The following is a 224495-nucleotide window of genomic DNA, read 5'->3' on the forward strand; positions in this document are numbered from 1 at the left end:
CACGGCGATTCCAGCCGGATGTATCCGGTGGGAACGATCAAGCGCGCCGCCGAGCGACTGCTCGAGGTCACCTATGAATCGCTGATGCGCGGCATTTCCGCCGTCAGGCCCGGCGCCCGCACCGGCGCAATCGGCGAGGCTATCCAGACCTATGCCGAGGCCGAGCGTTGTTCGGTTGTGCGCGATTTCTGCGGCCACGGCGTCGGCCGGCTGTTCCACGATTCGCCGAATATCCTGCATTACGGCCGCGCCAATGAGGGGCCGGAGCTACGTGAAGGCATGATCTTTACCATCGAGCCGATGATCAATCTCGGCCGGCCGCATGTGAAGGTGCTGGCCGACGGCTGGACGGCGGTCACCCGCGACCGGTCGCTTTCGGCGCAGTACGAACACACCGTCGGCGTCACCTCCGACGGCTGCGAGATCTTCACCCTGTCGCCCGGCGGGCTCGACCGCCCCGGCCTGCCATCGTTTGCCGGGTGACGATCCGATGGCGAAGGGGCCGGTTGCGACATCTTCCGACGACGAGCTGCCTTTCGAGATCGAAGAGCCTGTTGCCGCCGACGAACGGTCGTTCTTCGGCGGGCAGCCGCAAAAACCGGCCGCGGCGAATGCCAAGGCCGCCCTGCCCGCCTCGCTCGCCGGGCCGGAGCATTATCACGGCCATCGCGAGCGGCTGCGTGATCGCTTCCGCGAACAGGGCGACATCGCCCTTGCCGACTATGAAATCCTCGAACTCCTGCTTTTTCGCCTGATCCCGCGGCGCGACACCAAGCCGATCGCCAAGGCGCTGATCGAACGCTTCGGCTCGCTCTCCGGTGTCTTCGGCGCACCGGCGGCCCTCCTGACGGAGGTCAAAGGTGTCGGCGAGGCCGTGGCGCTCGACCTGAAGCTGATCTCGACCATCGCCCACCGGACCCTGAAGAGCGAACTCAGGAGCAAACAGGTGCTCTCCTCGTGGTCCTCGGTCATCCAGTACTGCCATGCCGCCATGGCGCATGAGACGCGCGAACAATTCCGCATCCTCTTCCTCGACAAACGCAACGTGCTGATCGCCGACGAGGTGCAGGGCCGCGGCACCGTCGACCATACGCCGGTCTATCCGCGCGAGGTGGTCAAACGCGCGCTCGAGCTTTCGGCAACGGCGATGATCCTCGTCCACAACCACCCCTCCGGCGACCCGACGCCGTCGCGCGCCGACATCGACATGACCAAAGTGATCATCGAGGCGGCCAAGGCGCTCGATATCACTGTCCACGACCATGTCATTATCGGCAAGGACGGGCATGTCAGCCTGAAGGGGCTGAAGCTGATCTGAAAAGCACAGGCAGGCTTGAATAGGTGGTCGTAAAACAATCTGTAACATTGACCGGCTACCGATAGACAGGCGACATCTTTGCGTCGCAAATGATTCCATTTCCAATCCGGGGCCAGGTGATGCTTCAGTACGATCTTGTTGTGGTGGGCAGCGGTCCCGCGGGGCGCCGCGGCGCGATCCAGGCTGCGAAACTCGGCAAGAAAGTGCTTGTCATCGAGCAGGGCAAACGCGTCGGCGGCGTCTCCGTGCATACCGGCACCATCCCTTCCAAAACGCTGCGCGAGACCGCGCTCAATCTTTCCGGCTGGCGCGAACGCGGCTTCTACGGCCGGTCTTACCGCGTCAAGGAAGAGATCAGTGCGGATGATCTGCGCCGCCGTCTACTGATCACGCTCAACCACGAGGTCGAGGTGCTGGAACACCAGTTCGCCCGCAACCGTGTGCAGCATATTCGCGGCAAGGCGAGCTTCATCAATCCGTCGACGCTTCAGGTGATCAAGGATGACGGCGAAATCACCCAGGTCACCGGCGCTAGCGTGCTGCTTGCCGTCGGCACGAAGCCGTTCCGCCCCGATTACATACCCTTCGACGGCAAGACGGTTCTCGACAGCGACGAACTGCTCGACATCCAGGAGCTACCGCGTTCCATGGTGGTCATCGGCGCCGGCGTCATCGGCATCGAATATGCGACGATCTTCAGCGCGCTCGACACGGCCGTCACCGTTATCGACCCGAAGGCGACGATGCTCGACTTCATCGACAAGGAGATCGTCGAGGATTTCACCTACCAGCTGCGCGACCGCAACATGAAGCTGCTGCTCGGCCAGAAGGCCGACAAGGTGGAGGCGCTTGAGGGCGGCAAGGTCGAGCTGACGCTCGATAGCGGCCGTCGCCTGACGACGGATATGGTGCTGTTTGCCGCCGGCCGCATGGGCGCGACCGACGCGCTGAACCTTCCGGCCATCGGCCTCGAAGCCGACAGCCGCGGGCGTCTTAATGTCAATCCGGAAACATTCCAGACATCGGTTGCCAACGTCTATGCCGCCGGCGACGTCGTCGGATTTCCGAGCCTTGCCTCGACCTCGATGGAACAGGGTCGCATCGCCGCCCGCGTCGCGATCGGCGCGGTTGCCAAGGAGCCGCCGAAATATTTCCCCTACGGCATCTATGCCGTGCCGGAGATTTCCACCTGCGGCCTCACTGAAGAAGAGATGAAGGAGCGCGGCATTCCCTATGAATGCGGCATCGCCCGTTTCCGCGAAACCTCGCGCGGTCATATCATGGGCCTCGACACCGGGCTTTTGAAGTTGATCTTCTCGCTGAAGACACGCCGCCTGCTTGGCGTGCATATCGTCGGCGAAGGCGCCACCGAGCTGGTGCATATCGGCCAGGCGGTGCTCAATCTCAAAGGCACGGTCGAATATTTCGTCGAAAACACCTTCAACTATCCGACGCTCGCCGAAGCCTACAAGATCGCCGGCCTCGATGCCTGGAACCGGATGGGCGACATCAAGTCGGAACTTTAATACGCATCCTGGACGGCAGAGCTGTCGTCTCAATCCGGCCGTCCAAAAACGGAGCCGAACGACATTGCGCATCATTTCGCTGAACGCCTGGGGCGGCAGGCTGCATGAGGCCCTGATCGATTATATCAGGCAGGCCGATGCGGATGTGCTGTGCCTGCAGGAAGTGCTGCGGGCGCCGGGGGCTGATTGGGGATGGTCGATCTATCGGGATGCGGGACTGGAGCTGCCGCAGCGCGCCAATTTGTTCGAAGAGATCAGCGCCGCCCTGCCCGGCCACGACGGCTTCTTCTGCCCGACATCGAGAGGCGAGCTGTTTAACGGCGATAGCACGATTGCCGCCGAGTTCGGGCTGGCGACCTTCGTGCGCAAATCGCATTCGGTCATCGCCCAGGGGCTGGACTTCGTGCATGGCAGTTTTTCCGCCAATGGCTGGGGTGAACATCCGCGGCCGCGGAACGCCCATTGCATCCGCGTCCTCAGCCATGAGCACGCTTCCAGCCTGACCGTCGCCCACATGCATGGCTTGCGTGATCCGGCTGGCAAGAACGACACGGCGGCGCGTGAGAAGCAGGCCGCCGCACTGGTTGCGCTTATCGAGCGCTTCTGGCCCGGCGGTGAAGGGCTCGTCGTCTGCGGCGATTTCAACGTATTGCCCGACAGCGAGACTTTCACGATTCTCGCCAGACTCGGGCTTTCCGAACTCGTCACCGGAAACGGCCTTGTAGACACGCGAACCTCCCACTATCTGAAGCAGGGTCGCTTTGCCGATTACATGCTGGTGACACCGGAGGTGAAGATTGCCAGGTTCGAGGTGGTCGAGGCGCCCGAGGTCTCCGACCACCGCGCATTGCTGCTCGACATCGGGTAGTATATTGAGGAATGTGCTGCGAGAAGCGTTTTGCGTGCAGCGCCGTTTTTTTACGCCTTAGTTTGACCGCCTGAATCGTATTGATACGCTATGCCTGATAGATGCATTCAACGCCATTTTGCCTCCGGCAAAAGCTTCTGAAGAAAGATAGATAATCTTGTCCCATGTCTTGGAAGCTGCGCGCCGACGTTTTCAGCTGATCCTGATCAAGCCGTCGCATTATGACGACGACGGTTATGTCATCCGCTGGTGGCGGGCGATGATCCCTTCCAATTCGCTCGCGGCTCTCTATGGCATCGCTGCCGAATGCGCGGAACGCAAGGTGCTCGGGCCCGATACGGCAATCGACATCACCGTGATCGACGAGACCAATACGCGCATCGACTTCGCCGGGCTGCTTGCACAGTTCAAGCGCCACGACAATTTCGGCATGATCGCGCTGGTCGGCGTCCAGACCAACCAGTATCCACGTGCGCTCGATATCGCCCGGCCCTTCCGCGATGCCGGCCTGCCGGTTTCGATCGGCGGCTTCCATGTTTCCGGCTGCCTGTCGATGCTGGACGGCAAAGCGGTCGGGCTCGAAGCCTGCCGCGACATGGGCATCTCGATGTTTGCCGGTGAGGCCGAGGGCCGGCTGGAGATGGTGCTGCGCGATGCCGCGAGCGGGGAACTGAAGCCGCTCTACAATTTCATGAACGACCTTCCCGGCATCGGCGGCACGCCGGTTCCCTTCCTGCCGAAGGACAATATCCAGCGCACGCTCGGGCTCAGCACCAGCTTCGATGCCGGACGCGGCTGTCCCTATCAGTGCTCGTTCTGCACCATCATCAATGTGCAGGGACGCAAGTCGCGCTTCCGCTCGGCCGATGACGTCGAAAAGCTTGTGCGAATGAACTGGGCGCAGGGCATCCATAAATTCTTCATCACCGACGACAATTTCGCCCGCAACAAGGATTGGGAAGCGATCTTCGACCGGCTGATCGAACTCAAGGAGCGGGACGGCATTCCGCTCGGCCTGATGATCCAGGTCGACACGCTCTGCCACAAGATCCCGAATTTCATCGAGAAATCCCGGCGCGCCGGCGTCACCCGTGTCTTCATCGGCCTCGAAAACGTCAATCCTGACAATCTGACGGCCGCCAAGAAGAACCAGAACAAGATCACTGAATATCGCAAGATGCTGCTCGCCTGGAAGGCGCAGGGCATCATGACGCTCGCCGGCTATATCCTGGGCTTCCCCGCCGACACGCCGGAATCGATCCGCCGCGACATCGCGATCATCCAGGAAGAGCTGCCGCTCGACGTCATCGAATTCTTCATCCTGACGCCGTTGCCCGGCTCCGAGGATCATCAGGTCCTATGGAAGAAGAATGTCGAGATGGACGCCGATCTCAACATCTACGATGTCGAACACGTCTGCACCGCGCATCCGAAGATGAGCAAGCAGGAGTGGGAAGACATCTACCACGAGGCCTGGGCGCTCTATTATTCACCAAAGCACATGAAGACGCTACTGCGCCGGGCCGTGGCGACCGGGGTACCGCTCGCAAGACTCGTCAAGGTTCTCGTCTCCTTCGCGACCACCGTGCCGCTGGAAAACGTGCATCCGCTGCAGAGTGGCCTCCTGCGCCTGAAGACGCCTTCGGAGCGGCGCCCCGACCTGCCGCGCGAAAATCCGCTGGTCTTCTGGCCGCGCTTTGCCTGGGAAACATTCAGAAAACACGCTTCGCTCGCCGGCACGATCATCGGCCTGACCATTTCGGCATTCCTGATTTCAAGGGAAGCGAAGTCGAAGACCTATATGGATCAGGCCCTGACGCCGGTCGCCGACGATGAGGAAGAAACACTCAGCCTCTTCACCAAAACAGCAGGCGGCACTGCTGCCGTCAGCCATGTGAGGAAAGTGGCGGAGCTGACGCGGACCGCGCATTGAATAGCAATTCCGCTAAAGCGCATCGCACGGATCACGTTCGATGCGATACGCTTTAGCGGCTTGAGGTTTGAGCGACCGGGTTTATCTGGGCTATCTCAGCCACTTGCAGCGTGTCGACGAATTCGACGATCTTGACTGGTTTCCCATCCCTGAAATGGATTTTGTCGACGAATTCCGTATGGAAGCTTACGCCCGATGGGATGTGCCGGACCTCACCTTCACGATGGGCGAAGACCATATGCTCGTCCTCGTCGACATAAATGCCGGTTGTCTTGATCTTGGATAGATCCCAAACAGTGATGAGCTGCTCTATCACCTGGCGAAAGGCAGGCCCGCCGGATTCAGTCGAAAGAGGCGCCATCCGTGCATTGCCGGCCATCCGGAAGGTGCAATCCTCCCCGAACAGTGCCAGCGTGCCCTCGATATCGCCGCGGTCACGCACAGCGTAGATTTCTTCCACGCGTTTCTTCATGTCATTTTTTGCAGTCATTTTCAGGTCCCTCCACCCACCAGCAAAATCTGCATCGAATTACGCGTCAATGCAACTGTTTGTTGCTGCAGTTGACGCAACTCAACAATAGAGAAGGCGCGCGCGAATGAACCGCCCTGGATGATAGCAAAAGGCCCCGCACGATGGCGGGGCCTTCAAACATTAGAACCGGGAGGCGATTATTCGGCGCTTTCGTCCGCTGCCTTCTTCTTCGGAGCGGCCTTCTTTTTCGGGGCGGCTTCTTCGCCTTCGCTGGCGTCGGCAGCTTCGGCCTTGGCGGCAGCCTTCTTCTTCGGGGCGGCCTTCTTGGTTTCAGCCTTCGCCTCGCCTTCTTCCTCGGCGAGCAGTTCTTCCTTGGTCACCTTCTTGTCGGTGACGTCGATTTCGGTCAGCAGATGATCGATGACCTTCTCTTCGAAGATCGGCGCGCGGATCGAAGCTGCGGCGCCCGGCTGGCTGCGGAAGAATTCGAGGATCTGCTTTTCCTGGCCGGGATACTGGCGCAGCTGATCGTAGATGGCGCGCTGCATCTCGTCTTCGGTGACTTCGACGCCAGCCTTTTCGCCGATTTCGGAGAGAACGAGGCCGAGGCGGACGCGACGCTCTGCAAGCGTCTTGTATTCCTCACGTGCCTTCTCTTCGGTCGTCTCTTCGTCCTCGAAGGTCTTGCCGGATTGAGCGAGGTCGTTGTTCACCTGGCTCCAGATGCCGTTATATTCGGCGTCGACGAGCGAGGCCGGGGTCTCGAACTTGTACATCTCATCGAGCTGGTCGAGGATCTGACGCTTCAGCTTCTGGCGGGTCAGCGAGCCGTACTGCGATTCGATCTGGCCACGGACGATTTCCTTCAGGCGATCGGCGGATTCGATGCCGAGCTTGGAGGCGAGTTCGTCGTTGATCTCGACGGCGCCGGGGGCTGCAACATCCTTGACCGATACGTCGAAGGTCGCTTCCTTGCCGGCAAGGTTCTTGGCGGGATAATCGGCCGGGAAGGTCACGGTGATGGTCTTCTCGTCGCCGGCCTTGACGCCGACGAGCTGGTCTTCGAAGCCCGGAATGAAGCGGCCGGAGCCGAGCACCAGTTCGGCGCCCTGGTCGGTGCCGCCTTCAAAGGCTTCGCCGTCGACCTTGCCGACGTAATCCATGGTGATGCGGTCGCCGTTGGCGGCCTTGCCGGTCTTGGTCTCGTAAGCGCGGGCGCTTTCGGCAACCTTTAGGACCTGCTCGGTAACTTCGTCGTCCGAGATGTCGATGACTTCGCGCGTGACCTTGATGCCCGTGACCGACTTCAGTTCGATCGGCGGCAGCACTTCATAGGAGAGCGTGAACTCGAAATCCTGCTCGGCGGCGAGGATCTTGTCGGCTTCGTCCTTGTCCTCGGTCATGGCGATTTCCGGCTGCGTGGCCGATTTCTCGCCGCGGCTGGAGAGGATGGCGGACGGCTGCTCGCGGACGATCTCGTTGACGAGTTCGGCCATGATCGACTTGCCGTAGACCTTCTTCAGGTGAGCTGCGGGTACCTTGCCCGGACGGAAGCCGTTGATGCGGACCTTGTCCTTCACATCGGCAAGACGCTCATTCATCTTGTCTTGCATGTCCTTGGCCGGGATAACGACCTTGATTTCGCGCTTCAGACCTTCAGCGAGCGTTTCGATAACCTGCATGTCTTCCTACCTTCATGTCCTGGCGGCCGTGCCCAGACGCCGTTCGTTTCAATGAGCACGACGCCGGCGAGCGTGCCGCGCGTGGCTTTTCCCAATTCCTGTATCATTCCACCCAAAGGGGAACGGCACTCGCCGGGTATTCGGGACGACTATCTCCCGCCTGCAAACAGCTTGGTGCGGGTAGAGAGACTTGAACTCCCACGCCTTGCGGCACCAGAACCTAAATCTGGCGTGTCTACCAATTTCACCATACCCGCGTTCACAAAACCGCATGCCTATGCCTGCGCATGAGGCCTTCCGGAGCGCGGCGTCTCTATATCACCCGATTTGGTCGAGGCAAAGGAAAAATGAACGGCAAATGACAGGGATTTGCGGCCCGCAAATCGCGCGCTTCCGAAGTGCCGCCGGATCAGTAGAGCGGCTCGTCGTAAACCGGCTTGCCGTCAACGAGAAGACCGCGGATCTGCGCGCTTCCCGCCGGCGAGACGCGCACGGCGATTGCGACGTTGCCGCCGTTGCGGGCATCCTCGATCGGCTTGCCCTGACCTTCGGGAACGTAATAGCGCTCGATGCCGTATTCGACGCGAATGCTGTCGCCGGCGGCAAGTCCGCCACTGTAGAATGGCCGGCTGCGAAGGATCACGGTCTCCGGCAGCGGCGGCAGTTCGTGAAAGGACGATTCGATCACCGTCCAGAAACCGTCTTCCTGCTTCTTCAACCGAACCCATAGCGTGCGCTCGCCGGGCTCTGCCGGAATGCCGCCCGAGACCGTCTGCACCGGCACCGAAGAAATGTCATAGTTCAAGACGACATAATCGCCGCGCAGGAAATCGCGCGGATCGACGGGTGCCGTCTTCAGCAGCACTTCGGCGCCGTTGTTGAGGATCGAGGCGCGGCTTTGGATGATCGTGCCGAGGATCACGGTCTGCAGACCGGCGACGATGATTGCCGAAAGCAGATAGCCCCTGCCGGAGTGCAGCCTTGCCATCAACGGGTTCATGCGCGCTCTCCCTGTGCATTCGCCGAAAAGCGCCGTTCGAGACGGATGACGATCCAGGCAACCAGCGCGACGACGAGACCGGAGAACAGGAAGAGGCTCGACGTGCCGAGGATCGAGCCGACCGTGACGGAAGCGAGATAAAGCATCTCGGCGGCAAAGGTCGTATAAGCGAGATAACGCACCGCGCCGTTGTCCCTGCCATGCAGAGCGATCGCCAGCACCGAGGCGGCAAGCGTCGCCACGCCGAGCACAACCAATCGCCAGCCGTCCGCGATTTCGATGTGCAGCAGCAGGAGGCCGATCGCGGCGACGAGGAAGCTGTAGAAGGCCGGGGCCGCACCGGCGCTCCGGACCAGGGAGGCAACAGAGCGGGTTGGCAAGGCCGTCAGGACGAAGGCCACCATGCCGCCGATCGCGAAGGCGAGCGCCACGGCGATCTCCTCGTAAAGCGTATAGAGCCAGGCAAGCCAGCCGATCAGCAGCAGATAGGCGAGATGGCGGGCCCGCTCGGCGCCGGTATACCGCACCAGCCCGATAACGATCGCCGCCATGACGGGCGCCATCCAGGGATCGAACTCTATCCAATGCGTGTCGTAATTCTCGAGATAAACGGCAAAGGATGCCCAGGACAGGAATCCGGCGACGACGGCCACCGCACCTGAGCGGAACAGGATCGCCGAGATCGTCGCGATGGCGAACCAGAGATACATCACCGACTGCTCATCTCCGGAGAGATGATACATCTGCCCGACCAGCGAAATGGCACCGCCGAAACTCATCGCGCCGATAATCAGCAAGCCGCTTGCCGCCGCTGACGCGCCGCGGGCGAGCATCCGGGCGGCGGCGAGGTGCACCGCCCAGATCAGGGCAAGGATCACGCCGACGCGGATAAGCCGCGGATGGCCTCCCAGTTGGAGGCGACGACCAGCAGGATGGCGGCTGCCAGCAGCACCGCCGCCAGCGCCATCAGCACCCGCCCGAGGCTGAAGCTTGCCGGGCGGCTGTCATATTCGGCAAGAAGCGCGCCTGCGGTTTCCTGCCCCAGCAGGCCCTTGCCTACCCAGAGCGAGAGATCCCGCTCCAATCTGCCGCGATACATGCTCCCACCCCTTGACTTCCGCGACGCTCGTTCCGGCGCTGCGGCTTCCGTCGTTATAGACGCAGCATCGAGGTTCGCAAACGTCCTCGCGACAAATATACAAATTCCTCATTGGTCTAAATTGGGGCGAGTATTAACCGGCCGCTAACGTCATCAGCGCTACTATAAGCGCATGTCCGGAGAGGTATGCACATTGCGCATATCAACCGTGAATTTATTGCACTGCAAAAATTCAATTAGTCATACTATTTTGAGACTCATCGAAGCATGGGGATGGCGCCCCGGCCCGGTTATGCCGGATGCCCGCGGAATGATTGTCCGTGACGAGGTTCGCAGCCGCGCACTCCTCCTCGCAAGCGCGCTGCGATAAGACTGGCAACACTCCTCCTCCCAGTTGCCAGTCAACATAATGCGCCCGCCGGATCCTCCCCCGGCGGGCGTTTTATTGCGAAAAATGCAATTAAAGCATTGGCGTCCCGGATTTCGGCCGGGTCGCGCCGTCGTGCCGCACTGCCGCCACACCGCCCTGACGAGGCTGCTGATATATGGGCGGCTTGGGATCCGAAGCGACATGCCTCATTATGGTGGACGGACAGGCGGAACCGCCGAAGGGGACAGCGTTTTGACGCAAGAACGCCGGTTCGGTGCGCCAAATCAGATTGCTTTCCTCAAAATCACTTTGCCTATTCGTTGACCAAAATGCGGTAAGTCTTGGTCAAACAGCGCTTGAGCATTGCATAGTTCGCATAGGTGATCTGAAAACTTGGCTGTTTTCCTCTTTCGCGCCGCAACATATATTCTGGTCATCAAATAGAGGTCAGCGCCGATCAGTGGCTGCTGGCAGATCAAACCCTCGGAAAGGGGCTTAACATGAACTTCTCTCGCTCTTTCAATAACTGGCGCAAGTACCGTCAGACCGTCACCGAACTCGGCCGCATGAGCAACCGCGAATTGCACGACCTCGGCATCGACCGTTCGGACATCCATCGCGTTGCCCGTGAGGCTTCCGCCCGCTAATTCAAGGCAATCGCTGTCTCCTCCCAAGCAGCTTGTCCTCCATCGAAACGCCCGCTGTATCCACAGCGGGCGTTTTCTTTTTCCCTACGCACTGCCGCGCCGGTTGCACGCCTTTGCGCGCTTCCTTAGCCCGCTCAAAAAATATCCACCGCTTAATTGGCAAGCATCACATTGCACAATTGCATAGCAGACGCCTTTTATTTGCACTGCACAAAAGCGCGGTTCTCGCCTATATAAACATCAACCGCAGAGAGATAGGCGATCCCGCCATCCAGCGGACATTTGTTTGAGGAAAAAGACAATGAACCCGATCCGCATTGCAAGAAGCTGGCTCAGCTACCGCCGTACGCTCAACGAACTCGGCGGCCTTTCGAACCAGACCCTGTCTGATATCGGCGTCAGCCGTTACGACATCCGCAATATCGCATCCCGCTCGTTCCGTTAATAGCCAGTCGCTAACAACGGGCTTGATGTTTTCAAGACGGCGCCCCGAGGCGCCGTTTTTGATTCCGGGGTGTTGGATCGCATCTGCCAACATGATATCAGCCCGGAATGAACACGATCTCTTCCTATTCCCCCATCCACGTTGTCGGCGGCGGACTTGCCGGTTCGGAAGCCGCCTGGCAAATCGCCAGTTCCGGCGTTCCCGTCATCCTGCATGAAATGCGCGGGGTGCGCGGCACGGATGCGCACAAGACCGACGGACTTGCCGAGCTGGTCTGCTCCAACTCCTTCCGCTCCGACGATGCGACCAGCAATGCCGTCGGCGTCATCCATGCCGAGATGCGCATGGCGGGCTCGCTGATCATGGCTACTGCCGATCGCCACCAGGTGCCGGCCGGCGGCGCGCTTGCCGTCGATCGCGACGGCTTTTCCGAAGCCGTGACCCGGGCGATCCACGACCACCCGCTGATCACGGTCGTACGTGAAGAGGTCACGGGCCTGCCGCCTGGTGACTGGGATCTTGCCATCGTTGCCACCGGGCCGCTGACCACGCCGTCACTCGCAAGCGCGATCCAGGCTCAGACGGGCGAGGATTCGCTCGCCTTCTTCGATGCCATCGCGCCGATCGTCTACCGCGAGAGCATCGACATGGATATCTGCTGGTATCAGTCGCGCTACGACAAGGTCGGTCCCGGCGGCACTGGCAAGGATTACATCAATTGCCCGATGGACGAGGCGCAGTACAATGCCTTCGTCGACGCACTGATATCGGGCGACACGGTCGGTTTCAAGGAATGGGAAGGTACGCCCTATTTCGACGGCTGCCTGCCGATCGAGGTGATGGCCGAACGCGGCCGCGAGACGCTGCGCCACGGGCCGATGAAGCCGATGGGGCTGACCAACGCGCATAACCCGACGGTCAAGGCTTATGCCGTCGTGCAGCTGCGGCAGGACAATGCGCTCGGCACGCTCTACAATATGGTTGGCTTCCAGACGAAGCTGAAATATGGCGCGCAGGCGGAAATCTTCCGGATGATCCCCGGCCTGGAAAATGCGGAATTCGCCCGCCTCGGCGGCCTGCACCGCAACACCTATATCAATTCCCCCACTCTGCTCGACCCTTCGCTGACCTTGAAATCGCGGCCCGGCCTACGTTTCGCCGGCCAGATCACCGGCTGCGAGGGGTATGTGGAAAGCGCCAGCGTCGGGCTGATGGCCGGCCGTTTCGCTGCTGCCGAACGCAAGGGCGAGGCGATCTCGCTGCCGCCGGCAACAACGGCGCTCGGCTCGCTGCTCGGTCATATCACTGGCGGCCATATCGTCACCGAAGAAGAGCCTGGCAAACGCTCGTTCCAGCCGATGAACATCAATTTCGGGCTGTTTCCGGAACTTCAGCCCGGATCGATCGTCAAGCCCGAGGGCGTCAAGCGCTTCCGTGGCAAGGACAAGACGATCATGAAGCGGCAGTTGATCGCCCGGCGCGCGCTTGCAGACTGCGCCGCTTGGCTGGGCCAGAACTCGCCGCTCGCTGAAAGCGCCTAACTCGCTATCTAGTGCTTGTTCGCCGCCGAAATATGGTCGGACGGCAGATCTTTATCCGGCTCGGCGATATAGTTGCCGAGCAGCCAAAGCGCCACTTCCGCGGACTCCTTGGCGGAAGCGAATTCGAAATCGCCGTTGTGATGAGGCGCATCGAGAAAATCGATCACCAAGCCCTTGCCCGTTTGCGAGCTGACGACGCGCACGCGGCCCGGCTCGATCAGATGACAGGCGAAGTGGCGCGACATGTTGCGCATGAAGCCGGCCTTGTTGTCATGCAGGCGCACGAAAATGGCCTGGCCGTTCTCCGTCGCCTGCAACTGGCGGATCGCCTCGTTCGGAAAGGCGCGGCCGAACTCGATAATGGCGAGGCCCGTGTCATGCAGGCCGTCTTCCTTGTTCTGCGCAGCCATGCGCGTTACCACGAAGGCAAAGAAGATGACGATGGCGAATAGAACGCACCAGACGATAATGCCCACGCCGAGTCTCCGTTCAAAAGGTAGCGGTTCAAGCCTTGTAACGCGCGAGACTTGCGCGAGTTTGACCGGTGTCAGATTTTTCTGCGGACGGCCGAGAGGGCCATTCTGAGCTGGCGGCGCCATTGCGGCGGCTGCAGCGGCCGGTCGAACAGGACGGCGCCGAGCTTCTGCGCCCTGAAAAGCACCGGTTCGGCAAGCGTCGCCGGCAGGAAGGCCGGAAAGACCGGGGGCGCGATCGGCCCTGCCGCCCTCGCCTTTGCCAGATGTTCGCGACCGAGGCCGGCAAAGGCTTCGATGGCGGCGGAAATGCGCGGCCGGTCTTCGCCGGCAAGGAAGGTATCGCGGTTGAGACCGGTGGCGGAAAGGATCTGCAGCGGAATATAGACCTGGCCGCGGCGGCGATGGAGCGGCATCAGCAGCAACTGGCCGGCGACCGCCTGGGCTACACCGGCATGACCGGCGGCGTCGGCCGATCGTGCGGCTTCCTCGGGCGAAAGCACCAGGCTTGCAAGCTGAATGAGGGCCGATGCCGTCTCGCCGGCATACCCTTCGAGCGACAAACGCGTTTCCATCGGATCGTCATAGAGATCGAAGGTGCGGGCCTCGATCATGTCGATCAGCGTCTTGCGCGGCAGGCTGTGCGCTTCGATCGCCGTCAGTAGTGCTGAAGCGACGGGATTGGCCGCCGTCGAACCGTGGGCGCTGCCTTCCAGCAGGTCGCGCCAGTATTGCAGCCGCACCTCGCCGGGCAACGGTTCGTGTACGAGATCACGGATGCGGGCAAGCTCGGCATTGAAGGCGTAGAGGGCTGCAAGCGCCCCGCGCTTGTCCTCCGGCGACAGCAGGCAGGCAAGGTAGCGGTCGCGATCGCTGTCGCGCAGCATCGCCAGGCAGATCTCCTGGTTCGTCGCAGGCTTCGCTTCAACCATCGTCAGACCGCAATCAGTGCCGCGGCGACGGCGCGCTGCTCGGCAAGCATGATATTGAAGGTGCGCACCGCTGCACCGGTGCTCATCGGATCGGAGGCGATGCCACGCGCCTTCAGCGCCTGCTTCAATGCCTCCGGCAGACGGCGAAGCTCGGTTCCGGTCCCGACGAGCAGAACCTCGATATCATCGGCCTCATCCAGCACACGGCGGAAATTTTCCGGCGACAGCGGTTTCGACATGTCCATATCCCAGCCGTGAATGCCGGAGGGCAGGCAAAGAATCGAGCCGCGATGCGACATGTCGGCAAAACGGAAACCACCATTGCCGTAAGTATCGATCGGCGCGCGCCCGGGAAAATGCGCGGCGCGAATTTCTATGCCTTTTGCCATGTTTTCAAACCACCGTGCCGGATTTTACACCAGCATCCGTCTTGTTGCTCTCTTCCCCGTCGGGGCTTTCCGGCCGCAGCCGGAAGACGATCAGCACAGGAGCGGCGATATAGATCGAAGAGAAGGTGCCGAGAGCGACGCCGAAGAGCATCGTAAAGGTGAAGGAGCGGATGACCTCTCCTCCGAAAAGATAGAGCGCGAGCAAGGCGAGCAGCGTCGTCGCCGCAGTCAGTATGGTGCGCGACAGCGTCTGGTTGATCGACGCATCGATCAGGATCGGCAGCGGCATCTTCTTGTATCGCTTCAGATTCTCGCGCATTCGGTCATAGACCACGACCGTGTCGTTCAGGGAATAACCGACAACGGTCAGCACGGCGGCGACGCTCGTCAGGTTGAATTCCATGCCGGTGAGGACGAAGAGACCGAGCAAGATGATGACGTCGTGCAGCGTCGCGACGATGGCGCCGACCGCGAACTGCCATTCGAAACGGATCCAGATGTAGATCAGGATCGCCGCCAGCGCTGCCAGCACGCCGAGCGTCGCCATCATCGTCAATTCGCCGGAGATGGCGGGGCCGACGACCTCGACGCGGCGGAAGTCATAATCCTCCTGGAGCTCGCCGCGCACCAGCGTCGCCGCAGACTGCTCGGCATTCTCGCCGCCGCCCTGGGAGGCGATGCGGGTCCGTGCATTCGACGGCCCGTCGGCGCGCTCGACGCTGACCTCACCGAGATTGAGATCGTTGAGGCGCGATTGAAGATCGGCGAGGTCGGCATTGCCTTGCTTCGCCGTCACCTCAATGAGCGAGCCGCCGGTGAAATCGATGCCGAGACGCAGGCCGGCGGTGGCAAAGGCGGCCATGGCGATCAGCGAAATGATCGCCGACGCCGTAAAGACGTAACGGCGGATCCCCATGAACCGGATATTGGCGTGTTCGAAAAGATGGGTCAGAACGCTTTTCGGCAGATGCCCGGGGTGGCGCCGCAGCAGCCAGACGGCGACGATCGAGCGCGTCAGCGTGAAGGCCGTGAAGACGGTCGTGAGGATGCCGACCGCCAGCGTCACCGCGAAACCGCGGATGGATTCGCTGCCGAGGAAAAACAGGATGATGGCGGCGATGAAGATCGTCACATTCGCATCGACGATCGTTGCGAAGGCGCGCGAGAAACCGCGGCCGGCGGCCTCGGCAAAGGAATGGGCAGTTTTTTCCTCTTCACGGATGCGCTCGTAGATCAGAACGTTCGAGTCGACCGCCATGCCGACAATGAGCACGATGCCGGCAATGCCGGGCAAGGTGAGCGTCGCGCCGGCAAGGCTGAGCACCGCGACGATGAGGATCAAGTTGAAAACGAGCGAGACGACGGCAATGACGCCGAGGATGCGGTAGAGCGCGATCATCAATGCTGCGACCAGCACGACGGCGACGAGGCCGGCAATGAGGCCGGAGAAGATGGAGTCGGCGCCGAATCGCGGGCTGACGCTGCGCTCCTCGACGCTCGTCAGCGTCGCCGGCAGGGCGCCGGCGCGCAGCATGATCGCCAGGTCGCGGACACCATCCTCGGAGAAGTTCGCCGAAATCGCCCCCTCCCCGCCGGTGATCGCCGCATCGATGGCCGGTGACGACATCACCTGATCGTCGAAGACGATGGCAACGTGCTTGCCGATATTTTGCCCCGTCACCTCTGCCAGCCGCCGCGTTCCTTCCGCGTCGAGGCGGTAGGCAATCGAGCTATCCTGGGTCTGCGGATCGACGACCGGCTCGATACCGACCATGTCGCTGCCCGTGAGGAAAGCCGTGCGATCGACGAGATAAGGAACCGGCGGATCGTCCAGCGAATAGAGCACCTGCGATGTCGCCGGCCAGCGGCCGTTCAGCGCCTCCTGCCCCGACATGCTTGCATCGATCAGATGAAAAGAAAGCTTGGCCGGCTGGTTGAGGAGGTTCTTCAGCCGTTCCGCATCGACCGATCCCAGCACCTGCACGACGATCCGGTCGGCGCCATCGGGGCGAACGAGAAAATTCGCATGGCCGAATCCAGCGATACGGCGGGCAACAATATCGAGCGACCGAGTCCGGGCTAAAGCGACGTCGGCGGTGATGCCGGCATCGGAAATCTGCAGCGAGAGCTGCCCCTCCTCGCCCTGCTGCAGCGCGACCTCAGGTCCGGAACGTCCGCCGGCGGCCGTCAAAGGCTTCAGGAGATCGACCGCCTTTTGCGTCTCAGCCGGATCGGTGATCCGGACGGTGACGGTCTGGTCGTTGCCAGTCAGCCCGGTATAGCGGATACCGGCGCCGCGCAGCGCGTTTCGGACATTGGCGACCGCCTCTTCCAGGCGGTCCTTGACGATATCGGAACGCTCGACCTTCAGAACGATATGCGAGCCGCCCTGCAGATCGAGACCGAGCGTTACGCGGTCCTGCCGCAGCCAGCCCGGCAGAGAAGAGCGCTGCGCCTCGCTCAGCAGATTGGGCGCAGCGATGACGATGGCCGCAAACGCGGCCAACCAGATCAGAAGTGTTTTCCAGCGGGAAAAATGCAACATTCTCTCGACGATCTTCCGATCCGGCAGTGCTGCCGTTATCGCTTGTTACGCTGCGTCGGCCTTGACGGGTTCACCCTTGACGCGCACATCCGAAATACCGCTGCGGACGATGCGCACGCGAACACCATCGGCAATCTCGACTTCGACTTCCTTGTCGTCAATAACCTTGGTGACTTTACCGACGAGACCGCCACCGGTGACGACCTGATCGCCGCGACGGATCGCCTTCAGGGTTTCCTCACGCTTCTTGGCCTGTGCGCGCTGCGGACGGATCAGCAGGAAGTACCAGACGACCATCAGCGGCACGAACAGGATGATCATTTCGAAACCGGAGCCGCCGAAACCGGTTGCGGTATCGGTGGCACTCTGGGCGAATGCCGGGGTGATGAACATGCTAAACTCCTCAGGCTTGGCGGCGGAACTCCGCCTCATTTTTCAGGTTGCCGGACTATAATTGCCGCTTCGATGAATGCAACAGAAACAGCCCGAAACAGTACCGATTCCGCTGCCTCATAACCTTTCCGCCGGCAAAACGCCATGCTACCCCGCATCGAAAGATAAAGCGGATTGCCGCAGCAAGAAATCAGGAGCTTGCGATGAGCGAGGAAATCAACACCGCGCTGCTTGCCGAGCTGAAGCGGCTTGCAGATGCCGTCGAGCGCCTTGCCGGACCAGCGCCTGCCGTCAACGATTGGGATGCGGCGGACTGTTTCGTCTGGGCGCCATCGCGCCTGCATCTACAGCCGGTGAACAAGCCGAACCGAGTGGCGCTGAAGCTGATCCGCGGCGTCGATCATGTGCGCGACATCCTGCATGAGAATACGGTGCGGTTCGCCGAAGGTTATGCGGCCAACAATGTGCTGCTCTGGGGTGCGCGCGGCATGGGAAAATCCTCGCTGGTCAAGGCCGTGCACGAGGATGTCAGGCGCGAAAGCGGCTCTGCGCTTAAGCTGGTCGAGGTCCATCGCGAGGATATAGCGAGCCTGCCCAACCTGCTCGATCTCCTGAAGGACACGCCGTACCGCGTCATCGTCTTTTGCGACGATCTTTCCTTCGACCACGACGATACCGCCTACAAGTCGCTGAAGGCGGCACTCGACGGCGGTGTCGAAGGGCGACCGGACAATGTGCTCTTCTACGCCACCTCGAACCGGCGCCATCTGCTGCCGCGCCACATGATGGAAAACGAGCAGTCGACGGCGATCAATCCGTCTGAGGCCGTCGAGGAGAAGGTTTCGCTATCCGACCGCTTCGGCCTCTGGCTCGGCTTCCATAAATGCAGCCAGGAAGATTATCTCGGCATGATCGACGGCTATGCCGAGCATTTCAAGCTCGGGCTCGAACGCGACAAGATGCATGCCGAGGCGCTGGAATGGGCAACGACGCGCGGCGCCCGCTCCGGCCGCGTCGCCTGGCAGTATATCCAGGATCTGGCCGGACGCATGCGCGTCCATATCGACCGGGCCTAAAGCGCGTTGCGCTCTTCCAGAGCCGTCGTTGCCGCAAAACCGCGGCATACCTTTGCGCGACATGCTTTAGTTTTTGCGCATGTCGTTGCCCAAAACCGCGGCACACTTTTGCGCGACATGCTTTAAATAACAAAAGCCCGGCGGGTGGCCGGGCTTTTGCGCTTCCTGGGACGCTGTACCTATTCCAGGAAAGTCATCGGGTTGACCGGGGATGCGTCCTTGCGCACCTCGAAATGGACCTGCGGCTGCTTGACATCGCCGCTCATGCCGGAGACGGCGACGGTCTGGCCACGCTGGATCTTCTGGCCTCGGGCAACGCTCAGCGTATCGGCATTGCCGTAGACGGTGACAGTGCCATCGTCGTGACGGACGAGAACCGTGTTGCCGAGTTCCTTCAGGCCGTTGCCGGCATAGATGACGACGCCGTTTTCGGCGGCCTTGATCGGCGTTCCCTGCGGCACAGAGATGTCGATGCCGTCATTGCGGTTGCCGTTGACGTTGGCGCCGTATGAAGCAATCACCTGGCCTCGGACCGGCCAGCGGTACTTGCCGATGCCGGTCGATTCCGGTGCGGCGGAGCTGACGTCAGACTTCTTCTCGACATCGTCGACCGTCTGAGTGGCGACCGGCGCCTTGTAGGGTGCGGGCTCAACGGAGGCCGTCTGCTGGGCGGGCGCCGCCTGAGCCGCCTTCGGATCGACCTTCTGGGGCTGGATCGATGCTGTCTTGATATTGTCGGCGGTGCCGTTCGGGATCTTCAGCGACTGACCGATCCTGACTGAGCTGGCCGACAGATTGTTGGCAGCCTTGAGATCGTCGATCTTGGTGCCGGTCGCCTTGGCGATCTTTGCCAGCGAATCTCCTTGCTTGACGACATAGGTGCCGGCAGGCGCGCTCGGATCCTTGCCGGCGCCGGCCGGAAGCTTGCCGGTGGCATCGGCGCTCGCCATGGTCTTGTCGCGGGCGGAATTGGCGCCGGGAACGACAGCGACGTTCTGCTCAGGCGCCTTCACCGGTTCCGGCATCTTACCGGGTTTGGAGAGGTCAGCTGCCTGCGACGCCGCCTTGGCTGCATTGCCGCCATTGAAGGTCGGGATCAGGATCGCCTGGCCGGGCATGGCGGCGGAAGCCGTCTTCAGGTTGTTGACCCGCAGGATTTCCTTTTCAGGAACACCGAAGCGCCGGGACAGGGTGGCAACGCTTTCACCCGGACGCAGCGTCACGGAAGGGGCATTGGTCCCGGACCAGCCGGAAACCTTCGGCGTCGCGCCCGTCGTCAGGGTATCGGGCGCCAGCTTCGGCGCGGTCCGGCCCACCAATCGGTTTTTTTCGACCTGGGGCGCCGAAGGGAAAGGTTGGGCGAGCGCGACTTCCTTTTCCCGCTGGCGCGCCGGCGCAACGGCGCTCGGAGCGGCAAGCTCGGAACGCTGCACCGCAACTGGCGCAGAAGCCATACGGGCGCTCGACGTGCGGACGGGATCATAACTCGGGCTCGACGGATAAGGCTGGTTCAGCGCGCCATTGCCGCCACCATAACCCGACTGACTTGCAACGGCGGAGTCGCCGAGATCGGCGCGCGGCACCGGATCAGCCTGAGCGCCACCCCTGCGCGGAATGGAACTTGTGGTGATCTGATCCTGCCCTGAGGAGGAAAACAAGCCGCCAAACCGTGTCACATCGGAACTGCAGCCTGTTGCGGCACTCGCCAGCAGACCCACAACCAGAAGATTACCGGCCGACTTCCCGAACTTCGGCGAAAGACTGAAACGCATTGACTCGACCCACTGAGAACGCAACCATTTGTGGGTCCATTAAAACGCGTTAGTATTACCACGCAGTTAAGATGCTGGAATCAGTGCCATATTTTTGAGAAGTTGATAACCATAGCTTACGGGTGAAAAATCGTTGGGCTTACAGCAGCGAAGCAAGGCGCGGAACGATCGGCAGATAAGGGGCTTCGAACAGTTCCTCGCGCTCGAAACGGCTGCCGGTTTTTGTCAGCCGCACCATGCGGCATTCGTTCTCGGAGATCATCAGCGGCGCGATCATCGAACCGCCGGAAACAAGCTGATCGGTATAAAAGCGCGGCATCGCATTGAAGGCCGCCGTCACCAGGATGCGATCGAAGGTGCCCTCGCCCTGCATGCCGGCACTGCCGTCGGCGTGGCGGATGATGACGTTGCGCAGACCAAGCGATTCCATGCGCCGCTGCGCAGCCGATGTCAGCGTCTTGTAGCGGTCTATGGACAGAACACGCTCGACCATGCGACCCATGACGGCGGCGGTAAAGCCGCTGCCGGTGCCGATTTCCAGGACGCGTTGTCCTGGCTTCAGCTTCAGGTGATGCAGGATGCGGACGACAAAATCGATGCCTTCAAGGAAGGAGCCGCATTCGATCGGGATCGTCCGGCTCGAATAGGCGTTATCGGAAAATTGCGGCGGCACGAAGAGCGAGCGCTGCGTCTGCTCGACTGCGGTCAGCAGATCGAGATCGGAGATGCCTTCTGCACGCAATCTGAGGACGAGCGCCGCAAAGCCCTCTTTCTCGGCCAGTCTTGCCGTCAAACCTGTGCTCCGTATCCCAGGGCCCGCGCCACGCGGTCCGTCACGGAATAATCGGTCAGATCCAGTTTCAAAGGCGTTACCGAAATCTTGTTATGCTTCAGCGCGTGAATATCGGTGCCTTCGATGAAGGCGCCGGCGCGTTCGCCGAACTTCAGCCAGTAATAGGGAAAGCCCCGGCCATCGGAGCGGGCATCGACCTGCAGGTTGAAGGCGAGCTTGCCCTGCATGGTCACCTCGGCGCCGTCGACCTCGCCCGGACGGCAATTCGGGAAGTTGAGATTGAGGAACGTGCCCTCCGGCAGATCCAGAACCATCAGCTTTTCCAGAAGAGCCGGCGCATGCGTCTCGCAGACCTCCCATGGCACGATGCGCGCACCGTCTTCATAGAGATAGGCCTGGCTCAGCGCGAAGGAGCGAACGCCCTGCATCGTGCCTTCGATGGCGCCGGCGATCGTCCCGGAATAGGTTACGTCGTCTGCGACGTTCGAGCCCGAATTGACGCCGGAGAGCACCAGATCGGGCTTGATGTCCATCACCTGCCGGATACCCATGATGACGCAATCGGTCGGCGTGCCGCGCAAGGCGAAATGCTTGTCGGAAATCTTGCGCAGCCGCAAAGGCTCGGACAGGCTTAGCGAATGGGCAAGGCCGCTCTGATCGGTCTCGGGCGCCACGATCCAGACGTCGTCGGACAGCGTGCGGGCGATCCGCTCCAGCGCGGCCAAGCCTTCGGCGTGAATGCCGTCGTCATTCGTAAGCAGGATGCGCATCGCCTCAGGCCGCCCGTTCGATCTTGGTCAATCCGCCCATATAAGGCAGCAAAACGTCCGGAACCGTGACCGAGCCGTCCTCGTTCAGATAATTTTCAAGCACGGCGATCAGGCAGCGGCCGACAGCGGTGCCGGAGCCGTTCAGCGTGTGGGCGAACCTGTTGCTCTTGTCGTCCTTGCCACGGTAGCGCGCATTCATCCGGCGGGCCTGAAAATCGCCGCAGACCGAGCAGGAGGAGATTTCGCGGAAGGCATTCTGTCCCGGCAGCCAGACTTCGAGATCATAGGTCTTGCGCGAGCCGAAGCCCATGTCGCCGGTGCAAAGCGTCATCGTGCGGAAATGCAGGCCGAGGCGCTTCAACACCTCCTCCGCGCAGGCAGTCATCCGTTCATGCTCGGCGATGGCGCTCTCGGCATCGGTGATCGAGACGAGCTCACACTTCCAGAACTGGTGCTGGCGCAGCATGCCGCGGGTGTCGCGGCCGGCCGAGCCCGCTTCCGAGCGGAAGGACGGCGTCAAGGCGGTGAAGCGGAGCGGCAGCTTTTCCTGGTCGAGGATCTCCTCGCGCACCAGATTGGTCAGCGTCACCTCGGCTGTCGGAATGAGGTAGCGACCGTCGGTCGTCTTGAAGAGATCCTCTTCGAACTTCGGCAGGTTGCCGGTGCCGAACAGCGCTTCAGCCCGAACCATCAGCGGCGAGCTGACTTCGGTATAGCCGTGCTCGCGGGTGTGGAGATCGATCATGAACTGGCCAAGCGCCCGCTCGAGCCTGGCGAGCGGCCCGGTCAGCACCGTGAAGCGCGAGCCGGAGAGCTTGGCGGCGCGCTCGAAATCCATATAGCCGAGCGCCTCGCCGATTTCGAAGTGCTCCTTCGGCGTGTGGTTCCATCGCGGCTTTTCGCCGACGGTACGGGTGACGACATTGTCATGCTCATCCTTGCCGACCGGAACATCGTCGAAAGGAATGTTCGGGATGCGCGACAGCGCGTCGTTGAGTTCGGCCGTCAGCTGGCGGTCCTCTTCCTCGACCGCCGGCAGCATAGCCTTCAATTCGGCGACCTCGGCCTTCAGCTTCTCGGCGAGCTCACCGTTCTTCTGCGACAGCGCCGCGCCGATCTCCTTGGAAGCGAGGTTGCGGCGGGACAGCAAGTCCTGCGCCTTCTGCACGGCGGAGCGGCGCTTTTCATCGAGGGCAACGAGATTTTGCGCCAGAGGCTCCGCACCGCGCTTGGCGAGGGCGGCATCGAGCGCTTCGGGATTCTCACGGATCCATTTGATATCGAGCATCGTCGTTCCAGGTCGTTGCAACAGAAGTGACCCGGCCAAAGCCTGACCAGGCTTCGACCGGATGAGACGGCGTTCAAGAAAGGATTTCCGGATTGCCGCTCAGACGCTGTCCGTCTTGGCAACGTCCGCGGATTCGGTGTCCTTTTCGACCGCCTGCCGGGCACGCTGGCGCTCTACGAGTCGCGCCGCATGGATGGAAATCTCGTAGAGAAGGATCGTCGGTATCGCAAGGCCGATCTGGGACATCGGATCCGGCGGCGTCAGTACGGCGGCGACGATGAAGGCAAGTACGATCGCAAATTTGCGCTTTTCGGCCAGCCATTGCGACGTCAGCAGTCCGACCCGGGCAAGCAGCGTGGTGATGACCGGCAGCTGGAAGACGAGGCCGAAGGAGAAGACCAGCGTCATGATCAGGCTCAGATATTCCGAGACCTTGGGCATAAGCGAGATTGCCACCTCGTCTTGACCCGGCGCCTGCTGCATCGACAGGAAGAACCACATGACCATTGGCGTGAAGAAGAAATAGACTAGTGCCGCGCCCATCAGGAACAGCACCGGCGAAGCGATCAGGAACGGCAGGAAGGCCTGGCGCTCATTCTTGTAGAGGCCCGGCGCGACGAACTTGTAGACCTGGGCTGCAATGATCGGAAACGCAACCACGAGGCCGCCAAACATCGCCACCTTCACCTGCGTGAAGAAGAATTCCTGCGGCGCGGTGTAGATCAGCTGTGCCTTCTCAACGTCGAGATGCGCCCATATTACGGCCGTCTTGTAGGGAATGACCAGGTAGTTGAAGAGATGCTTGGCAAAAAAGAAGCATGCGATGAAGGCGACGAAAAACGCGCCGATCGACCAGATCAGCCGCGTGCGCAGCTCCATCAGGTGCTCGATCAACGGCTGCGGCTTGTCTTCGATATCACCGCTCATACTTCGTCCTTCTTCGTCTGCACCAGCGTCTTCGGCGCGGCTGGCTTTCTAGCTGCGGTGGTGCGCTTGGGCTTTTCGACTGGCACGGCCACCGCAGCGTCGACCGCGCCGGCAGCCTTGCCGCGCGGCTTGCGTACTGCCTTCGGCTTGGCGGCCAGCGTCTCGGCCGGGACGACGGCTGCTGCTGCGACGGGTTCAGGCTGTGCAGGCGCAGGCACCAACGGCGGCGTTTCCGGCAGGCTCATCGAAGGCGTCGGCGCGGAAACGGCAGCCGGCGGCACCTCAATCTTGTTTTCCGGGACTACGGTCGCCTTCTGCAGGTCGGCCTTGATCTCGTTGCCCATCTGGCGAAGCGGGTTCATCGCCTCGCGCAGGCTGTTGACCGGGTTGAGCTTCTGGGCGTCGCTGAGCGTCTGGCGGACATCGTCAAGGTCGGCCTCGCGCAACGCTTCGTCGAACTGCGCACGGAATTCACCCGCCACCTTGCGGGCGCGTTGCGTCATCTTGCCGAAAGCGCGGAGCATCGGCGGCAAATCCTTGGGACCGACGACCACGATCAGAACGACCGCGATGACCAAAAGCTCGGTCCAGCCAATATCGAACATGCAAGGCTCCTGAACGGGAAGCGCGGGGGCTGCGCTTTTTCCCGCACTTGGTTACTTCGTTTCGTCGGCCTTGTGATCGACGGTCTTGGCCGTGTCCGGCGCATCTTCGTCCGTCATGCCCTTCTTGAAGCTCTTAATGCCCTTGGCGACATCGCCCATCAGTTCCGGGATCTTGCCGCGGCCGAACAACAACAGCACGATGACCAGAACGATCAACCAGTGCCACATGCTAAAAGAACCCATTACCCTAACTCCCTGTTTCGATGTTCTCTCGATGTAAGGATTTCCGACACCGTTTCCAACATCAAGCCCTTTGAACTGCGCTTAATGTCACGGTATCGCCCTTTGTGACAAGCCATTGACCGGTCGAAAAGTGACGGCCGCCATTGTTTTCGCCATGCATGGCAAAAGCAAGACGCAAGTCCTTCAATCTTCGGAGGTGCCGCGCGGTGCCAGCAACCCCAATTCCTCGAGATCCATCTGGGTGATAGGATCCTCGTCCTCGGTCAGTTCATCGTTCATCAACGGCGAGGGAATATTGAAATTCGCCGGAATGCGGCCCGACAGCAAGCCCGCGCCCTTCAATTCTTCGAGACCGGGCAGATCACGCAGCTCTTCGAGACCGAAATGGTCGAGGAAATCGCGTGTCGTGCCCAATGTCACCGGCCGGCCCGGCGTGCGCCGGCGGCCGCGGAACCGCACCCAACCGGCTTCCATCAGCACGTCGAGCGTTCCGCGCGAGGTCTGGACGCCGCGGATATCCTCGATCTCGGCGCGCGTCACCGGCTGGTGATAGGCAATGATCGCCAGCACTTCCAATGCGGCGCGCGAGAGTTTCTTCACTTCGTTTTCATCGCGGCGGATGACGAAGGAGAGATCGGCGGCGGTGCGGAAAGCCCAGGCGCCCTCGATCTGCAGGAGGTTGACGCCGCGCGGCGCATAGTGCGCCTTCAAACGCAGCATGATGGCGCGCACATCAGCTTTCTCGGGCAAGCGCTCGGCGAGGAAGCCTTCGGAGACCGGTTGCGAGGAGGCAAAGACCAGCGCCTCGGCGATGCGCTCCGCCTCGATCTCGTCCTGCAGGTCGCGGCTCCTGCCTTCGAAATCGTCCTCGAAATCCTCGTCGCTCTTCGGATCGATCAAGCCGGCTGCTCCTGCTCCACCACCTGCAGCGTGGCGTGTTTTGGTCCGCGGCGCATGTATATCGGCTGAAAGGCGCCGTCCTGGCGGATTTCCAGCTTGCCCTCGCGCACCAACTCCAGCGAGGCGGCAAAAGCGCTGGCGATCGCCGTGACGCGTTCCTCGGGCGCAGCGAGATAACGTAGCAGATAATGCTCCATCGCCGTCCAGTCGCCGATCTCGCCGATCATCTGGGTCAGCAATTCACGCGCATCGGTCAACGACCAGACGTTGCGCCTCTCGATCGTCACCTGGGTAACGGCATTGCGCTGGCGGAGCGCCGCATAGGCGGTCAAAAGATCGTAGAGGCTTGCCGCATAGGCGGATTGCTGACGGTCGGGAATATGCTCGGGGGCGCCGCGCACGAAGATGTCGCGGCCGAGGCGGTTGCGGTTGACGAGGCCTTCGGCGGCCCGGCGCATGGCTTCGAGGCGTTTCAGCCGGAAGGCGAGCGTTGCCGCCATCTCCTCGCCCGAAGGACCGTCATCCTTGATCTGCTGGGGTATCAGCAGCCGCGACTTGAGATAGGCAAGCCAGGCCGCCATGACCAGATAATCGGCGGCAAGCTCGATGCGGATACGCCGGGCACTTTCGACGAACTGCAGATATTGCTCGGCAAGCGCCAGCACCGAAATGCGCGACAGATCGACCTTCTGGTTGCGGGCGAGATAGAGCAACAGGTCGAGCGGGCCTTCGAAGCCGGCGACATCGATCACCAGCGCCGGCTCGTGGCTCGCGCGCTCGGCACCGTTCTCCTGCCACAACTTGTCCATCGGCGTTGCCGCCTGCGGACGCTCCGTGCCCTTGACCGTGCTCACCACCCTGCTCCTCTGCGATTACACGATCGCAAACATCGCCTCGAATTCCGCCCTCAATTCCGCCTCATCGGCGGCATCCGGCGCGGCAAAACCTGCTTCCACCGCTTTTGCGCGGGCAAGCGATTGACCGGCGAGCGGCGGAACATTTGCCACGACATCCAGCATCTCGTCCATATGGCCATTGCAATGCAGCACGATATCGCATCCGCCTGCAATAATATTCGCTGCACGTTCGCCGATCGTGCCGGAAAGAGCATTCATCGAGCTGTCGTCGGAAAGCAGCAGACCGGTAAAGCCGATCTGCTCGCGGATGACGCCGTCGATCACCTTGCGTGAGGTCGTCGCCGGATTGTCGGGGTCGATGGCGGTGAAGACGACGTGGCAGGTCATCGCCATGAGTTCGTCCTTCATGGCGATAAAGGGCGGGAAATCATGGGCCTCAAGCTCATCGCGGGAGACGGTGACGACAGGCAGTTCCAAATGTGAATCCGCAAAGCCGCGGCCGTGGCCGGGCATATGCTTCATCACCGGCAACAGGCCGCCGGCCTTCAACCCTTCGGCAGCCGCCCGGCCCATGGCGATAACAGTTTGGGGGTCGTCGCCATAGGCGCGGTCGCCGATGACGCTGCTGCTGCCCTCGACTGGCACGTCGAGCACCGGCAGGCAATCGACATCGATGCCGACGCTCGAAAGGTCGAAAGCGTGCAGCCGCGACATCGCCCAGGCAGCGCGCAGCCCAAGCGCCGGATCGCGGCGATAGAGATCGCCGAGCGCCTGGCCGGAGGGATAACGGGCGAAAACCGGCGGACGAATGCGCTGAACGCGGCCACCCTCCTGGTCGATCAGCACCGGCGCATGCCAGCCAACGCTGTCGCGCAGTTCGGCGACAAGATCGGCAATCTGCCCTGCTTCGGAGATGTTGCGCCTGAAGAGGATGAAGCCCCAGGGCCGTTCACCCCGGTAGAAGGCTTTCTCTTCGGACGTGAGGGCAAGGCCGCTGCAGCCAAGGATCATCGCTTTTGATTCGTTCATATCAGAATCATAGACGGCGCCCGGCCAAATGCGAGCAAGCTCGGGCGCGATGCACAAAAAAGAGCGGCGGACCGATCCGGCCCGCCGCTCCTGTTATTTCATTGAAAACCCGATGCTACTTGGAGATCAGGCAGCTTCCGCCCGCCGCGCGATACTGTTCGCAGAGCGCTGCGGCCTCGTCCTTGGAACCGGCCGGAATACGGACACGGTAGAAAGTGCCCTTGCCGGCGATATCGGCCCTGCGGATTTCATGAGCACGGCCACCCAGAACACCGGCGAATTTCTTCGACAGGTTGGCATAGGATTTGTTCGCCTCGTCTTCCGATGGCAGCGAGGCGATCTGCATACCGTAGCCGCCGACGGAGGCCACCTGCTGCTGCTTGGCGGCGGTCGGCGTTGCAGCCGCAACCTCCGTCGTCGTCGGCTGCTGTGCGGCGGGGCGAACGTTGCCCTTTTCGGTCACCGTGCCGACAACGTTTACAGGCTGGTCGGCCGGGCGCGCGATCGGAACCGGAGCGGTATCGGTGATCGCCGTGGTCTTGACCGGGCGCGCCGGCGCATCGACCGGGGCGGGATTTGCGGCCTGCGCATCGGCGTCGGCTGCAAGCGGCGGCTTTGCCGGCGCGGTTACGGCAGGCGTTGCGGAGCGGGCATCGGCTGAAGCAACCTCGGCGCTCGCCGGGAAGCTTGCGGCCGTTCCGGCGACCGGCGGCACTGGTGAAGCCGATTGCGCCGACGGGGCCGTCAAGGCCGGCATCGGCTGAGCGGCTTGTGCAGACGGTGCCGCCTGGGCAGTCGGCTGGTCGACGGGCGCTGGTTCCTCGCGGGCGACCAGCGTGCCGTCAGGCTTCACGATCATCGTGCGGACCTTGCGCGGTGAAACCGATGGCGTCTTGTCGGCATCACCGGCGGCAGCGTTGTCGGCGCTGTCCTGGTTCGGCAGCAGACGTGGATCTTCCGTCTCACCGACTGCGGTCGGCGAGACCTGATCACTGGCGTTGGCGTTCTCGTCGTCCTCAGGCAGCGATTCCGGCGTCAGCGTGCGCTGGACGACATCGACCGGCGCCTCATCGGAAGAAACCAGCGCCTTCTGCTTCGGCTCCTCGGCAGAACCGGCAACACGATCGTAGACGGCTTTATCCTGGTTCGGCACGGTCTTGCCGCCGGGATTTTCCGGAACGACCTTGACCGGCTCCTTGTCGGCCGCGATCACGCGCGGCTCGCCGGACGCGACGATGCCGAGTCCCTCGCCGTTCCAGACGGAGGAATAGACACCATAAGCGACACCGGCGAAGACCACGAGCACGACGGCTCCGGCCAGCAGCCGGCGCATCGACCGGGCACGGCTGAAATCGGCCGCCTGGCTTGCCGATTCGATGCGGACCTCAGAGGTCTCGCGGCGCTCGACCGGCTCGCGCACGCTGCGGCGGAAATCTTCCTCCAGCGCCCGTTCGAAATCATCGAGGCCGTCGGCGATGGTCGGCTTGACCGGCTTTGCCGCAGCGGCGGCAGTATCGCGAACCGGGGTCGGCGTTTCCCGCGGCTTGGCTGGTTCAAAGAAGCTGGCGATCTCCGCGTCGAGATCGAAATCGAAATCCTGCGTTTTCGCGACCGGCGCGGGCTGCTCGACCGGCGGCAGCGCCGGCACGTGCATGTCCTCGACCGTCTCGGGACGATCCTCCGGATCGGAGATCATCGCCGGATCAAACGGCAGGTCTTCGGTCGAGTCGGCGACAGAAGACCAGTTGATGGCCGGAGCCGGCGTTGGAGCCTGAGGCTCAACGAAGGCCGGAGCAGGCCGTGCAGCGGCGGATGCCGCCTGCTGGAAAGCGGGATTTTGCGGCTCAGGCGCAAAACCGGTGGCCGATCGGGGCGAGACCACAGCAGTCGGCTGGGCGGCACGGACCGGCGGCTCCGGCGGCTCGGGCTCTGCCGGCGTCACCTCGGACTCGGAGAAATCGAGATCGGCGAGTTCAAGCTCGATGCCGGCAAGATCCAGCTCGAAATCATGGCCGGCGAAGGGGTCGTCGGCTTCCGGTACAGGCTGCGGCGCCCGCGAATACGCCATCGCGGCGGGCTGGGGTGCAATAACCTCGGCAGGCTGCGGTGCGACCGGCCTTGCGGCTTCGGCAGCATAGACCGGCGCCGGCTCGACCGGAGCGGGCTGAACGGGGGCTGCGGCAAGCGGCGCTGTCGCGATCACCTGCGGCTGGGCAAATGCGGCGGCCATAGGGGCGACAGCGAGGGGGGCGGCAGCAACGGGCGCAGCCTCGATCGATGCGGCCTGCGGCGAAACGGGCGCCGTATTGGGGCGTTGCGGCACCGGATAACGCGAGACGTCGGCGAGCAGATCGTCCAGATCGAAAGTGCCGGCAGTATGCGGAACTTCAGGCACGACCTCGGTCAGCGCCGCATCGGCCTGGATCTCGCCTTCGACGGCAGCGGCGACGAGATCGAACCCGGCGTCGGACCCGAAATCGTCGAGTTCGTCTTCGATTTCGACGAAGTCGTCGGCCTCGGCAATCTCTTCCGACGCGCTCACCTCGTCATGGCGATCGAGCTCGGCGGGAAAGCCAAGCGACGGAGACGCGGACTCGAATTCCTCAGACGGATCGACAGTGACGACCAGAGCCGATTGCTCGACGACCTGGGCGGACGGCTCGATCGCCGGCTGCGGCTCTGCCACGGCAAGATCGGCAGACGGCGCTCCAGCCACAGGCGCCGCGACCGCTTCGGCCACAGGCGCTTCTGCCACCGGCGCTGGCGCAACACCCGTTTCCTCGCGTTTGGCGGCGTGGAAATTGGCTAGCGGCAGCCTGATGCTGGCAGCCGACCATTGCGGCGCCTTGGCGGGCTGCGGCAGCGACGAGACCGGAGCAGAGCCGATCGACAGCTCAAGCTCCTCGATCAGGTCGCGTGCGCCGCCGAAGGCCGATTGCACCGACGCCTCGGAAGCGGGTTCGATGGAAAGCTGCTGCGGCCAGGCCGCCTCGTCGGCGGGCGCATCCCAGTTGCTTGCAGCCGGCGCAGCTTCTTCCTCAACCTCAACTGAGGCAACGGAAACCGGCTCGGCCACCTCAACCGTCTCGGCGGCGGGAGACACATCGAGAACGGGCTCGATGTAATCTTCTGGCGTGTCGTCATCGGAGATCGGCTCGGCCGGCCGGTCGAGCTCTGCGAGCGGACGTGGCGAATCGTAACGGTCGAACTCGCGCCCCAGTTCGTCCTCGAGATCGAGGGCCGGCTCGTGCCGCGCAGTCTCGCTTATCGTGTTTGCTGCAACACGCGGTTCGAAGCCGACGATACGGGCAAGTTCGGCCAACGGATCATCGTCGGCAAACAGGTCATCTTTTCCGCGCGTATCATACGCAAGTTGTTTATCAGCCATGCCTATCCCACTCGCAAACGCCAACTCTGAAATGCCAGCGCATTGTGGGGAAATGGTGACGTTATCGCATTTCGTCCGGTGCGGCAGTGCCTGTAATGGCAAGTCCCGACTTCAAAACCGACGCGACGGCGTACACCAGCCCAAGTCTGGCAATAGTTGATTCTCGGTTTTTATCATTAACAAATCGTAATTCCGGCTGATCTTTACCTTTGTTCCAGTGGGCGTGGAAAGAACTAGCGAGGTCGTAGAGGTAAAAAGCGACCCGATGCGGCTCCTGCGACTGGGCCGCCGCCTCGACGATCCGCGGGAATTCGGCGAGCTTGGCGACGAGCTGCAATTCGGCCGGATCGCCAATGCCTGCAACGGTTTGCGCAAGTTCTTCGGTGGAAAGATCGAGGTCGCCGAAAGCCTCCCTCGCCTGCCGGAAGACCGACATGCAGCGGGCATGCGCATACTGCACGTAAAAGACCGGATTATCTTTCGACTGTTCCGTCACTTTGGCGAAATCGAAGTCGAGCGGCTCGGAATTCTTGCGGTAAAGCATCATGAACCGGACCGAATCACTGCCGACTTCCTCGACGACGTCCCGAAGCGTGACGAAATCGCCCGAGCGTTTCGACATCTTCACCGGCTCGCCGTTGCGATAGAGCTTGACGAGCTGGCAGAGCAGCACCGTCAGCTTCGCCTTACCATCCGAAACACCGCGTGCAACCGCTTCCAGGCGCTTGACGTAGCCGCCATGGTCGGCGCCGAGCACATAGATCATCTCGTCGAAACCGCGATCGAACTTGTTCTTGAAATAGGCAACGTCGGCGGCGAAATAGGTGTAGGAGCCGTCCGACTTGATCAGCGGCCTGTCCATATCGTCGCCCACTTCGGTCGAGCGGAACAGCGTCTGTTCGCGGTCTTCCCAATCCTCAGGCAGCTGGCCCTTCGGCGGCGGCAAGGTGCCCTTGTAGACATAACCCTTGAAGGTCAGGTCGTTGATCGCCGTGCGGATCGCGGCCGCGCCATTGGCATGCAGGGTGCGCTCGGAGAAGAAGATATCGTGATGAACGTTCAGGGCCGCCAGGTCTTCGCGGATCATCACCATCATCGCATCGATGGTGCGGTCCTTGACGATGGGCATCCACTGGTCTTCCGGCATGTTGTGCAGCCGCACGCCATAATCTGCGGCAAGCGACTGTCCCACAGGCACGAGATAGTCGCCCGGATAGAGACCCGAGGGGATTTCGCCGATCTTCTCGCCGAGCGCTTCGCGATAACGCAGGAAGACGGAACGGGCGAGCACGTCGATCTGCGAGCCGGCATCGTTGATGTAATATTCCTTCTCGACGCCGTAGCCGGCAAAGGCGAGCAGATTGGCGAGCGCGTCGCCGACGACGGCGCCGCGGCAATGGCCGACATGCATCGGCCCGGTCGGATTGGCCGAGACATATTCGACGTTGACCTTCCGGCCCTCGCCGAGCGTCGAGCGGCCGTAGTCGGTGCCGGCGCCGATCATCGCGGCGAGCAGCCGCTGCCAGTAGCCAACAGAGAGACGAATATTGATGAAACCAGGGCCGGCGACCGAAACATCGGCAACGTCGGCATCCTCCCTGAGCTTGGCGATGATGATGTCGGCCAGCGCGCGGGGATTGGTTCCGAGCGGTTTTGCCAGCACCATCGCGGCATTGGTCGCGACGTCGCCGTGGCTCGCGTCACGCGGCGGCTCGACGGCAATGCGGCCGAAATCGAGCTCAGATCGCTTTTCCCTGACCAGATCGATCTGTTCAAGGGCGGTTTTGATCCTGGCTTCGAAGTCGGTAAAAAGGTTCATCGCACTCTTCCATGCATAGGCTGTGCCAAAGGCCCAAATCGGCCCTTGGCGGGGCGACCGCTGCCTATCGCAAATCCGGAGTGTGGTCAAACAATCGCCTGTGGGCGCTGATCGCATAGGTGTCGGTCATGCCGGCCAGATAATCGCCGACATGGCGGGCCTTAGGCGCATCGGCGAGGCCGGCGATATGATCGACCCAGTAATGGCTCTGCATCTCCTTGGGATTGGCCATGTAGGCGGCAAAGAGGTCGGTGACGATCTGGGCAGCGCCGGCGCGGATGCGCATGATATCGGGGTTGCGGTAGATGCGTTTGAAGAGCATCGCCTTGATCTGGCTATCGGTTTCGGCCATTTGACCCGAGAACGTGGCGATGACCCGGTCGGCAGCGCGGATGTCGGCGGCGCTCTCGGGGCGCAGCAGCGAAAGGCGCTCCTGCGCGACGGCGATCACGTCTTCGACCATGCGGGTGATCTGCCGCCGCATGATCTCATGGGTGAAGCGGCTCGGCTCCAGATGCGGGTATCGCGCCCTCACCTCGGCCATCAGCCCGGCAAGGAACGGGATTTCCTCCAGCATGTCGAAAGTCAGGTAGCCGGAGCGCAGGCCGTCGTCGATATCGTGGGTGTTGTAGGCAATGTCGTCGGCAATCGCCGCGACCTGGGCCTCGAGGCTGGCATAGGTAGCAAGCTCGAGATCGTGGAGTTCGCAATAATCGAGGATCGGCTGTGGAACCGGGCCGCGCGTGCCGACACCATCCGGCGTCAGCAACGGACCATTGTGCTTGACCAGACCTTCGAGGCTTTCCCACGTCAGGTTGATGCCGTCGAATTCGGCATAACGCCGCTCCAGCTTGGTCACGATGCGCAGCGATTGGGCATTGTGGTCGAAGCCGCCATAGGGCAGCAGCACCTCGTGCAGCGCGTCCTCGCCGGTGTGACCGAACGGGGTATGGCCGAAATCGTGCACCAGCGCCACGCCCTCGGCCAGATCTTCGTCGAGCTTCAGGGCGCGGGCAAGCGCGCGGGCAATCTGCGCCACCTCGATCGTATGCGTCAGCCGGGTGCGGTAATGATCTCCGTCCTGAGCGATGAAAACCTGGGTCTTGTGCTTCAGCCGGCGGAAGGCGGTGGTGTGGACGATGCGGTCGCGGTCGCGCTGGAAATCGGAGCGCGTCGGGCTGCCGTCCTCCGGATAAAGCCGCCCGCGGCTCGTCCAGGGGTCTGCCGCATAGACCGCCCTGTCACTGCTGCCGAAACCTAAAGCACGCGTATCGATCGTCATTCTTCACCGTCATCCTGCATGTTGCCGCATCTGCCCATTGACGCCGCTTTGCGCTCTTCATACCTATAGCCCGAAGAAACGGCAAAGAGGCGCTTTCTCAACCACCTCGGCCCATCATGGCCTTTTTAGGAGGATCATGATAAGTTTGTTTGATATCAGGCATTTGAACATTCAAGTGCCAAAACCCATTCTCTCCGGATCTTGACCCCGGCAGGAGGAAATATGACGGATACGAGTGTAACCCTTTCAGATGCCGCCGCAAAGCGTATCGCTGCGATCGTCGGCGCCGAGGCCGGCAAGAGCGCGCTGCGCGTTTCTGTGGAAGGCGGAGGCTGTTCGGGCTTTTCTTACAAGTTCGATCTTGCCGACAGCGCCAGCGATGACGACGTCGTCGTCGAGAAAAACGACGCCAAGGTGCTGATCGACAGCCTTTCGCTCGTTTATATGGCGGGTTCGGAGATCGACTTCGTCGACAATCTGCTTGGTCAATCCTTTCAGATCAAGAACCCGAACGCAGTGGCAAGCTGCGGCTGCGGCACCAGCTTCTCGATCTGAACATCTGAACGTAGAGCGCGTCCCCATCAAACCGGCCGAAGTTTTGCTTCCGGCCGGTTTGTCGTCTTGTCCTGTTATGAAAGACCACGATAAAAGAAGCGCACGAAGCGAAACAGGACAGAGCCATGAAGATCGCGACCTGGAACATCAACGGCGTCAAGGCGCGCATCGACAATCTCACGCAATGGCTCAAGGATTCCGATCCGGATATCGTCTGCCTGCAGGAGATCAAGACGGTCGACGAAGGTTTTCCCAGGCTGGAGATCGAGGCGCTCGGCTATCACGTCGAAACACACGGCCAGAAGGGCTTCAATGGTGTGGCGATCCTCTCCAAGACTTCGCCTTCCGAAGTGAACCGCGGCCTGCCCGGCGATCCGCTGGACGAACAGTCGCGTTTCCTCGAAGCCGTGTTCACGCTGCCCGACACGCGCATCCTGCGCGTCTGCTGCATCTACCTGCCGAACGGCAATCCGGTCGACACGGAGAAATACCCCTATAAGCTCGCCTGGATGGAGCGCCTGCGGAACTTTGCTGCCGAGCGGCTGGCCTATGAAGAGATGCTGGTGCTTGCCGGCGATTACAATGTCATCCCGGAACCGCACGACTGCTTCGATCCCAAGGTCTGGGAAAGTGATGCGTTGTTTCTGCCGCAGACGCGCGAGGCGTTCCGCCGGCTCGAAAATCTCGGGCTGACGGATGCTGTGCGCGCGACGACGGATGCGACGCAGTTCTATTCCTTCTGGGACTATCAGGCCGGCGCCTGGCCGAAGAACAACGGCATCCGCATCGATCATCTGCTGCTATCGCCTGAGGCCGCCGACCGGATGACGTCGGCTGCGATCGAAAAACATGTGCGGGCCTGGGAAAAGCCGTCCGACCACGTGCCTGTGATCGCCTATTTCGATTTCGCAGCCTGAGGTTTCCCTGCCTTAAAGCGCGTCGCGATCCTTCAGATTCGCTCCTCGCGCTCTAACTCCTTGTTTTGCGCATGTCGTTGTCCCGGCATCGCTGCACACTTTTGCGCGACATGCTTTTAGTCGTCGGAGCCGCTGGCGATGCTGTGCGAGAGGGATACCGCCGTACGGCGGTCGGCCTCGTTGGCAACAGAGAAGGCCTGCTCCTGCAACGCTTCCATCCAGCCGCAATCCTTGGGCTTGCAGCGGTCGAGTGCGGCCGTCATCATCGCCAGGCCGCGGGCCGACTGGCCTTCGTCGAAAAGAATATTGCCGAATACCGCCATGGCGCCGGGATGACCGCTCTTGCGGGCCTGGTTCAACCATTTCTTCGCCTGCTGCGGGCTGGCATTGCCGCCCTCGCCGGCCAGCATCATCTGCGCCAGCTGGAACTGCGCCTCGGGGACGCCAAAGGTGGAGGCGACCTGAAAATAAAGCTGGCGCGCCTGGGTAAGGTCGATCCGGACCGGACTGCCTGATATGCCGTGTTTGTAATAATTGGCGAGCGAAAGCAGCGCGTTGACGAAGAAGCCGGTATCTTCCGAGCCGGGCTCGACGCCCTGCTGGGCGATTTCGCTGTAAATCTTGAAGGCCTCGAAATCATCCTGCGTCACGCCGTCGCCATCGGCATACATGTTGGCAAGCGCCCAGCGCGAGCCGGTGTGGCCCTTTTCGGCAGCATATTTATAGGCTTCGACCGCCTCTTCCTTCTGTCCGTTCTTATAGGCCTTGAAGCCGAACTTGAAGAGATCGAAGGGGCCGGATTCCTTGCTGACGCCCGCCTTGATGTCGAATGCGCGGACCGGGCCGGACAGCGCCAACGCTACGGCCATCGACATGCCCATCAGCATGAATTTGAACAGTTTGAACTCGGACGTCACCATTTCAACCGATTTCTTTCGCTCATCGCAGGCAGGAAGCAGCAGCGCTCGCGCCGTGCATTCCGCGGATGTATTTCGTCGAGGCGAGCGATCCCGCGGCGAGCTCCATGGCTCCTTTGCCCGCGTCGCATCCAGCCCAGTGGCCTTCTCTCGAAGGCCGAATTCTCAGCGCATCATTCAGAACCACCCGGCTCCCGGCATGGCCCGACTGCAATCTCCGTGGCACTCTTTCGGCAGGCGCGGCATCCGCCTTCCCGCTTTCACCATATTCGTAAACAGCAAATGTGACGAAAGCGGTATCGACATCTACGGCAAAGCCGGGCTGCGCATCCGAGCGGGCCGAAAACGACAACAATGAACGGCTCGACGGCGCCGCCGCGAAGCCGGATTGGCGGCCGGAACAGCCTTGTGCGGAAAGCGAAACGACCACATTCAAACGATTGCCGCCAATCGTTTCGCGCGATCTGGTGTTACCGGAAAAAAATCGACCCATGCTACTATTTACACGCACCGTATGCCTGCCCATCTCCTCGCCTGCCAATAGCGCTGCGCTCTCTTTGTGGCGGGAAATGGACAATTTCACCCCACCACCACCTTACGCAAATCGTCGTAAAAAAGTGTTGCGGAATCGTCACAAAGCGGGATCAGAAAACGGCATGATTAACAGGCGCGGATAAAGAAGAGCCCGGCAGTGCCGGGGTCCTCAATTCTTCACGTCGGGGATTTAGAACTTGATCTTTAGGCTCGTCGACAGTGCTGCGACCAGATCGTTGCCAAAGGAATAGGAGACATCATCTCCAAACGTGACGCCGTTCTGGGTCACAACGCCGGACGAACCGCTTGTCAATACGCCCACGGCACCGGCGACGCGCCATTCGATATGTTCAGTCGGCGTGTAGGCTGCACCGAGACCCACAGTCCAACTGTCGGTCTGGGCGCCATAGCCCTGGCTGGTGCCGCGGTCCCATGTCAGGCTGACTGCGCCGGACCATTGCTCGTTGAACTTGTGGCCGACACCGCCGGTAATCGTCCAGCCGTCACGATAAAGAAGGTCGAGCGAGGTCAGTTCCGTCGCGCCGCCGGAACGGCAAGCGGCCACGCCCTTCGTCGACGTCGGGCAGAAAGGCACGGACTGCAGAACACTCCAGTTCGTCCACTTGACCGATCCAAAGGCGAGCCAATCCGGAGCGATACCGCTTTGCAGCTTCAACTCCAGCGAATCCGGCGCCTCGGCAGATCCGAAGACGTTCGTGACCCTTCCGTAAGGAGCGCCGTTGAGCGGTGCAAATGGCGCAGTCACCTGCGTCAGATCCACCGTACCGGTCAGATTGTCGTATTTTACGCGGCTGTTATAGACGAGGCTGGCTCGCATCGCATATTCCGGAATCTCGTAGGCGAGACCGGCGCGCCAGCCCCAGCCGCTATCTTCCAGGTCGAGACGGCCGACGCCGGTGCCAGTGCCAACGAGAAGCGGAACCGTTGAAACCAGTCGCTCTTTGAAACCTTCAACTTCCTGATAGAAGGCGCCGCCAATGAAGCGAAGCTGTCCAGGGCCTATATCAAAACGATAGGAGCAAGTGCCGCCATAGTTGCGGGTTTTGATTTCCGTCTCGATGTTGTTGTTGGCGCCAGCCCAGTTCGAACCCGGATCGGTATGCCCGCCGAAGGGTTCGGAATAGTCGACAAGGCAGTCGATTGCATCGCCGAAACCGGCCTTAAAGCCGATGTAAGGGATGGTGTAATTCGAGGTGTCGTCGGCACTGTTAGGACGGGTGTTGAGATTGCCACCCCCAGGAGATGTCGACGTATCCGTATCGCGGGCGTCCTTCAGCTTGCGCTGAGGCGTGACGTAGGTAACGCCCGACTGAAACGAGAAAGGCGACGTATCGAACAGCTGATCGATATTGTAGCCGCCGCGCTCCAGGCCGCCAGCGAAGGCTGGCGATGCAAGCGACGAAAGAAGAACGAGCGACGTTACGCCCTTGGAAAACCTACGCGATGCCATTGTGTCTCCCCCACTCCAGCAATTGATGTGATGCCACTCTAGTAAGTGTTCGCTCGACATGGCAACGCGCCCCACGGCGGCATTCCCAGGCATTACATTCGCCAATTTACGTAAAGAAATTGACGGACACGTCAAAAAATCTAGTTAATAAAATTTTATTCCAGAGCTACCGGTTTTCAGGTGAGGTTTTGGGTTTTCATTCCACACATTGTGGAAGCTGTATCAATCCGACCACAGTGACAGTTTTCGCCCGCCCGAGGCCGGTGAAGCCACAATCCACAGGCTTAGCACCTGAAATCAGCCGCTTTCAGGACCGAATCACGCGCCCCAAAACGACGAAAAGACGCGCCCCTCGGGGGGCGCGTCTTTGAAATAACTTACCAAAACGGGCGATGAAACTTATCCGGCTTCGCTCACCCTGGAGAGGGCGGTCTTCAAGCTGGCGATCTGCCCCTTCAGCTCTTCGAGGCGCTCGCGCTCGGCCTCGACCACTTCGGGATTGGCATTGGCGACGAACTTCTCGTTGGAGAGCTTGCCGTCGATGCGCGAGATCTCCCCTTCCATTTTGCCGATCGCCTTTTCGAGCCGAGCCTTTTCCGCGGAAAGGTCGATCAGATTGCCGAGCGGCAGGCAGATGGTGGCCTCGTCTACGACGATCTGAGCGGCCCCCTTCGGCGCATCGTCGGCCAGCGATATCGCCTCGACACGCGCGAGCCGCTTGATGGCGGCATCGTGGCGGAACAGCCTTTCGCGCGTCAGGTTGTTGGCCTTGACGACGACGAGCGGAGCCGTCGCCGACGGCGGCACGTTCATTTCGGCGCGCACCGAGCGGATGCCGGAGACGAGGTCAATCAGCCAGTTGATTTCGTCGGCGGCCCCGTTATCGGCATAGGAGGGCGAAGGCCATTCGGCGTGGCAGACCAGCGTATCGCGCTCTTTGCCTTCGCCGGCCGTATGCGCCCAGAGCTCTTCGGTCATGAAGGGCATGAAGGGATGCAGCAGCTTGTAGATCTCTTCGAGGATATAGGCGCTGCAGGCTTGAGCCTCGGCCTTGGCGCCCTCGTCCTCGCCGTTGAAGACCGGCTTCAAAAGCTCGAGATACCAGTCGCAGACCTCGTTCCAGACGAAGCGATAGAGCGCGCCGGCGGCATCGTTGAAGCGGAAGGCTTCGAGTGCTTCCGTAACGTCGCGTTCCGTACGGGCAAGTTCCGTCAGGATCCAGCGGTTGATGGTGAGTTCGGCCGCCTCCGGCACGAAATGCGGGTCGCTCGTTGCCCCGTTCATCTCGGCGAAACGCGTGGCGTTCCAGAGCTTGGTGCCGAAATTGCGGTAGCCGGCGATGCGGGCCGGATCGAGCTTCACGTCACGGCCCTGCGCCGCCATGATCGCCAGGGTGAAGCGCAGCGCATCGGCGCCGTACTCGTCGATCAGTTCCAGAGGATCGATGACGTTGCCCTTCGACTTCGACATCTTCTGCCCATTCTTGTCGCGCACCAGCGCGTGGACGTAGACGGTGTTGAAGGGCTCGACGGGGTTGCCGTCATCGTCCTTCATGAAGTGCAGGCCCATCATCATCATGCGGGCGACCCAGAAGAAGATGATGTCGAAGCCGGTGACGAGAACGTTGGTCGGATAATAGCGCGCAAGCTCCGGCGTTTCGTCCGGCCAGCCGAGCGTCGAGAAGGGCCAGAGCGCGGAGGAGAACCACGTGTCAAGCACGTCCTCGTCCCGCGTCAGGATCTCGCCCGGCTTGAAGTTTTCAAGCAGGTCCTCGACATAGGCCTTCATCGGCCCCTCGTGCGAGAGGTAATGCTGGATCGCCGCCTGCAGCGCCTCTTCTTCGGTCTTTTCGACGAAGACCTGGCCGTCCGGGCCGTACCAGGCGGGAATCTGGTGACCCCACCAGAGCTGGCGGGAGACGCACCAGGGCTGGATGTTTTCCATCCATTCGTAATAGGTCTTGTCCCAGCTCTTCGGCACCATCTTGGTCCGGCCTTCGCGGACCGAGGCGATCGCCGGCTCGGCGAGCGTCTTGGCATCGACATACCATTGTTCGGTCAGCCGCGGCTCGATCGGCACGCCACCGCGATCGCCGTGCGGAACCATATGCTTGTGGGGCTCGATCTTGTCGACGAGGCCAGCCTCTTCGAAAATCTCGACGATGACCTTGCGCGCAAAGAAACGGTCCTGTCCTTCCAGACGGTCCCAGGCGCCATGCAGCGCCGCCGGATTGTCGAGACCTTCGAGGAAATCCTCGTTGTCCTTTATGGTGATCGTACCGTCGTCATTCATGACGTTAATGATGCGAAGACCCGCGCGCTTACCGACATCGAAGTCGTTGAAGTCATGCGCCGGCGTGATCTTGACCGCACCGGTGCCGGCCGTCGGGTCGGCATAATCGTCGGCAACGATCGGAATCCTGCGGCCGACGATCGGCAGAATGACATGCTTGCCGATGATGCTCTTGTAGCGCTCGTCCTTCGGATTGACGGCAACGCCGGTATCACCCAGCATGGTTTCCGGCCGCGTGGTGGCGACGACGAGATAATCGCGCGTCTCGAACTCGGTCGGCTTGCCTTCATCGTCGAAGGCGACCGGATACTGATATGTGACGCCCCTTTCCAGCGGATAACGCAGGTGCCACAGACTGCTCTTGACCTCGACCGGTTCGACTTCGATATCGGAAATCGCCGTCAGCAGTTTCGGGTCCCAATTGACCAGACGCTTGTCGCGATAAATCAGGCCCTGCTTGTAGAGCGTGACGAAAACTTCGAGAACCGCCTTCGACAGGCCTTCGTCCATGGTAAAGCGTTCACGCGACCAGTCGCAAGAGGCGCCCAGGCGCTTCAACTGGTTGAAGATCAGCCCGCCCGATTCAGCCTTCCATTCCCAGACCTTGTCGATGAAGGCGTCGCGGCCCATGTCGCGGCGGCCGGGCAGTTGCTGTTCCATCAGCTTGCGCTCGACGACCATCTGCGTGGCGATGCCGGCATGGTCCATGCCCGGCTGCCAGAGCACATCCTTGCCGCGCATGCGCTCGAAGCGCACCATGATGTCCTGCAGCGTGTTATTGAGCGCATGGCCCATGTGCAGCGAACCGGTGACATTCGGCGGCGGGATCACGATGGTGAAGGTCTCAGCCCCGGGCTTGGCGTTCGAGCCGGCGCGGAAAGCATCCTCCTCATCCCATTTCGCGGCGATTTTGGGTTCGACGGCAGCAGAATCATAGGTCTTGTCGAGCATTTTCTGACCAATTTCGAGGTTCGAGGGTGGCGTTTGTAAATAGGATGGGCACGGGCAAGTCAATTAAAAAGCCGCCCCGGAGACCGGAGCGGCTTTTCAGGAAAAAGCAATCCGATCAGCGGCGCGGGCCGCGCGCCACGCGCTCGATTTCCTCACGCACCAGCCGCTCGACCAGCGTCGGCAGATTATCGTCCAGCCACTCGCGCAGCATCGGGCGCAGCATACCCTCGGCGATCTCGTCCAGCGAGCGGCGCTCCGCACCGTCGATGGCGGCGGCGAGCTCCTCGAACGAGCGGCTGATCTGCAGGCCGGCATTCTCCGAAAGCAGGGTCGGCTGAACTTCGTCCACAAGGCTAGGCAGGAAGGCTTCGGTCGAGGACTGAGCGGGTTCCAAAGGCGGCAACGCCGTTTCGGCGGCGGCGGGCTCGGCGACTGAAGGCGCCGATTCGGCGACTGGGACCCGCGGCGCTTCCGCAAATGCCGGCTCGGCCGGCTGCTCGATCGCAGCCTGCGGAACCGGCGCTACGGTCGCCGGGGGGAAAACAGGCTGTGTGGCGGCTGCGGTGCAGCCGCGCGCGGCGGCTCCGGCATGACGGCCGGCTGCGGTTCGGGCTGGCGGAAGCCGCTCGGAATTTCACGCAAGGCCTGACCGGCCTGCACGGCGCTGCGCTCGGAAGCGGCGCGCACACGGGCGGCGACATCGGCAAGCGACAGGGCGCGGGCCGGCACTTCAGCCTCGGGGGCGGTTCCGGCCGAATTGGCGGCGACGAAACGCGGATCGGAGGAGCGCATGGCCGGTTCGGGGAACTCCACGCCGGCATAGGTGTCATCCACCGTCAGATGGATTTCGGAACCGTTCTCATCCTCATCGGCGCCGTAGACCGGCGGTAGGGATGCGGAAATCGCCTTGCCGGCGCCCGGCTCATTGCTTTCGATGATCTGGCGGATGGAGGCCAGAATTTCTTCCATGGACGGTTCACGCGCTACACTTGGCTGAGCCATTTCTATCCCCGTTATCCAAAAACAACGACCGGACGATGTGGAGCGGTCATCCGAATCACCACGACCTTAGAATACCTCAGACGTGAAAAAAATCATCGCGAATCAAATGAATGCGGCCATGCACAGTTTTGTTACCCGATGTTTGCGACCTCGCGGCATCAGGATAAATCATGTTTGTGAAGGCTTTCCGGCGATGCTTGGATTCAAACTGTTACAGCGTCTTTTGGGCGTCGGAGAAGACACGGCTGCGCTGTCTTAAAAACGGGCGCCAGTGGCGCCCGTTGCTGGTTCATCGACAAATAGCGTCAGAAAACGAATTCGCGCGCCTTGGCGAAACCCGGCAGCGGCTTGACGGAGGCATTGAAGAAGACGTTTTCCGAAACGGCGCCGCGCTCGGCGACGAACACCTTGGCGCGGGCGGCGTTGCCGTAACCTTCGACCGTTATCAGACGGCCGCCATCGCGCAATTGATCGAGAAGGGCTGCGGGCACCTCTTCGACAGCGCCGTTGACGAAAATCAGATCATAGGGAGCGCCGGCAGCATAGCCCTTTTCGAGCGGTCCGATGACCACCTCGACCTTGGCGTAGCCGGCGAGCTGCGTCTTCGCCTCGGCGGCCAGCGCCTCGTCGCATTCAAGCGCGATGACCGAGCCGGCAATGATCGACAGTAGCGCCGATGTGTAACCGGTGCCGCAACCGACTTCGAGGACAAAATCATCCTTGGTGATCGCGGCCAGCTGCAGCAGCTTGGCGAGCGGCGATGCCTCCATCAGGAAGCGCGCCGGCTTTCCGGGTTCGGCGGCCGATATCTCGACATCGTTGTCGATGTAAGCCAGAAGCTTCGCCTTCTCCGGCACGAATGCCTCACGCGGGACCGTGAGAAACGCCGTCAGCACGGAATGCGAGGTAACGTCCGTCGTGCGAACCTGGGTGTCGACCATCTTTACGCGCGCTGCTTCGAAATCCATCATGTCCTCTCGCTCTTGAAAGCGGTTCCTGTCTCTCGTCTCTTAATCCCCGCCACCGATGCTTTCAAGGCTTGGCAGCCGCCGGCGGAAAGAATCCGGCAGGCGCTTCTTCCGCGCAACAGAGGCAATGAGGCTTTGCACGCAAACGTGGAATTCCCCGCCCCTTCATGTTATGATTTTCAGCGGAGGAAATAGGAGGAGCAGGCCATGTCTGCGATTTTCGAGTATCTGACGCTGTTCGATTTTTTCATCGTCGCAGCGCTCATCGGCATCTTCTGCTGCGGGCTGCTGGACGGCGAAACGACTCTGAAGTGATAAGGGCGCCGAAGTGTGCACGCTCATTCCCCGCTGGCGTCTGCGACAATCTTATGCCGACGGACGGCAGGGCATGCGATGGTGGGAGATGTTGGAGGCCTCGCCCGGAATTGAACCGGGGTACAAGGATTTGCAGTCCTCTGCGTCACCACTCCGCCACGAGGCCTCACCTGTGACCGACACGTCTAAATATCGTGTGGTGGCGCGGATTTAGAATGATCCTAACGGAAGCGCAAGAGGCTTCATTCTGAATTCCGTCCTTTTTTCATTCTGAATAGCCGTTTGCTAAACGTTCCGGAAACGCCCTACTCTGCATCATTGCCGGAGGTCTCGCGCAGCCCTATTTTTCAGCGCGGTTAAGAAGGATTCGCATTTCCTCGAAGCGGCGCTTGCGGTCACCGTCATCGTTTGGTGAATAGCACGTGCTCGACACGCAGAAGCGGGCCAGGTTGTGCGGCTTGTCCGCCTTGTCGAATTCGCATTCGAATATGTCGGTCATTTCCGCCGGCGCCGTTCCCTGCCGCGTCGAATACGACAAGCGGACACCTGGCGGCTTCAACTCGGGAAAGGATTGCACGGTGCCGATAGCGAGCTGGTCGGCCAGGAAGAAGCTCTTTGCCACGGATTTGCAGGTCTCCTCGAGCTCAGGCGACTGCGCCTTCGCATTTGCGGGAAAGGCGAACGCGGCAAAAGCAAATAGTATGATCGGCTTGCGCAATGCTACTTCCTCCACTGTCTCTGTCGATTGAGGTAGAGCAGGCAGACCAAAAGCAAATGCCTCACGCATCTTCGGGTGACGGCGGCCTAATCGAGGACGCCGCCAACGGGATAGAGGAAAAGCTCTGCCCTGCTGCTCTGACCCGCAATCGTCCGGGAGTGGATGCAGAAGAACGAGTATCTGCCGGTGCATATGATCGATGAAGATGGAGATGTCGACGGGAATGCCTGAGAGGCGCTATGCTGACGAGCCAGCCCAAATCATTAAATGGAGCATCGCCATGCCAAGCCTCGCACAGATGACTGGTTCACTGCATATCCACAATTTCTATATCGGGAAGTTGAGAGCTAAGCAGGAGCAACTTTTCGACAGCGACCCTGAGTTGGCGCAGCTTCTCGACAACGTGACTGCGGTATTGTCCGAGCACGCCGTAGAGTTGGCTGAAGACATCGCCGACAGGGAAGACGACGACTGATCTGCGCCGCCGTGAGAGATCGCGCTAGATGACCTTGACTCATCCTCCGTGGCTGCCAAAATATTAGGTGATCGCCATCCTGCGGAGTCATCGAACATGACGAACTACGTTGAAACCCAGCGTTTTCACTGTTCCAACGCTGAAGGCCGAAATTATACTGTTATTGAGCAGATGCGGACGCCTCGCTTCTCGAAGGACCCGCGACCAGATTACGTCACCGAAGACGGCGATATAGCTGAGCGTCTCGATGACGGCAGTTTCCTGCTGCTCGTGTCCAACGAGGTAATTCGGGTTTCCTGAGCGGCGCGACAGAAAAAAGGGGCGTGCCATAGGCCGCAATTTGTTACGGCCGTCCACGAAACGTGTCCGCCCTAGGATCGACGCACCCACTTTGCGCCGCTAGAACGCGCGAAGAGGTGATGCGATGAACGATTCTAAAGACAAAAGCCAGGACGACGAACTGCAGAAGCGGCCGCCGCCTCCCAAAGAAATCAAGTTTTTCGATCCCTGGGAAGAAGAGTTCCGAAGGGCCTACCGCGACGATAAAACCTTCGAATTCTGAAGAAAGCTACGCTAGAAATAGGAGCGGCCGCCCCTCCCGACTAGATCTTGGGCAGCAAGCCGTAATTCTGGCCGTAATGGATGGCCACGATGAGTACTCCCACCAGAAGTATGGCTAATAGAACCGCTCTAAGACTGCTTCGCTCGCCCATTTGAGTATCCTGCCTGTACCATCATACAGGATGTGGTACGGCCATCCATACACGACGCGCTGAGCGTCCCAGGGTATCGATCGGAATGACGCACCTGCGGGGTTCTGTTAAATAGGTGAAACTCATTCGAATTCATAAACCGACGCGCCATCGGCTGTGTCTCGCAGCCCCTTATATGACGCATGCCGCAGCTTTCCGTCATGCGTCCATGCCCGATATTCGATCTCGGCAACAAGCTTCGGCTCGATAAAGACCGCGTTGCGCTTCCGCCCGATGTCGACGGGCGGCTTGGCTATGATCAGCCTTTCCATCTGCTCTCGGAGCGCGCTCGCGGAGCGCTCGTTGAAGCCGGTCCCCACTCCCCCGACATAAACGAGCTCGCCTCCTTTTCGCGCAGCGAGCAGCAACCGACCGATGCCGCCGAACGATGCTGTCGACTTCTCATAGCCGACGATCGCGAAGCCATTGCTCTGGATGCATTTGATCTTGAGCCAATCGCCGAGGCGGCCACTGCGATACGGGCTATTGCGGTCTTTCGCGATGATTCCTTCGAGCCCATGCTCGCAAGCGACGCGCAGCAGCTGCTCGCCGTCGGCATCGATCTCCTCCGAAAGCCGGATTGCATCTTCGCTGCCGGCCGGTATCAGCCCCTCGAGGAGATGGCGCCGGGAGGCCAGTTCGTTTCCGGTAAGGTCATGGCCGTCGAAATACAGAAGATCAAACGCCATGAAGATTGCGTCCCTGGAAGTCCTCTTGCCGCCCCGCCCGCCGAGCGACTGCTGAAGCATGCCAAAATCAGATCGGCCCTGTACGTCGAGCACAACGGCCTCGCCATCCAGGATCGCGGTTGAGACAGGAAGTCGCCTCGCCTCCGCCAGGATCGCCGGAAAACGCTCGGTCCAGTCATGGCCGCCGCGCGTCAAGATACGAACGCCGGACGGCTCGATGTGGACGGCCAGCCGATAGCCATCCCATTTCACCTCGTATGTCCATTGCGGACCTTTCGGTGGCCGCGGCTTCAGCAACGCCAAGCATGGCTCGATGCGTGCCGGCATGGGGTCAAGGAGGAGTTGGGACTGGGCGGGATCGCGACGGCGGCGCGGCCGGCTCCGGATCGGCGCTTCGGCGTCACCGAGCAGCGGCTGTGAAGGTTTCCGAGGCGGCTTTGTCATGCCGGCAGTTCATCAGCAATGCCTTAAAAAGCAATTGACCAAGATTGATTATTGACTCCCGACATGACGCGAACATAATAAGAACATCGGCGAGGCGGCCGCCAATCTGAAAACAGTAAAATGGAGCACGGATATGCGCGAGCAGCCGATCGGCGAAGCCGTGGAAAATGACGAGTGGGGTCCAGGCGCGATGAACCGGCGCGAGATTGAATCCGTCCTCGCCTATCACCAGCAGGACGCCCAGGCAGCGATAGGCACACTGCTCGGGGATATAAAGCACCTTCGGCGCCAGCTGGCCCTCGCCGAAGGCGTGATGAGCAAAGGCATGGTTCGCGGATGGCTGCCGGATTATGAGCGTCGATGATTGGAAGCCATCCGACGCCGGCACAGGCCTGAAATCATATGCCGGCAAGCGGATTGGAGTGATTTGCGAGGAGTGCGAGATCCTGAAGTTCTTCGAAGGTGACGCCCTGATTGCCAAGCACGGCAACGTCCCAATGCCGACGCTCCTCGAGACACTCGCAAAGGAGGACCTGGGCTGCCAGCGCACCGAAAACAAATATTACGAGCGCTGCAAACTCACCTATCACCACAGCCCGGAAGAATGGGCGCGGCGGCACGGGTATGTGAAGCCGGAGGACGCACGCAAAGACGATAGAGCCATTGGAGACCTGGCCGAGTGGGAGGGTATGGTGGCGTTTTGCGGGGACCCGAAATGCAAGCGGAAGCAGCCGCTCGATCGGTGGGCATTGCAGAAGCGGCTCGGCAAACATACGAAGATTTCGACAATCGGCCCGCGACTTAAATGCAAGTGCGGTCACCGCGGCGCCAGGATCGTCATCGGCTATGTCTCGCGATAAGGCAGGATACCTGAAGGGGAACATTGAATGATTGCTGGACTGATCATCTGCGCATCGCTGACGGCGGTCGACGGTGACACCGTCAAATGCGACGGGCAGAACATGCGGCTGCTTGGGGAGGGTATTCCGTTCGTCTCGGGCATCGACACGCCGGAGATCGGATCGCACGCGAAGTGTATCAAGGAACGGAAGCTGGCGCTGATCGCCAAGGGAAGACTGAAGGAGCTTTTGGCTGAAAAGGGATTGCGGATCGTGTCGAGCGGAGCGGTCGACCGGACGCCTTCGCACCGGCCGCTCGTTAACATCTATCGAACAAATGGGGAAGAGATCGGCATGAAGCTGCTCAAGGAGGGTTTTGCGCGGACCTGGAGCCCGAAGCAGCGAAACGACTGGTGCGATTGATGTCGGCCGCCCAGCGTACAGGAGACACATTGCTTGGGGGCAAGCAAATAATCGCCGAGCGGCCAGATGAAACAATAGGACATATTCCTTTCAGATCTAGTTGTCTTTTTCTTAAGTCGGAAACCGTACAATCACTTTTGTTTGACTCTAAACTTTTAAAACCAGAGTTTGCAAAAGTATTATTTATTGCAAAAATGGAAATGTAGTGCATAATTTTTGTGCAGCGCCTAGATGCGCATGCCTACGATAAACCCCACCATGCTCATCCTCGCCGTCGCGAGGATTTTTTCCCAAAAGCAACGAACGACATAAGAAACATGGTTTAGCTATTCTTTAGCCACTGCCGAAGTGGCGATACGATTGGTGCGGAACTGGACGGGAACCGCATCCTCGGCTGGTGGTTAACTGTTTGGATCGTTGGATAGCATCTGCCCGTCTGTTCGCGATCTGCCCCTTCAAAGGGGTTCGGGCCGCGCGGAGGGCAATGGTCCACTCCTTCTCCAGCCCTTCTGCGTGGCCCGTGTGGAGTAATGAACAAGGCATCTCCACTTCATCTCGAGTTTCCCCAACTGCCCTGCTTCGGCGGGGCTTTTTTTATTGTCAGCAAGCTTATGAAGGTTTTCGCCACTGGACGGGATAACAGTTGAATGAGGGAGGAGTGATGAGCTGGCGATTTCCGGCATTTAACGACATGACACCGCAGATCGAACGATGCAGCCGCGGCCACCGGCCGCAGGCCTTGTACGGCGCCATCTCGATCATATCCTGCCCGACTTGCGGAGAGAAAATCACTGTCGAGACGTCCCCCCGTTTTTCAGCAACAGCGCCAGGCAGCGCGAGCATGAGACATGGCGGGCGGTATTGGCTTGGAATGGGAGGCGGTGAAAACGGTCAGGTCAGGAAGGTCGTGATGCTGATTCCGGAAATCAGGCCGGCGACAAACAGCGCAATGCCGAAACGCACCAAGCTGGCGTTCGCTACCTTGCCGTTATCGACGTCAGGTGCCATCGACACCAGTGCAGAGGCGATCGTAAGCATCCACGAGATGAACGGGGAGACCGGCGAGTAGACCAGGCTGTCGGGCTGGCCATACATGTCGAGGACGATCGTCCATACCCTTTGCCAAAATAGAATGAAGAAGGTCAGGTAGAGGCCAATGACCAGGAAATGATATCCCTGCCTGCCCTCACGCAGCGAAAAGAAGGCGTCTTTCGTGTACCGGGCGAGGACCGCAAGGATCGCGCCGAGGGCAAGGCTATAGGAAACTTTCGTCAACTGGTCCTGCGGCAGGATCCAGTAAAACACCCAAAAGGACATCATGGCTGCAAGAACGCCCCACGCCGCCAGGCTCTTCTTGAACCGCTTCATCTACCCTGCCCTTGTCTCATGCTTTTTATGGCCTGCTCTGCGATCTCTTGCACGCGATGACGCCGGCGCTCGAATGTGACGGTGGCTTGGGCGAGTTCCGCCCTAAGCTCGCGATGCTCTTGCTCGATCTGCTTGATTTGGTGATCAACCTTCGGCTTCCTGCTTAGCCATGAGGACAAGCTCATCCCTGCCTCCTGTCGAGGTTCCGCATCAGCAGAGGAAGAACAGTGTCCATGGTGGTCGTCAGCTTTTGCACCAGAGGAAGAATGATCTTCAGGGATTCGATATTGGCCAACTGAGCTTCCTTCAGCTCATTATCGAAATCTTCCCTGTCCTTGGTCCGACCCTTCCGCTCGTAGACGTAGAGGCCGGTCATGATCAGGGCCAGGACGCCGATCGGGCCTTGGGAGACGAGATAGGTGCCGATTTCCCCGCTGATGTGTTCCATATCGTATATCGCCCGATGCTGTTTCAGCGCTTTCCATGGGCGCTGCATTCCGATGCAGTCCACACGCCAGCGGCACAAATGCCGGCTGCTGTGTCGTCGATGGCGTCCTGGTCCTTGGGCGTGGCACCCTTGGCCCCTATCAGCGAGATGCCAACGATGGCCCTAGCGGTCTGCTTCAGGCTTTGGCTCGACGCACTCACCCGTTGCGAACTGGTACATGCCGCCACGCTCAGCGCACAGGCGACGACGAACGCGAGCTTGATCTGCTGCATTGCTCAATTCTCCGATTGCTTTGTTGGTGGCGGCCGTCAGATCGGCAGCCTCGAGTTCGCGGCCATGTTTCTCGGCGGCTGGCAGCCACACCAGCGTGTTCAGCGTGCCGTAGATGGCGAAGGTCAGCAGAGCGCCGACAATCGCTCCCAGGCCTATTTTGATGGCGTCTCCGATACTCATCGGCGGCTCCCGTCTTGATAGGCCTCAACGCCCGTCTTCTCACCATGGCGGGCGACGAGGTAGACGCCACCGGCAACTGCGACCACGGCGCCCATCCAGACGTAACCGGGAATGTCGGCCGCATAGTCCTTGACGTTGTCGACATAGCCGCGGGCGATCCCGAGGTTCGCGACAATGCCGTCGAAGAATGCGCCCGCGCTCGAGATGCCAGCCGTAATGAGCGCGCCGATCTTCATCATCCAGTTGGAGCGGACTTCGGGGACTGCCTGGCGGACAAGCTGGGCGGGCGCATCGTTTCGGGCCAGCTTCCGCGCGGGCGCTGTGTCGAGCGCGTCGAGCAGTTGCTGATCGATGAAGTCGCCAGCCGGCAGATCGTTCTCCTGCCGGAATACGGTAATGGCGCCGCGGGTCATCTTGCCCATCTCGCCATCGAAGGAGCCATCGGCGCGGCGGCTGCCGACCTCGGTATAACCCTTCTCGAAGAGCTTGCGCTGGACGATCTCCACTGTGGTCGTGTCTGTCTTGGCCGACGGAATGGCCATGGCGGCTACCGGCGTGATCCGAGCTGGCTTCGTCGCGGTCGCGGCATATCCGGCATCAAGCAGCGCCGCCTCGAATGAGCGAGCATATTCGGCGATCTGCGCTGCCTTGTCGGTGCCATTGATGATCCGGCGCGCGCCGATGTAGTCCTTCTTCGACCCAGACAGGTATTGGGAAAGCTTCTTGCCGGTAAACCAGCCTTCCGCCATCCCTGCGAACATGATCGCGACCGCGACCTTCATCGTCAGGGCCAGATCGAAATTCTTCAGCAGCGTGCCATTGAGGCCCAGCTCATTGTCGGCGCGCTCGTAATTGCGGTCCCATGTGAGTTGCACGAGCCCCCGACCATATTGCGCCTGCCCATACTTCCCCTTCTTGCCGTAGGGTTTGCCCTTGCCTTTGCCGTACTCGGCGATCGGCTGCATGGTGCGCGCCGTCTCGTGATAGTCGGTGGCGAGCATGTATGCGAGGTGGGCGATCGGCGTGCTTCGTTTCTCCGCCTCATTGAGCACAGCCTCAATGCCTGATTTCTGAGACGGCTTCAGCGACGTGCCGAATACGCCACTCCCACGGCGCCGCAGCGCCGCGTAGAATGCTTCGCGGTTCATGGATATCTCCAGATTTTATTTGAATGGCAAGGGAAACGCGCTAAGGGTCTCGTATGGGGTACATACGATTTCTATTGGCGCTGTCGGTGGTGGCTGGCATTTCTGTTAGTTAGATCACTTACCGAACAAGATGGCACGAACAACCGGGATCCGAGACAGCGTCTCGTAGCAAATCAAGCTCAGGAAAAGTGGAGCGATCATCGGTGGCCAAAACCAGGAAGTTAGGAAATAAAAATGGATGGCATAAATCGCCAGAGATCTGATGCCAAGGTATCTTATCGCTGCGCTGATAGCTTTCCCGCCCACTGAGTTAATCAGTCTTGCAAGATCCGCCGCAGCCAATAGTCCCGAGAAGGCAACGATCATTGTGTAGTTTTCAGCGATAACCCTGAGATGCAGGATACCGGGAGAATCCGGAAGAAGGTTCCCAGGTGCCGTGCGATGCCAGAAAGGGATAAGCGCAGCGAAAAGCAGGTACGGGGCAAATCTAACCCATACATTTCGAACTGAGATAAACGGTCGATAGAGCGTAGCCCCAGCCACAAAAAACAGAAACAATCCGTTGAAAAACAAATTGGCAAATGCCAAGCCCAAGAGTCTGGGGGAATGATCTTTTGTCAACGTCCATAGAGCCAGCAAAGCTACCATTTGGATTGGAAAGGGCTTGAATGGGGCCAGGTAGCGCTCGGCTGGAGTGTCCTGCGCAATTGACCGCACGACGCAACGGAGCAGTAGGTAGAACGCCATATAGGTCGTGCACCAGAATATGCAGGGCAAAAACCACAATGCAAAGTCCGGATGCTGGGCGACCATCCATAGGTATGGGCCGATTGGTGTGGGAGGCCGCTCGTAGAGATACGAGACGATCGTCCACGCGAAGAATGGAACCATCAACTGGAGGAACGCTCGACGTATCCTCGACGCGAATTTGGGAGCAACCTCCCGCAATCCTTCATCATTGCTAATCTTACCAATCCAATGGGTTGCCGCCGCGCCCGCCAAGAAAGCGAAAAACGGCATATGGAATGAGTAGATTGCGGTGAACCCGATGAAGTCGTCGAAGTTAGGGACGCGATTTTGAAACGTATGCCCGAGGACGACAAGTAGGATTCCAAGCCCTTTGGCGCAGTCCAGCACATCATCTCTGGCCGCCGATGGTCGACCGGAGAGATCTGACAATGCCTTATTGCTTGCTAAGGTATCCATTGCGCCCCATGATCTACACGAAGCGCTCATTCAGCTCCGCTTGCTCCGTTTTCCCTAGCCGAAATAACGTCGCGAAGCTGTGGCCGGTTGGGCGCATCCAGAACTTTTTTAGCGAACCTAAGGGCTAGCCAGACGCTTAACATGCTGAGCCGATCCTTTGTATCCTTGCTTGCGGGCATCGAGTTTATGGATATCTCCATGTTGTGGATGGGCGGCCGCTTCCGCAGAGGCAACGGATGATGTAGGTTGCCGGAATGCTAGAGTTTCTGAACTGGTCCGTTTACCTGATCGACTCCGCGCCGAGACGGCTGTTCCGCGCCTTCTTCCCAGAGAAGACGAGGCCGGAGGACTATTTTTGGTCTGAGATCACATGGCCGTGGCAGCCGCACGTCCGCCTAATCGACGGGACGTGGTCATCTCCACACGGAACGATGTGGCGCAGACGCCGGCAGGATGGGGCCTGGGAATACCAGCAAGACCCGGAAACGGATGAAGAATGGGACAGCAGTCAGTGGTAATTACTGCACCGTGAATTTTTCCTCGTTCTAGTAGGCGAGCCTCTGGCCACGCTCCATCCTCGCGCACACTTGTACCCCGGCACCTCAGTTCGATTTTCCATCTTCGGAAAATGCCAATTGAGCTGGACAAGCTTCACAAACTTCGGTTCATGACCTTATGGGTCAAGAACAGCAAAGACTTCTTTATCTCGATGGATTGCGAGGGATCGCTGCGGCAACGGTGCTCGTTTGTCATGCAGTCGTTTCGTTTGATTTTGCCATGATAACAGGCAATCCCAAGATCTCGCATTTTGCCTTCGACGGCTGGTTGCACAAGCTTCCCTTTATGATCCACATCTATGCCGGCCTTCCGGTATGCATATTTTTCGTACTGAGCGGCCTTGTATTGTCAAGGTCAGCCGAGATGGGGAGCAGCACAGTCCCTGCCCTGATCTTGAAGCGCTATCTTCGGTTGATGCCTGTTATAGTGGCGACAAGTCTCATCGTGTGGTTTCTCTATAGAATCTTCGGCGAGATCCAAAGAGAGGCGCTTCCCGTCACCAAGTCGGTCGCGTCGGTCATCACTTTCGCGAACGGCATCCCTTCGTTCACGACCGCAATGCATGAGGCAATTTATCAGGCGCTTCTCGGCACTTTCTCGTATGACACGACGTTGAACGTTGCTCTCTGGACCATGAGGCAAGAGTTCCAAGGCTCCGTCCTGATTTATTTAGTTGCATGGATGGGGTCAATTTGGGGTCTCAAGTCTCCCGCGAGCCGGATCACCATGTGCATCCTGCATCTGTTAGTGCTGGTCCTTTGGTCCCGCACTTATATTTCGCTCTTCTCGGCCGGCGCACTGTTGGGCATGATGAGAAACCAAGAACTCTCCGGCAGGCTGGCAAGCGTACTGATATTTTCAGGGCTTTTAATCGGCACTCTGCCGAACGGTCTGATTGCCGATTGGCCCATTCCACCCATGCCCGCTATCCCTTTCACCACACTGCCACACGGTTCATCCTCATTTTACCGTGGCATCGGGGCCGTCATTCTGATCGCCGGACTCATGCACCAGAGACGAGTGCAGGGCCTCCTGTCAGATAGATTCCCCCAGTTTCTCGGCCGCATATCGTTTGCGTTATATTTGATCCACTTCCCGATCCTGCTCACCGTGGGGAGTTGGATCGTTTTATCAATGACTGGCCTTGGCATTCCCTACGGGGTGACGGCGCTCGTGGCGTTCTTCGCCACCACATGCATTACAACGTTGATCGCGATTGTTATCTCAAAGACCGTCGACCATTGGTCGATTGCGCTATCCGGATCGGTAGCCAAAAAGCTAGACCTTGCGATAAGGAAACTTCTGGGTAGCTCGTTTCCCCCTCAGCAGAAATTGATTCAACCCGGGCAAGCTTTGAGGAGCCGATGATCCAGAAGACCTTCTTTCATCACTGAGAAGCGCGCCACACCCGGACCCAGAGGCGACACTCTGGCACAAGTGCAACCCGATCCTTCCCCACGCAGGACCCGGAACAGACAACGAGTGGGACAGCAGTCAGGGGTAATTACTGTAGGGTCAGTTTGATGACTTCGCCTGACCAGATTTCAAACGAAACTGTTCCGCCACGGGATTTGTCCTGGTGGAGATCGGATATATCTTCGCGATCATGGCGCCCTTCACCGTGACATGACCAGGCGGATCATAGTGCTCCCTCGATCGAGATTGATTAGAATTTCCCGTTTTGCTAATGGATACAACCCATGGGGTATATACGTTTTCTTTTGGCGCTGTCGGTCGTCCTGTCGCATGCCGGAGGGCTGCAAATCATAGGTCGGATGGCTGGCGGCGAAGCTTCCGTTCAGTGCTTCTTTATGCTCTCGGGGTTCTACATGGCTCTTGTCTTGGCGGGGAACGATGACAAGGCGACATTCTATCGGAACCGATTTTCCAGGATATTTTCCGGGTTCTGGGTCGCTTCTGCCTTTGCCCTAGTGATGTCTGCCTTGGCGCACGATAACATCCTCATCAGGATATACAGAGCCGACCTTCCCCTGTCGGCAAAGGCTCTGTCGCTATTCTCCAACGCATTTCTGTTCGGAAGCGACATTGCTCTTTTTGTCGACGCGCCCCTTGGGGGCCTTCAATTTTCGCCGTCCCTCTCATCGATGACCCATCCGGTTTTCTGGTATTCACTGATCCCACCGGCATGGTCTCTTCCGGTCGAGCTCTGTTTTTACCTGTTGGCACCGTACGCGCTTAGATCAATGCCGCGAATGTTGGCTTTGCTGTGCGCGTCGATCGCCATCCGCCTGTGGACGTACTCCGCCTTTGGCACCGTCGAGCCATGGGGCTACCGTTTTATGCCAAGCGAATTGGCCTTCTTTCTAATCGGGGCGATTAGCTTTCGCCTTGTTCCGTCCGCAACCGCCCTCCCGAAGTTGGTGGGAAAGCTTGCAATGTTCACAGCGATAGGCCTTGTGGTGGCTTTCGAGGCGTTGCCCAGTCCGTGGATGCTATACGTTGGCGTTCTCGTCGCAACGCCCCTGATCTTCGCCCACGTATCTCTCGATGGGTCAAGAGCCGACAGAATCCTCGGTGACGTCTCCTATATGATTTACCTCTGCCACATGGCGGTGATCGCTTATCTCCCTGCCATCGTAGGACGCCCGCCTATTTCGCTCGCAGTGATCATTGCAATTGGTATTGCTTTCGCGCTTCACAGGGTTGCCCATCCGCTGGACAAATGGATGAGGACTGTTAGCTGCACAGCCATTGAAGATCCTCGTTCTCGTAGGCTATCGAAACGTCACCTTTTGAGCGATCCCGGCCAAGATCTCTAGTTCCACAATGCCGCCGCGATATGGATAAGAAACGATAGAGGTGGGCGATATCTTCGCCATGATGGCATCCTTTACCGCGATATGACCGGTCGGGTTATAGTGGATGCCATCGGCCTGCAGATGGATGGCAGGATCAAACACAGAGTTGATATCGATCTTTGAGACTGCAAGACCATCGGCAATGAGATCATCAATCATGGCAAAAGCTGCCGCCCCATAAGCGGAGACGTTCGCATCATTGTTCGTGCTCGTTCCGTAGCCAGTTGCCGAGCGCTCTGCGATATTCGCTACGAACACCCTCGGCTTGGATGGCTGATCAGACCCAGCTACCCATTCGAGGAAAAAGGTCTTGGCACTGATGCTCTTGATCTCGACGATATGAGCCCCGGCGGACAGACCACCTATGCGAATGGCAGCAGGAGCGTAAGATCTACCGATCTGCGTGTTGCCAACGACCGTCCCGTTCGTGGTGATCGTCTCATAGAGAACGCCGTCGATGCGGACTTCGAACACCCCTTCGCTCGGGGCGTGGTTTTGCAAGATGTAGCTAATATAGACTGCTGTCCCGCTGACCGTCACAGTGGCTGTCGCTCCGCTGGCCACCGTGTTTTTGCCGATGGTGTTGACGGACGTGTCGGTCCAAGAGCCGGAATACGCAACACCCCCGCCTCTAGCAATCACCTTGGAAGGAGCAGCGCACCACAACACGATATCGCGCAGGAAATTAACATACGCCGCCATCTTGACAGCATCGGCACCATAGATTTGTGCGTCGTTCGTTCCGATCGACACCAGGTAGTCTTTTGACGCCGCCGGCGTGACCCCATAAGTGAGCCATGATTGATCCGCAGCCATGTGGCCGCTTGAGGCAATGATGCTCTTCGTTGTGCCAAATGCCGCGGCGACCAGAGAGGGCCAGTCTTGGCCCGCCGAGACACCGAAACCAACGCCGTTGCTATCCCCGAATACAACAATAGGATTTGCCATCTGTTTTCCTTTAGATCCGCGGGATCTGATAGTCTCGCCAGCCGAGTGTTTTGATCGTGGATGGGGACAGCGTCGATGAGCTCAAAGAAAGGGCCGCATAAATCTGCGCCGACGTGTTTGTATACTGATCAAACGACTGACCTGCTCTTTTGGTGCCGGTCGAGACATATATGCGCACCGACTTTTCAATGTTGGTGTTAGCACCATCCGCGACGGTAAGGATTGTTTCTGTGTCGCCAGCCGCTGCTTCAATCAAAGACTGAAAATACCCGAGGACCCGAATTCCAGTTGGGAGATTGCAGGTAAGCAGAGCCTTTGCCCGTGCCGCTGTAGTGGAGAGATCGCTGGGGAGTGACCCAGCCACTGTATTCCAATAGAAATCGTTCCTGTCTTGGATGAATGGTCGAATATTCCCGCTGCCATCAGTGATTATGCTTCCGAGGCGCTGCACTCGTGTCCACCCACTGGAAACCGTCGGAGCGCTTACCGAGGTAGAAAACAGCGCGTCAAAGGCCCCCGTCGTGTTATTGACGATGGCGTGGCCATGGTACGTTGTGCTGTTGGCCTTGGCGCCGGTATCGAGGCCACCATTGCCGGTGCCGGCAGCCCAAGCCGCATCCAGGCGCTTCGTCATCGTTGCCGAGTTTACGACGCTCTTGCTGTTGCCCTTCGCCTGTCCTGTCGTGATGTCGATGCGGTTGTTTGCATCCGACGCGTTGTTCGACATGATCAAATCGCGAACATGGTCGGGGATCGCGTTAATCGCGCCGATATTTGCCATGGCTTGGTTTTGCTCAGACAGGGTCAGCGTCTGTGCCGCATCGAAGCGAAGTCTCTTGGCCAGCGCGGTCAGTACGGTCTGGGCGAACGTTGGATCAGCATTCAACAGGTTTGCGGTAACGAGATCGAGTATCTGCTGAAGCTTCAGCTTGACGGTCAGGTCGTCTTTTTCCGCCGGAAACTCGTGGAGTAGATTCGGAAGATTAGTCGACGGCAGATCCTTGATGCGAATGTCAGCCATATGAATTACCTCAGTTCGCCAGGAATAGCGCGTTGATATTGTAGACGGTCGAGTAATCCATCAGAAATTGAGAGGTTGCCAACTCATACCGGTTCACAGTCAACGTCTCTGGGGCCTGGTCGCGGATCCCGGCAATCGAATTGGGGTCTGACACGCGTGAGATGCTATGAAGGAATTTCGGTGTTCTGGCCCAATTCAGCGTCGACTGGAACGTGTAACGTGTTCCATCAATACTGGGGGAGTTGATCCGCGTTCCAGTCAGCACTCTGATGTCCTGAAGCTGAACCTTATTGACTAGGTCGGTGATAGCCGGGATATTGCTGGAGTTGGTGATCACCCTGGCAACCAGCATGTCGTCGTACTTGCTATCGAATGTCGCATCGGTCTCCGCAAGCGCAGAAGGATTGTATACTCCAGACAGGAGATCCTTAAGCTCGAAGCCACCGGTAGAACTCCACCGCAGATGATAGGTCTTGCTCGCGTCGGTTGGAAGGTCGGCGAGAACCGTCGTTACCGGATAGATGCCGCGATGCTGGAACACCACGCCCGCCGGAATCCGCACAAGACCTGTGCCGGGTGAGAGAATACCGATCTTCCCGCTGGCCGTCTGAACGTCAGGGTAAATCGGAAGGCGCAAGCGGGCTTGGCTCATGAGCAGATAGTCAGAAGTTGCCCCGCCACCAGTGGCGGCATCGATGAGGGCTTTGATCGCCTTCCAAAGCTGCGTCATGTCGCCATTCGAAGGCGTGATGCCACTCTCGATGATCACCTTGTTGATTTCGGACTGAAGCGCCCAGAACTGCCAATTGAAAAGCGCGAGATCGGCCGGGCCACATCCGAACCCTAGATCCTGCTCGTCGTTCGTCGGCTCCCGGCGCTCGCCGTTGACGGACCAAGGAGGGTTAAAGTCAGCCATGTTGAATTGCTCCTAGCAGGAATAGGGTTTGAGGTCGATTTCACACATCCAGTCGGCGCCTCTTGTGAGAGGCCCGGTGATGATGTGATCTCCGGTGTCGGTAGTGAGTTCATCGCCATCGCTGGTCGCGATCCGGGCGCCTTCTGGGAGCCATTCCTCACAGAAGCCGCCCCAGCCAGCTCCGAAGCCGAACACCTCAAACGTGCCGAAGTGCCATCGCGTGGAAATCCCCGGTGCAACTGGCAGAACTCTCGGGATGATTTGGAGGATCGCTGTTTCCAACTCGGTCAGAGCTCGGAAAGGAGCGATAACGACGCGGCTATGACCGGCATCAAGGATTTTGGCCTGTGATCCAAAGATCACCTGTATTGACGTTGTCAGGTCGGCCCAGCTGTAGCGGGACTGCATCTGGTAGGATCGCGAAATGAGAAGGCTGCGATAAAGATCGTCATCATCGATGCAAATGTCCGAGATGCCATTATCACCGCAACCATCCCACGTTCCGCTGTTGCAAAAGCCAACGATCGGCTGTGACCCAGCACTGCTTGTCGTGCATTGGAACCCAAAGACTGGCTGCACATCGCAAACACAATGGCAACGAGGAAACCCCATCCACTTCCCAAGGATCGTAAGCTGATCGCCAACTGCAGTATCCAGGTCAAAATATGAAGGCAGGTCGCAGATAGACTCCTGCGCCTCCCAAATTTTACGCAAGAAGGTGCGGATCACATGCAAGAGCTTCGGGCTCTCACGGTAGCGGGTGAGTACTCGGTCGATACCGCCCTCGATGAAGGTGCTTTCGTCGAAGCAGGTCATACGAGCGATACCGTCACGTTTTCAGTCGCCAGGGACGCGCGCTCGATAAACCCGATGACGACATCATCATTGTCAGACTGGGCGATGCCATCACGGCTTCCGTTGATCGAGATCACTTCAACGTTCGAAAATGCGCTCTCAATAATGGAACGGACGCGGTAAAAAGTGACGTCGTCACCGTTGAGTAGGTACAGGCCAGTCAGCAGTGTGGACTTGATCGCTGTCATAGACGGTGGCGGGCAACCAAAGCTGTCCTTGAACGTTCGCACCTTGATGTCGAGATGGACAGGGACATCGATAGGGCGGAGGATGTGGAACGAGCGGCAATATCCATCGAGCAGGCTCTCGATCTTCGACGTTCCAAAAATCGTGACACCCGGAACGATGTACTGCCGCATTGCGGCGGCTATCTCATCATCATCGCCACCGCTTACGGCAACGCAAATCGACCCAGCCGGCATCATGTTCTCGTCGAGCGCACCGGTGTCATTGACCCACACGTGAGAATAAGTGACGCCATCCAATGCAGTGATGGCGCGGCTGATGTCCTGCAAGTCAACTCTGGCTTGCCCTGCATTTGTGATCGCCTGTCGAAAGCTTGCATCTGTTTCGTCTGCTGCTCTCGCGATACGACGGATGCGCCCAAGGATATCCAGACGGACACCTTCGGCCTGATCAGGGTCGAGAGACTGATAGATATCCTCCTCAAGCTCCCAGACCTGGGACACGCCATCGGCGAAGATGCCATTGATCTGACCCATAGGGCTTTGAGAGGTCTGGACGAGGCCCGGGCCGAACTCGGTGATGAGCGCCGCCTCGATCTCTGCCAGAATGATCGTCAGAGGCTTGCGGGTAAAGCCTGTCGAGACGACGCCGTAATCGGTCATGCCTGCACCTCAGTATCGAAAATTGTTCCGACCTCGACGGACTTAATGATCAGTCCCCGGGTGGCTTTGTCGAAGGAGACCGAGAAAGACGTGATCTCGGTTACGCCATCGGTGTTCAGGATCTCGGCCTTCACGACGGATTCTGCGAGCGCCGGGTCGTAGGCCTTGCCGAGGATGTCATCGAGCCAAGGAACGCCGGCCGTCTTGTCGAGAAACCACTCTCCGGAGAATGTCGTGAGGCGCTGGCGAACGTGCTGCCCGACGGCCTCAGCATCGCTCACAGTGGCGAGATTGCCATCCGAGCGAAGGAAGAGATCATCAGTCACAGGATCGATCGCCAGGCCGAAGCGAACCGAAGTCATATCTGCATGTCCCTCAGTTTGCCGGCGATGACCGCCAGCTCGTCGCCTATCTCTGCGTATCGGGGCGAATGATCGAGACCTTCGGTGCCGAGCAGAGTGAACCCCTCGGACGTCAGCTCGACGTGCTGGATGAGCAGGTCGAAGATGCTACCTTCCGAGCCAACCAGATCGAACTTGCCGTCTGGCGAGCCTTTCATCCCATACTGGCCGCCCGCATCGAACCGGACATGTGTGTTATCCGGGTCAACGTTGGCCAATGGTGTCGAGACGCTGTCGCCGCCAACGATCGTCGCCCGCATGTCAGCCAGGTGAAAAGAGCGGCCATCGAACGGAGCTCCATCGCCATCGGTGTCGTAATTGTCCATGGACCGCATCATCGGCGCCAGCATAACCCTCGTCCCGCTCGGGATGGGGAACGTGATGCCGGCAGAGCCCGTACGCGGCAGATCGACGGGAACCTCGAAGAGCTGCGGCATTGCGACAGGCTGCCCGTTGTGGATAGGCTTGTAGAGCGGCTGCACGGTGGCCGTCTGTGTCGCTGGATCGAACGAGACGATTTCGCCTGGAAGCGGGCCCCACATCGCCTCGCGTTCGCTCTGCGCCTGCTGGCCGGTGATGTCGCGCTGCTGATTGGTGCGCTTGCCGAGGTATCCGACCACTATCGCTTGATCCCCTCGTCTACCTTGCCGCCCTTGAGCGCTTCGCCGGTGATGTCGACTTTGAACTCGCCGTCGTAGTTGTTGCCCGAATAGGAGACGCTGGTGACGCGATACATGCCGTCGTCGCCGTTCATCTCCAAAGTCTCGCTTTTCAACTGCACCCGGCGATTCGGCCGGATCTCGGGATTGAGAAGAGCCGACACCCGAACGCCGTTATCGGTAATGGCCGGCGTGCCGATCATGCCCGTCTCAGGAGTGATCAGCGCCACGCCGCCAATGAAACCGTCGCCCGGGACGATCTCCATCGTCTCGTTCTGGATGTTCCAATAAAAGCCGTTCCCGCGACCGATCGTGTCGAGTTCGCGAGAGCACGATCCGCAGACCGCGTAAGGCCGCTTGAAGGTCTTGCCCTCCACGTCATCGGGGAACTTCCACTCGCCGCGGCTAACGCCTTCCTTTTCAAGCTGCTTATAGAGGTCGTCGACGACGTCCTTGACCGGCGTTCCCTTGGGAAAAGACTTCGATATCGTTGCCCTCCGAAGAGCTTTCGAGCCGTCCCCGCAGGAGATGATGGTCAGGATGTTCGGACCTTCGCGGCGGTGCTCGACGTCACGGACGGCGCCCTTGAAGATTACGCCGACATTGCCGCTGCCCTCCGGCGGGATATACCCGGCCTCGAGCGTGATCGCATCGAACTCCTTGCCGACGCTGTTTCTATGGCTTTCCGACAGGTTGAAGATCGTGATTTCCGCCGAATTGGCAGAAGACGATGTGTCCTTGTCGATGCTGAATTCGATGCGGATGTCGTGCGGGTTGATGCCGCCAGGGTTGATCACCAGGCCACCGTTGAATGTCGCCCTCACCTTTCTCAGATACTGGCGCATCAGGCAGCCGCAGCCTCGACTTCAGCGTCAGACGCTTGGATCAGCAGCACGGTGCCAGCTGGCAGAGCCGCGCGATCGAGGGACGGCGCCAGGCGTGACGGCGACCGCAAATATGGCGCCGAGGCCAAGATTGAACGGCTTCAGCAGATCCACACCCGTGACGATGCGCCTGCCGGTCAACACCGGAAGGTTGTCGATCGATAGGTCGAAGCTCCACCGGTCACTGGTCGGATTGTAGCGCAGCCGGATCGTCACACGCTGCTGGTTGATGATGGTGCCGAACTGCTGATCGGCATAGTCGACGATGTTGAAAACGTTCATTGCGAGCCGATCCCGGTAATTCCACTCAATATCGACTTGTCGGCCGGCGCGGAGGTGATCGCGGCATCTCCCCTCTGCTGGGTGGCCGTGGCCCTGTCGCCCGTGACGGTATCGCCAGCGCGCTCGGTCGAAGGCGCGGCCGCCCGCGTGCTCTCCTTCCCGCCCGGCTTGCCACGCTCGCCTGTGGTGTCACCATCAGGATCGGCAGCATAGGAGGTAGCAACGATGATCACTTCTTGCAGATCGCAGCGGCATCGAAGGATGCGCGACGTTCCGGCATCCCTGTCTGCATCAATCCGCTTGATCAGCATGCTGTTGTAGATCGTCAGGCCGGTGACCAGCGTGAACGGAACACGGCTCTCCTGGAACGCGACCAGAGCGGCGTAGGTTGCCGCCGCCCCGCCAGCAGCAGCATCGAGCGTGATCCGCTTCGGAACGATGATGGCATGATCGGTGATCTTCGCGCCGGTCTCGATCGGGATCTCGGTGATATCGAGTTCCGAACTATGGCGCTCTGAAATCACGCAATCCATCGGGACTGGCCCGATCGAGGTCGAAAAGGCTATGACCGACATTAGAACGCATCATCCTTTTCGAAACGGGAAGCGCGCGCACCACCGGCGGCGGCTTGCCCGACGGCATTCCCGACAGCGGCACCGACGGCCGGCGAGGCATTCTGCACGCCCTGAACTATGACGCCGCCAACCTGGACGGTGACGGACTGGTCGCGGTTGTCCTGCTTGTTGTCGTTGACGACGGCATTGGCCGGCGCGCCGCCGCCCATCTTGGCAGCATTGCCCTCGGCATTCTGCATCATCAGCTTCCAGTCCAAGGCATCCTTTGTCATGGAGTCTTCGAGGTTCGGCGGGCGCGGCTGGTCGACGACGGCTGCACCTTTCATGTAGATGCCGCCCATGCCCTCAACATAGCCTGGATTCGCACGAGGATTGCCGGCAGCGGTGATACCCTCGACTTTCTTGTCCAGGTCGGCCTTGGCAACACCGAAGTAATCGAGAGCGACTTTGGCACCAGCGAACGCCGTGCCTAAGGCGATCAATGCAGCGGTGAGAGGGTTCAGGGCAGCGGTCAGTAGCCCGACCGAGCTTGCGGCTGCCGCGAGCGCCGTTGCGCCGGCCAATGTGGCGATGATGGTCGACAGCTTGTCAGCGTCGATGCCCGTCAGCTCAGACAGAGCCTTGGCGAAATTTCCGATGACGCTTTCGCTGCCTTCCATCCATGACAGGATGTCCTCAAGCACCAGCAAGCCGGTGATGAACGGGAATTTGACCGCAGCAATAAGTCCGAGGCCGATTGCTATGGCTTTAAAGAGATCCGGGTTGACCGAAAACCAGTCGGATAGAAACTGAAAGTGCCGACGCAACCGGTCGACGAGGAACACGGCAGCGTTGACGCCCGCCTCCATGGCCGAGCTCAGCGCCTTGGCGAAGCGGTCAAGACTGCCATTCGCGCTCAGCTCGGCGAAGAAGTCCAGAAGTCGGCCGAGTTGGCGCTTGACGGCATCGAAAACCCCGGCATCGCCGATCTTGCGCAGGAACCCGGTCCATGCGTCTCCAAGGTTGGAAACCATGCCGTTCCAGGTCTTGGATTGCCTCAACATCGCGCCGTTGAAGCGCTCCGAGAAGTTCTCCTTCAGGAACTTGATGATCTCAGCGCTGTTCTTCTTGACGGTTTTCGACAGCGTTTTGCTGTTTTTCGTCCAGTTGAACGTCACCTTGTCGCCGGCAACGCTCGATGTGATGCCGAACTCCTTGAGGCGCTCGAATTCACCGGTCGCGGCATCCGCGATGGCTTCGACGCCCTGCATCAGGGTCTTGCCCATGGCGCTCGACGCATCACCGACGGACTCCAATGCTCCCGTCGTCGGATCGATGCCATAGGATTTCAGGCGGACGAAGGCTTCTGTGACCTCGCCTACCTCGTAAGGCGTCTTGGCGCCGAAGGTGGACACCCAATCGAGCGCCTTCTTTGCCTTCTCCGCGCTGCCTTCGATCGTCTCAAGGGTCGCGGCATAGCTCTCGAACTGCGCCGATGTCGTGATGACCGATTTCCCGAGAGCTGCCAGGGCGCCGGCCGCAGCAGCCGCAGCGGCAGCCGCAAAGACCGAGATCCGCTTCGCCGTCTGATCGATCGACTGCTGAAATTTCTTCAGCTCGGCCTCACCCTTGGTCTCATAACCGAGGATGGCGATAAGCTCGTCAACGATCATAGATTGAAATCCGGTTGAAACGGGGCCACATTCGATGCCTCAACGGAGGATTTCGGAATGCGACTGTTGTTTGGTGCGTTGTTGGCGATTGCTGCCGGCGGGGTATCGTTCGCTGAGGATTTCAGTGCGAAGGACTTCATGATCGCGAACGAGGCCGGGCAGATCATCGGAAGCGCGGACCTGTGCGGGTACAAGCTCGACGATGCCAAGGTTTCGGCCTTCATGCAGGACAAGATCGCCAACCTTGATGCAACGGCGAGAATGCATTTCACCAACGCCCGCGGCGCCCAGGTGCAACTGGCGAAAATGATGAGCGACACCGAGCGAAAGGCTCAGTGCGCCCTTCAGGCAAAGCTCGCCCAGAAGTATGGGCTCACTCCCTAGCCGAAGCTTCCGCCAGCGCAGCCTTCAGGTCGAGCGCCTCATGCGCGTCCATCACGTCGACCAGCGTCACCCACGTTTGCAGATCACGCATGGTGTAGATTGGCGGCTCCGCGAGTATCGGCCGCCAAAGCCACATGTTGAGGTTGGGTGCGACCCTGTCGATTTCCCGCTCGCTCAGGCCTTTGCCGTCAGAGCGCGACGTCCATTCGCCAGGGCGCCGGAGAAAAAATCACCGAACTGCTCCGACAGAACGAACACCGCCACGGGGATGATGTCGCCGAGGCGTCCGACAAAATCGCCGTCGAGGTCGACCGGGTCGTATTGGCCGGATGGCCGCTTGATGCGAGCGATCTCGACGATGTCCTTGACCAGCGAAGCGAACTCCTCCGGCGAGATCGCTTCGAAGATGCCGGTGATTGCCACCAGCGCCTCGCTGTCGGCAGCCGCCCGCTCTTCCACCGACGAACCTTCCCGGCGCGAGGCGAGGATGGCAGGCAGCTTCGACGCAAGCGGTCCTGCGGCTCGCATCAGGCGGGCCTGGAGGATCAGCGCTTTCGTGGCAATGAGCGGATCGACCTTGTACTCGACGCCGTTGATCTTGCGCTCAGCCATTCGGGATCTCCGCGTTCCAATCGCCCGTCCAGAGCACCCACTCGCGAACGACGGCGTTCTTTCCTTTCGAATCCGCCGGCGGCGTCATGATGAAGACGCGATCCGAAGATCCGCCTTCATTTGTGCCATTGTCGATGAGCGAGAACGGGAAGGCAGCGGCGGTCGAGCCGAGCGCCCTCTGCCGCTTGAGCTTCTGATGAAGCAGGCGGTGCGTCGGGCTGGTGTGCTGCAGCTTGACGCTGATCTGGGCCGAGTTATCGGCCGAGATCGAGAAGATGCTCGATCCGTCGGCGCCGACAATGCCAGATCCGGCTTCTGAACCCAGGGTGACCACGATCGCGTCGTCACCATCCCAGAGGCCCTGCACCTTCTGTCCGTCGAGTGTGGCCGCCACGTTGACCATGGAGTAGGCAGTAGAGGTTCCCATGTGTCAGCTCCTTAGAACGTCATGGTGTAGTTGATCGTGGTGTAGTGCACCGCCCCGGCGTACCGGAACCGGACCGAAATCGCCGGGGCGATACGGGCCTTGCGCTGGCTCTCCGGCACGTCGAAGACCGAAGGAACGGTGATTTCCACCGCCGGGGCATAGTCGCCGGTCTCTGGATCGAGATCTTTGGCGATCAGGCCCGCGCGGATGGCCTGCTGCATGACCGTGCGGGCGGCAGAGGCGATGGTTTGCATGCCGCTGTCATCGAAGGGCACGCGCGCGTTGTTGAGGAGGATGCCGAGGCTTTCCTCTTCCGTTCGGGCGATGATCCAATCGGTGGTGTGGATCTCGTCGAGGAAGATGTTTGCCGTCAGCGTCGAGCCTTCAACGACGAAGTTCCGGCTGCCGATGTCGATATAGGTGTTGGCCATGTGGCCGACCGTTCCCGACTGGCCGACACCCGGGGTAAAGCCGGTGATTGCCGCAATGGAAGCAGAGCCGAGGTTGATCGCGCTGATGCCCTTCAGGTTCTTGAACTTCGCGGTGTAAGCGCTGTTGGCATCATCGAAATTCCGCGTCGACATCCAGCCAGCCAGAGCGGCTGCCGGGAATAGGGTTGCGTCGGTATGGTAGAAGACGCCACTTCGCTCGAAATCGTCCTTGTTGCGGGCCGCGATCGACGTCGTGTCGCTCGGAGACTCGGTCGCTGCGTCGTTGCTGTCGATGATTGACAGCTTGTTCTTCGCCTCGGTCCATGTGATCAGACCGTCGGTTATCGCCTGGTCGCGCAGCGTCGTGTCGACGGTGATGAAGTACCAGTCCTGGTCAGCGTCATAGAGCGTATCCAGCTCTGTCTGAAGCTCTGCGGAGGTCGGCGTGCCGTCGATGGCCACGAAACCAACCTTGACCTGTGTCGGTCTCGGGTTCTGCGAGAATGCAGAAAGCGCGGCCTTGTAGGCGTCGGATGAGGTTGCGAAGTCGGCCGCCACCTCTTCGATCGAGGCGTAAAGCTTCGTCCGATGTGTCGCATCCACCTTGTCGGTCACAGCAACCGTGGTGAGAATTAGCTGCGTTCCGAAACCACGACGGCTCGGAAAGGCATCTTTACGCGACAGCGTCACGTTGACGACGCGGTTGAAGGGTAGGATTGCCATCCTGCCGTCCTTTCTTGGTTGAAGTTATTCAGCCCGAGCGATGTCGAAGCTGGTCTCGTCGACGGTGTCGAAAATGAAGCCGTCGCGCGTCAGGCCGCGGACGATGAAATCAAGCTGAGCGCGAGGCTCCCACCTGTTGTTGATCCAATCCGGCACGTTCCTGACCTGAGAGACGTCATGGATCACCAAATCCGGCATCATGGGTTCCATGATCTGCGGAAGCTTTGAGGCCGATGTCACCGGCCTGAGGATATCGGTCGGCGTCGGGCCGTAGGCGTGGATCGAAAACCGCCATTCCACTTCAATCACTGGCGCCGCGCTGATCTCATTCTCGCCCTCGGCGTTCGGGATGCCGGTATCCGTGTATTCGACCGTCTGCTCGTGCTGGCGCACCTCAGCGGACCCCGTGAAATTGATCATGACGTATGGCAAGGCCGGCTCTTTCCCGCCTTCATGTGACTTGATCGTCACGACTGAGGTCGCCGACTTCACCCAGCGGACAACCGCGCTCCACACCTCTTCATTGGTCATTTCGTTAGCCTGCCCAATGCTGCGCGGTAGAAGCCGCCTTCCAAGCGCGGCCAAGCGAAGAGGATGCGATAGACAATGCCGCCGCTGATGATCTGATCATCGACGGCAACGGCCGAACGGCTCCAGAGCATCCAGCCGGCCTCGGTGCGAATGCCTTCCGGCATGTCCATCAGCTGGTTGCCCTTCACGGGCTGGATGGCGGCGCGGATGGTCGCGCTCGTCGGCGCGCCCTGGATGAAGTCGCCGTCGTCATTGTAGGAGCCGGCGGCGGTCGTCGTCAGGGTGACGTTCACCGCCTCCCCGTCGATCGCAATTGCGACGTCGATCATTCGTTGACCTTCCAGGTGACAGCGCCGCGCATCTCGCCGCTATCGATGAGCGGCTTGCTCGAACCCTTCAGTGCAATAGTTGCGTCTGCGTTGATGGGCGTCGTCAGCGAGGTCATCTCCGTTTGGATATCGCCTTGGGCGGTGATGCCCAGCTTCGAGAGCACGGTGCGCAGCCCGGTCTTGCCGACGAGGATCTTGGCGGCCGATGACCGCATCGCCTCCCGGTATTTGCCGCGGTTCTCGCGAATGGCATTGCGAAGGAACGGACGTTCCGGGATAGGACCGCCCCAGCCACCGCCGGATGCCCCGCCCTTCGTCCCGAACTCGTTCCAGATCGCCTTATTGATGTTGTCCTGGTCGGCCTCGCCTGCCGGGAACCCGACCTTGACCGTTTTTGGCCCGGACAGAGCCGCGCCGATGTGGCGGAGAACCGAATTATTCTTCTTCCGCTTCACCTGGACGGTGAACATCAGGCCTTCTTGGCCTTGGGCTGTGGCTTTTGCTCGTCGACGACCTCGATCGTCTTGCTGGTCAGCCAGGCCTTGATGGTATCGTTGTGCTTCACGATGTCCCAACACTCGATGTTCAGTTCCGCGCCGGGGTTAATCGTCACGCCAAGAACCGGGACATGCAGCGGAGCGTTGTGGTTCGATTTGACCTTTGCCATTGGCTTATTCCTCTTCAGACAGCGGCCACAGCCGGGAAATTCTTGCGCAGCAGGGCCAGGAACTCCTGCCCGTAAATCGTTGCCCCGTACCCGGACGCTGCGCCCGATCCAGAGGAGCCGCCAGGAGTGGCGAATTCGGTTTCGACGTCGCCAACCTTGCGGCGCTTGACGAACCCCGTCCCTGCGCTGCTCTGGCCTGTCGCGGTGCGCCCCGGCTCGCCTTCCATGGTGAGCTTATGGGCAGCCAGCAACATCTGAGCCCGCGCGCGGTCCTTCTCCTCCCACGTGTCGCCGACATCCGATATCGCCTCGTCGAGAACAAGCTGAATCAGGGTGTCCGAGACGGTGGTAAATTCGGGATAGCGGGCCTTGAACGTGGTGGGCGTTGGGGTCTGATACGCCATCTGTCTGGCCCTTCTTTTTCCGGAGGGAAAGCCCCGGCCGTCGCCAGCCGGGGATGGTTGTCACTGAGCGAGGAGCTGCTCTTGCTCTGCCGGGGTCATTGCCTTGAAGGCTTCGGCATCATCGGCGCGCATGTTCTTGCCGATCTGCTTGCCGTCGGCGCCGAAGACGCCATGCCAGCCGGGAGAGGTTTCCTTGACCTCAAACGGACCTTTCGGACCATCTGCCGCAGGCGACCTGCCGTCGAGCTGCTTGCGGAGGTCGGCGTTCTCCGCGCGCAGCTGTTCGAAAGCCGACCGCATCGCGTTGAACTCTGCCGAGGGGACGTACACACCTTCCTTGTCGTCTGCTTCGGTGAAGGCGAAGGAAGGCGCACGGTCTTCCACCGGATCTCCTTCCAGATCGATGAAGCCGAGACGGCTGATGCGCTTGGCCTGACCTTCCGTCAGATCAAGCTCTTTCGTTTCTCCGGGCCGGACGAACCGGACACCGATGACGGTATGCAGGCCCTGCGGGGCCTTGCTGTTGTTGGTGACCTTCATGATTGGCCCTCCGGTTACGGTGCGGTGATCTCGTCGCCGTATGCCATGGCGCCGGGAAGACGAACTTCCGTGCCACCGGTACGGGCGATGATACCGGTTTCGAAGCCCATGATGGACTTCTGGCGCGGCTGGAGCACCCGGCGCGGCATCGGCAGGTGGAAGCGGAGAACTTCCGTATCCTTCCGATAGACGACCATGCGGCCGCCGCCGTCCTGCGAAGCCGTAGCCAGCTCGCGAAGCGGCTGGATGTCGAGCGGCTGGCCGGTTTCGGCGGTGTAGATGTTATTCCGGCGCAGGTATTCCAGGGCAGTGATAAAGCCATCGCCGGCGCCGAGACGGCGCGTGGCGATGTCCCGGAAGGCTTCCGGCGGCAACCGCAGGGTATCGGCCCATTCCACTTCCGAGGTGTTCTCGCGAACGTTGGTGAGCAGGCTGTTGACATCCCCGATCATCTGATCGACCGTTTTGGCAGACCAGAAAGTCGAGGACCCGGTACCGTCGGCCGCTACGTCGACACGGGAGACGTTCGGATCGTTGACGAAGCCGGTCCAGTTCTTCTCGGAGGAGCCGACCATGGCAACCGAGTTGAGCAGGCGCTCGACTTTATCCGAGGCCGACAGCGCTTTCGTGCCGTTCAGGTCGATGTTGTAGAGCGCCGCCTGGTTGACCTCTTCCAGGTTCCACTCCCAGCCGGAGCCGATCATCGCGAAGTCATGGCTCGCCATGTCCTTCGTCGCCTGGTTGAACGGCATATCGGTACCGGCGCCGGAGAGGAACTTCGCCTCGCCCGCAGTATCGACGGTGAAGAACGTCGTACCGATCGCCCATTCGTTGCCTTCCGTCACAACAGGCACGTGCATGCCGTAATTGAAGGTCGGATAGCGGCGCTGGTAGATCCGCGTCTCGATGTTGCGTCCCTGCGCGATGACGAAGGGATACGCGGCCTGCGCGTCTGCGAAGGCCTGTCGTAGTATGGTGTTCATTCCTTTGGTCCTTTCGTTGACGCGTTAGGCCTGATGGCGCAGGCCAAGGCTTATTTGGACGATGGCGCCGTCAGTGCCCGCTTCCTCGAAGAAGGCATCCGGAATAGCCGGGTTGGCGCCAGCGTTGGCGACGTTCGTGTACCGGCCGTTGGCGGTCAGATAGTAGACCGGATCACCGGCCGCGACCGTCGCACCCGCGGTGACGTACATCGGGCCCATGGTCATGAAGGCGCCGGTGAAATACTGCGGATACGCATCCGGGTTGTCGGCGTCAGCCGGGACAGCCGGGTTGAGCACTGCGAGACCGAGGAAGTCGCCAGTGGACAGGATTGCTACCCCGTGATCGCCGGCGCCACGCTGCGCCGGTGCTCCGAACTTGATGCCGGCCGCCGTTTCAACGGTGCGGCTGACCTTGTTGCACTTTTCCTCGGAAGCAATCTGGCCCGGAAGTCCCTTTGCAGGAGCCGCGCCATAAGTGGTCTGATAAGTCGCCATTGAAGCGTCTCCCTTAGTTGACCGTTGCGGAAGTCTTGCCGGCCTTCATGTCGGCGACCATCAGCGCGTAGGCATCGGTCACGACCTTGTCGGCGTCGTTTGTTGGAGTGATGCCATCGGCGACCACGCGGGCGAATGGATCGGCGCTGCCCGCCTTCTTCGCGTCTTCGACCAGGATGTCGAACCGAGCGTCGATGTAGGCGTCCGCCTTATCGGCAACGGCCGCGTCACCGAGCTTGGCGGCCACGACCGCCTTGCGGATTGCAGCATCGGCCAGGCCCTCGGTCTTGAGGTCCTTCGCGATGGACTTGGCGACAGAGAGGAGATCGGCGCGAGCCTGCACACGCTTGTCGATGTCGGCGTCGGAAACGACTTTCCCTTTCAGGGCGTCGATTTCGGCATCCTTGGCTGCCAGTTCTTTTGCATGGGAAGCGTCCTTCGCTGCGACCGTAACCTGATGTGCCTTCTCAGCGTCGGTGAGCTTGGTGTTGGCGTCAGCCAGCCGCGTCTGCAGCGTGCCGATCACCACGGCGCCCTGGTCGGTTACTTCAACCGGGATGCCATCGACGGTAACCGTCTTCAGGGTCATGATCTTTTCCTCTGTGGGTTTGTGATCAGGGGTGAAAGGGCTGATGCCCCAATTCGCACCGTCACCGATGCGAGCTTTTGAACCAGCGCGGGCTCGATCGACGACGGCCAGGTGGTTGATCTTGATGTCGCGCTGAACCGCGTCGAACGCCTGACCGTCCTCGGTCGTGCCGGCGGTCCAGTCGAGTAAGCACTCATAGCCAGCGGAGAGTTCGCGCTTGCCTCCCTCGACGTCCTTGATGGCAGCGGCGTCCTTGAGGATCAGCGGCAACCAGACCCATTCGCCGTCCTTCTTTGCGAGAGTACTCACTTCGCCGACGGCGAGGTCTTTCCAGTTGGTGGCGCTGACAGCTTCCTTCGGGTGATTCACAGTCACCGGCGCGTGGGTGAACGACTGAAGGCTGGCATCGGCGAAGACTTCCTCAGCAGGCCGATAGACACGAACGACCTTCATTTCCGGCTTGCCGACCTCGTCCCCGAGGTACAGCTGAATGCCGGCGCGAACCGCCCTCGCCTCGGCGATAAGATAGCCGTCTGCCGTCCGTCGCGTTCCCGCGACGACCGCTGCATCAATGAATTGCATGGATTTCTCTCCCGCCCATCCGGGCCGGGGCGCGACGCGCCTATGGATAAAATTCGCCTTTTCGACCTGCGGGAGACCGTCCGCAGGATCCCGTCATGGCATCGGTGAACTTCATTGTGGGTATCGCCGTATTAACCTCTTGCATACGCAGTAAAGCTGTTGTCCGATCCGGATCTCTTGCGTCGCTAAAACGCGAACCGAATGGATGGAGGTTTCTATGAAGGGCTGGAACAAAACTAGAGTTCAATTGCTGGAGGACATTGAGGTCCAAGGGCGCGTCATCGAACAAGGAAATTATCAAGGCCTGTCATACAACCGTATCGGCACAAATACGGATGCTGCGGGCGCCACTTCTTATTTCGTGACTTTGGGTGATGATCTCAAAGACCTCCCTATAGAAACTCTCCAGATGCAGTCGTGGCAGATCGATCGTTTTGTTGAAGACGGCACAGCGAAGGTGCGTCAGTGGTGACGACCGAAGCTGGACATCTTTCCGTTGCTGCGGTTAGATCAGCGCCATGACTGATGAGCACTTTCGAGCCCTGCGCACACTGATCCTTGACCAGAACGTCAAGATCGAAGTGCTGTCGGCCGAAGTGCGTAGATTGCGTCAGGCAGTCGAAAACCTCGAACCGATCGAGATCAAGGACACCCGCGTTAAATCGTCCGAGCTCGAAGCCCTTCTCAGAACTCGACAATCCCCCGAGGGACGCAGCGGCAGCGAATAGGCTGGCCCGGGTGCTGCCCGCCGGTCGATGAAGGGCCTTCCTTCCACGTGAACTCTTTGCCATCCAGCGCATAGTGCGATGGCCTGGCATTCGGGTACCGGCCGCCCGGCGTCCCCCTAACCCGCTCATCGTGAGACGTCATCCACCAGTATTTCAGAATTCCGGCCTGCTCTTGCCGGATCATGTTCAGATCGGCGTTGAACGTGCCAGTCTGGTCCTGGGCGATTAACTGGGCCCGCTTGTCAGCGACGCCGAATTGATCCTTCAGTGCCTTGCGCAGCGTCGTGACTGAGTTCCCGGCGATGCTGTTCGCATAGACCGTCTGTTCGACGCCCTTCACCACGTCATCTCCCAGGCCTTTGATCAGCGATGCATTGCGCGCGACGGCGGCCTGCAGATAATCGGCAAGGTCCTCCTGCATGACCACCGCCGTGAGATCGATGCCCAGCGCCCGCTTTGCCGCCGCCATAAAGGCTTCGGAATGGCGTTTCGCCTCAAGATCCAAGATCGAGTTGACGGTGCCCGAAGCCAGCCGCACCAACTGAGCGACAAGCGCATCAAGGCCCGAAAACCACGTCCGATCAGCATCGGCCGTCATGGCTCTCACAGCCAGCCTCTGCGATCGCTCCCGCTCATAAAGCGGGATGATGGTCTGCCGCGTCTGCGCGACGATCTGTGTCAGCATGGCCCGCAGCGCCGTCAGATACTGCTTTTCAGCAGAGAGGCGGACATTGACCGGGGGAAGGACTGCCTTCGACCCTTTCGGCCGGTCCACGAGCTTGGCGAGCGAGTAGCTGCGGATCATGCTTCGGTGATCCCGGCCTTCCAGTCGTTTTTCACTTCCTCGAAGACCTCAGGACCGAGGATGATTTCGCCGCGGTACGGCGTTACCTTGTCGAGCTCTATGCCGTCCGGCATCTGCCACGTGATGGTGATGTGCGGCTGATAATCCGGATAGTCCGTCTCGGCGCCCATCCGCTTGATGTCTTCATGCCGCCAGGTGAGGCGCGATGATGCGAACTGCAGCACCACGGCATCGCCGAAGCGCTCCATCAGCCGCGGCCCGCCTTCGGGGATCTTCACCCTCGGCTCGCCCTGCCAGTAGTCATCGCCGACCTTGATCCAGTCCATCGGAGTGCGGGTGTGGATGATGGTGACATGCAGATCGTCTTGAACCGTCGTGAAGCCCTGAGACTTCGCCCAGCGCTTGATATCAGCTGAATTGACGACGTCGCGGTGGATGTAGAGCGTGCGCGGCGCGGCATCGGCCGCCTGCTGGCGCTGCATCTCCTGCTGGTTCGGATCAACCGTCTTGCCATCGTCCCCGCCGAGGTCGGCTTCCCAATCCTGGCCGGTCTCTTCCATCGCCTGGTCAAGCCCCGGATATAAGCCATCCTCGACGAGCTGGTTCGATACGACAGTGCGCAACTCCTCGCTGGTGAAGAGCCCGGTCGTCACAAGCACATTGGCAGTGTCGGCGTGCAGTTTGCCGATCTCCGCCAGTTCCTTCTCGGTCATCTGCTTCAGCGGAGACCACGAATAGAAGATCTCCGCCGGCCGGCTGCCGAGCGAAGAGCGGATAAGGCATTCATCCAACCGGTAGAGCGACGGCGCCATCTCCAGTGCCTGGATGGACGAAACCCGGTCGTAATAGTTGTTCATGTCGGATTCGCCGGTGGCGGACATGCCAGCCGGAGATTGACCGAGGAGGCGCGTCACCGGGATGTCGGCGGCGCCGGCGGCCATCTGCAGAAACGACTGCATTACTTCCGGCAGTGTGGCGAACGTCACCTGCTTGCGCTCGTATTCCTCTTCCTTATCGAGGAGAAGAGCACGATTGATGCCCTTGGCCGTCGCCGCCAGCATGAACCGATCGATCAGCCTTTGGGAGTAAGCAGGATCAGACAGGCTCGCCATGAAATCCGGGATGCGGAAGACATCGACGTTGGCTTCGAACACCAGGCTGGCGATGTTTGCCGCTGTCGCATCGGCATTCTTCATCGCCGAATAGACGGATTCGATGATGCTGTCGCCCCAGCCCTGGTTGACGCCAAAATTCAGAAGGTTGTCTCCATGGTTAGCGCCGATAAAGACGGCCATTCGTGACGGATGGATGCGCACCATCGATGTGTTGCCGGTCACCTCATAATAGGCCGGCTTGCCATAGAACTCGGAAAGCACATTCTGCTCGATGGGACCGGCGGTAACGTCGCGGCGACCAAGAACGGTGAGGTATTTGATCCCGCTCTTCTTCATGCCCTCGACGTTGAGTGGCTGCATGAGATCCTGCTCGCCGGTGCCGATGAACAAAGCAGCGCCGCCCCAGAGGCGGGCCTTGGTCTTCACCTCGAGCAGCTTCTGCCAATAGCCGAGCCGCTTCTCTTCAGCCTCGATCAGCTCAATCTGATCCTGCTCTGCCTGCCAGTCCCGACCCTTGCGGACCGCATCCATGGCGGGGATGTCGACGATCTTCCGGCCCAGCCAGTTGCTCTTGTAGATCGCGGCGAGCTGGTAGTCGTCGATATACTCGATGCCATAGGCAGCCGTCGCCATCTTGTCCCGGGTAGGATCGCCGAGGCCAGCGACGACCGACCGCAGGCTGTCATTGGCCTGTAGCTGGATCACATTACCCATTGCGGCTCTTCCTGATGTTCGGCGGGTTCTTCACGACGTCCCTGGCGACCCTTGGCAGCACTTTCAGCACGCCCTTGGCACCTGCCTGCTTTCTCGCCTCGGCGAGCATCTGGCGGCGCTTTTCACAAGGTCCACAAGCCATGTCCGTCCTCAGATGTTCGAAAGCGTGTAGGTGGACGCGCTCAGAAGCGCGTTGAAGGCGCGGCTCGTGCTGTCGGCGTCGTCGTCATGCTTCGCTTCAGGGAAGCTTTCCAGCGAGTTGAACCACTCGTTATTCCAAGACCCCCGAAGGACCAGGACGTTGCCCGCTTCCGCCTGAGCAGAAAACGGACTGAAGCGCGTGATCTTGTCGCCGGATTCAGGCGTTGCACGCACATTGAAGCCCGACAGCATCTTGGTCAGGTTGGTGACCTGAGATTTGCCCGCCTGCCCCGGATCCTGAGGCAAGGATATCTGCGTCTCGCGTCCGTCTGCTTCCGCCGTGTTCTTGATCAGGCGCTCGACGCCAGCTGGCGACTGGAACACTGAAACGTGATGCCCAACGATATACCGACCGTCTGGCAGCTTACCGATCTTCGTTCCCGCTGTGGCGTCCGGATCGCTTCCTTCAGTCTTCGGTGTCGATGCCAAGTCCCAGCCGCGCATCCAGCGGACACCAGCAGGGACAGCGTCGACGACCTCGCACCAGCCACGCTGAAAGAGCAAGCCGGCAGCTGGCCGGATCTTCCAGTTGCCGCCGAGGAGGCGCTCGCGCTCGACCGTCGGCTGCGCCATCAGGTTGGCGAGGTAGCCAGGATCGGCCGCCATCAGCATCGCGTTGTCGCTGAGCTTGGCCGGAATGAACGTGACCGACTTTGGCGGGATAGGCTCGCCTGTCAGTGGATTGACGTGGTGCGCAAGCTCCTGAGGGCTGTCGCCCCATATGATCGTGTCGCCGATGCGGATGAACCAGCGAAGAACGCCGGCGCGCTCCTGAATGGCAAACCCGGTCTCCGGATCAATCCACCAGGATATGAATTCGGCAACCCAGCTATCGGCGTCCGGATTGCACGTTGCCCTCACATAAGGCCGAACCCCACACATGGAGCGGTTTCGGCTGAGCATGTACCAGAACTGCTTCGCGCTGAAATGCGTCAGCTCGTCGAAGCAGATGAGCGGGATCTGTGACCCCTGCCAGTTATAGATCGTCTTCTCGTGCTCAAGGTGAGCGAACGAGACGCCTGCCCCCGACGGGAAGGTCCAGCTCAAGTCCGGCGCCGATCGCGGTGACGCGCTCAGGTGCGGGTAGAGCTTCTCACTTTCGTCCCAGAGCCCGCCCTCGTTTCTGACCTGTGTCAGGTTGCGGCGGAAGAACACCGCGCCGAAGGCTGGGTTGCTCACATGGCGCAGCGGCTCCATGAGCAAAGCCCAGGTCTTCCCACCGCCCGCCGCGCCGCCGTAGATCGCGATATCTGCCGGGGACGAGAGGAATGTGGTCTGCGGTCCCGCTTGCGGCCGGATGATTGTCTGGGCTGCCGCGCCCGTCTCAACTCCTGCCATTGTCGGGCAACTGGAAGATCGTCACCGGCGAGACTGGCACCGGGAGGTCTTTCCCATCCTTCCCAGTCAGCTCGCGCCGGTTGGTATAGCTGCCGCCGACTTCTTCCGCCGCCTGCTTGAGCAGCGATGATGCCAGCACCATGTTGCCCTGGTTCTCTGCCTTGTCGGCCATGCGCTGTAGAGCGCGGAGACGGACGGCGCGGTGGCTGATGGCGATCGTGGCCGTGTCTTCGAGGAACGTCTTGCGGGTTTCCTCGAAGAGCACTCTCCATTTGGGAGCCAGGCCAGAAGCTGCCTTCTTGTTTGGATCGTGGCTCTCCACCAATTGGCGGCTTACCTCGACGGCGAACTCCTTCTTGACTGCGGAGGCGACTATCGACGGGCTGTCAAAACACGCCAGCGCCTGCACGATGTAGGTTTTCACCTCATCCGTTAGCTTTGCTTTAGCCATTAGTGCGTCAAATTCCGGTCAAACGTTAGGAGGTGCCTTTTGTCTGCAATATTCGTGCAAGCCGTGGCTGATTTCGGCGTCTTCTCTGGCACCCGAGAAAACCGGCACTTGTCGCAACGCGAAAAGCTGGAAGAGGCTATTCTCAACATGGCTACAGCTCTTGGCGAAAGCCAAGTCGAAAGGGCCTCATCCCAATCAGGGATGATCTATCGCGTTCGACCTGATAGTTTTCAGAGCGCATCGAACACTATCGTCTCGCTTTCAAGGCGACTGATGCAAAAGAGTTAAGCGACACGCAACAGGCATGTCCCACATACGTGGCCGATACGGGCCGGGGATACTTCTGGCGGACGGTTGGCCGCATCGACGAGCGCGCGGACATTTGCAGCGTCTGCCCCATAGCGACGGACAACACCGACGAACTCTTCCACGTCGTGCCCCCTCATCCCGAAGGCAGGAGAACCATCGCGCCGGAACTTGGGAGCCCCGAAGGGATCACGCTCTTGTCCGGCATGATAGAGCTCATGCTCGACGAGGGCACAGAATTCTGCATCTGAGCATACCGCGGCATAATGGGCATCGAAGGTCAGCAGGAAGTGAGGGGCATCGCCGAACCACTGGTGAAGCTGAAGTTCGACCCGCGAGCGCGACCACTTATTGGCTGGCGGCAAACCCATCTCGCATTGACCGATGATGCGGCGGCCGGCTCTGCCGTTGGGGACATTGGTCCACAAGGCGCCGATCGAGGCGAAGCGGAGATGAGCGTGATCCTCGTTTACGAGATCGGCGTTCTCATCGATGAAGGATGACCGAGCCCATTCGACCAGGTCGTGGGCAGGCTCGAACCGGATGCCGGTGTCTTCGAGCATGTCTTCAGGAGGAGTTGGGCGCATCAGAGCGTTCTTGCCTTTCGCAAACTCATGCGCGAACTTCTCACGGCGAGCGGAGGGTCATGCGTTGGCCGTAACGATGCAATTGAAGGAACATGTGCCGTGAAAAAATATGACGAAGATGAGCTCGAGGTACACATAGACCCGCGGGGCCACAATAAGTGGAAATGGATGGTCTGCGAGAAAAACTCGAAACCGATCAAATCCGGCGAGGTGGTCGGTGCCCGAGCCAAGGCGGTCAAGGAGGCCCACGATTTCATGCATAGCCTCATCCGATAGTCTGGAGCTCCCTCGCACCTCGATTGCCGGAAACGGTATGAAGGTAAGCCGGATGGGCGCCGGCGCTGGTGAACTGGTTGCGGAGGGAGGATTCGAACCTCCGGCCTCCAGCTTATGAGGCTGGCGAGCTACCGGGCTGCTCTACTCCGACAGACGGAAATTGGAACATTCCTCGGGCATTTGCAGTTCGGATGACCACAAACAGGGAGGAATCTATGGCAGACGACAAGAAGAACGCGCTGGCCGGGAAATTGAAGACTTGAGCGGAAAATTCCAGGCAGCGTTCTTTTTGAGCGATTGGCGGTGATGACCAATCCGGGGCCCGGCGAGTATTCCCTCTCAGAGAGGTCCGCGATCAGAACAGCCCAAATCACCTTGGGCCCACTATTACGCAACACGGTCTATGGTTTCAAGGCCCTCGTATGCGTCCAGCTGCTCCAATTGATGTAGCATCTCCATAACTGTGCTCTGCATCTCGGGCTTCATGCCCTTAATCGCGATGAGGGCCTGGTCCTTGAGGTTGATGCGGTTGCCCCTGCCCTTCGGGAGTATCTTCCTGAGGTTTCCGCGCAGCTGCATCGCCTGGCTGGCGGTCTCCTTCTGGATTCGGGTGATGCGTTCGCGGCGGAACTCTTGCCGGCGGCTGAGTTCTTCGGCTGCGATCACGGAAAGGTCGTCACCGCTGAACCGGATCGGGCCGAACTCTGATCGGAGGAAGCAGACCACGCCGTCGACGTCGCGAACCTGCTCGAAATTCATGTTTTCGAGATTGACGAAGGCATAGCCGACCAGCAGCGGCAGGCGGCGCTGGATGACCTTTCGGGTCCGATGGTGAATGCTCTCGTACCAAAAGGCCGGCATGTAGACGCTGATGCCCTCATTGCGGAGATTGCGTTCGATGATGCTTTCTCCCACGCGATGGATCGGCGCGCCCTCGACATGGCGGGCCATCCGCTGGGTGCCGGGCGCGGCGCGGATCGCATACCAGTCGTTGCCGACCAGCCGCCGGCGCCGGCGAGTGATCATTTCCCGAAACTCAGCGTCCTTGTCTCGAATCTGCTCTTCCGCCATCGTCATTCCCTCTCGTGAGCCGCCGCTCGGCTATCGAATGCAGCTCTGGATCGCCTGCGCTGCAGCCGCTGCCTTTTTCGGATTGTGGTATCCGCACTGGAGCCGCCGCGTGTATGCGCATGCGTCGCACATCGGCTCGCTGCTTCCCGGATTATTGCCGGAGACACAGGCCTTTATGTACCTGGCCTTGCGGGTTTCGTATGAACCACAGACACAGCGAACGACCCACTTCTGGCCATTGCCGGTGATCTCAGCTGCGACACCCATCACCATCAGCCGGCCGAGCCTCGCGGCCGTAAGATCGACATAGTCGGGCCTCGACAGCTCGTTGTCGGTCGGGCGCCGGACGGCGAGCGGGTCGGCGGAGTGGATCTTGGTGGCATGGCTCGACGACCATTCGAAATGCTCTCCTTTGCCCGCCACCCGGCCGGCCACCTTGTCGCCAGGGTAAAGCGGTGAAACGGCATACATGTCGACGCGAGCTAAACGGGTCATCAGATCGCCGCTCCATCGATGAAGGCAACGCGGGGAAGCGTGACCTCGGCGCCGGAGAACGTGACGCGGATCACCCGATCGGCGTGCTGGATCCGCTGCTCCGGCGTTGCGTGTTCCGGAAGCGATACCCTCGCCGCCTGGCGAGCGGGGAACCTGTCACGATGCTTGCCGGCCATGGTGATCACGTTGTTCTTCCTCGCGCCAAACCGTTCCCCGATTTCGCGCGCCGATATACCGTCGGCCCAAAGCTGTGCCGCTTTGGAGATGTTGTCCTCTGTCCAGATAAAACTCGTCATCGGAAACTCCTTTCGGATCGTTTTTTTCTGCTGCGAGGTAGTCCTCGCGGGATTGGAAATTCTGCAGGTGAGAAAGGCTGCCGGTCCGCGGCGGCTTATCGGGCGGCTTCGCGGGCTGGTCTTTCCACCGATCGTCAGAGAGCCACTTCACCGGCGAGCACCACTGGCGATCGTCGGCCTTGGCCGCATAGGTTCGAACCCCGGCCAGGATCTCATCGACGCTGGTGCGCTTGACTGCTTGGGAGAAAGCTTTCTCCGCCGACGGCCTGCCGGTCTTGTTCGGGTAGGCATCCCAAAATCTTTCGAAATCAGGATCGATCGCCGGCGCGCGCGCGTCTTCCGAACGAAGTGAGGAATCTAGATCTGTTTCTGTATCTGTCTCTTGGGCCGTCACAGCACCGTCACGTGACGTCACTCCACCGTCACGTGACGTTTTGAGACGTTCACGGTAACGCTTTTGCCGGTCTTTTGATTGATCACTTTCAAATTGGCGGTCGCTCCATCGCATCACAGCGCTGTCAGAAATGCGACCCAAAGCACCGAGGGCAGTGAGAATATCGCCAATGTCGCCTTCATCAACTCGAAGAAAGTAAGCTGCCTCGCCGGCATCGAAATCAAACCGTCCACCATCATTGACCTCACTGGCACTTTCGAGAAGTGCACCCCACACCCAAACAACGCGCTCCACTGGCTGCTTTGAACGGATCGCCGCGCTGACGAGCTTCTCGTCGCGCATCATGCCGGCGTAGTGTCGGAACCAGCGGCTCATGCGCATACCTCCACGTCAACGACGACGGCATTGCCTTGCAGATCATCAACCCACCGAGCGGTGACACACTGCGCTAGGCTGTCGTCAGCGACGACGCCGGCCTTCACCAATGCGTCCGAGATCGGTTTGATGATGTTGTCAATGTCGCGGGCTCGCTTGAGCGCCAATGGCGCTGCGCGACGATCGATAGGAGGTACGGGCCTTCGATCTTACCGACAGCTTGGGATGCGATTTCGGCGACCGCAGCCTTCCGCCAGTCCGAATAACCGTCGCTCTTGACGCTGATGACCTTGCCTTCCTTGATGAAGCTCTTGCGGAGCCCGTTCGCAGATGGCGGCATATTGGTAATCAGGATGCGGGCTGATGAGACGACCTTCGGCTCGACGAACCCCTCTCGGTACTGCTTGGCTGACATTCGCTCGATCATGCTCGCCTCCGGCCACGCTGGACGCGCTGCTGATGCCGCCGCTCCATCGCATCGTTGATGAGGCGATCAGCTTCCGGCGGCGTGATGCCGAGTTCTTCGGCAATGCGCTCGACGTCAGGACCGTGGACGGCGTAGGCTTCCAGGAAGGTCATGCTTGGGCCTCCCGAGAAAATTTCGCTCGGTTGGTATTGAAACGGAAAAATTGAGAAAATACATTCTCCGCCGGCGCTGTGCTGCGGCGCCATCCTTGTTGATCACCAACGTTTTCAGTGAGGTAGCAATGAACGCGAACTTCAAACGCCCCGTCTATTTGAAGGAACGGGAAGGCCTGATTTGTGAGATATTCTCTCTGGCGGATGCCATCGATTTTCTCGAAAATTGGCCGGAAAAAGACCGGGACCTCATCCATGAGGCAACCCTCAAGACCTGCTACTTGGCCCATGATGGACACAAGCCGCTGGAAGTAGCTCGCGACGCCATTCGCGCATTCGGGAATAAGAAGGGTATCTTGATGAAGCAGCCCGCGATTCAGCCCTGGATGATCAAGACGCCAAGCGGCGGTGGCAGCGTGTCGCCGTAAGACAGCCGGGAGCGATGGGAGGCCGTTTATGCGGCCTCTCTGATCATAGCCATTGAGGAATGAAAGACGATGGTTTTGGTTGAATTGGCTGATGCCTGTCATGCAGCCACCTCGCTATAAGCTGCATAGTCGCCAGGCCGCTCAAGCCTCTTGCGGCACGGCGGTATCCAAACCAGCTTCGACGTGGTCACGCCCGTGAGCCAGACAAGCCAGCAATAAGATGTCGCCGTTGATCCGGTCGCCGTAAGTCGGCCTTTGACCATCGGCACGCGCTCGGAAAATTGGGCGACGATCGACGGCGGGTTCTTGCTGAAAAGGTTCTCGTAACGGCCGACGCCCTCAAGAAAGGAGGTGCGGACGATCATGGCAACGCCTTCGGTCGCGATCTCACGCGCCCTGGCGATGAACTGCTCAGCCAGACGAAACGGAGGGTTTGAGATGATCCAGTCCGGGGTCTCCGACAGCGGCATCACCGGGAACAGAAAGTCATGCTGGAACGAACCAGGCGTTCCATAGTCGTGGATATCGGAGGCCCACACGGCGCCGAAAAATTCCAGCAACGGCTCCGACATATGGCCCCGGTTGCACGTCGGCTCCCATGCCGTCTTGTTCCTGAGATAGCACCCCGCGAGCACATGCTCGCATAGCGCCCGTGTTGCCCACGGCTGCGTCGGGAAATCGTCGAGGCTGTCGTGCGGCTCGCTGCGCTGCTGCATCACGGCCGAGGAAGTGTTCTGGCTCATGCCGCCTGCCCTCTCCGCTCGAGCGCCTTCACATACGCTGCCTTGATCTCCTCAAAGCGGGCGATATCGTATTCTTTGTTCTCGATCTCGTGGTCAGGACGGGGCTTCTTCGAGCCCTTGCCGTGATCATCTAGCCAGGTCATGGCGGAGGCGATGCGGCGATCGAGCCATGCGATCATTTCTGATGGTTCGGTCATGCGGCCTCCAACTGAAACTGCTCGAAGGCATAGCCACCCCACTGATCGGCCATCGCCGACGCCATGCCGGGAAAGAAGCGGCTGCGCTCTTTGCCGCGATCGGCACTGGGCGACATGCGCCAGACCCGGTTCCAAGTCTTCCAGTCGTCGCTATCCTTCACCGGTTCGCGAAGGCGATCGGTTTCCTGGAGAGATGGAAGATTTTTGAGGTACCAGCCTGTCCCCTTGTATTCCGGATGTCCGAACCAGAAAGGCTGGACGATCTGCGGGCGAGGAAGATCCTTAGGCATCCTGGCTTTGGCGAGATCGTGCATTTCCGGATTTTCGATGGCCACACGGTCGATCGGCGCCCGCCAACACGAGATGAAGAGGTCAACTCCGTCTTCGAACTCTGCCTTCATGCTTTCCCAAGTCCGACCATTCGGAAGTTTCTTCGGTGGCGTCATGTTCCCGGGACCAGACAGCCATCGGCGACCGGAACGGCAAAGCCGCGTGCATGGAGGGTGGGCTACGATGAGAAGATCCCATCCGTCAGCTAGGAAGTCGCGGACGTCACCGCGGATATGCCGGTTGCTTCCATTTTCTGCAGGCAGCAAGTCGCATGACCACGCATCATGCCCGCGATCGAGGAAGGCATTGCGCACCGTCCCGGTGAACTCGCAGCCCACAAGGACACGAAGCGATCGGGTGGCGCTGGTCCTCGGAAAGATGAGTGGAAGCGAGGGCTGCATCAATAATCTTCCCTCAGCTCGGGGCAAACCCATTCCGCGAGGCCAGCGGCCTTATCTCGAAGCCACATCGCCAGAGCGTGCCGCCGATCGAAGCTGAGCCATCTGACGAAGACGCTCGGTTTTGTTTTTGTATTCGGCATGGGCGTCCCTCGCGTTCCTTAGTGCTTCCGCCGTCTCGTAGAGCTCCACCATCTGGAAGTGCTTCACGATCCGGCTCTCGTTGTTCCACCATCCCCGCAGGCGGCGTTCAGTCCATTGGTTTTCAGGGTCTTCACGATGAGGGAAGCGTGCCCGCAGCTCTCTGCAGGCAGTGCGGAACATGTCGCCGATGTGGCGCCTCGCTCCTATCTCCTCAATCAAAGAATTTGCTAAAGCTACGTCTGACATCTGCTTACTCGCGCCCTGTTTTAGCTTTCCCGAATCTTCGGGAATTTTTCCCAATTCCATCTGTTTCTCCTGTGCGATCTTTGCCTCGTTCCAAGGAGACTTCCGATGCGCAGGACCGATATTGAAAACGACAAAGGAGAAAGCCTTGCCGGGCGTTCGCCCTTTGTCGCCGGCCCGCCGTCTGGGCATGCCGTTCTTCCATTCCGCAAAGCCGACACTTCCGCCGCGTCCGGCTTTGCTGCAGGTGGCGATCCGCCGTCGCCACCTGCTAATTTTGAGCCCCTCGGCCAGGCTGTGAGCGCAGTCGTTTTGCGCATCCGAAACAGCCGGCTGAGGTTGAAGGTTACTGGCCCCGGCCGGGAGGATGACCGGGACCAGTTGTGACGGGTCGGTGGGGGTTAGCCCGTCAGTTCGTGTTCGCCGGATAGCTCCTCCTGTAGGTGCGCGCCTCTTCTTCACGTCTAATGCCGCCGGACAGGCGCGCAGCCGATAGGGCGAAGATCGCGCAGAAGAAGAAGGCGCCTATGATCAGCGCGGCGCCGAGATGGCCGAGAAAAATGCTCATGCTGCGCTCCTGAAGTTGGATTCCGCCTCTTTGAGATTTCGCCCCGATGCAGATTTCCCGGTCTCGGCATCGACGATGATGACCGTGCCGTCCTCGGTGTAGGTGATGGAGCGATACCGCCTTGCTTGAATGTCTTTCAGAGCAGACACGATCTTGTGGAAGGCTGCTGTCATGGACGCGCCTCCAAAAACTCATGCTTGGTGATCATGAACGGCTGCATGCCGTTGGCGACGAGAACACGGTCGATCTCGCGGATGGCCTGGACGCGCGTGAGGCGCTTCGGCCCGCCCTTCGATCCGATTTTATGGACGACGTAGAACTGGCGGACCGTCTTCAGCTCGTATCCGAAGCCCTTGAAAACATCCCTCAGGTAGATCCAGTCGCTGGTAAAACCGCGACCAAATTTGCGGACCTCGCCGCCGTTTGCCGTGAAGTCGATCATCATCGATGTCAGTTCGGCGCGGGATCGAATGTGCGGAGCCGTGATCATGCTGCCACCTCGGCTTCCTTCGCTGCCCGAAGGCACGAATGGCAATGATTGCTGCCATAGCCGCCGCAATGTTCGCCGGGGTTCCGGCAGTGAGGTCGGAGGGGTTTGTGGGCAGGAGCAGGTTTGGCGAGAGCCCCTGCCCTCTGTGCGGCTTCACTCTGCGCGTTTACATGACCGCCTCCTGCGTTGGCGCCGACGCTGCCGGTAGTGGCCAAAAAGGCCTGTGGACTTACGCTGTCGAGGCTGGGGGCTTCGGCTTCACCTTGAGAGGCCGGAGCAATGGAGACGGACGACGACGGTTCAACGTCAACGACGTTCGCCAGTCCGGCCTTGCCGTTCACTGCAGCGATTGCGTCGTCATCCGGTTCGTTGAGGGAGGCGGCAGCGTCGACGAGCTGGTGGCCCGGTACCGAGTCTTCGCTCTCGACGGACGAAATAACGTCGCCGACCTCCCTGCCCTCAGCACGTATGTCTGCCGAAGGAGTCTCTTCCGCCACTTCGCGGGCAATCATGATATCGACGGCGGCGATCAGCGCCTTGCGACCGGTTTCGGTCTGCATGCCGGTGACAATTGTCTGGGCGAGCTTGGGGTCGATGATCTCGCCTGTCTCGGGATGATGAGGCTCTTCGAAGAGATCATGCTGAGCAATCATGCCGAGGGCGTGGAGATAGGTGTCGAGCACCGCCTCCTCCTCCATGCGCTGCTGCTCGTCCTTCTTCCGGAGAGCGACGACGCGCTTCATGATGACTGTGTCGAAGCCCATGCCCTTGGCCTCGCCATAGACATCCTTGATGTCGTCGGCGATTGTTTTCTTTTCCTCTTCGAGACGCTCGATGCGCTCAATGAAGGCGCGGAGTTGGTCGCGGGCTACGCCGTGTGCGTCGGTCATGCTGAGACGGCCTTCCTGGATGAGGTGTGGCGGGTGGCGAGCCACTTCCAATCAATGCCCCTGACGTTCTTCCGGCTTGCCGCGGCGATGACGCCGTTCCAGTGGCGCGGCGATATGCTTTCGCGCAGCCTCATCTGGCGCGCCGCCTCGTATCCGCAGCCGACATCAGCTGCGAATTCGCCTATGGTTTCCCACTCATCAAAAAGGGCTGATATGGAAGAAGGTGTTTTGCTCATGGCGATCATCGTACAAAAGGTACGAGACGTTGACAATACCAAATCGTACACATTGCACGATAAATTTCGGCCATAATGTACGAATGGAATTACCGAAAGACAGATTGAAGCGCGCGCGCGAGGCGGCTGGGTTTCAAACCCCCACGGATGCGGCGAATGCATTTCCGCGTGACATCAACAAGAACACGCTGATCAGCAACGAGAACGGCAATCGCGCGATCTCGAAGAAGGCGGCCGAAAAATATGGCGAACTTTTCGGCGTGAAGGCCGGATGGATCCTCTTTGGCGACAGTTCGGAAGAAGGGGCCGCGCCTGTCGTCAGCGAGTTGACACTGAACCGGCTGGGAATGGTTGCCGGCCGGGTCGCCGGCATTGTCGAGGCTGGCACCTTTCGCGAGGTCGACGAGTTCGATCAGTCGGACCCGGTCGAGGTCATGCTTCCGCGGGATGAGAAATTTCCGAACGCTCGCCAGCTAGTCTTTGACTGCAGCGGCGACAGCATGAACGACCTGCGCCCTCGCCCGATCTTTCCCGGCGATCGACTCGTCTGCCTCTCATACGAGGATATCGAGCACCAGGTCGAGCTGAGGTCTGGAATGGTGGTAGTCGTCGAGCGCACCCGGGATGGTGGACACTTCCGTGAATGGTCGGTCAAGCAGCTGGAGCTTTTCCCCGATCGCGCGGAGTTTCATCCGCGGTCGACGAACTGGAAGCACAAGCCAATTGTCATCCAGCGCGATCACGAGGCAGATGACGGCGTGAACGTGCAGGTCATTGCACTCGTGCGGCGCGTAATGAATGAGATGCCCGGCTTTTAGCTAGATGCCCTTGCCATCGTCAGGTAGTTGGGGGCCGAAATCCATGAGCATAGTGTCGTCATATCGCGGATGGACCCTGTCAAGGCTCGCCTTGAACCCTTGATAATCGTCGCTCAACTTCATCACCGTGGTTACAGATGCCAGGTGCTCCCTCAGTTTGGGGTGTCCCATGTCGGGTGTCAGCTTCCTGTGCATTTGATGTTTTCTTCGGCCAGAGGGAGATTTGGGCGTGTTGCGATCGAGCTCCTCCCGCACGCCTGGCGCCAACCTTTTATAGATAATGTCATTCGTGATGTGGCCAAAATACTGGGGCCTTTTGACGTTATCTTTCCGATAGTCCAACCCGCGAAGCCGGAAGAGATGCTCGTAAAACTCATCTGGGAAAGTGTGGACCCACGGCTGCAGTTCCCTGGCAATGAACTTCTCGAGGATCTCAGCGAGAGCATTTCGTTTACGAAAGTCCTGAAAGCCGGTCGCTTCGTCTACCAGGGCTTCGATACCAACGCGCGCCAGTCCCCTGAAAATAATTTCGCACTGCTGAGCAATTGCTAGCTGCTGCTTTTGGAGGACACCATCCGCCCGCGCCGCCAGTACAGCCTCGCATAGCTCTACGAGAATTTCCGCCTCATAACCGGCCGCTCTTGAGCCCGTAGGCGTGATAAACGAAATAGGGTTTCGGATTCGCTCCTGTAAGCCACTGGAAATGTAAGGCTTTATGCGCTCTCTATTAGCAAAAAGCTCAAAACGGTTCATACCCCTCACCATACTACCGCCACGCGCCATATTCATGGCCGTCAGCATGCCTCCGGTGGTCAAAACTCGACGCTCATCTTCTAAAACATAGCAAGGGATCTCGCTGCCCCCGATCCGCAGCGGGCGACTGTCATCCCCATAGACTGCTTTTGCCATTGTGGTGCGCGTCGGATCTGCTTTAGCCCAACGCGCCTTGGCGCCCTCGCTGGCAACGCGCCTTCTTGCCTCCGGGCTCATTTTAATAAGGCGAGCCTTACCAGCTTTGCTATGAGAATCAGTCATTGTCACCTCACATGCTAACGGTTCGATAGCATAAGGAAACGCGAAACCATCGCCTCTGTCAACATGCTATCATGTCGATAGCATCCGTTATGCCGCGAAATGTTTCATCCCCTGCTTTTCGAAGTCTCTGCATGCTTCGGCGATCTCTTGAACAAACCACCGCTTCGGCGGCGTGCACATGTAACTCTTCCCATCGTCTCCGTGGAAATTCATGACGGGCAGGACAGCAAATTCCTCTTCGTCGCCGACTGGGGCGAATGGCCCGACCTTGAAGCGGTACCCTGGAAACCGATTGCCCAGGTAATTCTCGAACTGCTCCTTAGCCGCCGCGACTGCCGCGCGCTGCTCGAACGGCGGGACAATGATGAATTCCAAAACTTCTCGTTCAGTAGTCATACGCATTACCTCCTGTGATACCGACCAGCCGGCCGATCACGCTTCCGCACGGCTGGCATCGGAATGGGATTTTTTCCAGATAGACGCTTTCGATCAGCTCTTCGGCGTCTCGCGGAACTTCGTCACCAATTGGCATCTGCACCACCCTTTCGCTGTCTCTCATACAGTTCTCGCACCTGATGTAGAGCGTGAACCACGCCGACGATTTCAATGCTGCCAAGCCCATTCCGTTCTCCTTTCGTTCTCATGAAAGCAGATGCTGGGTTGAGAGTCGATTCGATTCTCGCCGTGCGCAAAAGTTTTCGGTGTCCATCAATCGTACAAAATGTACTTGACGTTTCATCGTACATAACGTACGTTTAATCCATCAACGAAACGCCACGGCGACGAGGATGGAAATGCAGCACATTCGCAACATCGAGACGGACCAGAGCAAGCGCGACGCTCGCTGGAATGCGGTCCGCACCCTCGCCGACTGTGACGCCTACATGGCGGCCGACGCCCAGCGCTCCGGCGCCTTGGGCTTCGAAAACATGAACGCCCTCAGGAACACCATCAAAGGCCCGTCCTTCATGCGCGGCTACCGGTCCCAGATCGAAGGCCACTACCGCTACGCCCGCCAGATCATGAAAATCACCGACGAGGATCAGCTCTATGCGTAACGTCCCCTCCTACCAGGACGCGCTGCGCGCGTTGAACCGGGCGGCCTACGCTGCCGCCAGCGCCTGCAAGAGCGAGCCCGAAAAGAACAAGCTCAAGCAGATCTGCTTCGAGACCGACGTGCTCGTCGACGCGCTTCCGAGCCGCCTCGACGCCGATCTCCGCGGCGAGCCTCCTGCTCTTCAGTCTGCTGGGGCTCGCCTCTCATGAAGAGCCGGATCACGTTTGAAGTCGATCGCAACGAGCTTTTCGACATGCTGCACAAGATGAATGGCGATTTTTCCTCGCTCGGCGTCCGCTTGGTCGAGCAACTGCTGCAGCAGGAGACCAGCCTGTTCGATGCCCTCGGCATGGGCGTCTATGGCGTTCAGGTCGTCGGTCGTAGCACGATCGAGGCTGTGGCCGAAGGCGGCGCGGCATGACCGACATCTCCGCCCGCATCGCCGACCTGCAGCAGCGCGAAGCTGAGGCGCGCACCGAGCGCGCCCGCCTCATAGGCGCCCTCAACAAGACCATCACCCTCATCCTCACCGTGGCCGCCGTCGGCGTCCTCACCGTCATCGCTATCGCGCCGACCGAGCAGAAGCTCAGGGAACGCGCCGCCGTCAATCAGGAGCAATTATCATGGCAGAAGTGAACGCTTGGCTTTGGTGGCAGAATGCCCTCGAGGGCAATATCGGCCCCATCCACGACGGCGACCCGCAGCAGGGCTACTACCGCACCCGCTTCAAGGACAAGCCGTGGGAGCCGGTCGCGATCTGGTTCGAGGATGGCAAGTGGCACGCAATGCGCGGCGATCACCAGGTCGATGCATCTGACATCTGGACGTGGTGCTGCCGCAACCCGATCACCTACGAAGCCTATAACAAGGCAATCGAGGGTGCCGGCTGGGATGACGAACCGGAGGCGCCTGCCATCGGCCACAACCTGCCGACCGATCCGTTCGAAGCCCTACAGGTCGAGTTTGCCGCGGAGCGCGAGCAGGCCGAGGCCTTCATGAAGAAGCCGATCACGACGCAGGCCGAAGCCGACCGCGCCGCGATCTGGTCGAAGCGCCTGTCGACGATCGCCAAGAAGGCCACCGATCTGCATAAAGTCGAGAAGCAGCCTCACCTCGACGCCGGCCGCAACGTCGACAACAAATGGCGCGACCTCAAGGAGGAGCCCGACGCGCTGAGCAAAAAGCTCAAGCGCCACATGGATGCCTTCCTGCAGGAGGAGGCGCGCAAGGAACGCGAGCGCCAGGCCGCCGCCCGGGCCGAAGCCGACCGCATTCAGCGCGAAGCCGATGCCGCACGCGTTGCGGCCGAGAAGGCCGCAGCGAAGAACGACAACGACGCTGCTTCGATCGCCGCGCAGAATAACGCAATCGCCGAGGCTGAGCGGCTTGCTCAGCAGGCAGCGCAGGCCGAGCGGGATGCCCAGGCGCGCAACGCTTCAGCTGGCCGGACCGGCGCGAAAGTCTCGCTCCGCACCTTCGTCTTTGCCGAGATCACCGATTTCGACGCCCTGCTTCTGGCGCTGAGAGACCGCGTTGAAATCAAGGAAGTCGTCGAGACCCTTGCCAACCGTGCCGCACGCTCCGGCGTCGAGCTGGCCGGCATGGCGATCCGTTCTGAGCAGAGGGCAGCCTGATGATCGAAGCAACTCCGCTCCTCGTCGCCGCCGTCAAGTTCAAGTGGCAGAAGGACGAGAAGACCTACGATTATTTCGTCCCAGCGGAACTGACCGTCAACGTCGGCGACAAGGTTGTCGTCGCGACCGCTCGCGGCGAAACCACCGTCGAAGTCATGGCGATCAAGCCCAGATCCGAGATGGCGCAGAAGAAGATCCTGCGCATCATCGAGCGGGAAGCCGAAGGAGAAAAGGTATGAACAGCCATGTCCCAACCCTCTCCGGCGGCGGCAACGTCCTCGCCATCGTGCCTCAGACCTTCGAGGAGACGATGCGCATCGGTCGCGCTGTGGTGGCGTCCGGGCTCGCCCCGGCAGCGCTCATCGGCAAGCTCGAAGGCGAACCAGCAGCGGCGGCAGTCGCCGTTGCGATCATGTCCGGCGCCGAGCTTGGCCTCAAGCCCATGGTCAGCCTCCGCAGCTTCACCGTCATCAACGGCCGACCGGCCCTTTACGGCGACGGGCTTATCAATGTCGTGCGCATGTCCGGCAAGGTCGCGTATCTCCGAACCGGATGCGAAGAGCGCAACGGCAAGATGATCGGCTACTGCGAGGCCAAGCGGCTCGACACCGGCGAAGAAAAGCGCGTCGAGTTCTCCCAGGGCGACGCCGAGCGGGCTGGCCTGTGGCAGACCAAGCCCATCGTCATCAAGTGGAACAAGTGGGACAAGAAGAACGAGGAAAAGCCGAACGACAGCCCGTGGTACCGCTTCCCGCAGCGCATGCTTGCCTGGCGCGCGGCCGGCTATTGCCTGCGCGAGCTGTTTGGCGATGTGCTGGGCGGGATCCGTGACGAGTTCGAGGTGCGGGAGATCGCCGACGCCGAGGAGATGCGCGACATCACGCCTATGGCTGAATCGGTCGAGAGCAAGCCGACCCCACCGAAGCCCCCTAAGCCGCCCGCTCCGCCCTCAGTCGGAAAGACGATCGACGCCGATCCGGTGACGGAAAAGCAGGACGGCGGGAGCGAGTTCGTCCTCGGCGATTTCCTCGACGAGATCGAAACGACATTGGCCGGCGCGAAGGACGAGGCCGACGTCGAAGAGATCTGGAACGACTTCGACGCGCCGGCTGTGCTCGAAACCGAAGGTCACGTCGACATGATCGACGCCGCATTCGCGATCAAAACGCGGCGTCTCGCGCAGCTGTCGAGCCTAAACGGTGGCTGACATGAGCAGAGCGCTTCTTGTCCTGGCAAACGAACACTTCCGTCAAAAGGCGATCGACTGGATTCAGCGTGCGCCGGTCGACACGCGTGTTGAGTTCAAGGGACCGAAGCGCACCCTACCCCAGAACGATCGCATGTGGGCGATGCTGACTGATCTGTCGGTTAAGCTCGCCTGGTACGGAAAGCGCATGACGCCTGACGACTGGAAGCTCGTCATGCTCGACGCCCTGCACCGGGAAACCCACGAGCAGCTCCGGATCGTCCCGAACACTGAGGGGACCGGCTTCGTCAATCTCAGCACGTCTTCATCTGACCTCTCGAAGGACGAGATGACGGCGCTCATCGAAATCATCTTCGCCTTCGGCGCGCAGCACGACGTCGAATGGTCGGAACCTAGAGGAAAAGCGGCATGAACCGCGACCTCGCCCATATCCACATCATCCCGACCTACCGCGGCGGCGATCCGGCCCCGACCGGCTATCTCAAATGGCACGAATGGGCACGCGTCCAGCTGCGCGCCGGCCTTCGCCAGTCGAAGTGCCCGAAGTGCGGCCGCTACAAGTTCCCGCAGGAGGTTAGCGGCGAGCACGTTCGCGGCGGACTGATCTACAACGAGTGCTTCATGAAAGGCGGTGACGCATGAGCAACGCCCTGTATGGAAAGTGCCCCTCCTGCTCTCAGGTCTTCCTCGTCGCCAAGCTGCCGATGCCATTGGATAAGGCGGCGAAGCTCATGAAGCGAGCCGCGTGCCCCGCCTGCGGCGAAACCAAGGGCATCAAGCTTCCGACTGCCGATGAGGTTCGGTCATTTGAAACGGCAGGTGCAGCATGATGGCCCTCAAAGCATATGCCGTCCTTGAGAAGGACGAATACACCGGCGACATCTACTTCGCGAAGCACTCCATCGCAGCCGCTAAGGCTGGTGCCAACGAGTATGGAGATGGCGAGCTATCCTATATCCAGTGCCGCCGTGCGCCATGGGCCGACATGTTCGTCGGGAAAGGCGTCCCGGCAAGGGTTGCGGTTGAGCACGGCTGGCGCTTCGAGTGCCATGGATGCCGCATCATTATCGACCAGGACCTTGAAGACGAGCATCGGTTGCCTGTCTCTGGCGTCGTGGGATCAATGCACGGCGCTGTCTATTGCTGCGCCCGCTGCAAGTGGCGGCGGATCAAGAGCGAAGCTCGACGCGTGCGCGAAGAGGCAGCAGCGATCGAGGATTTCGAAGCGATCGTCCGCGCCAGGTTCCCCAACGCGGATTTTGCCGACGAGGAATCCAAGTTTAGAGGCCACCACGCCTATGTGACGCGAACCGACCGATCGGGTTTCTGGCATCGCAGCCAAGTCATCGTCGCCTTCCGCTTCCCCGGAATGAAGATCGGCCCCGCGCACTTTCGCCTCGAAGATTATCACCGGATCGGTCCGCCGATCGCTGGCTACACCTGCTGCAACGGCGACCGCGAGGCCTTCGAGGCCTATGCCGCGCGGCCACTCGGAAGGCGGTGAACTGATGTCCAACCGTCAGCAACGCCGCGCCGCCCGCTCTTTCGAACGCAAAGGCCTGAAAGGTGATTGGGGCCTCTGGCGCATCACCGACCTGCCCGACGGCATCCCGGGCGGGAACGGATGGTGCAAGCAGGTCCGCACCGCTTACGCCAACAACCTTTATGTCGTCCTCTTTCGTCCGTTCCGGGACGAGCGGGGCGACGAGGTAATTCACCTCGCCATCCGGACCGCCTCCCAACTTGAGCCGCCGTGGCGCGACATGCAGCGCATCAAGAACGAAATCTGCGGGGAGGAAGCGACGGCCGTCCAGGTGATGCCGCCGGCATGCGAGCTCGTCGACGAGGCCGACATGTATCACATGTGGGTGGTGTCCGGCCGCCTCCCCTTCACCTTGGCGTATCGGAGAGCATCATGAGCCGCACCGAATTCACCCGCGAAACCCGTCGTGAAGCCCTGAAGCGATCCGGCCTAAAATGTGAGGCCTCCGGCCCACGGTACGGGCTCGCTGAGGGGCAACGCTGCAACTGCTCGCTCTCTTTGGGTGTCCAGTACGATCACGACGTGCCGGACCAGCTCGGCGGCGATAACAGCCTCGAGAACTGCCGCGCCATCTGCGTCCAATGTCACAAGATCAAGACGCGGGGCGATATCCGGCAGATCCGAAAGTCCGATCGGCAGCGCGATAAGCGCTCCGGCGTCATCCGGCCGGCGGGCAAGATAAAGTCGCCCGGCTTCCCCAGATCTTCGAAGTCAGCCAGCAGGATCGAGAAGCCGCCGCTTCCTGCCAGACCGCTGTTCAAACCGGCAAAGGATACGGCGCCTGTGGAAAAGCCCTGTGGAGATCGGGCATAATATGGCGCGCTCTGCTGAAATACCCATCGGTTGCTGGCCTGCTGTCCTCAGAGACGAGCATGCGGCCGCCTATGTCGATGAAAGGACCGTCGAGGCCTTCCTGAGCCGCGTCGGAACGATCTGGCCTAAGCCGTTCATCGAAACCGGAACCGGCAAGGGCAAATTCAGAGCGTGGCGGAAGATCGACCTGGACAAGGCTATTGGCGCAAACGTCGAAAGCGCAAACCTGGAAGCGTGGTGATGATCCCGGTCGCCATGCCGCAATACACGTCCTTCAAGAAGCTCGCGAGCGGCGCCACGGGGTATTACTGGACATGCCCGACGCTCTACCGGAAAGCCGGCTGCCCGTACCTAAGTGCCGCGCTCGGCACCAACCTATCGGAGAAAGAGCTATACGAGGCCGCTGGCGTGTGGAACGCTCGGCTTGAGGAATGGCGCCGGGATAACGGAAACGCTCGCCTTGAGCCAGATATGAGCCGCTACGGCACCGTCGAGTGGCTGGTGAACGCCTACCTCAAGCACAGCTCTTTCCTCGAGCGCGTCGCCGAGTTCAGCCGGCCCGACTACAAGCGGGTTCTGGATCGTGTTTGCGATACCAAGTTGGAGAAGGGCCGCGTTGGCGATGCGAAGGTCGCCAACATCGCCGTCAGCACGGCAGAAAAGATCTATGAGGCCTTCGGCGGCACCCGCATGGGCGAGAAGGTCGTCACCTATTGCAAGGCCATGTGGAAGCGCATGAAGCCGCATCATCCCGAGTTATTCAGAACCGACACGCCAAATCCGTGGGAAGGCGTGACGCTCAAGCGCCGCGTGAAGAGCAAGAAGGGCCATGTTGACCGGGAAACGGTCTATGCCTTCGCCAACGGCGCTATCGAGCATGGCAGGGGAGAGTTGGCGGCGGCCGCGGTTCTAGCCTTCGAATGGCTTATGCGCCCCTCGTCGATCGGCGCCGGCTATGCGCCGTGGACCGGCTATCGCGCTTCCGACCACCCCGACAAGATCAGGCTGAAGCACCGAAAGAACGACGAACTTGCATTGCACCCGCTCGAATACCTCGACGAGGAAAGCAGCGAACTGGTGAAGCTCTATGAGGAAGCCGAACAGGTTCTTGCCCAGACGCCGCGCTACGGCACCTCGATCGTCTGCAAGAAGAACGGGCAGCTATTCGGGGATGGAACATTTCTCGCGCACGAGGTCCGAGAGATGGCGGACAAACTCGAGATATGTGGCTTCAGCCTGGACAAATGCAGGCACGGCGGAATGACAGAACTGGAGGAGAGCGGCCTTACCGAGGGGCAGGGTCGAGTGCTGTCTAAACACAAGACTGCGGCGGCCTATCGTGGCTATGCGAAGGAGACGGAAAAGCGCGTCTTGGAAGCCACGAAAAAGCGCTTCGGCCATTCTGAACAGCCAAAAAATCTGAGCAAAAACAATGTGCGAAAAATCAAGGAAAACGGCTGAATGACCGGCGCTTATTCAGAACGGCCGTTGATTTTGCTGCGTTTGCTGGGGATTTGCAGTCCTCTGCGTCACCACTCCGCCACGAGGCCTCACAAGCTCGTTATCTGAGCCGTGGCGAGCGTTTAGAATGATCGTAAGGAAATCGCAAGAGGGCATTTCGGAAAAACGCCATTCTGCGGCTGCCGAAAAGTCCATTTTCCCGTGTCCGGCCAGCATGAGCGCAGGCTCGAATTTCCCTCATCGTAGCGATGCCCCTTCCCGGCAGTGATCGCATTTGAAACAAATTGTTAGCTTGACGATCGTCCTGCGGGCCTCATATTGGCCCCGGGAGGGCGATAGGAGCTGCAATGGATTGGGCTGCCCTCAAATCGAAGCACGTGCATGCGGCCTATGATGCCGACAGCCGCGATCTTCATGTAAAATTTCCGGGTTCTCCACCGGTGAAACATGCGGACATTCCGCCGCATGTCTACCAGAACCTGCTGGAAACGAGTGATCCACACTTCTACTACAATTATTATATCGCGCCTTCCCGCGTCCCACAGAGCAGCCGACATAGGGTCTCCCTTTCCTACGCGCTGAAACTCGTCCTCCTCCTTGCCGTCAGCAGCCTGCTGATGGTGACCAGCCTCGATCAGGGTTCCAACGGCGTTTTCGAGGAAAGCGAACTCAGGTCCAACTAAATTAGATTTGCCTGGGCGATGCACCCGGCGGCGATAGGGCCGGTGGCTACATGGTTGGTCAGGCCGTCGAAATTGTCGCTTCTGTTCTGGTTGCGGGAGCGGCGATGGTTTCGGTCGCGGTCGTTATCGTCGTCACGCTCGTTGCGGCCGTTGAAATTGCGGTAATTGCGAGGCCCCTTATAGCTGCCGCCCTGGCCGTGCTCGACTACGCAACCTTCGGGACGGCGGCAGACGCCGCGAGCGTCAAAACCCTGGCTGTCCACGGCCTGGGCCCCAGCGGGAACGCCTGAGAGAATCGTCACCGCTGACAGGGCGATAACTGATACCTTCATGTCCTCACCTGGACCATTTTGACGCGTTTTCGCATTTTACAATCCGTATACCACTGAGGCGAAAATCCATTCATTGTTTCGCCACCGCTCCTCTCAGCCAGCCGAGGTCCGACGCCTGTGCCACCAGACGGCCAGCCGCCGTCGAAGCCTGCGCGCGACAGGCAGATCGTGAGAGAGCACAATGAAACCGAGCGGCAACATCCAGAAGCCCAGTATCGGCAGGAAGCCCAGGAACCCGCATAGAATGAGAGCGACGCCGATCGCTATCCGCGCGATGCGGGAGCGCGGCATGCCGATGCTGAAGGAGCCGAGCATGAGCCTGCCGCTTGCATGATCGATGCCAAAGCGCCCTGCCCGCTTCCTGGGCCTTTCGCCGGCCCTCGTCTCTTTGCGCTCATTCCCGTTCGTCATTCCCCAGAGATGGGCACAGACAACTCAAATACAAGTTCATTTCATTTTTTTGAAAAAACTGCTTGGCAAATCGGGCAAGCATTTGTATTAGCCCACTCACACCGCGCCAAGCAGTGATCCCTGGTAGCTCAGCGGTAGAGCATTCGACTGTTAATCGACAGGTCGCCGGTTCGAATCCGGCCCGGGGAGCCATTTTCAAGCAATCGCCTGTTTCGTTGATGAATCCGAAGACAGGCGATTTCTTCTGAGTTTTAGCCCTAAATCAGCACTCCCTAATCCTTGCGAAAATTCACAAGGCGCATAAATTCGATCTATCGGATAGCCTTTGCTGGTGACCACGGATGTACTGGCACCGTGCTGATGCAATCAAAGAAGGGTCGGTGCGAGCATTCGCGCCGACCCTTCTTTTTTTGAAGTGAACTTAAGACGCTCCGCAATTGCATCCGACAGCTACCAAGTCCAGGTTAGATAGCGCTAGGTATGGTAATAGGCTGTCGGGGCAAATCTCAGCAGTTGGGCGCAGTCTCTTTGAAATTGGTCGGCCATGAACTCGCAGGCACCCCATGCTGATCAATGTTTTTCGGAGGGCAAGATGACAAAGCGCGTAAGTATTATCTGTCTAGAGCAAATCCTGTTCAATCTGGTTCATATCCAGCGGCCTTAAAGTAGTTTGCACACACTGCGGCAGTGAAGCGAGGCATCAAGGCCCCGACCGCGTCCCATAGAGCGTCGACCTTTCGCTCGGCTCGGCCTCGCAGCATGGCTTTCAGCTTCGAGAATGCGTTCTCGATCGGATTAAAGTCTGGGCTGTAGGGTGGAAGGAACATCAGCCTGGCGCCGGCACGTTCGATGACATCGCGGACACCGGCTGTTTTGTGCGCAGGCAAATTATCCATGATAACCACGTCGCCGACTTCCAGGGTGGGAAGCAGCACCTGTTCAACATAAGCAAGGAAGACGTTCCCGTTCATCGCGCCATCGTAGACGAATGGTGCGGTCATTCCGCTGAGGCGCAACGCTCCGGTAAACGTCGTCGTTTTCCAATGGCCGTGCGGCACGCCAGCGCGGCAACGCTCACCTCGTAATGCCCGCCCGCGCAGACGGGACATCTTGGTCGATAGGCCGGTTTCGTCGATGAAAATCAGTTTCTCCGGATCGAGGTCCAATTGGCCATCGAACCAGTCACGCCGGCGCTTCAGGACGTCCGGTCGATCTTGCTCCAGTGCGTGTGCGGTCTTTTTTTAAAGGTCCACCCACGGCCTCGCAGCCAAGCCCCCAGCGCGCTGCGACTGATCTTCACCTGCCGCTCGACGAACAAGCGCCCAACCATCTCATCGAGTGTCACATCCTTACGATCGTCGATCAATGCGACAACGAATTCCTCATGGGCATCCATGGCCGATGGTCGTCGCCAGCCCTGTGGTCGAGGCGTTAACTCACCCTCTTGCGCTCTCGCGATCCAGCGGATCGCTGTCGAAATCCCAACGCCGAAACGAGCCGCAGCCTGTCGAGCCGACATGCCCGACGCAGACGCCTTCAATACCCGTATCCGCAGATCATTGCTGAATCAGCTTCGACCCGCGCCGTCACCTCACAATCGATTCATCGATCGCAGCACGTGCTCTAGTAGGCTTCATCCTTTGTTTGCTTGGCGTATTTTCGTTAGGAATTTTTACCGGAGGCGCGGAACATATGGATGACTTCGTCAGATATACATACAATGTTCTTTGGTGTCTTCTTGCCATACTATTCCTGCCGGGCCTCATGAGTTATTTATTTTCGCGGTCGTGGCCGGAATTTCGCAAGGACAAAGCCAATAGAGAATTCGTGCGCAAGAACCCATTGTTGACATTCTTTATTTGGCGCGAAATTAGGGATGAAGGGATAGACAGTAGGCAGCATTAGTAGCGGTCACGCGCACCTCTGACTGCCGTCGACGGCGATACGGTCAAATGCGACGGCCAGACTATGCGGTTGCACCATCATAACATTACAGACGTCTTCAGGGGCTTCACCTGTGGTAGCCAACGAACCGTCAAAGGTGTAGAGCCCATCGCATGGCCTTAGACCCGCTCAAAGCACTCTCCGACTATTCCGAAGCCGATTGCACCGTGCAGTTCTGGATCGCCGATGCGCCCGCAGTTGAATTCAGATCTCTACCGGCCGCCGTGAGTTACGCAAAAAACAATGGCGGCCGATGGCAGGAGATCGAAATCACAGTGCATTTGCCCCGCGAGGATATCGTCTACGCAACCGATAAGGTGCACCAGTTGATCGATGCCTTGCGCCTTCGCGGCCAGTGACATTGTTGGAATAGACCCAAAGATCTAGGTCGAGAGAGAACAACGTCGCCGCGGTCGTGTCCGCCCGCGGGGGGCGCCGGCCTTTATCGACATTGTTTACTCCGGGGCTGGGCCGTCCTGGAGTCCGCCTTTAACGAAAGCAACAAGCGACGAACCGGCCATCTTTGCGTGGCCGGTTTGATGGTATAGAGACTGCGGCAGGACGCGACCGCCATTAACTTAAGAATGGGGTCGGGCGGCAGATTGACGTCACGTCGCTGCCACGAGATCACGTGGCCGTTCTCTCTCGATCATTGGAGTGTGGGAACCGCGCTCGCACTCCTTTTCGAACAATACTATCGCCACGACCATCAAACGGAAACGACGCAAGGACCCGATCCCGATCCTGCCGGCCGACCTGCGCGACCGCTCACGGGCACCTCCTCCGACAAGCTGCCGCTCATAGCAGACGAGAGCCGACCGCTTCTAATAGCTGCACGAGCGGCCGTCGCCGGGTCGGAAGCCATCGGCGCAGGCAGGGTTCATGGAATCTCCCGGTTGATATCCCGATGCCGAGCCATATGAACTCGGCGCTGTCGAGCAGGCCGAAGTCATAAAGGCAAGGCTGATTGCTCCGGCGGCTACAAATGCCCGAAATCTGTTCATCAATGCTTCTCCGATTTACGCTGTGATGCAGCCATGAGTTCCTGCCCGTGGGGGTATCGGGAGAATTTCCCCACCTTGAAGCCAAGATATAGGTGCGCTCCCCGGCTGGCGTTAGCGCGAGCGCCCAAGATTTCGTCAATCTTTAAAATCTGCGTCTGAATATCGCCGATGATCAAGCCGGCCGGGAACAAACACCGCGGTTAAAAGTTGAGTGGCATCAACAACGTAACGTCAGCTTTGACAGGAGGTCTCTCATGGGTCGCGGTATTCTACTTTGGTTGCTCGGTGTTCCACTGCCAATCATCATCCTTCTCGCTCTGTTTATGCGATAGGAAGAGATCATGTCGGTTTCAATGACAGGTTCCGGAGAGGTTGCCACTTCGGTCGAATCCTCCAAATCGGCCATGACATGGGGGCCCATCTTCGGGGGTGCTGCCGCTGCCATTGGCGTCACGCTCATTCTTCTGCTGCTCGGATCCGGGCTTGGGCTGACGATGGTGTCGCCCTGGTCAGGGCAGAGCAGTTCGTTTGGGACGCTCGGTGTGACGGCGGCAATCTGGCTCGTTCTGGTGCAATGGCTCTCTTCGGCGCTCGGAGGCTATATTACCGGCCGGCTGCGGACGAAATGGGCGGCTGTTCACACGGACGAGGTTTTCTTCCGTGACACGGCACATGGTTTCCTAAGCTGGGCTCTGGCGACTGTCTTCGTCGCCGGGTTTCTCGCATCATCGCTGACCTCGCTGGCCGGCGCGGGTGCACAAGCCGCGGGCTCGGTTGTGGGATCGACTGCCACGGCCGCCGGCACGGCAGCAGCTTCGTCGGCAGCCTCGCCGGTGGATCTGTCCACGTCCTATTTTACCGACGCATTGCTGCGCCCTGACCAGGCTCGCGCCGCGGCGACGTCCAATGATGCCGCGGCAACATCCGAGGTGTCCCGCATCCTCCTCAACGGCGCTGCCCAGGGCCAGATTCCCGATGATGACAAGGCCTATCTTGCCACCATCGTCTCGTCCCGGACCGGTCTTTCCGAAGCCGATGCACGCACCCGCGTCGATACGGTGCTGAAGCGGATCGACGACGCCAAGGTCGCCGCTCAGAAAGCTGCCGATGAGGCGCGCAAGGCGGCCTCCACGACGGCCCTGCTCGGCTCGCTGTCACTTCTGATCGGGGCTTTCATCGCCTCTGCCGCCGCCGCGTTTGGCGGATCGCAACGCGACGAAGAGGAAGATCTCGTCGTTGCACGCCGGCTCTGAAATCCGGCGGAATCGGGGGCGCGGGGTCGAAAGGCCCCGCGCCCTATTTTATGCAGTCTTGTTTGACGCAGCCCTTCGCCAGGTTGCAGTTTATTTCGCGGCAAGCGGAACATGTCGCCATTTTTGAACTTCGGTTAGGTCACACCCTTTCCGGAGAAAATAGATGGCCAAGAAGACGAAGACCTCGCCCTCGGACAACGCGACGATTCATGATCAGATATTGCACCGCGGTGCAGGCGGCGAGCTGCATCAGTTTGCCGAGGACGGAATGCCGGTGCTGACCACAGCCCAAGGCGGCCCCGTCTCCGACGATCAGAATACGCTTCGTCTTGGCGCCCGCGGGCCCGCCCTCATCGATGACTTCCATTTTCGCGAGAAGATCTTTCATTTCGACCACGAACGCATCCCTGAGCGAGTCGTTCATGCACGGGGTTATGGCGCCCATGGCTATTTCGAAACATATGAATCGCTAGCCGCCTACACCCGAGCCGATCTTTTCCAGCGGCCCGGGGAGAAGACGCCGGCCTTCGTGCGGTTTTCGACAGTCGCCGGCAGCAAGGGGTCCTTCGATCTGGCGCGCGACGTGCGCGGTTTCGCGGTAAAGCTCTACACGCAGCAGGGTAATTGGGATCTGGTCGGCAATAACATTCCCGTCTTCTTCATTCAGGACGCGATCAAATTTCCGGACATCATCCATTCCGTAAAGCCGGAACCCGACAGGCAATTTCCGCAGGCGCAGTCGGCGCATGACAATTTCTGGGACTTCATCTCCCTCACGCCGGAAAGCATGCACATGATAATGTGGGTGATGTCGGACCGCGCCATCCCGCGCTCCTTCCGTTTCATGGAGGGGTTTGGCGTACACACCTTCCGCTTCGTCAACGCGGCCGATGAATCGACCTTCGTCAAATTCCACTGGAAACCGAAACTCGGCCTGCAATCGGTCGCCTGGAATGAGGCGGTCAAAATCAACGGTGCGGATCCGGATTTCCATCGCCGGGACCTCTGGCAGTCGATCCAGTCAGGAAACTTCCCGGAGTGGGAACTTTGTGTGCAGCTTTTCGATCAGGACTTCGCCGACACGTTCGACTTCGACATCCTCGATCCGACGAAGATCATCCCCGAGGAGATCCTGCCGGTCAAACCGGTCGGCCGTCTCGTGCTCGACCGAATGCCCGAAAACTTTTTCGCCGAGACCGAGCAGGTCGCCTTCATGACGCAGAACGTTCCGCCCGGCATCGATTTCAGCAACGACCCGCTTCTGCAGGGACGGAACTTCTCCTATCTCGACACGCAACTGAAACGTCTGGGCGGCCCGAACTTCAGCCATCTGCCGATCAACGCTCCGAAATGTCCCTTCCACAATTTCCAGCAGGATGGCCACATGGCGATGCGCAATCCTGTCGGACGGGTCAATTACCAGCCGAACTCCTGGAATCAAGGCCCACGAGAATCGCCGGTTCAGGGCTATCGTCACTTCCCCGCCGAGGAGCAGGGTCCCAAAGTCCGGTTGCGGCCGGAAAGCTTTGCCGATCATTACAGCCAGGCCAGACAGTTCTTCATCAGCCAGACACCGCCGGAGCAACGCCATATAGCAGCAGCGCTGATCTTCGAACTGAGCAAGGTCGAGACACCCGTCATTCGCGAACGCATGGTCTCGCATCTCATGAATATCGATGAGACGCTCGCCAGCAAGGTCGGTCACGCACTCGGCTTCAAATCGATGCCGAAACCTGCCGATGCCGCCATGCCGACGCGGCAGGATCTCGAACCGTCGCCGGCGCTCAGCATTATCGAGCGCGGTCCGAAACGGTTCGAAGGACGCAAGCTCGGCATTCTTGTCACCGATGGTACCGATGCCGCTATCTTCAAGGCGCTGCTTGCCGAGGTCACCGAGCAGAAGGCAACATTCGAAGTGATCGCGCCAAAGATCGGCGGCGTGACGCTCTCGGACGGCAATTGGATCGAGGCGCATCAGATGATCGACGGCGGACCTTCAGTGCTTTACGACGCCGTCGCGCTGCTGCCCTCGTCGGCGGGAAGTAGTGATCTGCTAAAGGAGGCAACGGCCCATGACTTCGTGTCGGATGCCTTCGTGCACTGCAAGTTCATCGGCTATGTGGAAACAGCGCTGCCCCTCATGCAAAAGGCCGGAATTGCCGATTCCCTGGATGAGGGCGTGCTTGCGCTTAGGGCGGCCGGGGATGTCGCGGCCTTTGTCAAAGCGCTTGGCAAGCTGCGCGTCTGGGGCCGCGAACCGTCGGTCAAACTGAATTGAACTTAGGGTCGCCATGAGAACGAATAGTCGTCTAAAGCTCGCGGAAACGCGGGTTTTAGACTGTTCGCAGCACGTAATGTATTGAGCCTGGATGATGGAAACATCTGCTCCATCCTTCGTTTATGCGCTGTGGAGAGCCGTATGCGCTGGCGTTTTCGACAGATTTCAGACTTGGCCGTCTTATGGGCAGGGCATCGCGCGGTCCCTGTCACGCTGGTCGCGTTGGTCGTCATATGGGCGGCGGCGGGCCTAAGTTTTTCTTTCCCACGGCAATGGTTTCTGGTGACCAACATGATGGGGACACTCATCATATTTTTTATTCTTCTGCTGGTACAGCACTCCCAAAATCGGGACATGGTGGCGCTCCAAACCAAGCTCGACGAACTGATCCGATCAAGCAAGGCCGGAAATCACTGGATTGCGGCTGAGAAGAAAGAGGCCGAAGCCATCGAGGAAATGCGCCAGCAACACCACGACCGGATGTCAGAGACGATGAACTGAAACGCGTCGCATCGAGGCGATATGTATTAGCTGGAGGCTGCCTCCGCGGCAGATTTTTCATCCGCTTTTTCCTCGACGCATTCGGCTTGCGCGGCAAGCGTCTTGCTCATTTCTCTGAGTTCACCCTCGTCCAGCTTCTCGATGCCGACGAACTTGTTGGCGGCCTGGCTCGTCAGGATGAGTTCGTCAAGCTTGGCCTGAACCGCTTTGCCGTCACGGTTCTGGCTGTTCTGCAATACAAATACCATCAGGAAGGTGATGATGGTCGTGGTCGTATTGATCACCAGCTGCCAGGTTTCAGAATAACCGAAAAAGGGGCCGGATACCGCCCAGGCAATCACGAGCGTCAGAGCCGCGACAAAGGTGAACGGCTTTCCCGAGAAATCGGCGACGACGCTTGCAAAGGAAGAGAAGAAGTTGGGTTTGTTCGACATCAGAAAAGCCTCGCTAATTGCAGCGACAATGCTGTCAATCGACAACATCAACGTCATTTCCGGGCCGAAGTTCCTCGCCCTGCGGAGCTGTCCGCGCATCCGGAAATCCAGCCTGCTCAGAAAATATTGTGCAGCGCAGCAACCTTCCGCCGACTGAGGCGTTTACGCAGGCATCACCGCCATCCCGGCTGCTGATTGGCGGAGACATTCATGAGATCTATGTCCGACACGCTTGCGCGCCTTGCTGCGTTGCGAGGAACGCTTCGCCCCCGCCCCACGCAGGAAAATCCCGATCTGATTGCCTTGGGAGCATTTGGTGCAAACCCGGGTGCTCTGGCGGGTTACATCTACCTGCCGTCGAAGCGTGCAAAGAACATGGCCCTGGTTACCGTCCTGCACGGCTGCACCCAGGCTGCATCAGGCTATGACATCGGGTCGGGGTGGTCGCGGTTGGCAGAGGATTATGGTTTCGCGCTGCTGTTTCCCGAGCAACGAAGGGCAAACAACCCCAATCTCTGCTTCAACTGGTTTAACCCCGAGGATATACGCCGGGATCACGGCGAGGTCTTTTCCATTCGCCAGATGATCGCAAAGGTCGTTACGGAACACAGCGTCGACAGCCGACGCGTGTTCGTGACCGGGCTTTCGGCCGGCGGCGCCATGACCGCCGCCATGCTTGCCACCTATCCGGAGACTTTTGCCGGCGGGGCCATCATTGCAGGCCTGCCCTATGCCAGCGCCGCGACCATTCCCGAGGCGTTCGACCGAATGCGCGGTCATGGCGGCCCGACCGCCAAAGAACTGCAACTGCGGTTGAAAAACGCCTCAAGCCACAGAGGCCCGTGGCCGACTTTGTCGCTCTGGCAGGGAAGCGCAGACAGAACCGTCGTGCCATCCAATGCGAATGCCATCGTGGAGCAATGGAGAAATATCCACGGGATCGACGCATCGCCGTCGCGCGTGGAAAATATCGGACGACATCAGCGAAGGGTCTGGACCGATGCTCATGGGGTCGAGGTGATTGAGCTCTATACGATTGCCGGAATGGATCACGGAACGCCGCTCGACATCGGCACCGGCTACGGGGCGAGCGGCCCCTTCATGCTTGACGTCGGAATTTCCTCGACCGTCGAAATCGCCAGGTCCTGGGGCCTAATTCCCTCGTTTGAAAAACGGCGCAATGCAAAACCCGCTGCTGCGCAACCGGAAAACGTCGTTGGTTCATCTGCCACGGGGGATGATCGCGGCGGCATTCAGAAGGTCATTGAAGACGCCCTTCGGTCTGCCGGGCTGATGCGATAATCATATCGCTAATTAAAGTGGAGATTTGTAGACAAGATTAAGTGCGCGGAATAGGAATGGTCCTCATCGCAAATGATTGTCCGGGGAGACACCATGGTTCCACTTTCGCTTTTTATCTCAACTGCTTCACGCCGCCGCATGGCAGCGGCACTTGCCGCGATGCTCATTGCGCCGCCAGCTTTCGCCGAGGAGATCGTCTTCAAGGACCAGGGAAACCGCGAGGTGCGGCTGGTAAAGGCTGCCGAGCGGGTCGTCTCGATCGTCATCCCGATGGCTTCCACCGTCATTGCGCTGGATGGCAGCACCCGGAAGCTCGTCGGCATGAACCCGACGGCAAAGAGCGCCGTGGTCGAAGGCATTCTTGGAACAATTTTTCCCGAAGCCAAGGACATTGCCTCCGACGTGACCGCGTCGAATTTCGTGCCGAATGTCGAGGCGCTCACCGCCGCCAATCCCGACCTGGTCATCCAGTGGGGTGATCGCGGCGCCGATATCGTCGCGCCGATCAACAATGCCGGCCTCACAACGATGCTGATCCTTTACGGCACCGAAGAGCTGACCCGCGAATACATGACCATGGCTTCGAAGGCGATCGGCAAGCCGAAGCGGATCGGCGAACTCGTGGAATGGCGCGACCGCGTTCAGAAGGAGATCGAGGCCAAGGCAACGGCTATCCCTGACGACAAGAAGCCGAATGTTCTCTACCTCGGCCGTGCACTCTCCGATATCAGCGCTTCCGGCACCAAGGGCAACTACAACGCCTGGTCCATCGAGCTTGCCGGCGGCAAAAACGCCTCGGCCGAACTCAACGGCACGGTCTCGGTGAACAAGGAACAGATTGCGGAATGGAACCCCGACGTCATCTTCCTCAATGCTTTCGAGGCGAAGCTGAACGTCGACTGGGTCTATAACGATCCGATCCTATCTCTGACCAATGCCGCCAAATCCAAGCGGGTCTACAAGATGCCGCTCGGGGGCTATCGCTGGGATCCGCCGAACCAGGAATCGCCGCTGTCCTGGATGTGGACGGCTAATCTGCTCCATCCCGATATCTTCAAATACGATCTGCGAGCGGAAATGAAGACTGCCTACAAGACGCTTTACAATTACGACCTGACCGACGGCGATATCGACAATATCCTTTGGCTGAAGGATCAGGGTGCCTCCGCCGACTACGCGCAGTTCAAGGCGAAGTGACGCCATGACGACGATTACGCACGAGCAAACGGCGCCCACCGCCCGCCGGATCCATCTCGCCAGGCAGACGCTGGTTATCGCGTTGCTGCTGGCGCTGTTTGCGGTCGCGTTCACGGTCAGCCTCTGCGTCGGTCGTTTCTCGGTTCCGGCCGGTCGCGCACTGGAGCTGCTCTGGCAGGCGATCAGCGATCCGTCGCGGGAGCTTGCCGGCATCGACGAACGCATCGTCATCCTGGTGCGCGCGCCGCGTGTCGTGCTTGCCGCACTTGCCGGCGCCGGGCTCGCCATCTCAGGCGCCGGCCTACAGGGCGTGTTCCGAAATCCGCTGGTCTCGCCCGATATATTGGGCATTTCCCAGGGCGCTGCTTTCGGCGGCGCCCTGGCGATCATGCTTGGCATCTGGGGATTTCCGCTGATTGCCATGGTGTTCCTCGGCGGCATGGCGGCCGTCATCCTGGTGGGGCTGCTCTCGCGCATCAACGGCCGGTCGGAAACGGTGACCGTGATCCTGTCGGGGCTGGTCATCAGCTCGATGTTCGCTGCAGTGGTCTCGCTGCTGCAATTCATCGCCGATCCCAACACATCCCTTCCCGCCATCGTCTATTGGCTGATGGGATCCTTTGCGACGGCCACGTGGGAGCGCACGCTGGTGGCAGCACCAGGCCTTATCCTCGGAAGCTGCTTCCTGTGGATGCTCCGCTTCCGCCTCAATATCCTGTCGCTCGACGAAGCCGAAGCCCGCAGCCTTGGCGCCAATACCACGCGGGAGAGATGGCTGGTCTTCTGCCTCATTGCCGTCATCGTCGGCAGCCAGGTCGCGGTCTCAGGCATCATCGGCTGGATCGGTATCGTCATTCCCCACGCCGCCCGTCTGCTGGTCGGCCATGATCACCGCGCGCTGCTACCGGCAGCCGCCGTGCTCGGCGCCGGTTTCATGGTCTGCATCGACACGCTCGCCCGCACCGCGACAGCGGCGGAAATCCCGCTTGGCGTCATCACCGCCCTCGTCGGCGCGCCGATCTTCGCGGCTCTGCTACGCCATCACTATCGCGAAAGGACGGGATCATGATCGGATTGACGGATGCGGTCGTGAGATTCGGGGCACGCACCATCCTCGACCGCCTGAGTTTCTCTGTGGCCATCGGGCGCTCGCTCGCCATTCTGGGCCCCAACGGACGCGGCAAGACGACCACGCTGAAGGCCATGCTCGGTTTTCAGCCGCTCGACGAAGGCAGCCGTATCGCGCCTGCCATTGTCGGATACGTCCCGCAGAGCGGAAACAGCAACCAGCGCTACCGCGCCATCGACGTCACCGTCATGGGGCGGGCAGCACATCTCGGCCTGTTCGGCCAACCGGGACCTTCCGATTTCGAGATTGCCCATGCCGCACTCGAGCGGGCGGGGGCTGCCCGCTTCGCCGAGCATTTCTTCGACCGGCTTTCCGGCGGCGAACGGCAGCTCGTGCTTCTGGCGCGGGCGCTCGCCACCGGTTCGCAGGCGATCGTCCTCGATGAGCCGGCAGCCGCACTCGACCTTCGCAACCAGGAGAGGCTACTGACCCTGCTCAAAAACCTTCGCGATCCGCGCGACAAAGCAATCGCCTTCACGACGCATGATCCGAACCATGCGCTTGCCGCCGCCGACGATGCGCTGCTGATGATGCCCGATGGTCAATCGCTGTTCGGTCCGGTCGGCGAGACGATCACGCCGGACAATCTCGAACGGCTCTACGGTGTCCCGATGCGAATGGTCGAGCTTATCGGCGCTGCCGGCGACAGGCATCAGGCGGTATTGCCCGCCTTTGCGGGAATTCGAGCCGCATGAGCATCCTTCTGGTCCAGTCGCATTATCAAGACCCTTTCACCATGAGCCCGTCGGCTTTCGCCGAGGCGACCGCACAGGGCAGACTGATCGCCGTGCGTGAGATGGAGCTGACCGAGGCGCATTTCGCAGCTGCAAGCGGCCTCCTCACCACGACCCATCTCGACCAGGTCGGCTTCCTCGGATATGCGCCGGCGGTGGCTTCCTTTCTCGACCGCGGCGGCCGGTGGCTCTTCAGCGGCCACATGCTTCGGCCGATCCTGCCGGAACTCGGCACCTATATTCCCCTGCCACAGCCGAAAAGAGCCGACTTTGCGCAGGTCAGGAAATTCGACCATCCGGTTTTTGCCGGCATCGACCAGAGGATGCTGGAAACGAACCGCGGCGTCGCCGGTTTCTACGGCCGTGGACACAACCCAATGCCGCCCGGCGCCGTTGCGATCAATACATTGGGATCGGCTGCCGTTCCGGTCGACTGGATCTGGGCGCGGCCCGCAGGCGGAGAGATCCTGTCGCATGCCGGAAACGAGTTCTGGGGTTGTGGAGACGATCCCGAGATCAAGGAGAAGCTGGCCCGCCGCACTGTGGCCTGGCTGGCAGGGGAGCTGAACCGATGAGCGTGCTCGCGATCCATCCCGGCGCCTACTACCATATCGAGACGCTGGAAGCGCCGCGTTACCGGCGTCATTTCGACCGTTTGGTACGGCCGGAGGATCTGCCTTCTGTCGAGCTTTGCGAACACCGGGTGCTGTTCATTCCCTGCCGGACGCCGGCGGACCGGATGGCGCCACATGCAGCGCAGCTGCGCGGTTACCTCGAACAGGGCGGCACGATCGTTGCGACTGGCGAGACGGCCTGGGAGGCATTCCTGCCGGCAATTCATTTCACCCCTCAGCCGACGAACTGGTGGTGGTGGCTGACCAAGGGCGCCGATCTCGGCGTCAGGATCGCCGCACCGCGCCATTCGCTGTTCGAAAGCATCGGGCAGGACGACCTGACCTGGCATCTTCACGGCTGGTTCGCCCCACCCGAGGGGGCCGAGGTTCTGGCCGTAAACGGCGAAGGCAAGCCGATCCTTTATGTGGACGAGGTCACGACGGCGGGGCGCATGGTGATCACCAGCCTCGATCCCTGTTTCCACCACGGATCGCATTTCATGCCGGCAACGACGCGCTTCCTGGATGGTTTCCTTCCGTGGATGCGCATGGAATTGGACAAGGGAGGGTCGGAATGAACGAAGTGAAGATCGAAGTCCTCGAAGACGGCAAGCCGCTTGCCTACGGCTTTGCGGATATCATGCGCTATCACGGCTATGGTTTTCCCGGCGGCGTCGCCCATGCCTTCAAGGTGATGGAGCGCGCCTTTCCGCTGCTCAGCGCCGACGGACCACCGGAGCGCCGCGAAATCTCGATCCGCACGGCCTTTCGCGGGCCGGGCGGGCGCGATGCTTTTGAAATGGTGACGCGCGCGGTGACGGAGGGGCGCTACACGGTCGATCCCTCTCTTGATCGGCCAGAGCGCGGCGACATCCTCGCCCGCTACGTCTTCGAGCTCCACTATCGCGGCCGCACCATCATCCTGCAGCTGCGCGACGGCCATGTCCGCGAGGAATTCATCACGCTCGGCCGCAATCCCGACCGGACATCCCAGGAAGACGAGCGTCTTGCCTGGCTAAAGCAGGAGATGGCGGACCGCCTGCTGGCCCTGCCGCCGGAGGCGGTTTACGAAGAAGCATAGTACGACCAGTCTCACGATCGGACAAAGTGAGTTCGAAAACGCGGCTTCGATCCAGATCCGACCGGCTGCGCCGAAGCCGTTATCGGTTCTGAGACTTGGGCAGCGGCCCGTTTTGATGGCTGAGGACGAGTTCGATTTGGACATCCTGCTGAAACTGCAGCACCCGCAGGCCGACATCACTCTCCGGCATCCCGGATGCCAGAAGCTGATCGGCGAGCCTGCGGCATTCAGCCCTCCAGAATGCGATCGCATCCGCGCCATGTCTTCGGCCGAGTTCACGGGCGCAGCGCTCGATATTGGCGGTTCCGGTTCCGGAGGGAAAAGCAATCACCACGCCTTCACTCTGGGCGGCGGGGCGGCAGGTCATTTCAGTAGCCATCGAACACAGGTTCCTTTGATCCTGTTCGTTGTCTACGGGACTATGGTTAACGCTTTCTATCGTTCGTCTCCGTTCTTTCGATGAAGCAGAATTTGCAGTCCACAACCATCACACTGCCTCGACTTCGACCTTGACGCCAGCACGGGGATGCGTCGACAGTCGGCATCACGTTCGACACTCCAGGCAGCAGAGACCACTGATGACGATAAGCGCTCCCCGCGATTTCCTGAAGAGCCTGTTCGACGCGGCGGTTCGCGCCGCCGATCCGCTGACCGGCATCAAGGCAAACCTGCCTGACAGGCCGAAGGGAAAGACCGTGGTGATCGGCGCCGGCAAGGGTGCCGCGCAGATGGCGCGGGCACTCGAAAGCATCTGGGAGGGGCCGCTCGAGGGTCTGGTGGTCACGCGCTACGGCTATGGCTGCGAGACACGCGACATCGAGATCATCGAGGCTGCCCATCCCGTTCCCGATGCGGCGGGACTTGCCGCGGCAAGTCGGCTGGTGGAGACGGTGAGCGGACTGACGGAAGACGATCTGGTGATCGCGCTGATCTGCGGCGGCGGCTCGGCGCTGCTGCCCGCCCCGCCGGTGGGGCTCACCCTCGAAGACGAGATTGCCCTCAACGAAATGCTGCTTGCCTCGGGCGCGCCGATCTCGGCGATGAACGTCGTGCGCAAGCATCTCTCGACCATCAAAGGCGGCAGACTTGCGGCAGCAACCAGAGCTAGGGTCGTCAGCCTGATCGTCTCCGACATTCCCGGCGACAATCCGGCCCATGTCGCCTCCGGGCCGACAGTGCCTGATGGTTCAACGCGGCACGACGCGCTTGAGATCGTCAAGCAATATGGATTGCGGCTGCCGCAGGCAGCCCTCGACCATCTTCACTCCCCCAAGGCCGATGCACCGCGGCCGGACGATCCGGTCTTCCGACGCGACGCACATCACATCATTGCCTCCGCCGGCGTGTCGCTGGAGGCCGCGGCCGCCCTGGCGAAGTCGCAGGGGATCGAGCCGGCGATCCTTTCGGATGCGATCGAGGGAGAATCTCGCGACGTGGCGCTGGTGCATGCGGCGATCGCCCGCGAGGTGCTCGGCCGGAACAGGCCGTTTTCGAAGCCGGTCGTCATCCTGTCCGGCGGCGAGACGACGGTGACGCTCCGCACCAAGGGCGGCAAGGGCGGACGCAACGGCGAATTCGCGCTCGCCATGGCGCTTGCGATCGACGGACAGGAGGGCATTCATCTCCTTGCCGCCGACACGGACGGGATCGACGGCTCGGAGGATAATGCCGGTGCCTTCGCCGATGGCGGCACGGTCAAGCGCCTGCGCGCGGCCGGGCTCGATCCGCGCCGGCTTCTCGACGGCAATGACAGCTATTCGGGCTTTGCAGCCGTCGACGATCTCTTCGAAACCGGCCCGACCGGAACCAACGTCAATGATTTCAGGGCCATCCTGATCGCTTAATAATATCTGGCGGATCAGGTCTCGATCCGACCCTGCCCGACCAGCCAACCAACCGATTCCTGCACCGCCTGCAGCGATGTATATCTCGGCGCATAGCCGAGCAGGCGCTGGGCTTTGGCGATCGAGCAATTCGGGCTGCGGGCGATATGCTCCCAAGTCGCCTCCGCATCTTCGGCCATCTGGCTTTTGGCCCAGGCATCGAATGGGGCGAAGCTGAGCTTCGGCTCTTGCCCAAACCAGTGCGACATTGCTTCGGCATAACCACGAAGCGTCAGCGCCTGCTCAGAAACCGCGTGGAAACTCTCGCCGGTCGACGCATTCCAGTTGGCGATCGCGTCCATGAACATCGCCGCCACGTCATCGGCATGGACGTGATGCACCGTCTCCAGGCCGAAATTGGGCAGCGCCAGGGTGTCTCCGCGGGCAAGGGTCGAAAAGACCTGCAGGTTGAAATTGCCGGCCGGATTGAGCGGCGCCCATCCGCGGCCGACGATGTGACCGGGATGGATGATGGTCGCCGGAAATCCGCGAAGCCTTGCCTGCTGCTGCAGATAGGTTTCGATTGCCGCCTTCTGGATGCCGTAGTCACCGAACGGAGACTTCGGCGCCTCTTCGAGTGTCGGCACGGTGCTGGGGTAGCCATGGGTCCAGATCGTGCCGGTGTGCAGGAAATGACCGACATGCCCGGATAGCGCGGTCACCAGCTGCTCGGCACTCTCCAGCGTGAAGCAGATCATGTCGATGACGATATCGGCTTTCACTTCACGCACGGCCGGGCCGAATTCGCCGGTCCGTTCCATCTCGGCCCGATCCATCCGGCGCTGGTCGACGGAGGCCCAGGCGCGGTTTTCCGTATAGGGTTTTGCTGCGCCGCGGCTGATGGTGACGACGTCGTGCCCTGCCTCGACCAGACGAGGAACGAGATAGGTTCCGACATGGCCCGTCGCTCCGATGACCAAAACCCGCATTGTCGTTCCTCCCTTTGCATGTTCCGCGCCGACTATGCTTCGCCGTGTCGCGATCCTGCAAGCGGAGTTTTCGCCAAGGACGGGAAAGCGGCACGCTATCGATTCTTGAAAACCAGGCAGGTGCCGCCGTGACTGCGGATCTGATTGCAGAGGCTGTTGGCTTCCAGGCGCGTTTGCCGGCCGATGCGGGCGGCATAACGCGGGCGAAAGCCGAAGCTGCGATCGCGCTGGCGCAGGATCAGCGGCTGCTCCGCATTGAGTGGCGCAGGCAGATCCTGCACCGCGTCGAGAAACATGCGCCGGGCCACCGCGACATCCGCGTTCGCGGCAAGCTGCACACCCCAGGGCGCCCAGTCGCCTTCCTGACGCCAGGGTGCATCCTTTAACGTCCGGCTTTCGGCAAGCGCCACGCAGCCATCGAGAAAGGGTTTGTCCTTGTCGAGCGGGGCTGCCGCCGTTTCCGGCGGATTATCCTTCCATTCCTCCACAGTATGCGCTGTGATCGCCATCACATAGCCACGCGTCTCGTAAGGTAATCTTCCTGATGTAAGGTAAGTAGCGAGGCCGTTTTCGCCGGCGTTATAGGCGGCGGCGGCAAGGCCGAGATTGCCGAAACGATTGCGCAATTCGTCGAGATACTGCGCCGATTTCCGCAGAGCCTCCAGCACCTGATAGCTGTCTTCAAGACCGCGCAGTTTCGCAGTTCCGGGCATGAACTGGGCAATGCCCTGCGCGCCTTTGAAACTGACCGCGTCGGGGCGAAAGGTGCTTTCGCGCCAGATAAGGCGGGCGAAATATTCCGGCGGCAACTGATTGGCCTCGGCGAAATGCTCGATCGCTGCGCAGAGATCGCGATTGAAACTGTCCTTGTGGATGCAGAGCGTCTCGCCCGATCCCGAGGCCGAAGGTCCGGAATAGAGGCAGGCGGGCTCGGCATCGTTTCCTGCCGGCTGAGCTTTCGGCACGTCGATGACGGAAAATAGAAAACAGAGCGAAAGCAGGGCCTTCGCCGCTCTCCTCCCCATGTCGGACTGACGCTTTCGCCCTCTCATCGGATCTCGGCAGTTGGGACTTCCATCGCGACGCTGATCCTAGATAGCATCGATCAAGCCGCGACGCTTCCCCATTTCGGCAATGGCGCATGAAAAAGCCGCCGGGCCAATGGCCCCAGCGGCTTCGGCAACGGGCTTGAAAGCAGAAGTCAGGCCGTCGGCTGTTTGGTCTTTCGGAGATAGGGCAGAACCGTATCGAAGGAGCCGAAACGCGTGATCGCGTCTTCGTTGGAAACCGCGGCAGTGATGATGACATCCTCGCCCTGGTTCCAGTTCGCCGGTGTGGCAACCTGGTGCTTGGCCGTCAGCTGGATGGAATCGATGGCGCGCAGGATCTCGTTGAAATTCCGGCCCGTCGTCATCGGATAGGTGAGGATCAGCTTGATCTTTTTATCGGGGCCGATGATGAAAACCGAACGCACGGTGGCGTTGTCGGCAGGCGTGCGGCCCTCCGAGCTCTCGCCGGCGCCGGCCGGCAGCATGTCATAGAGTTTGGCGACCTTGAGATCCTTGTCGCCGATCAGCGGATAATCGACGTCGAAGCCGGTCGCGGTCTTGATGTCGCCCTTCCACTTGGCATGGCTTTCCACAGGATCGACCGAAATGCCGATAATCTTGACGCCGCGCTTGGAAAAGTCTCCCGCTAGGCCGGCCATGGCGCCGAGCTCGGTCGTGCACACAGGCGTGAAGTTCTTCGGATGCGAGAACAGGACGGCCCAGCCATTGCCGATCCAATCATGGAAGCTGATCGGTCCCTGCGTGGTGTCGGCGGTAAAATCGGGGGCAATATCGTTGATGCGTAAGCTCATGGTCGGCCCTCCAAAGCCTTGTGTTAATACTTGAGCATCTCAAATCGAGGCCATGGGATCCGTCCGCCGGAAGCGGTCGCTGGATTGCGGTCTTCAGGGTCGCGCCGGCCGAAAGTAAAAATGTCCCATCCCAGGATTTTCACTAAGCCATATATCACGATAACCGAAGGTACGCTCTTTCGATTTCAGGCCTGCGACGGCATTATTTTTCCGATGCATCCGAGCGATGAGAGGGCCGATTTCTTACAATCGGCACTGTCGGAAACATCAAGTGTCCGCCCTCTCCCGCTTCAAGCCGCCTGAACGGTTTTGATCCTGTCGAGGCCGCCGACAACAGGCGCGAAATCGGCCCAGACGCCCTGCGCGCCCTTCTGCCATTCCTCGAAGGCTTCCGGCTTCAAGAGCTTGCCGCCATGGCCAAGCGCCGTTTCCACAGACTTTACCTCGTCGTCGACGATCAGTTGGTTGAAATAGACGGCTCCTTCGCTGGAAGCCTGCTGGAAAACCGCCTTCTGCTCGTCGTTCAGGCCGGCCCAGAAGGTCGAGGAATAATAGATGATGCCGGATGCCCAGATGTGGCCCGTCTCGGTCATATCGGGCACGACCTCATAGAGCTTGAAGCCGGCATAAGCCGATTTGGTCAGATCCATCGCGTCGGCGACGCCGGTTGCGAGTGCATTGTAGGTCTCGGTGATCGGAATGCCGATCGGCGTCGTGCCGAATGCGCTCCAGAGCTTGGTGTGCAGCGGGCTCTGGATCACACGGATGCGCTTGCCCTTGAGCTGCTCGGGCCGCGTCACAGGTTCCTTGGTCAGCAGGTGACGGGCGCCGTAATTGATGAAATCGCCGACGACGAAATTCTGCGCCTGCAGTTTGTGCTTGAGATCGGCGCCGACATCGCCGCCGACGGTTCTGCGCACATGGTCGGCATCACGGAAGAGGAAAGGCAGATCGAGGATCTGCAGCTCGGGCACCCAGCCGGAAAGCGAGGAGACGGTGGAGAGGCTCGCCTGGATCGAACCGAGGCGCACGCCCTCGGCCACTTCCTTCTCACCGCCGAGCGCGCCGTTCCTGACGATATTGAACTTGAACTGGCCGGGAAGCTTGGCTTCGACCAGTTCGCCGATTTTCACCCAAATCTTCGTCTCCGGCTTGTCGTCGCCGAGCAGAGAGGCGATCGTGATCGTCGTCGTGCGGGCGGCGGCTGTGCGGATAAAGCCTGGCGCCGCAAGCGCCGTACCGGTTAGAGCGGCGGTCCTCAGGAAGTTACGTCGGTTGAGATTGTTCATGGAGTTGTCCTGTTCACTAGAAAATGATGGCCCAGGCGCAGAGGATTGCGAGGGAGACCAAAAGGGCGAGCAGATAGGGAACGACGGCCCGGAAGAGCTCTGAGGCGGGAATGCGGGTGACGCCGCTGACGACGAAGATCAGCATGCCGAGCGGCGGCGTCAGTCCGTGGATCATCAGGTTGACGACGATAATCACGCCGAACTGGATGGAATCGATGCCGGCGGCAACCGCTGCCGGCAGTAGGATCGGGCCGAAGAGCAGGATCGCGGCGCCGATATCGAGAACGAGACCGACGGCGAACAGAATGACGTTCGACAAAAGGATGACGGCAAGCGCGCTGCCGCCAAGCGCCGTTGCCAGATGCGAGATCAGCCCCGACACGTCGTCAACGGCGAGCAGGAAGGCGAAGGGGCCGGCCGTGCCGATCAGCAGACCGATCGCCGCTGCCTCGACCGCCGCCTGGCGGAACGCGGCATAGAGCGAGAGGATGCCGAGCCGCGCGCCGATGCCGAGCAGCAGCGTGTAGAAGGCGGCGAGCGCCGCCGCCTCCGTCGTCGTGACGATGCCGATGCGGATGCCGACGACGACGATGACCCCGAGCCCGAAGGCGGGAATCGCCTGGACCGCCGATTGCCAGCGCTGCCTGGCGGTCGCGCGCGGCAAGGTCACTTGCTCACGCACCGTCAGATGGATGGCGACAGCCAGGCATATGGCCATCAGCCCGCCGGCGAAGAAGCCGCCGACCAGCAACGCGCCGACGGAAAGATTGGTCGCCGAGGCAAGGATGAGAAAGGCGATCGACGGCGGGATGATGTTGTCGAGAACCGATGTCGAGGCGATGATCGCCGCCGCCTGCGCCTGGGGATAGCCGTGCTTGACCAGTTCCGGCTGGAACGTCGACGCGCCGAAAGCAGCATTTGCGACAGAGGAACCGGAAGCGCCGGAAAAGAGAATGCTGGTCAAAAGCGTCGTCTGCGCCAGCCCTGCCCGGCGATGGCCGACCATGGCGGCGGCAAAACGCACGAGCTGATTGGCGACGCCTGATGCCGTCAACAGGCCGCCGGCAAGCAGGAAGAATGGAATGGCGAGCAGCAAGAATTTCGATATGCCGGTGACGGTCGAGGAAACGATCGCCGGCTCCGGCAGGCTGCTGCCGAAGGCGATGACGACATAGGCAGCGGCGAGAAAGGCGTGCGGCAGCGGTGCAGCCAGCAGAAGCCCGACCGCCGCGATCAGCCCGAGGAAGATGCTCGGCGGCCAGTCGAGATCAAGCGAGATATGCGGGATGCCGGCATAGAGCGCGACGCCGAGGATCAGCGAAAGAGCAACCGCCAGGACCTTGCCTTCGGCGATGCGCTGCAGTAGCAGCACAGTGAGGATCAGCGCGCCGCCAACACCGAGGAAGCCGAAACGTATCCATTCCGGCAGACCGAGCGTCGGCGAGACGCCGCCGAGCATCGTCATGATCTCGCTGCCGCCGAAGGCGAGGATCAACGCCGAAAGCACGGTGAAGACATCGGCGCCGATCCGCGTCACCTTCTGCAGGCTTTCCGGCAGCATCCTGACGAAAACGTCGAGGCGCATGGCAAGCGCGCTGTTGAGGCTGAGCGGCGCACCGAGCGCTATCACCGCCACATGCAGCCAGATGCCGAGATCCTCCGCGCCAATGAAGCCGGTGCCGAAGAAATAGCGCAGGCAGACGGTGACGAGCACCATGACGAGCAGCGTGGCGAGCGCGAGCGCTGCGGCAACGCCGAGCACCGCCTCGACCGCCCGCAGCGCCTGCGCCGCGATCCCGTCATCCCCGGCCCGCTCGATCGGATGAAATTCACTGGTGGCCAATAAACCTGCCTTCTGCCCCGAGGATCAGGCGCTGCCGACCCTCACCAAGATGGAGGTCGAAAAGCGTCACGCCTTTTCGCCCAAATGGAGCGCTTCCTCAAGCGTCAACGGGCTGGAAAAATGCGCTGTCGACATCGGTCTCGCCACTGGGGAAACGCCTGAAAGTGCGGCAATACGATTAATTTTTAATCACCCAACCTTCTGCACATTTTTCAGGCGTAAACCTTGCCAAAATTGCTGCGCTGCGTCATAAATATAACCATGAAGCATCTCGATCTGACGATTCTGGTGATCGACGAAAATGCCATCCGCGCCTCCATCATCGAAGAAGGGCTGCGCGAGGCAGGGCATGCGCGCGTCACCGTCGTGCATGAGGTCAACGGCATCGCGCGGACCATCGAAACGCTGATGCCCGACGTGATTATCATCGATATCGAAAACCCCAACCGCGACATGATGGAGCATCTGTTCCAGCTGACGCGCACAGTCAGCCGCCCGATCGCCATGTTCGTCGACCGCTCCGATACGGCTTCGATCGAGGCTGCGGTCGATGCCGGCGTCTCGGCCTATATCGTCGACGGATTGAAGAAGGAACGCGTCAAACCGATCCTCGACATGGCCGTCAGCCGTTTCAGTGCCTTCAGCCGGCTGCGGCGGGAGCTTGCCGATGCCCGCTCGGCGCTGGAGGAACGCAAGCTCATCGAGCGCGCCAAGGGCATATTGATGAAGATGCGCGGCCTGTCCGAGGAAGAGGCTTTCGCCCTGCTGCGCCAGACGGCGATGAACGAAAAGAAGAAGATGTCTGAAATCGCCCAGAGCGTTGTCACCGCCGCGGGACTTTTGATGTGATGGCGCCCTTGGCGAATTTCCGGAGGAAACCGGAGTGGATATGATGACGAACACCGCCAGTTCCAACGGCGGGCTGCCCTCGCCCGCACGGATCAACAGTGAAGGGCCCAAAGTGCTTCGGGCCGGTTTCATTCCGCTCGTCGATGCATCGGTGCTGATAGCAGCGGCGGAATTCGGCTTCGCGCAGAGGGAAGGCCTGACGCTCGATCTCGTCAGGGATGTCTCCTGGGCAAATGTGCGCGACCGCCTGGCGTTTCGTCAGTTCGATATCGCCCATATGCTGTCACCGATGCCGGTCGCCTCCATGCTCGGTCTCGGCTCCAACCCTTCGCCGACGATCACGCCGTTTTCCCTTGGGCGCGGCGGCAATGCAATCACGCTGTCGACGCGACTCTTCGACAGGATGCGGAATGACGCCGGATTGCCGGAAACGGCAAATGCGCTGGACAACGCCTATGCTCTGGCCAAAACGATTGCAGCGATGAAGGCGCGTGGCGAGCCGTTGCCAACTTTCGGGGTCACCTACCCCTTTTCCTCGCACAACTACGAGTTCCGCTACTGGCTGGCGGCCGGCGGCATCGATCCCGACAAGGACGTCAAGCTCGTCGTCGTGCCGCCGCCGCTGACCTCGGATGCACTGGCAGCCGGCGCAATCGATGGCTTCTGTGTCGGCGCGCCGTGGAACATGGTCGCCTCGGAGCGCGGTCTCGGTCGCATCGTCGCCGCCAAACAGGATATCTGGCCCTCGGCCCCCGAAAAGGTGATCGGCATGCGGCCGGACTGGGCGGAAACTCATCCGGAGACCGTTTCCCGGCTGATCGTGGCGCTCGACGCCGCAGCCCGCTGGTGCGACCTGCCGGACAATCACGACGCGCTGGCGGCAGCCCTCGCCGATCCGCGCTATATCGCCGCCCCGGTCGGCATCATTCGCCGCGTTCTCGCCGGCGAATTCAGCCTCGACGCTAGGGGCAACCGGCGCATCATCGCCGATTATTTCCAGTTCCATTCAGCCTTCGCCAACTATCCGAGACCAAGCCATGCGCTGTGGATCTACAGCCAGATGATGCGCTGGGGGCAGTCCGAGGCCAGCCTCAACAAGGCGCGGGCGGCCGCCTCCGCCTACCGTCCCGATCTCTATCGCAGAGCGCTCGGCGACGCTAATGCACCTGTTGACGCAGATATCCGCATCGAAGGCAATGACGAAGGCGACCGCTTCATGGACGGCCACGTCTTCGATCCGACGGAACTGCCGGACTATGTCGCTGGCTTTGCCGTCAAAAGCGCCCTACCCTTCGCTTCTTACTGCGACGAGACCTAATCCATGCCGGCTTGCACAAAACGCCAGCAAAATTCGATGCCCACCATCACCGCAACGCACAAAAGATTTGCACGATTTTGGGCAGCCGCAAAAACGTGCAGATGACAATATCTTGAAAATTCTTTTTAAATTCAATCCACTATACAGAATCCGTAGAACTGGCACGCAGTTTGCAAGGCTATTAACGCACAGATCAATGGCGATCAGCGCAGTATGAGGGCGCAATAGGCGCTCGCAGAAGACCATAAATTCGGCGTCCAACGACGGGCGCTACCAGCAAAGCCGCTGATCAGGATATTTCGCGCGCCTCGTGCATGCGCATCCTGACCAGCGGCTTTTTGTTTTTCACCCCCCAGCGATGGATCGGCCCGACGTTGTCGCGCCACGGAGAAGCCATGTCTGTTATCGAGAAAGCGCATCCCATGTCCGCCGGCGAACCAGCCAAAGCATTGTGGATTTCCACAGTCGCCTTCACTCTCTGTTTCGCCGTGTGGACGATCTTTGCGATCATCGGCATCCGCATCAAGCAAGACCTCGGCCTGAACGAGGCGGAGTTCGGATTGCTGGTTGGCACCCCGGTTCTGACCGGCTCGCTCGTGCGCATCGTCCTCGGCATCTGGACGGGGCGCTACGGCGGCCGTCTTGTCTACACCCTCACCATGCTTGCCGCCGCATTGGCGACCTTCCTGCTCTCCTACGCTCAGACTTATACGCAGATGCTGATCGCCGGCCTCGGCGTCGGGCTTGCCGGCGGCTCCTTTGCGGTCGGCGTCGCCTATGTCTCGCCGTTCTTCCCGGCGGAAAAGCAAGGCACGGCGCTCGGCATCTTCGGCGCCGGCAATGTCGGCGCGGCCGTGACCAAATTTGCGGCTCCCTTCGTTCTGCTCGCCTGGGGCTGGCAGGCGGTTGCGGAGGTCTGGGCCGTTTGTCTGGCGCTGATGGCCATCGTCTTCTGGTTCACCACGTCCGACGATCCGGCCTTCCGTCTTCGCCGCGAGCACGGCGTTGCCTCTAAAAGCCTCGCTCAAGAATTCGCGCCGTTGCAGAACGTTCAGGTCTGGCGCTTCTCGCTCTATTATTTCTTCGCCTTCGGCGGGTTCGTCGCCCTGTCCCTGTGGCTGCCGCGCTATCTGGTCGGCGCCTACGGCTTCAACCTGGAAGCTGCCGGCATGATCGCGGCCGCCTACTCGATCCCTGGCAGTATCTTCCGAGCTTTCGGCGGCGTGCTATCGGACAAGAAGGGCGCACGCAGCGTGATGTATGCGATGCTGGCCGTCTCGGCCGTAGCCACTCTCATCCTGTCGCTGCCGGCCACGACCATCACGCCTGTCATTTTCATCGCTGTCATCTTCGTGCTCGGCTTCTTCATGAGCCTCGGCAAGGCCGCCGTCTACAAGCACATTCCGGCCTATTACCCTGACAGCGTCGGCGCCGTCGGCGGCATTGTCGGGATGATGGGCGGTCTCGGCGGCTTCATCCTGCCGATCGCCTTCGGCCTGCTCAAGGACATGACCGGCCTTTGGTCCAGTTGCTTCCTGCTGCTCTTCGCAATCGTCGCGATCTCGCTCGTCTGGATGCACCTGTCGGTCAAACAATTGTCGCGCCAGGAGCCCTCTGCGTCCGTGGCTGCAACCTGATCTAAGGACTAGGAAATATGACAGAAAAACTCGTCATCATCGGCAATGGCATGGCGCCCGGGCGCATGCTGGAGCACCTCTTCGAACGGGCGCCCGGACGCTATGAAGTCACGATCTTCAATGCCGAGCCGCGCGTCAATTACGACCGCATCATGCTGTCGCCGGTTCTTTCCGGAGAAAAGGACTACGAGCAGATCATCATTCACGGTGACGGCTGGTACATCAAGCACGGCATCATGCTCTACAAGGGCCACAAGATCGTCAACATCGATCGCGACGCCAAGACGGTCACCTCCGATCACGGCGTCACCGAAAGCTACGACAAGCTGGTGATCGCCACCGGTTCCGTGCCCTTCATCATCCCGGTTCCCGGCAAGGATCTGCCCGGCGTCATTACCTATCGCGATCTCGACGACGTGCAGGCCATGCTGCTTGCCGCCCAGTCGCGCGAAAAGGCCGTCGTCATCGGTGGCGGCCTGCTTGGCCTCGAAGCGGCGGCAGGCCTTGCCCAGCGCGGCATGGACGTCACCGTTCTGCACGTCATGCCGACGCTAATGGAGCGCCAACTCGATCCCGCAGCCGGCTACCTCTTGCAAAAGGCGGTCGAAGAACGCGGCATCAAAGTCATCTGCAAGGCCAATACCAAGGCGATCATCGGCAACGGCAAGGTCGAAGGCATCGAACTCGACGACGGCCGGATCATCCCGGCAACCCTCGTCGTCATGGCCGTCGGCATTCGTCCGAGTGTCGGCCTGGCGAAGGACGCCGGCCTTGCGGTCAATCGCGGCATCGTCGTCGATGCCGGCATGCAGACTTCGGATGGCGATATCTTTGCGCTCGGCGAATGCGCCGAGGTGGGCGGCATGGTCTACGGCCTCGTCGCCCCGCTTTATGAGATGGCCCGCATTGCCGCAGCACATCTCTCGGACGACCGTTCGCCGGCTTTCGTGCATGCAGACACGCCGACCAAGCTGAAGGTCACCGGTATCGAGCTTTATTCGCTCGGCGATTTCGCCGATGGCGACGACCGCGAGGAGATCGTGCTGCGCGATGCCAGCGCCGGCGTCTACAAGCGTCTCGTGCTGAAGGACAACAAGATTATCGGCACCGTGCTTTACGGCGAGACCGCCGACGGCGCCTGGTTCAACGATCTAAAGAAGAAGGCGACCGATATTTCGGAGATGCGCGAGACGCTGATCTTCGGTCAGGCCTATCAGGGAGGGTCGCCGCTGGACCCTATGGCGGCCGTTGCAGCCTTGCCGGATGACGCGGAGATTTGTGGCTGCAACGGCGTATGCAAGGGCAAGATTACCTCGACGATCACGAGCAAAGGGCTGACATCGCTCGACGACGTGCGCGCCCATACCAAGGCATCCGCCTCCTGCGGCTCCTGCACCGGCCTCGTCGAACAACTCATGGCGCTGACGCTCGGCGATGGCTACAATCCGGCCGCCGTGCAGCCGATGTGCGCCTGCACCGAGCTCGGCCATGACGATGTTCGCCGCCTGATCAAGGCGAAAGGTCTGAAGAGCATTCCTGCCGTCATGCAGGAATTGGAATGGAAGACCTCCTGCGGCTGTGCCAAGTGTCGGCCGGCGCTCAATTATTACCTCGTCTGCGACTGGCCGGACGAATATGCCGACGACTACCAGTCACGCTTTATCAATGAGCGCGTCCACGCCAACATCCAGAAGGACGGCACCTACTCCGTCGTGCCGCGCATGTGGGGCGGCGTCACCAATTCGAACGAGCTACGCGCCATTGCCGATGTCGTCGACAAGTTCGAGATCCCGATGGTGAAGGTGACGGGCGGCCAGCGCATCGACCTGCTCGGCATCGAGAAAGAAGACCTGCCCGCCGTCTGGGCAGATCTCGGCAAGGCTGGCTTCGTCTCCGGCCAGGCCTATGCCAAGGGGCTGCGCACGGTGAAGACCTGCGTCGGTTCGGACTGGTGCCGTTTCGGCACCCAGGATTCGACCGGTCTCGGCATCCGCATCGAGAAATTCATGTGGGGTTCCTGGACGCCGGCCAAGCTGAAGATGGCCGTGTCCGGCTGCCCGCGCAATTGCGCCGAAGCAACCTGCAAGGATATCGGCGTGATCTGCGTGGATTCCGGTTTCGAGATCCATTTCGCCGGTGCGGCGGGTCTCGACATCAAGGGCACCGAGGTGCTCGGCCTGGTGAAGACCGAGGACGAGGCGCTGGAGCATATCGTGGCGCTGACGCAAATGTACCGGGAGCAGGCCCGTTATCTCGAGCGCATCTACAAATGGGCCAAGCGCGTCGGTCTGGATGAAATCCGCCGCCAGATCATGGGCGATGCCGAAAAGCGCAAGGCCTACTACGAGCGCTTCGTCTTCAGCCAAAAATTTGCCCAGGTGGATCCCTGGTCGGAGCGCGTCTCCGGCAAGGACAAGCATGAATTCAAGCCGATGGCGACGATCGGTTATCCGCAGGCTGCCGAGTAAGGAGATGGATATGAATTGGCCCAAAGAAAACTGGCATCCAATTGGCGATATTTCCGACATCCCCTTGCGTGGTGCCCGCTGCGTGAAGACGCCCCAGGGCAAGATCGCCGTGTTCCGCACGGCCGAGAACGAGGTCTTCGCCATCGAGGATCACTGCCCGCACAAGGGCGGCCCGCTCTCCCAGGGCATCGTGCATGCAAAGGCCGTCACCTGCCCGCTGCACAATTGGGTGATTTCGCTCGAGACCGGCAAGGCGCTCGGCGCCGACCAGGGCGAGGTGCGGACCATACCGGTCCGCAACGAGGACGGCGCCCTGTTCATCGCGCTGGAAAGCCTGCTGATGGCGGCTGAATAATGGCGGCTGAGGTAAAGACCACCTGCCCCTATTGCGGCGTCGGCTGCGGCGTGATCGCCACGGTCGACGAGGACGGCACCATCAGCGTCAAGGGCGATCTCGAGCATCCGTCGAATTTCGGCCGCCTGTGTTCGAAGGGTTCGGCGCTTGCCGAAACCATCGATCTCGACGGCCGGCTTCTGTATCCCGAAATCGCAGGCGCGCGCAGCGGCTGGGACGAGGCGCTAGATCTGGTCGCCCGGCGCTTCTCCGAAACGATCGCCGAATACGGGCCTGATTCCGTCGCCTTCTACGTCTCCGGCCAGTTGCTGACCGAGGATTATTACCTCGCCAACAAGTTGATGAAGGGCTTCATCGGCTCGGCCAATATCGATACCAATTCAAGGCTCTGCATGTCCTCGTCCGTGGCCGGTCATCGCCGCGCCTTCGGCGCCGATACCGTGCCCGGGACCTATGAGGATATCGAACTTGCGGATCTGGTGGTGCTCACCGGCTCCAACCTCGCCTGGTGCCATCCTGTCATCTACCAGCGGTTGGCCGCCGCCAAGGCGGCGCGGCCGAACATGCGGATCGTCGTCATCGATCCGCGCCGGACGATGACATGCGATATCGCCGATCTGCATCTCGCCATTCGCCCGGACGGCGATGTCGCGCTGTTCATGGGACTGCTTGCCCATCTCGCGACAAGTCCTGCGATCGACCAGAATTATATCGCCTCCCATACTGAAGGTTTTGGCGGCGCCTTCGCCGCAGCAGCAGCACTTGACATCAACGATCTCCTGGAGCGGACCGGCCTGCCGGCCATGCAGATCCGCGAGTTCTTCCGTCTGTTCGAGACGACGTCGAAGGTGGTGACCTGCTACAGCCAGGGCGTCAACCAATCCTCCTCCGGCACCGACAAGGTCAATGCCATCCTCAACTGCCATCTGGCGACCGGTCGCATCGGTCGCCCGGGCATGGGACCCTTCTCGCTGACCGGACAGCCGAATGCCATGGGCGGGCGCGAGGTCGGCGGTCTTGCCAATATGCTTGCCGCCCATATGGCGATCGAAAATGCGGATGACCGCGACCGCGTCCAGCGTTTCTGGAAATCGCCGGTCATCGCCGCCAAACCCGGGCTGAAGGCGGTCGACATGTTCCGCGCCGTGGCCGATGGGCGCATTAAGGCGCTCTGGATCATCGCCACCAATCCCGTCGTCTCGATGCCGGATGCCGACAGCGTCGAAAGCGCGATCGCCGCCTGTCCGTTCGTTGTCGTCTCCGACATTCTGAGAGAGACGGATACGGCCCGGCACGCGCAGGTCCTTCTGCCCTCGCTCGGCTGGGGCGAGAAGGACGGCACCGTCACCAATTCCGAACGGCGCATTTCCAGACAGCGGCCGTTTCTCGACATGCCCGGCGATGCCAAGGCCGACTGGTGGCAGCTTGCGGAGGTCGCACGCCGCATGGGATTTGCCGATGCCTTCGATTTCGCTGCGCCGGCCGACATCTTTGCTGAACACGCCGCCCTTTCCGCCTTCGAAAACAACGGCAGCCGCGATTTCGACATCGGCGCCCGCGCCGGCATGACCGACGCCGCCTACAACGAGCTATCACCTTTCCAGTGGCCGCAGGCAGCAGGAGCAGAACCCGGCGTCACCCGCTTCTTCGCCGATGGCGGCTTCTACCATGCCGATGGCAAAGCGCGCTTCGTCGCGGTGGAGCCGCCGGCAACGGACCGCACCAATGCCGATTTTCCCTTCACGCTGAATACCGGGCGCATCCGCGACCAGTGGCACACGATGACGCGAACCGGAAAGAGCGCGCGGCTTTCCGCCCATATCGCCGAACCCTTTGCGGAGATCCATCCGCGCGACGCGATCGAGACCGGCATATCAAGCGCCGGCCTCGTCGAGATCGACAGCCCGCATGGCAAGGCGATCGTCCGGGCGCTGGTGACCGACCGCCAGGCGCGCGGTGGCATCTTCGCGCCGATGCACTGGAACGACCAGTTCGCGGCAAAAGCGCGGATCGACGCCGTGGTGGCGCCGATCACCGATCCCGTTTCCGGTCAGCCGGCGTCGAAGAACGTTGCCGTCGCCATCCGGCCCTTCGGTGCCGCCCATTACGGCTTCGCCGTCTCGGCGACAAAGCCCGTAACACCTGACGCGGCCTATTGGGCACTGGCGAAGGCCGAGGGCGGCTGGCGGCTGGAGCTTGCCTTTGGAGAGACAGTCGAGGACTGGACGGCCTGGTGCCGCGCGGTTTTCGCCATTCCCGATGAAATCGAGCCGCTCGGTTATGCAGACCGGCAATCCGGCGACCTCAGGCTCGCCTTCTTCGACGGCGAGACCCTGCTTGCCGCGCTGTTCCTCGCCCGCGAGCCTGTCGCCGTCGCGCGCAACTGGGCGATCTCGCAGCTCTCCGTCGCGCATGATGATCTGAGGAAACGTTTTGCGCTCGTCGCAGGCCGTCCCGGCGCCGGCAGGCCGGATCCCGGCGCCACTGTCTGCTCCTGCTTCAGCGTCGGGGTCAACCAGATCGCCGCCGCCGTGCGCGGCGGATGCCACAGCGTCGAGGCTGTCGGCAAGGAAACGAGTGCTGGAACCAATTGCGGCTCCTGCCGCGGCGAAATCGGCAGGATCATCGATCGCTGTCTTGCCGCCGCCGCGGAGTGAAAGGCAGGAAACCGCAATGCGGCACGCTATCTGGCCGCCTTCGGGACGATAAACATTTTGTGGTCTGCGGAGATCCGCACCGAGATCTCGTCGTAGGATGACAGGGCCGGATGCGGCGTTTCCATCTTGTCATGATGGGTTGCCGTCACGACCATGACATCGGCGCCCGCCGCCTCGCCGGCGATGATGCCGGCTGCGACATCCTCGAACACTAGGCAGTCCTGCGTGCTGACGCCGAGGCGTTCGGCGCCGAGAATATAACATTGCGGGTCTGGTTTTCCGACCTTCACATCTTCAGCCGTCACCATGAATTTCGGCAGCGACAGGCCTGCCGCCTCCAGCCGCCGGCAATCATCGCCTTTTGCAAGCTTCGGGAGAAGGCGATGCTTCCAAACTCCCGTCCCTAAAAAGCCGCTGTGCCGGAAGTGACAATCAGATCACAGGAGAGGCGAAGGCCGATCAGGTCATGGCAGGGTCGTTCGGCGCTGGCGGCAAGTTCCGGCCCGGCCGGCGCGTCGGCACGCAGATAGGCCTGTGTGGTCGGATCGATACGCGTCGGGACGGCTGTCCACAACGAGGGGCGACTGACGTCGATCGCTGATATGCTGGCCTTCTCGCCGCCCATGGCAGAGGACGCGATTGCCATGCCACTGGCCGTCAGGGCGAGTGCAAGGGCAATCTGCAGACCGAGATCTGCGGCCTCGCGCGGGGAAACGAACATTGCGGCCTCATGCTGCGGATTGGCGTTTCGTCATGCACTAAGGCAGGTGATAGCGGCGATCCAGCGGCTTTCGCCGTTAAGGTTTATGCGTAACCATGCAAGGCCTGCGTGCAGAATTTTCGCAAATTTCGGAACAATGATTCCGGCAGGCGGTTACCCCAGGGTCATCCAAGATGAAAATCAAAGGAGGATATCCTCATGACCAAATCCCTTATCGCCGCTTCGCTGATTGCGATCGGCATGGCATCGTCAGCTTTTGCCCAGTCAGATCCTGATCCGATCGGGCCGACCAATGGCGGCTCGACCGATCCGAGTTCGGGTAGCTATTCATCCGATTACACCAACAGTGACAACGGCATGTATCCGGTGCGCGTCGCGCCGGTTGATCCGATGACAACACAGAGCATCGGCCAGCCGAAAACGATGGAATGCGCCGGCATGCCGCAGCAGAGGTCGGGCGTCGATACACGCGGCGGCGAAAGCGGCGCCTCGATCAGCGAAGCCTGTCGCGAATACGACAACTGACAGCCACCTTCGCTCCCAAAGCATGTCGCGCAAACGCGCGCCACGCTTGGAAAAGGCCGGTTCACGCCGGCCTTTTTCATGTCGTCGCCACCACGATGAAAAGCTTTCCTTCCGGATGAAACTTTTGATCCGGGCGTTCCGTAGATCCGTAGCAGGGTGCACAGAACAAGAGCAGGGAACGGCTTCATTGGCAAAGGACGCGATAAAACCTGTCATTTTATGGTTTCGCAGGGATTTGCGCCTTGACGACAATCAGGCCCTCAATGCCGCCCATCTCTCCGGGCGACCGATCATCCCCCTTTATATCAACGAGCCGGCGGCAGCCGGCACCGGTCCGCTCGGCGCTGCGCAGGCCTGGTGGCTGCATCATTCGCTGGAAGCGCTTGATAGATCATTGCATGAGCGGCAGGGCGGGCTGGTGCTTGCCAGCGGTGATGCGCTCGAGGTGCTCCGCGCCGTCATCAAGAAGAGCGGTGCTGAAGCCGTCTTCTGGAACCGGCGCTACCATCCGTCGGGCATCTCGATCGACACCCACATCAAGCAGGAATTGGAAAAACAGGCGATCGAGGCGAGAAGTTTCGGCGGCCAGCTGCTGCACGAACCGTCCAGGCTGATGACCGGCAGTGGCACGCCCTATCGGGTCTACACGCCGTTCTGGCGCGCGCTGGAGGGTGCGGGCGAAGCCGAGCCGCCGCTCGAGGCGCCGCCGAAGCTGCGGCTGGCAGCGCAACGTCCGGCATCGGAACCGTTGAAAAGCTGGCAACTGTTGCCGACGAAACCGGACTGGGCGAAGGATTTTGCCGATCTCTGGACGCCCGGCGAGCAAGGCGCACGGGAGAGGCTCAGCGCCTTCGTCGAGGACGAACTCAAGGGCTATAAGGAAAACCGCGACTATCCGGCGAAACCGGCGACCTCGATGCTGTCGCCGCATCTGGCGCTTGGCGAGATCTCCCCTGCCCGCATCTGGGATGCGACGCGCGGACTGTCGAGCCGGGTGCCGGCGGCCGACATCGTGCATTTCCGCAAGGAGATCGCCTGGCGGGAATTCTCCTACCACCTGCTTATCCATTTCCCGCGTCTTGCCTCGGAGAACTGGAACGATCGTTTCGACGGCTTCAAATGGCGCAACGACGACGGCGATTTCGAGGCGTGGTGCCGCGGCATGACTGGCTACCCGATCGTCGATGCGGGCATGCGCCAGCTCTGGCGCCACGGCTGGATGCACAATCGGGTGCGCATGATCGTCGCCTCCTTCCTCATCAAGGATCTGATGCTCGACTGGCGCCGCGGCGAGGCCTGGTTCCGCGACACGCTGGTCGATGCCGATCCCGCCAACAATGCGGCAAGCTGGCAATGGGTGGCGGGCTCGGGAGCCGACGCTTCACCCTTCTTCCGCATCTTCAATCCGATGCTGCAGGGCGAGACTTTCGATCCCGACGGCGACTATGTCAGAGCTCATGTGCCGGAGCTTCAACGGCTCGGGGCAAAATACATCCACCGGCCGTTCGAGGCGCCGAAGAGCGCGCTCGACGAGGCCGGTATCATCCTCGGACAGACCTATCCGAAACCGATCGTCGACCATGCCAGCGCACGCGACCGGGCGCTCGCGGCTTACAAAGCCACGAAGGATGCCGCATGAACGCGCATGTCCGCCCCGCCTCGCACCGGCTGAAGATCGCCGTCATCGGCTCCGGCATCTCCGGCGCCTCAGCGGCCTGGGCGCTCAACCCTGTGTACGACGTGACGCTCTACGAGAGCCAGGGGCGGGCGGGCGGCCATACGGCGACGGTCGACGTCGATTATGACGGGGTTCGGATTGCGGTCGATACCGGCTTCATCGTCTATAACGAACAGAATTATCCGAACCTGACGGCGCTCTTTGCCGAGCTCGGCATCGCCACCCATGCAAGCGATATGAGTTTTTCGCTCTCGCTCGACCGCGGCAGGCTGGAATGGAGCGGCGGCGGGCTGTCCTCGCTCTTCGCGCAGAAGCGCAACCTGCTGCGGCCGTCGTTCCTGTGGATGATCCGCGAGATCCTGCGCTTCAACCGCACCTGCCTCGAAGACCGGGCTGCCGGCCACCTCGCCTCCCGCTCGATCGGCGATTATCTCGACTGGCGCGGCTTCTCGCCCGGCTTCACCAACAATTATCTCGTGCCGATGGCGGCGGCGATCTGGTCGACGCCGTCGGCCCGCATGCTGCAGTTCCCGGCCGAGTATTTCGTCAATTTCTTCGACAATCACCGGCTAATCTATCACCGCCATCACCAATGGCGGACAGTGACCGGCGGCAGCCGCAGCTATCTCGATCGGCTGATGCAGCCGCTCGGCGGACGGGTGAAACTGTCGTGCGGCATACGTGGGGTGATCCGTTCGGAGAGCGGCATTACGCTTATCGACGAGACGGGCAGCCAACAGCCCTTCGACAAGGTGATCCTTGCCTGCCACAGCGATCAGACGGCACGCCTGCTGATGGATGCCACCGACCGGGAAAAGCGGCTGCTTGCCGCCATTCCCTACCAGCCGAACCGCGTCGTCCTGCACCGCGACCAAAGGCTGATGCCGCAGCGGCGCAAGGTTTGGGCCTCGTGGAACTATCTGCGCTCCAGCCGGGATGATGGCAAGGCGGGTGTCGCTGTCACCTATTGGATGAACCGGCTGCAGGGCATCGGCGATAATTTCCCGTTATTCGTCACGCTCAATCCGGACCGCGAGCCGGATCCCCGCATGGTATTTGCGGAATTCACCTACGAGCATCCGCAATTTTCGGCCGATGCCATGGCGGCGCAGCGGGCGCTCGCCGCCATCCAGGGTAAGAACCATTGCCATTTTGCCGGCGCGTGGACGGGATATGGATTTCATGAGGATGGCCTGGTTTCCGGCCTGGCAGCAGCCGAGGCCCTGGGTGGCATCATTCCCTGGCGAACGGCGCGAAGCCTGCAACCGCAACCGGATGCAGCGGCATGAGCGGACTAGGCAAAAAGCGCGGCGTCAGCATGAGCGGCAACGGCGCTGCGCCGGATGCGGCGGCCGCGCTCTATATCGGCGACATCATGCATCAACGCCTGAAACCCTTCGGCCATCGTTTCCGCTACCGCGTCTTTTCCCTGCTCGTCGATCTCGATCGGCTTGAAGCGGCCGATCGGCTGTCGGCGCTGTTTTCCGTCAATGGCCGCAATCTCGTCTCGTTTCATGAAAAGGACCATGCCGATACGGCAAGCACGCCGCTGCGCGCCTATGCCGACCGGCTGCTTGCTGAGGCTGGGCTCGAGCGCGCAGCAAGGATATTGCTCGTCTGCTATCCCCGCATTCTCGGCTATGTCTTCAACCCGATCTCCGTCTATCACGCCTATGACGGGGACGGCGCCCTCGTCGCGATGATCTACGAGGTGCGCAACACTTTCGGCGAGCGGCATAGTTACGTCTGTCCTGTCGGCGATGGCGAGATGTCGGAAGGCGGGCTCCGTCAGAGCTGCGACAAGCTCTTCCACGTCTCGCCCTTCATCGGCATAACGGCGCGCTATCACTTCCGCATGCTGCCGCCCGGCGCCGAAATCCGCTGGCGCATCCTCGAAACCGACGGCGAAGGCCCGCTGCTTTCGGCGACATTCTCAGGACGGCAGCTGCCGTTGACCAGCGCCGCGCTGCTCCGGCTGACGGCGCACATCCCTTTCCTGCCCTTCAAGATCGTGGCCGGGATCCATTGGGAAGCGCTGAAATTGTGGCTGAAGGGCGCGCGTTATGTCAGCCGCCCGGCGCCTCCGCCTGCCGTCAGCATTCACCAGCCCCGACCGCATGCGAATGCGGCAGAATGACATTGCAGCGCCGGGCGTTTTGAAACGACGCGCAAAACGCTGCAGCGCTTTGAACTGCTGCATAATTTTTCCCTAATTCGATTCCGATTGAAGAAATTATGCAGTAGCCTTGCCGTATAATGGCCGGAGGCCGCCCGAGCATCGTCACGGATGTATCGTCGTCCCTAACCGGCAAAAAAATGCTGGAGGCGGAAAGATGAGCAAGGCGCAAGATTGGAATGTGCTGGCCCGTGACGCGGTGACGCTGACGGCCGAAAATATATCCAGGCTGGTGAAGGGACTGCCGTTCAAGGCGAAGCTGGCGCTGCGCGGACTTCTGCGCATGCAGCACGGCTCGCTTGCGGTCACCCTGCCCGACGGCCGCAGGCTGCTGATCGAGGGCAAGCAGGCGGGGCCGAAGGCGGCTCTCAGCCTCAACAACTGGAACCTTGCCTATCGGGCTCTGACGAGCGGCACGATCGGGGTTGCCGAAACCTATATGGACGGCGATTGGGACAGCCCCGACATCGCCGCCTTCCTCGAACTTTTCCTCGTCAACGGCGAGGCCGTCTACAGCTATTCCAACGGCAAGGGCGGCATTGGCCGCCTCGTCGAGCGCGTCCGCCATTGGATGAACACCAATACCAAGATGGGCTCGAAGCGCAACATTTCCGCCCATTACGATCTCGGCAATGATTTCTACAGGCAATGGCTCGATCCGACCATGACCTATTCCTCCGCACTCTATTCGACAGGGGCCAACGACCTGCAATCGGCGCAGAACGCCAAATATCGCGCGCTTGCCGAGGCGACCGGCATCAGGCCCGGCGATCACGTGCTGGAGATCGGCTGCGGCTGGGGCGGGTTCGCCGAATTTGCCGCAGGCGAACTGAACTGCAAGGTGACCGGGCTGACGATCAGCCGCGAGCAACTGGCCTTTGCCGAAGAGCGCATCCGCAAGGCCGGTCTCGGCGACCGTGTCGAATTTCGCTTCCAGGATTACCGCGACGAGACCGGGCTTTACGACCGGATCGTCTCGATCGAGATGTTCGAAGCGGTCGGCGAGAAATACTGGCCGTCCTATTTCTCCAAGCTCCGGCAATGTCTGAAGCCGGGCGGCAAGGCCGGCCTGCAGATCATCACCATCCGGCCGGAGGCCTTCGACCAGTATCGCAGCAACCCCGACTTCATCCAGAAATATGTCTTTCCCGGCGGCATGCTGCCGACGCGCAACCATCTGGCGGAACTTGCCGGCAAGGTCGACCTGTCACTGGTCAGGGACTTCGGCTTCGGGCTCGACTATGCCCGCACGCTTGCGGAATGGCGCGAACGCTTCTGGTCGGTCTGGGAGCGCATCCGCCCGATGGGCTTCGACGAGCGTTTCAAGCGGCTATGGGAATTCTATCTATTCTATTGCGAGGCCGGCTTCCGCGCCCGCAATATCGATGTGCGTCAGGTGGTGTTCTCGCGCAGCTGATCATTCCGCCGGATGCGGTGTCGCCGGATGGTGACCAGCCGATGACGGCCGCTCGCGCCAGCCGGTCACGCGATTCACCAGCATGAAATAGACGCTGTAGGGAAGCATGCGCGCAAGCTTCAGCATCACGGTGAAGCGCCTGGGGAAGGAGATCTCGAAGGCCTGCGATTTCAGCCCGGCGGCAATCTGCCGGGCGGCTTCGTCGGTCGACACCAGGGACGGCATGGGAAAGGCGTTCTTCCGAGTCGCCGGTGTGTCGACGAAGCCCGGGCAGATGAGCTGGATGCGGATGCCCATCTTGTCGAGATCGAATTTCAGGCTTTCGGCCATATTGATCAGCGCCGCCTTGGTGGCGCCATAGGCAGCCCCCGTCGGCAGGCCGCCATAGCCGATGACGGAGGAGACGATGGCGATCTGTCCCTGCCCTTTCGCCTTCATATGACGGACCGCCGGCAACAGGCAGTTGACGACGCCGGAGAGATTGACGGCGAAACTCTTTTCGAAATCGGCGCGGTTCAGGTTCTCGGCATGAACAGGCAGATAGACGCCGGCATTGAGGATCGCCATGGCGAGTGTGCCGTGCTCATATTCGATGGAGGCCATGACATGCTCCATGTCCTCGGCATCGGTGACGTCGCCATCGAGAACGACGATGCTGCCGGCAAGGCCGCTGGCCTCCGCCTGAAGTTCGACCAGCTTTTCGTGGCTTCTGGCGGTGACGGCGACCTTGAATCCTTCGCCAGCGAGCTTCAGCGCAAGCGCATGGCCGATGCCGGAACTCGCACCGGAGATCCAGACGAGTCCATCTTCGGGACGGGCGGTGAAATCACGCATGACATGTTCCTCCGGTTCTGCCTGACCAACCGAAAACAGGTCCGGAAAGTTCCCTTCTCCTCCCGGATATACGGCTCTATCACACCATTGTGGCTGCTTTCAGCCGATCAGGTCGCCGATCATCTGACGAAGGGATCCGGTGAGCTTCACCGGCCCGTCCGAAACGGCAAAGGCGATGCAGGGCCTGTCCTTTTCGGCAACCGGCCGATGGTCGACAGTCTCGTCGGCAATGGAGATGTCGCCTGGGCCGAAACGGCCGCGTTCATCGTTGAAAGCGCCGTCGAGGATGAGGATCAGTTCCATGCCTTTGTGGGTGTGCGCCGGCAAAGCGCGGCCGGGGCGGATCCACATCAGGTTGACCTCGCAGCCGTCGCGTTCGAGGCAATATTCCTTGAAACCCGGCAACCGCTTGCGCCAGGGCACGTCCTCGACCTCGAAGCCGACGAAATCGCGCAGCGCTTGTGGAAACAGCGCGTTGTCCGGCCGTTTGGCCGCCTGCGGCGCTGCGACCGGAGCGGCAGAGGAAAAGATTGCCTGAAGCTGCCGGTCGCGGTCGGCAATGGCGGTTTCACCAGCGCTCTCCAGCGCCTCCCCGGCCAGCAATTCGAGGCTATCCACCAGGCTGCGATTGTCGGGCTTCATTTCGAGATGGGATCGTACCAGCACCCGCGCCGGCTCGGGCAAGGAGCCGGCGATATAATGCGCCATCAATGCATCGATCGTGTCGATCTGCTCGTGAATCATGCCGGTTTCGGTCACGCCCTGTTGCCGCGCTCCGTTTTCGCTTTGTCGTCATCCGTACGGGGAAAGTCAATCTTCGGATCACCCCACGCATGGCAGGATTGCAGGCCATGCATCATTTCGGGGTAGGAAGGCCAAATTTTATCGTGCCCGACAGGGACGTGGAATAGCATTTCTTGCCAACTCAGCCTTGTGAAGGGAAAAGACCGTTCCTAAAGTAAGAGTTCGAATAGAGGCAGATTCCATGACCTTCCACCCTTCCGTCCTCGAAGCCATCGGCAATACGCCCCTGATCAAACTCAAGGGCGCGTCGGCGGCGACGGGCTGCACCATCCTCGGCAAGGCGGAGTTCCTGAACCCCGGCCAGTCGGTGAAGGACCGTGCCGCGCTCTACATCATCCGCGACGCCGAACGGAAAGGGCTGCTCCGGGCCGGCGGCGTCATCGTCGAAGGCACGGCCGGCAATACCGGCATCGGGCTGACGCTGGTCGCCAAGGCGCTCGGCTACCGCACCGTCATCGTCATTCCGGAAACGCAGAGCCAGGAAAAGAAGGACGCGCTGAAACTGCTCGGCGCCGAACTCGTCGAAGTGCCCGCCGTTCCCTACAAGAACCCCAACAACTACGTGAAGGTCTCGGGGCGGCTCGCCGAGCAACTTGCGAAGACAGAGCCGAACGGGGCGATCTGGGCGAACCAGTTCGACAACGTCGCCAACCGCCAGGCGCATATCGAAACCACCGCTCGGGAAATCTGGAACGATACCGACGGCAAGATCGACGGCTTCATCTGCTCCGTCGGTTCCGGCGGCACGCTGGCCGGCGTCGCTGCCGGCCTCAAGGCATTCAATGCGGGCGTCAAGATCGGCATCGCCGATCCCGATGGCGCCGCTCTTTATGAATTCTACCAGAACGGCACGCTGAAATCCGAGGGCTCCTCGATCACCGAGGGCATCGGCCAGGGCCGCATCACCGCCAATCTCGAAGGCTTCACGCCTGATTTCTCCTATCGGGTCTCCGATGCCGAAGCGCTGCCCTATCTTTTCGACCTCGTCGAAAACGAAGGCCTGTGCCTCGGTGGCTCGACGGCGATCAACATTGCCGGCGCAGTCAAGCTCGCCCGGGATCTCGGACCCGGCCACACGGTGGTGACGATCCTCTGCGACTACGGCAACCGCTATCAGTCGAAGCTCTTCAATCCGGATTTCCTGACCTCGAAGGGACTGCCCGTTCCGGGCTGGATGGCCAACTCGCCCGATATAAACGTTCCCTACGAGCCCGCGTGAGACCCTATGCCCGTCAATGCCCTCTATCGTGACGACTTCTATCTCTCGACATGCGAGGCGGTCGTCACCGCCGTCCACGAAGACGGGGGCATCGAACTCGACCAGACCTGCTTTTATGCGACGTCAGGCGGCCAGCCGGGTGACACCGGCGAGCTTGAACGCGCCGACGGCACCAAGATCGTGTTGGCCCAGACGAAGCACGGCCCGAGCAAGGATATCGTCATCCACGTGCCGCTCGAAAACGAGCCGCGGCCTCTAGTTGGCGAGACGCTGGTGCTGCATGTCGACTGGCAGCGCCGCTACAGGCTGATGCGCATGCACACTGCCTGCCATCTGCTGTCCGTCGTCTGCTCCTATCCGATCACCGGCGCTGCCGTCGGCGAGGAGGAAAGCCGTGTCGACTTCGACATGGCCGAGACGATCGACAAGGACGAAGTGACGGCCAAGCTGATGGAACTGGTCGCCGAGAACCATCCGGTCTATCTGCAATGGATTACCGACGAGCAACTCGCAGCCAATCCCGACATCGTCAAATCGAAGAATGTGCGCCCGCCGATCGGGCTCGGGCGCGTCAGCCTCGTCTGCATCGGCGAAAACTCATCGATTGACAGCCAGCCCTGCGGCGGCACACATGTCTCCGAGACACAGGAAGTCGGGCAGATTCACATCGCCAAAATCGAAAAGAAGGGCAAAGAGAACCGGCGCTTCCGCATCCGTTTCGGCACGCCCGGCGACGAAGCCTGACCATCAAGGGAGAGCATCATGAGTGAGACCAAGAGCCGTTTCGTCGTCTCGGCCGACTGGCTGCAGGCCGAGCTCGGCAAGCCGGATCTGCGCGTACTGGACGCCTCCTTCTATCTGCCGGCGCAGAAACGCGATGCCGATGCCGAATATGCGGCCGGCCATATTCCCGGCGCCATCCGCTTCGACCAGGACAAGATCGCGGACCGTTCAACGTCACTGCCGCACACCATCCCCTCGCCCGATTATTTCGCCGCCGAAGTCGGCCGGCTCGGCATCAGCGAGAACGATCGCATCGTCGTCTATGACGGCATCGGGCTGTTCGCCTCGCCGCGCGTCTGGTGGCTGTTCCGGGTGATGGGCGCAAAGAACGTCTTCGTGCTCGATGGCGGTCTCGACGGCTGGAAGGTCGAGGGCCGCCCGCTCGAAACCACCGTGCCCAGCTATTCGCCGGCGCGTTTCACGCCCGATTTCGACGAGAGCCGCGTGGTGACGCTCGATACGATGCGCGACATCGTCTCCAGCGGCGCGATGCAGATCGCCGATGCCCGCAGCGCCGGCCGCTTCGCCGCCGCCGAGCCCGAGCCGCGCGCCGGGATGCGCTCCGGCCATATGCCCGGCGCCCGCAACCTGCCCTCCGGCGTTTTCGCCAATCAGGGCCGATTCAAGTCGCTGCCCGAACTACGCCAGACGATCGAGGATGCCGGCATCGATCTTTCCAAGCCTGTCGTGACCTCCTGCGGCTCGGGCATCACCGCCGCGATCATCACACTGGCGCTGGAATCGCTCGGCCATCACGACAACAAGCTCTACGACGGCTCGTGGAGCGAATGGGGCAGCCGTGACGATACGCCGATCGTCACCGGTCCGCCGACACCGGTTAAAGCCTGATCGCCATGGGGAAGACACCCGCTTCTTTGAAAGCTCACATCACCCGGCTCGAAATGACGGCGGCGCCGAAGGCGAGCATGCCGGTGCCCGTCAATATCCAGACGGCGATCATGCGCGCGCCTGCGATCCCACTGCCCTTCTATCGCTACCTCTACCGGCAGGTGGGCGCGCGCTGGCAGTGGGTGGATCGGCTGCGGATGAGCGACGAGCAGCTTACCCAGACGCTGAACGACAAGCGCAACAATATCAGCGTCCTCTACGTCAACGGCGCACCTGCCGGCTTCTACGAATATTTCTGCGAGGACGAGGATACGATCGAGCTCAGCCATTTCGGCTTGATCGAACATGCGCTCGGCCTCGGCATCGGCAAATGGTTCCTGCTGCAGGCACTCTACGGCATCTGGACGCTCAATCCGAAGCGGGTGATCACCACCACCAACAATCTCGACCATCCGCGGGCGCTGCAGCTTTACCAGATGTTCGGCTTCTCCCCGGTCTCGACCGGCACCGGCATCGTCCGGCCGCTCAGCGACAAGGAACTGCTGGAGTTGGCGCGGAAAAGCTGACGTTTTCATTCCCGCCGGCACAGGGGTCGCTAAAGCGCGTCGCGATCTTTCAGATTCGCTCCTCGCGCTTTAACTCCCTGTTTTGCGCATGTCATTGTCGCAAAACCGCTGCACACTTTTGCGCGACATGCTCTAACGTTGCATCAGGCTACTCGGGCGGCGCGGATCGTTGCGTCGCTCGAAATCGAGCGTGCGGCCCGACTGCTCCTTCAATTCCGCCACCTCCCGGCGCAAGGCCTTCAGCTCTTCCAGTATTTCAGCATTCTGCTGCGCCAGCAGCGCGAGATCGACTTCGGCCAAGGGGCTTCTCCTTTCGCCATGCAGCTTCTCATCAAGAATAGCCCAGCTTTTCCCAGGCGCAAGAAACGGGTGGCTTGGTCAGCGGTCCGGGCGCAATTTCATGGCGATCACAAAGGAGATTTGCCATGACCTCCATTCGTTTTGCCGCCATGCCGACTGCCGATGCTAGAGCCCTCTGGAACGGCGGCCACGACGCCTATGACAACCTGCCCGAGACGATGATATCCGATGGTGACGGCAACCCTTGCCGCCATTGCCTGCGGAGTATCGAAGCGGGCGAGGACATGCTGGTCTTCGCCTATCGGCCGTTCCCGGCGCTGCAGCCTTATGCTGAAACTGGGCCGATCTTCCTGCACAAGCAGCCCTGCCGGCGTTACGCCGCCGAGGAGATCCAGCCGCCGATGCTGGCGATGAGCCCCGACTTCATCGTCCGCGGCTACGGCGCCAATGACCGCATCGTCTACGGCACCGGGGCGGTGACCGGGATCGCCGATATTCCAGCCTATGCCGAGACATTGCTGGCGCGGCCGGAGATCGCCTATGTGCATGTGCGCTCGGCGCGCAACAACTGCTTTCAATGCCGAATCGACAAGGTAAAGGCGCCAGCCCCTGCGGAGACCGGCGCCCTCGCCTAACGCGGAGTCAGGTAGCTTACGCCACGTTCAGCACGCTTTCGGGCGCAAAGACCTCATAGCCGAGCGCCTCGGCGACCGGCTTGTTGGTGATGCGGCCCTTGTGCACATTGAGGCCGTTCCTCAGATGCTTGTCTTCGGCAATGGCACGCAGGCCGCGATCGGCAAGCGCCAGGCCGTGGACCAGCGTCGCATTGTTCAGCGCATGCGCCGAGGTGACGGGAACCGCGCCCGGCATGTTGGCGACGCAATAATGCACCACGCCGTCAACCTCATAGGTCGGGTCGGAATGGGTGGTTGCATGCGAGGTCTCAAAGCAGCCGCCCTGGTCGATGGCGACGTCGACGATGACGGAGCCCTTCTTCATGCCGGACAGCATCTCGCGGGTGACGAGCTTCGGCGCCGCCGCACCGGGGATCAGCACGGCGCCGATGATGAGATCGGCCGAGAAGACCTCCTCCTCCAATGCTTGGATGCTGGAATAACGGGTGTGAACGCGGCCTGAGAAGATGTCGTCGAGCTGGCGAAGGCGCGGCAGCGACCTGTCGAGGATGCTGACATCGGCGCCGAGGCCGGCGGCCATCCTGGCGGCATGCAGACCGACGACGCCGCCGCCGATGACCGCGACCTTGCCCGGCAGCACGCCCGGCACGCCGCCGAGCAGGACGCCGAGGCCGCCATTGGCTTTCTGCAGGGCGGTTGCGCCCGCCTGGATCGACAGGCGGCCGGCGACCTCCGACATTGGCGCCAGCAGCGGCAGGCCGCCGCGCTCGTCGGTGACCGTTTCATAGGCGATCGCGGTGACGCCGGAGGCGATCAGGCCTTTGGTCTGTTCGGGATCGGGCGCCAGATGCAGATAGGTATAGAGAAGCTGACCGTCGCGCAGCTGCGCGCATTCGGAGGGCTGCGGCTCCTTCACCTTGACGATCATGTCGCATTTTTCGAAGATATCCTTGGCGGAGGCGGCGATCTTCGCGCCAGCCGCGGCATAGGCGGCGTCATCGGCGCCGATGCCGGCGCCCGCCTTGGTTTCCACCCAGACCTCGTGGCCATGGGCGACATATTCGCGCACCGAAGCCGGCGTCAGGCCGACGCGATATTCATGATTCTTGATTTCCTTCGGGCAACCGACACGCATTGGCGTTCCTCTCATATCATCTCCGCAATCGCGGATCTCCTCAGATGATGAATCCAACCACCATGGCGATGAAATGTCCTTGCAAAGACGATTTGCGAAGAGGTGATTTTTCGGCGATTATTGTGCCATTCATTCCTTTTTTCGAAGGTTCTTCGAATGGCCGATCTCGATACCATCGATCTTGCGATTCTTAAGGTGCTGCAGGCCAATGCCCGCATCACCAATGCCGAGCTTGCTGAGAAGATCGGATTGTCGCCTTCGGCGTGTTCGCGCCGGCTCGACATTCTGGAGAGGAGCGGCGTCATCGACGGTTATCATGCGCGGCTTTCGCACAAGGCGCTCGACTACAAGATGATCGCCATCGTGCATATCTCGCTCTCAGGCCAGTTCGCCAAGACGCTGGCGGAATTCGAGGCGGCGGTGAAGCTCTGCCCCAACGTGCTCGTCTGCTACCTGATGTCCGGCGAATATGATTATATCCTCAGGGTCGCCGCCCGCGATCTCGAGGACTATGAGCGCATCCACCGCGACTGGCTGTCGGCCCTTCCCCATGTGGTCAAGATCAATTCGAGCTTTGCCCTCAGAGAAATCATCGACAGGCCGAATGTCGGGCTTTGAGACCTTGCATCTTCGCTGAAAGCCTGCCCAGACTCTCGGTGTTTCCCGCTCAACGGCATATCATGACATCGAAGACCCACGGTTATATTTTCGCTCTGCTTGCGATTACCATCTTCTCTCTCCAGGACGCGATCTCGAAACATCTGGCGTCTGCTTACCCGCCGATCTTCGTGACGATGATCCGCTACTGGGCCTTCGCGCTGTTCACAATCATCCTCGCTTCGAAGATGCGCGGCGGCCTGAAGGCAACGGCCCGCACCAAACGCCCACTTCTTCAGGTGGTGCGCGGCGTCCTGCTTGCGGTCCAGGTGGTTCTGGCCATTACTTGTTTTGCCATAATCGGCCTTGCCCGTTCACAAGCGATCTTTTCAGCGACGCCGATCCTCATCGCGCTGCTGTCAATGCCGATCCTTGGCGAGCGTGTGGGATGGCGGCGGTGGATGGCGATCGGCGCCGGACTTTTCGGGGTGCTGCTGATTCTGAAGCCGGAAGGCGAGTTTTTCGATGTGAAACTGCTTCTGGCCATTATTTCCTGCTTCAACTTCGCCTTCTATGTCATCGCCACGCGTCTCGTCAGCCGCGACGACTCGTCGATGACCAGTTTCTTCTACACCGGCGTCATCGGCGGGATCACGATGAGCATTATTGGCCCGTTCTACTGGAGCTCTATGTCGCCGGGGGACTGGGGCTGGATGGCGATGGTCTGCGTGACCAGCATTTCCAGCCACTATTTCCTGATCCGCGCCTACGATCTTCTCGATGCCGCCGCGGTCCAGCCGCTGACCTATCTGTCACTCGTCTACGCCTCGATCATCGGTGTGACGATCTATGATGAAACGCTCAGTATCAACACGATCATCGGCTCGATTATCGTCGTTTCCGCCGGGATTTTTACGATATGGCGCGAGCATGTGGTGGGGCGAAGGGCCACCATCGCCAGCTAGAGTTTCACTTCAATTTTAGCCAAGCCCCTAAAACCATTTCAATTTTCCGACGCTATGCTCTCTGGCTGTATCAAGGGAGAACATATGGCCCGCAACTTGAAAATCGTCGCGCGGAAGGTGGACCGGCAAAATTGCCGGGTCTTCGGCAGCGTCAAATATCTGAACAGCGAAGTGGATATCCGCATCCTCAACCTGTCGGTGACCGGTGCCGCCCTGGAGACGAAGACGCCGCTCCATGCCGCCTCTGGTAGCAAGGTGCGCATCGAAGCCGAAAACCTTGGTCTGCTCGAAGGCATCATCCGCTGGAAGCACAACGGCCGTGTCGGCATCCAGTTCGACGTGAATTCGAATGCGCGGGCACAGGTCTCCTCCTATTTTCGCTTTTTCCATAAGGAAATTCGGCCGGTGCTGGCGGTGCGTCAGCTTAGGGCCGCGACCAGCGGCGACCGCCCATCTCACTTGGCGCCGTCGACGCTGAAATCGTAAGGCTGCCCCGTTCTTGCGCCGAAGGAGCGGCCGAGATCGCTCGAGTCGTTGCGGTTGACATTGACGTTGAGCGCAACAGAGCTTTGCGTCGACGGCAGCCTGGCACCGATTTTCACGATGTCGATAGCGGCGTTACGCGATGACGCCCTGCTCATGATCCCCGTTGGATTTCAGCCGGAACGCTGTACCATAAACTGCGTTTCAAAACCACATCGCCCTTGCTACGCATTGTTTTGCCGTCCTGTCATTTTTGCAGTGTACTCCTCGCGAAATCGTCCTAATTCTGACGAGCCGGACGATGCATGATCCTTCAAGGAGAGTTTCGATGTCTTCCATTTTCGATGTTGGCGTGATGAGCCGCCGTTCCCTGCTTGGCGGCCTTGCCGCCACCTCCGCCCTGGTGCTGCTGCATCCCTTCAGCGCGCGCGCCAGCGCCAACCAGGCCCATCTTCGGCTGATGGAAACGACGGATATTCACGTCAACGTCTTCCCCTATGATTATTATGCCGACAAGCCAAACGACACGATGGGGCTTTCCCGCGCCGGGACGATCATCGACAATATCCGCGCCGAGGCCGTCAACTCGCTGCTGATCGACAATGGCGACGTGCTGCAGGGCAATCCGATGGGCGACTATATGGCCTATCGGCACGGCATGAAGGATGGCGATGTCCATCCCGTGATCAAGGCGATGAACACGCTCGGCTACACGGTGGGGACCCTCGGCAATCACGAGTTCAATTACGGGCTCGACTTCATGTTCAAGGTCCTATCTGGCGCGAACTTTCCCTTCGTCTGCGCCAATCTGACCAAGGGCCAACTCGCCTCGGACCCGAAGCAGGACGATCTGTTCTTCAAGCCATACATGATCGTGGAAAAACAGATCAAGGACGGCGCCGGCAATGAGAGCCCTGTCAAGATCGGCTTCATCGGCTTCGTGCCGCCGCAGATCATGCTCTGGGATATCAAGAACCTCGAAGGCAAGGCCCAGACGCGCGATATCGTCGAGGCCGCCAAGGCCTGGGTTCCGGCCATCAAGGAAGCCGGCGCCGATATCGTCATCGCGCTTTCTCATTCTGGCATCGACGGAGCCGCGCCGTCCGAAAAGATGGAAAACGCCTCGCTGCATCTCGCCGCCGTCGAGGGGATCGACGCGATCTTCACCGGCCATCAGCATCTCGTCTTCCCCGGCCCGAAGAACTGGGACGGCATTGCCAATGCCGATCCCGTCAAGGGCACGCTGCATGGCAAACCTGCCGTGATGGCAGGCTTCTGGGGCTCGCATCTCGGCCTTATCGACCTGCTGCTCGAAAAGGACGGCAACAGCTGGAAGATCGTCGATTTCACCTCGGAAGCACGGCCGATCTATCATCGGGACGACAAAAAGAAAGTGGTTGCCGATTACGCCGACAAGAAGGACGTGGTCGAAGCCGCCAAGGCCGAACACGAGGCGACGCTTGCCTATGTCCGCACCCCCGTCGGCAAGACGTCGGCACCGCTCTATTCCTACTTCGCGCTCGTTGCCGACGATCCCTCCGTGCAGGTCGTCAGCCAGGCTCAGACCTGGTACATCAAGCAGATGCTGGCCGATACTGAGTTCAAGGATCTGCCGGTGCTTTCAGCCGCGGCCCCCTTCAAGGCCGGCGGCCGCGGTGGCGCCGATTACTATACCGACGTTCCGGCCGGCGATATCGCCATCAAGAACGTCGCCGACCTGTATCTCTACCCGAATACGGTGCAGGCGGTCGCCATCACCGGCGCCCAGGTGAAGAACTGGCTGGAAATGTCGGCCGGCATGTTCAATCACATCGAGGCCGGCTCGAAGGATGCGCCGCTGCTCAACAACGACTTCCCGTCCTACAATTTCGACGTCATCGACGGTGTGACCTACCAGATCGACCTGTCGCAGCCGCCGAAATATGATTCCTCCGGCAAGGCGATCAATCCGGATGCCAACCGCATCCAGAACCTCGCCTTCGACGGCAAGCCGATCGATCCCGCCCAGAAATTCGTCGTCGTCACCAACAACTACCGCGCCGGCGGCGGCGGCAGTTTCCCGGAGATCGCCGCTGATAAGGTGATCTTCCAGGCGCCGGACACCAACCGCGACGTCATCGTCCGCTATGTCCACGACCAGGGCACGATCAATCCGTCGGCCGATGCGAACTGGACCTTCAAGCCGCTGCCGGGCACGACGGCGACCTTCGAGAGCGGCCCGAAGGCCAAGCAGTTCCTCGCTGCGGTCAAGAGCGTCAAGATCGAGGATGCCGGCGACGGTGCCGACGGCTTCTCGAAGTTCAGGCTGGTGCTTTAGAAATAAAAGGAAGGCGCGTCGGCCGCGCCTTCCTAAAGCGCGTCGCGATCATTCAGATTCTGCTGCTTGCGCTTTAGCTCTTTTTTCTTGCGCATGTCGGTGCCGCAAAACCGCTGCACACTTTTGCGCGACATGCTTTATTCAGCCGCGAGCGGGATTGCCGGTTCACGCAGTTCCGCGATCTGGGCGTGGAAATCCGCCTGGCTCGGGCAATGGGTAAGCCGGGTGCGGAACGCGTCGATCATCCAGGTGGCGGCTGGTCCGGGCGGGTTGGCGAGCCGGCGCATCGAATAGATGGGATACTCCCCCTGCTCATAGGCCTCCAGATCGAGATGAACGAGCGCGCCGCTTAGGAGATCGTCATGGATGAGCGACGCCGGAAGGCCACCCCAGCCGAGGCCGGCCTTGATCAGCTGATGCTTTGTGGCGATATCGCTGACGCGCCATGTCTTGTAGGATAAAACGTTGAAATCGCGTCCCTTCGTCAGGCCGGACGCATCGGTGACGACGAGCTGCACCTCCTCGCGCACGTCGCCGAGTGTCAGCGGCCGCTCTAGCCCGGCAAGCGGATGGTTGCGCGCGGCAACGGGCATCATGAAGGAATGGCCGATGCGCTCGGTGACGAGTGAATCGTCCTGCTTCAGAACCGCGCCGCTGATCCCGATCGTCGCCTTGCCGCTCATGACCAGATCCATCACCATTCCGAGTTCGCCGACGTTGAGGTTCAGCGAAACCGTTGGGAACATCTCGCGGAATTCGTGGAGCACATCAACGACGGCCTTTGACGGCACCATGACGCTGATGGCGACGGAAACCTCCGCTTCGAGCCCTTCCTTCAGGCTCTTGACGCGCGCGCGCATGACCTGCAGGTCGCCGAGAATTCGCCGAGCATCCTCCAGCATCGCCCTGCCCGCCTCCGTCAGCTTTGGCTGGCGGGCGCCGGAGCGCTCGAAAAGCGGTATTTCAAGCTGCGCCTCCAGATTGGCGATCGTATAGCTGATGACCGACTGTGCCCGGTTCAGCGCGCGCGACGCTGCCGAGAAGCTGCCGGTCTCGGCAACGGTCAAAAACACCTGCAATTGATCCAGGGTCGGGTTCGGAAGCATATCCATCCATTCCATCGATAGTTTCGATCGACATTATCACCGTTTTTTCGATAGCAGGCCAGACCTATTTTCCGCTTCGAGACTGCGGCTCACCTCCCACATCGGGCCGACAAATCCAATTCGAAAGGAAATGCACCATGTCGTCCATCCTTCTTCTGACGTCCAGCCCGCGTGCCGAATCGCTCTCGACGCCGATCGCCGTCGAACTCGCCGAGAAGCTGAAGAAACAGAATCCGGGCAGCGTCCTCGTGCGCCGCGACCTTGCCGCCAGCCCGCTGCCGCATATCGACGACCTCTTCACCGGCGCGATCCGCAAGCCGGCCGAGGCCCGCACCGCCGAGGAAATCGCCGCCGTCAAGACCTCCGACGAACTCGTCAATGAACTCTTTGCCGCCGACACGATCGTCATCAGCACCGGCCTCATCAACTTCAACATCTATTCCTCGCTGAAGACCTGGATCGACAACGTCGCCCGCGCCGGCCTGACGTTCAAGTACACGGAAAGCGGCCCGGTCGGACTGCTCACCGGCAAGAAGGTTTACGTGGTGCTCACGTCGGGCGGCGTCTATTCGCAGGGACCGGCTGCCCCCTTGAACCACGCCGTGCCGTACCTGAAGTCGGTTCTCGGCTTCCTCGGCATCACCGACATCGAGACCATCTACGTCGAAGGCCTCGCCTTCGGTCCTGAAGCTGCCGAAAAGGCCATCGACGCCGCCAAGACGCGCGTCCAGGAAATCGCACTGGCCGCTTAATCGGTTCTTCAACGCTTATTGTAGTGCAGCGGCCGGCATTCGCCGGCCGTTTCTCATTTGTCGATAGCAGCGACAAAATCCCGGACCGTCTCGAGAATCTCGGCGGACAGAGCCTCATCGGAGGAAATCCTGGCAAGGCCGACGCCTCCGGCCATCATCGCGAAGGCGATGACCGCCTTGCGCCGTCTTTCCGCGTCGGCCCCCGCCACCTTGCTCGCCAAAGCTTCGAAATTGAGCTGAAGCCGTTCCGTCGCAATCCCCCGCGCCTTGTCGCCGCTGCGGGAGATATCGGAGGTCAGCGCGGCAAAGGGGCAGCCTTCGCCGGGATTGTCGCGGTGATGGGCGCTCAGATAACGGTCGGCGACATCGGCGGCCGTCATCTTCGCCGGGTCTATCCCTTCAGCCTCCAGCTTGCGTCCCCATGAATCGAAAGCCGACTGGATCGCCTCGGCGACGAGATCGTCGCGGGAGGCGAAGTGCTTGTAGAAGCCGCCAACAGTCAGTCCGGCCTCCTTCATCAGGTCGGCGACGCCGATACCTTCCAGCCCCTCCTCTCGCAGCCGCTTCGACGCAGTCTCGACGATCTTTTCGTGCGTCTTCTGTTTGTCCAGTTGCGAACGACCCATCCGAATCTCCCCGTATCAATTTCGAACGAGCATGATGTCGGCCGAAAACCGCTTACACTTTTCGGCATCATGCTCCTTGACTCATGTAGATTACAATCATAATCCTTGTAGATGACGATCATAATCTAGATCGTTGCCATTTCCAAGAGGAGCATGAATCATGCGTCTAAGAAACAAGGTCGCGCTGATCACCGGCGGCAACAGCGGTATCGGTCTTGCGACCACCAAGGTCTTCATCGACGAGGGTGCACAGGTCGTGATCACCGGCCGCAATCCCGAAACGCTTGCCGCGGCCGAAAAGGCGCTTGGGGCCGGCGTCGTCGCGCTGAAGGTCGATGTCACCGATGCCGCCGCCACCGAGAAGTCCTTTGCGGAAGCCGCCGCAACGGTCGGCAAGTTCGACATCGTCTTCGCCAATGCCGGCATCGGCGGCGCGACACCGCTCGGTGACACGTCGCCGGAGCAGTTCAATCAGATCATCAGCACCAATCTGACGGCCGTCTTCTTCACCGTGCAATCGGCCCTGCCGCATCTCAGCGACGGCGGTTCGGTCATTCTCAACGGTTCTGTGCACGCCGTGCTCGGCGCTCCCGGCTGGTCGGCCTATGCGGCGACCAAGGCGGCGGTCCGGGCGATGACACGCAATATGGCCTCCGAGCTCGCGCCGCGCGGCATCCGCGTCAATCAGGTGACACCCGGCGGCACGAGGACGCCGATCTGGTCGCCGATGGCCCAGACGGAAGATGCGATGTCGGCGCTCGAAGCCCGCATCGGCGGCATGAGCCCGCTCGGCCGCATGAGTGAAGCCGACGAAATCGCCAAGGCGGCGCTCTACCTGGCCTCGGATGATTCTGCCAATGTCACCGGCATCGAGATCACCGTCGACGGCGGCATGACGAGTGCCCCGTCCGGCGCCAAGATCTTCCGCGCCGCGTGAGCGAGCGAAGGCTGGGCAAGTCGAACTTGCCCGGCCTCGGTCAGCCGTTCCTTGCGCGGCGGGCCACACGAAACAGGACGATTGCCAGATTGGCCACGGCAAGCAACAGCAGGATATGAAGCATGGCTTGGATCCCGGAGGAAACGATGAGGTTCCCGGCGATCAGCGGAAAGCCGAAGACGCCGATGAAATAGGACAGCGAGAACAAGAGAAGCGATTGCGGCATGAGACCTGCGGGCGCTTCATTTGCTGCCAGCCCGTTGATGACGGAATAGGTCAACCCATAACCCAGGCCTAGCATTGCCGCGGCTCCGAGGTAGGCCAGCTGACTTGATGTCACCACCAGGAAAAGCAGGATGGATGCCAGCGTCAGGCTCGTCAGCACCAGAAGCGAATAGAATGGATCCTTCTTGACCACATATCCCGCGACGAACAGCCGGCTCAGGATGGCGGCGGACATGAAGCCGATGAAAAACAGCGAATAATCGAAACCGTGCGCCTTGGCATAGCTGGTCTGAAAGCTCGAGAGCCCGCCGAATATCGCGCCGCCGATGCCGACCATGGCAATGGAATAGATCGCCTGCGAACCGATCACCTGACGCGCTGCGGCGAAGGAGATCTTGTTGACATGCGGCAAAATCTTGCCGGCATTGGTCAGCCTGAGATGCAGCAGGAAATAAAGCGCGCCGCCAGCGAGACTGGAGAGGAAGGCAAAGGCGAAGGCCGTCTCGATCGGCAGGGACCAGCCGGTGGCAATGCGGCCGATGATCGGTCCGGCGCCGATGCCCGACATCATCGATCCCGACAGCAGCGCGAAGAACCTGATCCGGTGCTCCGGTTCGGTGATCGCCGCCACCAGAATGGGTCCGAGCGCATAGAAGGTGCCCCAGCCGATGCCGAGGACGAAACCGACGGTCATCAGGCTCAACCCTGCCGCGGGGACTATGGCAAATCCCAGCCCGGATGCCGCCAGAAAGAGCGCTGAAACCGCCACCGCCCGCGCCGAGCCGATGGCATCGGCGATGTGGCCGGACAGGATCACGAGAATGACGGTGCTGACGGTCGCGGCCGAAATGATCAGGCCGGCAAGCGCCTCGTTGCCGCCGCGTTGCCCCACCAGGACCGGGATCAGAAAGGTCACGCCATAGGCGATCGACAGAAGAAACCCGCCGATGCACAGAACGGCAAATTCGCCGCCATCGACCTTCGTTCGCACAGCTGCATCACTCATGTCTCCACGCCCCTCGCAGGAAAGCTCATCCGTTGCGGCAATGGAGATCACGTTTGCATCTTGCTAACAACCCGTTTTTATGGTCGTCATAACATCTTGAAAAAGCGTGATATTGGCGGCAAGTGTTTCGGTTTATGCAACATCACAAACACCGTTAACCGACGCACTGCGTAGATCGGCTCAACCGAGTTTCACCACACCGGAACGGCCGACAACACAGTTGCGGCCGCTCTTCTTTGCCGCGTAGAGCCTGCCGTCGGCAGCCGTCAGCACGGCGGTGAAATCGACACCGTCCTCGTCGGCGGTCGCAACGCCGATGCTGACCGTGACCGGCTTGTCATCCGGCGTCTTGACGCTGGTGGCGATCGTCCAGCGCAGCCGTTCGGCGAGCAGCAAAGCTTCCTCGTGATCGGTGCCCGGGCAGACGGCGACGAATTCCTCGCCGCCGAAGCGGAATATGCGGTCGCTCGAGCGTAGCGTCGTACCGAGTCGTGCGGCGATCGACTTCAGCACCTCGTCACCCTGAAGATGCCCATAGCCGTCGTTGACATCCTTGAAGTGGTCGGCATCGATGATGAGGACCGTGGCGTAGAGACCCTGCCTCAGCGCCTCACGCATCATCAGCGGCGCCTCCACCTCCATGCGCGTCCGGTCATAGACGCCGGTCAGCATGTCGCGACCGGTACGCTCCAGAAGATCGTTGTAGCGCTCGCGGAACGTCAGGTCGCCGAAAACGTCGCTGATCGAACGAGCGGAGACGGCCTTGCCGCCGCGGCGAATACGATATTCATAGATTGCAAACATTGCCGCATAGAGGCAGACGGCAAGCATTTTCGCCGTCCAACCTGCCCAGAATGCGGCGATCGGCACATCCAGGAAATAATTCAGCGCCGCAAAGAAGCCGATCTGGTCGAAGGTCAGCAGCACGAAACCCGAAATCAGGAAACGCAGGACGACACGCCGGCGGAAGAAATCGCCGAGTCTTTCGTAAAGCAGAATGATGCCGAGCAGATCGACATAGAGCAGCGCCGTGCCCCAGACCATCAGCCAGCCCATTTCCTGGAGGAAATCGACATCCGGCGTGTGGGCGGGCGATATCTGCAGCGGCAGGTGCAGCTGCAGCACCCAGGCAATGCCGACGGTGAGCAGGTTGCCGAGGAACAGGCCATAGATCGGCTGGCGCACCGTCGCGGCATCCTCCTGCAGGTAAAGCATCAGGATCATCATCAGCTTGCCGGAGAAGAAGACCGATGAGCCCGGCGACACATCGCCGAACGGCAGCGAGACATAGAAGACCGCCGCCAGGTAGGTTTCCATGAAATGCATGACGCCGAGCGCCGTCAGGAAAACCCCGAGACCGAGCCGATGACGGAAGTGCAGAAGCGTCACCATCAGCACGAAATAGGCGGCGGCTTCGACGACGAAAAGAGCGAGGTTGAGCGTCTCCATCACCATACCCCGGCTTCAGGCCGGCGCCCTGGACGGAACGCAGGCGCAACGGTCGCGACAGCGGATCCTTTGGTCGATTGTCCGAAAAAGTCAAACACGAGGGCGGCCCTGCATATGCTGCAGGCGATACCTTTGACTGCAATCCTTTAAGATTGCGTGAGCGAGATGCCAATCCGCGTCGGTGTCGCCGCGTCACGGGATTGAAAAACAAGAATAATTGCGGCCGGTATCACGTATGGATGCGCGCAGATCCCGGTCTCAGACCTGACGAAGCTTCTCGCCGTCACCAAAGAGTGACGAACCATGCTGATCGATGATCTGCTGCGCCTTGCGCACCGTGCATTCGAGCGCATCGTCGGAGGACGAAAACAGATCGGCGCGGATAAAATTGCGCACCAGCACCTCGTCGCCGACCTTCTTTTCGATGCGGCCGGCAAGGCGATACTGGCTGCCTTCCCTGCGCGGCTCCGCATAGATCGTGCAATCGTTGTAAAGCTGCGGCTCGCCGGAAGGGCCTGCCGCCTCGGACGCCGGTTTGACGCCGCCGGAGAACATAGAAAAGAGATTTGAAAGGAACGAAGCCATGATCCGCCTTTAGCACGATGGCATTGCAGTCGCCAAGTCAAATGATCAGGTTGGCGAGGATCTCGTTTTCGGTGATATCCTCGTAACCCATGCCGGCGGCTTCGAAATTTTCGATCAGCCGGGCGAAATTCTCCGGCGCCTTGGTTTCGATGCCGATCAGGATCGAGCCGAAATTGCGTGCCGATTTCTTCAGATATTCGAAGCGGGCGATATCGTCGTCAGGGCCGAGCAGATTGAGGAAATCCCGAAGCGCGCCGGGGCGCTGGGCGAGCCTGAGGATGAAGTATTTCTTCAGCCCCGCGTAACGCATGGCTCTTTCCTTTACGTCAGGCAGGCGCTCGAAATCGAAATTGCCGCCGGAGACGACGGCGACGATGGTCTTGCCGCGGATCGCCTGGGCGTCCATCGCAGCGATCGCCGTCAGCGACAGCGCGCCTGCCGGCTCCAGCACGACGCCCTCGACATTCAGCATCTCCTGGATGGTGACACAAATGGCGTTCTCCGGCATCAGCTGCACTTGGCTTACCGCGAAATCGCGAAGTGCGGCGAAGTTCAAGTCGCCGATGCGGGCGACGGCAGCGCCGTCGACGAAGTTGTCGACCTTGGCAAGCGTCGTCACCTTGCCTGCCTCGATGCTGCGCCTCAAGCTCGGGGCGCCGGCGGGCTCGGTAAAGACGAAGGCCGATTTCGGCACGGTGCCGTCGAGATAACCGGTGATGCCGGCGGCAAGCCCACCGCCGCCGACCGGCAGGACGACCATATCAGGGACCGTTCCCTCAGGCAGCTGCTGCATGATCTCGGCGGCGACGGTCGCCTGCCCTTCGATGATATCTGCATGGTCGAAGGGCGGCACCATGACGCCGCCGACCGCTTCGACATGGTCGCGCGCGGCCTGGTAGCACTGGTCGAAGAAGTCCCCGAACAGCCGGATGGTGATGAATTCGGCGCCGAACATGCGGGTCTTGTCGATCTTCTGCTGCGGCGTCGTTACCGGCATGAAGACGACGCCCGGCACGCCGAAATGGCGGCAGACGAAGGCGAAGCCCTGGGCGTGATTGCCGGCCGAGGCGCAGACGAAGGTCTTGCCGGAAGCACCCTGCCCGATCGCCTTGCGGAAGAAGTTGAAGGCGCCGCGGATCTTATAGGAGCGCACCGGCGATAGATCCTCGCGCTTCAGCCAGATATCGGCTCCATAACGCGCCGAGAGGTGATCGTTGAGCTGCAGCGGCGTTGCCGGAAAAAGGCTGCGCATTGCCTCTTCGGCGCTTTCGACATCAAGTCTCGTCACGGGCGTGATCCATTCTTGTAATGATACCGCCGCTATGGCACAGGCGGGCCGGCATAGGAAAGGCCGCTTCGGCCGTTTACGGTTCCGCCCAGGCCCTGTTTGCGAAAGCCTTTCTTAAGCCAACCGTGAAATAGCCGGCACATGAACCGATTTTAACTGTCAATGAAAAAACGAGCCACTAAATATGAAGCCATGATCATGTTCAAATTCGCAAGGCCGCTCGCCTGGCTGCTGCTCGCCTTCATCATCTTCGCCACGGTTTCGCCGATCGGGCTGAGACCGGAGACAGTTACGACTGTCGATACCGACCGCGCGAGCGCCTATATTCTTGTCGGCCTCGCCTTTGCGCTCGCCTATCCGAAACAGTGGAAATTGGTGGCCGTGCTGCTGATCGCAGGTACCGTCGCCATCGAATATCTGCAGTACTTCTCGCCGACGCGCCATCCGCGCCTGCATGATGCCGGCATCAAGGCCATGGGCGCCGCCATCGGACTGCTGGCCGGCTGGGTGATCAACAGGTGGCGCGAGACGCTGATTATCTCAGGTTAGAAACCGCGAAACTCCACGGCCCAGAAGAACAGCGGTATTGCAGCAATCGCGGTTCCCAGAACAAGCGCGACACTAGTCTTGAATATCCGGATGCGCCGAACCCTGGCACCAGTCCAATCGTAAACCATCGCCTTACTCCCAGAAGACAACACTTACTCAACCGCCGCGGCGCAATCCTTACACCGAAAATGCCATTGTCAAGCAATAACACGCTTATATCCACAATATACATGCATATTCAACCGGTATTATGCAGGTATGTGGGCAAGCAGAATCGAACCCATATTACCAGGGCCGATAGACTATCGCTGACATCCGCTGCATTTGATTGGCTCCGGGAACGACTAAGATCGGAATCCGGAACGCAACGGTGCTATGGCGCCCACCATTGAAGCCTAGCCGTCATAATGCCCGGAGAAGGCCGCTTCCGCAGACTTGACCGTGACAGCCACATTCACGCCCTTTGTCACCGTCGCGCCGGTGGCGCGAAGATCGGTCACCACTTTCAGGCCGCCCGCCTTGGGGGCCGGGAGCGGCAGTACAGTGCCGGCGTCCAGATCAGCGACCCAGAGCCCGTCTTGACCTTCAACACTAATAACAACAACTGTAGCCACGTTTTTGCCCCTCTAACGATTGATGTTTAAAATCCAGCTTTCTTCAGGCCTTCACGATAAAGATCTTTATGCCATTGCTCTTTACTTGGTACTGCAGACAACCACTTGTCCACATCGAAGTCCGGGTTGCCTTCACGAAACCTTCGTACGAAGATCCGCGCCTTGTCCTGATGACCCAACATGGCCCAATTCGCAGCGGACAACCTATCCGCTAGATGAGGATCGGCCATCTGCCCGATGTAGTCCAGCGAAGCTTCGAATTCGCCGAGGGCATAGTTTGCTCCAGCAGCCGTCCAGAAATAGGTGTCGGGACCGAGCGGGTTCAGCTCGATTGCCCGCTCGATTTTCCGCAAGGCCATGGCTGGGAGCGAACAATGCACCAGCGTGTCCGCGTAGTCGGCAATCACGTCGGCGTAGTGTGGCGCGAGGCTTTCCGCCACTTCCATGGCTTCGGCACTCTCATCGAACGCACCCTGCAACAGTTTGGCGACACCGAGCTCGCGATAGCCATCGGCGAAGTCCGAGCGCATCTCGGTGACCTGCTTGGCGAAGGTCTCCGCCAATTGCAAAAGATCGATATCTCCCCGCGCCGTCAGCAACCATTCCTTGGAGTAGGTCCGCGCCATCGAACTCAGCGCCGGTGCGAAATCGGGACTGACGCTGAGCGCGGCTTTCATTTCCTTGCGGACGCGCCGCAGGTTCGGAAGCGTCAACCGCGCCAGGTGCCGCCTGCCGACAAGATATCTGTGGTAGGCAACCGGGTTCAGATCTTCGCGCAACGCCTCATGACGCTCGATTTCGCTGGATACGGAGAGAGCGATCTGCCGGGCAACAACTCTCCTGTCTCTGGCGAGATCCATATGATCGAGACTGAACCTTTCGGCCCAGACAATCTGATTCTGATCGAAAAAGATCAGTTGGGCAAACAGCGTCACTTCATCGCCCATGTTGCTGATCCGGGTGTCGAGGATATAGTTGACGCAATGGCGTTCGAAGAAAGCCTTCTGCGTCTCCACCTGGTGGCCGATTTGAACCGCCGAATACGGGGCTATGACCTCCAGGCTGTTGAAGACGCAAAATCCGATCGTGATATCCTCCACCAAAGACGCGGCTAAAAAGCCGGCTTGCGGCCGAGCGGATTGATTTCTAGGGGGAAGCAGCACCAGACGGGGAATGGCAATGCGGATATCTTCAGGCTCCAGGGGAAGAGAAGCCTCAAGTTTCGCCTTTGACGACGCGGATGGCGGGCGCAGGAATTTCGCGTCACCGTCGTCGGATCCGGTGCGCGCGGCGCTGCCTCTCGATGTCGCACTGCGCCGCTGTTCAAAATAGCTCCGAAGTAATTCGACTTCCCCTTCCGCCTTGAAGATCTTTATGAGCAGTTGCAGCGTCTCCGGATCCTTCGGCTCGGTCCGAAACAGGATAACCGCGGCCTTCCTCAGGAGCTCGGCGTCCTTTCGCGACGGGGCCAGCTGCGACGCTGTTCTCAAAGTATTGGCGAGAAGCTCGTTATGGTAATTTTCACGTTCGGCGAGCCAATGCTGAAACTGGCGGCTATGGCTGTGAACCGGCTCGAGAAAAGGCTGGTTCATCAGCGTCACCAGCCGTCTCAGCCGGGAGAACGGCTCAACCTCGTCCTCCTCGCCGGCCAGCAGCATGTCGGACGAAAGTGCCCCCCGGTCGAGAGTGAGCATGTTGCCCCGAGATGAAAGGATGTTTATCCCGAGATCGATTTGACGGGCCTTAATTCTCGAAATCACCTTCCGCAAAGTCGACAGTGCAACGTCCCGGTCGGCCTCGCCCCAAAGGAAGCGAGCCAAGGTCGTTCGATCCGCCGAACCTTGATCGGTTGTAAACAAATAGGCGAGAAGCAGCAGGCCCTTCTCGGGAAACGCGACAGCGTTCCCCTCCTCGTCCACGAGGTGCAGCCTCCCGAAGGTCTTCAGAACAAAAGCCATTTTGCCTTTTAAGTCACCACATGTCCCGGCGCTCACAATGAAAAGTGAAGTGCACGTATTGCAACAGTAAAAATCGCGAACTCTACCCCAGCCAGCACTTTGTCCCAATGTCCTGCGAAATTCAATAAGCTTCTGCCGCAGGGGTTGTGTTAAGTTTTCTACGCTGACTGGCATGAAATTTCGCGATCGACTGTCGCGTCCTGCATGGGGGCAGCGTCAATTTAAGACTTCCTAATATGCAGTTGCTTGTCGGAGCTTTGATCGGCGCGCCGGATCGTCGCTTTACTCCCGAATGCAGCTGGACATTCGAGCGAGCAGGTGATGGAGGGCTTCCAGAGTTTGAAACGGAATCGCACCTCACCGCTGAATATCGGTTGAGAATGCCGCCTCTCTTTGTTAGCAGGGAGAACCACGCGGACGTGGTGGAATCGGTAGACACAAGGGACTTAAAGCAAAATTGAGTGCACTGGCGGAAACGCCTGATGTAGAACTGCTCAAAGTCGGGGAAACCTGTCAGATGGCAATCCCGAGCCAAGCCCTGCAAGGGGAAGGTGTAGAGACTAGACGGGCAGCACCTAAGGCAGACGCTAGGGTGAAGGTATAGTCCAGACCACAAACGCCGGAAGGCGGCGGCGAAAGCCGTAGCGGTAAGAAAATCCCTCGGCCTAGGCTATGCGGGTTCGACCCCGCCGTCCGCACCATAGTGCCATAATATCAGGCCACCGATGAGACGATGCGCGGCAGAATCCGATCGCCACCACCGGAAGGATGGTTATCCATGCTGCCGCGGGCGCCGCCGGTCGAGTGTTTGCAAAGCGGCCGAAGGGCGCTACCTATTCACCAGCCTCACATCACGGAACATCCCATGAGCCACGCCACCGTCGTCACCGCCGCCATGCTCGCCATCGGCGACGAACTTCTTTCCGGCCGCACCAAGGACAAAAATATCGGCCACCTCGCCGACCTGCTCACTCTTTCCGGTATCGATCTCAAGGAGGTGCGCATCGTCGCCGACGATGAGGAGGCGATCGTCGAGGCGCTGAACGCGCTTCGCGGCAAATATGATTACGTCTTCACATCAGGCGGCATCGGGCCGACCCATGACGACATCACCGCCGATGCCATCGCCAAGGCCTTCGGGGTGCCGTGCGAATATGACGAAACGGCGATGATGCTGCTGGGCGATATGTACGGTCGCCGCGAGATGGAATTCACCGAGGCGCGCCAGCGCATGGCGCGCATGCCGCGCGGATCTGTCCATATTGCCAATCCGGTATCGACGGCGCCAGGTTTCATCATCGGCAACGTCCATGTGATGGCCGGCGTGCCGCAGGTCTTCCAGGCGATGGTCGACGATGTGCTGCCGACGCTTCGAACGGGAACGCCGGTGCTCTCGCTCGCCATCGCCTGCCCTTACGGCGAAGGCGAGATCGGTACGCCCCTGACGGCGATCCAGAAAGCCCATCCGGAAACCAGTATCGGCTCCTACCCCCGCTATATCGGCCAGAAATTCTCGACCGAGATCGTTGTTCGCGGCCGCTCACAGGCGGCAATCGACGCGGCCGGCGCCGCGGTGCAAGAAATGATCGACGCCATCCGCCAGAGGAAGGACATCGCCGAAAACCCTTCCGCCGAGGCTTGAGGACAATGCCGGAACCGGGGATCAAGCTTGATCCCCGTCAAGGAACGTTAGGACGATCCGGTGCATTCCTTCCCTCGCGCACGCCATTTTCAGCGCAAGGAGAATTGATATGTCTTACAAAACCATTCTCGCCATTCTCGATACAGCAGACAATAGCGCCGCCGTTGCCGATTTCGCCTTTGCCATTGCCGCCGAAAGCGGTGCGCATGTGATCGGCCTGCATGCCGAAACCATCTCCGCCGTACCGCTGGTGGCGCCGATGGAAATCCCCGATCCTGTCGCCGTGCAGGCGCTGCAGGACATGGCGCATGGCGAAACGATCGCCGTGGAGCGGATCTTTCGCGCCAAGGCGCAAGCATCGGGCGCCTCCTCCGAATGGCGCAGCTTCGCCACGTCGACCGGCTACGGTTCGGCACCGCTGATCGAAAGCGCGCGCAGCGCCGATCTCTTGATCGCCTCGCAGGCCGACCCGGCCAAACCCTCCGACAGCCATGTCGACGTCGACAGCTTTCTCTTCGAAACCGGCCGGCCGGTGCTGATAATCCCCTACATCATCCGTCAGCCGAAGCCGATCAAGCGCGTGCTGATCGCCTGGAACGGCTCGAAGGAGGCGGCGCGCGCGACCTTCGACGCGCTGCCGATCCTGAAGGCGGCCGACGCGGTGGAGATCTTCTCGGTCGATCCGGCCGACACGGCGCTGCAATCGCCGCTGACGGCAGGCGCCGATATCGCCGCGACGCTTGCCCGCCACGGCGTGAAGACGACGCTTTCGAACGCCCGAAGCGTGGATAAAAACACCTCGCATGTCATCGAGAACCGGCTTTCGGACAACAGCATCGATCTTCTCGTGATGGGCGCCTATACCCATTCCTGGCTCTGGCAGATGATCTTCGGCGGCACGACGAGGACCTTGCTGCAATCGATGACGGCGCTGACGCTTCTGTCGCGTTGATCGGCTGCTCTTGCCTTTTGCCGGCAAATTCCGTTAATTGCGCCGACCGATGACGGCTTCGAGCCTCGGCACAACTCGCGCAGTGCAGCGCGCGATCTCGCGCAGTTGCAGCTCGCGCGATTTCTTGTTTTGCCGATCGCCGCCTCAAACCCGTCCGGTCGCCGGCAAACGGCGTGTTGATTTGTCATGCCGCGGAGTAGCCCGATGTCCCTTCCCGATAAAGCCTTTCCCGTCTCCTGGGATCAGTTCCACCGCGATGCGCGCGCCCTTGCCTGGCGGCTTGCCGGCCTTGACCAGACGTTCAAGGCGATCGTCTGCATCACCCGCGGCGGACTCGTTCCGGCCGCGATCATCTCACGCGAACTGAACATCCGGCTGATCGAGACCGTCTGCGTCGCCTCCTATCATGACTATGTGAACCAGGGCGACATGACGCTGCTCAAGGGAATAGCGCCCGAGCTTGCCGAAAACGGCGGCGAAGGCGTGCTCGTCGTCGACGACCTGACGGATACAGGCAAGACCGCCGTCCAGGTGCGCACCATGCTGCCGAGGGCGCATTTTGCCTGCGTCTATGCCAAGCCGAAGGGTGTTCCCACCATCGATACCTTCATCACCGAGGTGAGCCAGGATACCTGGATCTACTTCCCTTGGGACATGGGCTTCACCTACCAGGAGCCGATCGCCAAGGGCCCGCGCTGATCGCCGATCAGGGCGTGCGATCCTCGTATTTACCAGTTGAAATTGTTCCAGATTTTGTCGGCCGGGTTTGCTGAATCCGCTATCGATATCTGCACATCTATTTTACCTTATGCTCATATAATAAGTGGCGTGCGAATCGCCTAAAATTGCGCTTAACGCGTGCATCGACGATTCGGTATAAGGAAACAAGATGGCGCGGTGGCGGCCGACAAGAGTGAGTATGGCCGTCGGCCTGGCGGCATGTCTGTTTTCGCCGGCGCCTGCCCGCGCCGAGCCCGCCTATATTCCCCTGGTGCGCGACTATGTCGAGACGCGGATCCGGCCGATGGTGGAAGCGCCGCTGGTGCTGAAGGCCATCGCCGAGCAGAATGCCGAATTCGGCGATGTCAGCGAAATCGACATGCGGGTCCTCGACGAGACCTACCGGTCGGAGGTCGATCGGCACCATCTGCAGATGGTCCAGCTGCTGCTCGACAGATCCGTTTCGACTTACCTGAAAACCAGGCAGGACGCCTCGCAGGGAACGATCGTCGAATTTTTCGTCACCGATAGTCACGGGCTGAACGTCGGACAAAGCACCATCACCGCCGACTACTGGCAGGGCGACGAGGAGAAATATCTCAGAACCTTCGCCAAGGGCTCTCGAGAGATCTTCATCGACCGGGCGGAACGCAACCAAGCCACCCAGATGCTCGAAACGCAGGCGAGCTTCGTCGTCATCGACGAAGAGGACAAGCCGATCGGCGTCGCTACCGTCACCATCGCCATCGATGCGCTCTGAAGAGGGCCGAATTCCGCGCCGAATCGGCATGCGCATTTGCACGGGAAATGCCATCACAAGATTTGCCGCAGGACGCTTTTTTGTGGTTCCGGCTTTTTCCTTAGCCGGCAGCGCCTGCAAGCCATTGTAATTTCAGGGCTCCCCGGCTTTCCCCAATCTCCACAGGCGCATCCACAAGATGTTGTGGTTAGCAATCAATTAAGATCCAGCCCTTGACGGAATCATCCGTTTCAAACTTACTGTCCCTGATGTTGCGGCGGCGACAGGACCGGAGGTAACGAGACCGGTTCCCTATTGAAAATAAGGACGCGGAATCAGGGCGATGTGCCGGGAACGGTGTCAGGCCTGACAGGATCTCTGCGCGATTTTCAGCCTCCAAAAAAAGTGACGTCGGGACTGGCGATAATAAGCTGTTAATACTATATTTAGCGTTTGCAGCCATCATCACCACAAGATACAGGAAGGACATCTCCGGATGACACCCCTGTGACAATACGGAAACGAGACTGGCTGCACGACGACAATTGTGCCGCCGGATAGGAATTTTGCGCCCCGGTCGTGGGGACTGGGCGCCAACACGAGGTCAAGACCATGCGCATCGAACGTCGTTTCACGAAGGCCGGCCAAGGGGCCTATGCGGATATCGAATTCCGCAAGGCGACCAGCGAGATCAAGAACCCCGATGGTTCGATCGTGTTCCGCCTCGAGAATATCGACGTCCCCGCCCAGTTCTCCCAGGTCGCGACCGACGTTCTGGCGCAGAAGTATTTCCGCAAGGCCGGCGTCCCCACCCGGCTGAAGAAGGTCGAGGAAAACGACGTTCCTTCCTTCCTGTGGCGCTCCGTTCCCGACGATGCGGCGCTGAAGACCCTGTCCAAGGATGAGCAGACCGGCTCCGAGATCGATGCGCGCCAGGTCTTCGACCGCCTCGCCGGCACCTGGACCTATTGGGGCTGGAAGGGCGGCTATTTCTCTTCGGAAGAAGATGCTGCCGCCTTCAAGGACGAGCTTGCCTATATGCTCGCCACCCAGCGCGTCGCACCGAACTCTCCGCAGTGGTTCAACACCGGCCTGCATTGGGCCTACGGCATCGACGGGCCCGGCCAGGGCCATTTCTACGTCGACCCCTTCACCGGCAAGCTGACCAAATCCAAGTCGGCCTACGAACACCCGCAGCCGCATGCCTGCTTCATTCAGTCGGTCGAGGACGACCTCGTCAACGAAGGCGGCATCATGGACCTCTGGGTGCGTGAAGCGCGCCTGTTCAAATACGGCTCAGGCACCGGCTCCAACTTCTCGATGCTGCGCGGCGAAGGCGAAAAGCTTTCCGGCGGCGGCCGCTCCTCCGGCCTGATGAGCTTCCTGAAGATCGGCGACCGCGCCGCGGGCGCCATCAAATCGGGCGGCACGACGCGCCGCGCCGCCAAGATGGTGGTCGTCGATATCGACCATCCCGATATCGAAGAATACATCAACTGGAAGGTCAAGGAAGAGCAGAAGGTGGCGGCCCTCGTCACCGGCTCGAAGATCGTCGCCCGCCACCTCAAGGCGATCATGAAGGCCTGCGTCAATTGCGACGGCGGCGACAACGGCGATTGCTTCGATCCCACTAAGAACCCTGCCCTGAAGCGCGAAATCCGCGCTGCCAAGAAGGACCAGGTTCCTGAAAATTACGTCCAGCGCGTCATCCAGTTCGCCCGCCAGGGCTACAAGGATCTCGAATTCAAGACCTACGACACGGATTGGGATTCGGAAGCTTATCTGACGGTCTCCGGCCAGAACTCCAACAACTCCGTCTCGATCAAGGACGACTTCCTGCGTGCCGTCGAAAATAACGGCGAATGGAAACTGACCGCCCGCAAGGACGGCCGGGTGATGAAGACGCTGAAGGCGCGCGATCTGTGGGAAACGATTTCCTACGCCGCCTGGGCCTCGGCCGATCCGGGCATCCACTTCAACACGACGATGAACGACTGGCACACGTCGCCGGCCGGCGGCCCGATCCGCGGCTCGAACCCGTGCTCGGAATACATGTTCCTCGACGACACGGCCTGCAACCTTGCCTCGCTGAACCTCTTGCAGTTCAAGGACAAGGCCACCGAGCGCATCAACATCGCCGACTACGAACACGCCGTCCGCCTGTGGACCGTCGTGCTCGAAGTCTCGGTCATGATGGCGCAGTTCCCGTCGAAGCGCATTGCCGAACTCTCCTATGAATACCGCACGCTCGGCCTCGGCTACGCCAATATCGGCGGCCTGCTGATGTCGTCGGGCATTCCCTATGACTCGGCCGAAGCCCGCGCTATTGCCGGTTCGCTGACCGCGATCATGACCGGCATCTGCTATGCGACCTCTGCCGAAATGGCTGCCGAGCTCGGGCCCTTCCCGAACTTTGCGCCGAACCGCGAAAGCATGCTGCGGGTCATCCGCAACCATCGCCGCGCCGCTTACGGCGAAACGTCAGGCTATGAAGCACTGGCGATCGATCCGGTCGCGCTGATCCATTCGGAAAACCCGGATCAGGATCTCGCCGCCCACGCCAAATTGGCCTGGGACAAGGCGCTCGAGCTTGGCGAGCAGCATGGCTACCGCAATGCCCAGGTCTCGGTCATCGCGCCGACCGGCACGATCGGTCTCGTCATGGATTGCGACACGACAGGCATCGAGCCCGACTTCGCCCTCGTCAAGTTCAAGAAGCTCGCCGGCGGCGGCTACTTCAAGATCATCAACCGCGCCGTGCCCGACGCGCTGCGCACGCTCGGCTATTCCGAAAGCCAGATCGCCGAAATCGAAGCCTATGCCGTCGGCCACGGCAACCTGAACCAGGCGCCGGCAATCAACCCGTCGACGCTGAAGACCAAGGGCTTCACCGACGAGAAGGTGGAAGCCGTCAACGCTGCGCTGAAGAGCGCCTTCGACATCAAGTTCGTCTTCAACCAGTGGACGCTCGGCGCCGACTTCCTCAAGGAGACGCTGAAGGTTTCCGACGAACAGCTTGCCGATATGAGCTTCAGCCTGCTCGACCATATCGGCTTCTCGAAGAAGGACATCGAAGCCGCCAACATCCATGTCTGCGGCGCGATGACACTGGAAGGCGCCCCCTTCCTGAAGGCCGAGCACCTGCCGGTCTTCGATTGCGCCAATCCCTGCGGTAAGATCGGCAAGCGCTACCTCTCGGTGGAAAGCCATATCCGCATGATGGCGGCTGCCCAGCCCTTCATCTCCGGTGCGATCTCCAAGACGATCAACATGCCGAACGAGGCAACCGTAGAGGATTGCAAGAACGCCTACCTGCTCTCCTGGAAGCTCGGCCTCAAGGCCAACGCGCTCTATCGCGACGGCTCGAAACTGTCGCAGCCGCTCAATGCCTCGCTGATCGAAGACGAGGACGATGAGGATGCGCTAGAGGAACTGATCCAGCAGCCGCTCGCGGCGCAGGCCGTGACGGTCACCGAAAAGATCATCGAGCGGGTGATCGAACGCGTTTCGCGCGAACGCGAGAAACTGCCGAACCGCCGCCAGGGCTATACCCAGAAGGCCGCCGTCGGCGGGCACAAGGTCTATCTCAGAACCGGCGAATTCGGCGACGGACGCCTCGGCGAGATCTTCATCGACATGCACAAGGAAGGTGCCGCCTTCCGCGCGATGATGAACAATTTCGCCATCGCTATCTCGCTCGGCCTGCAATATGGCGTGCCGCTCGAGGAATATGTCGAGGCCTTCACTTTCACCAAGTTCGAGCCGGCCGGCATGGTCATCGGCAATGATGCCATCAAGAACGCCACCTCGATCCTCGACTATGTCTTCCGCGAGCTGGCTGTCTCCTATCTCGGCCGCCATGACCTCGCCCATGTCGATACGTCGGATTTCTCCAACACCGCGCTTGGCAAGGGCATCCAGGAAGGCAAGACCAACCTGCTGTCGACCGGCTGGACCCGCGGCTACAAGCCGACGCTGGTGTCCGGCACCGGCGGCGAACGCCAGGCGGGCGAGCCCAAGGGTGCCGCCACCGCTGCCCCTGCCCGCGCCGCTTCCACCGGCACGGTAACCGCCTTTGCCGGCAGTGCTGCCCGCAAGCTGGAACCGACGGTCGCCATCTCCACCTCCGAAATCGTCGCCTTCAAGCGCGATTATGAAGAGCGCGCCAAGGAATTGGCCGAGGAGATCGCCGAAGAGGTAACCGAGGAAATCACCAGCGACGCCACCGCTCTCTTCTCCGACAAGGCGGCAGCGGACGCAGCAACGGCCAAGACCGAAGCCAAGAAGGTAGAAGCCGAACGCCGCCAGCGCTCGATCATGCAGGGCTATACCGGCAACATGTGCTCGGAGTGCCAGAACTTCACGATGGTGCGGAATGGCACCTGCGAGAAGTGCGACACATGTGGCGCGACGAGCGGGTGCTCTTGATAGGGGACAATCGCAATGCATGTAGGCAGCCAATGAATTTGACGCACAGCCACTAGAATGACGCAATAGAACGAAGGCCGCAGCGACCGCCGCGGCCTTCGAGACTTCGAAAACATCGAATAAACGGCCACTCGCCCCTTCGCCAGGAGACGATGGCAAGAGCGAAAGAAGAAAAGAGGCAGTAAAACTTACCTCTTCTGAAACGTAACGATCGAACGGGACTTCGCCACGAGAAGGAATTAAACGGAAAGACATACCTCATGCAGACATCAGTGAGCATTTTCTGCACTCCATGGAATACAAAACGTGCCGAAACCTTCCCCCTCACTTGGAAGGCTTGAGCCGGTCGAAGCAGTAGGAGTCCCGCCATGTCGGATGCATCTAAAGTTCTCGATGAGCAGCCAGCGACCGATAAGAGCACGAGACGCCGCGCCTCCCTACCGCAGAATGTCAAGGCTATCGTCTGGGCGCGTGCCGCTGGGCGGTGCGAATTCCGTGGCTGCAATTGCAACCTGATCGGCGACCTGCTGACCGGGAAAGACAACCTCAATAGGGCCTATATCGCGCACATCGTCTCAGACGCTCCGAACGGCCCGCGCGGGGATGCCATTCTATCGCCGCAGCTCTCGACTGATCAATCGAACCTGATGCTGCTGTGCGATACCCATCATCGGCTCATCGATGGAAGTGCGACATGGCGCGAATATCCCGATCATCTACTGCTGGAGATGAAGGCCGAGCATGAGGATCGGGTCGATGCCGTCGCGTCGATCGCTCGCGATCGCGGATGCCACGTCATCCGGTTTGCAGCGGGCATCGGCAAGAACGAATCTCCCGTGAATACTGATGCAGTTAAAGAGGCCCTACTGCCGGAGTTCTATCCCGTCCGAAACGGCGTGATAGACCTGGATGTTCCCGACCTTGGCATCCCCGACAGCGATCCCGGTTACTGGTCGCTGCACCAGCGCCTGCTTCGCGAGAAGTACCATGAGCGGGTCAAGGGACGGCTTGAGCGAAACGAGATCAACCGTCTGGCGGTCTTCGGGCTGGCTCCGATGCCGCTGCTGATCGAGCTTGGGCGGCTGATATCGGATATCTCGGAAGCCCATGTTCGGCAGCGGGTCCGCGAGCCGACGACCTGGGAATGGCAGAGCGAACCTGGAAAAATGGAACTCGTTCGAGAGGCGCCTGCTTCCAACGGATCGGTGCTCGCTCTAAAGCTGGGCGTCAGTGGGCCGATCAACGATGATCGCATCACGGCCGCTCTCGGCGAAGACGTATCGATATGGTCTCTCTCCGCGAAAGATGCCAACAACGACATCCTTCGAACCCGGAGTGATCTTTCATTGTGGCGGATGGAGCTGAGAGCGGTTTTTGAAGCCATCAAGGACCGGCACGGCTACACGGACATCCTTCACGTCTTTCCTGCGGTTCCCGTCTCCGCAGCGATGGAGCTCGGCCGTGTCTGGATGCCGAAGGCCCACCTTCCGATGCGCATCTACGACCACAATCGAGCGCTCGGCGGCTTCCGCCAGACGCTCGACATCGTTCATCAAGCATAGGAGCCGTCAGATGAACTATACGGATCCCGTCCTTCGCGAGATCGCAGCCTTCAGTCCGCTCGATGTCCTGCTCGCGGACATCGCAGTTCGCATCCAGCTCACGCCGACCGACCATCGTCTTGCTGTGGCCCACTACCATGCCATCCACGAATGGTTGGAGCGCGCGGACAGTCCCTTGTCGGGCCTCATCGAGTCGTTCTACCCGCAAGGTGGATTTTCGATCGGCGCGACGACGGCTCGGCATGCGGAAGACGCGGACTTCGACATCGACGCGATGGTCCAATTGAGCATGCGCCCTGATTCGGATCCCGAGGATGTTCTGTCCACGCTCCATACCGCCATTCGGGGCGAGCCAGGATCGCGGTATCACGAGAAGACCGAACGCAAGAGCCGCTGCGTCACCGTGAAGTACGACGGCATGCATCTCGATGTAACGCCCGCCGTCATCCTGCCGACGCTCGAAGAACGTTCGAGCGTGATCTTCCATTCGAAGAAGATCGCTGCCGGTTTCGAAAAGGAACGACTGATCGCCAATCCCTGGGGATTTGCGGAATGGTTTATCAAGAGGACGCCACCAGAAGCCGCATTCGGCCAATTTTTCGAACGGCAGTCCTTGGACTACGAGCGGTTCATCGCCACCAAGGCGGAGTCGGAGGCCGACCCAGTTCCCGATCAGGCCCCTGCATACCGGAAGCCTCGCGCGGTGATCGCACTGCAACTCATCAAGCGTTGGCGAAACCTCGCCTACGATACACGGCACGGCACCAAGCGGCTACCTCCGTCCGTTGTTCTCGCGCACTCTGTCGCCTTAAATGCGAACAGGACATCAAGCCTCGCGGAAGAGCTCCTCCATCAGGTCTCTTGCCTTATCGCCGCTCTTGTCACCGCTGAACGTAACGGAACGCCCTACAAAGCTGTCAACCCGGCCTGTGAGCCGCACGACGAGCTGACGGACCGGTGGCCAGAGGCCCTGAACTCCCAGCGCATCTTCATCGATGAACTCCGCGCCTTCACCGTAGACATCCAGCGGCTTCGCAGCGGGCTTTCCTTGCCGGAGATGCGGAAGACGTTGGAGAGGTTATTCGGCGAGCGGCCGGCTGCCGATTCGGTCAGAAAGTTCATGGACGGTCAAGTGTCCGCAGACAGCAGCGGCGTTGCGGCACATATCCCCTCGACGGGAACGGTTGCTGCGGTGGCATCCATAGCGACCCCGAGCTACGCCCGTCCGACCCCAAGAACCTCCCCCTGGGGAGACTAACAACTGGCGTGGTTTTCGATCGCAGAACAGGATGCGCATCTCCGGTCCGCCTATCCGGGTTTCCGGAAGACGTTCGATGGCAAGTGGTTCGCAACCTGGGAAGGGACACTCACCCCGATTTCGCAGAAGCACCGGATATGGATCAGGTACTTCCCGGATCGGTATTGGGACGAAGTGACCCTTTCCCACCCTTATGTAACGGTGAAGGTCCTCGATCCGCTGGTTGCACCTGACGCGCGGGGGACAGGCGAGCGCACGCCGCATGTCTACAGATACCGTCAGCCTGACCACAGCCCCGCTCTTTGTGCTTGGGACCCGACGGACGAACCATTCAGTCCCAGCGTCTATATCGCAGATCATGTCATTCCCGCTGTCGTAAGGTGGCTGGTCTTTTATGAGGATTGGCTGGACACGGGCGTTTGGAGAGGCGGCGGAAAGCATGCGGATCCCGATGCCCTGAGGGATCGGTCGGGTTCAACCGGCATAGGCAGCCCGCCTTCGAATGAGACAAGCGTAGACGCCGCCCTCAACCGTCGAGTTATCGACGAAACCGGTTCGGCGACGTCGGGTATGGCGATCAGCCGGGCCACCTGGGGATGGTTCCCCAGTGCGCTGGAGTATGCTGACTACAGCTACCACCGAACATTCGGCGTAAGACTAGGTAAAACGATAAGGCCTAGGTGGTAAGCAGCGTTCCGATCCCACCTTGAATGAAATCTAATAAACGCCGTTGATAGCCGCGGCGGAGATAAACCGGTTGGCGCAAAGTTCAGCGCTTCATGCTGGATAGTTTGCCACCGATATCTGGTGCTCATGCCTGCCCGCGAAATTACGCTCCAAAGCCTTCTCAAAGCGTTTCTTCGAGATCGATGGCGATAAACAGTTCATCTTCGAGGAGAAGAACCGAAGTCTCCTGCCACTCTGAAGCCATCAAGTTTCCTGTCCGCGGCGAATACCTGACATCGCAGAGAGCGGGGAGCCATCGGATGCACTAAGCACCAGATCGGACATTCGTAAATCTAAGCAAAGGACAGGACATCGGGAAATTTTGAAAGCCCCTAGCCGCGAGGTTCGCGTCGTGTAATTCTTGTAACAGAAATCAAGTTGGAGCTGTGGATATAATGACCCGCTCGCATGGAGGTCGCAGGGCGAGCGCCGGTCGGCCGAGAGGCTTGGAAACCAAGGCTGTAAGGCTACCGGTCGCCGATCTGGCGCGGCGCCCGGCCGATTGTGGGATCCGAGCCGGCGACGTTAACGCGTTCCTGGACGTTGCGCCGCGACCGGCTCAGGCCGTGCCGCCGGTAGGCGCAACCGCTCCGTGCGGATTACCTCCCCCGGCTGACGATTATCCCGACCGGTGTAGGCCCATTGCCTCGATCCGATTGAGGTTATGACGTGGGGAGGTTCACTCCGCGAAAATAAACAATTTTGGATCGGAATCTATAGCCAGATATGTTGTTTGTGGATGGGATTGTTGAATCATGAGCCTGCTGCGAGGACTGACGAGACGGAGCTTCCTTACAGGCCTCGCGGCCTCGGTGTGCTGCGGAAACAGTGCGATGGCCGTGACCAGGACGATGCGAATTCAGCCTGGAGCGTGCAACTTCCTAAACTCTGAGACGGGAAAGGCCGTTTCTGTATCGGAGAGTCTATCAAACGCTGAATCTGTGATCAGCAAAATATGTTCATCGATTGCGCTACCTCCGAAATTTAAATTAGTAGCGGTGGATGACCCAGGCATCAATGCAATTGCCGAAATTGACGGAACAGATCGGTTCATACTCTATGACCGAGCTTACATGTCGACTGTGAGTGCCAGTGGCCTGCAAACATGGCCATCCTTAGCCGTCATAGCCCATGAAATTGGCCACCATCTCTGCGGACATACACTCACGACGGACGGGTCGCGACCACCGCTGGAGCTTGAAGCTGACCACTTCGCTGGCTTCGCGCTGGCGCGCATGGGCGCGGCTCAGACCGACGCTCTGCAACTCTGGTCCTCGATCATTCCCGATGTTGTTTCATCAACTCACCCCCCGAGAAGTCAGAGAATCGATGCAGCAAGGAGCGGATGGATAGTAGCGGTCAACCGAAGTACTGGGCAAGAAAGCCATACGCTTGTCTCGGCCAATCAGAATGCGGCCGGAACTTACGACAGGGTTTTGTCGATCTGGATTAATCACCAATCCTACTGGGAGGAAAACCAACACGGGCATCCGCTCGCGCGATTTATCGAGATCGAGAGAGGCCCTAGTTCCGTTTTTCTCTATGACGCCTCTAGAGATATGACTGTAAGGCTTGAGTTCAGCCAAACCGATGGCATTGCTAGCGGCTACTGGGCCAGGGGAAAAGTTACTGACACACTGATATACTGGAGTCCACTTGACCCCTTTTTCTGGCCAGCCGGGATGCGATCGTCATCTGACGCGATAAAGAATTAGCCCAGCCCAGCCCTGAATAGCTCCGCCTCTATGTCACGCCGCTTTAGTAGACCAGTAGCTCTTGAATCTCCCACCCAGAGCCTTTTCATGGCGATCAACTGATCTGGAATATCCTTCAAATTGCCGGTTAACAACAGTTGCCTAATCATACGCATCTCGCGGCGTCGATCATCTGGGTCGGACGGATCGCGCTTGAGAGCGCCACCTCTGTTGTAAACAAGGTCGACTAACGCGCCAAAGCTATCAGGGGACAACTCTGAAGAACGAGGGAAAACATGCTCCGTCTGACCAGCAGTTTGCTTTATTGCAATCTCAAACTGCTGCTCCGCTGCTGCCCAAGGTATTTCGATGTCTGAGTACATTGAAGGTAGTGTCACTTCTGACTCACCTGGGTGGCCACAGGCAGGCTTTAGTCGTGCAATAACATCCGAGGCAAGAAACGGTGCCCAATCATCCTCAAAATCCTGAGATTCAGTGTAACCCATGTCATAGCCAATACCAATCGTAAGTCCAGACTTAACGCCTGGCAGGATAGGATGTATATACTTCCGTTCGTATACAGCCTTTCCGCTTACCTCGAATGTAGTCATTAAAGATTTTGCACGATCAGAAATCTTCTTCTCAGAAAGATAGGTTTTCGGAAGATGAGGTTGTATAGCGAAATCCTCTGGAGTCGGCCCTCGCTGTCGCAGAAACGACTCGCTGATTTGATGTGCATTTTCGACCATCTGCGGGTCATTTGCCACCAAGGTGAGGTCAGAATCGAATTGAGTGAGTAGGTTCACGGGCTGCTGCCCTCGAGACGCTGGCACTACGAACGTGCTGCCTATTACGCCAAGTGTTAACTGGAGTATTTTCCGACGTGTCTCCATTGATTTTGCCCCTATTTGAAGTTCATTGGTTGTTTTTTGTGCGCTGTTCCAATATCTCTCGAGCACGCGGTGAAGCGTGTATCTGATTTGACCCAGATCATTCTTACTCTGTCAGCGACCGCGAGAGCTGCTGCCCCATTCGTGTTCTTGTCAGGTTGTAGTTCTTGAATGAATACACAACCGGGTTGGCAACTCAATATACGGTCGCACAGAAATGTGCACGAATGGGGCGTATTTCTGTATTTGCCCTTTTCCGATGCGTGTGAACCAACAGTATAGCTGCGACTAAATCGCGAAGGTGGCAATGGCTGTCAGCGCAAGCACTCTCTCTGAGCTTGATAAGCGCTATCTTGGAGCCACGCGGGGAAGTGATTCTTCCTGCTATTTTGTAAGCTGATGAGCAGCCAGGCTCTCTGCTTCTGCGAGCGCGGCAGCTTTCGCTTTGAAGGGCGACGTCTCCTTCGAGTGAGGCTACTATTTCGGAAAGAACCACCGGGCTCCAGGCCGATAGCTGGAGCTGCTTCTCACAGAGCCGCATTCTCGGCGAAAACCAGCCGGAGTAACCGTCATGCAGGGCTCATAGCTTTCCGCGATGATCTGGCTCTCAGCTCGTCGCTCATTCACGGCGACGACCACTTCCAGTGAAAACCTCGAACCGTTCAACCGGCTCATCATCCTAGGCTTTAAGCGTAATCTCTGAAATCGACACATGTCTAAGCCCTCTGTTCAGGCTCACGTCAATCACAAGATAATCCGGAAGGTGGAGTCCAAACGAAGCTTACCCTAGGTGACGATCAATCCTCGACAAAAATCGACTGACATCCGGGATTCCGAACACGAAAAAATGCCTTCTAACATTTCAGACGCCGCGGCGCCGTCTTTCGCCGACTGCCGGTCGAAACCCGGTTGAATCCTTCAGGAGACCAATGTGATATTCCTCGTAACTGCGTGCCTACTTAGCGAGCGAGTGAAGCCTCGCCCCAAACCTGGGATCCAGGACTTCTTCGAAAGGTCTCAAATCGCGATACACTTCGCCACCTATCTGACGATCGACGAGAGCTTCAGGACCTCTCCTGATCATTCGCCGGCGCTCCTGATATGATGCCTATTTATTGACAAATGGAGCGTTTTCGACTTTGCCGCTTCAGCCAAAATGCCCTCTTTCGTCGGTGGCTGCGTCGCGGCGCGGCTAATCTCGACCTACCGTACCTGCGCCGTTTTTGGAGCGCGCTTCGGGATGTCCATCAGCTCTGCCGCCCGCTCCAAACGCCTGCGGGCCAGACCCGTTTCCGACCGCGCTCGCTTTTGCATCTCTCGGTGGACCTTGGCATACCATTCTGCCTCCCCTGCAAGCGCTGGGTACTGCGGCACGGCCTTTCTTCGTTCCTTCAACGCGTTCGCAATCCAGTACCAACCCGTCTTCGGCGATTCCAGCCAGACGTCGACGAACGCCACGGGACTTATGTGAGCAAGTATTGGGACATCTTCGTATTCGATCTCGCCGTTGCGCGTGTGGCAGACTTTTTCGAAGAACTTCTGTCCGTCCGCTTTCATCACCTTGAGCAGAGCGGGCGCTTCCGTGGGCAACGTTCGCTCTCTAGCTTTAATCCGCGCTGCCACAAGGTAGTCGAAGACCTCTTTGAACTCGGCCTTATAGGCGTCCGCCAGCCAGTAGACGACGCCGTCGTGTGACGAAGAGAAGGAATCCGTCCACATCCAACCAGCCGGTCTTGGTGGAAGCGTGCCCCCCTTGAGTAGGTCGTCGATATACACCTTTGCGGCATCCGCCACGTTGCGAGGCGTTTCGTTCGAGACGCCGGCCGACGCCATCATCAGCTTCAACGCGACGATATGAAGGAGCTCGCCGCTCGCCGTCACCTCGCGCTTCGCGAACTGGTCGTTCATACGTTCCAGAGCTGGTCCGACGTCATTGTCGTCCAGCTTGTCGAAACCCCCTACGATTTGCCATGGCGGCGCCGCCGTCTTCTCGATGAAGTACGCGCTTCGATTCAGCTCCTCCCGAACATGCTCGGCCACGTACCGCCCATCGCACAGCATCTCGATCAACGTTTCGTCACTGAAGAGCGTGCTCGCGATATCGACGGACTTATAGCGTCCGGCTGCGACGACAATTGATGGCGGCTCCGCCTCGACGGCGTTGTTCCCTGCGCGCTCTAACCGAAAGGCATACATTCTTTCGCCGCGCCTTTTGAGGTCCGCTCGCTGCAGCCTGTTGGAACGAACCTCGACGGCCAGGGCGGTGAACAGCCGGACGACTTCGACCATCGCGGCCTCGTTCGCGAGATGTGTCTTTTCCAACGTCGCCACGAGGCGACCGACATCCTCAACCACATGACGCAGGACACGCAAGGACGTTGCTTCCGCCTCGCGAAACACCGCAAAAGTGTCCCGCCCTCGACCACCAAGCGGATCCAGTTTCGCAGCCTGCGAGTGAGAACGGACAAATTCCTCGAATGCTTCCTCAACGTTCGGCTCGACGTTCAAGGTCTGGCCGAACACCTTCTCTTTTGTCTCGGCGAACGACTTCACGATCTTCGCGTCGTGGGCGATGACGATCACGCGGCAGCCATGGTGCTCGACATATCGGTTGATCAGCCCGAGAAGAACGTCGTTGGGGATCGTGCAACGTTCGAGATCGTCGAATATCAGCGGCTTCGAAAGATCAACTTCGTTCTTTATGAACGAGCCCGCCAGCAGCCCTGCAAGACCTCCCGTGCCGATGGATCCCCAAATTGGCAGCTTGAGTTCGGCGTCGTCCACCTTCTCTGCAAAGCGCTTGAAGGCCGACGCTCGAGGGAACATCTTCGCGAAGACCTGCGCTTCGACATCCTGGGGAGTGGCAAGACCGAACAGCGTTACGTAGTGCGCGTGACTGTCTGGCAGTGCCCGTTTCACCTGGTACGTCTTGCCGCTTCCCCACTCCCCCGTGACAAGAACTGCGTAGCCGGGCTTGGTCCTCCCCACGTAGTAGGACAGGTACTGCTCAAGATGCGTCTTCGGATCGACCGCCAAGGACAGGACGGGCTTGTCCTCCGTCGCTGCGGACTTCACGCTCCGTTTCCAGAATTGCATGCTTTCTTTCCTAATTGGCCTCGAGGTCATGCACCCTCCGGCTCCCGCTCGACGATGTCCGCGTCCGGAATGATGTCCTCTGGCAGTTCTTCATCAGTGGTCGAGCTCTGGCCGCCGACGCGACGGGTGAACTTGACGATGATTGCGGTGATCTGCGGATCGCCCAGCTTGTCTTCCGCCGACTTGAGATGCTTCATCGCCTCATCGAAGTACGATAGATCTCCGGTCAACCGGTAGTATTCCACCCCGAGTTCGGCATAGGCGGCCAGCACGTTCTTATTCGACGCATACCGCTCGGCCCCGACGACTGCCAGTTCGTGGGCCTGCTCCAACATCGCCACTCGATCTTCCAACAGGATTCCGGGAGTATGAATGGCGCGCTCCACCTGGTACTTTATCTTGTATCGGTGAACCGGGCCGTCCCTGCCGAAGTCCTTCTCGAAAAGCTTGATTTCGGTTTCGGCCCTGGAAAACTCGTGCATCTCGATAAGATTGCGTATCAGGCGATGGCGCGGCACACGCTCGCCCGGCGCCCTCGAAATCATCTTCGCAAGAAGGCGGTTCTGAATGTTCTTATCGGCGATGCGCGGTATGCCGCTCTCGGTGTTGCAGAGTTCGCGAAGGGATCGCACCTCGATGTCGAACGTCGGCGAGATGTTGTCGATCACGTCCTCGAAAAGTCTGATCATTTTGTCGAGGTTTCCGAACTTGAACTTTGTGACGATGGCCGCGATGACCGGGTGCCGGCACCGCCAACCGAAAATCCCGTCCCGGACATGATAATCATATTCGCTGACGATGTCCGTCAGTCCCTCCAGTGCCGCTGCGACTTGCTGCGCTGGGAGACCAAGTATCCGGATAACAAGCTGGCGGTGCACGTTAATCCCCGCCGTCTCCATTGCCGCGACATATCGGAAGATATCTTGCAGCGGCTCAGACAAAGACGCGAAGTCCTGAAGGATGATCGCGTCAAGAGAGTCGGTATTGTAGATGTTCTTCAGGCACACGAACATATCCTTGGACGCCCGGACGGTCAGACGCCGGCGCCTCTCGGATCTGTCAAATCCTGCAAAGTCGTTTCCTGCAAGGCGTTTGATTTCCGGGACCCTCTCGACCATGTCCAGCAGTGCGTCGATCTCCTGATCGTTCAGCGTCGAGAGGTTGAAGATTCTTCCGTGCCGAAAAAGATTGCCGGTCTTGATACGGGGATGCCAATGGTTGCGGGTCGACGCGAGCAGGATCTTAAGATGGGCGTTGTCTAGGATAGCCAGCCGGTCGATCAGTTCGTTCAGATCGCTGAGATGAAGGTGCGCGTCGTCCACGAATAGGACTCCGACCTCCTCCGTTGCCTTCAGGTTGGTGGCGACCTTCTCCCATAGCCGGGGATCGAGCGTGTGACGACCACCATGTTCCCAGCTCTTCCAGCCCTTGCTCCGGCATTCCACCAAAACCTGTTTCGCGGCAGTGCTCTTTCCCACTCCGCTAGCGCCCAGGATAGCGGCGACAAGGCTGAAATCGGTCGAGAGGTGGGACTGGATGCGTGAAGCAAGAGTACGTTTGAACGTGAAACCGGCGACGATGTCGGCGTATGTCGCGGGCCATCCCGTATACATCGACGAAAAGTTGGCTGGCAGCGTGACCGCGTGCTCCACGTCCGTCGTGACCGGCACCAGAGCCGGTGCGACGTCGAGGGATTCCCTGCAGTCGAGTTGGCGATCGGTCTGTCGGGCACCTTCTTCGCAAGTTCGATGAAAAAGTCATCGATGCTCCCGAATACGACGCTGAGGCCGAACTGCTCGTACAGGGACGCGCGATCCTCGTCAGGAGTATACGAAAGAAGCCATACCCGACCGCTTCCGAGCGTCTCTCTGTTAAGCCTTGCCGCACGTATCGCCAACTCCTTGAGGTGGGCATCGCCAAGCGAGTGGCCGATGATGACGAGGTCGGCAGAGATCAGGTCAGACTTCATCCGGTCGTAGAGCTGCTCCCGATAGTCCGACGTCTTCGTGTAGTCGGATTCTGTCAGAATGATCCGCGAGTTGTGGCCATCCGACTCATCCTTCTCTATCGTCCCGTGCAACTTGAACAAGGAAACGTCGGCTTGGCCGTGGTCACTGTTGAAGTCGAAGTTGGAAGAGAAGACCTTCGCGCGCTTCTCCCGTTCTTCGTAGGCAACCTCGATCAACCCGTCGTAGTTCGTCGTGTAAATGCTTTTCCAGTCGTAGAGCGGGAGGTTGCGCAGACCGCCGGTCGGCTTCAGACCGGAGCAGAACCTGCGGAGAAAGCTGATGACCTTCCTTCTAGATTGGGATTTATTCTCGGCCAATTGGGTGATCTCGCTCAGCGAGAAGTTTTCGGAGACGTTGAATTCCTTCGCATAGGCGGCGACGAGGCGTCCGACGCTCGGAGCTCCGGAAGGTATCGACGAGCCGGATCCGAAAAGTAGCACGGTCCGGCTTGGAGTGATTTCGTAGATCAGGTTTTCAAGGGTTTGAGACATGGCCGCCCGCGAGTTTTGTTAAGCCCGGAGCGTGGATCGATTCATCATAAGTTGTCAATCTGACGACAGTCGCTGCCGTAGAACGTGCACAGGCATGATTGAAGTCGGCGCCCACGCCGAATGCCGCTGTTGCAGAACTCTACGAGGATTCAAATTGTCTCGAAATCTTTGCATGGGCCTAAAGGACTCGCCAGCTACAGATGTCGCCGTCACTCATCTGGAAGCTCTCATCATGAAGACCTACGCCATTGGCGACGTCCACGGCCGCGCGGACCTACTCGGGGCCACGCTCAAATTCATCGAAAAAGAAAACCGTGCCGCACCGACCGGCTATCGCGTGATCTTCCTGGGCGACATCATCGATCGTGGGCCAGATAGCAGAGAGGCGATGAACCTGGTCGTGGCGGAGCTGGCACGGTGCGAGGGCAGCCGGCTCATAATGGGGAACCACGAAGAGTTCCTCCTCTACTTTCTCGAGTTGCCAGAAAAGCGTGGCCTGGTATTCGACCATTGGATACGAAACGGCGGCCTGGCATGCGCAGCATCATATGGCCTTGATACGTCGCGACTGTATCACGACGACCGCGACGCCCATCAGGACCTGCTCGAACTCCTCGAAGTCCATCCTGCACATATCGCAGCGATCAGGTCGTCGGTCGCGATGGTCGTCGACGAGGGGCACATCTTCGCGCATGCAGGACTGCGCCCTGGTGTTCCGCTCTCAGAACAGACCACGAAGGATCTTCGTACGATCAGAGGGCCATTCCTGGAAAGCGACCACGACTTCCGCCGCATCGTCATTCATGGCCACACGATAACTGCATCCGGTCGCCCTGAAATTTACAGCAACCGAATTGCGTTGGATTGCGGCGCCGAACAGACTGGACTTCTTGCTGCAATCGAGATTGAGGGCGGTCAACCTCACCGATACCTTGCTGCCCGGAAATCGGGCCGCTGGGACATGATCGAGGTGGTCGATGTCGAACCCGTCGAGTTCCGCACGCGGACCTCAATTACGCATTCGAATTTAGGTACTTCCGTTAACCGAGTGTTCTGAATGGCCGGCTATCAACCGCCACCCCTTGCAACCTGCGATAGGACAATGACTACTTCATTCAGTTTTGACGATCTTGAAAAGAAGCTCGGAAGCGACGGACCAGCTTCGCGAAATTATGCTGAGAACCGTCGCGCAGGAGACGACGCAAAAAACCGCGGGGTCTATTACGAGCGATCATTCGCGACATTTCAGATTCTCTCCGCGGCAAAGTACTGCATCGAGAACAACCGGGATGGTCACAAGATACTCTTCAGTTCCCGCGCGGAATGCCTGGTCGACGACCTCTTGATAAAAACTCCCCGCGGCACCTGGCTATATGAAGTCAAGTATCGAAAGCGTCTGGCCTGGCGGGACGTCCTGCGTCCGTTCAACATCCAGCTTCGATGGAATATGCTTTTCCCTGCGGGAACGAAGATTAGATTGGCGCTCGTGGTCCCGACCTCAGAGCAGCAAACAGCTCTGGTCTCAAAAACTCCACCCGAGATGGCAAGCGTGAATGTCAGGCTCTTCGAATGTGGCGACCATAAACACGACACCCTGCGACATTTCTTTTTTGTCGAGCATTTCGACGCGTCGACCTTGGAGAACTTGGCGGACTACGTCGAGGACGCCTGGGTCAGGCTCAATTTCGAGGCGTCGGTTCGGACAATCATGAAAGCTGCGGGCGAAAAAGCGAGACACAAGATTCGATCGCTAGAACCCAATTTCGTCCTGGACCAGGACACAAAGGATATTCTGAAAGGGATAAAGGATCTCAAAACCAGGATCATGGGAGACGGCCTCCATTACTCTCATCGAACAGAGGACATCGGGTTCTGGCTGCCTTATGCATGTGGATCGGAGAGTTGGGAAAAGCTCGTCGCCCTGTTGAAGGATGCGAAGACCCGACCGAAAACATTCTTAGAGTTTACCAAGTGCGTTAGGATCAGACATGTCCGGCCTCTATCCGCTCGATAGCAAATCGAACGATCTCGAAGTGGTGACAGAACTGCTCGACAGAGTGAGCCGCCGTTCTCCGCCTGCGGCAGAACTTTTTAAGGTCGGGCGCGCCCTCGCCCAGCGGCTTGCCGACGCCTCATTTCAGAAGAACGACGAGATCGTAGTTGTGATCGAGGCCGAGGAAGTTGATTCCCTAGGAGCCGGTTTTCTGTCGGGTCTATCCGAATTCTCGGTTTGCTTGGTGTGCCTATGGGCAGAGCGAGTCATCCTGAAGACCCGTGCAAACTTCGGAAAAATAGCACAACGGGAAATCGTGGAGATCATGGGACAATACGCGGGCAAGGTACCCCGCGAGGTCGATCATCTCGTGATTTTGCAGGGATGCGACGTGCGCCCGAACTACATCCACGCGGCAATACTGAAGCTCGGTGGAATGACGTTGGCCAGAGATACGACGGTTGCCACGCCAGTGGCGTTTGATGACGCGCAGGCTCGCATCACGGCTCAATTCTCGCGCTCCGCACCGCCAAAGCTCTCGATCGTGGCCCTCTGTGGCGTGACGGGCGCTGCACCGCAGGCGATCTCCATCGCAGAATTGCGAGACAGGCCCGCGGAGTTGCTTCAGCTTGACGTTGGGGAATTCAAGACTTCGTACATTCCAGACATCGTGGCATTGATCCTGGAGCGTTCGGAGCTGGTGAGCGACGTCGGCGTCGAGACGGAACTTCCACAGTCCTCTACTCCGGAGGACGAGCCATCAGAAGTTCCGAATGACAATGCTGGCACACGATCTGATGAAGGCGACCTAGACGACGAATTCAAGCCCTGGTGACGTCTGCCCTTCTTTACAGCCCCGCGCCGCTTGCCCCGGCGACGGCCTTCACCCAGCGAATGAAACTGCCGGCGGCTGCACTGAGGCGTCTGGAACGGGTGATCAGATAGTAGGCGTTGTTCGTGGGAAGAAACATGTTGGGGAACGGCGCGACCAGATCACCTGCAGCGATGGCGTCGGTCACCAACTCCATCGCGAACAGTGCGATCCCGTGGCCCTGGATTGCGGCATGCCGCAACATCGCGGTATCCCGAAAGACATGGCCGCCCTGCGGAAGGATCTGCGATGCTCCGACCGATACTAACCACTTTGCTCTCATGTGCCAAGTGCCACCAGACGTGATCTTCTCTCCGTGACGGACCACTTAGATTTCGAGCCGCGCGCGGGTCACTGCGGGGCATCAACCGGCTTGACCAATTGCGGTGATACCCCAGCCGAAAGGACAACCGGACGGCGGATAAACTATGTTAGCCCACGATAATTCCCTGTGAGCTGCGGTATTTTCAGTAAACTTTCAATCAGAAAGTAGGCTATTGTTTCGAGAATGCTTCCCTGCCTTGTATTATGAGGTGCGCGATGGAATTGAAATCAGCTCGAGTTCAGAACTTTCGTTCAGTCGAAGACTCTGGAAACTTCACCCTCGAGCATCTTACCTGTCTCGTAGGCAAAAACGAAGCAGGCAAGACCGCAATCCTTCAAGCGCTTGCCGGCATCAACCCTCACCCGGCAACACCTTTCGACTATGAACTCGAACGCGACTATCCCAAGCGGTATCTCGCTCGGTACGCTGAACGCCATGGTGGAGACGACGCAGAGGTCGTGTCTACGATTTGGGAACTCGATGAGAGGGAAGTTAGGGAACTGAAGGCCGAGTTCGGACCTGACAGCATTACGGCAGACACCGTCACCATCTCGAGAAAGTACGAGCGTTCTGGACCAAACTGGCGGCTGCCGATCGACGAGGCCGCAGCGATTTCGCATCTGATCTCGCAATGCGGTTTTTCTGCACCTGAGCGTAGTCAGGTTGGCAACCCGAGCAACTCCCGAGATCTGGTCGCGAAGCTCACGGAGCTCGCGGCGAATCCCAAGCATAAAGCGCTACTGGACGTCGTGTCCGCGTACCCCCTGAAATCAATAGTCAGCAAAGCTCGGCAAATCTTAGAGCGGCATCTCCCACAGTTCATGTATTTCTCGAACTACGACCGTATGAATGCCGTTGTTCACCTCCCGATCCTGAAGGCCTATGCCGACAATGAAGAGCTCTTCAACCGTGAAGACCTCCGCGGCGACCGCCTCTTCTGGGAGTTCCTGGAATATTCGGGCGTGACGCTCTCCGACATCCTCTCGACTACGACCTTTGAAAGCTTCAACGCGAAGCTCCAAGCTGCGTCGAATGTGCTGACCGAGGAAATTCTGGAATACTGGACGCAGAACCAGGATATCGAAATTCGGGTGAGCGTGAACGAAGGCCTGTCCGACGACCCTGCGCCCTTCAACGCTGGAGCTGTCGGACGCGCTCGAATCTATAATCTGCTTCACAAGGCGGACACTTCGTTTTCGGAACGCAGCGCAGGATTCACCTGGTTCTTTTCGTTCCTGATAAAGTTCGATCGGGTGAAAAAGGACGCGACAGGCAAGGTATTCCTCTTGCTCGACGAGCCTGGCCTGACGCTCCACGGCCTCGCCCAGGCCGATCTGCTGCGATACTTCACCGAAAAGCTCGCGCCGCATCATCAGATAATCTACTCTACGCACTCCCCGTTCATGGTTCCGCACGACAACTTGATGGCTTCGCGCATCGTCGAAGACCTGGTGAACGTCGATGCACGCGGCCGGAGGACGCCGACCGGCACCACGGTTCGGGAGGACGTCCTGAAGGCGGACAAGGATTCGATCTTTCCGCTCCAGGGGGCCTTGGGGTATTCGCTGACGCAGTCGCTATTCGTCGGAAAGCATACGGTTTTGGTCGAGGGTCCCGGCGACATCCTCTATCTGCAAGCGTTGTCTTCCGAACTGACGAGACGAGGTCGTACTGGCCTGGATGTCCGGTGGGTCATGTGTCCTGCCGGCGGCATCGACAAGATCCAATCCTTCGTTTTGCTGTTTGCCGGCAATAATCTCGACGTGATCGCCTTGTCGGACTACACGAAGAAGGACCGCAACAAGCTCGAAGCACTTCGGAATTCGGACATCATCAAGAAAGGCGGCGTGCTTTCGATAGCGAACTTCGTCGATCAGGAAGAAGCGGATATTGAGGACCTATTCGAGCCCGACGTCTTCTGCCGGATCGTGAACGGCGCCTACGGCCTCGTCGGCGCTCAGGCTCTCGATGCGAAGAAGCTCCTGGAGGCAGATCAGGAGACGGAGCGGCTGGTCAAGAAGGCGGAGGCTTATTTCAGGCTGCTTCCGGATAGCGTGCCAGTGTTCAATCACTTCACGCCAGCACAATGGCTTCTGCAAAATGCCGACGCGCTGGGACAGAAGGACGAGGCGACGACCAAGACGTTGGATCGCGCGGAGAACCTGATAAAGGTACTCAACGGTCTTCTTGGTTGAGAACCGATGCGATCGGAGTATCGCCTCAGGATGCTAACGTCTCCGTGTTGCGCGAGACCGTGCCGCGAATGCAGAGGAGCGCTTCACCGAAGCGAAGCGCCCCTAAGATCGTGAAGTTAGTTGGCGCGGCCTGTCATGATCATGTGGACCACTTCAGTCTGCGTCGTGTCCTTGGTGATCAGTTCGCCCGCCTTCTTGCCACGATACATGACGGCGATGCGGTTGGTAACGCGCATCACGTCGTCCATGTTGTGGGTGATGTAGACGACAGCGACGCCCTGAGACGCGAGTTGGCGGCTCAGTTCGAGAACCTTGTTCTGTTCGGGCACGCTCAGCGCCGCGGTATGCTCGTCGAGGATGACCATGTTGGCCTTCCAACGAATGGCACGTGCGATCGCGATCGCCTGTCGTTGTCCGCCGGATAGGGACGTTGCCGATGATGAAACCCGGCGCCGTCGACACCGGATTGGCAATATGGACAGATCCGCGCGGCATGCGCGCCATGCGCTGACAACAGCTCCATGTACGTCACGGCAAGCTTTGTGAAAGAATTGGATCCTGACCGTGACCATTACGAAAGAATCCAGTTTCCTCTGAATAAAAAATCGCTTTGGCTCTCCGAGGCCTTGCCAAGGACGCGGCGCGATAGATTTCAAAAGAAATTGCGGCATCGGCTCTCGATAGTACCTCATGTCTCAAATCTGACTGTCGTTGCATGGCCACACTGTGACCAGCGCGCGGCGGCCAGAAGATCACAACTACCCCATCGCTCTGCACGTCGGGATGTGGTCGATCCCGAGCATCTTGTTGACGGCTGTCCAAGTCGCTACACAATCTCAGGGTTTAATGACGGGGACGGATATGCGGTTTGCAATCGCAGCAGTAGCGCTACTGGCTTTCATGCCGACGGTCGTGGTGGCTCAAGCATTCGATTGGTCAGCTCAACTTGGCAAATCTCCATCTGCGCTGCAGGCAGCGCTCGGTCAGACCGGACGCTGCGCTTCAGGCGGTTTCACGGTTCCCGTAAGGTGGGTCAACAAAGACACTACTCTATCCGACAGCCTCTTCGATCCGGTCGATACGCTGGGTTTCGGCATCATTTCCATCGGCGGGAAACCAGACCCTACGAGCGACTACGATGGAGAGCGGGCATTTTCGTCGAACAAACTGACTTCGATCCGGTGCACCATCGGACGAGAGGCAACCGTTGAGGCGTATGCTTACGAGGATCGCCTCGTCCGCATCAAGCTCACGTTCGACCGATGCGACAGTCGAGAACTGCGCGAGGACAAGTTTTTTGGCAACATCATGGGCAGCGATGAGCCTTTGATGGTCGAGCGATGCGAAGGCGTCGATCTGAAGGAGAAGAATTTCGACACAGCTCTCTATCATTCCATCAAACCTCGCAACAAATACGGCTACGACGGCGAAGGATCGCCTGGAATGCTCGACTTCCAATGGTCGGGAGAGATGTACGGCGAGTACAGCCAGGCCGAGCGAAGTGTGATGTGGGATGTGCTGTGCTCCCGCCATGCACGGAATGAACTCAGCGCCATGATACCACCGGACGGGATGACATACCGATGCCTTATCGACGTCGAGAACGCCGATCCGTCGCGATGGTCGGCGACTGCAATGTACGAGATCCTTCGTCCGGGAACGATTTTCGACAGTGTGGCTACCCGACTAACCGCAATGCGCCTGTTTATCAACATGCCTGGCGAGCGCGCTGCCACCATCGCCATCAGGCCAGAACTTCAAATAATGGTCGACCGAATCAAGTCGAACATCGCGGCGCGTGCGAAAGACGGCGACGAGAAGGATGGCGCTGTTTCCAACATTCTTGGCACTGGAAACTGAAACAAGGGGCCTAAAATCGGGGGAAGCAACGTCATGATATCACCACTTGCCTGCTTGTTTGGACTCGTTGCCTCCACCACCCTGGCCGCGGAGTATCCCACCACTGGCATGCTCTACAACCAGCAGGAAGATTCCTCGCTGAGCTACACTTGCGCCCTCCAGCAGGACCAGCAGCGGCTCCGGTGCGACTTTATCCAGACCGCTGTCCGCAAGAAGGCGAAGGCAGCCGACCTGGAGAAGAAGCTCGCTGACGCTCGCAAGAACTATCCGGGTGCTGTGAAGGAATTCTCCGATCCCAAAGGATGCAACTTGGTGAGCGTGTGGCTCGGCATGGCCAGCGGTCAGATTTCGATTGATGCCGCCCTCGCCCGTAATCCTGAAATCGCGACGGATGTTACGAAGTTCACTGAAGGCATGATCCGTCTGCGAGAGGACGCGAAGGCGAACCCCAGTATGCTCGACAGTTTCCGCGCTCTCGCAGGCATGTGCGATCATCCGACTGAGGAAAACTACCTGAAGATCACAAAGGCCGACCACGACAAGGATCTTCGAACATGCCAAGTCAGTTCGAACCCATTCACGCAGGAATTCGTCTGGGTCTCTGACTTCGCCAATGGCGGCGCGTGGGTAGTCTCATCGCAGCCCGGAGGCCCGTGCGGCGTAGTAGAGCTCTCGCGGTTCGAGAAGGATCAATCCGACACCTCCGGTCTCTTCTGGCGATACGTTGCCCGGAAAGCTGCTACAAATCCATCGGGCACTGTGCTGCCTGGGTTGAGTTGCTCGGCAGTCGATCAAGGCGAATATGTCTACGACTGGCAGAAGACGAGATCGGACCATATGCAATGCGAGTTCGTCGAGTTTAGCCCGATCTGATCCGAAGTGGTATCTGAAGCTGTCGCTGGTCACATGCCCCGTTGCGATGACCCCGGCGACGTCGGAGTCCGAGAAGGTTCGCTTCCATACGCTGAATAAGGCGACTGGGAACCGAGTGGTTTCGCAGTACGTCGACTCCGTGACTGGGAAGCCCGTGAAGGACGAGAACGAGGCCAAGGGCTACGCGCGCGGTGAGAACGACTATGTCATCCTTACGGACGACGATCTCGACCGGGTGGCATTGGACACGGTGAAGACATCATCGAAAAGTTCGTGCCCGCCGACTCCATCGAGTGGACTTACCTCGAAAAGCCCCATTACCTCATGCCTGACGATCCAGTTGGCAACGAGGCGTTCGCCGTCATCCGCGATGCCATGAAGGCGGACGAGGTATTCGGCGTCTCGAAGCTCGTGATGGGCCGCCGGGAACGCGCCGTCATCGTGGAACCGCGCGACGAAGGCATCGTTCTTTGGAGCCTGCGGTTTGGCGACGAGGTGCGGCCAGAGGATCTGTACTTCGAGGATATCGACGAAGAGGCGGACCCCAAGCTCGTTCCGCTTGTCCAGAAGCTCATCAAGCAGAAGTCGGCGCACTGGTCACCTGAGATGGCCAGCGATCCGATCCAGACCAGCCTGCTCAAGCTCATCGATGAGAAAAGGAAGGCCCTGAAGCCGAAGAAGGCCGCCAAAGGCAAGGCAGCCGAAGCCGCACCCACGTCGAATGTGGTCAACATCAGGGATGCTCTACGAAAGAGCGTCGAAGCCGATCTCAAGGGAAGGAAGGCAGGATGACGCCATGCATCTGACGGACCTGGCGACTCTCGAACAAAGCCAGTCTTTCAGGGGTTGAACTAGATATTTAGTTTTTAAACTCGATATCAAGTTTTAATGCTAGATTTCGAGTATCAGATGAACTGTCAATCTCGCAAGGCGAGTCAGTGAAGCCCCTCGTATGCAGAAGCTTCCCTGAGGATCGCGATCTCGCTGCGAAGACCCTCGATCCTGCTTCCGAGCTTCTTCCAGCTTTGTATGTTGGTAAAGTTGTGAGAAACCTTCTGGGGATGGTTGAACCTAATGGCGACCGGGCGGAAGGTTCTGTATTTTCAAAAGTATAGAACCAAGGTCTTCCGATGAATATCGACGAATACGAGCGCTCATACTTCGGTAGGTATCAATCTTTTGCAGAGACGGTGCGCCACTTGCTGGAGAGCGCCATCGCAGCAGCAGGCGACCTGCCTCGGCCACAGTCAATCCAAGCTCGAGCGAAGATGCCGGCCAGCTTGCGAAAGCGGCTGGAGGAGACCGGCGACATCGGCGCGCCCGACGTGGCGTCCATCCGCCGCGACCTCGCAGGTGTTCGGCTGATCTTCTACACGAACAATGACGTCAATCGTTTCACGAACTCAAGCGTCGTCTTCGACAACTTTGACGTCGATCGGAAGGCGACCAAGGTTCACCACCCCGTGCAGGAGAACGGCGACGTCCGTTACCAGGCGATCCATTATACGGTCTCGTTGAACGCGGCGCGCGCCGAACTCCCCGAGTACCGCATGTTTGCGGGAATGCGCTGCGAGATCCAGATACAGACCATCCTGATACACGCCTGGGCGGAAACTTCACATGATATTGTTTACAAGGCGGACAATCGCGAAGGATTCGGCAACGAGGCTCTTCAGCAGATCAAGCGACGCTTCAATCGCATCATGGACAAGTATCTCGTTCCTGCTGGCTACGAGTTCCAACGCGTCCAGCAGGACTACGAGCGGCTTGTCGCCGGAAAGCAGCTATTCGATCAGGACGTGCTCGAATCCCTGACGGCGGCCGAGGATAACAACCGGCGCTACGAACTCGTCCAATCCCTGGCCGAGGATCTCCTTCCTTTGTACGACGACATACCTTCCATCTTCCCCGAGACGCTAGATGTGCTGGTCCGCGCGACGGAACAAGCCCGGACCACTCCAACAATGCCACTCGGAACGCCGTTTGCTTCGTTCGAGGGCTACGACAGCCAGCAGATCATCGACAAGGTGATCGACGTCATAGATCAGTACAAGTACGCCGCCGTTGAAAACTCGTTCCTTGCGTTGAAACAGATCTTCCCCCACGAAACCGATGAACGACGCCGGGCGCGGATCGTGGAAATCGTCGGACGGCTGGCTGGATATCACCTCGGAGCCTGGGAGCAGGTCGGCCCTGGAGTGCAATATCGCCTGGCCGACGTCGTCGGTGATCCGAACGCCGTCGCCACGGACGTCCGGCCGCTTGTCACCGAGGTGTGGAAGAGTCTTCTCGATGCGGAGGCTACTTCGACGACCTGGTCGGCGGATTCCGTATCGATCAATTCCGGTGAGGTGCCCGTGGCCCAGGTGCGCGAACTCAGACAACGCGCCTTGTCCGCACTTTTCGCTCTGTTCGCCAGCGCCGAGAACGATCGCGATCGACGTGAGGTCTTCCATGCCTTGCAGAATGCCACCCGGTCGGGCCGGAACGGCCCCAGCGGGGAATTCGTCCGGGAAAGTCTGACCGACAATCTGAGGATAGTCGAGTTCTTCGCGGAACGGGCCGATCACCTGTCGTACGAGCTTCGGGAAACCATAGAGCACGCCGCCCTATACGACTACTATCGCGCCTCGGAATGGCTGGCCGCCGAGGCTGACCCATTCGAATGCCGAACTCAGGCTGCCGCGCTAAAGAATGCCATCCTTTTGTTGCGGGACCGCTTCAACGCGGACCGAACCTACGAGCGGTACAAGGTGCTCGTGGGGTTCGAGGGCGTCATGCCCTGGCAATGGGACGATCGCGAATACGATCATGACCGTGTCGAGACCTACAGGGACGAGCAGCTCGAATTGATGCTGGCCGAAGCCGTTCCGGAAACGCAGACCGACTGGCTCGCGTTCCTCGAGCGCTGTGCGGCGACAAGGTCGAACGACGTCGCGACGTTCCCCAGGCTGGTCACGTTCCTTGGCTGCCTGTCGCAACGGAAACCAAACATCGCAAATTTCATGCTGGACAACTGCAACGGTGATCTGCTGCGATTCCTTGCACCGTTCCTCAACGGACTATTCAAGGCGGAGGATCAAACGGTGTACCGACGAATCCTTGAGCGCTTCTTGTCAGAGCGCGGCCACCTCTGGTCGATAGCTGCGCACTGGACTAGCTCCAAGCCGGAGGATGTCGACACGCTGACGCGGCTACTCCATCGCGCTATCGAGGACGACGATCGGGCAGCCGTCGCCGAATGCTTGCTTTTCGCTATGCGGAATTTCCCCGATGGCACGCCCTCCCATGACGACTTCTTCCGTCCTGCGATCCGCCATCTCATTGCCGCGAGCGATCCTCGGTGGGTGAGGATCTCGTTTATGCCGCACAGGACGCGGTTCTTCGAGGAACTCGAACGAGGCGATGCAGGATTGATCCTCGACAGCCTGCTCGAATTCCCGGAAGTGACATCCGACGTCGATCGCGTCCTCTCCTATGTGGGGGAGACGCATCTGGATTGCGTGTGGGACTACCTGGGCCGCCGGCTCGACCACCCAAAGGAGGGCATTGAGGGAACGAGGTACAAAGCAGCTCCGCACCGCTTTCACCGCCTCGTCGTCACGCTCTCTTCGGACGCAGCCCTCGCAGTCGCCAAGGTCCGAGCGTGGTTCGATAAGACATCCACCCTGTTTAGCTACTATGGTGGTCGGGTGCTGACGGCCGCCTTCCCCAAGATGACCGAAGCATTCGCGGCGACTCTTCTGTCCGAGGTCGCGAAGGGGCGGCCCGAGGACGCGAAATTCGTCGTCGCCGTGATGCAGAACTACCATGGGGAAGCAGAGACCCATGGGATCCTCAAGGAACTGCTCCGGACGTTCCCCGACGACGAGGACGTCAAGGATGGCGTGGCAAGAAGCATTCGAAACACCGGCGTCGTCCACGGAGAATTCGGTTTCGTAGAAAATATCAGAAGCAAGAAGACGCTTCTCGAGCCTTGGCTAGGGGAGGACGAGACGGTCGCGCGGTTCGCCAGACAGCAGTTGGCGGAGATGGACCACGAAATTCTTTCCGAAAAGCGCCGTGCTGACGCGACAAGGGCGTTGCGAGAGATCGAATACGACGATGATAAGGACTGACCGGTGGCGAGAATGACTCCCCAAGGAGAGGAACTTGATCGGATCGGCGATCTTGGCGAGGGCGAATTCAGGACCCTGTGCAGAAAGGCCAAGCTTCATTGCAGCAAGGTCGATCCTGATAGGACTGGAAAGGACTTCGTCGTCGAATTTCAGCTTGCCGAATCCGGCGGCTTCGTCTCGATGGACAGGCGGCCTCCTCCCATCCAGATCGTCGTCCAGGTAAAGACGATCCTCGCTAAAAACGATACTGCCCGGCTTTCGTTATCGGTCGCGGAGCGCCTCGCAAAGGATACGCGGCCAGCCGCCGTCGCCATATTGCGAATCGACGATCAGGACGAGATCGTCGATCTACACCTTGTCCACCTGGCCCACGTACAGCTTGGTCGAATTCTCAAGGCACTGCGCCAGGCCTCGAAGTTGAATGCTCCGCGACTGCACGAGCGAACGATTTCCTTCAAGCTTGCTCCTCGCGACCGCGTCGAGCGTAAGGCGCCGGACGTCTACGCTGCCTTCGCGGGATTCGCGGGAGGCGGCATGCTCGGCTACGCTGCGGAAAAGCGACGGCAACTGGAAGAGCTCGGATTCGAGCCCAATCGCTATAACATGAAGTTCTCGCTGCCACATGCTCCCGACGACATCACCGAGAGTCTGCTTGGGTTGAAGCCACTCGACATCAGCGACGTAGCCATTACCGAGCGTCGGTTCAACATCGACCTGCCCTGGGATACGATCAAAAACGCCACTATCGAGTTTCTGCCGAGCGCCCACCTCACGGGCTCGACGGCGATCCACACCTTCGCCGCCGACGAACCGCGCCGAGTGGTTCTTCAGTCGAACTTCACGGTCGTGCCCGAGAACATATTCGAAGGGGTACCGCCGGCCCTGATGGCACGGACGCCGTACGGCGACTTCGTCATTAGGTCGAAGACTTGGGTCTTCACGCAGGCTCAGGAGTACGGTCCCGGAACCCGGCATACCCTAAATGACTGGGTAGGATTCATCGAGCTCGGTCTGGTCCTCGGAAGGGCCGAGTTCTCCCTGATGTTCGCCGCCGACGGCCTCGCCGGAACGATACAGTTCGACGTCTCTGACGCGGATATGGTGTTCGACACCAGGCAGGAAAGAAGATTTCTCAAGCTACTTGAACGCCTGCAGACGATCTCCGCTGCAGCCAGACTGAGCGATATGAGCTTCACTCTTTCTGAACTCCTGCTCCAAGGAAAGAACATCGGGCTGATCGCCAGATTGCTGAAGGACGTCAACGCGACCTTCCAGTGCCGAAGCGCCGGAGACGTGCCGCCCGACCTGCCCGGCGACCGAGGAGCTCTTGTCTGTCCAGCCAACATCCTAGGAAACTGGATTGGCTTCTTCGTTCCAATCGAGGTGAGTACCGTCGCCGACGAAGACGGCATCCTCTGGACGGGGAAGCAGGTCGTCAAAGCCGTCGTCAGATCCCTGGATGCCGACGACATAGAAGGATCGTTCGAGGCGTTCCGCCGCAAGTATTGCGAACTGCGCGAAGTGTCTCTCGCGTTCATCCAAAAGTCCGGCGACTTCCTGACCGGCGAAACGAACTTGATGGACCTTCGTGCTGCGGCGACATCATCATAACGGGGCAGACCGGACAACATCTGGAGCGGCGATCCTGCCGTCCCAAACGAGCGGAGGAGGAACAGATGGCACGTGTCGGCTACGATAAGTCTGGAAGGCATTCTGAGAGTGACGAATGCTGTCGAAAAGGAGCCGGATCAGTTCGTTCGTAGTCGGGGAAACTTCAGGGGCGAGCACGACTAGCCCTCACCGGCCGAGCTTGTGCTACCTAGGGAACCATATCTCAGTCGCCGCCGTGGCGCGGCAAGTTCCGGCTAGGTCAGCGGCGCTGCTGAAGGGCCTCGGTGAAAGGCCCGCCGGTTCGGTCTGGAAAATCGACGTGGACGTACCAGCGTGCCGGTCTTAGCAAGTCTCTAAAGGTAGGCTGTCCGAACAGGACCGCTGCGACGCATACGATCGCTTCCCATTCTACGTGTGCGACCATCATGTCTTTTGCTTCGTTCAGCGGACAATTTATTGCGGCGATATCCCACATCGGCCCGACTTCCTGAGGTGGATGCCAAGCGCACCCGAGAATGGTGGTCGAATGCGATGGCCGCGACTTTCATATTAGTCCCGAAGCCTTCACCAGAGATCGGGTTCGCGATCGAAATCTGGTTCTGAACGACTACGATGTTCTTCGGTACAGCGGCGCGGAAATCTACAGCGACCCGAGCGCGGCCGCCGAGAGAAGCTGACGAAGCTGAAAATTTGAAGTTGCAAACAATTTTAACGGCCATTTTGCCCCTCCCGCAACATATGTACCGTTATCAAACGTCCGATTTTGCATACGAGACGTTGCACCATGACTGATTTGAAAAACGAAGCCCTCAGTAGGGCGAAGAAGGCGATCCGTAGCCTGCAAAAGCAGATATCTGACCGGCTATTCAAGATGGCGGACGAGATCGAAGGGCTGCATGAGTATTTGTCGCCGAAGGAAATCGTTATCTTCCTTCATGCCGGCTGCGAAATGGATGTAGCCGAAGCAGGCACATTTCTGAAGGTCAATAAGAACTTGAAGGGTTCTGAGGCGTTGCTACGCGAAGCACGCATCCAGTTTCCGGTTCTGAAAGCGTTGGCTTCGGCAGACGACGAAACGCGAACCGAGGTCATATCCCGGATTGCCGGTGGGGCCACGATGGGGTCGCGGGATGTCTCGGCCATTCGTGCCAATCTTCGAAACCGGAAGAGGACGTTCGCCGAGCAGTCGGTATCCTCGGGCTTCCGGAGCTCGGCAAGGTCCGCGCGACGAAGAGCGCTCGAAGCCACTCGCGCCGTCGATAAGGCTGCAGCCGAACTCCTCTCTCCTCCATGCATATCGCCCGAAGGACATGGCTGACGAGGACCGCTTGATCGCCCACGCGCGCATCCAAACCTTGGCGAAAGCTCTGCTTCCCAACTTCGTATCTGCATATGGCTCGCACGACCTTCCGCTCGCGGACATCTTCAGACTGCCGATGCATGGGGGCGAACGTGGTCTGTCGCTCGCCTACGCGGCGATCAGGGCTCTGGCCGAAGGGCGCTTCGGCGGGGATTTCGGGATGGCTCTCGACAGATCCAGCCTTGAAGCGCAATGGGCGACGCACTTCCAGGGATGCATTCAGCCAATTACGTCCACCATCGCGCCGATCTCGTTCGACGTCGTCATCGCAGAGCCGGCGCCGCTCACCTCTCTACCCACTGGAAAGCTGAACGTGGTCGAATTGTGCGCAGGCGCGGGTGGAATGTCTCTAGGTCTGGAAGAAGCAGGGTTTCACCCCCTCGCGCTTTTCGAGTTGGACAAGCACGCCGCCGCTACGCTGCGGCTGAACAGACCCCTGTGGAACGTCGTCGAAAGCGATATCCGTCAAGTGGATTTCACTCCCTACAGGTCGATGGGCGTCGACCTTCTGGCCGGAGGTCTGCCTTGCCAGCCCTACTCGATCGATGGCAAGGGCTTGGGAAAAGACGATCCTAGAGATCTGCTTCTTGAAGGCGCCCGTGCGGTCAGGGAGATCCTCCCACAGGCTTTCGTTTTCGAAAACGTAGCCGGGCTCCTGAACGCCAGACATGCGGACCACCTTGGCAACTTCTTGAAGCAGTTGAAGAAGTCTGGCTATGCGGTTCAAATCCTACGCATGGAAGCGGAAGAGTATGGCGTCGCCCAAGAGCGGACTCGGATGCTATTCGTTGGAATGCGCCAAGCAGCTATGGGCGCCTTCCGAGCTCCGCCGACCTTCCCTCATTGGCGCTCCAACCTGGGAGACGTTCTTGAAGACTTGATGACCGCCAATGGCTGGACAGGCGCCAAGGAATGGGCGGAAGCCCGCCGCAATCATGTAGTCGTTCGCGACGGCGTCGAGAAGCGGGGCGCGTTGGCCTCGACCGTGGTCGGGCGTAAGGGAGGTTCGCGCGAGAAGGAAGCTGCACGCTGGGCTGCAAAGGGCATCGATATCGCCACCGTCGCAGACGCCGCGCCAACGCAACAGCAGGCTGACTTGGCCGGCCCCGGCTTCCTTCCTCAACTTACTCTTCGAATGCGTGCGCGACTTCAGGGATTTCCGGATTACTGGGATTTCGTCGGCGGCAAGGACGCGAGCGCTCGTCAGGTCGGAAATGCGGTGCCGCCCGTGATCGGTCATGCCATTGGGCTCGCCACAAGGTCGGCGCTGACTGGGAAGGATTTCGACTACTCTGTCATCCTAGCGCGAGGCTGCGTCGACGATCCATCTATGCGGCTTCTTGTCGACGCTCCGCCCATCGTCCCGTCCCTTCATTCGAAAATGGTGACACCGGCGTAGGCTTCTGGATCTGATGGTTGGTGCGAAGGGCCGAAATGACTCAACGGCCCCCTTCGTAGCTAGGCCAACGAAATCGGTTTCTTCCTTAAGGAGTATCACTGCGTGCGACGCCCCATCACCTCCGCCAAGGTTGGCGGAGGGTCGGCGAGGATTTCAAGAAGATCGGTGAACGAGATCAAACAGACTTCGCCCTCTCCATGAACGTCGATAAACCGTGGCGTTCCGGTGAGCGCGTCTACCGACATCGTCAGCAGAAACCTCCTCGCGCGTCGAACGGTAGCGGCGTCACCGCCGACGTCCTTCAGCACTTGGGCGATCAACTCCTTTCGGCCGACAACCGCCTTGCACTTCAGGCCCTTTACGACGAGCTTCCAGGAAGCCTCTTGTACATCCGTCATGGCTTCCTCTCCTGCCCTTTCATCGACAGCATCCGTGCGACTTCCGCCCCTTCCAGACGTCCAGTCGCCGCGAGCTGTGACGCCACCAGTTCGATGATGTCGGCATGCTCCTCGACAATGGCTCTCGCGCGCTTCCACTGCTTGAGAAGAACCTTTTCCACGCGCTCACGTACGGCAGGAATTCGACGACGAATTTCGTCCAAGTCTGCGGAAGAACGTGCTTGGAAGTATCCTAACGTCTCGCCCATGCCGAGTTGGACCTCCATCGTGGTTGCGAGGTCGGTCGCCTTGTGGATATCGGATCCCTCGCCGCCGGATCCTTCGAAGGCGGATCCGAGAATGACCTCTTCGGCCAGCCTTCCTCCCAGCAGCATCGCGATCTGGCTCAAGAACGTTTGTCTGTCCCGCTCGACGTCGCTAGGTAGAACGAAGTGAACGAAACCCGCGGCCGCTCCGGCCCTAGGGACGTCGCGGGCGACCACGATGGAATCCAACCTTCCGACCGCGACTTGGATACCGACGACTGCGTGGCCTGCCTCGTGCACAGCCACCGTTCGCCGCCGCTCCCCTTCGATTTTCAGCAAGGGCGGCAACACTGACAAAGCCAGGCCGACCGTGATCTCAGTTCGGCCCCTTCTCGCCCGCCGCCGGATATCACGTCCGATCCGTTCAAAGTCAGCGCCGCTGAATCCGGCGGTGGCATGGACGAGCGTTTCGAGATCGGTCTCGGTCATGTCATCGCGAATATATTGCCGGCACAGCGATCGTCTTGTTTCGGCATTCGGAAGGAGGATGGCGACATGCCGATCCAACCGGCCAGCCCTCAAGAGAGCCGGGTCGATTTTCTCGGGATGGTTCGTTGCTCCCACCACCACGACGCCCTCAAGACGATCATGTCCGTCGACAAGCTCCAACAGGCCGTTTACGACCTGGGTCGAGTATTCGGCGTTGTGGCCCCTGAACGCTGCCCTGTCACCGATGCTGTCGAGTTCGTCGAGAAAAAGAATGCACGGCTTCTTTGCAGCAGCCTCGTGAAAACTCTTCCGCATGGCCCCCAGCATATCTCCAAGGTGTCCCATCGACTGCCAACGACTAACGGACGTCGCCACGACCTCGATGCCACAGGTACGCGCCAGCGCCGAGGCGAACAGCGTCTTCCCCGATCCCGGAGGCCCGCTGACCAAAATGCCTCGGTCGACCTCCGACCATTGGATTTCACCCCTGCCCCAAGCTCGAAGATCCTCCGCCAACGACAGTCCCCAATCTCGGGCCTCCCCGTAGCCCTCGAGCTGGTCGAGGCCCGGACCCGAAGGTGGCGAACCAGGCGCGGGGCGGGACGCCTCAAGACGCTCCAGAACCAAGTCGACGGGACGTCCGGCGCGCAGCGAGGCGAACACCGACGCGAGAGGGTATTCAAGAAGCTTGGCCGCCTGGCCGATATCCAACGTCCGTCCTTCGACTTGCCTGACCGCGGAAACGAGATGGTACGGCCGGACTGGATGCACGTCCACGAGCATGTCCGCAGCGGCAACGATGTGGGTGGGCACCTTCAAAGCGGAGGGCCACAGGAAGATGACAGGACGACCGATGTCGAGAGCGTCTTCCAGGTTCCTGACGTCGAGAACGCCCCTACGCGTGACGTCTGCTCTGAAAACCAGGAAACCAGCGAGTTCGGGAGTGCGCTTAACCAGCAGCGCCGCCGCGGTTTCATAGCCTCTTACATCTGCGTTCGAAGGCAACCTCAAGATGACCACGGTCTGCCGGGTGCTCACCCTTTTCCGGAAGGCGCCTCCGAGCCTCATCGCAGCCTTCAGCGCGACGCCGTAGGTTGCGCTTGCAGCGGTCATAGTAGCGGAGCGGGGCAAGTTCATCGCGCCACCTCGTTGCTGTGACGGCGGATCATGGTTTCAGGCCCGATCAGCGCCTCGTCCAAATCGACGCAAATGAACCGGTGAAGCGTCATCCAGGCGATCGCCGTCAGAGGCGGCACCTCTCGGAAAAGGTGGAACGTTTCGCCGATCGTCATGGACCCGGCCTCGTCCAATGCGGCGAGCAGTCGTACGCGATCGTTGAGGGGCGTGCGATGCCGTGCATAACGAAGCAGATCCCTGGCATTCTGAAGCCGATGTCCGGAATAGATTTCACCCAGGGTAACGAACCGGTGTCGCCGCTTCATACAGGCGAGCGTCTCCGTTACCGCGGGGTCTCCGAAGAACTCGGCGACGTCCAGAAACTCACGTGTTCCATCGAAATGGTCGACCATGAAATCGACCACATGTACCCGGTCCTCGACGTGGGCGCCGAAGCAAAGGCAGGACCAGGCGACGACCGTATCGTCCACATCCAGCAGGCAGCCAAGATCGCGAGCGATCTGGTTCCTGAACGCAGGTCGATCAGGGCAGCGGACGGTTGATAGGGGAAAGAAGGTTTTTAGCGACGCTTCACGAAAGGCAGCGTCGAGAACGGAGTGGTCAGCAGCATGCTTTTCCATGTTCGAAAATCCAACACACGATGATACCGGCCGCGTAAGCAGCGTTCAGTTCAACGGATGGTGGATATTCGAAACTCGTGTGCCATTTTGGAACATATAGGGAACACATTTCAGAAAGTCAACGGCCTAAACGCGCCGCGCAGACGTCGAACAGCCCCGATGAGCATAAAGGACTTGTCTCTTCTAAAACTGTGCTACCCGCCTGCATCACGGTAGAACCAGCTTCGGCGATGAGCGCAGGTTGCCTCACACCGAACTAAACCTTTCTCGATGCCGCGCAACATAAGCCGGATGAGGCCACAACTTGTCGTCGGCAGGCAAATGGATTCGATCCATCTGCTTCGCGAACAGCGTCCTGAGCTCCAACGGGACCTTGTTGTGTGAAACGAGGATCCGGTAGTCGTCAGTCAGCGAAATCAGATGCCTGTCGAACAGCCAGTGGACGGTCGCGGAAAGAGCAATTCCGTTCTGAACGACGTCCGGCCCACCGTCCGCCACCGACCATATGTGGGCGGCTTGCGCCTCCGATTTGCCGCCGCCGTTGACGATCCTCAACCCCGTAATCGCACATCGGCTGTCGTAGGCGTCGCACACCTTGCGTCGGAAGCTGGCTTCTCGGATCTTGCGGTTCATCAGGATCTGGTCGATCCGGCGCTCCTGTTCCTCGAGCGGAAGATTGAGAAGTTCCCGCGTTGGACCATCGACGTGCTGCGGATCAAGTTCCAATCTGATGGCGTTGTCGGGCATCAAAGTTTCCACGAGCCCAGCTCGCACGATCGCCGCAAAGTCCTCCTGAGGAATTGTTCGGATTGATTTGCCTTGAAGAAATGCGCCGACGCGGGTGCGATCCGGAATCGACGACAGGGATGTTTCCCAATAACGCCCGTCGCGCACGAACGGCACTGGCTTATCGAACTCCTGGTATTCAGCCATCACGGCGTAGGCATGGCCGGGATTGGCAGAGTCCTGTTCGATGGCCACCACTCTGGCGGTGGCCACGTAAGCTCGACGTCCACCGTTCCGCTGTGGCTCCCGATAGACGATCCGGCCGCCGACCAATGTCTCAGCGACGGCGCGGTACGCCTTGGGAAAGTGGTATCGGAACGCGATTTCATCGTCATAGCCGGAATCACGCTTGGTGTCGAAGATGCCCTTCAATGTCTGCCCCTGCCCTAACCTTCAAGTTCAACGCAAACTGTCGCACACGTGAGCCACACGTGTCCGTGAAGCATCAATCCTGGTTTGGGATCGGCTTCCCCTCGTAGCGCACGCGAAAGTTCCTCCTGTGAAAATCCTGCTCAAAGCAAACGAACACTAGCTCCAGGTCGTTGGCACTGTCGCGCTTGCCGAGAAGGCTGAGCGTAACGACGACAACACCGCTATATCCGCGGGTCAGGCGGAAGGCCGCGTTCCGGATGTCCGTGGCGTCCGGATCCTTCCGGTCTTCGCGGCGCTCGTAGATGACCCAGAAACGGGCAACGTCCCAGGTCTGCCGGAGGATTTCGCTGACCTCTGACTTGAACTCTCCGGCATGCATTGCCGGCCCCCAGGAAAGTGCAGTCTCGCCCCCATCGCTGACCGCATTGAGGTAGCCGTCATATTGGTGGGCGCCTGACAGCGCCTGTTCAATCCTCTCGAACGCGGAGTTTTCGCTGATCGTTGTCTTGAAGAGAATGGCCATTTACACTCGGCACGTTGATGAGAGTACGAGAAGTCGCCTAGGCGGGCAACGGACATCTGGTTGGGAAACGTCGCGGCCAGCGTCGCCGATCATGAACTATCGCTGTTCCTCGACCCTGACCGCGTCAAGCTGACAATCGTCCCGCTGTCGATTACGATCCATAGCGTCCGGACCATGTCAGCCGCTTCGCGAAGGATTGCCGAGACGTTCGCATTCGAAAGTGTCGCGACGCCATTTGCGGCGATGTCCAAACGGACGATTGCATCGCGTTCGGTACCACTTCCAGGGATGCCAGCTTCTTCACGCAGATCGCGCACGGCGGTCGCCGCACGAAGCAACAAGCTCTCGATTTCGCCGGCAGGCAGGCGCTCGACTTCGTTCGCCGCCCTCACCAGTTCTGCAACGGATCCTGGAACGCTGCTCCCCTCCGCAGTAATCGTCATCATCCCCCAAGATTACCGCCGGGCTGCCACCCGCGCGTGTAGCCCCTACTAATGCATGCCCGAGCGATGGCAAGCTGTTCGCACAGTCGTTCGCGATCCCTGAGCAGAGCATCGATTGTCGCCCGCGGATCACCTCCGTGCCAGGCCATGGCTGCGTCGACGGGGTTTGTTTCCGGTGTCGTATGAGGTTCAGCAAGCATGTCGGATCCTTTTCAGGTCAGCGGAAGCATGCTCGGGGATATGTTGCGGCAGCGAAGCAGCCAATGCAACGGCGCGACGGCGCGAGCATGGACAAGCTAGCCAACCGGATGAGTCGCCGCAAGATTTCGCTCAGGGCATAGCAGTTTACAGTCTCTGGGTGTCCGGCCCCTTTTAAAGGGCCAGACACGAGTGAAGCAGAGCTGAACTTTGGCAGTCTAGTGGCGGCCGATTTCGGCTTCCACCTTCTTTCGGGAGTTGCCTGCGTTCTTGATCGCCTTTTTGACGGTATCCTTCGAGACACCTTCCTTCTTGGCTTCGTGCTTGACCTCGTGGTCCTGCCCTGCTGCGACTTTCGCGCGATCCTGAGCGCGTCCGCGGGATGACTGTGCCATTGAGCTTCTCCTTCGATTATGAATCGCAGAAGAAACTCGCAGGGATTCTGGTAGTTCCCAGGAACACGGCGACGTGGTTGACCGGAGGCTGCTGGTGGCCGGCCATCTCAGCGATGGTGCTGTTTTCTGCGATCATTGCCTTTATCAACAATCCTTCGTGCAACCAGACAGAGAGACAACTCACTACCTTAAAAAGAACCCCTAACTCATTGAAAAATGATTCGTCTCATGTCGGAACGAATCGCTTTGACACGTCTTTGAATCGCGACCTAAGTGATTCGGAGGGTGCATCCATGGCATCGGGACATCGGGCCCAGTGGAAGGGCTTCTTACGGTTCGGCGAGGTAAGCTGCGGCGTGGCGCTCTACACCGCCGCCAGCACGTCTGAGCGCATCACATTCAACACGATCAATGCGAAGACGGGCAACCGGGTCAACCGCGTCTACATCGATAGCGAGACCGAGGAGCGCGTCGAGCGCGAGGCCCAGACGAAGGGTTTCGAGATCGACAACGGGCAGTACATCATAATCGATCCTGAGGAAGTGGCCTCGACGATCCCGGAAAGCAACAAGACGCTGGAAGTGCAGGCGTTCATCCCCTGCAGCGAGATCGACGACATTTTCTTCGACAAGCCGTACTACGTCACACCGGATAAGATGAACGCCGACGCCTTCGTCGCTCTCCGCGAGGCCATGAAGAGGTCCAAGGTGGCGGCAATCGCGCGTGCCGTCCTCTTCCGGCGAGTCCGGACGGTGCTCATACGCCCCCACGGCAAAGGCTTGATCGCCACCACGCTCAACTACGACTACGAAGTCCGCTCCTCGAAAAAGGCTTTCGAGGAGATGCCGAAGCTGAAGATCGAAGGCGAGATGCTCGACCTCGCAAAGCACATCATTTCAACAAAGAGAGGCGAGTTCGATCCTGCGACATTTGACGACCGCTACGAGGCCGCCTTGGCCGAGCTCGTGAAGGCCAAGTTAGAAGGCAGGGCGCTTCCAAAACCGGAAAAGGTCGAGATTTCGAAGCCGAACGATCTGCTGGCCGCCCTTCGCGAGAGCGCCGGGCTGCTCCAGGCCGCAGACAACAAGCCGAAACGCACTGCCGCCAACGCCAACAAAGGCATTGGTCGGGAGCGCGCCGCGCGCGGAGTAGCCTCGAAAGCCGCCCCTTCCGGAGCTGCTCCGCGTCGCAAGGCAAGCTAACGGGAGACCGGGATCATGGCACCTCGCTACTATTGGAAGGGGTATCTGAAGCTGTCGTTGGTCACATGCCCCGTTGCGATGACCCCGGCGACGTCGGAGTCCGAGAAAGTTCGCTTCCATACGCTGAACAAGTCGACCGGGAACCGAGTGGTTTCGCAATACGTCGATTCCGTAACCGGGAAGCCCGTCAAGGACGGAAACGAGGCAAAGGGCTACGCGCGCGGCGAGAATGACTATGTCATCCTGACGGACGACGATCTCGACCGGGTCGCACTGGACACGGTGAAGACGATCGACATCGAAAAGTTCGTGCCCGCAGACTCCATCGAGTGGACCTATCTCGAGAAGCCCCATTACCTCATGCCTGACGACCCGGTCGGCAATGAAGCGTTTGCTGTCATCCGCGACGCCATGAAGGTGGAGAAGGTATCCGGCGTCTCGAAGCTAGTGATCGGCCGCCGCGAACGCGCCGTCATCCTGGAACCGCATGATGAAGGCATCGTTCTTTGGAGCCTGCGGTTCGGCGACGAGGTGCGGCCAGAGGATTCGTACTTCGAAGATATCGACGATAAGGCGGATCCTGACCTCGTTCCTCTCGTCCAGAAGCTCATCAAGCAGAGGTCGGCGCACTGGTCGCCGGAGATGGCCAGCGATCCTATCCAGACCAGCCTGCTCAAGCTCATCGAGGAGAAGAGGAAGGCGCTGAAGCCAAAGAAAGCGGTCAAGGGTAAGGCATCCGAGATTGCATCGAAGTCCAACGTCATCAACATCATGGACGCTCTCCGGAAGAGCCTCGAAGCGGATCTAAAAGGCCGGAAGGCAAGGTGATCGCATGCATTTGACGAACACCAAAGTTGCCCATGAAGACGGCGGTTGGCGCGTTGACTTCATTGGTGACGACGGCGATGCCGTTACCGTCCATGTGGCCGATGCCGCCTATATCGATGAGGAGGCTGCGGTCGAACGCGCACGCGCCATCATGGTACAGTTAACGGCGTTCGGTACCCGAGGCGGTGGTCGGAGCGTGAACACCTACGATGCCGCCAGCAATGGCAATTTCGACGACGATCTGCCCCTGCTAGATACCCGGCACTGATTATCAGCCATCCATGACAGGCAGCCCGTTGACGCTCGCCCCTCCCGATGCCATTTGCTCCAGTATGCCCAAGACGAAGACAAAAGCGCATAGCGATGATCCTGAGCTGATCAAAGAGTGGTCGCTCCCGGTGGAGGCGACGCTTGGATCGGCTGTCAGGGTGAAGGGAATCCTGCAGGAAATACGGTCTCGCCTGGCTCCCGCGGTCAGGAAGTCGCTGGATATCCAGTCGGGCGAACTTACTCTCGTCATGCCGGAAACTTCGAAGACAGCGTTTCGCGCGACCTCTTCGATTGTCTCCGAATCCCTACAGGGCATAGCTGACCTTCCGATCATCCCGCGCGAGATCGAGGACATTCTGGGAATAAACTCCTCTGAAAGGAAGCGCTGGTTGGAGGACGGGCGTCTTCCAAGCGCTGGAACTCGAACCGTCAGGCTTCAGGGCCGAGCGCGGCGGATCACTTTCCACGTATTCGATCCGCGGGTCGTCGAAGACCTGCTCAATCGCGGGGCCGTGGATGAATGGCGCGAGGAAGACGCGTCGGCGAAAGCAGAAAACCGGAGGCGCGCCGCCTACCAGGCGAAGCTGACGCGTTCATTGAAGAAAAAACAGGAAGTGAAAGAAGCTGATCCCCAGGCTGAAGATGCTGCGCACGGCTTGAGAGGGTGGGACGAGTTCGGCAGCGAAGGTCTGCTTCGGTAACGTCAAGCGCGCGGCCGGCTCTGAACTCCCTAAGTGGCGCCTTACAGCGGCCTTAGATCGCATACTCGCACGATCTGTCGCCTTAGTGGAAGTTCCTGCTCTTCACCCTGAGCGTGTCGATATGCAGATCTCTGACTTATCCCGAGCCGGATACTATGCCGAGCGCATTCCCCAAAGCTCGAGATTTCAGGTGAAGCGCCTGGCAAGCTCGGCATAATATCTCGCACTGAAAGGCAGGATTCGGCCCATTGCGGGCGTTAATTCCAGATAAGCGTTCAGCTTTTGGCTTCTGCAGCAATTATGCTGAATACTGGTTCCGCTGGACTAACGACGTCTAAGCAAGTGTTGCCAGTAACGAAACGATAGTGACACACAGGACCGAAATGGGAGCCGACTGTGGATTTCCAAATTTCTGATTGGGACTTGTAGAACGTCGCTCCCTCGACACGATAAGCAAAATGCTCACTCACCAGCCCTTTGTCGGGACCGTCCTCGTACTCCGTACTCAAAGGAAATTCATCTACAAGCCGGACAATGCAGGGACCGGCAAACGTAACCTGCAGCAGATGCTTGGCATCGTCGCTGTAGAAAGTAGCACTGGATTGTCTGATTGGTTGCCCAATTAAACGAATGGAGATCGCTTGCTGTGGCGCGGATGACAAGGCCAACCTCTATTGGAAAATATTCCCCCAAAATGCCGCTCTTTAAATTTAAACTCGCTGAAATGTAGCAATACAAAATGACGTCCGCAATTGGCGCATTCTTGCCATCGATGCTGCAGCGGTCTCCTGAAGATCAGTCACATCCTACGTCCTCCAGCCTCGGAAGCGTGCCTGCGGGTTAACTGACATCGCGGCCGTCGCCGCGATGTTACTGGCCAATAGAGGTCAAAGCTTCTCCAGGAAGGAGAGCAGGTCGTCTCCGGCCCTGAACCGACCTGGTGAACAATCATGGAAAGGCTCGATCTTCGCGAGCGCGGCCTCCTTGATAGCCAGATGCGCGTGTAGATATGGCTGTGTCGACTTGGTGGATTCGTGCCCGAGCCACAAGGAGATAACCGTGCTGTCGACGCCCGCATCGAGCAGTGCCATCGCCGCACTGTGTCGAAGAACATGGGGCGATATTCTCTTTGCGCGAAGCGAGGTGCAGGTCTTCGACGCAGCCAGTACGTACTTCGCCAAAAGGTATTGGACTGCATCCGGGCTCATCCGGCCACCGTGAATGGTCGGAAACAGGATCATTCCATTTACGATGGGCGGCTCATCCAACCACCTTGTGAGTGCGGCATTCAGGACTTTGGTGATCGGGGTGCATCGCTCCTTACGACCCTTACCGAAGCAACGGATATATCCCGCGGTCCCGACCGTGATCGCAGCCCGGTCAAGCCCGACCAGCTCGGACAGGCGCATTCCTGTTTGCACGGCGGTCAGCAGCAAGAGGTGGTCTCTGCGACCGAGCCAGGTCTTCCGGTCTGGGGCAGCGAGAATTGCGTCGATCTCTGTCCTCGTGAGAAACTGGACCTCGCGCTTCGCCCCGATCTTGCCTGGTATCGCGAGGACACGCTGGATTTGGCCGCTATAGGCAGGCTCCTCGAACGCTAGGAAGCGAAAGAAGCACCGGATTGCCGTCAGCCGAAGGTTGAAGGTCGCCGGACTGGCATGGCGCTCCAGGTCCAACTCGTCGAGGAACGCTACCACCAGCTCCGCATTGAAGTCATCCAATTGCAGATCGGACGGATACCTGCCGGTTCGACGATGGGCGAACTTCAGGAAGAGTTTAAATGTATCCCGATAGGAGGCGATTGTGTGTGGGCTGACATTACGTTGGCGGGCAAGACGCTGGGTAAAAAAGCGTTCGATCAGCCTTGGGAGAGGATTTGTCATTGGACGGCCTCCCACTTGGCTTCCAGTCGACGCTTTGCTTCATCCAGGAGATCGGGATGGGCGCTCAGATACCAGTAGGTCGCGTCGGAATGATTGTGCCCGAGATAAGTCGATAGCTCCGGCAAGCGTCGGTCGATATCTTCGCCTGCCTGATACCAGGTGAGCAATGTCCGAACGGCGAAGGTGTGCCGAAGGTCATGTATACGGGGGCCGCTACGCTCGTCCGCTTGTCGCAGGCCCGCCCGACGCGTCCATAGGATGAAAGAAAAGTGCGGGTTGGCATGGATCAGAGCTTTCCCGCGATCTCCCACGAAAAAGTAGTCGCTCGCCTGCCTGATCGGCTGTTCGTCTCGCATAGACGCATATCGTTGAAGCGCCAACGTCGTGCTCGGGTGCAACGGGACGATACGGGTCTTCCCGAACTTCGTCGCGCGGATCGTCAACGTGCCCGTTTCCAGACCAGCGTCCGTCCGGAGCAACCGCGCCGCCTCGGAGAACCGAAGCCCGGTCGACGCCAGCAAACCGAAGAAATAGTGATAGGTCGGCCCCCGGAAGCTTCCGGGATGAAGGTCGATCATTGACTTCATCAGATCAGCGATCTGTTCGTCAGAATAGACGAATGGGCGAGGCCTTCGTTGTGGGGGAAAGATTTGAGAGGGCGGTATCTCTGTCAGGGGGTCGACCACCTGAACATGGCGGGCAAATGATCTGACGGTCGACAGGCGCGATGACCACGTCGCAGGTCCACACTGGTGGCCTGCCCAATCGACTGCAATCTTTGCGGTGATCCGCTGCTCCCCATGAGCTGCCGCATATCGCACGAAATTGCGAAGTCGGCTTTCCTGGCTCTGGAGCTTGAACCCAAGCGAGCGTCGCAGGGTCAGGTATTGTTCAAGGGCTTCGGCCATCTCCATCATAGGACTTCTCCTATCCATGGCCGTGAAAGAGATCGAAGGCGCTCGATATCGAACTTGGCATATATCCGGGTGGTGCTAGGGTCCTTGTGGCGAAGGAGCTGAGCAAGTTCGGTCATGCCCACGCCCGACCTAACGGCAACCGTTGCAAAGGTGTGCCGGAAGATATGGGCATGGTGAGACCTGGTGCCCGTAACCCCCGCCCGCTTTAGGGACCTGCGAGCGATCAGAATGACCGGCGTCGCCGTCGCGAACGGCGTGCACGGGGTTACAACCCTATGAAATATCGTCCGGGACCCGGATATCGGCCGCCCGTTCAGGATGTAATCCGCGATTGCCGCTCCGACATCACTCGGTAAAGGCATGGTCGCAACCCTGCCGCCCTTGCCATGAACCCGAAGGAGCCCGGACTGCCAATCGATATCATCGAGCGACAAAAGGGCCACCTCGCTTGCACGCAACCCAAGCCTCGATAACAGCAGGAGAACGGCATGGTCTCTGCGTCCAGATACCGTGGAAAGATCGCAGTTCTTCAAAACGGCATCGAGTTGCGCGACGCTCATATATGCAGGCAACGTCGAGAAACGCAGGTTCCTCGGGCTCGGCACTGCCGCAGATAGGTTTTGCTCGATGTGTCCTGAACTGTGCAGGAATCGAAGCAAAACCCGGATGTGCCCGAACCAGGTTCCAAGGCTGTTGCTTGAGCAACCCGCAAAGCTTCTGGTCAGATAGGCCCGCACTTCGATGTGCGTGAGTTGAGAAATATCTGAATGATCGTCCCAGACCCCCAAAAGAAAGCGACGGGCACACCACATGTGTCCAGAAATCGATTGCTTCGAATAGCCTCTGCGACGGAGTTCCGCGCGGTAAAGAGCCAAGACCGCCTCGGCGTGGTGCGCTGGCTCCGCCGCTGGGCACAGGGCACCAGCAGCGACAAGCTCGACCTGCAGCCGTCGCAGCGTCGCTCGATTGCCATTCTCAAGCTTCCCTTCAGCTACTCGCCTGGCGATAAAAAGGCCGAAATCAGCAAGCTCGATCCTTCCAGGCTCTGCCTTGTGGTGATCGATCTGGAACTTGATGAAACCGCCAACGAGCCGGACAGATCGGATGATGGACTCCCGAGTGTAGCCCTTATCCATCATTGATAGGACGAGGGCATCCACACTTTGCCGATGCGGCCAGTCTTCGATCAGCTTCCAGCACTGCATCCCCGCGAAAGAAGGTACGGTCATTTATGTCGTCTCCGCTAAGTTGAAGTTGCGGAGACAAGCTACTATGTCGAGCCAGTGAGCTTGGTTTACCGGAAATCTCGGGCTTTGGGGAATGCGCTCGGCATAGTATCCGGCTCGGGATAAGTCAGATTATGCCGAGTTCGGCATAACGGCACAAAGATATCTCGCGCCTGCGGCACTGTCTTCGGCCTGTCTCGTGAATCGGGGCTTCCAGCGGATTCGTGCGCGAACTCGTCTCCCCTGCCCGCCGGCAACTTGAATTCGCTGTCACGGTCGGCCAAACCAGACAGGTCGCCAGACAGGTCGAAGAGCATCTGCGCGACGAGATGGACGACCTCTCCCTCGCGCTGTATCCGGCCATTGATGGCCATCATCGAAGACCCGAGCACGACACGGCGCCGCTTTTCAAAGAGCGACGGCCAGACGACGATGTTCGCGGGCCCAGTTTCGTCTTCGATCGTGATGAACATCACTCCTTTCGCGGAGCCAGGCATCTGCCGGACTAGGACTAAGCCGGCGGCCATGAGCCAGCGACCATCGCGCGCATTCATGGCCTCCGAGCAGGTGACGATGTTTCGTTTCTGCAGATCCCGGCGAAGGAACGTGATCGGATGGTCGCGGAGCGTCAGGCCAACGTGGCCGTAGTCTTGGACGACGTTATGTCCTTTGGTCATCTGCCGCAGATGGACTTCAGGCTCTTGCTGCTCCGGGATCACCTTTGCCTCGCGCTCGGCAGCGGCAGCAAACAGTGGTAGCGGCTCGTCACGCAGCGCTTTGATGGCCCAGATCGCATCGCGCCGCTGAAGTTTGAGGGATGGTAGGAAGGCATCTGCTTCGGCAAGTTGGTCGAGGGCCTCCGTCGGCACATTCGACCGCCGCCAAACGTCATCGACGCTTTCGAATTCCCCGTTCATGCGGGCAGCAACGATCCGCGCCGCATCGGCAACCGCCAGTCCCCTGACCATTCGCATGCCGAGCCGGACAGCATCACGATCGCCACCGCCGATGCGCTCGAGCGTGCAGTCCCACCGGGATTTGTTGATGCAGATCGGGCGGACCTCTACGCCGTGATTTTTGGCGTCGCCGACGATCTGAGCCGCCGCATAAAAACCCATCGGCTGTGAGTTCAGCAGTGCCGCGCAGAAGACATCGGGGAAGTGACACTTCACGTAGTTGCTCGCATAGGCGATGAGAGCGAACGATGCCGCGTGGCTTTCCGGGAATCCGTATGATCCGAATCCTTCGAGCTGGCCGAATGTCTTCTCCGCGAATTCTGATGAGTAGCCATTTTTGATCATCCCCGATACCAGCTTGTCCTTGAACCTGGACACGCCGCCCGTGAACTTGAAAGTTGCCATGCTCTTCCTGAGTTGGTCGGCCTCGCCGCCCGTGAACCCGGCGCAGACCATGGCGACCTTCATGGCGCTCTCCTGAAAGAGCGGGACACCCAGCGTCCTACCGAGAACCGCTTCCAGTTCCGGAGTTGGATATTCAGGCTTCTCCTTGCCCTCGCGCCGGCGAAGATAGGGATGCACCATGTTGCCTTGGATCGGGCCGGGCCGGACAATTGCGACCTGAATGACGAGGTCGTAGAAGGTCTCCGGCTTCAGACGCGGCAGCATCGACATCTGCGCCCGGCTTTCGATCTGAAACGTTCCGAGCGTGTCGGCCTTGCGGATCATCGCATAGGTGGCCGCGTCCTCCTGAGGGATCTTCGCAAGATCGAGATCCTCGTCCTTATGCTCCCGGATCAGATCGAATGCTTTGTTCATGCACGTCAGCATGCCGAGCGCGAGCACGTCCACCTTCATGAACTTGAGCGCCTCCACGTCATCCTTATCCCACTCGATGATCTGTCGGTCCTTCATCGTCGCGGGTTCGATGGGAACGAGATCGTCCAGCCTGTCATGAGTGAGGACGAAACCGCCGGGGTGCTGCCCAAGATGGCGGGGGGCTCCCATGAGCTGCCGGGCGAGCTTCAGGGTCAGCGCAAGACGACGGTCGCTGGGATTGAGGTTAAGTTCCCTGATGTTCTGGTCAGGCAGTTCCTCGGACCACGACCACATCCCGGATGACAGCGCCTTGATCACGTCCTCGGGCAAACCGAGGGCTTTGCCGACATCTCTGATTGCGCCTTTTGCCCGGTAGCGGGTCACCGTCGAGCAGAGAGCGGCCTTGTCCGTGCCGTAGGTCTTGTAGATCCACTGGATGACCTGCTCGCGGCGCTCGTGCTCAAAGTCCACGTCGATGTCAGGTGGTTCATCGCGTTCCTTCGAGACGAAGCGCTCGAACAGCAGGTCGTTCGTTTCCGGGTCGATGCTCGTGATCCCGAGGATGTAGCAGATGGCGCTGTTGGCAGCCGATCCCCGCCCCTGACATAAGATGCCCTGCGAGCGGGCGAACTTCACGATGCTGAAGACCGTCAGGAAGTACGGTGCGTACTTCATCTCCTTGATGAGGTCGAGTTCATGGCGCACCGCTCGCAACACCTTCCGCGGCATGCCTTCGGGATATCGGATCGGGATGCATTCGCGGACGTAATGCTCGAGCGACTGCTGGGCACTCATGTCCGGGACGATGGCTTCCTCGGGATACTGGTAGGTCAACTCTTCCAGCGAGAACTTGCAGCGTTCCACGACCTCCATCGTGCGGGCAAGCGCCTCCGGATAGCGTGGGAAAAGGCGTTCCATCTCCTCGGGTGGCTTCAGGTGTCTGTCGGCATGCCGCTCGCGCTCAAAACCGACCTCGTCGATCGTGGTGTTGTTGCGGATGCAGGTGACCACGTCCTGGAGCTGGCGGCGGCTGGGTTCGTGAAACAGCACATCGTTCGTCACCACGGTGCGAACCTTGAACTTCGCTGCGAGGTTCGAAATCTCGTGCAGGCGCAACTGATCGTTTGGCCGGCGGCGGAGAGCGAGCGAGACATAGGCCCGGTTGCCAAAGATCTCCGACATCTTCCGGAGCTGGACGGCGCAGGTGTCGTCAGGAAGATCTGGCACAAGGATTCCGATTAGGCCCTCGGCGTAGAGCGCGACATCGTCGAGATGAAGGATGCAGTTGTTCTTGCCGCCCCTGCCCTTGCCAAGGGTCAGCAGGCGGGTCAACCGGGAATATGCGCCCCGGTTCGTCGGGTAGACGAGGATCGACATTCCGTCCTGCAGGTCGAGCCGACAGCCGACGACAAGTCGGACACCCGTGGCGCGAGAGGCTTCCAGGGCGCGGACGATCCCGGCGAGGCTGTTGCGGTCAACGACGCCCACGGCCTCGATCCCAAGCTCCTTGGCGGTCGCGAACAGCTCATCGGCGCTGCTCGCGCCCCGAAGGAAGCTGAAATGTGTCGTGACCTGGAGCTCGGCGTACTTCATGCGAAGATTCCATGAATGAACCACTTGTGGGATCCGGTCTCGGGATCGATGCCGTCCCCCGACCGGAAGATCCAGTAGCGCTCGCCAATCTCGTTCTCGATGACGAAATAGTCGCGGACGGCGTCGAACTCGCTGTCGCGCTTCCACCATTCTCCGAAGACACGCTCCGGCCCATCGGCCCGTTTCACGTTATGCTTCCTTCCCCGCCACGTGATGCTGCGTGGCGGATGATCGGGCAGCAGTGCGATCGCCGTGATATGATCGGGACGATCCAGCAGCCGGACGGGTCGCCGCCAGTGATGCAGCCAGCTCCCTTCGATCTCGTCGACCGCCGGAGCTGTCCGGGCGACGCTGCGTTCCGGAACATCCGATGCCACGGGCGCGACGCGGTAGACCCGCTGGCCGCGATTGCCCAAGATGTCGATCAGCGGCGTGATGTCGGACGTCTCTTCCTCGACAAGCGAAGACGACTTCTGCTCCTCTTCAAGCGGCTCCGACATGACGACGACGAGCGTCAGCTTCTCGATCCCAAACCCCGGCTCAATCTTCTCGGTGCGATCCCTGAAAAGTTTCGTCAGCCAGGTGACATCGCGCGCTGGCTTGGCTGTGCCGGCGCGGATCGCCTGTCGGGTGCCGTCGACCTTTTCGACGATAAGGTCGGTGCGGCGGACCCCGAGGCCCTTCTTCTGAAGCTCGCCGACGAGCTGGACGACGAGACGTCCGACATACTTATCGATGGTCTCGGCGGCTCCGATGGGTTCGGCGAAAGCGCGCGAGACCTCTACCTGTTCGGGATCACGGATGGGATCGATGGGCTCGGAGACGCGGCCGAACATCTGATCCAGCCTCCTGCCGATCTCGGGACCAAACCGCAGCGCCAGCGGAGCGCGGGCGGTGTTCGCAAGCTCTCCGACGCTCTGGAAGCCCAGCGTCCGCAGATCACCGACGATCTTTTCCGGGAGTCGCAACAGCGATACTGGCAGATTCTCAACCGCCTTCACGGTAACGCCACGCGGCACGATGACGATCTCCCGACTGATCGCACGTGCGCAGGCGTGAGCTGCTCCCCGCGTATCCGCCACGGCGACGCGGGCCGTCAATCCCTTCGCGCGGAACTGATTGGCGACGCGAGTGAGCATCGGCTCCTCGCCACCCTGCAGATGGTCGGCGCCCTCGGTATCCATGACGATACCGTCAATTCCATCAATGGCGACGATCGGGGAGTAGACGCTCAGCGCCCACAGCGCGATCCGTCGAAGCGCAGCGGCGTCGGCGGCAGGATCCGCATCGACCAGCATCAAATTGCGGAAAATCGCCTGCGCCTTCGCGGCAGGCATGCCTGCGCGCACTCCGGCCCTCCTTGCGGCATCGTCGGCTGCGGAAACCCAGCGCTTTGACCCCGACTTTGCGATGACCGCGATCGCTTGCTCAGGCGGAATAGAAGGATCGGTCCGACGTACTCGATCGGTGGCCAGATCCGGGAGATAGATGGATACGACCCTTGTCATTGCAGGCTCCAATTTCAAACTCAGCACGCTCGCCCGCACGCGATCTCATCAATTCCAAAAGCCACCTTGCCCGACCGACCCCAGGAACCGGAAGGTCCTCCGATGGCAGCACGCTGACCCTCCACCTAGTGGTCGAAGCGGTTGGCTGGCCGAAGTCGCTAGCCTCGGTCTGACGCCTCCAGCGCCTTACGGCGATGGCCATTGTTCCGGTCTTCTCTGCGGCAAGCTGTAGGCGGCGCGAAGCCGTCATCGGCAGCCGGACGAGTTCGCCCACGACTGCCCCGAGGCCGCCGTAGGATAGACACTCCTCCATGGATGCCAAAACGTCCTCCTCCTTGTCGCCTTCGACGAAGACTACCCGCTTGGGATGAAGTCCGGCCTGCGCCAACGCAGGCATGAAGAGATCGGGCCTTGTCAGGCACCAGGCAATCTGTCCCTTCGTGCGCGCAGCTATCCCGGCAGCGAACAGAGCTGCGGCCGCACCGTCCACAGTGCCCGTTCCTCCACCTGCGAATTCATGCAGCGCGCCATGAGCGAGACCGCCTCCCGGTAGAACGCAATCGATCTCGGGCACGCCGAACGGCAGACAGCCGACCCGCATCGCCACTCTACCGTCGAGAGCAGCGATGCGTTCGCGGAGGTCAGCAAGAACATGCTCGCGGGCAGCGGACATCGTTTGCAGATCCTTCCGAAATCGCGATGAGAATAGGGGACGACTTCATGTCATAAAGCGGATGTTCTCGGGATGTTCCTTCCCAGCGGCGACGTCAAGACAGGCAGAACCAGGAAATTCGTCTCACTATTTTAGGGATTCAAAAGATTTCCTCATTGAATCAGCGGCGTAGGCAAGACTGCAGACAATCGCTCCAGAAAATTTTTTGTCAGGCCAAGAATTGGAAGAGCAGCGACATTTCCAATTTTCGCGAGAGGCATGGTTGGCAGTCATCGAGCTGCCGGTTACGCTCCCTTCCCGAAACGACCGTGAGGTGGCTGATGTGCAATCTATACCGAATGGAAGACAAGGACTGGATCAGAAAATGGGCGATCGATGCCGAGAGCATGATCAACCTGATGCCTGCCTACCAAATGAACCCGGACCAGATGGGTCCAATCGTCCAGAATACGATGGATGGCCGCAAGCAACTCGTCCACGCGCGATGGGGCTTGCCCTCCCCGCTGTTCGTCCAAAAGAAGGCGGCCGAAGACCGCGCCGCAAAACGGAGAGCGAAGGGCGAAACGGTTGACCTCGACCAACTCATCCGGATGGAGCCTGATAGGGGCGTTACCAACATCCGGAAGCTCAATCTCCCGCACTGGAAGCGCTGGTTCGGCATCGAGCACAGGTGCATCGTCCCCGTCACGACCTTCGCCGAACCAGATCCCGCTAGCCAGGAACCGGGAGGAAAGATTCCCAATTCGTGGTTCGGCCGAGACGAAAGCAAACCGCTCATGTTCTTCGCCGGCATCCACGTGCCACGATGGGAGAGCGTCCGGAAGGTCAGGGACGGACTAACGACTGACGATCTCTACGGATTCCTCACGACTGACCCGAACGATGTCGTCAAGCCGATCCACGAAAAGGCGATGCCTGTCCTACTGCTGACAAAGGAGGAGACGGACGTCTGGATGTCGGCACCGTGGGAAGAGGCCCAGCAACTCGCGCGGCCGGCATCGAACGATGCGATCATGATCACGTCGCGCGAGCCGTACGGTTCCACTATCGTTTCGAAGGAAGGCGAGACCCTGCATGCGAACTCGCTTTAACCGCGTTGTTCGAGCGTTGGTGGGACGTAACGTCGCCTGCCGAAGTCAGCGGCTCAGCAGGCTGCCTTCCGCTTTGATCTCGATGCCCTTGCTTCACATGGAAGTTCGAAGGTCCCCCGCCAGATGCCCGCATGTGCGGATTTGGCAGCAATCTGATCCGCTTTGAACGCGCCGTTCGAATATCGCACCCAATCGATCACCCAGCCACGTCGGACCAGCCAGGAATTCACGCTTGTCCCGTCCGCTCTAGTGCAATCGGCAACAACGCGGCCGTATCTGTCCGTGTCGTGCGCCTTACAACTGGTCGGGCGCGATTTCGATAGGAAGTCGTCCAACGCGAACGCAGCTTCCTTACCTCAACGGTAGGGCTTCCTGGCGCCGTCCTGGCACACCTGCCAACTCTCCGGCGCGTCGACACCGTTCAGCCTAATCCGCCGCCCGGCAATCTCATTGGTGTCACCATCGACAACCGACGCGCGGCCAAGCAGTTGCTGGGTTTCTGCCGGAATTGATGTCGATCGGGGACTTTGAGCCACGCGGATGTCGGGTTCCTGCAGTGAGGGCAAAGGAAGTTGACCTCGACGTCGCGTTGCGACCAAAGCTCGTGCATGTATTCCTTGACCGAACTCATCTGCGTCTTCCTATCGATTAAAGGTCGATCAGTAGCACACGCTTTCGGCAGTATGAATTCATGTCGACGTTTGCATCCTGAAGGCGCAGATTGTCGCGGGAGCTATGAGTCCGTGTGACGGCATGCTCAGTGGCGAGGCGTTGCCGGTGTGCGCTGACACGCGCGGCGCAAACGCTGGCAGGATTCTGATTGCCGGAAAAGTAGTCCCTGATTACCGTCCAAAACTCTTGGGGAATATTTTCTACATGTCTCACTTCTCGAAGCTTGAAGGCGCCGTCCTCGCCAACCCATTCACGATCCATCACGAAAAGAAGCTCAACGACGGACGACCGTTCATGAGCACTTGCGTCCCGCAGGCCGTATACCTGGATCTGTTCGACATCCGCATCAGCCACGCGGCCGAATGGCAGGAAAAGCTGAAAGACCCCGAGGATCGGAACTACAAGCTGCGCTCAATCATCACGGCGCGCGGCGAGATGAAGGACAGGATCACGGTCTTTAGGATGGATGGCGAGATAGCAAGATTCGACGAGATCACCGAGGTCATGGTTAAGCCGCTGCCTAAGGGCCACGTCGGCGGCACGCGGCGCGCCACGGTTTCGGACGGCATACGCTATTCGGGTATGTCTTCCACCGATGTCCCGGAGAATGGCCTGATGGAAGAGGAGCCGGGGATGCTGCTCTATATCGATCCACAAAAGGATTCGTGGCCGTCGGAACACAAGAAGCCGTATCTCTGCCTCGAAGCTTATATGGACGAGACCGAGTTCAACGGTCTGCTGCAGCGCCTGTCGGTGACGTCCGCTCCCGTCAAGAAGGGCCTGATGCGGGTTCTGCTCGAGCTCTTCGAATACGAAGTGGATGCAAGTCTTGCGGAGCCGTGGAACCGGAAGGACTACGGCATGCTGATGAGAGGGAAGAATCAGGACTGGGGGACGGCACGAGCTCGCGTCGAGACGCTGCAGGTCGTGTATCAGCCAAACGCTGTGCCGGCAGCACCAACCGCGACCATTGACGAGGATGGCATCTATCAGCCGGCAACGCCGTTCGAGCCTGTCTCTGGGGCTACGGTGAAGAAGATCGAGAAGCACCTGAAGAATATCGCTGCGGTCACCGCCATAGGCCTGGCGGCCATCTTCGTTGTTCTGGTGTCGAGGTGATCATGGGATATCCACCCCCAATGAATGCCCTCGAAAAGAGGCTGCTTGCTGCTATCGCTGCCGGCCATCCCGAAAGACGCATGGAGGTCTCGGTGCGTGGTCAACGCATGCGAGTTGCGCCGCTAACCTGGAACGAAGTCGCCGTGGCTGTCGGAGTTCGCGAGCGGGATCTCACTGATCCTATCGCGCATCTCGTGGCGGGGGACGCTATCGACAGCGCTCGGCAGCCTGCAGGGTTCTTCAAGAGGCTACGTGGCGAGGACGACACAACGTTCTTCTTCGCGACCGAGAAAGGGCGGCGGCTTCTTCAAACCGATACGCCGCAGGGATCAGATGATGATGTGAATGAGGAGCGCCTCGAGAACGTCAGGAAGATCACGCATCACCTCGGCTACGATCTGACCCCATACGGCCACGCGTTCTCTCTCATCAGCCTTGGCAGCGGATACAACGAATTTGCAACTGCCAGCCAGATTGCGCTGGTCACTCTCGCCACGGACATCCGGGAGGCTGGGCACAACATTACCAAGCTGATGGCATTCATGCCGCACACCATGGCGATGATCGACATTATGAATGAATGGAAAGACAGAGGCGTCTTGCCACAGGCGATATTTGAAAACGATGGCCGAGCGATGGTGAAGGTGGCTATGGTCTCGCCAGAGCAGAACGAGTGGATCGACAAAGTGCTGTCGGATCCAGTGTCCACAGCCGAGCGTGTCGCCCAGTGCCGCCTGGATTACATGAGGGACTAAATGCTGAGATGTTTGCTTGCCGCAACGGCAATGGCCGTTGTCACGACGACGCCCGCGCTGGCCGCGACCAAGGCCATGGAGTGCGAGCGATACCAGATCGGCTCCGACGGCTACAAGGAAGAACGCTTCGTCTACACGATCACGGCGGACATGGATGCCGGAAGCTTGAAGATAAACCTTACGAAGCAGCCTGAAGAGAACCGGACGGGGAAGTTCCCGATCCCCACAGGATCCGATTGGAAGATCGTCTGGCGATCAAAGGATACACTACGGGTCGTCGGCGTAATCACAGACTATTCCGACAACCCTTTCGACTCCCCTGTGATGATGCTGGATATGGACTTCGCCAACGTGCGGTCGGCATATACTACGGGTGGAGGTCTCACAGACTTCGACACCGTGGTCAGTGATCCATGGAAGTATGAATGCAAGCGGCTCGACTAGCCGAGGCTACGCCTGACGATCGACGATGGCGGCCTCGTACGACACTCGGATCCTGCCGCCATCATTCCGATACCCGCAATTGGATCGGCAGTTCGATCACGAACAGCTCATCGATATCAGCGTCAGACAGGCGCTCAGCTCGCTTCTCCCCAACGAACCCGGCGACGAGAGTTTCGACCTTCGACAGCGCCTTCCTGGCGGAATCACGCAGCGCGATCTCGTTCCGAATGCGCGGTGTCAGCCCAGCGACCGTGATTGGATTTGGGATGTAGTGGATAGCCGGCCGCGCGGGAACAGGTTCGGCGGCGACGGCGGGGCAGTCTTCGGCTTGCGGGGTAGCGCTTCTCATATAGACATTGTCGGCGGCCAGGTTGTTGGTAAGACCGTATGTCCGTCTTCGTGGCTGAGGTGGCTCGCCCTACACTGGTCTTCCGAGGGTTGCTCGGATAGGCCGAGCCGATCCTCATCACAGGAGGACGAGCCGTGGCAGATTATAGAGAAGTGTTCGTTGGAATCGATGTTGCCAAGCGGAAGAATGCGATTGCTGTCGCCGAATCCGGCCGGGAGGGAGAAATTCGCTTCTGGGGTGAGGTTGATGCATCGGATGCAAGCATGCGCCGCATCATCCAGCGATTAGCTGCAAAGTTTGACCGCGTGCATTTCTGCTACGAGGCCGGACCAACCGGATACGGGCTGCATCGGCTGATCCGATCGCTCGGCCATGAATGTGTGGTCGTCGCTCCGTCATTGATCCCCAGGAAGCCGGGCGACAGAGTAAAGACGAACCGTCGAGATGCACTCGCGCTCGCCCGGCTATTGAGGGCCGGCGAGCTCACGGCGGTGTGGGTTCCCGACGAGGGTCATGAGGCGATGCGCGACCTCGTTCGCGCTCGAGCTGCGGCTGTCGAGACGTTACGAGTTCACCGGCAGCAAATAAGTGCCTTCATGCTCAAACACGGTCGGATTTATCCACGCAAGAAGGGCTGGACGATGCGATACCTTTGCTGGCTGCAGGAGCAACAGTTTGATCATCCGGCACATCAGATCGCCTTGCAGGAGATGGTCGAGGCGGTCCGCATCTCGAAAGAGCGCGTCGGACGGCTGGAGAGAGTAATTGAGGAATTCGTCCCGAATTGGTCTCTGGCTCCAGTCATCCGAGCGCTGCAGACGCTGCGAGGGGTTGATCTGATCGTCGCCGTCACCTTCGCCACGGAAGTCGGTGACGTCAGCCGTTTCGAGAGCCCGCGCCAATTGATGGGTTATCTCGGCTTGGTCCCTGGTGAGCGATCAACGGGTGAGACGGTCAGACGGGGCTCGATCACAAAGGCAGGCAACGGTCGGGTTCGGCACATGCTGGTCGAGAGCGCGTGGACTTATCGCCATCCGCCGAAGGTCGGCGCGAGAAAGCTATACCGGCTGGAGGCAGCGCCGCCAGTAGTCAGAGAGATCGCGTGGAAGGCTCAGAGCCGATTGACGGCTCGATATCGCCTGCTGGCCGCGCGGGGAAAACGGACAACGGTGGTTTGCACCGCAATTGCCCGAGAATTGGCCGGCTTCATGTGGGCCGTTGCAAGGGAGGCGCAGGCGATCAGGACATAGGTCACCGCAGCGAACTTGCACCTCGCGCATGGGCGGAGGCGGGACAACGGCAGGGGAACATCCGTCAGACGCTTTGTGGCCGGCATTGTCCGACGCCCGCAGTAAGATAGGAACAGCCCCGGACGCATTATCGGGAATGCGGTATCCAACCCGCGCATCAGAGCTTGATCACCGACGTCCTTGAGTTCCGCCTCCACCCATACGCGATCACCGGAACAGCCGTTCGTTTGGGCGGTCGGTTCCTCATGCCCAAAGCATTGACAACGGACATCAGAGCGGTGTTCTGATCGCACCTGCCCGATCAGTGCTCGATTGACGATGTTCGGCCCATTATCGATTTCAACTTACGCTCAAATCCCAAGACGCGCTGCACCGGGTTTGAGGTCTTAGCAGCGGCCGGCGGTCGACTGGAGCGACGAGCAAATTGTGCAAATCGTTGCCGGACAGTTATGATGCGGACGACTTGTCTGGCGGCTTCCAGCCCAATTCAGCCATGACGAGCCCATCATACCGCTCGCTTATGACGGCGCGTCTCATATTCTGCGCAAGCGGATCGTGGAATATTTCGGGCGCTCTTTGAGACTCTTCATCCGAGAGCCAACCGTCGGATAGTCGCCAGCGTCGATAAAACATCCAGTCGAGTGCGCCGGTTCCAATCTCGGAGGCGAGATCGCGGAGCGTGGGATGGGGGCCGACTTCGGGTTCCATGGTTGCATCCTAACAGATCGGATTTTCGAATCCGAGCCCCATTATCGACTGACGGCCGACGCTCGCGCAACGGGTTCGCGGCAACGTTTCCACTATGTTAGGAGCCCCTTGCATTTCCACGAAAACGCCTTAGGACCCGAGACCAATATTGGCTCACGAAGGACTTCGGATGCGAAGCATGTTCCCGAAGGTCGAAGAGGTGATGACCGACGTCGTCATCATGGACCTCGTCCACAGTTCAGACGAATTCCTTCATGATCTGTGCGGCCGCGCTGGTGTGTCCGGAAGGATGCTGCACGTCCGCTCGACCGCCCGCGCGATCCCGCCTCGGGAACGATAACGGTCTCCTGGGGATCACCCGAGCGCACGCATACGTCGCGCCCAAGGTGTCGGCGACCGCCACCCTTGCCGACAGTCCGATCGAGCGGATGCGGTTGGCAACGCCCGTCACCATCGGCGCCTCGCCGCCTTGAAGGTGATCCACGCCTTCCGTGTCCATGACCAGCCCATCGACGCCGTGGAGAGCCACGATGGGCGAGTAGATGCCGAGCGCCCACAAGGCGATGCGATCGACTTCTGCGGCGTCGGCGGCCGGGTCTGCGTCGACCATCATCGGGCCCTGAAACAACGCCTGGGCCTTCGCCGCCGGCATTCCGATGCGAAGGCCGGCATTGCGTGCGGCGGCGTCGGCGGCGGCCACCCAACGCTTGGAGCCCGATCTCGCGACGACCGCGATCGCCTGCTCAGCCGGAATGGCGGGATCGGCCCGACGCAGCCTGTCGGTCGCCAGATCGGGAAGGAATATGGATACGACCCTGCTCATTACATGCTCCTACGCAAAACGCGGCACACTCGCCTGCAGCGATCTCATCAATTCCACAAGCCATCTCGCCCGTCCGACGCCGGGAACAGGGAGTGCTTCGAAACGGTAGAATACTCACCCTCCATCGCGTCGTCGACGCCGTCGGCTGGCCGAAGTCATTCGCCTCCGTCTGCCTCCTCCAACGGCGGATGGCGATCCCCACCGTTCCAGTCTATCGGCTGCAAGCTGCAACCTTCGCGAAGAGACCATAGGCAGACGGACGATCTACCCGACCACGGCGCCCAGGCCGCCATACGAGAGAGCTTCCACCATGCTTGCCAGGACGTCCTTCTCGCGGTCGGACTCCACGAAGACAACCCGGTCCGGGTGGACGCCGCTTGCGCCAGGGCCGGCATGAAGGGATCGGGTCAGGCCAGACGACCTTCCCTTTCGTGCGAGCAGCGACGCCCGCCGTGGTGAAAAGTGGCCGCGTCTCTGTCGATTCAGAATAAAATTCCTACACGCTCTCCAAACCAGCAATCCACGTTGCGAACTTCAGATGGATATTTCGCAAGAATCCATTTGAACATTTGCTTTAGAGACGGCGTCTTATTTTTTAGGAACTCTACATGATTATCCTCGGAGTAGCTGGTATTGCGGCGATATCTGTTCTTTCGTCCGCCTGAATTCCTTCGCGGGCCATATTCGATGAATTCGTTCTTGAGAATTGGATCCCGCCCGCCGCTCGCGAGGACAAACCAGCCACGGTGTCTTCCCCCAACTACGTGCAGGCAAAACGATGTCGTGAAAACGGTAGTAGAGACGGTCCGCTTCTCGAGTATCGAGATATCTGGAACCGGGCCTCGGGTAGACAAGCCGTTCGTGTCTATGAATGACATTATGCGTATCGCCAATGATTGGGATATTTCCACTCGACTTACGCGGAGATCGCCTTTTTCTTTCTCGCTATCTATTAACTCTTCGTAGGTCATCGGCCTGCTTTTCGAGTTATCGAATTGTGTGAGTGCAAAATATTCCTCACGAGTGATAGCTGAATATTCTCGCATTTGTCTTAGGCTCTGACCTCCACTATGGTGCGGCACAATGCATATAGGAAGCCTGTCTACTTTTGAAGCGCGCGCTCAATATTTGGATAAGCCTGGGATGTTTGGTACGCGCTAATCCTCTCGCATCTTGACCGCGAGCATTGGCCTGATGTTAACGACTGGTCGGGTAACCTGCAGCCGCACCAGAGCAACGTTCCACTCGTTGTGCCTCGGACAAGCACAGGCGAAACCCGGCGACTATTCAAGGCATGGCATTGCCCAGACTCTATCAACGTACGTTGCTTGGCCTTCTCTCGAATCCTTTCGGAAGCATGGTTCGGGCGGTGGAACTTGACGGGCATCACCTGACAATCACCAAGTGGGGCCGGACGACGTCAGTATCGCTCGCCAGCGTCACATCTGCCCCGATCCTGCGCAAAAGAGTCTTTGGGACAACGCTGGTTATTCCCGTCATGGGGGGTGACGACATCGTCTTGCGTGGCGCCCAACATTCCCGCGCTGTCGCCTTCTCGAACGAGGTCGAGACCGCCTGGACGGACTACAACCTCTCGGCTCTCTCCAGCGAGGTGGATCGGTTCTTCCGACTGCATTCGGTAATATTCGGTCTGCTCTCTCCCGATCGCTACCCCGCGGCCTGCAGTCTGACATCCGTCTTGGAAGACGCGAGGTCCCTTGATGCGACCTTGCTGTCGAAGCTGCAGCCGCAGGCAATCGGAACGGAAGCGGCCGATATCGTCGCCTTCGTAAGGACGTTCACAGCTAATCCCCGCGCAGCGCGAGCAATGGCAATCTCAAAGTTCGTGGAAGCCGAGCTCGAAGCTTGGAAGGATTTCTTCGACACCATCGAGAGCAAGCCGCTGACGCCGGAACAGCGGCTTTCCGTTGTCGTCGACGAGGATGCCACCTTGGTCCTCGCGGGCGCCGGCTCCGGAAAAACGAGCGTGATTACCGCCAAGGCGTCCTATCTGGTGAAGGCCGGCATCCGCCGGCCTGAGGAAATCCTGCTGCTGGCGTTTGCGAAGAACGCCGCGCAAGAAATGTCCGGCAGGGTAGAAGCGCGATCTGGCGCGCCCGTGGTGGCACGGACTTTCCACGCGCTCGCGTATGACATCATCGGAGAGGTCGAAGGATCGAAGCCCGCTCTCGCCAGTCACGCCACCGATGATGCTGCCTTCATCGACACCATCAAACAGATCCTGAAAGATCTCGTTCGGAGCCATCCCGAGGTCGCCAAAGCCATCATCAAATGGTTCGCCCAATTCCTGGTAGAGACTAAGACGGAGTGGGACTTTAAGACCAAGCACGACTACTACACCCACATCGAGAAGCAGGATCTGCGTACGCTTCAAGGTGAAAAGGTCAAAAGCTACGAAGAGCTGCAGATCGCGAACTGGCTCTACGAGAACGGCGTCGAATACGAATACGAACCTCTTTACGAACATAAGGTTTCCGGCGGTGGGTACCGAGACTATTGCCCGGACTTCCGTCTTACTGAGAGCGGCGTTTACGTTGAGCATTTTGGCGTGAGGCGCCAGACAGGATCTGACGGCGTTGAACGATTAACAACGGCGCCCTTCGTCGATCGCGAGAAGTATCTCGCCGGAATGGAGTGGAAGCGCGAAATCCATGCGGCACATGAGACAACGCTCATTGAGACCTACAGCTACGAGCGTCAGGAAGGACGCCTGTTGGCCGCCTTTGCGGACAAGCTCCAGCATCATGTGACGCTCAATCCACGCCCGGTCGAAGAGATCTTCGACCGCGTCGTCGAACTGAAGCAGGTCGACACCTTCTCGCAGCTACTGGGCACTTTCCTCCGCAAGTACAAGAGCGGCGGCTACGCGATTGCCGATTGCGCTACCAAAGCGGAACGGTTGAAGCTGGGCGCTCGAGCGGAAGCGTTCCTTTCGGTGTTCGCACCGGTGTTCCGAGAATACGAGAAGCGCCTGACGGGCCGCATCGATTTCGAAGATATGATCCTGAGGGCCGCGGAACATGCGGAGGCCCGCCGATATCACAGCCCCTTCCGCCACATCCTGATCGACGAATTCCAGGACATCTCGCAAAGTCGGGCCAGACTGGTGAAGGCACTGAAGGCCCAGCATCCCGACGTCCGTATCTTCGCCGTCGGTGACGATTGGCAGTCGATCTTTCGTTTTGCGGGATCCGACGTCCATCTGATGCGCCACTTCGGCGACCAGTTCGGTGGAAGCTTCGACGGAGAGACCGGCGTGCATCGCACGGTCGATTTAGGGCGCACCTTCCGATCCATAGACCAGATTGCGTTCGCAGCAAGGGCCTTCGTCCTCAAGAACCCGGCGCAGATCGAAAAGCGGATCGTTCCCGCTGGGACGGCAACCGAACCGGCCATCAAGATCGTAACGGCTACAGCGGGTGAAGACGGTCGGAAGCTCTTTGATATCCTGGCGTCGATTTCAACCGGCTGCGGCGTCGCGGAAAAGGCAAGCGTGCTGCTGCTCGGGCGCTACAGGTTTCTCGAACCCGACATGCCGGATCTTCAGCGGCGCTTCCCGCAACTCCGCATCAGCTTCAAAACGATCCATGCTTCGAAAGGACTTGAAGCCGATCACGTTGTCCTTCTGAGGGCCGACAGCGGCCGCATGGGCTTTCCTTCGGAGACCGTTGACGACGCCCTGCTCTCCCTGGTCTCGCCAGAAGAGGAGTCTTTCGAGAACGCGGAGGAGCGGCGGGTAATGTACGTCGCGATGACGCGAGCCCGCCGGACCCTCACGATCCTTGCCTCCGCTTCGCGTCCTTCGTCCTTCGTAACTGAATTGCTAAAAGACCCCG

230 protein-coding genes, 4 tRNA genes and 11 pseudogenes (2 of these 245 running past the window's edge) are annotated in these 224495 nt (G+C 59.8%); 108 read left to right on the forward strand and 137 right to left on the reverse strand.

The window, feature by feature from the left end; genetic code table 11:
• From map to ACS4RS_RS19860, 5 genes are all read left to right on the forward strand, one after another.
• Positions 1-483: the 3' portion of a type I methionyl aminopeptidase gene (gene map / locus ACS4RS_RS19840; RefSeq protein ID WP_449313795.1), read on the forward strand. It extends 354 nt beyond the left edge of the window; the window shows 483 of its 837 coding nt (coding positions 355-837); its start codon lies off the left edge, out of view; the stop codon is at positions 481-483.
• Between the two features lie 7 nt (positions 484-490).
• Entirely contained in the window at positions 491-1318 is an 828-nt protein-coding gene (gene radC, locus ACS4RS_RS19845) for a RadC family protein (protein WP_439009603.1), read from the forward strand.
• A 119-nt stretch (positions 1319-1437) separates the two neighbouring features.
• Entirely contained in the window at positions 1438-2844 is a 1407-nt protein-coding gene (gene sthA, locus ACS4RS_RS19850) for a Si-specific NAD(P)(+) transhydrogenase (protein ID WP_449313796.1), read from the forward strand.
• Between the two features lie 64 nt (positions 2845-2908).
• Complete coding sequence (locus ACS4RS_RS19855) at positions 2909-3712, forward strand: endonuclease/exonuclease/phosphatase family protein (protein WP_439009602.1); 804 nt, start codon at positions 2909-2911, stop codon at positions 3710-3712.
• A 157-nt stretch (positions 3713-3869) separates the two neighbouring features.
• Positions 3870-5645 (forward strand): radical SAM protein, encoded by a 1776-nt coding sequence (locus tag ACS4RS_RS19860; protein ID WP_439009601.1) that lies wholly within the window; start codon positions 3870-3872, stop codon positions 5643-5645.
• 52 nt (positions 5646-5697) lie between these two features.
• Here the strand turns inward: ACS4RS_RS19860 and ACS4RS_RS19865 are convergent, their stop codons facing one another.
• The 5 genes and pseudogenes from ACS4RS_RS19865 to ACS4RS_RS19885 form a co-directional block, all read right to left on the reverse strand.
• Entirely contained in the window at positions 5698-6135 is a 438-nt protein-coding gene (locus ACS4RS_RS19865; RefSeq protein WP_439009600.1) for a nuclear transport factor 2 family protein, read from the reverse strand.
• 179 nt (positions 6136-6314) lie between these two features.
• On the reverse strand, positions 6315-7799 hold the full coding sequence (gene tig / locus ACS4RS_RS19870) for a trigger factor (protein WP_449313797.1): 1485 nt from the start codon (positions 7797-7799) through the stop codon (positions 6315-6317).
• A gap of 172 nt (positions 7800-7971) precedes the next feature.
• Positions 7972-8056 (reverse strand) — tRNA-Leu (locus ACS4RS_RS19875).
• A 152-nt stretch (positions 8057-8208) separates the two neighbouring features.
• Complete coding sequence (locus ACS4RS_RS19880; protein WP_439009598.1) at positions 8209-8799, reverse strand: GDYXXLXY domain-containing protein; 591 nt, start codon at positions 8797-8799, stop codon at positions 8209-8211.
• Positions 8796-9898 (reverse strand): annotated as a pseudogene (locus ACS4RS_RS19885) (DUF2157 domain-containing protein). Before ACS4RS_RS19885 ends, ACS4RS_RS19880 begins: the two are co-directional and overlap by 4 nt.
• 870 nt (positions 9899-10768) lie before the next feature.
• Here ACS4RS_RS19885 and ACS4RS_RS19890 point away from each other — a divergent pair.
• The 3 genes from ACS4RS_RS19890 (at position 10769) to trmFO (ending at position 12901) form a co-directional block, all read left to right on the forward strand.
• Positions 10769-10915: a DUF1127 domain-containing protein gene (locus ACS4RS_RS19890; RefSeq protein WP_003586937.1), complete on the forward strand. Its 147-nt coding sequence runs from the start codon at positions 10769-10771 to the stop codon at positions 10913-10915.
• A 301-nt stretch (positions 10916-11216) separates the two neighbouring features.
• Positions 11217-11360, forward strand: a complete 144-nt coding sequence (locus ACS4RS_RS19895) for a DUF1127 domain-containing protein (protein ID WP_003539017.1) — start codon at positions 11217-11219, stop codon at positions 11358-11360.
• A gap of 107 nt (positions 11361-11467) precedes the next feature.
• Positions 11468-12901 carry a methylenetetrahydrofolate--tRNA-(uracil(54)-C(5))-methyltransferase (FADH(2)-oxidizing) TrmFO gene (gene trmFO, locus ACS4RS_RS19900; RefSeq protein ID WP_439009596.1) on the forward strand — a complete coding sequence of 478 codons (1434 nt, stop codon included), beginning with the start codon at positions 11468-11470 and terminating at the stop codon, positions 12899-12901.
• Between the two features lie 8 nt (positions 12902-12909).
• On the opposite strand, the gene ACS4RS_RS19905 is transcribed toward trmFO, so the two are convergent.
• From ACS4RS_RS19905 to yajC, 5 genes are all read right to left on the reverse strand, one after another.
• Positions 12910-13377: a hypothetical protein gene (locus tag ACS4RS_RS19905; protein WP_439009595.1), complete on the reverse strand. Its 468-nt coding sequence runs from the start codon at positions 13375-13377 to the stop codon at positions 12910-12912.
• 71 nt (positions 13378-13448) lie between these two features.
• Positions 13449-14306 (reverse strand): squalene/phytoene synthase family protein, encoded by an 858-nt coding sequence (locus ACS4RS_RS19910; RefSeq protein WP_439009594.1) that lies wholly within the window; start codon positions 14304-14306, stop codon positions 13449-13451.
• Between the two features lie 2 nt (positions 14307-14308).
• Positions 14309-14695 carry an Mth938-like domain-containing protein gene (locus tag ACS4RS_RS19915; protein ID WP_012557491.1) on the reverse strand — a complete coding sequence of 129 codons (387 nt, stop codon included), beginning with the start codon at positions 14693-14695 and terminating at the stop codon, positions 14309-14311.
• Between the two features lie 4 nt (positions 14696-14699).
• Positions 14700-17240 (reverse strand): protein translocase subunit SecDF, encoded by a 2541-nt coding sequence (gene secDF / locus ACS4RS_RS19920; RefSeq protein WP_449313798.1) that lies wholly within the window; start codon positions 17238-17240, stop codon positions 14700-14702.
• A gap of 45 nt (positions 17241-17285) precedes the next feature.
• Positions 17286-17633: a preprotein translocase subunit YajC gene (yajC, locus tag ACS4RS_RS19925; RefSeq protein WP_003573534.1), complete on the reverse strand. Its 348-nt coding sequence runs from the start codon at positions 17631-17633 to the stop codon at positions 17286-17288.
• A gap of 203 nt (positions 17634-17836) precedes the next feature.
• On the opposite strand from yajC, the gene ACS4RS_RS19930 reads away from it, so the two are divergent.
• Positions 17837-18709 (forward strand): ATP-binding protein, encoded by an 873-nt coding sequence (locus ACS4RS_RS19930; RefSeq protein ID WP_439009592.1) that lies wholly within the window; start codon positions 17837-17839, stop codon positions 18707-18709.
• 179 nt (positions 18710-18888) lie between these two features.
• Here ACS4RS_RS19930 and ACS4RS_RS19935 read toward each other — a convergent pair whose 3' ends face one another.
• The 13 genes from ACS4RS_RS19935 to ACS4RS_RS19995 all read right to left on the reverse strand — a co-directional run bounded on the left by ACS4RS_RS19935 (position 18889) and on the right by ACS4RS_RS19995 (position 34382).
• The gene (locus tag ACS4RS_RS19935) at positions 18889-20481 is read right to left on the reverse strand and encodes a peptidoglycan DD-metalloendopeptidase family protein (RefSeq protein WP_449313799.1); all 1593 of its coding nucleotides are present in this window, start codon (positions 20479-20481) and stop codon (positions 18889-18891) included.
• A gap of 139 nt (positions 20482-20620) precedes the next feature.
• A complete protein-coding gene (locus tag ACS4RS_RS19940) occupies positions 20621-21274 on the reverse strand; it encodes a protein-L-isoaspartate(D-aspartate) O-methyltransferase (protein WP_439009591.1) in 654 nt (217 codons plus the stop codon).
• Positions 21271-22044 (reverse strand): 5'/3'-nucleotidase SurE, encoded by a 774-nt coding sequence (gene surE / locus ACS4RS_RS19945; RefSeq protein ID WP_003586945.1) that lies wholly within the window; start codon positions 22042-22044, stop codon positions 21271-21273. The genes ACS4RS_RS19940 and surE overlap by 4 nt, the downstream gene beginning before the upstream one ends.
• Before the next feature lie 4 nt (positions 22045-22048).
• Positions 22049-23332, reverse strand: coding sequence for a serine--tRNA ligase (gene serS, locus ACS4RS_RS19950; RefSeq protein WP_439009590.1), 1284 nt, complete (start codon positions 23330-23332; stop codon positions 22049-22051).
• Between the two features lie 99 nt (positions 23333-23431).
• Entirely contained in the window at positions 23432-24259 is an 828-nt protein-coding gene (tatC, locus tag ACS4RS_RS19955; protein ID WP_097625286.1) for a twin-arginine translocase subunit TatC, read from the reverse strand.
• On the reverse strand, positions 24256-24864 hold the full coding sequence (tatB, locus tag ACS4RS_RS19960) for a Sec-independent protein translocase protein TatB (protein WP_439009589.1): 609 nt from the start codon (positions 24862-24864) through the stop codon (positions 24256-24258). The genes tatC and tatB overlap by 4 nt, the downstream gene beginning before the upstream one ends.
• A gap of 51 nt (positions 24865-24915) precedes the next feature.
• Complete coding sequence (locus ACS4RS_RS19965; RefSeq protein WP_003538990.1) at positions 24916-25107, reverse strand: twin-arginine translocase TatA/TatE family subunit; 192 nt, start codon at positions 25105-25107, stop codon at positions 24916-24918.
• Positions 25108-25290: 183 nt separating this feature from the next.
• Positions 25291-26007, reverse strand: a complete 717-nt coding sequence (scpB, locus tag ACS4RS_RS19970) for an SMC-Scp complex subunit ScpB (RefSeq protein WP_439009588.1) — start codon at positions 26005-26007, stop codon at positions 25291-25293.
• A complete protein-coding gene (locus tag ACS4RS_RS19975; protein ID WP_439009587.1) occupies positions 26004-26861 on the reverse strand; it encodes a segregation/condensation protein A in 858 nt (285 codons plus the stop codon). Before ACS4RS_RS19975 ends, scpB begins: the two co-directional genes overlap by 4 nt.
• An 18-nt stretch (positions 26862-26879) precedes the next feature.
• A complete protein-coding gene (nagZ, locus tag ACS4RS_RS19980; protein ID WP_439009586.1) occupies positions 26880-27893 on the reverse strand; it encodes a beta-N-acetylhexosaminidase in 1014 nt (337 codons plus the stop codon).
• A 115-nt stretch (positions 27894-28008) separates the two neighbouring features.
• Positions 28009-31281 carry an SPOR domain-containing protein gene (locus ACS4RS_RS19985; protein ID WP_449313800.1) on the reverse strand — a complete coding sequence of 1091 codons (3273 nt, stop codon included), beginning with the start codon at positions 31279-31281 and terminating at the stop codon, positions 28009-28011.
• Between the two features lie 61 nt (positions 31282-31342).
• A complete protein-coding gene (gene argS, locus ACS4RS_RS19990) occupies positions 31343-33100 on the reverse strand; it encodes an arginine--tRNA ligase (RefSeq protein ID WP_439009585.1) in 1758 nt (585 codons plus the stop codon).
• Between the two features lie 64 nt (positions 33101-33164).
• A complete protein-coding gene (locus ACS4RS_RS19995; protein ID WP_439009584.1) occupies positions 33165-34382 on the reverse strand; it encodes a deoxyguanosinetriphosphate triphosphohydrolase in 1218 nt (405 codons plus the stop codon).
• Between the two features lie 222 nt (positions 34383-34604).
• Between ACS4RS_RS19995 and erpA the strand changes: the two genes are divergently transcribed.
• Together erpA and xth are read left to right on the forward strand one after the other, a co-directional pair.
• Complete coding sequence (gene erpA / locus ACS4RS_RS20000) at positions 34605-34937, forward strand: iron-sulfur cluster insertion protein ErpA (RefSeq protein WP_439009583.1); 333 nt, start codon at positions 34605-34607, stop codon at positions 34935-34937.
• A gap of 125 nt (positions 34938-35062) precedes the next feature.
• Entirely contained in the window at positions 35063-35854 is a 792-nt protein-coding gene (xth, locus tag ACS4RS_RS20005) for an exodeoxyribonuclease III (protein ID WP_439009582.1), read from the forward strand.
• Between the two features lie 116 nt (positions 35855-35970).
• On the opposite strand, the gene exoR is transcribed toward xth, so the two are convergent.
• The 8 genes and pseudogenes from exoR to ACS4RS_RS20045 all read right to left on the reverse strand — a co-directional run bounded on the left by exoR (position 35971) and on the right by ACS4RS_RS20045 (position 45022).
• The gene (exoR, locus tag ACS4RS_RS20010; protein WP_439009581.1) at positions 35971-36774 is read right to left on the reverse strand and encodes an exopolysaccharide production regulator ExoR; all 804 of its coding nucleotides are present in this window, start codon (positions 36772-36774) and stop codon (positions 35971-35973) included.
• 19 nt (positions 36775-36793) lie between these two features.
• Positions 36794-37354 carry a hypothetical protein gene (locus tag ACS4RS_RS20015; protein ID WP_439009580.1) on the reverse strand — a complete coding sequence of 187 codons (561 nt, stop codon included), beginning with the start codon at positions 37352-37354 and terminating at the stop codon, positions 36794-36796.
• Positions 37355-37495: 141 nt separating this feature from the next.
• Entirely contained in the window at positions 37496-38776 is a 1281-nt protein-coding gene (locus ACS4RS_RS20020) for an outer membrane protein transport protein (RefSeq protein ID WP_439009579.1), read from the reverse strand.
• 399 nt (positions 38777-39175) lie between these two features.
• On the reverse strand, positions 39176-42019 hold the full coding sequence (locus ACS4RS_RS20025; protein WP_439009578.1) for a valine--tRNA ligase: 2844 nt from the start codon (positions 42017-42019) through the stop codon (positions 39176-39178).
• Between the two features lie 115 nt (positions 42020-42134).
• Positions 42135-43021 (reverse strand): annotated as a pseudogene (locus tag ACS4RS_RS20030) (DUF2497 domain-containing protein).
• Between the two features lie 305 nt (positions 43022-43326).
• Positions 43327-43992 carry a methyltransferase domain-containing protein gene (locus tag ACS4RS_RS20035; protein WP_439009577.1) on the reverse strand — a complete coding sequence of 222 codons (666 nt, stop codon included), beginning with the start codon at positions 43990-43992 and terminating at the stop codon, positions 43327-43329.
• Between the two features lie 404 nt (positions 43993-44396).
• Positions 44397-44470, reverse strand: a tRNA-Cys gene (locus ACS4RS_RS20040).
• A 174-nt stretch (positions 44471-44644) separates the two neighbouring features.
• On the reverse strand, positions 44645-45022 hold the full coding sequence (locus tag ACS4RS_RS20045; RefSeq protein WP_439009576.1) for a hypothetical protein: 378 nt from the start codon (positions 45020-45022) through the stop codon (positions 44645-44647).
• Between the two features lie 147 nt (positions 45023-45169).
• On the opposite strand from ACS4RS_RS20045, the pseudogene ACS4RS_RS20050 reads away from it, so the two are divergent.
• From ACS4RS_RS20050 to ACS4RS_RS20065, 4 genes and pseudogenes are all read left to right on the forward strand, one after another.
• Positions 45170-45253, forward strand: a pseudogene (locus ACS4RS_RS20050) (CopG family transcriptional regulator); the annotation flags it as partial.
• Positions 45234-45497 carry a hypothetical protein gene (locus tag ACS4RS_RS20055; protein ID WP_449313801.1) on the forward strand — a complete coding sequence of 88 codons (264 nt, stop codon included), beginning with the start codon at positions 45234-45236 and terminating at the stop codon, positions 45495-45497. The pseudogene ACS4RS_RS20050 and the gene ACS4RS_RS20055, both read left to right, overlap by 20 nt.
• Positions 45498-45593: 96 nt before the next feature.
• The gene (locus ACS4RS_RS20060; RefSeq protein WP_439009574.1) at positions 45594-45797 is read left to right on the forward strand and encodes a hypothetical protein; all 204 of its coding nucleotides are present in this window, start codon (positions 45594-45596) and stop codon (positions 45795-45797) included.
• Positions 45798-45921: 124 nt separating this feature from the next.
• Positions 45922-46059 (forward strand): hypothetical protein, encoded by a 138-nt coding sequence (locus ACS4RS_RS20065; RefSeq protein WP_439009573.1) that lies wholly within the window; start codon positions 45922-45924, stop codon positions 46057-46059.
• A 273-nt stretch (positions 46060-46332) separates the two neighbouring features.
• On the opposite strand, the gene ligD is transcribed toward ACS4RS_RS20065, so the two are convergent.
• The gene (ligD, locus tag ACS4RS_RS20070; protein WP_439009572.1) at positions 46333-47382 is read right to left on the reverse strand and encodes a non-homologous end-joining DNA ligase; all 1050 of its coding nucleotides are present in this window, start codon (positions 47380-47382) and stop codon (positions 46333-46335) included.
• A gap of 133 nt (positions 47383-47515) precedes the next feature.
• Between ligD and ACS4RS_RS20075 the strand changes: the two genes are divergently transcribed.
• From ACS4RS_RS20075 to ACS4RS_RS20085, 3 genes are read left to right on the forward strand one after another with little or no spacing between them, the layout of a single operon-like run.
• A complete protein-coding gene (locus tag ACS4RS_RS20075; protein ID WP_439009571.1) occupies positions 47516-47746 on the forward strand; it encodes a hypothetical protein in 231 nt (76 codons plus the stop codon).
• Entirely contained in the window at positions 47733-48242 is a 510-nt protein-coding gene (locus tag ACS4RS_RS20080; RefSeq protein ID WP_439009570.1) for a hypothetical protein, read from the forward strand. Before ACS4RS_RS20075 ends, ACS4RS_RS20080 begins: the two co-directional genes overlap by 14 nt.
• Before the next feature lie 27 nt (positions 48243-48269).
• Complete coding sequence (locus ACS4RS_RS20085) at positions 48270-48644, forward strand: thermonuclease family protein (RefSeq protein ID WP_003586730.1); 375 nt, start codon at positions 48270-48272, stop codon at positions 48642-48644.
• A gap of 891 nt (positions 48645-49535) precedes the next feature.
• On the opposite strand, the gene ACS4RS_RS20090 is transcribed toward ACS4RS_RS20085, so the two are convergent.
• The 5 genes from ACS4RS_RS20090 to ACS4RS_RS20110 all read right to left on the reverse strand — a co-directional run bounded on the left by ACS4RS_RS20090 (position 49536) and on the right by ACS4RS_RS20110 (position 53267).
• Positions 49536-50012 carry a hypothetical protein gene (locus ACS4RS_RS20090; RefSeq protein ID WP_439009569.1) on the reverse strand — a complete coding sequence of 159 codons (477 nt, stop codon included), beginning with the start codon at positions 50010-50012 and terminating at the stop codon, positions 49536-49538.
• A 181-nt stretch (positions 50013-50193) separates the two neighbouring features.
• A complete protein-coding gene (locus tag ACS4RS_RS20095; RefSeq protein WP_439009568.1) occupies positions 50194-50460 on the reverse strand; it encodes a hypothetical protein in 267 nt (88 codons plus the stop codon).
• A 162-nt stretch (positions 50461-50622) separates the two neighbouring features.
• A complete protein-coding gene (locus ACS4RS_RS20100; protein WP_439009567.1) occupies positions 50623-50913 on the reverse strand; it encodes a hypothetical protein in 291 nt (96 codons plus the stop codon).
• A complete protein-coding gene (locus ACS4RS_RS20105) occupies positions 50910-52061 on the reverse strand; it encodes a hypothetical protein (protein WP_439009566.1) in 1152 nt (383 codons plus the stop codon). The genes ACS4RS_RS20100 and ACS4RS_RS20105 overlap by 4 nt, the downstream gene beginning before the upstream one ends.
• Before the next feature lie 114 nt (positions 52062-52175).
• Entirely contained in the window at positions 52176-53267 is a 1092-nt protein-coding gene (locus ACS4RS_RS20110) for an acyltransferase family protein (RefSeq protein WP_439009565.1), read from the reverse strand.
• A 675-nt stretch (positions 53268-53942) separates the two neighbouring features.
• Here ACS4RS_RS20110 and ACS4RS_RS20115 point away from each other — a divergent pair.
• Positions 53943-55193, forward strand: coding sequence for an acyltransferase family protein (locus ACS4RS_RS20115; RefSeq protein WP_439009564.1), 1251 nt, complete (start codon positions 53943-53945; stop codon positions 55191-55193).
• A 332-nt stretch (positions 55194-55525) separates the two neighbouring features.
• Entirely contained in the window at positions 55526-56605 is a 1080-nt protein-coding gene (locus ACS4RS_RS20120) for an acyltransferase family protein (protein ID WP_439009563.1), read from the forward strand.
• Here the strand turns inward: ACS4RS_RS20120 and ACS4RS_RS20125 are convergent.
• From ACS4RS_RS20125 to ACS4RS_RS20175, 11 genes are read right to left on the reverse strand one after another with little or no spacing between them, the layout of a single operon-like run.
• Positions 56561-57592, reverse strand: coding sequence for a hypothetical protein (locus tag ACS4RS_RS20125; protein WP_439009562.1), 1032 nt, complete (start codon positions 57590-57592; stop codon positions 56561-56563). The genes ACS4RS_RS20120 and ACS4RS_RS20125 overlap by 45 nt on opposite strands.
• 10 nt (positions 57593-57602) lie before the next feature.
• Positions 57603-58613, reverse strand: coding sequence for a hypothetical protein (locus ACS4RS_RS20130; RefSeq protein WP_439009561.1), 1011 nt, complete (start codon positions 58611-58613; stop codon positions 57603-57605).
• 10 nt (positions 58614-58623) lie between these two features.
• A complete protein-coding gene (locus ACS4RS_RS20135) occupies positions 58624-59529 on the reverse strand; it encodes a hypothetical protein (RefSeq protein ID WP_439009560.1) in 906 nt (301 codons plus the stop codon).
• Positions 59530-59541: 12 nt separating this feature from the next.
• Complete coding sequence (locus ACS4RS_RS20140) at positions 59542-60345, reverse strand: DUF2612 domain-containing protein (protein ID WP_439009559.1); 804 nt, start codon at positions 60343-60345, stop codon at positions 59542-59544.
• Positions 60342-61232 (reverse strand): hypothetical protein, encoded by an 891-nt coding sequence (locus ACS4RS_RS20145; protein ID WP_439009558.1) that lies wholly within the window; start codon positions 61230-61232, stop codon positions 60342-60344. The genes ACS4RS_RS20140 and ACS4RS_RS20145 overlap by 4 nt, the downstream gene beginning before the upstream one ends.
• Entirely contained in the window at positions 61229-61594 is a 366-nt protein-coding gene (locus tag ACS4RS_RS20150; protein WP_439009557.1) for a hypothetical protein, read from the reverse strand. Before ACS4RS_RS20150 ends, ACS4RS_RS20145 begins: the two co-directional genes overlap by 4 nt.
• Positions 61591-62253: a Gp138 family membrane-puncturing spike protein gene (locus ACS4RS_RS20155; RefSeq protein WP_439009556.1), complete on the reverse strand. Its 663-nt coding sequence runs from the start codon at positions 62251-62253 to the stop codon at positions 61591-61593. Before ACS4RS_RS20155 ends, ACS4RS_RS20150 begins: the two co-directional genes overlap by 4 nt.
• Complete coding sequence (locus tag ACS4RS_RS20160; protein ID WP_439009555.1) at positions 62253-63137, reverse strand: phage protein; 885 nt, start codon at positions 63135-63137, stop codon at positions 62253-62255. The genes ACS4RS_RS20155 and ACS4RS_RS20160 overlap by 1 nt, the downstream gene beginning before the upstream one ends.
• Before the next feature lie 27 nt (positions 63138-63164).
• A complete protein-coding gene (locus ACS4RS_RS20165; RefSeq protein WP_439009554.1) occupies positions 63165-63458 on the reverse strand; it encodes a phage baseplate plug family protein in 294 nt (97 codons plus the stop codon).
• Positions 63455-64033 carry a phage baseplate protein gene (locus ACS4RS_RS20170; protein ID WP_439009553.1) on the reverse strand — a complete coding sequence of 193 codons (579 nt, stop codon included), beginning with the start codon at positions 64031-64033 and terminating at the stop codon, positions 63455-63457. The genes ACS4RS_RS20165 and ACS4RS_RS20170 overlap by 4 nt, the downstream gene beginning before the upstream one ends.
• Entirely contained in the window at positions 64033-65685 is a 1653-nt protein-coding gene (locus ACS4RS_RS20175; protein WP_439009552.1) for a tape measure protein, read from the reverse strand. The genes ACS4RS_RS20170 and ACS4RS_RS20175 overlap by 1 nt, the downstream gene beginning before the upstream one ends.
• Positions 65686-65742: 57 nt before the next feature.
• On the opposite strand from ACS4RS_RS20175, the gene ACS4RS_RS20180 reads away from it, so the two are divergent.
• Positions 65743-66069 (forward strand): hypothetical protein, encoded by a 327-nt coding sequence (locus ACS4RS_RS20180; RefSeq protein ID WP_439009551.1) that lies wholly within the window; start codon positions 65743-65745, stop codon positions 66067-66069.
• A 174-nt stretch (positions 66070-66243) separates the two neighbouring features.
• Here the strand turns inward: ACS4RS_RS20180 and ACS4RS_RS20185 are convergent, their stop codons facing one another.
• The 12 genes from ACS4RS_RS20185 to ACS4RS_RS20240 are packed head-to-tail and all read right to left on the reverse strand — an operon-like array spanning position 66244 to position 73382.
• Positions 66244-66681: a phage tail assembly chaperone gene (locus tag ACS4RS_RS20185; protein ID WP_439009550.1), complete on the reverse strand. Its 438-nt coding sequence runs from the start codon at positions 66679-66681 to the stop codon at positions 66244-66246.
• Positions 66674-67108 (reverse strand): phage structural protein, encoded by a 435-nt coding sequence (locus ACS4RS_RS20190; RefSeq protein ID WP_439009549.1) that lies wholly within the window; start codon positions 67106-67108, stop codon positions 66674-66676. Before ACS4RS_RS20190 ends, ACS4RS_RS20185 begins: the two co-directional genes overlap by 8 nt.
• Before the next feature lie 11 nt (positions 67109-67119).
• Complete coding sequence (locus ACS4RS_RS20195) at positions 67120-68262, reverse strand: DUF3383 family protein (RefSeq protein WP_439009548.1); 1143 nt, start codon at positions 68260-68262, stop codon at positions 67120-67122.
• Between the two features lie 24 nt (positions 68263-68286).
• Complete coding sequence (locus ACS4RS_RS20200) at positions 68287-68793, reverse strand: phage neck terminator protein (RefSeq protein ID WP_439009547.1); 507 nt, start codon at positions 68791-68793, stop codon at positions 68287-68289.
• The gene (locus ACS4RS_RS20205; protein ID WP_439009546.1) at positions 68790-69122 is read right to left on the reverse strand and encodes a hypothetical protein; all 333 of its coding nucleotides are present in this window, start codon (positions 69120-69122) and stop codon (positions 68790-68792) included. Before ACS4RS_RS20205 ends, ACS4RS_RS20200 begins: the two co-directional genes overlap by 4 nt.
• Positions 69119-69592, reverse strand: a complete 474-nt coding sequence (locus ACS4RS_RS20210; RefSeq protein ID WP_439009545.1) for a hypothetical protein — start codon at positions 69590-69592, stop codon at positions 69119-69121. Before ACS4RS_RS20210 ends, ACS4RS_RS20205 begins: the two co-directional genes overlap by 4 nt.
• A complete protein-coding gene (locus tag ACS4RS_RS20215) occupies positions 69592-69789 on the reverse strand; it encodes a hypothetical protein (RefSeq protein ID WP_439009544.1) in 198 nt (65 codons plus the stop codon). Before ACS4RS_RS20215 ends, ACS4RS_RS20210 begins: the two co-directional genes overlap by 1 nt.
• 14 nt (positions 69790-69803) lie before the next feature.
• Positions 69804-70193 carry a DUF4054 domain-containing protein gene (locus tag ACS4RS_RS20220; RefSeq protein WP_439009543.1) on the reverse strand — a complete coding sequence of 130 codons (390 nt, stop codon included), beginning with the start codon at positions 70191-70193 and terminating at the stop codon, positions 69804-69806.
• A gap of 60 nt (positions 70194-70253) precedes the next feature.
• The gene (locus ACS4RS_RS20225; RefSeq protein WP_439009542.1) at positions 70254-70733 is read right to left on the reverse strand and encodes a hypothetical protein; all 480 of its coding nucleotides are present in this window, start codon (positions 70731-70733) and stop codon (positions 70254-70256) included.
• A gap of 14 nt (positions 70734-70747) precedes the next feature.
• A complete protein-coding gene (locus ACS4RS_RS20230) occupies positions 70748-71716 on the reverse strand; it encodes a DUF2184 domain-containing protein (protein WP_439009541.1) in 969 nt (322 codons plus the stop codon).
• A 24-nt stretch (positions 71717-71740) separates the two neighbouring features.
• Positions 71741-72211 (reverse strand): structural cement protein Gp24, encoded by a 471-nt coding sequence (locus ACS4RS_RS20235; protein WP_439009540.1) that lies wholly within the window; start codon positions 72209-72211, stop codon positions 71741-71743.
• Between the two features lie 13 nt (positions 72212-72224).
• A complete protein-coding gene (locus ACS4RS_RS20240) occupies positions 72225-73382 on the reverse strand; it encodes a DUF2213 domain-containing protein (RefSeq protein ID WP_439009539.1) in 1158 nt (385 codons plus the stop codon).
• Between the two features lie 217 nt (positions 73383-73599).
• Between ACS4RS_RS20240 and ACS4RS_RS20245 the strand changes: the two genes are divergently transcribed.
• The gene (locus tag ACS4RS_RS20245) at positions 73600-73854 is read left to right on the forward strand and encodes a hypothetical protein (RefSeq protein WP_439009538.1); all 255 of its coding nucleotides are present in this window, start codon (positions 73600-73602) and stop codon (positions 73852-73854) included.
• 46 nt (positions 73855-73900) lie between these two features.
• Positions 73901-74110, forward strand: coding sequence for a hypothetical protein (locus tag ACS4RS_RS20250; protein WP_439009537.1), 210 nt, complete (start codon positions 73901-73903; stop codon positions 74108-74110).
• On the opposite strand, the gene ACS4RS_RS20255 is transcribed toward ACS4RS_RS20250, so the two are convergent.
• From ACS4RS_RS20255 to ACS4RS_RS20275, 5 genes are read right to left on the reverse strand one after another with little or no spacing between them, the layout of a single operon-like run.
• Positions 74067-74915, reverse strand: coding sequence for a phage head morphogenesis protein (locus ACS4RS_RS20255; protein WP_439009536.1), 849 nt, complete (start codon positions 74913-74915; stop codon positions 74067-74069). The genes ACS4RS_RS20250 and ACS4RS_RS20255 overlap by 44 nt on opposite strands.
• Positions 74912-76744, reverse strand: a complete 1833-nt coding sequence (locus ACS4RS_RS20260; RefSeq protein WP_439009535.1) for an anti-CBASS protein Acb1 family protein — start codon at positions 76742-76744, stop codon at positions 74912-74914. Before ACS4RS_RS20260 ends, ACS4RS_RS20255 begins: the two co-directional genes overlap by 4 nt.
• On the reverse strand, positions 76737-76886 hold the full coding sequence (locus ACS4RS_RS20265; RefSeq protein ID WP_439009534.1) for a hypothetical protein: 150 nt from the start codon (positions 76884-76886) through the stop codon (positions 76737-76739). The genes ACS4RS_RS20260 and ACS4RS_RS20265 overlap by 8 nt, the downstream gene beginning before the upstream one ends.
• An 8-nt stretch (positions 76887-76894) precedes the next feature.
• Positions 76895-78283: a phage terminase large subunit gene (gene terL, locus ACS4RS_RS20270; protein ID WP_439009533.1), complete on the reverse strand. Its 1389-nt coding sequence runs from the start codon at positions 78281-78283 to the stop codon at positions 76895-76897.
• Positions 78270-78734, reverse strand: coding sequence for a DUF2280 domain-containing protein (locus ACS4RS_RS20275; protein ID WP_439009532.1), 465 nt, complete (start codon positions 78732-78734; stop codon positions 78270-78272). Before ACS4RS_RS20275 ends, terL begins: the two co-directional genes overlap by 14 nt.
• Positions 78735-78773: 39 nt before the next feature.
• Here ACS4RS_RS20275 and ACS4RS_RS20280 point away from each other — a divergent pair, with 39 nt between their 5' ends.
• Positions 78774-79022 (forward strand): hypothetical protein, encoded by a 249-nt coding sequence (locus tag ACS4RS_RS20280; RefSeq protein ID WP_439009531.1) that lies wholly within the window; start codon positions 78774-78776, stop codon positions 79020-79022.
• Here ACS4RS_RS20280 and ACS4RS_RS20285 read toward each other — a convergent pair.
• From ACS4RS_RS20285 to ACS4RS_RS20325, 9 genes are all read right to left on the reverse strand, one after another.
• On the reverse strand, positions 79019-79627 hold the full coding sequence (locus ACS4RS_RS20285) for a putative metallopeptidase (protein ID WP_439009530.1): 609 nt from the start codon (positions 79625-79627) through the stop codon (positions 79019-79021). The two genes, ACS4RS_RS20280 and ACS4RS_RS20285, sit on opposite strands and share 4 nt — an antisense overlap.
• A gap of 350 nt (positions 79628-79977) precedes the next feature.
• A tRNA-Met gene (locus ACS4RS_RS20290) sits at positions 79978-80055 on the reverse strand.
• Positions 80056-80290: 235 nt separating this feature from the next.
• Positions 80291-80980 carry a transcription termination/antitermination NusG family protein gene (locus ACS4RS_RS20295; protein WP_439009529.1) on the reverse strand — a complete coding sequence of 230 codons (690 nt, stop codon included), beginning with the start codon at positions 80978-80980 and terminating at the stop codon, positions 80291-80293.
• A 24-nt stretch (positions 80981-81004) separates the two neighbouring features.
• Positions 81005-81469, reverse strand: a complete 465-nt coding sequence (locus ACS4RS_RS20300) for a hypothetical protein (protein WP_439009528.1) — start codon at positions 81467-81469, stop codon at positions 81005-81007.
• Entirely contained in the window at positions 81469-81654 is a 186-nt protein-coding gene (locus ACS4RS_RS20305) for a hypothetical protein (protein ID WP_439009527.1), read from the reverse strand. The genes ACS4RS_RS20300 and ACS4RS_RS20305 overlap by 1 nt, the downstream gene beginning before the upstream one ends.
• Complete coding sequence (locus ACS4RS_RS20310; RefSeq protein WP_439009526.1) at positions 81626-82534, reverse strand: hypothetical protein; 909 nt, start codon at positions 82532-82534, stop codon at positions 81626-81628. The genes ACS4RS_RS20305 and ACS4RS_RS20310 overlap by 29 nt, the downstream gene beginning before the upstream one ends.
• Positions 82531-82701, reverse strand: coding sequence for a RusA family crossover junction endodeoxyribonuclease (locus tag ACS4RS_RS20315; RefSeq protein WP_439009525.1), 171 nt, complete (start codon positions 82699-82701; stop codon positions 82531-82533). Before ACS4RS_RS20315 ends, ACS4RS_RS20310 begins: the two co-directional genes overlap by 4 nt.
• A complete protein-coding gene (locus ACS4RS_RS20320) occupies positions 82638-82961 on the reverse strand; it encodes a hypothetical protein (RefSeq protein ID WP_439011888.1) in 324 nt (107 codons plus the stop codon). Before ACS4RS_RS20320 ends, ACS4RS_RS20315 begins: the two co-directional genes overlap by 64 nt.
• Positions 82958-83113, reverse strand: coding sequence for a hypothetical protein (locus ACS4RS_RS20325; RefSeq protein WP_439009524.1), 156 nt, complete (start codon positions 83111-83113; stop codon positions 82958-82960). Before ACS4RS_RS20325 ends, ACS4RS_RS20320 begins: the two co-directional genes overlap by 4 nt.
• A gap of 128 nt (positions 83114-83241) precedes the next feature.
• Here ACS4RS_RS20325 and ACS4RS_RS20330 point away from each other — a divergent pair, with 128 nt between their 5' ends.
• Positions 83242-83541, forward strand: coding sequence for a DUF982 domain-containing protein (locus ACS4RS_RS20330; protein WP_439011798.1), 300 nt, complete (start codon positions 83242-83244; stop codon positions 83539-83541).
• Positions 83542-83639: 98 nt separating this feature from the next.
• On the opposite strand, the gene ACS4RS_RS20335 is transcribed toward ACS4RS_RS20330, so the two are convergent.
• The 9 genes and pseudogenes from ACS4RS_RS20335 to ACS4RS_RS20375 all read right to left on the reverse strand — a co-directional run bounded on the left by ACS4RS_RS20335 (position 83640) and on the right by ACS4RS_RS20375 (position 87780).
• Entirely contained in the window at positions 83640-84284 is a 645-nt protein-coding gene (locus ACS4RS_RS20335) for a methyltransferase (protein ID WP_439009523.1), read from the reverse strand.
• Positions 84281-84481 (reverse strand): hypothetical protein, encoded by a 201-nt coding sequence (locus ACS4RS_RS20340; RefSeq protein WP_439009522.1) that lies wholly within the window; start codon positions 84479-84481, stop codon positions 84281-84283. The genes ACS4RS_RS20335 and ACS4RS_RS20340 overlap by 4 nt, the downstream gene beginning before the upstream one ends.
• The gene (locus tag ACS4RS_RS20345; protein ID WP_439009521.1) at positions 84478-85212 is read right to left on the reverse strand and encodes a hypothetical protein; all 735 of its coding nucleotides are present in this window, start codon (positions 85210-85212) and stop codon (positions 84478-84480) included. Before ACS4RS_RS20345 ends, ACS4RS_RS20340 begins: the two co-directional genes overlap by 4 nt.
• A gap of 51 nt (positions 85213-85263) precedes the next feature.
• A complete protein-coding gene (locus tag ACS4RS_RS20350) occupies positions 85264-85788 on the reverse strand; it encodes a hypothetical protein (protein WP_439009520.1) in 525 nt (174 codons plus the stop codon).
• Positions 85789-86005: 217 nt separating this feature from the next.
• Complete coding sequence (locus ACS4RS_RS20355) at positions 86006-86164, reverse strand: hypothetical protein (protein ID WP_439009519.1); 159 nt, start codon at positions 86162-86164, stop codon at positions 86006-86008.
• Positions 86161-86337, reverse strand: coding sequence for a hypothetical protein (locus tag ACS4RS_RS20360; protein WP_439009518.1), 177 nt, complete (start codon positions 86335-86337; stop codon positions 86161-86163). The genes ACS4RS_RS20355 and ACS4RS_RS20360 overlap by 4 nt, the downstream gene beginning before the upstream one ends.
• Complete coding sequence (locus ACS4RS_RS20365; RefSeq protein ID WP_439009517.1) at positions 86334-86654, reverse strand: hypothetical protein; 321 nt, start codon at positions 86652-86654, stop codon at positions 86334-86336. The genes ACS4RS_RS20360 and ACS4RS_RS20365 overlap by 4 nt, the downstream gene beginning before the upstream one ends.
• A 647-nt stretch (positions 86655-87301) precedes the next feature.
• A pseudogene (locus ACS4RS_RS20370) lies at positions 87302-87544 on the reverse strand (DUF2312 domain-containing protein); the annotation flags it as partial.
• Positions 87541-87780 (reverse strand): hypothetical protein, encoded by a 240-nt coding sequence (locus tag ACS4RS_RS20375; protein ID WP_439009516.1) that lies wholly within the window; start codon positions 87778-87780, stop codon positions 87541-87543. The gene ACS4RS_RS20375 and the pseudogene ACS4RS_RS20370, both read right to left, overlap by 4 nt.
• Positions 87781-87863: 83 nt before the next feature.
• On the opposite strand from ACS4RS_RS20375, the gene ACS4RS_RS20380 reads away from it, so the two are divergent.
• On the forward strand, positions 87864-88598 hold the full coding sequence (locus ACS4RS_RS20380) for a peptidase S24 (protein ID WP_439009515.1): 735 nt from the start codon (positions 87864-87866) through the stop codon (positions 88596-88598).
• On the opposite strand, the gene ACS4RS_RS20385 is transcribed toward ACS4RS_RS20380, so the two are convergent.
• The 3 genes from ACS4RS_RS20385 to ACS4RS_RS20395 form a co-directional block, all read right to left on the reverse strand.
• Entirely contained in the window at positions 88599-89633 is a 1035-nt protein-coding gene (locus ACS4RS_RS20385) for a P63C domain-containing protein (RefSeq protein ID WP_439009514.1), read from the reverse strand.
• An 87-nt stretch (positions 89634-89720) separates the two neighbouring features.
• A complete protein-coding gene (locus ACS4RS_RS20390; protein WP_439009513.1) occupies positions 89721-90029 on the reverse strand; it encodes a hypothetical protein in 309 nt (102 codons plus the stop codon).
• On the reverse strand, positions 90019-90255 hold the full coding sequence (locus ACS4RS_RS20395) for a hypothetical protein (protein ID WP_439009512.1): 237 nt from the start codon (positions 90253-90255) through the stop codon (positions 90019-90021). Before ACS4RS_RS20395 ends, ACS4RS_RS20390 begins: the two co-directional genes overlap by 11 nt.
• A 172-nt stretch (positions 90256-90427) precedes the next feature.
• On the opposite strand from ACS4RS_RS20395, the gene ACS4RS_RS20400 reads away from it, so the two are divergent.
• The 16 genes from ACS4RS_RS20400 to ACS4RS_RS20475 all read left to right on the forward strand — a co-directional run bounded on the left by ACS4RS_RS20400 (position 90428) and on the right by ACS4RS_RS20475 (position 98031).
• The gene (locus tag ACS4RS_RS20400) at positions 90428-90691 is read left to right on the forward strand and encodes a hypothetical protein (protein WP_439009511.1); all 264 of its coding nucleotides are present in this window, start codon (positions 90428-90430) and stop codon (positions 90689-90691) included.
• Positions 90684-90899, forward strand: a complete 216-nt coding sequence (locus ACS4RS_RS20405) for a hypothetical protein (RefSeq protein WP_439009510.1) — start codon at positions 90684-90686, stop codon at positions 90897-90899. The genes ACS4RS_RS20400 and ACS4RS_RS20405 overlap by 8 nt, the downstream gene beginning before the upstream one ends.
• On the forward strand, positions 90896-91111 hold the full coding sequence (locus tag ACS4RS_RS20410) for a hypothetical protein (RefSeq protein ID WP_439009509.1): 216 nt from the start codon (positions 90896-90898) through the stop codon (positions 91109-91111). Before ACS4RS_RS20405 ends, ACS4RS_RS20410 begins: the two co-directional genes overlap by 4 nt.
• The gene (locus ACS4RS_RS20415; protein ID WP_439009508.1) at positions 91108-91326 is read left to right on the forward strand and encodes a hypothetical protein; all 219 of its coding nucleotides are present in this window, start codon (positions 91108-91110) and stop codon (positions 91324-91326) included. The genes ACS4RS_RS20410 and ACS4RS_RS20415 overlap by 4 nt, the downstream gene beginning before the upstream one ends.
• Positions 91314-92324, forward strand: a complete 1011-nt coding sequence (locus ACS4RS_RS20420) for a hypothetical protein (protein WP_439009507.1) — start codon at positions 91314-91316, stop codon at positions 92322-92324. Before ACS4RS_RS20415 ends, ACS4RS_RS20420 begins: the two co-directional genes overlap by 13 nt.
• Positions 92324-92563, forward strand: coding sequence for a primosomal protein N' family DNA-binding protein (locus ACS4RS_RS20425; RefSeq protein WP_449313802.1), 240 nt, complete (start codon positions 92324-92326; stop codon positions 92561-92563). Before ACS4RS_RS20420 ends, ACS4RS_RS20425 begins: the two co-directional genes overlap by 1 nt.
• A gap of 71 nt (positions 92564-92634) precedes the next feature.
• Positions 92635-93531 (forward strand): hypothetical protein, encoded by an 897-nt coding sequence (locus ACS4RS_RS20430; RefSeq protein WP_439009505.1) that lies wholly within the window; start codon positions 92635-92637, stop codon positions 93529-93531.
• A 1-nt stretch (position 93532) separates the two neighbouring features.
• A complete protein-coding gene (locus ACS4RS_RS20435; RefSeq protein ID WP_439009504.1) occupies positions 93533-93943 on the forward strand; it encodes a recombination protein NinB in 411 nt (136 codons plus the stop codon).
• Complete coding sequence (locus tag ACS4RS_RS20440) at positions 93940-94173, forward strand: hypothetical protein (RefSeq protein ID WP_439009503.1); 234 nt, start codon at positions 93940-93942, stop codon at positions 94171-94173. Before ACS4RS_RS20435 ends, ACS4RS_RS20440 begins: the two co-directional genes overlap by 4 nt.
• Complete coding sequence (locus ACS4RS_RS20445; RefSeq protein WP_439009502.1) at positions 94170-94361, forward strand: hypothetical protein; 192 nt, start codon at positions 94170-94172, stop codon at positions 94359-94361. Before ACS4RS_RS20440 ends, ACS4RS_RS20445 begins: the two co-directional genes overlap by 4 nt.
• Positions 94358-95035, forward strand: coding sequence for a hypothetical protein (locus ACS4RS_RS20450; RefSeq protein WP_439009501.1), 678 nt, complete (start codon positions 94358-94360; stop codon positions 95033-95035). The genes ACS4RS_RS20445 and ACS4RS_RS20450 overlap by 4 nt, the downstream gene beginning before the upstream one ends.
• Positions 95036-95039: 4 nt before the next feature.
• On the forward strand, positions 95040-95450 hold the full coding sequence (locus ACS4RS_RS20455) for a DUF7694 domain-containing protein (protein ID WP_439009500.1): 411 nt from the start codon (positions 95040-95042) through the stop codon (positions 95448-95450).
• Entirely contained in the window at positions 95447-95887 is a 441-nt protein-coding gene (locus ACS4RS_RS20460; protein ID WP_439009499.1) for an HNH endonuclease, read from the forward strand. The genes ACS4RS_RS20455 and ACS4RS_RS20460 overlap by 4 nt, the downstream gene beginning before the upstream one ends.
• Complete coding sequence (locus ACS4RS_RS20465) at positions 95871-96128, forward strand: hypothetical protein (RefSeq protein WP_449313803.1); 258 nt, start codon at positions 95871-95873, stop codon at positions 96126-96128. The genes ACS4RS_RS20460 and ACS4RS_RS20465 overlap by 17 nt, the downstream gene beginning before the upstream one ends.
• Positions 96128-97348: a hypothetical protein gene (locus ACS4RS_RS20470; RefSeq protein ID WP_439009497.1), complete on the forward strand. Its 1221-nt coding sequence runs from the start codon at positions 96128-96130 to the stop codon at positions 97346-97348. Before ACS4RS_RS20465 ends, ACS4RS_RS20470 begins: the two co-directional genes overlap by 1 nt.
• Before the next feature lie 347 nt (positions 97349-97695).
• Positions 97696-98031 (forward strand): KTSC domain-containing protein, encoded by a 336-nt coding sequence (locus tag ACS4RS_RS20475; protein WP_449313804.1) that lies wholly within the window; start codon positions 97696-97698, stop codon positions 98029-98031.
• Here ACS4RS_RS20475 and ACS4RS_RS20480 read toward each other — a convergent pair.
• Both ACS4RS_RS20480 and ACS4RS_RS20485 read right to left on the reverse strand, forming a co-directional pair.
• On the reverse strand, positions 98028-98363 hold the full coding sequence (locus ACS4RS_RS20480; RefSeq protein ID WP_439009495.1) for a hypothetical protein: 336 nt from the start codon (positions 98361-98363) through the stop codon (positions 98028-98030). The genes ACS4RS_RS20475 and ACS4RS_RS20480 overlap by 4 nt on opposite strands.
• Before the next feature lie 93 nt (positions 98364-98456).
• A complete protein-coding gene (locus ACS4RS_RS20485; protein ID WP_439009494.1) occupies positions 98457-98774 on the reverse strand; it encodes a hypothetical protein in 318 nt (105 codons plus the stop codon).
• Between the two features lie 117 nt (positions 98775-98891).
• Between ACS4RS_RS20485 and ACS4RS_RS20490 the strand changes: the two genes are divergently transcribed.
• A tRNA-Asn gene (locus ACS4RS_RS20490) sits at positions 98892-98966 on the forward strand.
• A gap of 443 nt (positions 98967-99409) precedes the next feature.
• On the opposite strand, the gene ACS4RS_RS20495 is transcribed toward ACS4RS_RS20490, so the two are convergent.
• A protein-coding gene (locus ACS4RS_RS20495) for an IS630 family transposase (protein WP_439011797.1) occupies positions 99410-100293 on the reverse strand; the annotation gives its coding sequence in 2 pieces (ribosomal slippage) (positions 99410-100008 and positions 100008-100293; 885 coding nt in all).
• Between the two features lie 538 nt (positions 100294-100831).
• On the opposite strand from ACS4RS_RS20495, the gene ACS4RS_RS20500 reads away from it, so the two are divergent.
• Positions 100832-101077 (forward strand): hypothetical protein, encoded by a 246-nt coding sequence (locus ACS4RS_RS20500; RefSeq protein WP_439009493.1) that lies wholly within the window; start codon positions 100832-100834, stop codon positions 101075-101077.
• 465 nt (positions 101078-101542) lie between these two features.
• Here ACS4RS_RS20500 and ACS4RS_RS20505 read toward each other — a convergent pair whose 3' ends face one another.
• The gene (locus ACS4RS_RS20505) at positions 101543-101722 is read right to left on the reverse strand and encodes a hypothetical protein (protein WP_439009492.1); all 180 of its coding nucleotides are present in this window, start codon (positions 101720-101722) and stop codon (positions 101543-101545) included.
• 341 nt (positions 101723-102063) lie between these two features.
• On the opposite strand from ACS4RS_RS20505, the gene ACS4RS_RS20510 reads away from it, so the two are divergent.
• From ACS4RS_RS20510 to ACS4RS_RS20520, 3 genes are all read left to right on the forward strand, one after another.
• On the forward strand, positions 102064-102975 hold the full coding sequence (locus ACS4RS_RS20510; protein ID WP_449313805.1) for a hypothetical protein: 912 nt from the start codon (positions 102064-102066) through the stop codon (positions 102973-102975).
• A 163-nt stretch (positions 102976-103138) separates the two neighbouring features.
• The gene (gene katE, locus ACS4RS_RS20515) at positions 103139-105253 is read left to right on the forward strand and encodes a catalase (protein ID WP_439009491.1); all 2115 of its coding nucleotides are present in this window, start codon (positions 103139-103141) and stop codon (positions 105251-105253) included.
• Positions 105254-105394: 141 nt separating this feature from the next.
• Complete coding sequence (locus ACS4RS_RS20520) at positions 105395-105754, forward strand: low affinity iron permease family protein (RefSeq protein WP_439009490.1); 360 nt, start codon at positions 105395-105397, stop codon at positions 105752-105754.
• Between the two features lie 26 nt (positions 105755-105780).
• Here the strand turns inward: ACS4RS_RS20520 and ACS4RS_RS20525 are convergent, their stop codons facing one another.
• A complete protein-coding gene (locus ACS4RS_RS20525) occupies positions 105781-106188 on the reverse strand; it encodes a low affinity iron permease family protein (protein WP_439009489.1) in 408 nt (135 codons plus the stop codon).
• Between ACS4RS_RS20525 and ACS4RS_RS20530 the strand changes: the two genes are divergently transcribed.
• The 8 genes from ACS4RS_RS20530 (at position 106172) to ACS4RS_RS20565 (ending at position 112245) form a co-directional block, all read left to right on the forward strand.
• A complete protein-coding gene (locus ACS4RS_RS20530; protein ID WP_439009488.1) occupies positions 106172-106345 on the forward strand; it encodes a hypothetical protein in 174 nt (57 codons plus the stop codon). The genes ACS4RS_RS20525 and ACS4RS_RS20530 overlap by 17 nt on opposite strands.
• Positions 106346-106398: 53 nt before the next feature.
• Positions 106399-107490 carry an extracellular catalytic domain type 1 short-chain-length polyhydroxyalkanoate depolymerase gene (locus ACS4RS_RS20535; RefSeq protein WP_439011796.1) on the forward strand — a complete coding sequence of 364 codons (1092 nt, stop codon included), beginning with the start codon at positions 106399-106401 and terminating at the stop codon, positions 107488-107490.
• A gap of 93 nt (positions 107491-107583) precedes the next feature.
• Positions 107584-108687: an ABC transporter substrate-binding protein gene (locus ACS4RS_RS20540; protein ID WP_439009487.1), complete on the forward strand. Its 1104-nt coding sequence runs from the start codon at positions 107584-107586 to the stop codon at positions 108685-108687.
• Positions 108688-108691: 4 nt separating this feature from the next.
• On the forward strand, positions 108692-109756 hold the full coding sequence (locus ACS4RS_RS20545; protein ID WP_439009486.1) for an iron chelate uptake ABC transporter family permease subunit: 1065 nt from the start codon (positions 108692-108694) through the stop codon (positions 109754-109756).
• Entirely contained in the window at positions 109753-110511 is a 759-nt protein-coding gene (locus ACS4RS_RS20550) for an ATP-binding cassette domain-containing protein (RefSeq protein ID WP_439009485.1), read from the forward strand. Before ACS4RS_RS20545 ends, ACS4RS_RS20550 begins: the two co-directional genes overlap by 4 nt.
• Positions 110508-111125, forward strand: coding sequence for a hypothetical protein (locus ACS4RS_RS20555; RefSeq protein ID WP_439009484.1), 618 nt, complete (start codon positions 110508-110510; stop codon positions 111123-111125). Before ACS4RS_RS20550 ends, ACS4RS_RS20555 begins: the two co-directional genes overlap by 4 nt.
• Positions 111122-111742, forward strand: a complete 621-nt coding sequence (locus ACS4RS_RS20560) for a hypothetical protein (protein ID WP_439009483.1) — start codon at positions 111122-111124, stop codon at positions 111740-111742. The genes ACS4RS_RS20555 and ACS4RS_RS20560 overlap by 4 nt, the downstream gene beginning before the upstream one ends.
• Positions 111739-112245 (forward strand): hypothetical protein, encoded by a 507-nt coding sequence (locus ACS4RS_RS20565; protein WP_439009482.1) that lies wholly within the window; start codon positions 111739-111741, stop codon positions 112243-112245. Before ACS4RS_RS20560 ends, ACS4RS_RS20565 begins: the two co-directional genes overlap by 4 nt.
• Positions 112246-112324: 79 nt before the next feature.
• On the opposite strand, the gene ACS4RS_RS20570 is transcribed toward ACS4RS_RS20565, so the two are convergent.
• Positions 112325-112624 (reverse strand): DUF6074 family protein, encoded by a 300-nt coding sequence (locus ACS4RS_RS20570; protein ID WP_439009481.1) that lies wholly within the window; start codon positions 112622-112624, stop codon positions 112325-112327.
• A 199-nt stretch (positions 112625-112823) separates the two neighbouring features.
• Between ACS4RS_RS20570 and ACS4RS_RS20575 the strand changes: the two genes are divergently transcribed.
• Positions 112824-114089, forward strand: coding sequence for a DUF4147 domain-containing protein (locus ACS4RS_RS20575; protein WP_439009480.1), 1266 nt, complete (start codon positions 112824-112826; stop codon positions 114087-114089).
• A gap of 14 nt (positions 114090-114103) precedes the next feature.
• Here the strand turns inward: ACS4RS_RS20575 and ACS4RS_RS20580 are convergent, their stop codons facing one another.
• The 5 genes from ACS4RS_RS20580 to ACS4RS_RS20600 all read right to left on the reverse strand — a co-directional run bounded on the left by ACS4RS_RS20580 (position 114104) and on the right by ACS4RS_RS20600 (position 120050).
• Positions 114104-115057, reverse strand: a complete 954-nt coding sequence (locus ACS4RS_RS20580) for an NAD-dependent epimerase/dehydratase family protein (protein ID WP_439009479.1) — start codon at positions 115055-115057, stop codon at positions 114104-114106.
• A gap of 95 nt (positions 115058-115152) precedes the next feature.
• The gene (locus tag ACS4RS_RS20585; protein ID WP_439009478.1) at positions 115153-116109 is read right to left on the reverse strand and encodes a transglycosylase SLT domain-containing protein; all 957 of its coding nucleotides are present in this window, start codon (positions 116107-116109) and stop codon (positions 115153-115155) included.
• 149 nt (positions 116110-116258) lie between these two features.
• The gene (locus ACS4RS_RS20590; protein ID WP_439009477.1) at positions 116259-116918 is read right to left on the reverse strand and encodes a redoxin domain-containing protein; all 660 of its coding nucleotides are present in this window, start codon (positions 116916-116918) and stop codon (positions 116259-116261) included.
• A gap of 290 nt (positions 116919-117208) precedes the next feature.
• Positions 117209-118207, reverse strand: coding sequence for a TRAP transporter substrate-binding protein (locus ACS4RS_RS20595; protein ID WP_439009476.1), 999 nt, complete (start codon positions 118205-118207; stop codon positions 117209-117211).
• Between the two features lie 16 nt (positions 118208-118223).
• Positions 118224-120050 carry a TRAP transporter large permease subunit gene (locus ACS4RS_RS20600; RefSeq protein ID WP_439009475.1) on the reverse strand — a complete coding sequence of 609 codons (1827 nt, stop codon included), beginning with the start codon at positions 120048-120050 and terminating at the stop codon, positions 118224-118226.
• Between the two features lie 261 nt (positions 120051-120311).
• Here ACS4RS_RS20600 and ACS4RS_RS20605 point away from each other — a divergent pair, with 261 nt between their 5' ends.
• The 6 genes from ACS4RS_RS20605 (at position 120312) to ACS4RS_RS20630 (ending at position 129334) form a co-directional block, all read left to right on the forward strand.
• Positions 120312-120899: an ANTAR domain-containing protein gene (locus tag ACS4RS_RS20605; protein ID WP_439009474.1), complete on the forward strand. Its 588-nt coding sequence runs from the start codon at positions 120312-120314 to the stop codon at positions 120897-120899.
• A 34-nt stretch (positions 120900-120933) separates the two neighbouring features.
• Positions 120934-122217, forward strand: a complete 1284-nt coding sequence (locus tag ACS4RS_RS20610; RefSeq protein ID WP_439009473.1) for an ABC transporter substrate-binding protein — start codon at positions 120934-120936, stop codon at positions 122215-122217.
• Positions 122218-122612: 395 nt separating this feature from the next.
• Complete coding sequence (locus ACS4RS_RS20615; protein ID WP_439009472.1) at positions 122613-123854, forward strand: MFS transporter; 1242 nt, start codon at positions 122613-122615, stop codon at positions 123852-123854.
• A 17-nt stretch (positions 123855-123871) separates the two neighbouring features.
• Positions 123872-126322: a nitrite reductase large subunit NirB gene (gene nirB, locus ACS4RS_RS20620; RefSeq protein ID WP_439009471.1), complete on the forward strand. Its 2451-nt coding sequence runs from the start codon at positions 123872-123874 to the stop codon at positions 126320-126322.
• A 4-nt stretch (positions 126323-126326) separates the two neighbouring features.
• Positions 126327-126677, forward strand: a complete 351-nt coding sequence (nirD, locus tag ACS4RS_RS20625) for a nitrite reductase small subunit NirD (protein ID WP_064838198.1) — start codon at positions 126327-126329, stop codon at positions 126675-126677.
• Entirely contained in the window at positions 126677-129334 is a 2658-nt protein-coding gene (locus ACS4RS_RS20630; protein WP_439009470.1) for a molybdopterin-dependent oxidoreductase, read from the forward strand. The genes nirD and ACS4RS_RS20630 overlap by 1 nt, the downstream gene beginning before the upstream one ends.
• A gap of 26 nt (positions 129335-129360) precedes the next feature.
• On the opposite strand, the pseudogene ACS4RS_RS20635 reads toward ACS4RS_RS20630, so the two are convergent.
• Positions 129361-129681 (reverse strand): annotated as a pseudogene (locus ACS4RS_RS20635) (HAD-IA family hydrolase); the annotation flags it as partial.
• Between the two features lie 56 nt (positions 129682-129737).
• Positions 129738-130055, reverse strand: a complete 318-nt coding sequence (locus ACS4RS_RS20640) for a hypothetical protein (RefSeq protein ID WP_439009469.1) — start codon at positions 130053-130055, stop codon at positions 129738-129740.
• Between the two features lie 198 nt (positions 130056-130253).
• On the opposite strand from ACS4RS_RS20640, the gene ACS4RS_RS20645 reads away from it, so the two are divergent.
• The 5 genes from ACS4RS_RS20645 to ACS4RS_RS20665 all read left to right on the forward strand — a co-directional run bounded on the left by ACS4RS_RS20645 (position 130254) and on the right by ACS4RS_RS20665 (position 135851).
• On the forward strand, positions 130254-130580 hold the full coding sequence (locus tag ACS4RS_RS20645) for a hypothetical protein (protein WP_449313806.1): 327 nt from the start codon (positions 130254-130256) through the stop codon (positions 130578-130580).
• Positions 130581-130767: 187 nt separating this feature from the next.
• Positions 130768-132219, forward strand: coding sequence for an FAD-binding domain-containing protein (locus ACS4RS_RS20650; RefSeq protein WP_439009468.1), 1452 nt, complete (start codon positions 130768-130770; stop codon positions 132217-132219).
• A complete protein-coding gene (locus ACS4RS_RS20655) occupies positions 132216-133547 on the forward strand; it encodes an FAD-dependent oxidoreductase (RefSeq protein ID WP_439009467.1) in 1332 nt (443 codons plus the stop codon). Before ACS4RS_RS20650 ends, ACS4RS_RS20655 begins: the two co-directional genes overlap by 4 nt.
• Entirely contained in the window at positions 133544-134395 is an 852-nt protein-coding gene (locus tag ACS4RS_RS20660; protein WP_439009466.1) for a DUF1365 domain-containing protein, read from the forward strand. Before ACS4RS_RS20655 ends, ACS4RS_RS20660 begins: the two co-directional genes overlap by 4 nt.
• Before the next feature lie 196 nt (positions 134396-134591).
• Complete coding sequence (locus ACS4RS_RS20665) at positions 134592-135851, forward strand: class I SAM-dependent methyltransferase (RefSeq protein WP_439009465.1); 1260 nt, start codon at positions 134592-134594, stop codon at positions 135849-135851.
• Here ACS4RS_RS20665 and ACS4RS_RS20670 read toward each other — a convergent pair whose 3' ends face one another.
• Positions 135852-136685, reverse strand: a complete 834-nt coding sequence (locus ACS4RS_RS20670) for an SDR family NAD(P)-dependent oxidoreductase (RefSeq protein WP_439009464.1) — start codon at positions 136683-136685, stop codon at positions 135852-135854.
• Positions 136686-136784: 99 nt separating this feature from the next.
• The gene (locus ACS4RS_RS20675; protein WP_439009463.1) at positions 136785-137444 is read right to left on the reverse strand and encodes a ChrR family anti-sigma-E factor; all 660 of its coding nucleotides are present in this window, start codon (positions 137442-137444) and stop codon (positions 136785-136787) included.
• Between the two features lie 226 nt (positions 137445-137670).
• On the opposite strand from ACS4RS_RS20675, the gene ACS4RS_RS20680 reads away from it, so the two are divergent.
• Genes ACS4RS_RS20680 through ACS4RS_RS20695 form a run of 4 tightly spaced genes read left to right on the forward strand, consistent with a single transcriptional unit; the run spans position 137671 to position 140906 of the window.
• Positions 137671-138708: a cysteine synthase A gene (locus ACS4RS_RS20680; protein WP_439009462.1), complete on the forward strand. Its 1038-nt coding sequence runs from the start codon at positions 137671-137673 to the stop codon at positions 138706-138708.
• A 6-nt stretch (positions 138709-138714) separates the two neighbouring features.
• Positions 138715-139452: an alanine--tRNA ligase-related protein gene (locus tag ACS4RS_RS20685; RefSeq protein WP_439009461.1), complete on the forward strand. Its 738-nt coding sequence runs from the start codon at positions 138715-138717 to the stop codon at positions 139450-139452.
• A gap of 18 nt (positions 139453-139470) precedes the next feature.
• Positions 139471-140340 carry a 3-mercaptopyruvate sulfurtransferase gene (gene sseA, locus ACS4RS_RS20690; protein WP_439009460.1) on the forward strand — a complete coding sequence of 290 codons (870 nt, stop codon included), beginning with the start codon at positions 139471-139473 and terminating at the stop codon, positions 140338-140340.
• Between the two features lie 5 nt (positions 140341-140345).
• Entirely contained in the window at positions 140346-140906 is a 561-nt protein-coding gene (locus tag ACS4RS_RS20695) for a GNAT family N-acetyltransferase (RefSeq protein WP_439009459.1), read from the forward strand.
• A gap of 132 nt (positions 140907-141038) precedes the next feature.
• Here the strand turns inward: ACS4RS_RS20695 and ACS4RS_RS20700 are convergent, their stop codons facing one another.
• Positions 141039-141206, reverse strand: a complete 168-nt coding sequence (locus ACS4RS_RS20700) for a hypothetical protein (RefSeq protein ID WP_439009458.1) — start codon at positions 141204-141206, stop codon at positions 141039-141041.
• A gap of 125 nt (positions 141207-141331) precedes the next feature.
• Here ACS4RS_RS20700 and ACS4RS_RS20705 point away from each other — a divergent pair, with 125 nt between their 5' ends.
• Positions 141332-141841: a DUF1203 domain-containing protein gene (locus tag ACS4RS_RS20705; RefSeq protein WP_439009457.1), complete on the forward strand. Its 510-nt coding sequence runs from the start codon at positions 141332-141334 to the stop codon at positions 141839-141841.
• A 16-nt stretch (positions 141842-141857) separates the two neighbouring features.
• Here ACS4RS_RS20705 and ald read toward each other — a convergent pair whose 3' ends face one another.
• Complete coding sequence (gene ald / locus ACS4RS_RS20710) at positions 141858-142976, reverse strand: alanine dehydrogenase (protein ID WP_439009456.1); 1119 nt, start codon at positions 142974-142976, stop codon at positions 141858-141860.
• Between the two features lie 156 nt (positions 142977-143132).
• Between ald and ACS4RS_RS20715 the strand changes: the two genes are divergently transcribed.
• The 3 genes from ACS4RS_RS20715 to ACS4RS_RS20725 all read left to right on the forward strand — a co-directional run bounded on the left by ACS4RS_RS20715 (position 143133) and on the right by ACS4RS_RS20725 (position 145024).
• Positions 143133-143594 (forward strand): Lrp/AsnC family transcriptional regulator, encoded by a 462-nt coding sequence (locus ACS4RS_RS20715; protein WP_183820509.1) that lies wholly within the window; start codon positions 143133-143135, stop codon positions 143592-143594.
• 62 nt (positions 143595-143656) lie between these two features.
• The gene (locus ACS4RS_RS20720) at positions 143657-144538 is read left to right on the forward strand and encodes an EamA family transporter (RefSeq protein WP_439009455.1); all 882 of its coding nucleotides are present in this window, start codon (positions 143657-143659) and stop codon (positions 144536-144538) included.
• 84 nt (positions 144539-144622) lie between these two features.
• The gene (locus ACS4RS_RS20725) at positions 144623-145024 is read left to right on the forward strand and encodes a PilZ domain-containing protein (RefSeq protein ID WP_439009454.1); all 402 of its coding nucleotides are present in this window, start codon (positions 144623-144625) and stop codon (positions 145022-145024) included.
• On the opposite strand, the gene ACS4RS_RS20730 is transcribed toward ACS4RS_RS20725, so the two are convergent.
• Positions 144994-145179 carry a hypothetical protein gene (locus ACS4RS_RS20730; RefSeq protein ID WP_439009453.1) on the reverse strand — a complete coding sequence of 62 codons (186 nt, stop codon included), beginning with the start codon at positions 145177-145179 and terminating at the stop codon, positions 144994-144996. The two genes, ACS4RS_RS20725 and ACS4RS_RS20730, sit on opposite strands and share 31 nt — an antisense overlap.
• A gap of 170 nt (positions 145180-145349) precedes the next feature.
• On the opposite strand from ACS4RS_RS20730, the gene ACS4RS_RS20735 reads away from it, so the two are divergent.
• The gene (locus tag ACS4RS_RS20735) at positions 145350-147338 is read left to right on the forward strand and encodes a bifunctional 2',3'-cyclic-nucleotide 2'-phosphodiesterase/3'-nucleotidase (RefSeq protein ID WP_449313807.1); all 1989 of its coding nucleotides are present in this window, start codon (positions 145350-145352) and stop codon (positions 147336-147338) included.
• A 137-nt stretch (positions 147339-147475) separates the two neighbouring features.
• Here ACS4RS_RS20735 and ACS4RS_RS20740 read toward each other — a convergent pair whose 3' ends face one another.
• Positions 147476-148444: a LysR substrate-binding domain-containing protein gene (locus ACS4RS_RS20740; RefSeq protein WP_439011795.1), complete on the reverse strand. Its 969-nt coding sequence runs from the start codon at positions 148442-148444 to the stop codon at positions 147476-147478.
• Between the two features lie 137 nt (positions 148445-148581).
• Here ACS4RS_RS20740 and ACS4RS_RS20745 point away from each other — a divergent pair, with 137 nt between their 5' ends.
• The gene (locus tag ACS4RS_RS20745; RefSeq protein WP_439009452.1) at positions 148582-149196 is read left to right on the forward strand and encodes an NAD(P)H-dependent oxidoreductase; all 615 of its coding nucleotides are present in this window, start codon (positions 148582-148584) and stop codon (positions 149194-149196) included.
• Between the two features lie 53 nt (positions 149197-149249).
• Here ACS4RS_RS20745 and ACS4RS_RS20750 read toward each other — a convergent pair whose 3' ends face one another.
• A complete protein-coding gene (locus tag ACS4RS_RS20750) occupies positions 149250-149822 on the reverse strand; it encodes a TetR family transcriptional regulator (protein ID WP_439009451.1) in 573 nt (190 codons plus the stop codon).
• 160 nt (positions 149823-149982) lie between these two features.
• Between ACS4RS_RS20750 and ACS4RS_RS20755 the strand changes: the two genes are divergently transcribed.
• Positions 149983-150759: an SDR family oxidoreductase gene (locus ACS4RS_RS20755; RefSeq protein ID WP_439009450.1), complete on the forward strand. Its 777-nt coding sequence runs from the start codon at positions 149983-149985 to the stop codon at positions 150757-150759.
• Positions 150760-150799: 40 nt separating this feature from the next.
• Here the strand turns inward: ACS4RS_RS20755 and ACS4RS_RS20760 are convergent, their stop codons facing one another.
• From ACS4RS_RS20760 to ilvA, 4 genes are all read right to left on the reverse strand, one after another.
• A complete protein-coding gene (locus ACS4RS_RS20760) occupies positions 150800-151990 on the reverse strand; it encodes an MFS transporter (RefSeq protein ID WP_439009449.1) in 1191 nt (396 codons plus the stop codon).
• A gap of 180 nt (positions 151991-152170) precedes the next feature.
• A complete protein-coding gene (locus ACS4RS_RS20765; protein WP_439011794.1) occupies positions 152171-153442 on the reverse strand; it encodes a diguanylate cyclase in 1272 nt (423 codons plus the stop codon).
• A gap of 255 nt (positions 153443-153697) precedes the next feature.
• Positions 153698-154024 carry an HlyU family transcriptional regulator gene (locus tag ACS4RS_RS20770; protein ID WP_439009448.1) on the reverse strand — a complete coding sequence of 109 codons (327 nt, stop codon included), beginning with the start codon at positions 154022-154024 and terminating at the stop codon, positions 153698-153700.
• 37 nt (positions 154025-154061) lie between these two features.
• Positions 154062-155312 (reverse strand): threonine ammonia-lyase, encoded by a 1251-nt coding sequence (gene ilvA, locus ACS4RS_RS20775; RefSeq protein WP_439009447.1) that lies wholly within the window; start codon positions 155310-155312, stop codon positions 154062-154064.
• 192 nt (positions 155313-155504) lie between these two features.
• Here ilvA and ACS4RS_RS20780 point away from each other — a divergent pair, with 192 nt between their 5' ends.
• Positions 155505-155861: a VanZ family protein gene (locus tag ACS4RS_RS20780; protein WP_439009446.1), complete on the forward strand. Its 357-nt coding sequence runs from the start codon at positions 155505-155507 to the stop codon at positions 155859-155861.
• 395 nt (positions 155862-156256) lie between these two features.
• Here ACS4RS_RS20780 and ACS4RS_RS20785 read toward each other — a convergent pair whose 3' ends face one another.
• On the reverse strand, positions 156257-156475 hold the full coding sequence (locus tag ACS4RS_RS20785) for a hypothetical protein (RefSeq protein WP_164009146.1): 219 nt from the start codon (positions 156473-156475) through the stop codon (positions 156257-156259).
• Positions 156476-156501: 26 nt separating this feature from the next.
• A complete protein-coding gene (locus ACS4RS_RS20790) occupies positions 156502-158433 on the reverse strand; it encodes a hypothetical protein (RefSeq protein WP_439009445.1) in 1932 nt (643 codons plus the stop codon).
• Between the two features lie 865 nt (positions 158434-159298).
• Here ACS4RS_RS20790 and ACS4RS_RS20795 point away from each other — a divergent pair.
• The 8 genes from ACS4RS_RS20795 (at position 159299) to ACS4RS_RS20830 (ending at position 172175) form a co-directional block, all read left to right on the forward strand.
• Entirely contained in the window at positions 159299-160075 is a 777-nt protein-coding gene (locus tag ACS4RS_RS20795) for a competence/damage-inducible protein A (protein WP_439009444.1), read from the forward strand.
• 109 nt (positions 160076-160184) lie between these two features.
• Positions 160185-161027, forward strand: coding sequence for a universal stress protein (locus tag ACS4RS_RS20800; protein WP_439009443.1), 843 nt, complete (start codon positions 160185-160187; stop codon positions 161025-161027).
• Positions 161028-161231: 204 nt separating this feature from the next.
• Entirely contained in the window at positions 161232-161726 is a 495-nt protein-coding gene (gpt, locus tag ACS4RS_RS20805; RefSeq protein ID WP_003587084.1) for a xanthine phosphoribosyltransferase, read from the forward strand.
• A gap of 190 nt (positions 161727-161916) precedes the next feature.
• Complete coding sequence (locus ACS4RS_RS20810) at positions 161917-162507, forward strand: hypothetical protein (protein WP_439009442.1); 591 nt, start codon at positions 161917-161919, stop codon at positions 162505-162507.
• A 591-nt stretch (positions 162508-163098) separates the two neighbouring features.
• Positions 163099-166914 carry a vitamin B12-dependent ribonucleotide reductase gene (locus ACS4RS_RS20815; RefSeq protein WP_439009441.1) on the forward strand — a complete coding sequence of 1272 codons (3816 nt, stop codon included), beginning with the start codon at positions 163099-163101 and terminating at the stop codon, positions 166912-166914.
• A 368-nt stretch (positions 166915-167282) separates the two neighbouring features.
• Complete coding sequence (locus ACS4RS_RS20820; RefSeq protein ID WP_439009440.1) at positions 167283-168476, forward strand: SAVED domain-containing protein; 1194 nt, start codon at positions 167283-167285, stop codon at positions 168474-168476.
• 10 nt (positions 168477-168486) lie between these two features.
• Positions 168487-169734, forward strand: a complete 1248-nt coding sequence (locus ACS4RS_RS20825; protein WP_439009439.1) for an SMODS domain-containing nucleotidyltransferase — start codon at positions 168487-168489, stop codon at positions 169732-169734.
• 1559 nt (positions 169735-171293) lie between these two features.
• Positions 171294-172175: a hypothetical protein gene (locus ACS4RS_RS20830; protein ID WP_439009438.1), complete on the forward strand. Its 882-nt coding sequence runs from the start codon at positions 171294-171296 to the stop codon at positions 172173-172175.
• Here the strand turns inward: ACS4RS_RS20830 and ACS4RS_RS20835 are convergent.
• The 4 genes and pseudogenes from ACS4RS_RS20835 to ACS4RS_RS20850 all read right to left on the reverse strand — a co-directional run.
• Positions 172172-172960, reverse strand: coding sequence for a hypothetical protein (locus ACS4RS_RS20835; RefSeq protein WP_439009437.1), 789 nt, complete (start codon positions 172958-172960; stop codon positions 172172-172174). The genes ACS4RS_RS20830 and ACS4RS_RS20835 overlap by 4 nt on opposite strands.
• A gap of 1287 nt (positions 172961-174247) precedes the next feature.
• The gene (locus ACS4RS_RS20840) at positions 174248-176140 is read right to left on the reverse strand and encodes a hypothetical protein (RefSeq protein ID WP_439009436.1); all 1893 of its coding nucleotides are present in this window, start codon (positions 176138-176140) and stop codon (positions 174248-174250) included.
• Positions 176141-176166: 26 nt separating this feature from the next.
• On the reverse strand, positions 176167-177753 hold the full coding sequence (locus tag ACS4RS_RS20845; protein ID WP_439009435.1) for a P-loop NTPase: 1587 nt from the start codon (positions 177751-177753) through the stop codon (positions 176167-176169).
• A gap of 224 nt (positions 177754-177977) precedes the next feature.
• A pseudogene (locus ACS4RS_RS20850) lies at positions 177978-178640 on the reverse strand (SIR2 family NAD-dependent protein deacylase); the annotation flags it as partial.
• Positions 178641-178872: 232 nt separating this feature from the next.
• Here ACS4RS_RS20850 and ACS4RS_RS20855 point away from each other — a divergent pair.
• From ACS4RS_RS20855 to ACS4RS_RS20865, 3 genes are read left to right on the forward strand one after another with little or no spacing between them, the layout of a single operon-like run.
• On the forward strand, positions 178873-179697 hold the full coding sequence (locus ACS4RS_RS20855) for a metallophosphoesterase (protein WP_439009434.1): 825 nt from the start codon (positions 178873-178875) through the stop codon (positions 179695-179697).
• A 45-nt stretch (positions 179698-179742) separates the two neighbouring features.
• On the forward strand, positions 179743-180654 hold the full coding sequence (locus ACS4RS_RS20860) for a hypothetical protein (protein ID WP_439009433.1): 912 nt from the start codon (positions 179743-179745) through the stop codon (positions 180652-180654).
• Positions 180629-181468, forward strand: coding sequence for a hypothetical protein (locus tag ACS4RS_RS20865; protein ID WP_439009432.1), 840 nt, complete (start codon positions 180629-180631; stop codon positions 181466-181468). Before ACS4RS_RS20860 ends, ACS4RS_RS20865 begins: the two co-directional genes overlap by 26 nt.
• A 13-nt stretch (positions 181469-181481) precedes the next feature.
• Here ACS4RS_RS20865 and ACS4RS_RS20870 read toward each other — a convergent pair whose 3' ends face one another.
• Entirely contained in the window at positions 181482-181787 is a 306-nt protein-coding gene (locus ACS4RS_RS20870; RefSeq protein WP_439009431.1) for a LysR substrate-binding domain-containing protein, read from the reverse strand.
• Positions 181788-182044: 257 nt separating this feature from the next.
• Between ACS4RS_RS20870 and ACS4RS_RS20875 the strand changes: the two genes are divergently transcribed.
• A complete protein-coding gene (locus ACS4RS_RS20875; protein ID WP_439009430.1) occupies positions 182045-184024 on the forward strand; it encodes an AAA family ATPase in 1980 nt (659 codons plus the stop codon).
• Between the two features lie 116 nt (positions 184025-184140).
• On the opposite strand, the gene ACS4RS_RS20880 is transcribed toward ACS4RS_RS20875, so the two are convergent.
• The gene (locus ACS4RS_RS20880; RefSeq protein ID WP_439011887.1) at positions 184141-184389 is read right to left on the reverse strand and encodes a hypothetical protein; all 249 of its coding nucleotides are present in this window, start codon (positions 184387-184389) and stop codon (positions 184141-184143) included.
• A gap of 61 nt (positions 184390-184450) precedes the next feature.
• Positions 184451-184534, reverse strand: a pseudogene (locus tag ACS4RS_RS20885) (competence/damage-inducible protein A); the annotation flags it as partial.
• A gap of 351 nt (positions 184535-184885) precedes the next feature.
• Here ACS4RS_RS20885 and ACS4RS_RS20890 point away from each other — a divergent pair.
• The 5 genes and pseudogenes from ACS4RS_RS20890 (at position 184886) to ACS4RS_RS20910 (ending at position 192486) form a co-directional block, all read left to right on the forward strand.
• Positions 184886-185884 (forward strand): hypothetical protein, encoded by a 999-nt coding sequence (locus ACS4RS_RS20890; protein ID WP_439009429.1) that lies wholly within the window; start codon positions 184886-184888, stop codon positions 185882-185884.
• A gap of 33 nt (positions 185885-185917) precedes the next feature.
• On the forward strand, positions 185918-186757 hold the full coding sequence (locus ACS4RS_RS20895; RefSeq protein ID WP_439009428.1) for a hypothetical protein: 840 nt from the start codon (positions 185918-185920) through the stop codon (positions 186755-186757).
• 46 nt (positions 186758-186803) lie between these two features.
• Positions 186804-187549: pseudogene (gene ku, locus ACS4RS_RS20900) on the forward strand (non-homologous end joining protein Ku).
• 338 nt (positions 187550-187887) lie between these two features.
• Positions 187888-190875, forward strand: coding sequence for a GTP pyrophosphokinase (locus ACS4RS_RS20905; RefSeq protein ID WP_439009427.1), 2988 nt, complete (start codon positions 187888-187890; stop codon positions 190873-190875).
• Between the two features lie 3 nt (positions 190876-190878).
• Positions 190879-192486 carry a hypothetical protein gene (locus tag ACS4RS_RS20910; protein ID WP_449313808.1) on the forward strand — a complete coding sequence of 536 codons (1608 nt, stop codon included), beginning with the start codon at positions 190879-190881 and terminating at the stop codon, positions 192484-192486.
• A 353-nt stretch (positions 192487-192839) separates the two neighbouring features.
• On the opposite strand, the gene ACS4RS_RS20915 is transcribed toward ACS4RS_RS20910, so the two are convergent.
• Complete coding sequence (locus ACS4RS_RS20915; protein ID WP_439009425.1) at positions 192840-193205, reverse strand: hypothetical protein; 366 nt, start codon at positions 193203-193205, stop codon at positions 192840-192842.
• 65 nt (positions 193206-193270) lie between these two features.
• Here ACS4RS_RS20915 and ACS4RS_RS20920 point away from each other — a divergent pair, with 65 nt between their 5' ends.
• Together ACS4RS_RS20920 and ACS4RS_RS20925 are read left to right on the forward strand one after the other, a co-directional pair.
• Entirely contained in the window at positions 193271-193804 is a 534-nt protein-coding gene (locus ACS4RS_RS20920; protein ID WP_439009424.1) for a hypothetical protein, read from the forward strand.
• Positions 193797-195245: a DNA (cytosine-5-)-methyltransferase gene (locus tag ACS4RS_RS20925; protein ID WP_439009423.1), complete on the forward strand. Its 1449-nt coding sequence runs from the start codon at positions 193797-193799 to the stop codon at positions 195243-195245. The genes ACS4RS_RS20920 and ACS4RS_RS20925 overlap by 8 nt, the downstream gene beginning before the upstream one ends.
• Positions 195246-195340: 95 nt before the next feature.
• Here the strand turns inward: ACS4RS_RS20925 and ACS4RS_RS20930 are convergent, their stop codons facing one another.
• The 7 genes from ACS4RS_RS20930 to ACS4RS_RS20960 all read right to left on the reverse strand — a co-directional run bounded on the left by ACS4RS_RS20930 (position 195341) and on the right by ACS4RS_RS20960 (position 200851).
• On the reverse strand, positions 195341-195643 hold the full coding sequence (locus tag ACS4RS_RS20930) for a hypothetical protein (protein WP_439009422.1): 303 nt from the start codon (positions 195641-195643) through the stop codon (positions 195341-195343).
• Entirely contained in the window at positions 195640-197514 is a 1875-nt protein-coding gene (locus ACS4RS_RS20935) for an AAA family ATPase (RefSeq protein WP_439009421.1), read from the reverse strand. The genes ACS4RS_RS20930 and ACS4RS_RS20935 overlap by 4 nt, the downstream gene beginning before the upstream one ends.
• Complete coding sequence (locus ACS4RS_RS20940) at positions 197511-198134, reverse strand: hypothetical protein (RefSeq protein WP_439009420.1); 624 nt, start codon at positions 198132-198134, stop codon at positions 197511-197513. Before ACS4RS_RS20940 ends, ACS4RS_RS20935 begins: the two co-directional genes overlap by 4 nt.
• A 246-nt stretch (positions 198135-198380) precedes the next feature.
• Positions 198381-199292 carry an HNH endonuclease gene (locus tag ACS4RS_RS20945; protein WP_439009419.1) on the reverse strand — a complete coding sequence of 304 codons (912 nt, stop codon included), beginning with the start codon at positions 199290-199292 and terminating at the stop codon, positions 198381-198383.
• A 73-nt stretch (positions 199293-199365) separates the two neighbouring features.
• Positions 199366-199815: a hypothetical protein gene (locus tag ACS4RS_RS20950; RefSeq protein WP_439009418.1), complete on the reverse strand. Its 450-nt coding sequence runs from the start codon at positions 199813-199815 to the stop codon at positions 199366-199368.
• An 89-nt stretch (positions 199816-199904) separates the two neighbouring features.
• Positions 199905-200261, reverse strand: coding sequence for a hypothetical protein (locus ACS4RS_RS20955; RefSeq protein ID WP_449313809.1), 357 nt, complete (start codon positions 200259-200261; stop codon positions 199905-199907).
• Between the two features lie 413 nt (positions 200262-200674).
• A complete protein-coding gene (locus ACS4RS_RS20960; RefSeq protein ID WP_439009417.1) occupies positions 200675-200851 on the reverse strand; it encodes a DUF3606 domain-containing protein in 177 nt (58 codons plus the stop codon).
• 293 nt (positions 200852-201144) lie between these two features.
• Here ACS4RS_RS20960 and ku (ACS4RS_RS20965) point away from each other — a divergent pair, with 293 nt between their 5' ends.
• From ku (ACS4RS_RS20965) to ACS4RS_RS20980, 4 genes are all read left to right on the forward strand, one after another.
• A complete protein-coding gene (gene ku, locus ACS4RS_RS20965) occupies positions 201145-202053 on the forward strand; it encodes a non-homologous end joining protein Ku (protein ID WP_439011793.1) in 909 nt (302 codons plus the stop codon).
• Positions 202054-202068: 15 nt separating this feature from the next.
• A complete protein-coding gene (gene ku, locus ACS4RS_RS20970) occupies positions 202069-202881 on the forward strand; it encodes a non-homologous end joining protein Ku (protein WP_439009416.1) in 813 nt (270 codons plus the stop codon).
• Between the two features lie 4 nt (positions 202882-202885).
• A complete protein-coding gene (locus ACS4RS_RS20975; RefSeq protein ID WP_439009415.1) occupies positions 202886-203149 on the forward strand; it encodes a hypothetical protein in 264 nt (87 codons plus the stop codon).
• Between the two features lie 64 nt (positions 203150-203213).
• Positions 203214-203852, forward strand: coding sequence for a hypothetical protein (locus ACS4RS_RS20980; protein ID WP_439011792.1), 639 nt, complete (start codon positions 203214-203216; stop codon positions 203850-203852).
• Positions 203853-204739: 887 nt separating this feature from the next.
• Here the strand turns inward: ACS4RS_RS20980 and ACS4RS_RS20985 are convergent.
• From ACS4RS_RS20985 to ACS4RS_RS21010, 6 genes are all read right to left on the reverse strand, one after another.
• Positions 204740-205735, reverse strand: coding sequence for a tyrosine-type recombinase/integrase (locus tag ACS4RS_RS20985; RefSeq protein WP_439009414.1), 996 nt, complete (start codon positions 205733-205735; stop codon positions 204740-204742).
• On the reverse strand, positions 205732-206652 hold the full coding sequence (locus ACS4RS_RS20990; protein WP_439009413.1) for a tyrosine-type recombinase/integrase: 921 nt from the start codon (positions 206650-206652) through the stop codon (positions 205732-205734). The genes ACS4RS_RS20985 and ACS4RS_RS20990 overlap by 4 nt, the downstream gene beginning before the upstream one ends.
• Positions 206649-207881, reverse strand: coding sequence for a tyrosine-type recombinase/integrase (locus ACS4RS_RS20995; RefSeq protein ID WP_439009412.1), 1233 nt, complete (start codon positions 207879-207881; stop codon positions 206649-206651). The genes ACS4RS_RS20990 and ACS4RS_RS20995 overlap by 4 nt, the downstream gene beginning before the upstream one ends.
• 65 nt (positions 207882-207946) lie before the next feature.
• Positions 207947-211246 carry an error-prone DNA polymerase gene (locus ACS4RS_RS21000; RefSeq protein WP_449313810.1) on the reverse strand — a complete coding sequence of 1100 codons (3300 nt, stop codon included), beginning with the start codon at positions 211244-211246 and terminating at the stop codon, positions 207947-207949.
• On the reverse strand, positions 211243-212754 hold the full coding sequence (locus tag ACS4RS_RS21005) for a Y-family DNA polymerase (protein ID WP_439009411.1): 1512 nt from the start codon (positions 212752-212754) through the stop codon (positions 211243-211245). The genes ACS4RS_RS21000 and ACS4RS_RS21005 overlap by 4 nt, the downstream gene beginning before the upstream one ends.
• Positions 212675-213427 carry an ImuA family protein gene (locus ACS4RS_RS21010; protein ID WP_439009410.1) on the reverse strand — a complete coding sequence of 251 codons (753 nt, stop codon included), beginning with the start codon at positions 213425-213427 and terminating at the stop codon, positions 212675-212677. Before ACS4RS_RS21010 ends, ACS4RS_RS21005 begins: the two co-directional genes overlap by 80 nt.
• A 320-nt stretch (positions 213428-213747) precedes the next feature.
• On the opposite strand from ACS4RS_RS21010, the gene ACS4RS_RS21015 reads away from it, so the two are divergent.
• On the forward strand, positions 213748-214518 hold the full coding sequence (locus ACS4RS_RS21015) for an SOS response-associated peptidase family protein (protein ID WP_449313978.1): 771 nt from the start codon (positions 213748-213750) through the stop codon (positions 214516-214518).
• Positions 214519-214571: 53 nt separating this feature from the next.
• On the opposite strand, the pseudogene ACS4RS_RS21020 reads toward ACS4RS_RS21015, so the two are convergent.
• Positions 214572-214862: pseudogene (locus tag ACS4RS_RS21020) on the reverse strand (thermonuclease family protein); the annotation flags it as partial.
• A 409-nt stretch (positions 214863-215271) separates the two neighbouring features.
• Here ACS4RS_RS21020 and ACS4RS_RS21025 point away from each other — a divergent pair.
• From ACS4RS_RS21025 to ACS4RS_RS21035, 3 genes are read left to right on the forward strand one after another with little or no spacing between them, the layout of a single operon-like run.
• Positions 215272-216309, forward strand: coding sequence for a hypothetical protein (locus ACS4RS_RS21025; protein ID WP_439009409.1), 1038 nt, complete (start codon positions 215272-215274; stop codon positions 216307-216309).
• 20 nt (positions 216310-216329) lie between these two features.
• On the forward strand, positions 216330-217064 hold the full coding sequence (locus ACS4RS_RS21030) for a hypothetical protein (protein WP_439009408.1): 735 nt from the start codon (positions 216330-216332) through the stop codon (positions 217062-217064).
• 30 nt (positions 217065-217094) lie between these two features.
• Entirely contained in the window at positions 217095-217508 is a 414-nt protein-coding gene (locus ACS4RS_RS21035) for a hypothetical protein (RefSeq protein ID WP_439009407.1), read from the forward strand.
• A 61-nt stretch (positions 217509-217569) separates the two neighbouring features.
• Here the strand turns inward: ACS4RS_RS21035 and ACS4RS_RS21040 are convergent, their stop codons facing one another.
• On the reverse strand, positions 217570-217857 hold the full coding sequence (locus tag ACS4RS_RS21040) for a hypothetical protein (RefSeq protein WP_439009406.1): 288 nt from the start codon (positions 217855-217857) through the stop codon (positions 217570-217572).
• Positions 217858-217991: 134 nt separating this feature from the next.
• Here ACS4RS_RS21040 and ACS4RS_RS21045 point away from each other — a divergent pair, with 134 nt between their 5' ends.
• Positions 217992-219107 (forward strand): IS110 family transposase, encoded by a 1116-nt coding sequence (locus ACS4RS_RS21045; RefSeq protein WP_439009405.1) that lies wholly within the window; start codon positions 217992-217994, stop codon positions 219105-219107.
• A 1008-nt stretch (positions 219108-220115) separates the two neighbouring features.
• On the opposite strand, the pseudogene ACS4RS_RS21050 reads toward ACS4RS_RS21045, so the two are convergent.
• Both ACS4RS_RS21050 and ACS4RS_RS21055 read right to left on the reverse strand, forming a co-directional pair.
• A pseudogene (locus ACS4RS_RS21050) lies at positions 220116-220638 on the reverse strand (Y-family DNA polymerase); the annotation flags it as partial.
• Positions 220559-221089 (reverse strand): annotated as a pseudogene (locus ACS4RS_RS21055) (ImuA family protein); the annotation flags it as partial. The pseudogenes ACS4RS_RS21050 and ACS4RS_RS21055, both read right to left, overlap by 80 nt.
• An 843-nt stretch (positions 221090-221932) precedes the next feature.
• On the opposite strand from ACS4RS_RS21055, the gene ACS4RS_RS21060 reads away from it, so the two are divergent.
• A protein-coding gene (locus ACS4RS_RS21060) for a UvrD-helicase domain-containing protein (RefSeq protein ID WP_439009404.1) crosses the window boundary here: on the forward strand, positions 221933-224495 show its 5' portion. It continues 377 nt past the right edge of the window; only the first 2563 of its 2940 coding nucleotides appear in the window; it begins with the start codon at positions 221933-221935; its stop codon lies off the right edge, out of view.

It is taken from the genome of Rhizobium sp. F40D2, from assembly GCF_051810745.2.
GTDB lineage: Bacteria > Pseudomonadota > Alphaproteobacteria > Rhizobiales > Rhizobiaceae > Rhizobium.

Coding starts and splice junctions, on each gene's coding strand:
- radC (WP_439009603.1), top strand. CDS start 491: ATGGCGAAGGGGCCGGTTGCGACATCTTCCGACGACGAGCTGCCTTTC.
- sthA (WP_449313796.1), top strand. CDS start 1,438: ATGCTTCAGTACGATCTTGTTGTGGTGGGCAGCGGTCCCGCGGGGCGC.
- ACS4RS_RS19865 (WP_439009600.1), bottom strand. CDS start 6,135: ATGACTGCAAAAAATGACATGAAGAAACGCGTGGAAGAAATCTACGCT.
- tig (WP_449313797.1), bottom strand. CDS start 7,799: ATGCAGGTTATCGAAACGCTCGCTGAAGGTCTGAAGCGCGAAATCAAG.
- ACS4RS_RS19880 (WP_439009598.1), bottom strand. CDS start 8,799: ATGAACCCGTTGATGGCAAGGCTGCACTCCGGCAGGGGCTATCTGCTT.
- ACS4RS_RS19890 (WP_003586937.1), top strand. CDS start 10,769: ATGAACTTCTCTCGCTCTTTCAATAACTGGCGCAAGTACCGTCAGACC.
- ACS4RS_RS19895 (WP_003539017.1), top strand. CDS start 11,217: ATGAACCCGATCCGCATTGCAAGAAGCTGGCTCAGCTACCGCCGTACG.
- trmFO (WP_439009596.1), top strand. CDS start 11,468: ATGAACACGATCTCTTCCTATTCCCCCATCCACGTTGTCGGCGGCGGA.
- ACS4RS_RS19910 (WP_439009594.1), bottom strand. CDS start 14,306: ATGGTTGAAGCGAAGCCTGCGACGAACCAGGAGATCTGCCTGGCGATG.
- ACS4RS_RS19915 (WP_012557491.1), bottom strand. CDS start 14,695: ATGGCAAAAGGCATAGAAATTCGCGCCGCGCATTTTCCCGGGCGCGCG.
- secDF (WP_449313798.1), bottom strand. CDS start 17,240: ATGTTGCATTTTTCCCGCTGGAAAACACTTCTGATCTGGTTGGCCGCG.
- yajC (WP_003573534.1), bottom strand. CDS start 17,633: ATGTTCATCACCCCGGCATTCGCCCAGAGTGCCACCGATACCGCAACC.
- ACS4RS_RS19930 (WP_439009592.1), top strand. CDS start 17,837: ATGAGCGAGGAAATCAACACCGCGCTGCTTGCCGAGCTGAAGCGGCTT.
- ACS4RS_RS19935 (WP_449313799.1), bottom strand. CDS start 20,481: ATGCGTTTCAGTCTTTCGCCGAAGTTCGGGAAGTCGGCCGGTAATCTT.
- surE (WP_003586945.1), bottom strand. CDS start 22,044: ATGCGCATCCTGCTTACGAATGACGACGGCATTCACGCCGAAGGCTTG.
- serS (WP_439009590.1), bottom strand. CDS start 23,332: ATGCTCGATATCAAATGGATCCGTGAGAATCCCGAAGCGCTCGATGCC.
- tatC (WP_097625286.1), bottom strand. CDS start 24,259: ATGAGCGGTGATATCGAAGACAAGCCGCAGCCGTTGATCGAGCACCTG.
- tatB (WP_439009589.1), bottom strand. CDS start 24,864: ATGTTCGATATTGGCTGGACCGAGCTTTTGGTCATCGCGGTCGTTCTG.
- ACS4RS_RS19965 (WP_003538990.1), bottom strand. CDS start 25,107: ATGGGTTCTTTTAGCATGTGGCACTGGTTGATCGTTCTGGTCATCGTG.
- nagZ (WP_439009586.1), bottom strand. CDS start 27,893: ATGAACGAATCAAAAGCGATGATCCTTGGCTGCAGCGGCCTTGCCCTC.
- ACS4RS_RS19985 (WP_449313800.1), bottom strand. CDS start 31,281: ATGGCTGATAAACAACTTGCGTATGATACGCGCGGAAAAGATGACCTG.
- argS (WP_439009585.1), bottom strand. CDS start 33,100: ATGAACCTTTTTACCGACTTCGAAGCCAGGATCAAAACCGCCCTTGAA.
- ACS4RS_RS19995 (WP_439009584.1), bottom strand. CDS start 34,382: ATGACGATCGATACGCGTGCTTTAGGTTTCGGCAGCAGTGACAGGGCG.
- erpA (WP_439009583.1), top strand. CDS start 34,605: ATGACGGATACGAGTGTAACCCTTTCAGATGCCGCCGCAAAGCGTATC.
- xth (WP_439009582.1), top strand. CDS start 35,063: ATGAAGATCGCGACCTGGAACATCAACGGCGTCAAGGCGCGCATCGAC.
- exoR (WP_439009581.1), bottom strand. CDS start 36,774: ATGGTGACGTCCGAGTTCAAACTGTTCAAATTCATGCTGATGGGCATG.
- ACS4RS_RS20020 (WP_439009579.1), bottom strand. CDS start 38,776: ATGGCATCGCGTAGGTTTTCCAAGGGCGTAACGTCGCTCGTTCTTCTT.
- ACS4RS_RS20025 (WP_439009578.1), bottom strand. CDS start 42,019: ATGCTCGACAAGACCTATGATTCTGCTGCCGTCGAACCCAAAATCGCC.
- ACS4RS_RS20035 (WP_439009577.1), bottom strand. CDS start 43,992: ATGATGGATTTCGAAGCAGCGCGCGTAAAGATGGTCGACACCCAGGTT.
- ACS4RS_RS20055 (WP_449313801.1), top strand. CDS start 45,234: ATGTCGACGGGAATGCCTGAGAGGCGCTATGCTGACGAGCCAGCCCAA.
- ACS4RS_RS20060 (WP_439009574.1), top strand. CDS start 45,594: ATGACGAACTACGTTGAAACCCAGCGTTTTCACTGTTCCAACGCTGAA.
- ACS4RS_RS20065 (WP_439009573.1), top strand. CDS start 45,922: ATGAACGATTCTAAAGACAAAAGCCAGGACGACGAACTGCAGAAGCGG.
- ligD (WP_439009572.1), bottom strand. CDS start 47,382: ATGACAAAGCCGCCTCGGAAACCTTCACAGCCGCTGCTCGGTGACGCC.
- ACS4RS_RS20075 (WP_439009571.1), top strand. CDS start 47,516: ATGCGCGAGCAGCCGATCGGCGAAGCCGTGGAAAATGACGAGTGGGGT.
- ACS4RS_RS20080 (WP_439009570.1), top strand. CDS start 47,733: ATGAGCGTCGATGATTGGAAGCCATCCGACGCCGGCACAGGCCTGAAA.
- ACS4RS_RS20085 (WP_003586730.1), top strand. CDS start 48,270: ATGATTGCTGGACTGATCATCTGCGCATCGCTGACGGCGGTCGACGGT.
- ACS4RS_RS20090 (WP_439009569.1), bottom strand. CDS start 50,012: ATGAAGCGGTTCAAGAAGAGCCTGGCGGCGTGGGGCGTTCTTGCAGCC.
- ACS4RS_RS20095 (WP_439009568.1), bottom strand. CDS start 50,460: ATGGAACACATCAGCGGGGAAATCGGCACCTATCTCGTCTCCCAAGGC.
- ACS4RS_RS20100 (WP_439009567.1), bottom strand. CDS start 50,913: ATGAGTATCGGAGACGCCATCAAAATAGGCCTGGGAGCGATTGTCGGC.
- ACS4RS_RS20105 (WP_439009566.1), bottom strand. CDS start 52,061: ATGAACCGCGAAGCATTCTACGCGGCGCTGCGGCGCCGTGGGAGTGGC.
- ACS4RS_RS20110 (WP_439009565.1), bottom strand. CDS start 53,267: ATGGATACCTTAGCAAGCAATAAGGCATTGTCAGATCTCTCCGGTCGA.
- ACS4RS_RS20115 (WP_439009564.1), top strand. CDS start 53,943: ATGGGTCAAGAACAGCAAAGACTTCTTTATCTCGATGGATTGCGAGGG.
- ACS4RS_RS20120 (WP_439009563.1), top strand. CDS start 55,526: ATGGGGTATATACGTTTTCTTTTGGCGCTGTCGGTCGTCCTGTCGCAT.
- ACS4RS_RS20125 (WP_439009562.1), bottom strand. CDS start 57,592: ATGGCAAATCCTATTGTTGTATTCGGGGATAGCAACGGCGTTGGTTTC.
- ACS4RS_RS20130 (WP_439009561.1), bottom strand. CDS start 58,613: ATGGCTGACATTCGCATCAAGGATCTGCCGTCGACTAATCTTCCGAAT.
- ACS4RS_RS20135 (WP_439009560.1), bottom strand. CDS start 59,529: ATGGCTGACTTTAACCCTCCTTGGTCCGTCAACGGCGAGCGCCGGGAG.
- ACS4RS_RS20140 (WP_439009559.1), bottom strand. CDS start 60,345: ATGACCTGCTTCGACGAAAGCACCTTCATCGAGGGCGGTATCGACCGA.
- ACS4RS_RS20145 (WP_439009558.1), bottom strand. CDS start 61,232: ATGACCGATTACGGCGTCGTCTCGACAGGCTTTACCCGCAAGCCTCTG.
- ACS4RS_RS20150 (WP_439009557.1), bottom strand. CDS start 61,594: ATGACTTCGGTTCGCTTCGGCCTGGCGATCGATCCTGTGACTGATGAT.
- ACS4RS_RS20160 (WP_439009555.1), bottom strand. CDS start 63,137: ATGCGCCAGTATCTGAGAAAGGTGAGGGCGACATTCAACGGTGGCCTG.
- ACS4RS_RS20165 (WP_439009554.1), bottom strand. CDS start 63,458: ATGAACGTTTTCAACATCGTCGACTATGCCGATCAGCAGTTCGGCACC.
- ACS4RS_RS20170 (WP_439009553.1), bottom strand. CDS start 64,033: ATGTCGGTCATAGCCTTTTCGACCTCGATCGGGCCAGTCCCGATGGAT.
- ACS4RS_RS20175 (WP_439009552.1), bottom strand. CDS start 65,685: ATGATCGTTGACGAGCTTATCGCCATCCTCGGTTATGAGACCAAGGGT.
- ACS4RS_RS20180 (WP_439009551.1), top strand. CDS start 65,743: ATGCGACTGTTGTTTGGTGCGTTGTTGGCGATTGCTGCCGGCGGGGTA.
- ACS4RS_RS20185 (WP_439009550.1), bottom strand. CDS start 66,681: ATGGCTGAGCGCAAGATCAACGGCGTCGAGTACAAGGTCGATCCGCTC.
- ACS4RS_RS20190 (WP_439009549.1), bottom strand. CDS start 67,108: ATGGGAACCTCTACTGCCTACTCCATGGTCAACGTGGCGGCCACACTC.
- ACS4RS_RS20195 (WP_439009548.1), bottom strand. CDS start 68,262: ATGGCAATCCTACCCTTCAACCGCGTCGTCAACGTGACGCTGTCGCGT.
- ACS4RS_RS20200 (WP_439009547.1), bottom strand. CDS start 68,793: ATGACCAATGAAGAGGTGTGGAGCGCGGTTGTCCGCTGGGTGAAGTCG.
- ACS4RS_RS20205 (WP_439009546.1), bottom strand. CDS start 69,122: ATGATCGACGTCGCAATTGCGATCGACGGGGAGGCGGTGAACGTCACC.
- ACS4RS_RS20210 (WP_439009545.1), bottom strand. CDS start 69,592: ATGTTCACCGTCCAGGTGAAGCGGAAGAAGAATAATTCGGTTCTCCGC.
- ACS4RS_RS20215 (WP_439009544.1), bottom strand. CDS start 69,789: ATGGCAAAGGTCAAATCGAACCACAACGCTCCGCTGCATGTCCCGGTT.
- ACS4RS_RS20220 (WP_439009543.1), bottom strand. CDS start 70,193: ATGGCGTATCAGACCCCAACGCCCACCACGTTCAAGGCCCGCTATCCC.
- ACS4RS_RS20225 (WP_439009542.1), bottom strand. CDS start 70,733: ATGAAGGTCACCAACAACAGCAAGGCCCCGCAGGGCCTGCATACCGTC.
- ACS4RS_RS20230 (WP_439009541.1), bottom strand. CDS start 71,716: ATGAACACCATACTACGACAGGCCTTCGCAGACGCGCAGGCCGCGTAT.
- ACS4RS_RS20235 (WP_439009540.1), bottom strand. CDS start 72,211: ATGGCGACTTATCAGACCACTTATGGCGCGGCTCCTGCAAAGGGACTT.
- ACS4RS_RS20240 (WP_439009539.1), bottom strand. CDS start 73,382: ATGCAATTCATTGATGCAGCGGTCGTCGCGGGAACGCGACGGACGGCA.
- ACS4RS_RS20245 (WP_439009538.1), top strand. CDS start 73,600: ATGAAGGGCTGGAACAAAACTAGAGTTCAATTGCTGGAGGACATTGAG.
- ACS4RS_RS20250 (WP_439009537.1), top strand. CDS start 73,901: ATGACTGATGAGCACTTTCGAGCCCTGCGCACACTGATCCTTGACCAG.
- ACS4RS_RS20255 (WP_439009536.1), bottom strand. CDS start 74,915: ATGATCCGCAGCTACTCGCTCGCCAAGCTCGTGGACCGGCCGAAAGGG.
- ACS4RS_RS20260 (WP_439009535.1), bottom strand. CDS start 76,744: ATGGGTAATGTGATCCAGCTACAGGCCAATGACAGCCTGCGGTCGGTC.
- ACS4RS_RS20265 (WP_439009534.1), bottom strand. CDS start 76,886: ATGGCTTGTGGACCTTGTGAAAAGCGCCGCCAGATGCTCGCCGAGGCG.
- terL (WP_439009533.1), bottom strand. CDS start 78,283: ATGGCAGGAGTTGAGACGGGCGCGGCAGCCCAGACAATCATCCGGCCG.
- ACS4RS_RS20275 (WP_439009532.1), bottom strand. CDS start 78,734: ATGGCTAAAGCAAAGCTAACGGATGAGGTGAAAACCTACATCGTGCAG.
- ACS4RS_RS20285 (WP_439009530.1), bottom strand. CDS start 79,627: ATGCGCCCAACTCCTCCTGAAGACATGCTCGAAGACACCGGCATCCGG.
- ACS4RS_RS20295 (WP_439009529.1), bottom strand. CDS start 80,980: ATGACGATGGCGGAAGAGCAGATTCGAGACAAGGACGCTGAGTTTCGG.
- ACS4RS_RS20300 (WP_439009528.1), bottom strand. CDS start 81,469: ATGACCCGTTTAGCTCGCGTCGACATGTATGCCGTTTCACCGCTTTAC.
- ACS4RS_RS20310 (WP_439009526.1), bottom strand. CDS start 82,534: ATGAGCCGCTGGTTCCGACACTACGCCGGCATGATGCGCGACGAGAAG.
- ACS4RS_RS20320 (WP_439011888.1), bottom strand. CDS start 82,961: ATGATCGAGCGAATGTCAGCCAAGCAGTACCGAGAGGGGTTCGTCGAG.
- ACS4RS_RS20325 (WP_439009524.1), bottom strand. CDS start 83,113: ATGACCTTCCTGGAAGCCTACGCCGTCCACGGTCCTGACGTCGAGCGC.
- ACS4RS_RS20330 (WP_439011798.1), top strand. CDS start 83,242: ATGAACGCGAACTTCAAACGCCCCGTCTATTTGAAGGAACGGGAAGGC.
- ACS4RS_RS20335 (WP_439009523.1), bottom strand. CDS start 84,284: ATGAGCCAGAACACTTCCTCGGCCGTGATGCAGCAGCGCAGCGAGCCG.
- ACS4RS_RS20340 (WP_439009522.1), bottom strand. CDS start 84,481: ATGACCGAACCATCAGAAATGATCGCATGGCTCGATCGCCGCATCGCC.
- ACS4RS_RS20345 (WP_439009521.1), bottom strand. CDS start 85,212: ATGCAGCCCTCGCTTCCACTCATCTTTCCGAGGACCAGCGCCACCCGA.
- ACS4RS_RS20350 (WP_439009520.1), bottom strand. CDS start 85,788: ATGCCCAGACGGCGGGCCGGCGACAAAGGGCGAACGCCCGGCAAGGCT.
- ACS4RS_RS20355 (WP_439009519.1), bottom strand. CDS start 86,164: ATGAGCATTTTTCTCGGCCATCTCGGCGCCGCGCTGATCATAGGCGCC.
- ACS4RS_RS20360 (WP_439009518.1), bottom strand. CDS start 86,337: ATGACAGCAGCCTTCCACAAGATCGTGTCTGCTCTGAAAGACATTCAA.
- ACS4RS_RS20365 (WP_439009517.1), bottom strand. CDS start 86,654: ATGATCACGGCTCCGCACATTCGATCCCGCGCCGAACTGACATCGATG.
- ACS4RS_RS20375 (WP_439009516.1), bottom strand. CDS start 87,780: ATGAGCAAAACACCTTCTTCCATATCAGCCCTTTTTGATGAGTGGGAA.
- ACS4RS_RS20380 (WP_439009515.1), top strand. CDS start 87,864: ATGGAATTACCGAAAGACAGATTGAAGCGCGCGCGCGAGGCGGCTGGG.
- ACS4RS_RS20385 (WP_439009514.1), bottom strand. CDS start 89,633: ATGACTGATTCTCATAGCAAAGCTGGTAAGGCTCGCCTTATTAAAATG.
- ACS4RS_RS20390 (WP_439009513.1), bottom strand. CDS start 90,029: ATGACTACTGAACGAGAAGTTTTGGAATTCATCATTGTCCCGCCGTTC.
- ACS4RS_RS20395 (WP_439009512.1), bottom strand. CDS start 90,255: ATGGGCTTGGCAGCATTGAAATCGTCGGCGTGGTTCACGCTCTACATC.
- ACS4RS_RS20400 (WP_439009511.1), top strand. CDS start 90,428: ATGCAGCACATTCGCAACATCGAGACGGACCAGAGCAAGCGCGACGCT.
- ACS4RS_RS20405 (WP_439009510.1), top strand. CDS start 90,684: ATGCGTAACGTCCCCTCCTACCAGGACGCGCTGCGCGCGTTGAACCGG.
- ACS4RS_RS20410 (WP_439009509.1), top strand. CDS start 90,896: ATGAAGAGCCGGATCACGTTTGAAGTCGATCGCAACGAGCTTTTCGAC.
- ACS4RS_RS20415 (WP_439009508.1), top strand. CDS start 91,108: ATGACCGACATCTCCGCCCGCATCGCCGACCTGCAGCAGCGCGAAGCT.
- ACS4RS_RS20420 (WP_439009507.1), top strand. CDS start 91,314: ATGGCAGAAGTGAACGCTTGGCTTTGGTGGCAGAATGCCCTCGAGGGC.
- ACS4RS_RS20425 (WP_449313802.1), top strand. CDS start 92,324: ATGATCGAAGCAACTCCGCTCCTCGTCGCCGCCGTCAAGTTCAAGTGG.
- ACS4RS_RS20430 (WP_439009505.1), top strand. CDS start 92,635: ATGCGCATCGGTCGCGCTGTGGTGGCGTCCGGGCTCGCCCCGGCAGCG.
- ACS4RS_RS20435 (WP_439009504.1), top strand. CDS start 93,533: ATGAGCAGAGCGCTTCTTGTCCTGGCAAACGAACACTTCCGTCAAAAG.
- ACS4RS_RS20440 (WP_439009503.1), top strand. CDS start 93,940: ATGAACCGCGACCTCGCCCATATCCACATCATCCCGACCTACCGCGGC.
- ACS4RS_RS20445 (WP_439009502.1), top strand. CDS start 94,170: ATGAGCAACGCCCTGTATGGAAAGTGCCCCTCCTGCTCTCAGGTCTTC.
- ACS4RS_RS20450 (WP_439009501.1), top strand. CDS start 94,358: ATGATGGCCCTCAAAGCATATGCCGTCCTTGAGAAGGACGAATACACC.
- ACS4RS_RS20455 (WP_439009500.1), top strand. CDS start 95,040: ATGTCCAACCGTCAGCAACGCCGCGCCGCCCGCTCTTTCGAACGCAAA.
- ACS4RS_RS20460 (WP_439009499.1), top strand. CDS start 95,447: ATGAGCCGCACCGAATTCACCCGCGAAACCCGTCGTGAAGCCCTGAAG.
- ACS4RS_RS20470 (WP_439009497.1), top strand. CDS start 96,128: ATGATCCCGGTCGCCATGCCGCAATACACGTCCTTCAAGAAGCTCGCG.
- ACS4RS_RS20475 (WP_449313804.1), top strand. CDS start 97,696: ATGGATTGGGCTGCCCTCAAATCGAAGCACGTGCATGCGGCCTATGAT.
- ACS4RS_RS20480 (WP_439009495.1), bottom strand. CDS start 98,363: ATGAAGGTATCAGTTATCGCCCTGTCAGCGGTGACGATTCTCTCAGGC.
- ACS4RS_RS20485 (WP_439009494.1), bottom strand. CDS start 98,774: ATGACGAACGGGAATGAGCGCAAAGAGACGAGGGCCGGCGAAAGGCCC.
- ACS4RS_RS20500 (WP_439009493.1), top strand. CDS start 100,832: ATGGCCTTAGACCCGCTCAAAGCACTCTCCGACTATTCCGAAGCCGAT.
- ACS4RS_RS20505 (WP_439009492.1), bottom strand. CDS start 101,722: ATGAACAGATTTCGGGCATTTGTAGCCGCCGGAGCAATCAGCCTTGCC.
- ACS4RS_RS20510 (WP_449313805.1), top strand. CDS start 102,064: ATGTCGGTTTCAATGACAGGTTCCGGAGAGGTTGCCACTTCGGTCGAA.
- katE (WP_439009491.1), top strand. CDS start 103,139: ATGGCCAAGAAGACGAAGACCTCGCCCTCGGACAACGCGACGATTCAT.
- ACS4RS_RS20520 (WP_439009490.1), top strand. CDS start 105,395: ATGCGCTGGCGTTTTCGACAGATTTCAGACTTGGCCGTCTTATGGGCA.
- ACS4RS_RS20525 (WP_439009489.1), bottom strand. CDS start 106,188: ATGTCGAACAAACCCAACTTCTTCTCTTCCTTTGCAAGCGTCGTCGCC.
- ACS4RS_RS20535 (WP_439011796.1), top strand. CDS start 106,399: ATGAGATCTATGTCCGACACGCTTGCGCGCCTTGCTGCGTTGCGAGGA.
- ACS4RS_RS20540 (WP_439009487.1), top strand. CDS start 107,584: ATGGTTCCACTTTCGCTTTTTATCTCAACTGCTTCACGCCGCCGCATG.
- ACS4RS_RS20545 (WP_439009486.1), top strand. CDS start 108,692: ATGACGACGATTACGCACGAGCAAACGGCGCCCACCGCCCGCCGGATC.
- ACS4RS_RS20550 (WP_439009485.1), top strand. CDS start 109,753: ATGATCGGATTGACGGATGCGGTCGTGAGATTCGGGGCACGCACCATC.
- ACS4RS_RS20555 (WP_439009484.1), top strand. CDS start 110,508: ATGAGCATCCTTCTGGTCCAGTCGCATTATCAAGACCCTTTCACCATG.
- ACS4RS_RS20560 (WP_439009483.1), top strand. CDS start 111,122: ATGAGCGTGCTCGCGATCCATCCCGGCGCCTACTACCATATCGAGACG.
- ACS4RS_RS20565 (WP_439009482.1), top strand. CDS start 111,739: ATGAACGAAGTGAAGATCGAAGTCCTCGAAGACGGCAAGCCGCTTGCC.
- ACS4RS_RS20570 (WP_439009481.1), bottom strand. CDS start 112,624: ATGGCTACTGAAATGACCTGCCGCCCCGCCGCCCAGAGTGAAGGCGTG.
- ACS4RS_RS20575 (WP_439009480.1), top strand. CDS start 112,824: ATGACGATAAGCGCTCCCCGCGATTTCCTGAAGAGCCTGTTCGACGCG.
- ACS4RS_RS20580 (WP_439009479.1), bottom strand. CDS start 115,057: ATGCGGGTTTTGGTCATCGGAGCGACGGGCCATGTCGGAACCTATCTC.
- ACS4RS_RS20585 (WP_439009478.1), bottom strand. CDS start 116,109: ATGAGAGGGCGAAAGCGTCAGTCCGACATGGGGAGGAGAGCGGCGAAG.
- ACS4RS_RS20590 (WP_439009477.1), bottom strand. CDS start 116,918: ATGAGCTTACGCATCAACGATATTGCCCCCGATTTTACCGCCGACACC.
- ACS4RS_RS20595 (WP_439009476.1), bottom strand. CDS start 118,207: ATGAACAATCTCAACCGACGTAACTTCCTGAGGACCGCCGCTCTAACC.
- ACS4RS_RS20605 (WP_439009474.1), top strand. CDS start 120,312: ATGAAGCATCTCGATCTGACGATTCTGGTGATCGACGAAAATGCCATC.
- ACS4RS_RS20615 (WP_439009472.1), top strand. CDS start 122,613: ATGTCTGTTATCGAGAAAGCGCATCCCATGTCCGCCGGCGAACCAGCC.
- nirB (WP_439009471.1), top strand. CDS start 123,872: ATGACAGAAAAACTCGTCATCATCGGCAATGGCATGGCGCCCGGGCGC.
- nirD (WP_064838198.1), top strand. CDS start 126,327: ATGGATATGAATTGGCCCAAAGAAAACTGGCATCCAATTGGCGATATT.
- ACS4RS_RS20630 (WP_439009470.1), top strand. CDS start 126,677: ATGGCGGCTGAGGTAAAGACCACCTGCCCCTATTGCGGCGTCGGCTGC.
- ACS4RS_RS20640 (WP_439009469.1), bottom strand. CDS start 130,055: ATGTTCGTTTCCCCGCGCGAGGCCGCAGATCTCGGTCTGCAGATTGCC.
- ACS4RS_RS20645 (WP_449313806.1), top strand. CDS start 130,254: ATGACCAAATCCCTTATCGCCGCTTCGCTGATTGCGATCGGCATGGCA.
- ACS4RS_RS20655 (WP_439009467.1), top strand. CDS start 132,216: ATGAACGCGCATGTCCGCCCCGCCTCGCACCGGCTGAAGATCGCCGTC.
- ACS4RS_RS20660 (WP_439009466.1), top strand. CDS start 133,544: ATGAGCGGACTAGGCAAAAAGCGCGGCGTCAGCATGAGCGGCAACGGC.
- ACS4RS_RS20665 (WP_439009465.1), top strand. CDS start 134,592: ATGAGCAAGGCGCAAGATTGGAATGTGCTGGCCCGTGACGCGGTGACG.
- ACS4RS_RS20670 (WP_439009464.1), bottom strand. CDS start 136,685: ATGCGTGATTTCACCGCCCGTCCCGAAGATGGACTCGTCTGGATCTCC.
- ACS4RS_RS20680 (WP_439009462.1), top strand. CDS start 137,671: ATGACCTTCCACCCTTCCGTCCTCGAAGCCATCGGCAATACGCCCCTG.
- ACS4RS_RS20685 (WP_439009461.1), top strand. CDS start 138,715: ATGCCCGTCAATGCCCTCTATCGTGACGACTTCTATCTCTCGACATGC.
- sseA (WP_439009460.1), top strand. CDS start 139,471: ATGAGTGAGACCAAGAGCCGTTTCGTCGTCTCGGCCGACTGGCTGCAG.
- ACS4RS_RS20695 (WP_439009459.1), top strand. CDS start 140,346: ATGGGGAAGACACCCGCTTCTTTGAAAGCTCACATCACCCGGCTCGAA.
- ACS4RS_RS20705 (WP_439009457.1), top strand. CDS start 141,332: ATGACCTCCATTCGTTTTGCCGCCATGCCGACTGCCGATGCTAGAGCC.
- ald (WP_439009456.1), bottom strand. CDS start 142,976: ATGCGTGTCGGTTGCCCGAAGGAAATCAAGAATCATGAATATCGCGTC.
- ACS4RS_RS20715 (WP_183820509.1), top strand. CDS start 143,133: ATGGCCGATCTCGATACCATCGATCTTGCGATTCTTAAGGTGCTGCAG.
- ACS4RS_RS20720 (WP_439009455.1), top strand. CDS start 143,657: ATGACATCGAAGACCCACGGTTATATTTTCGCTCTGCTTGCGATTACC.
- ACS4RS_RS20725 (WP_439009454.1), top strand. CDS start 144,623: ATGGCCCGCAACTTGAAAATCGTCGCGCGGAAGGTGGACCGGCAAAAT.
- ACS4RS_RS20730 (WP_439009453.1), bottom strand. CDS start 145,179: ATGAGCAGGGCGTCATCGCGTAACGCCGCTATCGACATCGTGAAAATC.
- ACS4RS_RS20735 (WP_449313807.1), top strand. CDS start 145,350: ATGTCTTCCATTTTCGATGTTGGCGTGATGAGCCGCCGTTCCCTGCTT.
- ACS4RS_RS20740 (WP_439011795.1), bottom strand. CDS start 148,444: ATGCTTCCGAACCCGACCCTGGATCAATTGCAGGTGTTTTTGACCGTT.
- ACS4RS_RS20745 (WP_439009452.1), top strand. CDS start 148,582: ATGTCGTCCATCCTTCTTCTGACGTCCAGCCCGCGTGCCGAATCGCTC.
- ACS4RS_RS20750 (WP_439009451.1), bottom strand. CDS start 149,822: ATGGGTCGTTCGCAACTGGACAAACAGAAGACGCACGAAAAGATCGTC.
- ACS4RS_RS20755 (WP_439009450.1), top strand. CDS start 149,983: ATGCGTCTAAGAAACAAGGTCGCGCTGATCACCGGCGGCAACAGCGGT.
- ACS4RS_RS20760 (WP_439009449.1), bottom strand. CDS start 151,990: ATGAGTGATGCAGCTGTGCGAACGAAGGTCGATGGCGGCGAATTTGCC.
- ACS4RS_RS20770 (WP_439009448.1), bottom strand. CDS start 154,024: ATGGCTTCGTTCCTTTCAAATCTCTTTTCTATGTTCTCCGGCGGCGTC.
- ACS4RS_RS20780 (WP_439009446.1), top strand. CDS start 155,505: ATGATCATGTTCAAATTCGCAAGGCCGCTCGCCTGGCTGCTGCTCGCC.
- ACS4RS_RS20790 (WP_439009445.1), bottom strand. CDS start 158,433: ATGGCTTTTGTTCTGAAGACCTTCGGGAGGCTGCACCTCGTGGACGAG.
- ACS4RS_RS20795 (WP_439009444.1), top strand. CDS start 159,299: ATGAGCCACGCCACCGTCGTCACCGCCGCCATGCTCGCCATCGGCGAC.
- ACS4RS_RS20800 (WP_439009443.1), top strand. CDS start 160,185: ATGTCTTACAAAACCATTCTCGCCATTCTCGATACAGCAGACAATAGC.
- gpt (WP_003587084.1), top strand. CDS start 161,232: ATGTCCCTTCCCGATAAAGCCTTTCCCGTCTCCTGGGATCAGTTCCAC.
- ACS4RS_RS20810 (WP_439009442.1), top strand. CDS start 161,917: ATGGCGCGGTGGCGGCCGACAAGAGTGAGTATGGCCGTCGGCCTGGCG.
- ACS4RS_RS20815 (WP_439009441.1), top strand. CDS start 163,099: ATGCGCATCGAACGTCGTTTCACGAAGGCCGGCCAAGGGGCCTATGCG.
- ACS4RS_RS20820 (WP_439009440.1), top strand. CDS start 167,283: ATGTCGGATGCATCTAAAGTTCTCGATGAGCAGCCAGCGACCGATAAG.
- ACS4RS_RS20825 (WP_439009439.1), top strand. CDS start 168,487: ATGAACTATACGGATCCCGTCCTTCGCGAGATCGCAGCCTTCAGTCCG.
- ACS4RS_RS20830 (WP_439009438.1), top strand. CDS start 171,294: ATGGCCGTGACCAGGACGATGCGAATTCAGCCTGGAGCGTGCAACTTC.
- ACS4RS_RS20840 (WP_439009436.1), bottom strand. CDS start 176,140: ATGCAATTCTGGAAACGGAGCGTGAAGTCCGCAGCGACGGAGGACAAG.
- ACS4RS_RS20845 (WP_439009435.1), bottom strand. CDS start 177,753: ATGTATACGGGATGGCCCGCGACATACGCCGACATCGTCGCCGGTTTC.
- ACS4RS_RS20855 (WP_439009434.1), top strand. CDS start 178,873: ATGAAGACCTACGCCATTGGCGACGTCCACGGCCGCGCGGACCTACTC.
- ACS4RS_RS20860 (WP_439009433.1), top strand. CDS start 179,743: ATGACTACTTCATTCAGTTTTGACGATCTTGAAAAGAAGCTCGGAAGC.
- ACS4RS_RS20865 (WP_439009432.1), top strand. CDS start 180,629: ATGTCCGGCCTCTATCCGCTCGATAGCAAATCGAACGATCTCGAAGTG.
- ACS4RS_RS20870 (WP_439009431.1), bottom strand. CDS start 181,787: ATGAGAGCAAAGTGGTTAGTATCGGTCGGAGCATCGCAGATCCTTCCG.
- ACS4RS_RS20875 (WP_439009430.1), top strand. CDS start 182,045: ATGGAATTGAAATCAGCTCGAGTTCAGAACTTTCGTTCAGTCGAAGAC.
- ACS4RS_RS20880 (WP_439011887.1), bottom strand. CDS start 184,389: ATGGTCATCCTCGACGAGCATACCGCGGCGCTGAGCGTGCCCGAACAG.
- ACS4RS_RS20890 (WP_439009429.1), top strand. CDS start 184,886: ATGCGGTTTGCAATCGCAGCAGTAGCGCTACTGGCTTTCATGCCGACG.
- ACS4RS_RS20895 (WP_439009428.1), top strand. CDS start 185,918: ATGATATCACCACTTGCCTGCTTGTTTGGACTCGTTGCCTCCACCACC.
- ACS4RS_RS20905 (WP_439009427.1), top strand. CDS start 187,888: ATGAATATCGACGAATACGAGCGCTCATACTTCGGTAGGTATCAATCT.
- ACS4RS_RS20915 (WP_439009425.1), bottom strand. CDS start 193,205: ATGGCCGTTAAAATTGTTTGCAACTTCAAATTTTCAGCTTCGTCAGCT.
- ACS4RS_RS20920 (WP_439009424.1), top strand. CDS start 193,271: ATGACTGATTTGAAAAACGAAGCCCTCAGTAGGGCGAAGAAGGCGATC.
- ACS4RS_RS20925 (WP_439009423.1), top strand. CDS start 193,797: ATGGCTGACGAGGACCGCTTGATCGCCCACGCGCGCATCCAAACCTTG.
- ACS4RS_RS20930 (WP_439009422.1), bottom strand. CDS start 195,643: ATGACGGATGTACAAGAGGCTTCCTGGAAGCTCGTCGTAAAGGGCCTG.
- ACS4RS_RS20935 (WP_439009421.1), bottom strand. CDS start 197,514: ATGAACTTGCCCCGCTCCGCTACTATGACCGCTGCAAGCGCAACCTAC.
- ACS4RS_RS20940 (WP_439009420.1), bottom strand. CDS start 198,134: ATGGAAAAGCATGCTGCTGACCACTCCGTTCTCGACGCTGCCTTTCGT.
- ACS4RS_RS20950 (WP_439009418.1), bottom strand. CDS start 199,815: ATGGCCATTCTCTTCAAGACAACGATCAGCGAAAACTCCGCGTTCGAG.
- ACS4RS_RS20955 (WP_449313809.1), bottom strand. CDS start 200,261: ATGATGACGATTACTGCGGAGGGGAGCAGCGTTCCAGGATCCGTTGCA.
- ACS4RS_RS20960 (WP_439009417.1), bottom strand. CDS start 200,851: ATGGCACAGTCATCCCGCGGACGCGCTCAGGATCGCGCGAAAGTCGCA.
- ku (WP_439011793.1), top strand. CDS start 201,145: ATGGCATCGGGACATCGGGCCCAGTGGAAGGGCTTCTTACGGTTCGGC.
- ku (WP_439009416.1), top strand. CDS start 202,069: ATGGCACCTCGCTACTATTGGAAGGGGTATCTGAAGCTGTCGTTGGTC.
- ACS4RS_RS20975 (WP_439009415.1), top strand. CDS start 202,886: ATGCATTTGACGAACACCAAAGTTGCCCATGAAGACGGCGGTTGGCGC.
- ACS4RS_RS20980 (WP_439011792.1), top strand. CDS start 203,214: ATGCCCAAGACGAAGACAAAAGCGCATAGCGATGATCCTGAGCTGATC.
- ACS4RS_RS20985 (WP_439009414.1), bottom strand. CDS start 205,735: ATGACAAATCCTCTCCCAAGGCTGATCGAACGCTTTTTTACCCAGCGT.
- ACS4RS_RS20990 (WP_439009413.1), bottom strand. CDS start 206,652: ATGATGGAGATGGCCGAAGCCCTTGAACAATACCTGACCCTGCGACGC.
- ACS4RS_RS20995 (WP_439009412.1), bottom strand. CDS start 207,881: ATGACCGTACCTTCTTTCGCGGGGATGCAGTGCTGGAAGCTGATCGAA.
- ACS4RS_RS21000 (WP_449313810.1), bottom strand. CDS start 211,246: ATGAAGTACGCCGAGCTCCAGGTCACGACACATTTCAGCTTCCTTCGG.
- ACS4RS_RS21005 (WP_439009411.1), bottom strand. CDS start 212,754: ATGACAAGGGTCGTATCCATCTATCTCCCGGATCTGGCCACCGATCGA.
- ACS4RS_RS21010 (WP_439009410.1), bottom strand. CDS start 213,427: ATGTCCGCTGCCCGCGAGCATGTTCTTGCTGACCTCCGCGAACGCATC.
- ACS4RS_RS21015 (WP_449313978.1), top strand. CDS start 213,748: ATGTGCAATCTATACCGAATGGAAGACAAGGACTGGATCAGAAAATGG.
- ACS4RS_RS21025 (WP_439009409.1), top strand. CDS start 215,272: ATGCTCAGTGGCGAGGCGTTGCCGGTGTGCGCTGACACGCGCGGCGCA.
- ACS4RS_RS21030 (WP_439009408.1), top strand. CDS start 216,330: ATGAATGCCCTCGAAAAGAGGCTGCTTGCTGCTATCGCTGCCGGCCAT.
- ACS4RS_RS21035 (WP_439009407.1), top strand. CDS start 217,095: ATGGCCGTTGTCACGACGACGCCCGCGCTGGCCGCGACCAAGGCCATG.
- ACS4RS_RS21040 (WP_439009406.1), bottom strand. CDS start 217,857: ATGAGAAGCGCTACCCCGCAAGCCGAAGACTGCCCCGCCGTCGCCGCC.